This window comes from Agromyces laixinhei (genome assembly GCF_006337065.1).
GTDB lineage: Bacteria > Actinomycetota > Actinomycetes > Actinomycetales > Microbacteriaceae > Agromyces > Agromyces laixinhei.
On sequence record NZ_CP040872.1, the window covers coordinates 623,880 to 849,642 of the forward strand.

General features: G+C 69.9%; 212 protein-coding genes and 8 pseudogenes (2 of these 220 only partly in view). 114 read left to right on the top strand and 106 right to left on the bottom strand.

Going from position 1 to position 225,763, the window contains the following annotated elements; genetic code table 11:
* Window positions 1-1,160 carry the final stretch of a family 43 glycosylhydrolase gene (locus FHG54_RS02950; protein WP_139415902.1) on the top strand. 3,199 nt of this gene lie to the left of the window's left edge, so the window shows 1,160 of its 4,359 coding nt (coding positions 3,200-4,359); the start codon falls outside the window, past its left edge; its stop codon occupies window positions 1,158-1,160.
* A gap of 67 nt (window positions 1,161-1,227) precedes the next feature.
* Here the strand turns inward: FHG54_RS02950 and FHG54_RS02955 are convergent, their stop codons facing one another.
* Entirely contained in the window at window positions 1,228-2,646 is a 1,419-nt protein-coding gene (locus tag FHG54_RS02955) for an aminotransferase-like domain-containing protein (protein WP_139415904.1), read from the bottom strand.
* A 263-nt stretch (window positions 2,647-2,909) separates the two neighbouring features.
* Here FHG54_RS02955 and FHG54_RS02960 point away from each other — a divergent pair, with 263 nt between their 5' ends.
* From FHG54_RS02960 to FHG54_RS16260, 10 genes are all read left to right on the top strand, one after another.
* A complete protein-coding gene (locus tag FHG54_RS02960; RefSeq protein WP_139415906.1) occupies window positions 2,910-3,758 on the top strand; it encodes a nitrilase-related carbon-nitrogen hydrolase in 849 nt (282 codons plus the stop codon).
* Between the two features lie 27 nt (window positions 3,759-3,785).
* Window positions 3,786-5,222, top strand: a complete 1,437-nt coding sequence (gene hydA, locus FHG54_RS02965; RefSeq protein ID WP_139415908.1) for a dihydropyrimidinase — start codon at window positions 3,786-3,788, stop codon at window positions 5,220-5,222.
* Window positions 5,223-5,236: 14 nt separating this feature from the next.
* Window positions 5,237-6,253 (top strand): TIGR03842 family LLM class F420-dependent oxidoreductase, encoded by a 1,017-nt coding sequence (locus FHG54_RS02970; RefSeq protein ID WP_139415910.1) that lies wholly within the window; start codon window positions 5,237-5,239, stop codon window positions 6,251-6,253.
* Entirely contained in the window at window positions 6,250-7,209 is a 960-nt protein-coding gene (locus FHG54_RS02975) for an ABC transporter permease (RefSeq protein WP_139415911.1), read from the top strand. The genes FHG54_RS02970 and FHG54_RS02975 overlap by 4 nt, the downstream gene beginning before the upstream one ends.
* Complete coding sequence (locus tag FHG54_RS02980) at window positions 7,206-8,051, top strand: ABC transporter ATP-binding protein (RefSeq protein ID WP_139415913.1); 846 nt, start codon at window positions 7,206-7,208, stop codon at window positions 8,049-8,051. Before FHG54_RS02975 ends, FHG54_RS02980 begins: the two co-directional genes overlap by 4 nt.
* On the top strand, window positions 8,051-8,854 hold the full coding sequence (locus tag FHG54_RS02985; RefSeq protein WP_139415914.1) for an ABC transporter permease: 804 nt from the start codon (window positions 8,051-8,053) through the stop codon (window positions 8,852-8,854). The genes FHG54_RS02980 and FHG54_RS02985 overlap by 1 nt, the downstream gene beginning before the upstream one ends.
* Window positions 8,855-8,936: 82 nt before the next feature.
* Complete coding sequence (locus FHG54_RS02990) at window positions 8,937-10,091, top strand: ABC transporter substrate-binding protein (RefSeq protein ID WP_139415916.1); 1,155 nt, start codon at window positions 8,937-8,939, stop codon at window positions 10,089-10,091.
* Between the two features lie 88 nt (window positions 10,092-10,179).
* Window positions 10,180-11,508, top strand: coding sequence for an aspartate aminotransferase family protein (locus FHG54_RS02995; RefSeq protein WP_139415918.1), 1,329 nt, complete (start codon window positions 10,180-10,182; stop codon window positions 11,506-11,508).
* 54 nt (window positions 11,509-11,562) lie between these two features.
* On the top strand, window positions 11,563-13,056 hold the full coding sequence (locus FHG54_RS03000; protein ID WP_139415920.1) for a CoA-acylating methylmalonate-semialdehyde dehydrogenase: 1,494 nt from the start codon (window positions 11,563-11,565) through the stop codon (window positions 13,054-13,056).
* A gap of 131 nt (window positions 13,057-13,187) precedes the next feature.
* The gene (locus FHG54_RS16260; protein WP_168197080.1) at window positions 13,188-13,337 is read left to right on the top strand and encodes a hypothetical protein; all 150 of its coding nucleotides are present in this window, start codon (window positions 13,188-13,190) and stop codon (window positions 13,335-13,337) included.
* Window positions 13,338-13,349: 12 nt separating this feature from the next.
* On the opposite strand, the gene FHG54_RS03005 is transcribed toward FHG54_RS16260, so the two are convergent.
* Together FHG54_RS03005 and FHG54_RS03010 are read right to left on the bottom strand one after the other, a co-directional pair.
* Window positions 13,350-14,147, bottom strand: a complete 798-nt coding sequence (locus FHG54_RS03005) for an enoyl-CoA hydratase/isomerase family protein (RefSeq protein WP_139415922.1) — start codon at window positions 14,145-14,147, stop codon at window positions 13,350-13,352.
* Between the two features lie 45 nt (window positions 14,148-14,192).
* Window positions 14,193-15,110, bottom strand: a complete 918-nt coding sequence (locus FHG54_RS03010; protein ID WP_139415924.1) for a LysR family transcriptional regulator — start codon at window positions 15,108-15,110, stop codon at window positions 14,193-14,195.
* Window positions 15,111-15,246: 136 nt separating this feature from the next.
* Between FHG54_RS03010 and FHG54_RS16905 the strand changes: the two genes are divergently transcribed.
* The 6 genes from FHG54_RS16905 (at window position 15,247) to FHG54_RS03035 (ending at window position 20,641) form a co-directional block, all read left to right on the top strand.
* Window positions 15,247-15,369 (top strand): hypothetical protein, encoded by a 123-nt coding sequence (locus FHG54_RS16905; RefSeq protein ID WP_267898511.1) that lies wholly within the window; start codon window positions 15,247-15,249, stop codon window positions 15,367-15,369.
* 159 nt (window positions 15,370-15,528) lie between these two features.
* Complete coding sequence (pyrE, locus tag FHG54_RS03015; RefSeq protein ID WP_232333555.1) at window positions 15,529-16,101, top strand: orotate phosphoribosyltransferase; 573 nt, start codon at window positions 15,529-15,531, stop codon at window positions 16,099-16,101.
* Window positions 16,101-18,422 carry a hypothetical protein gene (locus tag FHG54_RS16910; RefSeq protein ID WP_139415926.1) on the top strand — a complete coding sequence of 774 codons (2,322 nt, stop codon included), beginning with the start codon at window positions 16,101-16,103 and terminating at the stop codon, window positions 18,420-18,422. The genes pyrE and FHG54_RS16910 overlap by 1 nt, the downstream gene beginning before the upstream one ends.
* A gap of 4 nt (window positions 18,423-18,426) precedes the next feature.
* A complete protein-coding gene (locus FHG54_RS03025; RefSeq protein WP_139415928.1) occupies window positions 18,427-19,407 on the top strand; it encodes a ribokinase in 981 nt (326 codons plus the stop codon).
* A gap of 63 nt (window positions 19,408-19,470) precedes the next feature.
* On the top strand, window positions 19,471-20,403 hold the full coding sequence (locus FHG54_RS03030; protein ID WP_139415930.1) for a nucleoside hydrolase: 933 nt from the start codon (window positions 19,471-19,473) through the stop codon (window positions 20,401-20,403).
* A gap of 52 nt (window positions 20,404-20,455) precedes the next feature.
* Complete coding sequence (locus tag FHG54_RS03035; protein WP_139415932.1) at window positions 20,456-20,641, top strand: hypothetical protein; 186 nt, start codon at window positions 20,456-20,458, stop codon at window positions 20,639-20,641.
* A gap of 19 nt (window positions 20,642-20,660) precedes the next feature.
* On the opposite strand, the gene FHG54_RS03040 is transcribed toward FHG54_RS03035, so the two are convergent.
* The 6 genes from FHG54_RS03040 to FHG54_RS03065 form a co-directional block, all read right to left on the bottom strand.
* Window positions 20,661-21,869: a globin domain-containing protein gene (locus FHG54_RS03040; protein ID WP_139415934.1), complete on the bottom strand. Its 1,209-nt coding sequence runs from the start codon at window positions 21,867-21,869 to the stop codon at window positions 20,661-20,663.
* A 3-nt stretch (window positions 21,870-21,872) separates the two neighbouring features.
* Complete coding sequence (locus FHG54_RS03045) at window positions 21,873-22,505, bottom strand: DivIVA domain-containing protein (protein ID WP_139415935.1); 633 nt, start codon at window positions 22,503-22,505, stop codon at window positions 21,873-21,875.
* 6 nt (window positions 22,506-22,511) lie between these two features.
* Complete coding sequence (locus tag FHG54_RS03050) at window positions 22,512-23,729, bottom strand: globin domain-containing protein (RefSeq protein WP_198169629.1); 1,218 nt, start codon at window positions 23,727-23,729, stop codon at window positions 22,512-22,514.
* 291 nt (window positions 23,730-24,020) lie between these two features.
* The gene (locus FHG54_RS03055; RefSeq protein ID WP_139415937.1) at window positions 24,021-24,818 is read right to left on the bottom strand and encodes an HAD-IIA family hydrolase; all 798 of its coding nucleotides are present in this window, start codon (window positions 24,816-24,818) and stop codon (window positions 24,021-24,023) included.
* Between the two features lie 50 nt (window positions 24,819-24,868).
* Window positions 24,869-25,537: a metal-dependent transcriptional regulator gene (locus tag FHG54_RS03060; RefSeq protein WP_139415939.1), complete on the bottom strand. Its 669-nt coding sequence runs from the start codon at window positions 25,535-25,537 to the stop codon at window positions 24,869-24,871.
* Between the two features lie 49 nt (window positions 25,538-25,586).
* Window positions 25,587-26,996, bottom strand: coding sequence for an Nramp family divalent metal transporter (locus tag FHG54_RS03065; protein ID WP_139415940.1), 1,410 nt, complete (start codon window positions 26,994-26,996; stop codon window positions 25,587-25,589).
* Between the two features lie 71 nt (window positions 26,997-27,067).
* On the opposite strand from FHG54_RS03065, the gene FHG54_RS03070 reads away from it, so the two are divergent.
* The 5 genes from FHG54_RS03070 to FHG54_RS03090 all read left to right on the top strand — a co-directional run bounded on the left by FHG54_RS03070 (window position 27,068) and on the right by FHG54_RS03090 (window position 33,462).
* A complete protein-coding gene (locus FHG54_RS03070) occupies window positions 27,068-27,403 on the top strand; it encodes a hypothetical protein (protein ID WP_139415942.1) in 336 nt (111 codons plus the stop codon).
* Window positions 27,404-27,428: 25 nt separating this feature from the next.
* Window positions 27,429-28,130 carry an RNA methyltransferase gene (locus tag FHG54_RS03075; protein WP_139415944.1) on the top strand — a complete coding sequence of 234 codons (702 nt, stop codon included), beginning with the start codon at window positions 27,429-27,431 and terminating at the stop codon, window positions 28,128-28,130.
* A 201-nt stretch (window positions 28,131-28,331) separates the two neighbouring features.
* On the top strand, window positions 28,332-31,943 hold the full coding sequence (locus FHG54_RS16915) for an Ig-like domain-containing protein (RefSeq protein ID WP_139415945.1): 3,612 nt from the start codon (window positions 28,332-28,334) through the stop codon (window positions 31,941-31,943).
* A 51-nt stretch (window positions 31,944-31,994) separates the two neighbouring features.
* Window positions 31,995-33,011, top strand: coding sequence for a magnesium and cobalt transport protein CorA (locus FHG54_RS03085; RefSeq protein ID WP_139415947.1), 1,017 nt, complete (start codon window positions 31,995-31,997; stop codon window positions 33,009-33,011).
* A 79-nt stretch (window positions 33,012-33,090) separates the two neighbouring features.
* Window positions 33,091-33,462, top strand: a complete 372-nt coding sequence (locus FHG54_RS03090) for a nuclear transport factor 2 family protein (protein WP_139415949.1) — start codon at window positions 33,091-33,093, stop codon at window positions 33,460-33,462.
* Between the two features lie 34 nt (window positions 33,463-33,496).
* On the opposite strand, the gene argG is transcribed toward FHG54_RS03090, so the two are convergent.
* On the bottom strand, window positions 33,497-34,924 hold the full coding sequence (gene argG / locus FHG54_RS03095; RefSeq protein WP_139415951.1) for an argininosuccinate synthase: 1,428 nt from the start codon (window positions 34,922-34,924) through the stop codon (window positions 33,497-33,499).
* Between the two features lie 73 nt (window positions 34,925-34,997).
* Between argG and FHG54_RS03100 the strand changes: the two genes are divergently transcribed.
* The gene (locus FHG54_RS03100; protein WP_139415952.1) at window positions 34,998-35,558 is read left to right on the top strand and encodes a DUF3151 family protein; all 561 of its coding nucleotides are present in this window, start codon (window positions 34,998-35,000) and stop codon (window positions 35,556-35,558) included.
* A gap of 1 nt (window position 35,559) precedes the next feature.
* A complete protein-coding gene (locus FHG54_RS03105) occupies window positions 35,560-36,846 on the top strand; it encodes an adenylosuccinate synthase (protein WP_139415954.1) in 1,287 nt (428 codons plus the stop codon).
* A gap of 9 nt (window positions 36,847-36,855) precedes the next feature.
* Here FHG54_RS03105 and FHG54_RS03110 read toward each other — a convergent pair whose 3' ends face one another.
* Window positions 36,856-38,724, bottom strand: a complete 1,869-nt coding sequence (locus tag FHG54_RS03110; RefSeq protein ID WP_139415956.1) for an alkyl/aryl-sulfatase — start codon at window positions 38,722-38,724, stop codon at window positions 36,856-36,858.
* 136 nt (window positions 38,725-38,860) lie between these two features.
* Entirely contained in the window at window positions 38,861-39,079 is a 219-nt protein-coding gene (locus FHG54_RS03115; RefSeq protein WP_139415958.1) for an Rv0909 family putative TA system antitoxin, read from the bottom strand.
* Between the two features lie 143 nt (window positions 39,080-39,222).
* On the opposite strand from FHG54_RS03115, the gene FHG54_RS03120 reads away from it, so the two are divergent.
* On the top strand, window positions 39,223-39,876 hold the full coding sequence (locus FHG54_RS03120; RefSeq protein ID WP_139415961.1) for a GNAT family N-acetyltransferase: 654 nt from the start codon (window positions 39,223-39,225) through the stop codon (window positions 39,874-39,876).
* Here the strand turns inward: FHG54_RS03120 and FHG54_RS03125 are convergent.
* From FHG54_RS03125 to FHG54_RS03140, 4 genes are read right to left on the bottom strand one after another with little or no spacing between them, the layout of a single operon-like run.
* On the bottom strand, window positions 39,845-41,305 hold the full coding sequence (locus FHG54_RS03125) for a sodium/solute symporter (RefSeq protein ID WP_139415964.1): 1,461 nt from the start codon (window positions 41,303-41,305) through the stop codon (window positions 39,845-39,847). The genes FHG54_RS03120 and FHG54_RS03125 overlap by 32 nt on opposite strands.
* The gene (locus FHG54_RS03130) at window positions 41,302-41,697 is read right to left on the bottom strand and encodes a DUF485 domain-containing protein (protein WP_139415966.1); all 396 of its coding nucleotides are present in this window, start codon (window positions 41,695-41,697) and stop codon (window positions 41,302-41,304) included. Before FHG54_RS03130 ends, FHG54_RS03125 begins: the two co-directional genes overlap by 4 nt.
* Window position 41,698: 1 nt before the next feature.
* Entirely contained in the window at window positions 41,699-42,439 is a 741-nt protein-coding gene (locus tag FHG54_RS03135) for a LytR/AlgR family response regulator transcription factor (RefSeq protein ID WP_139415967.1), read from the bottom strand.
* Window positions 42,436-43,665 (bottom strand): sensor histidine kinase, encoded by a 1,230-nt coding sequence (locus FHG54_RS03140; protein ID WP_139415969.1) that lies wholly within the window; start codon window positions 43,663-43,665, stop codon window positions 42,436-42,438. Before FHG54_RS03140 ends, FHG54_RS03135 begins: the two co-directional genes overlap by 4 nt.
* A 221-nt stretch (window positions 43,666-43,886) precedes the next feature.
* On the opposite strand from FHG54_RS03140, the gene FHG54_RS03145 reads away from it, so the two are divergent.
* The 7 genes from FHG54_RS03145 (at window position 43,887) to FHG54_RS03175 (ending at window position 50,388) form a co-directional block, all read left to right on the top strand.
* Complete coding sequence (locus FHG54_RS03145; protein ID WP_139415970.1) at window positions 43,887-44,261, top strand: DUF485 domain-containing protein; 375 nt, start codon at window positions 43,887-43,889, stop codon at window positions 44,259-44,261.
* Entirely contained in the window at window positions 44,261-45,874 is a 1,614-nt protein-coding gene (locus tag FHG54_RS03150; RefSeq protein WP_139415972.1) for a solute symporter family protein, read from the top strand. The genes FHG54_RS03145 and FHG54_RS03150 overlap by 1 nt, the downstream gene beginning before the upstream one ends.
* A gap of 219 nt (window positions 45,875-46,093) precedes the next feature.
* Window positions 46,094-46,453 (top strand): GntR family transcriptional regulator, encoded by a 360-nt coding sequence (locus tag FHG54_RS03155; protein ID WP_139415974.1) that lies wholly within the window; start codon window positions 46,094-46,096, stop codon window positions 46,451-46,453.
* Window positions 46,450-47,358 (top strand): ABC transporter ATP-binding protein, encoded by a 909-nt coding sequence (locus FHG54_RS03160; protein WP_139415976.1) that lies wholly within the window; start codon window positions 46,450-46,452, stop codon window positions 47,356-47,358. The genes FHG54_RS03155 and FHG54_RS03160 overlap by 4 nt, the downstream gene beginning before the upstream one ends.
* Window positions 47,355-48,122 carry a hypothetical protein gene (locus FHG54_RS03165; protein WP_139415978.1) on the top strand — a complete coding sequence of 256 codons (768 nt, stop codon included), beginning with the start codon at window positions 47,355-47,357 and terminating at the stop codon, window positions 48,120-48,122. The genes FHG54_RS03160 and FHG54_RS03165 overlap by 4 nt, the downstream gene beginning before the upstream one ends.
* Window positions 48,123-48,274: 152 nt before the next feature.
* Window positions 48,275-48,976, top strand: coding sequence for an ABC transporter ATP-binding protein (locus tag FHG54_RS03170; RefSeq protein ID WP_139415980.1), 702 nt, complete (start codon window positions 48,275-48,277; stop codon window positions 48,974-48,976).
* A 65-nt stretch (window positions 48,977-49,041) separates the two neighbouring features.
* Window positions 49,042-50,388 (top strand): FtsX-like permease family protein, encoded by a 1,347-nt coding sequence (locus FHG54_RS03175; RefSeq protein WP_233437853.1) that lies wholly within the window; start codon window positions 49,042-49,044, stop codon window positions 50,386-50,388.
* Here FHG54_RS03175 and FHG54_RS03180 read toward each other — a convergent pair.
* Complete coding sequence (locus FHG54_RS03180; protein WP_139415981.1) at window positions 50,354-50,920, bottom strand: GrpB family protein; 567 nt, start codon at window positions 50,918-50,920, stop codon at window positions 50,354-50,356. The two genes, FHG54_RS03175 and FHG54_RS03180, sit on opposite strands and share 35 nt — an antisense overlap.
* Window positions 50,921-50,971: 51 nt before the next feature.
* Between FHG54_RS03180 and FHG54_RS03185 the strand changes: the two genes are divergently transcribed.
* From FHG54_RS03185 to FHG54_RS03230, 10 genes are all read left to right on the top strand, one after another.
* Window positions 50,972-51,316: a chorismate mutase gene (locus FHG54_RS03185; RefSeq protein ID WP_232331315.1), complete on the top strand. Its 345-nt coding sequence runs from the start codon at window positions 50,972-50,974 to the stop codon at window positions 51,314-51,316.
* On the top strand, window positions 51,313-52,248 hold the full coding sequence (locus FHG54_RS03190; protein ID WP_139415983.1) for an SDR family NAD(P)-dependent oxidoreductase: 936 nt from the start codon (window positions 51,313-51,315) through the stop codon (window positions 52,246-52,248). Before FHG54_RS03185 ends, FHG54_RS03190 begins: the two co-directional genes overlap by 4 nt.
* On the top strand, window positions 52,245-52,439 hold the full coding sequence (locus tag FHG54_RS03195) for a hypothetical protein (protein WP_139415984.1): 195 nt from the start codon (window positions 52,245-52,247) through the stop codon (window positions 52,437-52,439). Before FHG54_RS03190 ends, FHG54_RS03195 begins: the two co-directional genes overlap by 4 nt.
* A 153-nt stretch (window positions 52,440-52,592) precedes the next feature.
* On the top strand, window positions 52,593-53,393 hold the full coding sequence (locus tag FHG54_RS03200; RefSeq protein ID WP_139415985.1) for an HAD family hydrolase: 801 nt from the start codon (window positions 52,593-52,595) through the stop codon (window positions 53,391-53,393).
* 5 nt (window positions 53,394-53,398) lie between these two features.
* The gene (locus tag FHG54_RS03205) at window positions 53,399-54,562 is read left to right on the top strand and encodes an alcohol dehydrogenase catalytic domain-containing protein (RefSeq protein WP_139415987.1); all 1,164 of its coding nucleotides are present in this window, start codon (window positions 53,399-53,401) and stop codon (window positions 54,560-54,562) included.
* Window positions 54,563-54,607: 45 nt separating this feature from the next.
* On the top strand, window positions 54,608-55,300 hold the full coding sequence (locus FHG54_RS03210; RefSeq protein ID WP_139415989.1) for an endonuclease/exonuclease/phosphatase family protein: 693 nt from the start codon (window positions 54,608-54,610) through the stop codon (window positions 55,298-55,300).
* Window positions 55,297-55,716: a pilus assembly protein CpaE gene (locus FHG54_RS03215; RefSeq protein WP_139415990.1), complete on the top strand. Its 420-nt coding sequence runs from the start codon at window positions 55,297-55,299 to the stop codon at window positions 55,714-55,716. The genes FHG54_RS03210 and FHG54_RS03215 overlap by 4 nt, the downstream gene beginning before the upstream one ends.
* Window positions 55,713-56,276: a hypothetical protein gene (locus FHG54_RS03220; RefSeq protein ID WP_139415991.1), complete on the top strand. Its 564-nt coding sequence runs from the start codon at window positions 55,713-55,715 to the stop codon at window positions 56,274-56,276. Before FHG54_RS03215 ends, FHG54_RS03220 begins: the two co-directional genes overlap by 4 nt.
* Window positions 56,277-56,491: 215 nt before the next feature.
* Window positions 56,492-57,355 (top strand): 23S ribosomal RNA methyltransferase Erm, encoded by an 864-nt coding sequence (gene erm / locus FHG54_RS03225; RefSeq protein WP_139415992.1) that lies wholly within the window; start codon window positions 56,492-56,494, stop codon window positions 57,353-57,355.
* A gap of 15 nt (window positions 57,356-57,370) precedes the next feature.
* On the top strand, window positions 57,371-57,910 hold the full coding sequence (locus FHG54_RS03230; protein WP_139415993.1) for a putative immunity protein: 540 nt from the start codon (window positions 57,371-57,373) through the stop codon (window positions 57,908-57,910).
* Window positions 57,911-57,997: 87 nt separating this feature from the next.
* On the opposite strand, the gene FHG54_RS03235 is transcribed toward FHG54_RS03230, so the two are convergent.
* Complete coding sequence (locus tag FHG54_RS03235; protein ID WP_168197081.1) at window positions 57,998-58,225, bottom strand: PLDc N-terminal domain-containing protein; 228 nt, start codon at window positions 58,223-58,225, stop codon at window positions 57,998-58,000.
* Window positions 58,226-58,349: 124 nt separating this feature from the next.
* On the opposite strand from FHG54_RS03235, the gene FHG54_RS03240 reads away from it, so the two are divergent.
* Window positions 58,350-59,015: a VIT1/CCC1 transporter family protein gene (locus tag FHG54_RS03240; protein WP_168197082.1), complete on the top strand. Its 666-nt coding sequence runs from the start codon at window positions 58,350-58,352 to the stop codon at window positions 59,013-59,015.
* On the opposite strand, the gene FHG54_RS03245 is transcribed toward FHG54_RS03240, so the two are convergent.
* From FHG54_RS03245 to FHG54_RS03265, 5 genes are all read right to left on the bottom strand, one after another.
* A complete protein-coding gene (locus tag FHG54_RS03245; protein WP_139415996.1) occupies window positions 58,988-59,320 on the bottom strand; it encodes a hypothetical protein in 333 nt (110 codons plus the stop codon). The two genes, FHG54_RS03240 and FHG54_RS03245, sit on opposite strands and share 28 nt — an antisense overlap.
* Before the next feature lie 2 nt (window positions 59,321-59,322).
* Entirely contained in the window at window positions 59,323-59,853 is a 531-nt protein-coding gene (locus tag FHG54_RS03250) for an NUDIX hydrolase (protein ID WP_233437854.1), read from the bottom strand.
* Window positions 59,854-59,888: 35 nt separating this feature from the next.
* A complete protein-coding gene (gene purL / locus FHG54_RS03255; RefSeq protein ID WP_233437855.1) occupies window positions 59,889-62,222 on the bottom strand; it encodes a phosphoribosylformylglycinamidine synthase subunit PurL in 2,334 nt (777 codons plus the stop codon).
* Window positions 62,223-62,318: 96 nt separating this feature from the next.
* Window positions 62,319-63,104 carry a hypothetical protein gene (locus FHG54_RS03260; protein ID WP_139415997.1) on the bottom strand — a complete coding sequence of 262 codons (786 nt, stop codon included), beginning with the start codon at window positions 63,102-63,104 and terminating at the stop codon, window positions 62,319-62,321.
* Window positions 63,094-63,714, bottom strand: a complete 621-nt coding sequence (locus FHG54_RS03265; RefSeq protein WP_233437856.1) for an RNA polymerase sigma factor — start codon at window positions 63,712-63,714, stop codon at window positions 63,094-63,096. Before FHG54_RS03265 ends, FHG54_RS03260 begins: the two co-directional genes overlap by 11 nt.
* Window positions 63,715-63,918: 204 nt before the next feature.
* On the opposite strand from FHG54_RS03265, the gene FHG54_RS03270 reads away from it, so the two are divergent.
* Window positions 63,919-65,118: an MFS transporter gene (locus FHG54_RS03270; protein WP_139415998.1), complete on the top strand. Its 1,200-nt coding sequence runs from the start codon at window positions 63,919-63,921 to the stop codon at window positions 65,116-65,118.
* Window positions 65,119-65,142: 24 nt separating this feature from the next.
* On the opposite strand, the gene FHG54_RS03275 is transcribed toward FHG54_RS03270, so the two are convergent.
* Entirely contained in the window at window positions 65,143-65,604 is a 462-nt protein-coding gene (locus FHG54_RS03275) for a DUF3817 domain-containing protein (protein ID WP_139415999.1), read from the bottom strand.
* A gap of 96 nt (window positions 65,605-65,700) precedes the next feature.
* Here FHG54_RS03275 and FHG54_RS03280 point away from each other — a divergent pair, with 96 nt between their 5' ends.
* The 6 genes and pseudogenes from FHG54_RS03280 (at window position 65,701) to FHG54_RS03305 (ending at window position 70,763) form a co-directional block, all read left to right on the top strand.
* Window positions 65,701-66,228 (top strand): adenine phosphoribosyltransferase, encoded by a 528-nt coding sequence (locus FHG54_RS03280; RefSeq protein ID WP_139416000.1) that lies wholly within the window; start codon window positions 65,701-65,703, stop codon window positions 66,226-66,228.
* Between the two features lie 102 nt (window positions 66,229-66,330).
* On the top strand, window positions 66,331-66,642 hold the full coding sequence (locus FHG54_RS03285; RefSeq protein ID WP_139416001.1) for a hypothetical protein: 312 nt from the start codon (window positions 66,331-66,333) through the stop codon (window positions 66,640-66,642).
* A gap of 39 nt (window positions 66,643-66,681) precedes the next feature.
* Window positions 66,682-67,803 (top strand): mechanosensitive ion channel family protein, encoded by a 1,122-nt coding sequence (locus tag FHG54_RS03290; protein ID WP_139416002.1) that lies wholly within the window; start codon window positions 66,682-66,684, stop codon window positions 67,801-67,803.
* A 40-nt stretch (window positions 67,804-67,843) separates the two neighbouring features.
* Window positions 67,844-68,278, top strand: a complete 435-nt coding sequence (locus FHG54_RS03295; RefSeq protein ID WP_139416003.1) for a Fur family transcriptional regulator — start codon at window positions 67,844-67,846, stop codon at window positions 68,276-68,278.
* Window positions 68,279-68,411: 133 nt separating this feature from the next.
* A complete protein-coding gene (locus FHG54_RS03300) occupies window positions 68,412-69,896 on the top strand; it encodes a catalase (RefSeq protein WP_139416004.1) in 1,485 nt (494 codons plus the stop codon).
* Between the two features lie 147 nt (window positions 69,897-70,043).
* Window positions 70,044-70,763: pseudogene (locus FHG54_RS03305) on the top strand (flavodoxin family protein).
* Between the two features lie 116 nt (window positions 70,764-70,879).
* Here the strand turns inward: FHG54_RS03305 and purQ are convergent.
* The 6 genes from purQ to FHG54_RS03335 all read right to left on the bottom strand — a co-directional run bounded on the left by purQ (window position 70,880) and on the right by FHG54_RS03335 (window position 75,602).
* Window positions 70,880-71,578, bottom strand: coding sequence for a phosphoribosylformylglycinamidine synthase subunit PurQ (gene purQ / locus FHG54_RS03310; protein ID WP_139416005.1), 699 nt, complete (start codon window positions 71,576-71,578; stop codon window positions 70,880-70,882).
* Between the two features lie 11 nt (window positions 71,579-71,589).
* Window positions 71,590-71,916 (bottom strand): phosphoribosylformylglycinamidine synthase subunit PurS, encoded by a 327-nt coding sequence (gene purS, locus FHG54_RS03315; RefSeq protein WP_168197083.1) that lies wholly within the window; start codon window positions 71,914-71,916, stop codon window positions 71,590-71,592.
* 104 nt (window positions 71,917-72,020) lie between these two features.
* The gene (locus FHG54_RS03320) at window positions 72,021-72,338 is read right to left on the bottom strand and encodes a hypothetical protein (protein WP_139416006.1); all 318 of its coding nucleotides are present in this window, start codon (window positions 72,336-72,338) and stop codon (window positions 72,021-72,023) included.
* A gap of 141 nt (window positions 72,339-72,479) precedes the next feature.
* Window positions 72,480-73,703, bottom strand: a complete 1,224-nt coding sequence (locus FHG54_RS03325) for a kynureninase (RefSeq protein WP_139418280.1) — start codon at window positions 73,701-73,703, stop codon at window positions 72,480-72,482.
* 52 nt (window positions 73,704-73,755) lie between these two features.
* Window positions 73,756-74,778, bottom strand: a complete 1,023-nt coding sequence (locus tag FHG54_RS03330; protein ID WP_139416007.1) for an amidohydrolase family protein — start codon at window positions 74,776-74,778, stop codon at window positions 73,756-73,758.
* A 32-nt stretch (window positions 74,779-74,810) separates the two neighbouring features.
* Window positions 74,811-75,602, bottom strand: a complete 792-nt coding sequence (locus FHG54_RS03335; RefSeq protein WP_139418281.1) for a tryptophan 2,3-dioxygenase — start codon at window positions 75,600-75,602, stop codon at window positions 74,811-74,813.
* A gap of 143 nt (window positions 75,603-75,745) precedes the next feature.
* Here FHG54_RS03335 and FHG54_RS03340 point away from each other — a divergent pair, with 143 nt between their 5' ends.
* Complete coding sequence (locus FHG54_RS03340; RefSeq protein ID WP_139416008.1) at window positions 75,746-76,714, top strand: acetylxylan esterase; 969 nt, start codon at window positions 75,746-75,748, stop codon at window positions 76,712-76,714.
* A gap of 69 nt (window positions 76,715-76,783) precedes the next feature.
* Here the strand turns inward: FHG54_RS03340 and FHG54_RS03345 are convergent, their stop codons facing one another.
* A complete protein-coding gene (locus FHG54_RS03345; protein ID WP_233437857.1) occupies window positions 76,784-77,503 on the bottom strand; it encodes a FadR/GntR family transcriptional regulator in 720 nt (239 codons plus the stop codon).
* A gap of 147 nt (window positions 77,504-77,650) precedes the next feature.
* Between FHG54_RS03345 and FHG54_RS03350 the strand changes: the two genes are divergently transcribed.
* The 9 genes and pseudogenes from FHG54_RS03350 (at window position 77,651) to FHG54_RS03385 (ending at window position 86,492) form a co-directional block, all read left to right on the top strand.
* Complete coding sequence (locus FHG54_RS03350; RefSeq protein WP_232331319.1) at window positions 77,651-79,240, top strand: ABC transporter substrate-binding protein; 1,590 nt, start codon at window positions 77,651-77,653, stop codon at window positions 79,238-79,240.
* A 92-nt stretch (window positions 79,241-79,332) separates the two neighbouring features.
* A complete protein-coding gene (locus tag FHG54_RS03355; RefSeq protein ID WP_139416010.1) occupies window positions 79,333-80,289 on the top strand; it encodes an ABC transporter permease in 957 nt (318 codons plus the stop codon).
* Between the two features lies 1 nt (window position 80,290).
* Entirely contained in the window at window positions 80,291-82,390 is a 2,100-nt protein-coding gene (locus tag FHG54_RS03360; RefSeq protein WP_139416011.1) for a dipeptide/oligopeptide/nickel ABC transporter permease/ATP-binding protein, read from the top strand.
* Window positions 82,387-83,184 carry an ABC transporter ATP-binding protein gene (locus tag FHG54_RS03365; protein ID WP_139416012.1) on the top strand — a complete coding sequence of 266 codons (798 nt, stop codon included), beginning with the start codon at window positions 82,387-82,389 and terminating at the stop codon, window positions 83,182-83,184. Before FHG54_RS03360 ends, FHG54_RS03365 begins: the two co-directional genes overlap by 4 nt.
* Before the next feature lie 63 nt (window positions 83,185-83,247).
* Window positions 83,248-83,505, top strand: a pseudogene (locus FHG54_RS17035) (dihydrodipicolinate synthase family protein); the annotation flags it as partial.
* Between the two features lie 275 nt (window positions 83,506-83,780).
* On the top strand, window positions 83,781-84,170 hold the full coding sequence (locus FHG54_RS17040; RefSeq protein ID WP_338025690.1) for a dihydrodipicolinate synthase family protein: 390 nt from the start codon (window positions 83,781-83,783) through the stop codon (window positions 84,168-84,170).
* Window positions 84,170-85,108 (top strand): ROK family protein, encoded by a 939-nt coding sequence (locus FHG54_RS03375; RefSeq protein ID WP_139416013.1) that lies wholly within the window; start codon window positions 84,170-84,172, stop codon window positions 85,106-85,108. The genes FHG54_RS17040 and FHG54_RS03375 overlap by 1 nt, the downstream gene beginning before the upstream one ends.
* Window positions 85,105-85,791 (top strand): N-acetylmannosamine-6-phosphate 2-epimerase, encoded by a 687-nt coding sequence (locus FHG54_RS03380; RefSeq protein WP_139416014.1) that lies wholly within the window; start codon window positions 85,105-85,107, stop codon window positions 85,789-85,791. Before FHG54_RS03375 ends, FHG54_RS03380 begins: the two co-directional genes overlap by 4 nt.
* 50 nt (window positions 85,792-85,841) lie before the next feature.
* Window positions 85,842-86,492 carry a TetR/AcrR family transcriptional regulator gene (locus tag FHG54_RS03385; protein WP_168197084.1) on the top strand — a complete coding sequence of 217 codons (651 nt, stop codon included), beginning with the start codon at window positions 85,842-85,844 and terminating at the stop codon, window positions 86,490-86,492.
* Between the two features lie 2 nt (window positions 86,493-86,494).
* On the opposite strand, the gene FHG54_RS03390 is transcribed toward FHG54_RS03385, so the two are convergent.
* From FHG54_RS03390 to purD, 3 genes are all read right to left on the bottom strand, one after another.
* Window positions 86,495-87,337: a VOC family protein gene (locus FHG54_RS03390; protein ID WP_139418283.1), complete on the bottom strand. Its 843-nt coding sequence runs from the start codon at window positions 87,335-87,337 to the stop codon at window positions 86,495-86,497.
* Between the two features lie 85 nt (window positions 87,338-87,422).
* Entirely contained in the window at window positions 87,423-88,379 is a 957-nt protein-coding gene (locus tag FHG54_RS03395; protein WP_139416016.1) for a phosphoribosylaminoimidazolesuccinocarboxamide synthase, read from the bottom strand.
* A gap of 29 nt (window positions 88,380-88,408) precedes the next feature.
* Window positions 88,409-89,740: a phosphoribosylamine--glycine ligase gene (gene purD, locus FHG54_RS03400; RefSeq protein WP_139416017.1), complete on the bottom strand. Its 1,332-nt coding sequence runs from the start codon at window positions 89,738-89,740 to the stop codon at window positions 88,409-88,411.
* A 42-nt stretch (window positions 89,741-89,782) separates the two neighbouring features.
* On the opposite strand from purD, the gene FHG54_RS03405 reads away from it, so the two are divergent.
* Window positions 89,783-90,349 carry a signal peptidase II gene (locus FHG54_RS03405; RefSeq protein ID WP_233437858.1) on the top strand — a complete coding sequence of 189 codons (567 nt, stop codon included), beginning with the start codon at window positions 89,783-89,785 and terminating at the stop codon, window positions 90,347-90,349.
* A 33-nt stretch (window positions 90,350-90,382) separates the two neighbouring features.
* Window positions 90,383-90,766 carry a sterol carrier family protein gene (locus FHG54_RS03410; RefSeq protein WP_139416019.1) on the top strand — a complete coding sequence of 128 codons (384 nt, stop codon included), beginning with the start codon at window positions 90,383-90,385 and terminating at the stop codon, window positions 90,764-90,766.
* A gap of 28 nt (window positions 90,767-90,794) precedes the next feature.
* Here FHG54_RS03410 and FHG54_RS03415 read toward each other — a convergent pair whose 3' ends face one another.
* Genes FHG54_RS03415 through FHG54_RS03425 form a run of 3 tightly spaced genes read right to left on the bottom strand, consistent with a single transcriptional unit; the run spans window position 90,795 to window position 93,821 of the window.
* Window positions 90,795-91,580, bottom strand: a complete 786-nt coding sequence (locus FHG54_RS03415; protein ID WP_139416020.1) for a heme ABC transporter ATP-binding protein — start codon at window positions 91,578-91,580, stop codon at window positions 90,795-90,797.
* Window positions 91,577-92,623, bottom strand: a complete 1,047-nt coding sequence (locus FHG54_RS03420) for a FecCD family ABC transporter permease (protein WP_210415493.1) — start codon at window positions 92,621-92,623, stop codon at window positions 91,577-91,579. The genes FHG54_RS03415 and FHG54_RS03420 overlap by 4 nt, the downstream gene beginning before the upstream one ends.
* A 52-nt stretch (window positions 92,624-92,675) precedes the next feature.
* Window positions 92,676-93,821: a heme/hemin ABC transporter substrate-binding protein gene (locus FHG54_RS03425; RefSeq protein WP_139416022.1), complete on the bottom strand. Its 1,146-nt coding sequence runs from the start codon at window positions 93,819-93,821 to the stop codon at window positions 92,676-92,678.
* Window positions 93,822-93,985: 164 nt separating this feature from the next.
* Here FHG54_RS03425 and FHG54_RS03430 point away from each other — a divergent pair, with 164 nt between their 5' ends.
* Window positions 93,986-96,907 (top strand): HtaA domain-containing protein, encoded by a 2,922-nt coding sequence (locus FHG54_RS03430; RefSeq protein WP_139416023.1) that lies wholly within the window; start codon window positions 93,986-93,988, stop codon window positions 96,905-96,907.
* A gap of 80 nt (window positions 96,908-96,987) precedes the next feature.
* Complete coding sequence (locus FHG54_RS03435) at window positions 96,988-97,353, top strand: potassium transporter Trk (protein WP_233437859.1); 366 nt, start codon at window positions 96,988-96,990, stop codon at window positions 97,351-97,353.
* Between the two features lie 45 nt (window positions 97,354-97,398).
* Here the strand turns inward: FHG54_RS03435 and purF are convergent, their stop codons facing one another.
* The 3 genes from purF to FHG54_RS03450 form a co-directional block, all read right to left on the bottom strand.
* Window positions 97,399-98,856: an amidophosphoribosyltransferase gene (purF, locus tag FHG54_RS03440; RefSeq protein ID WP_139416024.1), complete on the bottom strand. Its 1,458-nt coding sequence runs from the start codon at window positions 98,854-98,856 to the stop codon at window positions 97,399-97,401.
* Window positions 98,857-98,979: 123 nt separating this feature from the next.
* Complete coding sequence (locus tag FHG54_RS03445) at window positions 98,980-99,411, bottom strand: hotdog fold thioesterase (protein ID WP_139416025.1); 432 nt, start codon at window positions 99,409-99,411, stop codon at window positions 98,980-98,982.
* A gap of 40 nt (window positions 99,412-99,451) precedes the next feature.
* Window positions 99,452-100,036 (bottom strand): zinc-binding alcohol dehydrogenase, encoded by a 585-nt coding sequence (locus FHG54_RS03450; protein ID WP_338025691.1) that lies wholly within the window; start codon window positions 100,034-100,036, stop codon window positions 99,452-99,454.
* 108 nt (window positions 100,037-100,144) lie between these two features.
* On the opposite strand from FHG54_RS03450, the gene purM reads away from it, so the two are divergent.
* From purM to FHG54_RS03465, 3 genes are read left to right on the top strand one after another with little or no spacing between them, the layout of a single operon-like run.
* Window positions 100,145-101,248: a phosphoribosylformylglycinamidine cyclo-ligase gene (purM, locus tag FHG54_RS03455; protein WP_139416027.1), complete on the top strand. Its 1,104-nt coding sequence runs from the start codon at window positions 100,145-100,147 to the stop codon at window positions 101,246-101,248.
* A 10-nt stretch (window positions 101,249-101,258) separates the two neighbouring features.
* Complete coding sequence (locus FHG54_RS03460; protein WP_139416028.1) at window positions 101,259-102,020, top strand: LLM class flavin-dependent oxidoreductase; 762 nt, start codon at window positions 101,259-101,261, stop codon at window positions 102,018-102,020.
* Window positions 102,021-102,066: 46 nt separating this feature from the next.
* Entirely contained in the window at window positions 102,067-102,468 is a 402-nt protein-coding gene (locus tag FHG54_RS03465; RefSeq protein WP_139416029.1) for a nuclear transport factor 2 family protein, read from the top strand.
* A 124-nt stretch (window positions 102,469-102,592) separates the two neighbouring features.
* Here the strand turns inward: FHG54_RS03465 and FHG54_RS03470 are convergent, their stop codons facing one another.
* On the bottom strand, window positions 102,593-102,796 hold the full coding sequence (locus tag FHG54_RS03470) for a DUF3073 domain-containing protein (RefSeq protein WP_139416030.1): 204 nt from the start codon (window positions 102,794-102,796) through the stop codon (window positions 102,593-102,595).
* 215 nt (window positions 102,797-103,011) lie between these two features.
* Window positions 103,012-104,040 carry an NAD(P)-dependent alcohol dehydrogenase gene (locus FHG54_RS03475; protein WP_210415465.1) on the bottom strand — a complete coding sequence of 343 codons (1,029 nt, stop codon included), beginning with the start codon at window positions 104,038-104,040 and terminating at the stop codon, window positions 103,012-103,014.
* Window positions 104,041-104,171: 131 nt separating this feature from the next.
* Between FHG54_RS03475 and FHG54_RS03480 the strand changes: the two genes are divergently transcribed.
* The 4 genes from FHG54_RS03480 to FHG54_RS03495 are packed head-to-tail and all read left to right on the top strand — an operon-like array spanning window position 104,172 to window position 107,902.
* Complete coding sequence (locus FHG54_RS03480; RefSeq protein WP_210415466.1) at window positions 104,172-104,870, top strand: DUF2306 domain-containing protein; 699 nt, start codon at window positions 104,172-104,174, stop codon at window positions 104,868-104,870.
* Between the two features lie 4 nt (window positions 104,871-104,874).
* Window positions 104,875-105,996, top strand: coding sequence for a sensor histidine kinase (locus FHG54_RS03485; protein WP_139416031.1), 1,122 nt, complete (start codon window positions 104,875-104,877; stop codon window positions 105,994-105,996).
* Window positions 105,993-106,670 carry a response regulator gene (locus tag FHG54_RS03490; protein WP_139416032.1) on the top strand — a complete coding sequence of 226 codons (678 nt, stop codon included), beginning with the start codon at window positions 105,993-105,995 and terminating at the stop codon, window positions 106,668-106,670. Before FHG54_RS03485 ends, FHG54_RS03490 begins: the two co-directional genes overlap by 4 nt.
* Window positions 106,671-106,723: 53 nt before the next feature.
* Window positions 106,724-107,902: an NAD(P)-binding domain-containing protein gene (locus FHG54_RS03495; protein WP_139416033.1), complete on the top strand. Its 1,179-nt coding sequence runs from the start codon at window positions 106,724-106,726 to the stop codon at window positions 107,900-107,902.
* Between the two features lie 30 nt (window positions 107,903-107,932).
* Here FHG54_RS03495 and FHG54_RS03500 read toward each other — a convergent pair whose 3' ends face one another.
* Window positions 107,933-110,038, bottom strand: coding sequence for an APC family permease (locus FHG54_RS03500; RefSeq protein WP_233437860.1), 2,106 nt, complete (start codon window positions 110,036-110,038; stop codon window positions 107,933-107,935).
* Window positions 110,039-110,140: 102 nt separating this feature from the next.
* Here FHG54_RS03500 and FHG54_RS16655 point away from each other — a divergent pair, with 102 nt between their 5' ends.
* A complete protein-coding gene (locus tag FHG54_RS16655; protein ID WP_232333545.1) occupies window positions 110,141-110,749 on the top strand; it encodes a hypothetical protein in 609 nt (202 codons plus the stop codon).
* 116 nt (window positions 110,750-110,865) lie between these two features.
* The gene (locus FHG54_RS03510) at window positions 110,866-111,585 is read left to right on the top strand and encodes a copper resistance CopC family protein (protein ID WP_168197085.1); all 720 of its coding nucleotides are present in this window, start codon (window positions 110,866-110,868) and stop codon (window positions 111,583-111,585) included.
* 113 nt (window positions 111,586-111,698) lie between these two features.
* On the opposite strand, the gene FHG54_RS03515 is transcribed toward FHG54_RS03510, so the two are convergent.
* Together FHG54_RS03515 and FHG54_RS03520 are read right to left on the bottom strand one after the other, a co-directional pair.
* Complete coding sequence (locus FHG54_RS03515) at window positions 111,699-112,355, bottom strand: PadR family transcriptional regulator (protein WP_139416036.1); 657 nt, start codon at window positions 112,353-112,355, stop codon at window positions 111,699-111,701.
* Window positions 112,352-113,239: a DUF4097 family beta strand repeat-containing protein gene (locus FHG54_RS03520; RefSeq protein ID WP_139416037.1), complete on the bottom strand. Its 888-nt coding sequence runs from the start codon at window positions 113,237-113,239 to the stop codon at window positions 112,352-112,354. The genes FHG54_RS03515 and FHG54_RS03520 overlap by 4 nt, the downstream gene beginning before the upstream one ends.
* A 157-nt stretch (window positions 113,240-113,396) precedes the next feature.
* Between FHG54_RS03520 and FHG54_RS03525 the strand changes: the two genes are divergently transcribed.
* Entirely contained in the window at window positions 113,397-114,155 is a 759-nt protein-coding gene (locus tag FHG54_RS03525; protein WP_139416038.1) for a MerR family transcriptional regulator, read from the top strand.
* On the opposite strand, the gene yczE is transcribed toward FHG54_RS03525, so the two are convergent.
* Complete coding sequence (gene yczE, locus FHG54_RS03530; RefSeq protein WP_233437861.1) at window positions 114,134-114,871, bottom strand: membrane protein YczE; 738 nt, start codon at window positions 114,869-114,871, stop codon at window positions 114,134-114,136. The genes FHG54_RS03525 and yczE overlap by 22 nt on opposite strands.
* Window positions 114,872-114,933: 62 nt before the next feature.
* Here yczE and yczR point away from each other — a divergent pair, with 62 nt between their 5' ends.
* Window positions 114,934-116,376, top strand: coding sequence for a MocR-like transcription factor YczR (yczR, locus tag FHG54_RS03535; RefSeq protein WP_139416039.1), 1,443 nt, complete (start codon window positions 114,934-114,936; stop codon window positions 116,374-116,376).
* A gap of 57 nt (window positions 116,377-116,433) precedes the next feature.
* On the opposite strand, the gene FHG54_RS16660 is transcribed toward yczR, so the two are convergent.
* The 4 genes and pseudogenes from FHG54_RS16660 to FHG54_RS03555 form a co-directional block, all read right to left on the bottom strand.
* The gene (locus FHG54_RS16660; RefSeq protein WP_233437862.1) at window positions 116,434-116,964 is read right to left on the bottom strand and encodes a hypothetical protein; all 531 of its coding nucleotides are present in this window, start codon (window positions 116,962-116,964) and stop codon (window positions 116,434-116,436) included.
* A 74-nt stretch (window positions 116,965-117,038) separates the two neighbouring features.
* Window positions 117,039-117,404 (bottom strand): annotated as a pseudogene (locus tag FHG54_RS17080) (alpha/beta fold hydrolase); the annotation flags it as partial.
* 17 nt (window positions 117,405-117,421) lie between these two features.
* On the bottom strand, window positions 117,422-117,799 hold the full coding sequence (locus FHG54_RS03550) for a DUF5655 domain-containing protein (RefSeq protein WP_139416042.1): 378 nt from the start codon (window positions 117,797-117,799) through the stop codon (window positions 117,422-117,424).
* Window positions 117,800-117,911: 112 nt separating this feature from the next.
* Window positions 117,912-118,421 (bottom strand): hypothetical protein, encoded by a 510-nt coding sequence (locus FHG54_RS03555; RefSeq protein ID WP_139416043.1) that lies wholly within the window; start codon window positions 118,419-118,421, stop codon window positions 117,912-117,914.
* A gap of 143 nt (window positions 118,422-118,564) precedes the next feature.
* Between FHG54_RS03555 and FHG54_RS17085 the strand changes: the two are divergent.
* Window positions 118,565-118,675 (top strand): annotated as a pseudogene (locus FHG54_RS17085) (TetR/AcrR family transcriptional regulator); the annotation flags it as partial.
* The gene (locus FHG54_RS03560) at window positions 118,676-119,113 is read left to right on the top strand and encodes a TetR/AcrR family transcriptional regulator (RefSeq protein ID WP_233437863.1); all 438 of its coding nucleotides are present in this window, start codon (window positions 118,676-118,678) and stop codon (window positions 119,111-119,113) included.
* Here FHG54_RS03560 and FHG54_RS03565 read toward each other — a convergent pair.
* Window positions 119,103-119,711 carry a TetR/AcrR family transcriptional regulator gene (locus FHG54_RS03565; RefSeq protein WP_139416045.1) on the bottom strand — a complete coding sequence of 203 codons (609 nt, stop codon included), beginning with the start codon at window positions 119,709-119,711 and terminating at the stop codon, window positions 119,103-119,105. The genes FHG54_RS03560 and FHG54_RS03565 overlap by 11 nt on opposite strands.
* Window positions 119,712-119,810: 99 nt before the next feature.
* Here FHG54_RS03565 and FHG54_RS03570 point away from each other — a divergent pair, with 99 nt between their 5' ends.
* Both FHG54_RS03570 and FHG54_RS16480 read left to right on the top strand, forming a co-directional pair.
* Entirely contained in the window at window positions 119,811-120,692 is an 882-nt protein-coding gene (locus FHG54_RS03570; protein ID WP_139416046.1) for an SDR family oxidoreductase, read from the top strand.
* A 72-nt stretch (window positions 120,693-120,764) separates the two neighbouring features.
* Window positions 120,765-121,775 (top strand): hypothetical protein, encoded by a 1,011-nt coding sequence (locus tag FHG54_RS16480; protein ID WP_198169622.1) that lies wholly within the window; start codon window positions 120,765-120,767, stop codon window positions 121,773-121,775.
* A 309-nt stretch (window positions 121,776-122,084) separates the two neighbouring features.
* Here FHG54_RS16480 and FHG54_RS03580 read toward each other — a convergent pair whose 3' ends face one another.
* Both FHG54_RS03580 and FHG54_RS03585 read right to left on the bottom strand, forming a co-directional pair.
* Window positions 122,085-123,437 (bottom strand): chaplin family protein, encoded by a 1,353-nt coding sequence (locus tag FHG54_RS03580; protein WP_139416047.1) that lies wholly within the window; start codon window positions 123,435-123,437, stop codon window positions 122,085-122,087.
* Between the two features lie 113 nt (window positions 123,438-123,550).
* On the bottom strand, window positions 123,551-124,609 hold the full coding sequence (locus tag FHG54_RS03585) for a hypothetical protein (RefSeq protein ID WP_139416048.1): 1,059 nt from the start codon (window positions 124,607-124,609) through the stop codon (window positions 123,551-123,553).
* A 205-nt stretch (window positions 124,610-124,814) separates the two neighbouring features.
* Between FHG54_RS03585 and FHG54_RS17090 the strand changes: the two are divergent.
* Window positions 124,815-126,317 (top strand): annotated as a pseudogene (locus FHG54_RS17090) (efflux RND transporter permease subunit); the annotation flags it as partial.
* A gap of 283 nt (window positions 126,318-126,600) precedes the next feature.
* On the top strand, window positions 126,601-128,154 hold the full coding sequence (locus tag FHG54_RS17095; protein WP_420837421.1) for an efflux RND transporter permease subunit: 1,554 nt from the start codon (window positions 126,601-126,603) through the stop codon (window positions 128,152-128,154).
* Window positions 128,155-128,158: 4 nt separating this feature from the next.
* Here FHG54_RS17095 and FHG54_RS03605 read toward each other — a convergent pair whose 3' ends face one another.
* The gene (locus FHG54_RS03605) at window positions 128,159-129,508 is read right to left on the bottom strand and encodes an RNA polymerase sigma factor (protein WP_139416050.1); all 1,350 of its coding nucleotides are present in this window, start codon (window positions 129,506-129,508) and stop codon (window positions 128,159-128,161) included.
* A gap of 4 nt (window positions 129,509-129,512) precedes the next feature.
* Window positions 129,513-129,941 carry a YciI family protein gene (locus tag FHG54_RS03610; RefSeq protein ID WP_139416051.1) on the bottom strand — a complete coding sequence of 143 codons (429 nt, stop codon included), beginning with the start codon at window positions 129,939-129,941 and terminating at the stop codon, window positions 129,513-129,515.
* 178 nt (window positions 129,942-130,119) lie between these two features.
* On the opposite strand from FHG54_RS03610, the gene FHG54_RS03615 reads away from it, so the two are divergent.
* Window positions 130,120-130,446 carry a heavy-metal-associated domain-containing protein gene (locus FHG54_RS03615; protein ID WP_139416052.1) on the top strand — a complete coding sequence of 109 codons (327 nt, stop codon included), beginning with the start codon at window positions 130,120-130,122 and terminating at the stop codon, window positions 130,444-130,446.
* 122 nt (window positions 130,447-130,568) lie between these two features.
* Here FHG54_RS03615 and FHG54_RS03620 read toward each other — a convergent pair whose 3' ends face one another.
* Entirely contained in the window at window positions 130,569-132,683 is a 2,115-nt protein-coding gene (locus tag FHG54_RS03620) for a heavy metal translocating P-type ATPase (protein ID WP_139416053.1), read from the bottom strand.
* A 193-nt stretch (window positions 132,684-132,876) separates the two neighbouring features.
* Here FHG54_RS03620 and FHG54_RS03625 point away from each other — a divergent pair, with 193 nt between their 5' ends.
* From FHG54_RS03625 to FHG54_RS03635, 3 genes are all read left to right on the top strand, one after another.
* Window positions 132,877-133,422 (top strand): Rossmann-fold NAD(P)-binding domain-containing protein, encoded by a 546-nt coding sequence (locus FHG54_RS03625; RefSeq protein ID WP_139416054.1) that lies wholly within the window; start codon window positions 132,877-132,879, stop codon window positions 133,420-133,422.
* A 610-nt stretch (window positions 133,423-134,032) separates the two neighbouring features.
* Window positions 134,033-134,965: an arginase family protein gene (locus FHG54_RS03630; RefSeq protein ID WP_139416055.1), complete on the top strand. Its 933-nt coding sequence runs from the start codon at window positions 134,033-134,035 to the stop codon at window positions 134,963-134,965.
* A gap of 39 nt (window positions 134,966-135,004) precedes the next feature.
* Window positions 135,005-135,532 carry a SixA phosphatase family protein gene (locus FHG54_RS03635; RefSeq protein ID WP_139416056.1) on the top strand — a complete coding sequence of 176 codons (528 nt, stop codon included), beginning with the start codon at window positions 135,005-135,007 and terminating at the stop codon, window positions 135,530-135,532.
* Window positions 135,533-135,560: 28 nt separating this feature from the next.
* On the opposite strand, the gene hutI is transcribed toward FHG54_RS03635, so the two are convergent.
* The 4 genes from hutI to hutH form a co-directional block, all read right to left on the bottom strand.
* Window positions 135,561-136,850: an imidazolonepropionase gene (gene hutI, locus FHG54_RS03640; protein WP_139416057.1), complete on the bottom strand. Its 1,290-nt coding sequence runs from the start codon at window positions 136,848-136,850 to the stop codon at window positions 135,561-135,563.
* Window positions 136,847-138,529: a urocanate hydratase gene (gene hutU, locus FHG54_RS03645; protein ID WP_139416058.1), complete on the bottom strand. Its 1,683-nt coding sequence runs from the start codon at window positions 138,527-138,529 to the stop codon at window positions 136,847-136,849. Before hutU ends, hutI begins: the two co-directional genes overlap by 4 nt.
* Before the next feature lie 99 nt (window positions 138,530-138,628).
* Window positions 138,629-140,062, bottom strand: a complete 1,434-nt coding sequence (locus FHG54_RS03650; protein WP_139416059.1) for a M23 family metallopeptidase — start codon at window positions 140,060-140,062, stop codon at window positions 138,629-138,631.
* Between the two features lie 154 nt (window positions 140,063-140,216).
* Window positions 140,217-141,788, bottom strand: a complete 1,572-nt coding sequence (gene hutH, locus FHG54_RS03655) for a histidine ammonia-lyase (protein WP_139416060.1) — start codon at window positions 141,786-141,788, stop codon at window positions 140,217-140,219.
* Between the two features lie 84 nt (window positions 141,789-141,872).
* Between hutH and FHG54_RS03660 the strand changes: the two genes are divergently transcribed.
* Window positions 141,873-142,670 carry an IclR family transcriptional regulator gene (locus tag FHG54_RS03660; RefSeq protein ID WP_232333589.1) on the top strand — a complete coding sequence of 266 codons (798 nt, stop codon included), beginning with the start codon at window positions 141,873-141,875 and terminating at the stop codon, window positions 142,668-142,670.
* Between the two features lie 104 nt (window positions 142,671-142,774).
* Complete coding sequence (locus FHG54_RS03665) at window positions 142,775-143,461, top strand: DedA family protein (protein WP_139416061.1); 687 nt, start codon at window positions 142,775-142,777, stop codon at window positions 143,459-143,461.
* A 19-nt stretch (window positions 143,462-143,480) separates the two neighbouring features.
* Here FHG54_RS03665 and FHG54_RS17100 read toward each other — a convergent pair.
* Window positions 143,481-143,561, bottom strand: a pseudogene (locus FHG54_RS17100) (antibiotic biosynthesis monooxygenase); the annotation flags it as partial.
* A gap of 117 nt (window positions 143,562-143,678) precedes the next feature.
* Here FHG54_RS17100 and FHG54_RS03670 point away from each other — a divergent pair.
* Both FHG54_RS03670 and FHG54_RS03675 read left to right on the top strand, forming a co-directional pair.
* Complete coding sequence (locus FHG54_RS03670) at window positions 143,679-144,086, top strand: DUF4383 domain-containing protein (RefSeq protein ID WP_139416062.1); 408 nt, start codon at window positions 143,679-143,681, stop codon at window positions 144,084-144,086.
* A gap of 10 nt (window positions 144,087-144,096) precedes the next feature.
* Window positions 144,097-144,666: a hypothetical protein gene (locus tag FHG54_RS03675; protein WP_139416063.1), complete on the top strand. Its 570-nt coding sequence runs from the start codon at window positions 144,097-144,099 to the stop codon at window positions 144,664-144,666.
* Here the strand turns inward: FHG54_RS03675 and FHG54_RS03680 are convergent.
* The 5 genes from FHG54_RS03680 to FHG54_RS03700 form a co-directional block, all read right to left on the bottom strand.
* On the bottom strand, window positions 144,622-146,010 hold the full coding sequence (locus tag FHG54_RS03680) for an acyltransferase family protein (protein WP_168197087.1): 1,389 nt from the start codon (window positions 146,008-146,010) through the stop codon (window positions 144,622-144,624). The genes FHG54_RS03675 and FHG54_RS03680 overlap by 45 nt on opposite strands.
* 108 nt (window positions 146,011-146,118) lie before the next feature.
* Window positions 146,119-146,787, bottom strand: coding sequence for a response regulator (locus FHG54_RS03685; protein WP_139416065.1), 669 nt, complete (start codon window positions 146,785-146,787; stop codon window positions 146,119-146,121).
* The gene (locus FHG54_RS03690) at window positions 146,784-148,118 is read right to left on the bottom strand and encodes a sensor histidine kinase (protein ID WP_139416066.1); all 1,335 of its coding nucleotides are present in this window, start codon (window positions 148,116-148,118) and stop codon (window positions 146,784-146,786) included. The genes FHG54_RS03685 and FHG54_RS03690 overlap by 4 nt, the downstream gene beginning before the upstream one ends.
* Before the next feature lie 82 nt (window positions 148,119-148,200).
* On the bottom strand, window positions 148,201-149,274 hold the full coding sequence (locus FHG54_RS03695) for a YihY/virulence factor BrkB family protein (RefSeq protein ID WP_139416067.1): 1,074 nt from the start codon (window positions 149,272-149,274) through the stop codon (window positions 148,201-148,203).
* Window positions 149,275-149,353: 79 nt separating this feature from the next.
* On the bottom strand, window positions 149,354-150,364 hold the full coding sequence (locus tag FHG54_RS03700) for an alpha/beta hydrolase (RefSeq protein WP_139416068.1): 1,011 nt from the start codon (window positions 150,362-150,364) through the stop codon (window positions 149,354-149,356).
* A 169-nt stretch (window positions 150,365-150,533) separates the two neighbouring features.
* On the opposite strand from FHG54_RS03700, the gene FHG54_RS03705 reads away from it, so the two are divergent.
* The 6 genes from FHG54_RS03705 (at window position 150,534) to paaZ (ending at window position 158,681) form a co-directional block, all read left to right on the top strand.
* Window positions 150,534-151,241 (top strand): collagen-like triple helix repeat-containing protein, encoded by a 708-nt coding sequence (locus tag FHG54_RS03705; RefSeq protein ID WP_139416069.1) that lies wholly within the window; start codon window positions 150,534-150,536, stop codon window positions 151,239-151,241.
* 263 nt (window positions 151,242-151,504) lie between these two features.
* Entirely contained in the window at window positions 151,505-153,439 is a 1,935-nt protein-coding gene (locus FHG54_RS03710; RefSeq protein WP_139416070.1) for a DEAD/DEAH box helicase, read from the top strand.
* A gap of 256 nt (window positions 153,440-153,695) precedes the next feature.
* Entirely contained in the window at window positions 153,696-154,892 is a 1,197-nt protein-coding gene (locus FHG54_RS03715; RefSeq protein ID WP_139416071.1) for a thiolase family protein, read from the top strand.
* Window positions 154,892-155,662 (top strand): enoyl-CoA hydratase/isomerase family protein, encoded by a 771-nt coding sequence (locus FHG54_RS03720; RefSeq protein ID WP_139416072.1) that lies wholly within the window; start codon window positions 154,892-154,894, stop codon window positions 155,660-155,662. The genes FHG54_RS03715 and FHG54_RS03720 overlap by 1 nt, the downstream gene beginning before the upstream one ends.
* Before the next feature lie 53 nt (window positions 155,663-155,715).
* Window positions 155,716-156,528 (top strand): 3-hydroxyacyl-CoA dehydrogenase family protein, encoded by an 813-nt coding sequence (locus tag FHG54_RS03725; protein ID WP_232331340.1) that lies wholly within the window; start codon window positions 155,716-155,718, stop codon window positions 156,526-156,528.
* Window positions 156,529-156,584: 56 nt separating this feature from the next.
* The gene (gene paaZ / locus FHG54_RS03730; RefSeq protein WP_139416074.1) at window positions 156,585-158,681 is read left to right on the top strand and encodes a phenylacetic acid degradation bifunctional protein PaaZ; all 2,097 of its coding nucleotides are present in this window, start codon (window positions 156,585-156,587) and stop codon (window positions 158,679-158,681) included.
* A 461-nt stretch (window positions 158,682-159,142) separates the two neighbouring features.
* On the opposite strand, the gene FHG54_RS03740 is transcribed toward paaZ, so the two are convergent.
* From FHG54_RS03740 to FHG54_RS03750, 3 genes and pseudogenes are all read right to left on the bottom strand, one after another.
* Entirely contained in the window at window positions 159,143-161,269 is a 2,127-nt protein-coding gene (locus tag FHG54_RS03740; protein ID WP_139416076.1) for a RecQ family ATP-dependent DNA helicase, read from the bottom strand.
* Window positions 161,211-161,823, bottom strand: a pseudogene (locus tag FHG54_RS03745) (hypothetical protein); the annotation flags it as partial. The pseudogene FHG54_RS03745 and the gene FHG54_RS03740, both read right to left, overlap by 59 nt.
* Window positions 161,824-162,282: 459 nt before the next feature.
* The gene (locus FHG54_RS03750; RefSeq protein ID WP_139416077.1) at window positions 162,283-163,407 is read right to left on the bottom strand and encodes a hypothetical protein; all 1,125 of its coding nucleotides are present in this window, start codon (window positions 163,405-163,407) and stop codon (window positions 162,283-162,285) included.
* A 128-nt stretch (window positions 163,408-163,535) separates the two neighbouring features.
* Here FHG54_RS03750 and FHG54_RS03755 point away from each other — a divergent pair, with 128 nt between their 5' ends.
* Entirely contained in the window at window positions 163,536-164,573 is a 1,038-nt protein-coding gene (locus FHG54_RS03755; protein WP_168197088.1) for a sensor histidine kinase, read from the top strand.
* Entirely contained in the window at window positions 164,570-165,244 is a 675-nt protein-coding gene (locus FHG54_RS03760) for a response regulator (protein WP_139416079.1), read from the top strand. Before FHG54_RS03755 ends, FHG54_RS03760 begins: the two co-directional genes overlap by 4 nt.
* Window positions 165,245-165,285: 41 nt before the next feature.
* On the opposite strand, the gene FHG54_RS03765 is transcribed toward FHG54_RS03760, so the two are convergent.
* From FHG54_RS03765 to paaI, 3 genes are all read right to left on the bottom strand, one after another.
* Window positions 165,286-165,918: a TetR/AcrR family transcriptional regulator gene (locus FHG54_RS03765; protein ID WP_139416080.1), complete on the bottom strand. Its 633-nt coding sequence runs from the start codon at window positions 165,916-165,918 to the stop codon at window positions 165,286-165,288.
* A 69-nt stretch (window positions 165,919-165,987) separates the two neighbouring features.
* Window positions 165,988-167,316, bottom strand: a complete 1,329-nt coding sequence (gene paaK, locus FHG54_RS03770) for a phenylacetate--CoA ligase PaaK (RefSeq protein WP_139416081.1) — start codon at window positions 167,314-167,316, stop codon at window positions 165,988-165,990.
* 25 nt (window positions 167,317-167,341) lie between these two features.
* Window positions 167,342-167,761, bottom strand: coding sequence for a hydroxyphenylacetyl-CoA thioesterase PaaI (gene paaI / locus FHG54_RS03775; RefSeq protein ID WP_139416082.1), 420 nt, complete (start codon window positions 167,759-167,761; stop codon window positions 167,342-167,344).
* Between the two features lie 138 nt (window positions 167,762-167,899).
* On the opposite strand from paaI, the gene paaA reads away from it, so the two are divergent.
* The 6 genes from paaA (at window position 167,900) to FHG54_RS03805 (ending at window position 172,784) form a co-directional block, all read left to right on the top strand.
* On the top strand, window positions 167,900-168,871 hold the full coding sequence (gene paaA / locus FHG54_RS03780) for a 1,2-phenylacetyl-CoA epoxidase subunit PaaA (RefSeq protein WP_139416083.1): 972 nt from the start codon (window positions 167,900-167,902) through the stop codon (window positions 168,869-168,871).
* Window positions 168,871-169,176, top strand: a complete 306-nt coding sequence (gene paaB / locus FHG54_RS03785) for a 1,2-phenylacetyl-CoA epoxidase subunit PaaB (protein WP_139416084.1) — start codon at window positions 168,871-168,873, stop codon at window positions 169,174-169,176. Before paaA ends, paaB begins: the two co-directional genes overlap by 1 nt.
* Complete coding sequence (paaC, locus tag FHG54_RS03790) at window positions 169,173-170,048, top strand: 1,2-phenylacetyl-CoA epoxidase subunit PaaC (protein WP_139416085.1); 876 nt, start codon at window positions 169,173-169,175, stop codon at window positions 170,046-170,048. Before paaB ends, paaC begins: the two co-directional genes overlap by 4 nt.
* A 77-nt stretch (window positions 170,049-170,125) precedes the next feature.
* Complete coding sequence (paaD, locus tag FHG54_RS03795; RefSeq protein ID WP_139418291.1) at window positions 170,126-170,626, top strand: 1,2-phenylacetyl-CoA epoxidase subunit PaaD; 501 nt, start codon at window positions 170,126-170,128, stop codon at window positions 170,624-170,626.
* Window positions 170,626-171,828: a 1,2-phenylacetyl-CoA epoxidase subunit PaaE gene (paaE, locus tag FHG54_RS03800; RefSeq protein WP_139416086.1), complete on the top strand. Its 1,203-nt coding sequence runs from the start codon at window positions 170,626-170,628 to the stop codon at window positions 171,826-171,828. The genes paaD and paaE overlap by 1 nt, the downstream gene beginning before the upstream one ends.
* A 170-nt stretch (window positions 171,829-171,998) precedes the next feature.
* Complete coding sequence (locus tag FHG54_RS03805) at window positions 171,999-172,784, top strand: enoyl-CoA hydratase/isomerase family protein (protein ID WP_139416087.1); 786 nt, start codon at window positions 171,999-172,001, stop codon at window positions 172,782-172,784.
* A 430-nt stretch (window positions 172,785-173,214) separates the two neighbouring features.
* Here the strand turns inward: FHG54_RS03805 and mnhG are convergent, their stop codons facing one another.
* Genes mnhG through FHG54_RS03835 form a run of 6 tightly spaced genes read right to left on the bottom strand, consistent with a single transcriptional unit; the run spans window position 173,215 to window position 179,629 of the window.
* Window positions 173,215-173,568 carry a monovalent cation/H(+) antiporter subunit G gene (gene mnhG / locus FHG54_RS03810; RefSeq protein WP_139416088.1) on the bottom strand — a complete coding sequence of 118 codons (354 nt, stop codon included), beginning with the start codon at window positions 173,566-173,568 and terminating at the stop codon, window positions 173,215-173,217.
* Entirely contained in the window at window positions 173,565-173,837 is a 273-nt protein-coding gene (locus tag FHG54_RS03815) for an MrpF/PhaF family protein (protein WP_139416089.1), read from the bottom strand. Before FHG54_RS03815 ends, mnhG begins: the two co-directional genes overlap by 4 nt.
* Window positions 173,834-174,469 carry a Na+/H+ antiporter subunit E gene (locus FHG54_RS03820; RefSeq protein ID WP_139416090.1) on the bottom strand — a complete coding sequence of 212 codons (636 nt, stop codon included), beginning with the start codon at window positions 174,467-174,469 and terminating at the stop codon, window positions 173,834-173,836. The genes FHG54_RS03815 and FHG54_RS03820 overlap by 4 nt, the downstream gene beginning before the upstream one ends.
* The gene (locus FHG54_RS03825) at window positions 174,466-176,064 is read right to left on the bottom strand and encodes a Na+/H+ antiporter subunit D (RefSeq protein ID WP_139416091.1); all 1,599 of its coding nucleotides are present in this window, start codon (window positions 176,062-176,064) and stop codon (window positions 174,466-174,468) included. The genes FHG54_RS03820 and FHG54_RS03825 overlap by 4 nt, the downstream gene beginning before the upstream one ends.
* Window positions 176,061-176,555: a sodium:proton antiporter gene (locus FHG54_RS03830; RefSeq protein ID WP_139416092.1), complete on the bottom strand. Its 495-nt coding sequence runs from the start codon at window positions 176,553-176,555 to the stop codon at window positions 176,061-176,063. Before FHG54_RS03830 ends, FHG54_RS03825 begins: the two co-directional genes overlap by 4 nt.
* Window positions 176,552-179,629: a Na+/H+ antiporter subunit A gene (locus FHG54_RS03835; RefSeq protein WP_139416093.1), complete on the bottom strand. Its 3,078-nt coding sequence runs from the start codon at window positions 179,627-179,629 to the stop codon at window positions 176,552-176,554. Before FHG54_RS03835 ends, FHG54_RS03830 begins: the two co-directional genes overlap by 4 nt.
* A 111-nt stretch (window positions 179,630-179,740) precedes the next feature.
* Here FHG54_RS03835 and FHG54_RS03840 point away from each other — a divergent pair, with 111 nt between their 5' ends.
* The gene (locus FHG54_RS03840; RefSeq protein WP_139416094.1) at window positions 179,741-180,967 is read left to right on the top strand and encodes an ATP-binding protein; all 1,227 of its coding nucleotides are present in this window, start codon (window positions 179,741-179,743) and stop codon (window positions 180,965-180,967) included.
* A 19-nt stretch (window positions 180,968-180,986) separates the two neighbouring features.
* Here FHG54_RS03840 and FHG54_RS03845 read toward each other — a convergent pair whose 3' ends face one another.
* The 8 genes from FHG54_RS03845 to FHG54_RS03880 all read right to left on the bottom strand — a co-directional run bounded on the left by FHG54_RS03845 (window position 180,987) and on the right by FHG54_RS03880 (window position 188,133).
* Window positions 180,987-181,691 (bottom strand): ABC transporter ATP-binding protein, encoded by a 705-nt coding sequence (locus tag FHG54_RS03845; RefSeq protein WP_139416095.1) that lies wholly within the window; start codon window positions 181,689-181,691, stop codon window positions 180,987-180,989.
* Window positions 181,688-183,679, bottom strand: coding sequence for a branched-chain amino acid ABC transporter ATP-binding protein/permease (locus tag FHG54_RS03850; protein WP_139416096.1), 1,992 nt, complete (start codon window positions 183,677-183,679; stop codon window positions 181,688-181,690). Before FHG54_RS03850 ends, FHG54_RS03845 begins: the two co-directional genes overlap by 4 nt.
* Before the next feature lies 1 nt (window position 183,680).
* Window positions 183,681-184,550, bottom strand: a complete 870-nt coding sequence (locus FHG54_RS03855; RefSeq protein WP_139416097.1) for a branched-chain amino acid ABC transporter permease — start codon at window positions 184,548-184,550, stop codon at window positions 183,681-183,683.
* 15 nt (window positions 184,551-184,565) lie between these two features.
* Window positions 184,566-185,756, bottom strand: coding sequence for an ABC transporter substrate-binding protein (locus FHG54_RS03860; protein ID WP_168197089.1), 1,191 nt, complete (start codon window positions 185,754-185,756; stop codon window positions 184,566-184,568).
* 236 nt (window positions 185,757-185,992) lie between these two features.
* Window positions 185,993-186,613, bottom strand: coding sequence for a dihydrofolate reductase family protein (locus FHG54_RS03865; RefSeq protein ID WP_139416099.1), 621 nt, complete (start codon window positions 186,611-186,613; stop codon window positions 185,993-185,995).
* Entirely contained in the window at window positions 186,613-186,927 is a 315-nt protein-coding gene (locus FHG54_RS03870) for an SRPBCC domain-containing protein (protein ID WP_139416100.1), read from the bottom strand. Before FHG54_RS03870 ends, FHG54_RS03865 begins: the two co-directional genes overlap by 1 nt.
* Window positions 186,928-186,930: 3 nt before the next feature.
* The gene (locus tag FHG54_RS03875; RefSeq protein ID WP_139416101.1) at window positions 186,931-187,272 is read right to left on the bottom strand and encodes an ArsR/SmtB family transcription factor; all 342 of its coding nucleotides are present in this window, start codon (window positions 187,270-187,272) and stop codon (window positions 186,931-186,933) included.
* Between the two features lie 54 nt (window positions 187,273-187,326).
* Window positions 187,327-188,133, bottom strand: a complete 807-nt coding sequence (locus tag FHG54_RS03880) for a class I SAM-dependent methyltransferase (RefSeq protein WP_139416102.1) — start codon at window positions 188,131-188,133, stop codon at window positions 187,327-187,329.
* Window positions 188,134-188,295: 162 nt separating this feature from the next.
* On the opposite strand from FHG54_RS03880, the gene FHG54_RS03885 reads away from it, so the two are divergent.
* Entirely contained in the window at window positions 188,296-189,252 is a 957-nt protein-coding gene (locus FHG54_RS03885; RefSeq protein ID WP_139416103.1) for an FKBP-type peptidyl-prolyl cis-trans isomerase, read from the top strand.
* Between the two features lie 252 nt (window positions 189,253-189,504).
* Window positions 189,505-189,729 (top strand): annotated as a pseudogene (locus FHG54_RS16485) (hypothetical protein); the annotation flags it as partial.
* A gap of 68 nt (window positions 189,730-189,797) precedes the next feature.
* Here the strand turns inward: FHG54_RS16485 and FHG54_RS03895 are convergent.
* The 8 genes from FHG54_RS03895 to FHG54_RS03930 all read right to left on the bottom strand — a co-directional run bounded on the left by FHG54_RS03895 (window position 189,798) and on the right by FHG54_RS03930 (window position 199,162).
* Complete coding sequence (locus FHG54_RS03895; RefSeq protein ID WP_233437864.1) at window positions 189,798-191,063, bottom strand: MFS transporter; 1,266 nt, start codon at window positions 191,061-191,063, stop codon at window positions 189,798-189,800.
* Window positions 191,064-191,205: 142 nt separating this feature from the next.
* Window positions 191,206-192,354 (bottom strand): FAD-dependent oxidoreductase, encoded by a 1,149-nt coding sequence (locus tag FHG54_RS03900; RefSeq protein ID WP_168197090.1) that lies wholly within the window; start codon window positions 192,352-192,354, stop codon window positions 191,206-191,208.
* A 25-nt stretch (window positions 192,355-192,379) separates the two neighbouring features.
* Window positions 192,380-192,973, bottom strand: coding sequence for a class II aldolase/adducin family protein (locus FHG54_RS03905; RefSeq protein ID WP_139416106.1), 594 nt, complete (start codon window positions 192,971-192,973; stop codon window positions 192,380-192,382).
* Entirely contained in the window at window positions 192,970-194,202 is a 1,233-nt protein-coding gene (locus tag FHG54_RS03910) for a Tm-1-like ATP-binding domain-containing protein (RefSeq protein ID WP_233437933.1), read from the bottom strand. Before FHG54_RS03910 ends, FHG54_RS03905 begins: the two co-directional genes overlap by 4 nt.
* A complete protein-coding gene (locus tag FHG54_RS03915) occupies window positions 194,199-195,005 on the bottom strand; it encodes an N-acyl homoserine lactonase family protein (RefSeq protein ID WP_139416108.1) in 807 nt (268 codons plus the stop codon). Before FHG54_RS03915 ends, FHG54_RS03910 begins: the two co-directional genes overlap by 4 nt.
* Before the next feature lie 143 nt (window positions 195,006-195,148).
* Window positions 195,149-196,066, bottom strand: coding sequence for a LysR substrate-binding domain-containing protein (locus FHG54_RS03920; protein ID WP_139416109.1), 918 nt, complete (start codon window positions 196,064-196,066; stop codon window positions 195,149-195,151).
* A 373-nt stretch (window positions 196,067-196,439) separates the two neighbouring features.
* Complete coding sequence (locus FHG54_RS03925; RefSeq protein ID WP_233437865.1) at window positions 196,440-197,375, bottom strand: energy-coupling factor transporter transmembrane component T; 936 nt, start codon at window positions 197,373-197,375, stop codon at window positions 196,440-196,442.
* Entirely contained in the window at window positions 197,372-199,162 is a 1,791-nt protein-coding gene (locus FHG54_RS03930; protein ID WP_139416110.1) for an ABC transporter ATP-binding protein, read from the bottom strand. The genes FHG54_RS03925 and FHG54_RS03930 overlap by 4 nt, the downstream gene beginning before the upstream one ends.
* 250 nt (window positions 199,163-199,412) lie before the next feature.
* Between FHG54_RS03930 and FHG54_RS16270 the strand changes: the two genes are divergently transcribed.
* Window positions 199,413-199,829, top strand: a complete 417-nt coding sequence (locus FHG54_RS16270) for a transferase (RefSeq protein ID WP_168197092.1) — start codon at window positions 199,413-199,415, stop codon at window positions 199,827-199,829.
* A 3-nt stretch (window positions 199,830-199,832) separates the two neighbouring features.
* Here FHG54_RS16270 and FHG54_RS03940 read toward each other — a convergent pair whose 3' ends face one another.
* The 3 genes from FHG54_RS03940 to FHG54_RS03950 all read right to left on the bottom strand — a co-directional run bounded on the left by FHG54_RS03940 (window position 199,833) and on the right by FHG54_RS03950 (window position 204,652).
* Window positions 199,833-202,196: an arylsulfatase gene (locus FHG54_RS03940; protein WP_139416112.1), complete on the bottom strand. Its 2,364-nt coding sequence runs from the start codon at window positions 202,194-202,196 to the stop codon at window positions 199,833-199,835.
* Between the two features lie 177 nt (window positions 202,197-202,373).
* The gene (locus FHG54_RS03945) at window positions 202,374-203,516 is read right to left on the bottom strand and encodes an AI-2E family transporter (RefSeq protein WP_139416113.1); all 1,143 of its coding nucleotides are present in this window, start codon (window positions 203,514-203,516) and stop codon (window positions 202,374-202,376) included.
* An 83-nt stretch (window positions 203,517-203,599) separates the two neighbouring features.
* Window positions 203,600-204,652, bottom strand: coding sequence for an LLM class flavin-dependent oxidoreductase (locus FHG54_RS03950; protein WP_139416114.1), 1,053 nt, complete (start codon window positions 204,650-204,652; stop codon window positions 203,600-203,602).
* A gap of 202 nt (window positions 204,653-204,854) precedes the next feature.
* Here FHG54_RS03950 and FHG54_RS03955 point away from each other — a divergent pair, with 202 nt between their 5' ends.
* Together FHG54_RS03955 and FHG54_RS03960 are read left to right on the top strand one after the other, a co-directional pair.
* Window positions 204,855-206,297: an FAD-binding oxidoreductase gene (locus tag FHG54_RS03955; protein ID WP_233437866.1), complete on the top strand. Its 1,443-nt coding sequence runs from the start codon at window positions 204,855-204,857 to the stop codon at window positions 206,295-206,297.
* 100 nt (window positions 206,298-206,397) lie between these two features.
* Window positions 206,398-207,582 (top strand): baeRF11 domain-containing protein, encoded by a 1,185-nt coding sequence (locus FHG54_RS03960; RefSeq protein ID WP_139416115.1) that lies wholly within the window; start codon window positions 206,398-206,400, stop codon window positions 207,580-207,582.
* A gap of 19 nt (window positions 207,583-207,601) precedes the next feature.
* On the opposite strand, the gene FHG54_RS03965 is transcribed toward FHG54_RS03960, so the two are convergent.
* Complete coding sequence (locus tag FHG54_RS03965) at window positions 207,602-207,967, bottom strand: hypothetical protein (protein ID WP_139416116.1); 366 nt, start codon at window positions 207,965-207,967, stop codon at window positions 207,602-207,604.
* A 150-nt stretch (window positions 207,968-208,117) separates the two neighbouring features.
* On the opposite strand from FHG54_RS03965, the gene FHG54_RS03970 reads away from it, so the two are divergent.
* Window positions 208,118-209,122: an LLM class F420-dependent oxidoreductase gene (locus FHG54_RS03970; RefSeq protein ID WP_139416117.1), complete on the top strand. Its 1,005-nt coding sequence runs from the start codon at window positions 208,118-208,120 to the stop codon at window positions 209,120-209,122.
* On the opposite strand, the gene FHG54_RS03975 is transcribed toward FHG54_RS03970, so the two are convergent.
* From FHG54_RS03975 to FHG54_RS03990, 4 genes are all read right to left on the bottom strand, one after another.
* The gene (locus tag FHG54_RS03975; RefSeq protein ID WP_139416118.1) at window positions 209,065-209,640 is read right to left on the bottom strand and encodes a hypothetical protein; all 576 of its coding nucleotides are present in this window, start codon (window positions 209,638-209,640) and stop codon (window positions 209,065-209,067) included. The two genes, FHG54_RS03970 and FHG54_RS03975, sit on opposite strands and share 58 nt — an antisense overlap.
* A gap of 103 nt (window positions 209,641-209,743) precedes the next feature.
* Window positions 209,744-210,019, bottom strand: coding sequence for a glutaredoxin family protein (locus FHG54_RS03980; protein ID WP_139416119.1), 276 nt, complete (start codon window positions 210,017-210,019; stop codon window positions 209,744-209,746).
* A gap of 121 nt (window positions 210,020-210,140) precedes the next feature.
* Entirely contained in the window at window positions 210,141-211,559 is a 1,419-nt protein-coding gene (locus tag FHG54_RS03985) for an HNH endonuclease signature motif containing protein (RefSeq protein WP_168197093.1), read from the bottom strand.
* Window positions 211,560-211,699: 140 nt separating this feature from the next.
* On the bottom strand, window positions 211,700-212,149 hold the full coding sequence (locus tag FHG54_RS03990; RefSeq protein ID WP_139416121.1) for a GNAT family N-acetyltransferase: 450 nt from the start codon (window positions 212,147-212,149) through the stop codon (window positions 211,700-211,702).
* A 137-nt stretch (window positions 212,150-212,286) separates the two neighbouring features.
* On the opposite strand from FHG54_RS03990, the gene FHG54_RS03995 reads away from it, so the two are divergent.
* Window positions 212,287-212,721 carry a YdeI/OmpD-associated family protein gene (locus FHG54_RS03995; protein WP_139416122.1) on the top strand — a complete coding sequence of 145 codons (435 nt, stop codon included), beginning with the start codon at window positions 212,287-212,289 and terminating at the stop codon, window positions 212,719-212,721.
* A 36-nt stretch (window positions 212,722-212,757) separates the two neighbouring features.
* Here the strand turns inward: FHG54_RS03995 and FHG54_RS04000 are convergent, their stop codons facing one another.
* A complete protein-coding gene (locus FHG54_RS04000) occupies window positions 212,758-216,321 on the bottom strand; it encodes a TM0106 family RecB-like putative nuclease (protein WP_139416123.1) in 3,564 nt (1,187 codons plus the stop codon).
* Between the two features lie 130 nt (window positions 216,322-216,451).
* Here FHG54_RS04000 and FHG54_RS04005 point away from each other — a divergent pair, with 130 nt between their 5' ends.
* Together FHG54_RS04005 and FHG54_RS04010 are read left to right on the top strand one after the other, a co-directional pair.
* Window positions 216,452-217,480 (top strand): agmatine deiminase family protein, encoded by a 1,029-nt coding sequence (locus tag FHG54_RS04005; RefSeq protein WP_139416124.1) that lies wholly within the window; start codon window positions 216,452-216,454, stop codon window positions 217,478-217,480.
* Window positions 217,481-217,521: 41 nt separating this feature from the next.
* The gene (locus tag FHG54_RS04010) at window positions 217,522-219,249 is read left to right on the top strand and encodes an amidase (RefSeq protein WP_139416125.1); all 1,728 of its coding nucleotides are present in this window, start codon (window positions 217,522-217,524) and stop codon (window positions 219,247-219,249) included.
* A 6-nt stretch (window positions 219,250-219,255) separates the two neighbouring features.
* Here the strand turns inward: FHG54_RS04010 and FHG54_RS04015 are convergent, their stop codons facing one another.
* The 3 genes from FHG54_RS04015 to FHG54_RS04030 all read right to left on the bottom strand — a co-directional run bounded on the left by FHG54_RS04015 (window position 219,256) and on the right by FHG54_RS04030 (window position 223,513).
* Window positions 219,256-220,536 carry an ROK family transcriptional regulator gene (locus FHG54_RS04015; protein ID WP_139416126.1) on the bottom strand — a complete coding sequence of 427 codons (1,281 nt, stop codon included), beginning with the start codon at window positions 220,534-220,536 and terminating at the stop codon, window positions 219,256-219,258.
* 151 nt (window positions 220,537-220,687) lie between these two features.
* Window positions 220,688-221,356 (bottom strand): hypothetical protein, encoded by a 669-nt coding sequence (locus FHG54_RS16275; RefSeq protein WP_168197094.1) that lies wholly within the window; start codon window positions 221,354-221,356, stop codon window positions 220,688-220,690.
* A 540-nt stretch (window positions 221,357-221,896) separates the two neighbouring features.
* Window positions 221,897-223,513, bottom strand: coding sequence for a molybdopterin-dependent oxidoreductase (locus tag FHG54_RS04030; RefSeq protein ID WP_139416128.1), 1,617 nt, complete (start codon window positions 223,511-223,513; stop codon window positions 221,897-221,899).
* A 120-nt stretch (window positions 223,514-223,633) separates the two neighbouring features.
* Here FHG54_RS04030 and FHG54_RS04035 point away from each other — a divergent pair, with 120 nt between their 5' ends.
* Window positions 223,634-225,763, top strand: the 5' portion of a protein-coding gene (locus FHG54_RS04035) for an ATP-binding cassette domain-containing protein (protein ID WP_139416129.1). 186 nt of this gene lie beyond the right edge of the window; only the first 2,130 of its 2,316 coding nucleotides appear in the window; it begins with the start codon at window positions 223,634-223,636; its stop codon lies off the right edge, out of view.

The following is a 225,763-nucleotide window of genomic DNA, read 5'->3' on the forward strand; positions in this document are numbered from 1 at the left end:
ACACCTATTACCTGTACGTGACCAGCGACGGGTATCCGGGCTGGGGCGGCAAGGAGTTCTACGTCTGGAAGTCGAAGGACCTCGTCGATTGGGAGCGCTCGGAGGAGCCGTTCCTGACTCTCGACGGCGCGAACGGGAACGTCCCTTGGGCGACCGGGAACGCCTGGGCGCCGACGATCATCGAGCGGGACGGGAAGTACTACTTCTACTTCAGCGGACACAACCCGACGCACGACCGGAAGACGATCGGCGTGGCCGTCGCCGACAGCCCCGAAGGACCCTTCACCGCACAGCCGACCGCGATGATCCTCAACACCGAAGCGGTCACGTCGGGGCAGGCGATCGACCCGGCGGCGTTCCACGACCCGGTGACCGGTAAGTACTACTTGGCGTGGGGCAACGGCGGACCGTCGAACGGCCCGGTTCTCGCAGAGCTGGCCGACGACATGGTGTCGATCAAGCCCGGAAGCTACGAGCGCATCAGCGGCCTGACGGACTTCCGGGAGGGACTGTTCTTCAACTACCGCGATGGCGTCTACCACCTCACCTACTCGATCGACGACACGGGGTCGGAGAACTACCGGGTCGGCTACGCGACGGCGACGAGCATGGCGGGTCCGTGGACGTACCGAGGGGTGATCCTGCAGAAGGACCTGTCGCTGGGGATCAAGGGCCCCGGCCACAGTTCGATCATCAACGTTCCGGGGACCGACGACTGGTATATCGCCTATCACCGGTTCGCCATTCCCGGCGGCGACGGCAATCACCGAGAGACGACGATCGACAAGCTCGAGTTCGGTCCAGACGGCCTCATGCAGCCGGTGACCCCGACGCTCGAGAGCGTGGTGCCGCAGGCGATCGAGCATCCATCGAGCGGGCCCGACGTCGAAGTCATCGCTGCGACGCGTTGTGTCGCGGGCAAGGTCTACCTGACCGTGCGCAGCCAGAACCGCGACGACCTGCCGGTCACGCTGCAGGTGCAGACCGCATACGGTGCGAAGACCATCGCTGACGTGGCGCCCGGAAAGGCGGCCACGCAAGCGTTCGCCACGCGCGTGGCGAATGTCGACGCCGGCGTTGCGACCGTCACGGCGACGGTCGACGGCGAGACGGTCAGCTCGGTGGTCGAAGCACCCTTCGAAGGGCAGGCATGCGGCTGACGCCCATCTCCTGAGCGCCCGAGGCCGAACTCGGGCGCTCAGGATCTCGACGGCCGCAATGAACAGGTCAGTACCCGCCGGCCGCCACGTGCTGCGCGGCCGACGCGAGCGCATCCGCGACCTCGTCGGTGCCGTCGCGCAGCAAGCCGACGGTCACCCGCACGAAATCGCCGCCCGGCTGGCGGCGAGCGCCACGGGAGCCGCCCGCCGCGTCCGCGGCGTCGGATGCCGCAAGGAACGGCGTGCCCGCTGCGACGCGGATGCCGGCGGCGGCGAGTTGCACGAGTGCCGAGCGTTCGCTCACCACGGGCATCCACAGGTTGATGCCGTCGGCGGGGGCGACCTCGACTCCGCGCGCACGAAGCGCATCTCCGAGTGCTCGCTGCCGCGTATAGTACCGACGGCGTGCCTCGGCGACCGCATCGATCGAGGCGCCCTCGGTCAGCAGGTCGAGCAGGATCGTCTGCACCATGCGCGAGGTCCAGCCGGGTCCGAGCATGCGCCGGGCGACGACGCGTTCGACGAGATCGCGCGGCCCGCCGATCGCGGCGATGCGCAGGTCGGGGCCGTGCGACTTCGAGAAGCTGCGCACATGCACGACGCGGCCGGGCAGCAGGGCGCCGAGCGAGACGTCGGTCTCGGTCGAGATGAGGCCGGAGTGGTCGTCTTCGATGACGACGAGGTCGTCGACATCGGCGGCCGAGCGGATGACGCGGGCGAGCGCCTCCGCCCGCTCGGCGTTCATCGAGGCGCCGGTCGGGTTCTGCGCCCTCGGCTGCAGCAGCACGGCGACCGGGCGGAGCAGGAGTGCGCGGGCGAGCGCCTCGGGCAGCATTCCGTGCTCGTCGAGCGGCACGGGCACCGCCTCGGCGCCGAGCACTTCGAGCAGGTCGAGGAACGGCGGGAAGCCCGGGCTCTCGACCACGACGCGGTCGCCGAAGCGCACGAGCTGCTCGAGCGTGCGCGAGATCGCGTCGAGGGCGCCGTCGACGACCATGATCGTCTCGGCGTCGCAGGTCCAGGAGTCGGCGATCACGTCGACGAGCGCCGGGATCACGGGCTCCGCCTGGTAGCTCCCGGTCTCGGCGCGCGCCGACACCCGCGAGAGCGCGGGGCCGAGCGCCGGCAGCAGCAGCGGGTCGGGCGTGCCGCGCGAGAGGTCGAGCCGAACGGGGTCGTTCGGCGCCGCCATGCCGCGCATCCGCGGCGCGAGCCAGCCCTGCGACAACGGCCGCACGAAGCTGCCGGCCCGCCCGCGCGATTCGATGAGGCCCGTGCGCGAGAGCGCCTGCCAGGCCTGGCTCACCGTTGCCGGACTCACGCCGAGCTCACTCGCGAGCTCGCGAACGGTGGGCAGGCGCGTGCCGACGCCGAGCTCGCCGGAGTTCACGAGCCGTGCGACGACGCCGGCGATGCCTCGGGGGGTCGTCTCAGCGAACTCCGCGAGCGCGATGAGGTCGGCACTCGCCAGTCGAACACCAGTCATTCGAGTCCCATCAGCATTGAATACCCGACCGACCATTGCCTCCTCACGGCGTGAGCGACAAGATTGGTAACCACAACGTCACAGTGTGAAACACAAGAGAAATGTTCACGCCGAACAATAACAGAACGAGCCTCGGCCCGTTCCGAAGCTCCGGACTTGCAGTCCGCGGCACGACCCTCGGCGTCACAGCACCACCCGGTGAGCAATTCCGTTCCACGCCCACCGAGTGCCCGGCAACGACGCCGACCGACGGAGGAGACACCATGACGATCGTCCGAGCGGCCATCACGCAGACGACCTGGACCGGCGACAAGGAGTCCATGCTCGACAAGCACGAGCAGTTCGCCCGCGATGCCAAGGCGCAGGGCGCCGAGGTCATCTGCTTCCAGGAGCTCTTCTACGGCCCGTACTTCGGCATCACCGAAGACGTGAAGTACTACGACTACGCCGAGCCGGCCGACGGGCCGATCGTGCAGCGCTTCGCCGCGCTCGCGAAAGAGCTCGGCATGGTCATGGTGCTGCCGATCTACGAAGAAGAGCAGCCGGGCGTGTACTACAACACCGCGGTCGTCGTCGATTCCGACGGCACGATCCTCGGGTCGTACCGCAAGCACCACATCCCGAACCTCGACAAGTTCTGGGAGAAGTTCTACTTCCGCCCCGGCAACCTCGGCTACCCCGTGTTCGACACGGCCGTCGGGCCGATCGGCGTGTACATCTGCTACGACCGGCACTTTCCAGAGGGCTGGCGCGAGCTCGGCCTGAACGGCGCGCAGATCGTCTTCAACCCGAACGCGACGAAGCCCGGCCTGTCGAACCGCCTGTGGGAGATCGAGCAGCCGGCGGCCGCCGCCGCCAACGGCTACTTCGTGGCCGCGGCCAACCGGGTCGGCCTCGAAGACAACGAGTACGGCGAACTCGCCGTGAACTTCTACGGCAAGAGCCAGTTCGCCGATCCGCAGGGCAACATCGTCGGCGGGTACGGCTCGGCCGAGCACGAGGAGATCGTCATCCGCGATCTCGACCTCGACATGATCCGCGATGTGCGCAACGCCTGGCAGTTCTACCGCGATCGCCGCCCCGACTCCTACACGTCCATCCCCAAGCCGTAACCAGGCGAGCCACGCGAAGGAGCGAACATGACCACGACCCTGATCCGAGGCGGCACCGTCGTCAGCGCGACCGGTCGCGCCGCCGCCGACGTGCTCGTCGACGGTGAGACCATCCGCGCCGTGCTCGAGCCGGGCAGCAGCCTCCTGGGCACGGATGTCGCGGCATCCGTCGACCGGGTGATCGACGCCACCGGCCGGTACTTGATCCCTGGGGGCATCGATGCCCACACCCACATGCAACTGCCGTTCGGCGGCACCGAGGCATCCGACACCTTCGAGACGGGAACCCGGGCCGCAGCCTGGGGCGGCACGACCTCGATCATCGACTTCGCCGTGCAGACCTACGGGCAGCGCATCGAAGACGGACTCGCGGCCTGGCACGAGAAGGCGGGCGGCAACTGCGCGATCGACTACGGCTTCCACCAGATCGTCGGCGACGTGAACGAGGCGTCGCTCGCGACGCTGCGGCGCCTGCCCGACGAGGGCATCACGAGCTTCAAGATGTTCATGGCCTACCCGGGCGTCTTCTACTCCGATGACGCGCAGGTGCTGCGGGCCATGCAGGTCTCGCGCGACACCGGCATGCTCACGATGATGCACGCCGAGAACGGCCCCGCGATCGACGTGCTCGCCGCGCAACTCGTGGAGCAGGGCAAGACCGACCCCTACTACCACGGCATCGCACGCGCCTGGGAGATGGAGGAGGAGGCCACGCATCGGGCGATCATGCTCGCCAAGCTCACGGGCGCACCGCTCTATGTCGTGCACGTCTCGGCGAAGCAGGCCGTCGAGCAGGTCGCCTGGGCCAGAGACAAGGGTCAGAACGTCTACGGCGAGACCTGCCCGCAGTACCTCTACCTGTCGCTCGAAGACCAGCTCGGAGCATCCGGACCGGAATGGGGCTCGTTCGAGGGCGCGAAATGGGTCTGCTCGACACCGCTCCGCTCGCGCGAGGAAGGCCACCAGAGCGCGATGTGGCAGGCGCTGCGCACGAACGACCTGCAGATGGTCTCGACCGACCACTGCCCGTTCTGCATGAAAGACCAGAAGGAGCTCGGCGCCGGCGACTTCCGCAAGATCCCGAACGGCATCGGGTCGATCGAGCACCGCATGGACCTCATGTACCAGGGGGTCGTGACCGGCGAGATCACCCTCGAACGCTGGGTCGAGCTGACATCGACGACGCCGGCCCGCATGTTCGGGCTGTACGGCACCAAGGGCGTCATCCAGCCGGGCGCCGATGCCGACATCGTCGTCTACGACCCGAACGGCCACACCTCGATCGGGCGGGAGAAGACGCACCACATGAACATGGACTATTCCGCGTGGGAGGGCTACGAGATCGACGGCCACGTCGACACCGTGCTCTCGCGCGGCAAGGTCATCGTCGACGGCGACGAGTACCTCGGGGCCAAGGGCGACGGCCGGTTCCTGAAGCGCGGTCTCAGCCAGTACCTCATCTGAGGAAGGAGCACCACATGGAGTTCGGAGCGGTCCTGCAGACCAACCCACCGGCGTCGCGCACCATCCAGCTCGCGAAACTCGCGGAGGTGCACGGGTTCAGCCACGTGTGGACCTTCGACTCGCACATCCTGTGGCAGGAACCGTACGTCATCTACAGCCAGATCCTCGCGCAGACGCAGCGCATCAAGGTCGGGCCGTTCGTCACGAATCCGGCCACCCGCGACTGGACGGTGACGGCGTCGGTGTTCGCCACGCTCAACGAGATGTTCGGCAACCGCACGGTGTGCGGCATCGGTCGCGGCGATTCGGCCGTGCGGGTGACCAACGGCAAGCCGACGACGATGACCGAGCTCCGCGAGTCGATCCACGTGATCCGCGAACTCGGCAACTCGCGGCCCGTCGAATATCACGGCTCGACGATCCAGTTCCCGTGGAGCCGTGGTTCCGAGCTCGAGGTGTGGGTGGCGGCGTACGGGCCGATGGCGCTGCGCGTCGCCGGCGAGGTGGGCGACGGATTCATCCTGCAGCTCGCCGACGTCGACATCGCGGCCTGGATGATCAAGCATGTGCGCGACGCAGCAGAGGCTGCGGGTCGCGACCCGATGTCGGTCAAGTTCTGCGTCGCGGCGCCCATGTACATCGGCGACGACTGGGAGCACATGCGCGAGCAGTGCCGCTGGTTCGGCGGCATGGTCGGCAACCACGTCGCCGACCTCGTGGCGAAGTACGGCGCGCACGGCACGGTGCCCGACGCCCTCACCGACTACATCGCGGCCCGCGAGGGGTACGACTACAACGAGCACGGCCGGGCCGGCAACGCGCACACGACCTTCGTGCCCGACGAGATCGTCGACCGGTTCTGCGTGGTCGGCACCGCCGAACAGCACATCGAGAAGCTCGAACAGCTGAAGGCGCTCGGCGTCGACCAGTTCGCCGGCTACCTCCAGCACGACAACAAGGAGGAGACGTTGCGGGTCTACGGCGAGACCGTGATCCCGGCGCTCTCGGAGCACGTGACGGCGAAGGCATGATCGAGACCCGCGTGCGCGAGACGAGAGCGACGGATGCCGCGGCGCCGGCGCCAGGCATCCGCGCGCCTCGTCGCCCGGGGCGCGGGGCGGGCGAACTCGGCCGCTGGGCGTGGGGCGTGGCCGGCATCCTGGTCATCGCGCTCATCTGGGAGTCGTACAAGCTGCTCGCGCCCGCCGACGGCGTCGTGATCGGCGGTCTCCGGGTGCTGCCCCGACCGACCGACCTCGCGATGCCGCACGTCTGGGACATGGGCGCCCGTCTCGCCGAGCCCGTGACGCGGGCCGACGGTGCACTGCCGCTGTGGGCCGTGGTCGCGCTCGCCGCGCTGACGACGCTCGGCATCGCCGCCGTCGGATGGCTCGTGGGCGTCGTCGTGGGCATCGGCCTCGCGCTCGTGATGGAGCGCTGGCGGATCGCCGAGTGGGGGCTGCTGCCGTGGATCGTGCTCAGCCAGACCGTGCCGCTGATCGCCTTCGCGCCGGTCGTGAAGAGCTGGGGATCGCGAGTCGAGATCGGCTCCTTCGAGTGGCAGGACTGGATGTCGGTCGCGCTCATCGCGAGCTATCTCGCCTTCTTCCCGATCGCGGTGGGTGCGCTCAAGGGCCTGCAGTCACCCGACCGCATCCACACCGAGCTCATGCAGACGTACGCCGCCGGCTACTGGCAGACGCTCATGAAGCTCCGCTTCCCGGCATCGGTGCCCTACCTGCTGCCGGCGCTCCGGCTCGGCGCGGCGAACGCCGTGATCGGTGCGGTCGTCGCAGAGGTCTCGACGGGCCTCCAGGGCGGCATCGGCCGCATCCTGATCCAATTCGCCGGGCAGGCCTCGGGCGACCCGGCGAAGGCATGGGGGCCGATCTTCGGCTCGGTCGTGCTCGGGCTCGTCGCCGCCGGATCGGTCGCGCTCCTCGGCGTGATCCTCAGGAACTATCGACGAACGGAGGAGGCGGCATGACGGACGCGACGCCCGCAGGGGTGCAGGTCAGCGCAGTCGAGATCAGCGGTGTCGACAAGGTCTTCGAGACCCGCAGCGGTCAGGTGCAGGCGCTCGACTCGATCGACCTGACCGTCGCGGCGGGCGAGTTCGTCTCACTCATCGGGCCGAGCGGATGCGGCAAGTCGACGCTCATGCGCCTCATCGCCGATCTCGACGAGCCGAGTTCCGGCACGCTCTCGGTGTTCGGCAAGCCCGCGAGTAGGGCCCGGCTCGACCAGGAGTACGGCATCGCGTTCCAGCAGGCCGGGCTGCTGCCGTGGCGTACCGTCGCGGGCAACGTCGCCCTGCCGCTCGAACTGCACGGCGTCGCATCCGCCGCCCGTGGTGCTCGCGTCGCCGAACTGCTCGACATGGTCGGCCTCTCGGACTTCGCCGACCGCTTCCCCGACCAACTGTCGGGCGGCATGCAGCAGCGCGTGGCGATCGCGCGCGCCCTGGCCGAGCAGCCGCGGTTGCTGCTCATGGACGAGCCGTTCGGCGCACTCGACGAGATGACGCGCGAGAAGATGCAGACCGAACTCGTGCGCATCTCGGCCGAGACCGGTGCGGCGGTCGTCTTCGTGACGCACTCCATTCCCGAGGCGGTGTTCCTCTCCGACCGGGTCGTCGTGATGTCGCCGCGGCCCGGTCGCATTCAGGAGATCGTGCCGATGCGACTCGGCATCGACGCGCAGCGCGCCGCCCGCACCGAAGAGCTCCGCGAGGAGCGGGGCTTCTTCGACATGGTCACCGCGGTGCGCGAGGCGCTCCACGGCGGCTCGCCGGTCGCGGCCGGCGCCCGCGGAGTGGAGAACCGCTGATGTCGACCGTCGTCGCACGCACGGGCATGAGGCCCCGTACCGAGACGACGCTGCGCATCGTCGCGCCGATCGCGGTCGGCCTCATCGGGCTCGGGGTGTGGCAGTTCCTCGTGAGCGTCGTCGGCGTCAGCGACTACCTGCTGCCGAGCCCGGCGTCGATCGTCGAGGAACTCGTCGCCTACTGGCCCTCGGTCGTCGAGGCGACCCTGCTCACCGGCACCAACGCGCTGCTCGGCCTCATCGTCGGCTCGGTCTTCGGCATCGGCCTCGCGGCGCTCGCCGCGCGGTGGCGGCCCATCGATCGCATGAGTGCCCCGGTCGTCGCCTCGCTCGCGGTCATCCCGATCGTCGCCCTCGCCCCCGTGCTGAACTCGATGTTCGGCGCCGACAGCCAGTTCGGCCGGCAGGCGATCGCCGCCCTCGCCTCGTTCGTGCCGGTCTTCATCAACACGCTGCGCGGATTCCGGCAGACCACCCCCGTGCACCGTGACCTCATGAAGGCCTACGCCGCGAGCTCCGGCCAGGAGTTGCGCACGCTGACGCTGCCGACCGCACGACCGTTCATCCTCACCGGCATCCGCATCGCCTCGTCGCTCGCCGTGATCTCCGCCCTCGTCGCCGAGTACTTCGGCGGGCCGCGGGGCGGCCTCGGCGGGCTCATCTCGACGTCGGCCGCGTCGAGCGCCTACGCCAGGGCGTGGGCGTACGTCGTGGCATCCATCGCCCTCGGCCTGCTCTTCTACCTTGCGACGCTCGCCCTCGAACGACTGCTGCAGCGGGGCCGCCCGACGGGAGGCGCGTAGTGAAGCAGATCGTGACAGATCCACACCGAGAGCCCACCAGCAGAGAAGACCGAGAGAGCACCAAAAGAGAAAGAGGACTGACATGAAGCACAGCATGCGTCGTTCAGCGACGATCGGCGGGCTCGCCCTCGCGGCAGCCCTCGTCTTCACCGCGTGTTCGGCAGGCGGCGGGGGGTCGGGCGACACCGACGGCGGCGGGAGCGACGACCTCACCCCCGTGAAGCTCCAACTGCAGTGGCTGCCCCAGGGCCAGTTCGCCGGGTACTTCGCGGCGGCCGAGCAGGGCTACTTCGAAGAGGAGGGGCTCGACGTCGAGATCATCCCGTCGGGCGGTGACATCGTGCCGCAAGACGCCCTCGCCAACGGCGACGTCGACTATGCGATCGCCTGGGTGCCGAAGGTGCTCGGCTCGATCGAGCAGGGAGCGAACCTCACGAACATCGCGCAGATCTTCCAGACGTCGGGCACGCTGCAGGTCTCGTGGGCCGACTCGGGCATCGAGTCGGTCGCCGACTTCGAGGGCAAGAAGATCGGCTCATGGGGCTTCGGCAACGAATGGGAGATCTTCGCGGCGATGGCCGCAGAGGGCCTCGACTCCTCGACCGTGCAGATCATCACCCAGGACTTCAACATGAACGCCTTCCTGCAGGGCGACATCGACGCGGCCCAGGCGATGACCTACAACGAGTACGCGCAGCTGCTCGAGACGATGAACCCCGACACCGGCGAGCTCTACCAGCCCGAGGACTTCAACGTGATCTCCTACCAGGACACGGTCGGCGCCATGCTGCAAGACGCGATCTGGGCCGACACCGAGCGGCTCGAGAGCGACGAGGCGTACCAGGAGACGACGGTCGCGTTCCTGAAGGCGGCCATCAAGGGCTGGATCTACGCGGCCGAGAACCCGCAGGAGGCGTCGGACATCACGATCGCGGCAGGCTCCGGCTGGGGTCCGAGCCACGAGCTGTGGATGGTCAACGAGACCAACAAGCTCATCTGGCCGGCAGCCGACGGCATCGGCATGATCGACGAGGCCGCGTGGGACGCCACGGTGGCAGGTGCGCTCAGCGCCGTGAACGAGTCGGGCGCCAGCCCCATCACCGAGGAGCCGCCCGCGACCGCCTGGTCGAACGAGTGGATCACGAAGGCACTCGATGAGCTGAAGGCCGACGGCGTCGACGTCACGGGTGAGGGCTTCGAGCCCATCGACGTCGAGCTCGCCGAGGGCGGCAACTAGCGAGCGGATGCCGCGCGGCCGGTGCACCCCGGTCGGCCGCGCGGCCTCCGACTCACCGAACAGATCGGACAGGAAGGGCAGCGAAGCCATGACCGACACGAACACCGGCCTCACCGACAGTCTCGACGAACTCGCCCGCGAGCTCGATCGCGAGCACGTCTTCCACTCCTGGTCGGCGCAGGGCTCTCCGTCGAACCTCGTGATCGCGAGCGGTCGCGGCACCCGGGTCTGGGATCACTCGGGCCGCGAATACCTCGACTTCTCGAGCCAGCTCGTGAACGTGAACATCGGCCACCAGCACCCATCGGTCGTGCAGGCGATCCGCGAACAGGCCGAGCTGCTCACGACGATCGCACCGTCGACCGTGAATCTCGCGCGAGGCGAGGCCGCGAAACGTGTCGCAGCACGGGCGCCGGCGGGCTTCCGCAAGGTCTTCTTCACGAACGGCGGTGCCGACGCGATCGAGAACGCGATCCGGATGGCGCGGCAGCATTCCGGCCGCGACAAGGTGCTGTCGACGTATCGCTCGTATCACGGCAACACGGGGGCCGCGATCGTCTCGACGGGCGACTGGCGCCGCGTGCCCAACGAATTCGCGCGTGGACACGTGCACTTCTTCGGCCCGTACCTCTACCGTTCCGAGTTCTGGGCGACGACGCCCGAGCAGGAGTGCGAACGCGCGTTGCAGCACCTCCGCCGTGTGATCGAGGCCGAGGGGCCGTCGTCGATCGCGGCGGTGCTGATCGAGACGATCCCGGGCACCGCCGGCGTGCTCATACCGCCACCCGGCTACCTCGCGGGCGTGCGCGAGCTCTGCGACCGCCACGGCATCCTCCTGATCCTCGACGAGGTCATGGCCGGGTTCGGCCGCACCGGCCGGTGGTTCGCATTCGACGACCATGACGTGCGCCCCGACCTCATCACCTTCGCCAAGGGCGTGAACTCGGGCTACGTGCCGGTCGGCGGCGTGATCATCTCCGACCCCATCGCGGCGACGTTCGACGAACGGGTGTTCCCGGGAGGGCTCACCTATTCGGGGCATCCGCTCGCGATGGCCTCGATCGTCGCGGCGCTCGATGCCATGGACTCGGAGGGCATCGTCGAGCACGCGCGGGCGATCGGCGAGGCCGAGATCGGGCCGGCGCTCACCGCGCTGGCCGAGCGGCACGCCGTCATCGGCGAGGTGCGCGGCGTGGGCGTCTTCTGGGCGATGGAGCTCGTCGCCGACCGGGCGACGCGCGAGCCGCTGCCGGCGGCGGCGATGGGCCGCGTCAAGGCCGCACTCGTCGATCGCGGACTCCTGCCGTTCGTGCAGGACAACCGCATCCACGTCGTGCCGCCGTGCGTGGTCACGGCCGAGGAGGTCGCCGAAGCGATGGCGATCTACGACGAGGTGCTGAGCACCGCACTCGACTGAACTCGGCCGGCCGGCCGAACCAGACGCAATCAGCGAGCAGAACAGGGAGTGATCATGACTGAGACCATCGAGCACTGGATCGACGGGGCATCCGTCGCCGGAGACACGGCCCGCAGCGGACCGGTCTTCGATCCGGCCCTCGGCAGCGAGCAGAAGCGCGTGCGCTTCGCCTCGACCGACGATGTCGACGGCGCTGTACAGGCCGCGGCCCGAGCCTTCCCCGCCTGGCGAGACACCTCGATCGCCAAGCGCCAGCAGGTCATGTTCGCGTTCCGCGAGCTGCTGAACGCCCGAAGCGGCGAGCTCGCGGCGATCCTCACGAGCGAGCACGGCAAGGTGCTCTCGGACGCTGCCGGCGAGATCGCGCGCGGCATCGAGGTCGTCGAACTCGCCTGCGCGATGCCCGGCTACACGAAGGGCGAGTACTCCGAGAACGTGTCGACCGGCGTCGACGTGTACTCGACCAAGCAGCCCGTGGGCGTCGTCGGCATCATCAGCCCGTTCAATTTTCCGGCGATGGTGCCGCTGTGGTTCTTCCCGCTCGCGATCGCGACGGGCAACACGGTCGTGCTGAAGCCGTCCGAGAAGGATCCGACTGCCGCGATCTGGCTCGCCCGCCTCATGCAGGAGGCGGGGCTGCCCGACGGCGTGCTCAATGTCGTGCACGGTGACAAGGTCGCCGTCGACGCGCTGCTCGAACACCCGACGGTGCGATCGATCTCCTTCGTCGGCTCGACGCCCATCGCGAAGTACATCTATGCGACGGCGACCGCGAACGGCAAGCGGGTGCAGGCGCTCGGCGGTGCGAAGAACCACATGCTCGTGCTGCCCGATGCCGATCTCGACCTCGCCGCCGACGCGGCGATCAACGCCGGCTTCGGTTCGGCCGGTGAACGGTGCATGGCCGTCTCGGTCGTGCTCGCGGTCGATTCGGTCGCCGACGAACTGGTCGCCAAGGTCAGCGAGCGGATGTCGCGGCTCACCACGGGCGACGGAACCCGCGGCTGCGACATGGGGCCGCTCATCACGCGAGAGCATCGTGACAAGGTCGTCGGCTACCTCGACGTCGCAGCGGCCGACGGGGCGACGGTGGTCGTCGACGGGCGTGCCGTCGAGGTCGACGGCGAGCCCGACGGCTTCTGGCTCGGCCCGACGCTCGTCGACAGGGTGCCGCTGTCGTCGTCGGTGTACCGCGACGAGATCTTCGGTCCGGTGCTCTCCATCGTGCGGGTCGACGGCTACCAGCAGGGGCTCGACGTGATCAATGCCTCGCCGTACGGCAACGGCACGGCGATCTTCACGAACGACGGCGGTGCGGCACGGCGGTTCCAGCGCGAGGTGTCGGTGGGCATGATCGGCATCAACGTGCCCATCCCGGTGCCCGTCGCGTACCACTCGTTCGGCGGCTGGAAGGACTCGCTGTTCGGTGACGCGAAGGCCTACGGCGCTCGCGGCTTCGACTTCTTCACGCAGGAGAAGGCGGTCACCTCCCGTTGGCTCGACCCGAGCCACGGCGGGCTGAACCTGGGGTTCCCGCAGCACGACTGAGCTGCCCGCGCGGGCGGTGATGCGCGTGATGTCTCGGCAGTGATGTCACTGATGCGGTACTGGCATCGACCCTTCATCGAACCGTTCGGTGTACGACGCGCTCGACGAACACGCGACCGTGGCTCGAACGGGTGCTCGTGGAGGACGAGGTCGTCATCCCCGACGCGGTCTGGGTCGGCTTCGTCAGGATCGTCACCAACCGGGCCGTCTTCGAAGTTCTCGCGAGCTTCGACCGGGACTTCCGGAGGTTCGACGACCTCGAGATCGTCGTCCCGGCCTGACGCCGGGAGGAGTCACCCGCCGGAGCCCGCGGGGGAGGTGCGCGCGGCGAAGGCGGCGACGTGGGCCTGTGCCTCGGGGCTGTCGAAGGCGGCGCCGATCGTGCGGGCCTCGTCGTCGAGGGCCTCCTGGAAACTGCGCGTCAGCCCCGAGCGCACGAGCCGCTTGGCCTGCCCGAACGCGGCAGTGGCCCCGTCGAGCCACGCGCGCGCGATCTCGCGGGCCCGCGCCTCGAGCTCGTCGGGCGCGACGACCTCGGTGACGAGTCCCCAGTCGAGCGCCTCGGCGGCGGTGAGGGTGCGTGAGGTCAGCGTGAGCTCGAGCGCGCGGCGGGTGCCGATGGCCTCGGGCAGCAGCGTGCTCACCCCGCAGTCGGGCGTGAGCGCGACATCCGAGTACCTGCTCGCGAAGGTCGCGTGCTCCGAAGCGACGATGAGGTCGGCGACGAGCATGAAGCCGAGGCCGCCGCCCGCGACCGGGCCCTGCACGGCGGCGACGATCGGCTTCGAACTCTCACGGAGCGTGCGGTGGCCGTCGTGGATGCGGTCGGCGAGCGCCGTGATGACGGAGCCGGCGTCAGGCTCCCCGGTGGCGAGCTCTGCCATCGCCCGCACGTCGCCGCCCGCGCAGAACGCACGGCCGTTGGCGCCGAAGAGCACCGCGCCGATGTCGTCGCGCTCGGCGATCTCGTGGGCGAGCGCCTGCCAGCGCCCGATCGCCTCGGGATCGACTGCGTTCAGCCTGCTCGGACGGTTCAGGGTGAGGCGGGCGAGCCCGCCCTCGACCTCGAACAGGATCGCGTCATCGCTCATGATCGTGGAGTCTACTGTTCCGAATGCGGCGGCCACCGCCCGGGCTCACACCGAGGCCGTCGCCTGCTCGAGCTGCGACGCACGCGCCACGAGTGCGTCGAGCACCGTGCGAACGGCGAGGCGCTCCGCGACATCCGGCCGCACCAGTGCCACGATCTGCCGAGCGGATGCCACGCCGCGCAGCGGCTTCAACACGAGGGAATCGGCCACGGGGCCGCTCGTCAGCCGCGGTACGAAGGCGATGCCGAGGCCCGCCGCGATGAACGTCTCGATGATGCGCATGTCGCTGAACCGCTGCCCCACGCGAGCGCGCCGGCCGACCTGCTGTTCGATGGCGTGCAGGATCCGCTCGAACGGGAAGCCGGGCGGCACGCCGAGCCAGGTCTCGTCGACGAGGTCGGCCGGTGTGACGTGTGCGCGGCCGGCGAGACGGTGGTCGATCGGCAGGCCGATATCGAGCGGCTCGGTGAGCAGGGGCACCGCCTTCAGGCCGCGGCCGCCCCACGGCAGCTCCCCCGGCATGGTGTGCGCGAGCACGATGTCGTAGTCGGAGGTGAGGTCGGGGAACTCGGCGAGCTCGGGGTCGAGGTCGGTGCAGAGCACGACGAGCCCGGCGACCTCGGCGAGGTCGGTGAGCACCGTGGGCAGCAGCGTCGCGCCGATCGTCGGAAAGGTCAGGAGCGAGACCTCGCCGCTCGGGTCGTTGCGGAACTCGTCCCACAGGGCGGTGGCACGTTCGAGGGCGATCGCGACGTCGGCCGCGCTGCGCGCGAGGGCGTGCCCGGCACTCGTCAGGGCGACTCCTCGACCGCTCCGCTCGGTGAGGGGCATGCCGGCCTCGCGCTCGAGCACCTTGAGCTGCTGCGACACCGCTGACGGCGTGCGGCCGGTCGCCTCGGCGACGGCGGTCACGCTGCCGCGTTCGGCGAGCTCGCGCAACAGATCCAGACGGCGCACATCCATGAAGCAATCCTACATCGTTATTGAAGGATTGTGAGCTTGTCCTGAAAGGAAATCCGCGGTTCAATGAAGGTGTCGAACTCGTGCAATGGGGCATCGAAAGCTCGATCTCCCCGCTCACCGTTCGAAAGGATCCATCATGCTCGGCCTCATCGTGTTTCTCGGCACCGCCTCGCTCGTCGGCCTCGTCGGCTCCATCGTCGTCACCGTGCGCGACGGGTACCGTCGTCAGCCGCGAGAGACGTTCGCACTCGCCGTCTGACCGACCGCGAATCCGGGGTCATGCCCGGCCGAAGAGCCGCTGCGCGGGGGAGGGACACCCCGCGGGGCGGCTCTTCGTCGTCTGCCCGCCTCGACTCGTCGTGATGGACGAGATGCACCTTCCGCTTCCTCTCAGGCGCTCGGGTCGTAGAGTGTTCAGGTGACCCTCCGAGAGATTCAGCCCATCGACGCCGTGCGCGCGCAGTTGATCGACTTCATCGCGGCCGACGCCGTGTTCCACGGAGACTTCACCCTGACCAGCGGCAAGAAGGCCAGTTACTACGTCGACCTGCGCAAGGTCAGCCTCGACCACCGTGTTGCGCCACTGATCGGTCAGGTGATGATCGACCTCATCAGCGACGTGCCCGACGTGGTCGCCGTCGGCGGCATGACCATGGGCGCCGACCCGATCGCCTCGGCGATCCTGCACCAGGGCGCGGCACAGGGGCTCGCCTACGACGCCTTCGTCGTGCGCAAGGAGCCGAAGGACCACGGCCGGGGCAAGCAGGTCGAGGGCCCCGACCTCGCCGGCAAACGCGTCATCGTGCTCGAAGACACCTCGACGACCGGTGGCTCGCCGATCAAGGCGATCGAGGCGCTCCGCAAGGTCGGCGCCGAAGTCGTTGCTGTTGCCGTCGTGGTCGACCGGGCGACCGGCGCCCGCGAGGTCATCGAGGCCGAAGGCGTGCCCTACCTGTACGCCATCGGCTTGGAAGATCTGGGGTTGGCCTGATGAGCGGCGACGGGCAGGATCAGGGCGACGAGACCGATTGGCTGCTCGCCCAGTTGGCGGGCGGCGACGGCCCGCGACGCGACGACCCGCCACAGCCCGTCGCGCCGCCGGCTCAGCCTGAGCAGCAGGATCCGCCCGCGCCGCGCACTCCCGCGCCACGGCGCGAAGAGGTGCTCGACTGGTTCTCCGAGGCACCGGCAGCGCGATCGGATGCCGCGACCCGCGCGCTCCCCGTCGTCGGTGCGCCAGCGCCGCAGACGCCGGCGACACCGCCCGCACCTGCGGAACCCGCGGCACCCGCGTGGACCCCGCCGTTCGCCGTCACTCCTCCCCGGCAGCCTCCGGCACCCGGACACCTGACCGCGGTCGAGCCGCCGGTCGGCGGGAGCCCTCCGATCCCGCCGTCGGCACCCGCTGCGCCGTCGACACCCGCTCCGCCGCCCGTTGAGCCGTCGGCACCGGCCGCCGACTCGCCGTTCGCCGGGTTCGCGCCTCCGCCCGTCGCCCGCCAGTCGTTCACCCCCGTGGGATCCACCGAGCCTCCTGCCCCTGCTGAGCCGCCTGCGCAGCCGCACACCGCTGCTCCGCCGAGCACCACTGCCCAGCCGCCCGCCGAACCGATCGTGCCGGTGCATCCGACCACGCCGCCGACGGTGCCTGCCGGGTGGAACGACCGGAGCCCGCGCACTCCCGCACCCGCCGCCCACTTCGACGATGAGCTGTGGGCCGCCCTGAACGAACCGGAAGAGGTGGCACCGACACCCGCGGCCGCTCCGCCGGTGCAGCGTGCGCCGGTCACTCCGCCGGCGCCCACGACGCCCATAACGCCCACAGCGCCTGCACCACCCGCAGCGCCTGCAACCCCTGCTGAGCCGTCAACCGAAGCCGGTGCGTTCAACACGACGCCGTTCCCCGCCTTCGCCTCCGCTCGGAGCGACGACGACCCGACGCGAAAGCCGCCGGCCCCCGTCGATGACCTGCTCGCGTCGCTCGGCAGCGGTGCGCCGCGAGATCGCGGCACGGTGCCGCCCCCGGCATCCAGTGGCTCCGGTGCCTTCGGTGCCGGCGCCTCCGGTGACCCCTTCGGTGCCGGCAGCTCCGGTGCGAACCCGCCGACCGAGCCCGTTCCATCGGGCCTCGATGCGCTCGGACTCGGGTTCGACGACGACGCAGTCGACCTCGAACCCGCTGACCGGCCGATGGCCGCCGATCGCGAGCCTCCCGCTCCGAGCGAGCATTCCGACGCGGGGTTCGCCTGGAATCTGCGACCCGACCCGACGGGCCGAGACCCGAAAGACGCTCCCGAATCGGTCGCGAGCGCATTCCGGCCGGCGACGGCACCAGACGCGGCCGGGCAGGTCGACGAGGTCCGTCTCGACGGCGCGCAGCGCGAGTGGCGCGACGAGGCTGATTCGGCCGAACCCGATTGGGCGTTTCCCGCCGACGCGTCGCCCCCCACCGACACCGTGGCGCTCGAGGCATCCGACGATGACGCCATGGGGTCGCTCTTCGGGGCCGCCGGCGTCGCTTCGGCGGCGGCGAACGACCCGTTCGGCCAGCGACCGGCGAACGACCCGTTCGCCGCTCCGACGGGCGGGCAGCCTGCAGGGTCCGGTCAGCCGACGGCTCCCGGCCAGCAGCGGAGAGGCTCCGGCGGATCAGGCGGTCGCGGCGGGGCCGGCGGTACCGGTGGCACAGGCGGCGGCTCGGGCGGCCCCGGCGGGCCAGGCGCCCCCAGGCGCACGACCCGCACGACCCGCACACTGATCTGGGTCGCCGGCGGACTCGTTCTCCTGCTCGTGCTCGCCGGCCTCTACTTCTTCGGCACTCAGCTCGCCGGCGGCGGAGGCGGTGCCGGCGCGACTGGCGACGGCAGCCCGTCGGCCAGCGCCTCGGAGGCGGCCGTGCCCGCACCGACCGGCCCGCAACCGGCCGGGGTGCACGCCTGGGACACCCTCTTCGGCGGCGAGTGCATCGAACCGTTCGAATCGGTCTGGGCAGAGGAGTTCACGGTCGTCGACTGCGCTGCGCCGCATGCCGCGCAACTCGTGTATCGCGGCACGCTGCCGGGTGACGCAGCAGCCCCCTTCCCGGGCGAAGCCGCGCTCGCAGAGCAGATGCCCGCACTGTGCCGGGCCGCGGGCGTCTTCGAGCCCACGCTCGTCGCGGGCATCCCCGATATGCAGGTGCAGGGCAGCTTCCCCGTGACCGAGGAACAGTGGGCAGAAGGCCAGCGCAGTTACTACTGCTTCGCGAACCGAGCGGGCGGAGAGCCGCTGACCGGACCGATCAACGGCCCGGGCCCCGCGCCCGCGGCCTGACCGCATGGCGACCGGGCGCGGCGACCTCGGTGCGACTCGCACCGGTGCCGATCGAGGCCGCGTCGTCGTCTTCGGCTCGCTGAACGTCGACTCCACGAGCTACGTCGACGACTTCCCCGAGCCCGGCGAGACGATCCTCTCCCGTGACTACCGCGTCGCCCTCGGCGGCAAGGGCGCGAACCAGGCGGTCGCGGCGCACGTCGCCGGGGCACCGGTCGACTTCGTCGCATGCATCGGCGACGATGCGAGCGGTGCGTTCGCGTACGACACGCTCGAACGCCTGGGACTGCCGGTGGGCGCGATCCGGCGCATTCCGGATGCCCCGACCGGCGTCGCCCAGATCACCGTCGCCGCCTCGGGTGAGAACACCATCATCGTCACCGGTGGCGCGAACCTCGTACTCACTCCCGAACTCGTCCACCGCGACCGCGCTCTGGTGGCCGCGGCAGCGGTGGTGCTCACGCAGGGCGAACTCGCCGTCGCCACGATCGAGCAGGTCGCCGCGGTCGCGAGCGAGTCGGGCACCCGATTCGTGTTGAACCTCGCGCCGCCGGCTCGTGTCTCCGCCGCGACGCTCGCCGTCGCCGACCCGATCGTGCTCAACGAGCACGAGGCGCGCGCGGTCGGCATCGGCACGGATGCCCCGGGCGACGCCACCCTCGACGACTGGCGCGAGCTCGCGGCATCCGCTGCCGGTGGCCTCGCCCGCTCGATCGTCGTCACGCTCGGGGCGGCCGGCGCCACCGCGGCCGACGCCACCGGCTCGTGGGCGGTGCACGCGCCCCGCGTGACGGCCGTCGACACGACCGGCGCAGGTGACGGGTTCACGGGAACGCTCGCGGCGTTCCTCGCCGAGGGCCGCCCGCTGCCCGAGGCGCTCCGCATCGCGGTCACCGCCGGTGCGCTCGCGGTGCAAGCGCGAGGCACGGTCGACTCCTACGCGGCTCGTGCCGAGGTGCTCGCCGCGGCCGCTGCCGAGTCCTGACGCCGAACGCCGTCAGAGCCGAAACCGAACGTCGAATCGAACCCACGAGAGAGTGAGCCCCAGATGACGATCCCCGTGATCCTCGATTGCGACCCCGGGCACGACGACGTGTTCGCGCTGTGGCTGGCCGCGGGGCATCCGTCGCTCGACCTCGTCGCCGTCACGACCGTCGGCGGCAACGTGCCGCTCGAACACACCACCAGGAACGCCCGCATCGCGCTGTCGGTCGCCGGTGTGACCGACGTGCCGGTCGCGGCGGGCGCCGCCGGCCCGCTGGTGCGGCCGCTGCAGACGGCCGAGTGGATTCACGGAGAGAACGGGCTGGGCGGGCCTGCGCTGCCAGAGCCGACCGTGCCGCTCGACCAGCGGACCGCGACCGAGCTCATCGCCGACACGCTCACGGCGTCGGAGCAGCCCGTCGCGATCGTCGCGACCGGACCGATCACGAACGTCGCGATCCTGCTGCGGGATCGGCCGGAGCTCGCCGGCCGCATCCGCGAGATCGTCTGGATGGGCGGCTCGACCGAGCGCGGCAACGCGACACCGTACGCCGAGTTCAACGCCCTCGTCGACCCCGAGGCGCTCGACCTCGTGGTGCGCAGCGGCGTGCGCTTCACGATGGTCGGCCTGAACGCGACCCACCTCGCGCTCGTGACCCCGGTCGTGCGCGAGCAGATCGCCGCGATCGGCACCCGCACCGCGGCGTTCGGCACCGAGCTGTTCGACTTCTTCTGCCGCACGAACGCCGAGGTGTTCGGCATGCCCGATGGGCCGCTGCACGACCCCGTCGCGGTCGCGGTGCTCGCCGACCCCGCGTGCGTCGCGCTGCGGCGCACGCGCCTCGACGTCGAGCTCCTCGGCACCGAGACGGCGGGCGCGACGAGTGTCGACTTCGACGGGATGCTCGGGCGCGAGCCGAACGCATGGGTCGCGGTCGAACTCGATGTCGAGCGGTTCTGGGCGGGCGTCGCGGCATCCGTGGCCCGACTCGGCTGACGGACTCCCCGCCGGGCGCGTAGAGTGACGCGTATCGAGTGAGGGGTCGCCCATGGACTGGACGTTCTGGCTGGGCATCGTCATCATCGCAGCGCTCTGGGGCGTGACGCAGTGGGCGTTCTCGCTTCGGCGGCACTCCGAGAAGACGCGCGATACCGACCACGAGGCCGCCGACGCGATGATCGATGTCGAGCGCGGCAAAGAGCAGGGACGCTACTGGTCGGACTTCGGCGGGTGACCCGCGCGCGTTCTGACAGTTACCGGTAGTCGGCCTGCCAGAGATCGGGGCCGAAGATCTCGTACTGGATATCCCTGGGTGCGACGCCCATGCCGAGGAGTTGCTGGCGCACGGCCTGCATGAACGGCAGCGGCCCGCAGAGGTAGTAGACGGCGTCGGCGGGAACGCCGACGTCGGTGAGATCCATGAAGCCTGCACGCTCATCGCCGGCATCACGACCGGAATCCGGGCCTCGCTCGTACCAGGTCACCATGTCTGCCTGCTGCAGTGCAGCGAGATCCTCCTGCACCTGGCTTCGCAGTGCGAACGAATCCGGGGAGGTGCCGGCGTGCAGGAACATGACCTCACGGCCCGAGCCGGACTTGGCCAGGTGCGAGAGGATTCCCGCCATGGGGGTGACGCCGATGCCGGCGCTCGCGAGGACCACGGGCCGGTCGGTGGTGTCGAGTACCACGTCGCCGAACGGTGCCGACAGAACGACCTCATCACCGACCTTCACCGTCGTGTGCAGCAGGTTGGAGACCTCCCCGTCGGGGCTTCCAGCGCCCACCACCTGCTTGACGGCGAACCGGCGGTGGTGTCCGTCGTCGGCCCGGGTGAGGCTGTACTGGCGTGGCTGGCGCGTGCCATCCGGCATCGGCATCTGCAGGCTCACGTATTGCCCTGGCAGGGAGGGCAGGATGTCGCGGTCGTCGGTGCGTTCGACGACGAAGGTGACGACGTCGTCGGTCTCCTGGATGCGCTCGGCCAGCCGCCACGTGCGCCAGATGGTTTCGGGGGCCACGCCCACGGAGTCGTAGAGTCCGCGCTCCAAGTTGATCAGGGTGTTGGCCATGAGCCAGTAGACCTCTTCCCAGGCTGCCGCGACCTCTGGGGTCACGGCGTCGCCGAGAACGTCGACGATGGCCCAGAACAGGTGATCGTGGACGACCTGGTACTGCTCGGGCTTGATGCCCAGGGACACGTGTTTGTGGCTGATTCGTGAGAGGAGCGACTCTGGCAGCTGCCCCGGGTTGTCGACCAGCATGCTGGCGAACGCGGCGACGGATCCTGCAAGCGCCTGCTGCTGATGGCCGTCGGCCTGATTGCCCCGGTTGAAGATACCGTCCAGCAGTTCCGGATGGGTCTCGAAGAGGTGCCGGTAGAACCGGTCGGCGATCTCGGTGATATTCGCTCCGACCACCGGCAGGGTGGCCTTGATGATGGGTGCTGACGTCTCTGAAAGCATGCTTCAAACTCCATTGTCTTCGGGCTTGCCGAGCTGGGGTGCTTCGGGTGGCGTACCGAAGCGGGGCAGTTGTCCGAGCTGGTCGATCTGTTCGGTCATCGCATCGATGACAGCGCGCAACTGCACCTGCGCCACTTTGGCGTACGTGCGCACGAACTCGATCTCCTGAATAGGCGTGTTGTAGTCCAAGCCGCTGCCGTCGCCGGCGGCAGCTTCCGCGGCCTCTTCGGCAGCTGCTGCTCCCGCGGCCTCTTCGGCAGCGGCCAGCGCGGACACGCTGTTCAATGCCTTGCGCAGGATGTCGCTGTACTGATCCCGTGCGGTGTCGATCAGGTCGCGGGCGTACTGTTCCGCATCGCTGATGTGCTTGTCAGCCATGATCTGGGCGCGGCTGATCAGGCTCACCGCCTCTTCGCTGACCGCTCGAACGTTCTGGTCGTTCTGATCTGCTTCGGCTCTGAGCCGTACGATCTCGGCTTGCGCCGCGGCCAGCTGATCTGCAGCGTCGCTGAGCGTTCTCCTGACGGCGGAGGCGTCGTAGCCGCCCTGCTCGGCGAACGGGAATGATGCATGGCTGATGTCGCGGGGCGAGAGCCCGGGCAGGAGCGCCTGGTCGTCCATATCGGGAGTGGTCACTAGCGGTCACCTGATTTCGTTGACTTCGGCGAGGGCGGAAGAGTTCTCTTCAAGGGTGGCGAATGTCTCGTACCGGATGTCGGTACCGGAGACCCCGGAGGCCCGCAGCTCTGCAACGGTGTGCGAGACCATCCCGGGAGACCCGCACACCATGGCGAGTCGGCCCGCCCAGGATCGATGGCCCGCTGCGGTGGACCCCACCAGCCCCTGGAGTCCGGGGTAGCTGGGGTCGTCGGAGACCACCGGGTGGTAGTCGAACCACGGCTGGAGAGCCAGGTTCGTGAGCTTCTCGTGCTCGTACAGGTTCCAGGGCAATCGGGCGCCGTGGAACAGCGTGACCTGACGCCCCGTGCCCGTGGACTCCCACTGCCGGCGCACCTGATCCAGCCCAGCGATCAGCGGGGCGAGCCCGGTGCCGCCGGCCACCAGGAGCAAGTCGCGGGTATCGGCGGGAACGGTCAGCTGATCGCCCATCGCGGCGCCCAGCCTCACGGTGTCGCCGGGAGCGAGCTTGCGCACTGCGGTGCTGCTGAACTGCCCGCCGGGCACGAGCTGAACGTGCAGCTCGAGCGTTCTGTCGTCGCGGGGTGCGTTCGCCGGGGTGACATAGCGCCAGAGGCGCGGCAACCGCCCCATCTCCATGGCCATCGACTGTCCGGCGCGATAGTCCATCGCCGTCTCCATCTGCAGCTGAAGCACCGTCACGTCCATACCGCGCCGGTCAACGGAAACCACCGACGCATCCCACCACGGCGGCGAGTCATCTGCCGCGTCCTCCGCGGCGACGACCATGACCTTGGCGATCAGCCCGTATGCAGCAGACCAATCCGCTGCGACGCTCTCGGTCCACTCCGCGCCGAGGAACCGCTTGAGCGTGGCCAGCAATGACGCCCCCACAGCCGAATAGTGTTCGGAGATGACCGCGAACCGGCGGTGGTCACGGCCCAGTTGCTGGATGAAACCGGTGACCTCCTCCAGACGGTCCACGTTGCTCACGATGTGCCCGATCGCGGCGAAGAGCTTGTCGCGCTGGTTGGCCATCGACACCGGGAACATGTCGCGCAGTTCGGGATGGCCGACGAACAGGTGCGAATAGAAGTACAGCGGTGCGTCATCGCCCACCGCAACCACGTCGGCCCAGGTCCGTTTCAGTGCTTCAACATCCATGACGCGGTCCTCGTCGGGTTTCAACCATCGCAGCGGAGAGTTCAGCAGTCGCAGCATGGCTTGGACCCATGGGGGGCGTGCCCGGCCGGCGCTCGAAGTTCCGCAGCGTGTTCGCCTGTGATCTCCCAAACAAAGAGCCTCCGTGTGATTCGACCTGATACAGGTGTTTCCCGGGCACTCCGGATCGCGCATCCAACGCGAACGCCCCCGCGGGCGGGGACGTTCGCCGAGGTCTCGTCGACGTCGACGAGAGGAAGTCGGGTACCGGGTTACCCCACTTTAGGGGTCAAAACCTGATCTGGATACCCCCGTGCGGAGTTCTCCAGAACGCGACGAGCTTCTCGGGTGTCAGAGCTCGGTCTCGACCGGCGCCTTCGCCACGAGGTCGGCGACGCCCTCGAGGATCTCGTCGGGCCGGAACGGGTACTTCTCGATCTCGGCCTCGTCGCTGATGCCGGTCATCACGAGGATCGTGTGCAGTCCGGCCTCGATGCCAGCGACGATGTCGGTGTCCATGCGGTCGCCGATCATCGCGGTGTTCTCGGAGTGCGCGCCGATCTTGTTGAGCGCCGAGCGGAACATCATCGGGTTCGGCTTGCCGACGACGTACGGCTCCTTGCCCGTTGCCTTGGTGATGAGCGCGGCGATGGCGCCGGTCGCCGGCAGCGGGCCGTCGGCCGAGGGGCCGGTGGCGTCGGGGTTCGTGACGATGAATCGGGCGCCCGCCCTGATCAGGCGGATCGCCTTCGTGATCGCCTCGAACGAGTAGTTGCGCGTCTCGCCGACGACGACGAAGTCGGGGGCCGCCTCGGTCATCACGAAGCCGGCATCGTGGAGCGCCGTGAGGATGCCCGCCTCACCGATGACGAACGCCGTGCCGCCGGGCAGCTGCGACTTCAGGAAATCGGCGGTCGCGAGGGCGCTCGTCCAGAGGCGGTCCTCGGGCACGTTGAGGCCCGACGCCCGCAACCGCGCCGAGAGATCGCGAGCGGTGAAGATCGAGTTGTTCGTCAGCACGAGGTAGGGAGTGCCGGCGTCCTCCCACTGCTGCAGCAGCTCGGCCGCCCCCGGCAGCGCATGGTTCTCGTGCACGAGCACGCCGTCCATGTCGGTCAGCCAGCACTCGACCTCTTCACGTCGTGACATGCCACCAGCCTAGGCTCACGCTTCTGAAGTTGTTGACCGCGCGCCGCGCGCTACGCCGAGACCCAGATCGCCGCGGCGACCTCGCGCGCGAGCACCAGCTGCACGGCCGCCCCGGCGACGCGGGCACTGACGAGGAGGCGTTCAGCGGAGGCATCCGTCACCTCGATCTCGATGCCGGGGCCGACGCCTGATGCCTCGAGACCGCGCAGCACCGAGGGGTCGCGGTCGCTGATGCGCAGCACCGTGCCGTGATGGCCGGCCGGCGCCTCGGCGAGCAGCAGTGCCGGCTCGCGGGCGAGCGCGCCATCCGCCGAGGGGATGGGGTCGCCGTGCGGGTCGCGCAGCGGCCTCCCGAGTCGAGCGTCGATGGCCTCGAGCAGGCGGTCGGAGATCGCGTGCTCGAGGATCTCGGCCTCGTCGTGCACCTCGTCCCAGCCGTAGCCCATCTCCTGCACGAGCCACGTCTCGATGAGCCGGTGGCGACGCACCACCGCGAGTGCGCGCGCAGTTCCCGTGTCGGTGAGCCGCACGGCACCGTAGGGCACATGCGAGACGAGCCCGTGCGCGGCCATCTTCTTCACCATCTCGGTGACCGATGAGGGAGCGACGCCGAGCTTGCCTGCCAGCACCGACGGGGTGATGGGGTCAGGCTGCCATTCGGTGTGCGAGTACACCGTCTTCAGGTAGTCCTCGATCGCGGGACTCTGGTTGCTGGGCATCGGGCTCAGACTACCGGGCGGCGAGTCGCCGTGGCAGGCTCGGCCCGCGTCAGGCGCCCGTGAACACGAGCCAGAGCAGCACGCCGTTGAGCGTGATGAGAAACACGGATGCCGCGACGCCCGCCGCCGTCGTCGCCCAGTGATTCCGCCACCGGCCGAGCACGCCGGCCTTCGCGGTGAGCGCGACGAGCGGCACGAGCGCGAAGGGGATGCCGAACGAGAGCACGACCTGGCTGAGCACGAGCGAGAGGGTCGGGTCGAAGCCGAGCCAGAGGATCGCGAGTGCTGGGATCAGGGTGACGAGCCGGCGGAGGATGAGCGGCACCCGCACGTGCAGCAGCCCGTGCATGATCTCGGCGCCCGCGTACGCGCCGACCGAGGTCGAGGCGAGCCCTGAGGCGAGCAGCCCGACCGCGAACAGGGTCGCGATGACCGGCCCGAGTGCGACGCCGAGCGCGGCGTACGCGCCCTCGAGGCTGTCGGTGCCCTCGACGCCCGCGAGGTTCACGGCGGCGAGCAGCAGTATGGCGAGGTTCACGGTGCCGGCGATCGCCATCGCGATCGAGACGTCCCAGCGCGTGGCGCGCAGCAGCAGCCCGGTCGGCATTTTCGTCGCCGTGCCGGGCAGGAGCTCCGGGGCATCCGTGCCGCGGCTGATGCCGAAACCGTGCCACGCCGGCTTCGTCGTCGCGGCCCCGGTCGCAGGCGGAGCGGCGCGCCGTGTCGCGAATCGGTCGCGGCTGAGCGCCGAGTGCGCGTAGATGGCGTGCGGCATGATCGTCGCGCCGAGAATGGATGCCGCGAGCAGCACCGAGTTCGCATCGGCGAAGCGGGGCACGAGACCGCCGAGCATCCCGGCCGGGTCGGGCGGAGCGACGAAGACGCCCACGGTGAAGCCGACGGTGATGATCGCGAGCAACCCCATGATGACGAACTCGAAGGTGCGCGGCCCGCGTCGCGACTGCAGCACGAGCAGCGCGATCGAGACGGTGCCGGTGATGAGCCCGCCCCAGACGAGCGGCACGCCGAAGAGCAGGTTGAGGGCGACGGCGCCGCCGATGACCTCGGCGAGGTCGGTCGCCATCGCGACGAGTTCGGCCTGCAGCCAATACGCCCGCCGGCCCCAGCGATTGCGGATGCGCCCGCCGAGCACCTCGGGCAGGCTCCGGCCGGTGACGATGCCGAGCTTCGCCGACAGGTACTGGATGAGCCACGCCATGACGTTGCCGAGCACGACGACCCAGACGAGCAGGTAGCCGTACTGCGCGCCGGCCGTCATGTTGCTCGCGACATTGCCGGGGTCGAGGTAGGCGACGCCCGCGACCAGGGCCGGGCCGATCAGCCATGCGGCGCGCGGCACGCTCGTGCGGCGACCCTGGCGAACGGATGTCGCAGCGCCGCCGTCGTGCGGCGCACCGTCTCGGTCGGCTGCGACCTCATCGTCGAGAGTTTTAGGCATACCGAAATCATAGCGATATTTCGGTACACCGAAAGCCTCGGAAGCCCGTATCGTTGAAGGCGGGGGAACACATGGCGCAGCGTCGATCGATCTGGCGGTCACGTTCGCGAGCCGAGGTGGCCGAACCGCCCGGTGCGGACGACGATCCGTACGCGCTCTACCTGCGCTGGGTCGAGGCGGGGCGCCCGTCGCTCGACGGTTCCGAGCGGGCAGCCGACCCGCCGATCGGCGGCGATCCCGATGACTTCGCAACCGACGGCGAGACGCCGGAAGGGCTCGTCGACGATACCGGCGCCGACGTCAGGCCGGCATCGACTCCGAGCACCGGCCACGTCAATGCCGTCGGCGAGTCGACGGGCGCGGTGGCCTCGATCCGCCGCCGGTTCTGGCCCTTCGGTCGGGGCTAGCCTGATCGCGGGTGCCCGGGCGCACATGTCTCGCCGAGCCGCGACCGCCGCGAAGTACCCTTGCAGGGTGCCACCCGAACCGACGCCCGAGCAAGAGCCGACGCCCGAGCCCGCAGCGACCTCCCACGGCGTCGGCCCCTGGCCGGGCGGCCCCGAAGCCTGGCCCGACGAGCCGCACTTCGACCCCGAGCTGCTCGAACTCGGCGACACGCGCAACGTCATCGACCGCTACCGGTACTGGCGCATGGAGGCGATCGTCGCCGATCTCGACGAGCAGCGGCACCCGTTCCACGTCGCCATCGAGAACTGGCAGCACGACATGAACATCGGCTCGATCGTGCGCAGCGCCAACGCATTCGCCGCCGACACCGTGCACATCATCGGCCGCCGCCGCTGGAACAAGCGTGGCGCGATGGTCACCGATCGCTACCAGCACGTCGTCTACCACCCGGATGTCGCGGCCTTCGCCGAGTGGGCGCACGAGGCATCCGTGCCCGTGATCGCCGTCGACAACGTCGAGGGCTCCGTGCCCATCGAGGCATTCGCGTGGCCGGAGGTCTGCGTGCTGCTCTTCGGGCAGGAGGGTCCGGGTCTCTCGCCCGAGGCGACGGCCGCGGCCGACGCGATCGTCGAGATCACGCAGTACGGCTCGACCCGATCGCTCAACGCGAGCGCCGCCGCCGCCATCGCGATGCACTCGTGGGTGCTCACGCACGCCGCACGCTGAGGCGGAGGACGGCGCGGCACCGGATGTCGCACATCTCCCGCTGACGCGTGCGGCTCGCGCACGAACGCAGTACGGTGGTGCCGCTCGCGCGATTCGCAATTGCACCGGCGAGGAACATCCTCGACGCCGAGCGACGGGAGAATGATGCGCGGGCGCTCTCGATTCTTCGCGGGTTCGGCCGGCCTCACGGCGGCTCTGATCGTGTTCGCACTCACCGTGCCGCCGGCCGCGGCCGCACCCGCCCTGCCCGTGAATCTCGTTGCATCGACGACGGCAGCTGGGGCGGCTGCTGAAGACCCAGCGACGGCAGCCGACGATCCGGCCTGCGAGTTGCCACTGGCATCGACGTTCCACTACACCGGGGAACCGGTGCAGTGCACGGTGCCCGGCGGCATCACCTCGCTCACCGTGACCGTCATCGGCGGGCATGGCGGCTCGTGCCAGACCTGCGGCGCAGGAGGGTACGCAGGCGAGGTCGTCGCCACGTTGCCGGTGCAACCGGGTGATCCGATCCGCATCTGGGTCGGGCAGGCGGGCCAGGATCACGGCGGCTGGGGAGTGGCGCCGGGCGGTGGCCGGGGCACCAGCGCGCTCGGGTACGACGGTGCGGGTGGAGGCGGAGCCAGTGGGGTCGGCATCGGTACCGGCGACGACGTCACCCCGCTCGTCGTCGCGGGCGGCGGTGGCGGCGGTGGCGGCAACGGTGAAGGAGCGAACGGCGAGCCCGGCGGCGCTGGTGGAGCAGGAAGTCGGCCGCCCACCGACGGAAAGGATGGCGGCACCACGCCCAGGTTCGCTAAGGACCTCATCGGGATCGGCGGAGCGGGCGGGCACGGCGGCGGTGCCCGCGGCCCGGTCGGATTTCCCGGTGACAGCCCGCTGACTGAACTCTTCTCGGCGGGCGGCGGCGGCGGTGGTGGCTTCTCGCACGGCGGTGACGGCGGCGGGGGCGCGAGTGCCGGGCTGATCCCGTTCCCCGGTGGGGGCGGTGGGGGAGGTGGCGGAGGTGATTCCGGGGTGGCGTTCCCTGCTGAATCCCTGCTCTACACGCTCTCCGGCGCTCACACCGACGGGATCGTGACGCTGACGACCGACGAAACCGTGCTGCGCGACTGCACGCAGTGGGGCTCCGTCGACCTACCGGAGAATGTGCGCACAGTGCAGGCCATCGCGGTGGGCGGTCAGGGAGGCCATGCCAACGGAAAGGGTTCCGGAAAGCCTGGTTTCGGCGCTCGCCTCGACGCGACGATCCATATCAACCCCGACTTCCCCTCGCGACTGGAGGTCGCGGCCGGATGCGCAGGCACCGGTGGGGGTGGCGATGGCTATGGCAACGGCGGCTGGCAGGGAACGGCCGCAGGAGACGGCTTCAGCGGAGGCGGAGGCGGAGGTGGCAGCGTCATCCAGGATGAGGGCGGGCCGATCATCGTGGCCGGCGGCGGAGGCGGCCCGGGCGGCGCCTCGAACGGGTCCGACACCACCGGCGGCATCGGCGGCAACGGAGGAGACGGCGGCCACGGACTTGGTCAAGCGGGCGCCGGGTCGGGTGGCGACGGCAGGGGCTTCGACGCAGGCCAAGGCGGTACCGGCGGCGGCAACGGCTGGATCAACGGCCAGAACGGCGAGGATTCCGGTCTTCTCGACGCGGCAGGGGCAGGCGGCGGCGGAGGTGGAGGCTTCATCCTTCCACACTCGGGCGGCGGCATCGGCGGCGGCAACGGCGGTGCGCTCGCGGGTGGCGGCGGCGGCGGGGCCGGCGCATCCTATGCACGAGACGGTGCCGCGACCGACGTGCGCACCGCCGTGTCCGGCCAGTCGGGCAACGGATTCATCTTCCTCAGGTGGGAGAAACCGATCCCAGCGCAGGTCACGGTCGTCGGTGGAGACGACCAACAGGCGTTGGTCGGCTCGGAATACGCACAGCCGCTCACGGTCGAAGTCACCGACCAGAACGACCTGCCGCTCGGCGGTGCAGAGATATTCTTCGTCGCGCCGGGGTCGGGCCCATCCGTCGGATTCGCCGGCGGTGCGAACATTGAAAGCGTCATGACGAACGGCGACGGCATCGCCGTGTCATCCACCTTGACGGCGAATCAGACCGCGGGCCGGTTCGAAGTCGACGTCGGCAGCATCTCGACTTCGGCGCGGGCCCGTTTCTCGCTGCAGAACGTCATGGGCTCGACGACCACGTCACAGCCGGAGCGAAGCACGGTGGTGTTCGGTCAGCCGAACTCCGACACGGCGACCGTGGCCGGCGATGGGCCTCGGCCGAGCGGCGAGGTCAGCTTCTCGCTCTGCGGACCGCTCGCTTCAGCGGATGGCTGTGCCGCAGGTGGGGCGGACGCCGGTTCAGCAGAGCTCTCCGGCACCTCGCTCGGCAGTGCCACTGCCACGTCGCCGTCCCGCGCGGCGGGGTCACCGGGCACGTGGTGCTACCGCGCCGACTACGCAGGCGACGGCACCTATGGGCCGTCGCTGGATGCATCTCCCGATGGGTGCTTCACGGTCACCAAAGCGGCCACGACGACCACCCTGTCCGTGACGCCGCCGGCACCGGTATCGGGCGAGCCGATCACGCTCACTGCCCAGGTGTCCGTGACAGCGCCGGGTGCAGGACAGCCGATCGGCACCGTCACCTTCACCGACGCAACCACCGTGCTCGGAGCGGCTGCCGTGGATGCATCCGGCTCGGCCGCGCTGACGACCGCCGCACTCTCGGTGGGCGAACACGGTCTGGTCGCGCATTACTCGGGCGACGCGAACCTGCTCGCTTCATCCTCGTCGGAGCACGAGGTCCCCGTCATCCGCGCGACGTCGACGTCCACGCTTTCCGCTTCACCGGATGCCGCTGTGTTCGGGCAGGACGTGACACTGGACATCAGCGTCGCGGCCGTCGCGCCCGGCAGGGGGATCCCCTCGGGATCGGCCCGAATCAGCACGGGGACGATTGACCTTGGCACCGTCGAACTGCGGGATGGCGCAGCATCCCTGTCGACATCCGCACTCCCTGTCGGCGAGAACGCGGTGACGTTGCGCTACGGCGGCGACGATGTGTTCACCTCGTCGACGGACACCACAACGGTGATCGTGGCGCCCGCGACGACGAGTACCACGGTGTCGGCGGGTCCGGCATCGACAGTGTTCGGGCAGGCGGTCACGCTGAACGCTCAAGTGTCCGTCGTCCCACCGGGGGCCGGCGCGCCCTCGGGGTCCGTCGAGTTCACGAACGGATCGACGGTGCTCGGATCAGCCCTCGTCGACGGCTCAGGTGCGGCGACGTTGACTACGACCGCCCTTCCGGTGGGTGCCGCCCTGGTGAATGCGAACTACTCAGGCTCGCCCGACTTCCGTCCGTCGTCGTCGGCGACGGCCGCCACCGTGGCCGTGGCGCAGGCCGGCACCACCACCGATGTGCACATCGATCCCGTTACCGCACTGAGCGGGCGAGCTGTGACGATTCGGGCTCACGTCGCACCGGTGGGCCCTGGGTCGGGCACGCCGACCGGCTCGGTGGTGTTCAGCGTCGGGTCGACCGTTCTCGCCACCGCGACCGTGAGCGCCTCGGGTACTGCCGTCGTGCACACGCGCACTCTGCCCGTGGGCACGAGCACGATCAGCGCGGCCTACCCCGGCGACTCGAACTTCTTCGGCTCTGACGGCAGCGCCACCGTGACCGTCGACCGGGCTCCCACGACGACGGTGGTCTCCGGCGGCATCGCCGCCACGGGGTACCCGGTGGCGGCCCCATTCGCCCTGGCGGTGCTCCTGCTCGTCCTCGGCGCGGCCGCGGCCTCCCTGAAGCGGTGGCGCTGACGCATTCGCGGGGCTCACGCACGCCGCACGCTGACGATCTACGGTTGACTCATGCCGGTCATCGACAACGCGATCTACAACGGCGGCGTGCGCGTCGCGACACCGGTGACCCTTGAAGAGACGTTCGAGACGAGGGAGAAGCACGGCGGTTTCGCCTGGATCGGCCTCTACCGCCCCACCGACGCCGAACTCGACGCGGTCGCCACCGAGTTCGAGCTGCACCCGCTCGCCGTCGAAGACGCCCGCAAGGGCCACCAGCGAGCGAAGGTCGAGCGGTACGGCGAGACCCTCTTCATCGTGCTGAGGCCCGCGCGATACCTCGACGACGTCGAACAGGTCGAGTTCGGCGAGCTCCACCTGTTCGTCGGCCGCGACTTCGCCATCAGCATCCGTCGCGCGGAGTCCCCGAACCTCGCGAAGGTGCGACACCGACTCGAGGGCTCACCCGAACTGCTCGTCAAGGGCCCGGAGGCTGTGCTGTACGCGCTCCTCGACGAGGTCGTCGACGAGTACTCGCCCGTGGTCACCGGCCTCGAGAACGACATCGACGAGATCGAAGACCAGCTCTTCTCCGGCGATCCGCAGGTCACCCGCCGCATCTACGATCTCGCGAGCGAGGTCATGGAGTTCCAGCGTGCCACGGGGCCGCTCATCGACATCTTCGCCCTCCTCGAGCGCGGGTTCGAGAAGTACGATGTCGACCTCGAACTGCAGCGCTACCTGCGCGACGTGAAGGACCACGTGATCCGCATCGTGGAGCGCGGGGAGTCGTTCCGGCAACTCCTGCAGAACGCGCTCTCGGTGCATACGACGCTCGTCGGCCAGCGCCAGAACGAGGAGATCAAACGGCTCACCGAGACCAGCCTCGCGCAGAGCGAGCAGACGAAGAAGATCTCGAGTTGGGCGGCGATCCTCTTCGCGCCGGCACTGGTCGGCACCATCTACGGCATGAACTTCACGTTCATGCCTGAACTCGACTGGATACTCGGGTACCCCTTCGCGATCGCGCTCATGGTCGTGTCGGGCCTCGCGCTGTACGTCGTCTTCAAGCGCCGCAACTGGCTCTGAGCGAGCGGATGCCGCGAGCCGCCGTTCGCCGCGCCGAGCCGCCCTTCCCGTGGCATCCGATCGCGGTTAGCGTTGGAGCATGACCGAGATCACCGACGATCTGCCCGCCCGACTGATGCACGAAGAGCACGCCGGCTGGCGGGCGATCGTCGAGGGGCGAGGCGGCGAGCACTATCAACGCGCGATGACGAGGGACGCCCTCATGGTCGTCGATGGCGCCATGCTCGGGCGCGACGAGATCCTCGACGCCTTCCGCAGCGGGCCGCCTCCGTGGGAGTCGTACGAACTGCACGAGCCTGCCGTGATCAGGCTCGGTGACCGGGCGGGCATCCTCGTCTACCGGGCCGTCGCGCGTCGCGGCGACGACACCGTGAACCTGCGCATGTCGACGACCTACCTCAACGAGGGCGGTTCGTGGCGGGTGGCGGCGCACCAGCAGACGGCAGCCTGAGCGCCGGTCGGCCGGGTTGCATGCGACGCGTGCGTCAGTCGGTGCCGAGGTCGAACGCGGACGCCTCGTTCACGGCGTCGGTCGCGGCGTCGAGGTCGGACTCGGTCGGACCCTCGAGGATCTGCGCCGCGTCGCCGACCGACAGTTCGCCGACGAGCGCAGCGGTCGCGCCGCCGACGAGACCCAGATGCGCGTACTGCTCGAGCCGCGCGCGCGAGTCGGCGATGTCGAGGTTGCGCATCGTGAGCTGGCCGATGCGGTCTTCGGGGCCGAACGCCTGATCGCCGACGCGCTCCATCGAGAGCTTCTCGGGGTGGTAACTGAGCGACGCGCCCGCAGTCTTCATGATCGTGTAGTCGTCGCCGCGGCGCAGGCGCAGCGTGACCTCGCCAGTGACGGCCGAGGCCACCCAGCGCACGATCGACTCGCGCAGCATGAGCGACTGCGGGTCGAGCCAGCGGCCTTCGTACATGAGGCGTCCGAGGCGGCGACCCTCGTTGTGGTAGTTCGCGATCGTGTCTTCATTGTGGATCGCGTTCACGAGCCGTTCGTAGGCGATGTGCAGCAGGGCCATGCCCGGCGCCTCGTAGATGCCGCGCGACTTCGCCTCGATGATGCGGTTCTCGATCTGGTCGCTCATGCCGAGACCGTGACGGCCGCCGATCGCGTTCGCCTCGAGCACGAGTTCGACGGGGTCGTCGAAGACCACGCCGTTGAGCGCGACCGGCCGGCCCTGATCGAAGCGCACCGTGACGTCTTCGGCGGCGATCTCGACGTCGTCGCGCCAGAACGCGACGCCCATGATCGGCTCGACCGTGGTGATGCCGGCGTCGAGCTCTTCGAGCACCTTCGCCTCGTGCGTCGCGCCCCAGATGTTCGCGTCGGTCGAGTACGCCTTCTCTGCCGAAGCCCGGTACGGCAGGTCGCGCTCCTGCAGCCATTCGCTCATCTCGGCGCGGCCGCCGAGTTCGGTGACGAAGTCGGCGTCGAGCCACGGCTTGTAGATGCGCAGGCGCGGGTTGGCCATGAGGCCGTAGCGGTAGAAGCGTTCGATGTCGTTGCCCTTGTAGGTCGAGCCGTCGCCCCAGATGTCGACGCCGTCTTCGTGCATGGCGCGCACGAGCAACGTGCCGGTGACCGCGCGGCCGAGCGGCGTGGTGTTGAAGTAGGCCCTGCCGCCCGAACGGATGTGGAAGGCGCCGCACTGCAGCGCCACGAGGCCCTCTTCGACGAGCGCCGTGCGGCAGTCGACGAGGCGCGAGATCTCGGCGCCGTACTCGATGGCGCGACCGGGAACCGCCTCGACGTCGGGCTCGTCGGGCTGGCCGAGGTCGGCCGTGTAGGTGCAGGGCACCGCACCCTTCTCGCGCATCCACGCGACCGCGACGGAAGTGTCGAGGCCGCCCGAGAAGGCGATGCCGACGCGTTCGCCGACGGGAAGGCTGGAGAGGACTTTCGACATGCCCACCAGCCTACTTGTGACGGGCGCTCCGAGCCTCCTCAGGGAAGGCGGGGCCCCGCGATAGGGTGGTCGTGTGACTCCAGACCGATCAGCACCTGAGTCCGCGGCGTCGCTTGCCGACGAGCCCGAGGTGCGGAAGGCGCTCGCCGAGGGCGATCGCGCGTCCGTCTCGGCTGTCGTCACGAGGCATCCGTCATCGCCGCTCGCCTGGACCGAACTCGCAGACCTCGCCGACTCCGAGGGCCGGGCCATCGAGGCCTACGCCTTCGCCTCGGTCGCGGCCGAACTCGCACGCGAGCAGCTCGTCGACGGCGGTTGGCGCGCGGGCGACCCCGTCTTCTGGTCCGGCGAGTCCAATCGCGCCTACCTGCGCGCCCTCGACACCCAGCGACGAGCCGCAGAGGGCCTCGGCCTCGACGCACGCGCCGGCCGTCTTGCCGCCGAGCTCGCAGCCGCCGACCCCGAGGCGCCGGCCCGCATCGCGTCGGAGTTCACGCCGACCCAGCTCATCACGATCGTCGGCGGTGGCGAGGCGCTGTTCGCGCCGGCCGCACCCTCCGCATCCGCCGAGGCGGGAGTCGGCGACCCCAGTGCAGAACCCGCCGCGATCGACGCGGCGCCAGGAGAGGATTGACATGCCCGCAGCCGTCCTGATCGGTGCGCAGTGGGGCGACGAGGGCAAGGGCAAGGCGACCGACCTGCTCGGCTCGCGCCTCGACTACGTCGTCAAGTTCAACGGCGGCAACAACGCCGGGCACACCGTCGTCATCGGCGACGAGAAGTACGCCCTGCACCTGCTGCCGTCGGGCATCCTGACGCCCGGTGTCACACCGGTCATCGGCAACGGCGTCGTGGTCGACGTCGAGGTGCTCTTCGAGGAGCTCGAAGGACTCGAGGCCCGCGGCGTCGACGTCTCGAAACTGCGTCTCTCGGCCAACGCCCACCTCATCACGCAATACCACCGCACCCTCGACAAGGTGACCGAGCGATTCCTCGGCAAGCGGCAGATCGGCACGACCGGGCGCGGCATCGGCCCCGCCTACGCCGACAAGATCAACCGCGTCGGCATCCGCATGCAAGACCTCTTCGACGAGAACATCCTGCGGCAGAAGGTCGAAGGCGCGCTCGACCAGAAGAATCACCTGCTCGTGAAGGTCTACAACCGCCGGGCGATCGGCGTCGACGAGGTCGTCGATGAACTGCTCGGCTATGTCGACCGGCTGCGCCCGATGGTCACCGACACCTCGCTGCTGCTGCACCAGGCGATCGAACGCGGCGAGACGGTGCTCTTCGAGGGTGGTCAGGCGACCATGCTCGACGTCGACCACGGCACCTACCCGTTCGTGACCTCGTCGAACGCGACGAGCGGCGGTGCGATCACCGGGTCGGGGATCGCGCCGAACAAGATCGACCGCGTCATCGCGGTGATCAAGGCGTACACGACCCGCGTCGGTGCCGGGCCCTTTCCGACCGAGCTCTTCGACGAGTGGGGCGAGTTCCTCACCCAGCAGGGGCACGAGTTCGGCACGACCACGGGCCGACAGCGCCGCACCGGCTGGTACGACGCGCCGATCGCACGCTTCGCCGCGCGCATCAACGGCGTCACCGACTTCGTGCTCACGAAACTCGACGTGCTCACGGGCATCGAGCGCATCCCCGTCTGCGTCGCCTACGACGTCGACGGCGAGCGCTTCGACGAACTCCCGGTCTCCCAGTCCGACTTCCACCACGCGAAGCCGATCTACGAGGAGTTCCCCGGCTGGACCGAAGACATCTCGGGTGCCCGGTCGTTCGACGATCTTCCCGCGAACGCGCAGGCGTACGTGCGCGAACTCGAGGCGATGAGCGGCTCGCGCATCTCGGCCATCGGCGTCGGCCCCGGCCGCGACGAGATCGTCACCCTGCACGACCTGCTCGGCTGAGTTCGGCGCTTACGGTGTGACGATGTCGAAGGACTCGTCGCCCGGATCGATGACCTCGAGCAGTCGCTCGAGCACTGATGGGTCGCCGTCGGTCTCGATGCCGGCCGACGTGGCGTCACCGCCGAGCAGGGCGAGCAGCCGCGGCTTCGAGAGACCGAGGGTCAGCTCGACATCGCCGGCGCCGTTCTCGAGGTAGATCAGCACGCCGTTGCGGAGCGTCACCCGGAACCGCCGATCGAGGTCGGTCAGTTCGATCGCGAACGACAGGTCGAGGTTCCATGCCTTCGGGCCGTCGACCTTGATCGCGATGGCGTCGAGTAACTGCTCCGGGCTGAGTTGGGCGAGCATCGACGGGGCGGCGGTCTTCGTCGGCGTGCCGAAGTTGCCGACCCGCAGCTCGGTCGCGCCTGAGAGGAAGAAGTTCCGCCAGGTGCCGTTCTCCGAGCCGTAGCCGAGCTGTTCGAGCGTGTCGGCGTACAGAGCCCGGGCGGCGGCGTTGTGCTCGTCGACGAAGACGGCATGGTCGAGCAGCGTCGCTGCCCAGCGGTAATCGCCGACATCGAATGCGGCCCGCGCGACCTCGACCACCCGATCGATGCCGCCCATCGCATCGACATAGCGCGCGGCGAGTTCGGCCGGTGGGTGCGGCCAGAGCCGAGCGGGGTTGCCGTCGAACCATCCGAGGTAGCGCTGCACGATCGCCTTGACGTTGTGGCTGACCGAGCCGTAGTAGCCGCGCGCGTTCCAAGCTCGTTCGAGAGCGGGTGGCAACTCGAAGATCTCGGCCGCCTCCGCTCCGGTGTAGCCGCGGTTCACGAGTCGCAGGGTCTGGTCGTGCAGGTAGGCGTAGAGGTCGCGTTGTGTCGAGAGGAACTCGACGATGTTCTCGCGCCCCCAGGTCGGCCAGTGGTGCGAGGCGAAGACGGCATCGGTGCGGTCGGCGAACCGGGTGATCGCCTCGGTGAGGTACTGCGACCACACGTGCGGATCCCGCACGACCGCACCGCGCAGGGTCAGCAGGTTGTGCAGGTTGTGAGTGGCATTCTCGGCCATGCAGAGTGCGCGATAGCGCGGGAAGTAGAAGTGCATCTCCGACGGGGCTTCAGTGCCCGGCGCCATCTGGAACTCGATCTCGACGCCGTCGATCGTGTGCGTCTCACCGGTCGTCGAGATCTCGAGGGTCGGCACGATCATGCCCACCTCGCCGGTCGACGTGGTCTGGCCGAGGCCGGCGCCCACGGCCCCCTGCGGCCCACGAACGAGTGCGGCACCGTACATGTAGCCGGCGCGCCTCGCCATCGCCGTTCCGGCGTAGACGTTCTCTGCGACGGCGTGTTCGACGAAGCCCTCCGGGGCGATGACCTGCACCCTTCCGGCATCCACCTCCGACTGCGACGTGACTCCGAAGATCCCGCCGAAATGGTCGACATGGGAGTGGGTGTGGATGACGGCGACGACCTTGCGGTCGCCGCGGTTGGCGCGGTAGAGGGCGATGGCTGCGGCAGCGGTCTCGGCAGAGATCAGCGGGTCGATCACGATGACGCCGGTGTCACCCTCGACGATCGTCATGTTCGAGAGGTCGAGGCCGCGAAGCTGGTAGATGCCTTCGACGACCTCGTAGAGTCCCTGCCGGGCCACGAGCTGCGACTGCCGCCAGAGGCTCGGATGCACCGTCGCAGGCGCTTCGTCCGCGAGGAAGGCGTAGCTGTCGTTGTCCCACACGACCTCGCCCGCGGTGCCGCGCACCACACCCGGCTCGAGTGCCGCGACGAAGCCGCGGTCGGCGTCATCGAAGTCACGTGTGTCGTCGAACGGCAACTGCTCCAGCGCCGCTGCCTGCTGTGCCCGGATCTTCTCCGAGGCCGGCTTGTGATCCATTGATGAACCCCCTTCATCGGCGACCTCCGCCGAGCGTCATCGTTGCAGCCCGGCGGGGAGTGCGCAAGAGTCGGCGATCATGCGGGACGTCGAAGGGGCGGATGCCGCAGCATCCGCCCCCATTCGTGCCGTTCGACTACTTCTCGGTGCCGATGGCCCCGTCGATGTTGTCGCGAACCGCGTCGATCTTGTCGGCGTGGTCGCCGGCGACCTTCTTGGCCGCGTCGGCGACGCCGTCGAGCACCTTGTCGCTGATGTCTTCGGCCTGCTCGCTGTTGAGCACCTCGGTGATCTTGTCCTGGTTGTCCTCGATGAAGTCCTGTGCCTTCTTCGTGATGTCGTCGAGTGAACTCATGGGCCCCCGCCTTTCGTTTCGAGTGGTCGTGCTCCCGTCATCGTATGGGGCACGCCGGTCCGCCGGAAGAGGTCGGCGGCGCCCGCCCCGACTCGTCGTCGACCGGTCACTCCGGCGTCACCGGAGCGTGGCACACTCGAACGATGACCGCGCAGCGCCCTGCCGCCGACGAACTCGTCGGTCGATTCATCCGTCTCAGCCCGTTCGATGCCGCCGACATCCCGGAGTTGCACCGGGCGCTCTGCCGGCCAGAGGTCTTCGCGGGCGGCTACGGCGGCGGCCCGGCCGGGCTGCCCGCCGACGCCGAGGCGTTCGATGCGTTCGCGCGGTCGTACTACTCGGCCGGCGATGCGGCGATGCCGTGGACGGTGCGCCTGCACGGCGGCGCCGACGACGGCCTCGTGGTCGGCGCCACGAAGCTCGGCGACCTCGACCTGCCGGAGGAGTCGGCGCACATCGGGTGGACGGCGTACGATCCTGGGGTCTGGGGCACCGCGGTGAACCCCGAGACGAAGCTGCTGCTGCTCGACCTCGCGTTTCGTCACGGCTTCGGGCGGGTGAAGATCCAGGCCGACGCGATCAATGCGCGGTCGCGCGCTGCGATCGAGAAGCTCGGCGCCGCGTTCGAAGGAGTGCTGCGCCGTCACAAGCGGCGGGCCGACGGCAGCTGGCGCGACAGCGCGTTGTACTCGATCGTCATCGACGAGTGGCCGGCGGTGCGGGCGGGTCTCGAGGCGCGACTCGTCGCGGCGGGCGAACGGCCGGTCAGCCGCCCTCGGGAACGTGGAGTCGAGTGAGGAAGGCGTCGGCGCCGCGTGGGATGCCGCGGGTATTCGCTCGAGAGACGAGCACTGTCACGAGCACGGCGATCGGTACGGTCCAGGCCGCCGGCTGTTCGAGGAGCGGGCCGAGGGCGGGCGCGGCGGCAGAGATCAGCGGGCCGCCGAGGATGGCACCGCCCGAGAGCAGCGCGCCCGTGAGCATGCCCGCGACCGCGCCTCTCGCCGTGAGGCCGCGCCACCAGATGCCGAGGATCAGCATGGGGCAGAGGGTCGATGCCGTGAAGGCGAAGACGAGGCCGACACTGCCCGCGAGGCCGGTCGACTCCGTCGAGAGTGCCACGAGCAGTGGGATGAGCGACGAGGCGATGGCCGCGATGCGGAAGCCTCGCACGCTGCCGCCGAGGAGGTCCTGACTGATCACGCCGGCAAGCGAGATGACGAGACCCGACGAGGTCGAGAGGAAGGCTCCGAACGCGCCCGCGATGACGAGAGCGGTGAGCAGTTCGCCCCCGACGCCCGGCACGAGGCGACTGGGCAGTAGCAGAACGAGCGCATCGGCCTCGCCCGCGAGGTCGGGCGCGAATGCTCGCCCGAGGAGGCCGAAGGCCGTCGGGAAGAGGTAGAACACCGAGAGCAGGGCGAGCACGATGACGGTCGTGCGACGGGCGGCGACGCCATCGGGGTTCGTGTAGAACCGCACGAGCACGTGCGGCAGCCCCAGGGTGCCGAGGAGCAGCGCCACCATGAGCGAGACCGTGCGGTAGATCTCGAGGTCCGCCGGGCCTGCCGCCGGCGGGAACGCCTCCGCCGGCGTGAGCTGCGCCGGCGGCTCGCCGCCGCCGGTGATGAGCAGGAGCGCGACGACGGGCACGGCGAGCGCGGTGAGCTTCAGCCAGAACTGGAAGGCCTGCACGAAGGTGATCGAGCGCATGCCGCCCGCCGCGACGATGACCGCGACGAGCACCGCGACCGCCACCGCTCCGGCCCATGACGGCAACCCCGTCGTGATGCGTACGGTGAGCGCTGCGCCCTGCAGCTGCGGCACGATGTAGAACCAGCCGATGACGATCACGAGCGTCGAGGTCACGCGCCGGGCCCAGGTCGATTCGAGGCGAGCCTCGGTGAAGTCGGGGATCGTGTAGGCGCCCGAGCGCCTCAAGGGCGCCGCGACGAAGAGCAGGAGCATGAGGTACCCGGCCGTGTAGCCGATCGGGAACCACAACCCGCCTGCGCCCTGCAGCAGGATGAGACCGGCGATGCCGAGGAACGACGCGGCCGAGAGGTATTCGCCGCCGATCGCCGAGGCGTTCCACCACGGTCGCACGGTGCGCGAGGCGACGTAGAAGTCGCTCGTCGTGCGCGAGACTCGCAGCCCGTAGAAACCGATCAGCGCCGACGCGAGCGCGACGGCGGCGATCGCGATGTAGCCGACGACGGGGTTCACTCAGCCTCCGTCAGTGAGCGGTAGCGCGCCTCGTTTCGCGAAGCGGCGCGCACGTAGAGCCCGGCTATCGTCAGCGTGAGCGGGTAGATGCCGACCGCGAGCAGCAGCCACGAGGCCGGTACCCCGAACACGAAGGTCGAACCGAGCGCCGGCACGAGCGCGATGGCGAGCGCGAAGAGCGCCGTCGCCGCCGCGAAACCGGCGGAGAAGACGATCGCGAGTCGCAGTTGTGAACGGATCAGTGAACGCACGTAGACACCGGCGATGTCGCTCGTCGGCCCGCCCCGCGCCTGCCGCGTGCGAGCGGATGCCCCTGCGGCACCCGGCCGCGGAGCGGTGACGCGCACCCGGGGCGGCGGGGCATCCGCTCGCCCGCTCGACGAATCGGCCACGTCACGTCCTCGGACGGATGATCGCTTGGTCGAGTCGTTCGCGGAGGGCGGGCAGCAGCCGCCGGCTCACGGGCAATTCGGCCTGACCGACGGTGACGCTCGGGTGGTCGGAGCCGAGCCTGATGCGGCTCACGTGCGCGAGCGACACGAGGTACGAACGGTGCACGCGCGCGAAGCCGGCGTCGGCCCATTGGCGTTCGAGGTCGCTCATCGGCACCCGCACGAGGTAGCTCGCCTCCTCGGTGTGCAGTCGTGCGTAGTCGCCCTGCGCCTGCACGTAACGCACGTCGTCCCGGCGGATCATCCGGGTCGTGCCGCCGAGGGTGACGGCGATCATCTCGGCGGGCTGCCCGGCGGCGGTCTGGCTGGCGGCCCCCGCCTTCAGTGCCTCGGCGATGCGACCGACCGAGCGGCTGAGCCGTTCGGTGCGCACGGGCTTCAACAGGTAGTCGACCGCGGCGAGGTCGAAGGCCTCGAGGGCCCCCTCTTCGTCGGCGGTGACGAAGACGAGTACCGGGCGGTGCTCGAACCGGGCGAGCGCCCGTGCGAGATCGAAACCCGTGAGGCCCGGCATGTGGATGTCGAGGAACGCGGCCTCGACCGGCTCCCGCGTGAGCAGCCGGATCGCCTCTGCCCCCGAGCGCGCCTGATGGATCATGCCGATACGCGGATCCTGCCCGAGCAGGAAGGCGAGTTCGTCGATCGCCGGTTGCTCGTCGTCGGCGATGAGCACGGAGATCACTGTTCCAGTCTCCCATCGAGGGCCTGTGCCGCCAGGGGCCGTCGCGGCCCGGCCTTCGGCACCCGCATTCGCACGAGCGTTCCCGCGCCGATGTTGGTCTCGACCACGAGGCCGAGATCGTCGCCGTAGACCTGGCGGAGGCGCGCGTCGACATTGCGCAGGCCCACGTGCTCGCCGCTCGCCGGGCCGCCCGCGAACACGCCGGCGAGCACGCCGGGGTCGATGCCGACGCCGTCGTCCTCGACGCTGATCTCGGCGAACGCACCGGCGTCGACGGCCGCGATCGTGATGCGCCCGCCGCTCTCCTTCGACTCGAGACCGTGCCGGGCGGCGTTCTCGACGAGTGGCTGGATCGAGAGGAAGGGCACCACGGTCGAAAGCACTTCGGGTGCGATCCGAAGCGTCACCGTCAGGCGCTCGCCGAAGCGGGCGCGCTCGAGGCGAAGGTAGCTGTCGATCGAGCGGAGTTCTTCGGCGACGGTCGTGAAGTCGCCGTGCCGCCGGAACGAGTAGCGGGTGAAGTCGGCGAACTCGAGGACGAGTTCACGCGCCTGCGCCGGGTCGGTATTGATGAACGACGCGATCGCGTTCAGCGAGTTGTAGATGAAATGAGGGCTGATCTGGGCCCGCAGCGCCCGCACCTCGGCTTCGGCGAGTGCCGCGCGCGAGGTGTCGAGCTCGCCGAGCTCCACCTGGGCGGCGACCCAGTCGGCGACCTCGCCCGTCGCCCGGACCAGGCCGGCATGCACGGGTGAGGCGAAGGCGACGATCGCGCCGAGCGGACCGGCGCTGCCGAGCGAACCGGAACCGGCAAGGATGGGGGCCGCGACCGCGTCCGTCTCCGACGTGCCGATCCGGATGCGCCGGTGCACCTGCTGCCGGCCGCCGGCGAGCACCTCGGCGGAGAGTCGCTCGGCGATCGCACGCATCGCCTCGTCGCCGTCGATCGCGATCGTGCCCGAACGGTCGGCGATCGCGAGGCTCTCGCAGCCGAGCAGCGCCCGAAGGTGCTTGCCGGCACGTGCGGCGTCGAGCTCGTCGATGCCGCCTCGCAAGTGCTTCGCCGCCTGTGAGGCGAGGTGCAGGGTCCGGTAGGTCGCCTGCTCGGCGTCGGTGCCGAGTTCCTTCGAGTTCAGCACGATGCGGCGAAGCAGCACGACGATCCCGACCGCGAGGGCTCCGCCGGCCACGCCGAGAGCGGCGGCGAGCAGCATCGACTCGGGCATGCACGACAGCGTAACCGGTCGCTGCCCGCCGCTCGTCGTCACCCGCTCGTCGTCACCCGTTCGTCGTCGTCGCTCATCCGCCGTTCGTCGCACCGTGGGCGCCGTTCACCGACGACGAACGGTACCCGCCCCACGCCGGTTCGCCGGCGCGCGAGAGTGGGCGCACTGCATCCGGCAGCGGCCGGGCATCCGGCCGCTCCACAACCCCCGAAGGAGACGCAATGGGCAACGACGCCCTGAGCGCGGAGACCGAGACGGCGCCGGCCGTCGACTACCGCGCGGTGCAACAATCCGAAGAGTTCCAGCGCCTGCGTTCGAGGCACCGGAAGTTCGTCTTCCCCGTGCTGGCCGCCTGTCTGCTCTGGTATCTCGCCTATGTGCTGCTGGCCGGGTACGCGCACGACTTCATGTCGACGCCGGTGTTCGGCAGCGTCAACATCGCGATCCTGCTCGGTCTAGCGCAGGTCGTGACGACGTTCGCCGTGACCACCTGGTACGTGCGATACGCGAACCGGAGGCTCGATCCCATCGCCGAGGAGATCCGCGATGAGATCGAGTCGGGCGCGACATTCGCCGCCGAGGAGGTGACCCGCTGATGGTGCGTTTCGAATCCGCGGGCGCGTCGCCCGGTGAGCCCTGGCTGAACATCGCCATCTTCGGCGCGTTCGTCGCGATCACGATGATCATCGTGTTCCGAGCGAGCCGCAACAACAAGACCGCGGCCGACTACTACGCCGCGGGTCGCTCGTTCTCCGGAGGCCAGAACGGTTCGGCCATCGCCGGCGACTACCTCTCGGCGGCATCGTTCCTCGGCATCGTGGGTGCGATCGCGATCAACGGCTACGACGGATTCCTCTACTCGATCGGCTTCCTCGTCGCCTGGCTCGTGGCACTGCTGCTGGTCGCCGAACTGCTGCGCAACACGGGCAAGTTCACGATGGCCGACGTGCTCTCGTTCCGGCTGAAGCAGAAACCGGTGCGCATCGCTGCGGCGACCACGACGCTCGTCGTCTGCTTCTTCTACCTGCTCGCGCAGATGGCCGGTGCCGGCGGGCTCGTCTCGTTGCTGCTCGGCGTCGGCGACCAGCTCGGCCAGGCCCTGGTCATCACCGTGGTGGGCGCCCTGATGATCCTCTACGTGCTCATCGGCGGTATGAAGGGCACCACGTGGGTGCAGATCATCAAGGCGATCCTGCTCATCGCGGGCGCCGGCGTCATGACGGTCTGGGTGCTCGCGATCAACGGGTTCAACCTCTCCACCCTGCTCGACAATGCCGTTGCGGTGGCCGGCAACCCCGAGATCCTGAACCCGGGCCTGAAGTACGGCGTCTCCGAGGTCGCGAAGGTCGACTTCCTCTCGCTCGGGCTCGCCCTCGTGCTCGGCACGGCGGCCCTGCCGCACGTGCTCATGCGCTTCTACACGGTGCCCACCGCCAAGGAAGCCCGGAAGTCGGTCGTCTGGGCGATCTGGCTCATCGGCATCTTCTACGTGTTCACCCTCGTGCTCGGCTACGGCGCGGCGGCCCTCGTCGGCGCCGACGTCATCGCCGCGGCCCCGGGCGGCCCGAACTCGGCGGCTCCGCTGCTCGCGTTCGAGCTCGGCGGGCCACTGCTGCTCGGCCTCATCTCGGCGATCGCGTTCGCGACGATCCTCGCGGTCGTTGCCGGCCTCACGATCACCGCCGCAGCCTCCTTCGCCCACGACATCTACGCGAGCGTCGTGAAGAAGGGCAAGCCGGCGCCGGGCTCCGAGATGAAGGTCGCCCGTCGCACGGTGGTCGTCATCGGCATCGTGGCGATCATCGGCGGCATCGGCGCCAACGGGCAGAACATCGCCTTCCTCGTCGCGCTCGCGTTCGCGGTCGCCGCATCGGCGAACCTGCCCACGATCGTCTACTCGCTCTTCTGGAAACGCTTCACCACGCAAGGCGCCCTCTGGAGCATGTACGGCGGCCTCGCGTCGGCGATCATCCTCATCATCTTCTCGCCGGTCGTCTCGGGATCCACGACGTCGATGCTGAAGACGGAGGACATCGACTTCGCGATCTTCCCGCTCTCGAACCCGGGCATCGTCTCGATTCCGTTGGCGTTCTTCCTCGGTTGGCTCGGCACGGTCCTCGACAAGGGCAAGGAGGACCCTGCCAAGCAGTCCGAGATGGAGGTGCGCTCGCTGACCGGCGTGGGAGCCGAAAAGGCGACGCAGCACTGAGCAGACCCGGTGGTGGGTGGGGGCCCACCACCGGCTTCACTTCGACGCGGCGGGAATGCCTGCCCGGGCCGCGTCGTCGATACAACGGCGGATGTCGCAGCAACGCGCTGCGGCATCCGCCGTTGTCATGCGCAGGGCTTGACAGCGCCGCACGAACATGGTTGGTTAGTTACACAAGTAATGAACCAACCAAGGTTCGGTCGAGGCAGAAGGGCGGGCATGGACGATTCACGTCCGATCTTCATCCAGATCGCAGAACAGGTCGAGAACGACATCATCGACGGCGCGCTGCTCGAAGGCGGTCAGATTCCGTCGACGAACGAGTTCGCGGCGTTCCTCAGGGTCAACCCGGCCACCGCATTGAAAGGGGTGAACCGCCTTGTCGACGACGGCATCGTGGAGAAGCGACGGGGGATCGGCATGTTCGTGACCCAAGGCGCGCGGGCACGGCTCATCGAGCGTCGCAAGGCCGACTTCGCCACCGAGTACATCAGGCCACTCATCGTCGAAGCCGAGAAGCTCGGCATCGACATCGAAGAACTCGCGGGGCTTCTCCGCGCGGAAAGGATCCACTCATGACCCGCACCGTGGTCCGCGCCAGCGGACTCACCAAGCGCTACGGCTCGTTCACGGCCGTCGACGCCATCGACTTCACGCTCGAGGAGAACCGCATCTACGGGCTGCTCGGCCGCAACGGCGCCGGCAAGACCACCGTGATGCAGATGCTCACCGGCCAGATCTTCCCGAACGGCGGCGAGCTGGAGGTGTTCGGTCGTACGCCGGCGGAACACGCCGACGTGCTGCGCCGGCTCTGCTTCATCGCGGAATCCCAGCGATACCCCGACAGCTTCTACGCCTCGCATGTGCTCAAGGCGGCGCCGTGGTTCTTCGAGAACTGGGACGCCGAGTTCGCCGAGCGATTGGTGCACGACTTCCGGCTCCCGCTCAAGCGCAACATCAAGAAGCTCTCGCGCGGCCAACTGTCGGCGGTGGGCGTCATCGTCGGCCTCGCCTCGCGAGCACCGCTGACGTTCTTCGACGAGCCGTACCTCGGCCTCGACGCGGTGGCGCGGCACATCTTCTACGACCGGCTGCTCGAAGACTACGCCGAGCACCCGCGCACCATCGTGCTCTCGACGCACCTGATCGACGAGGTCGCGAACCTGCTCGAGCACCTCATCGTCATCGATGAGGGGCGCATCCTGCTCGACCGCGACGCCGACGAGGTGCGCGGCTCGGCCACCACAGTTGCGGGAGGGCGCGCGGCCGTCGAGTCGTTCGTCGCCGACCGGCCGGTGATCGGCCGCGAGGGCATCGGCGGACTGGCATCCGTCACCATCGATGAGCGACTGGACCAGGCCGACCGCGTCAAGGCCGCAGAACTCGGACTCGAGATCGCGCCGGTCTCGCTCCAGCAGCTCATCGTCCACATGACCGGCACCGACCTTCGGGCCGATCCGACCGAACAGGAGGTTGCGGCATGACCGCCGTCATGGAACAACAGGTCGTCCGCACTGAGCCGCGCTCGCGATTCAGCGAGGTCTGGCGCGTCGTTCGACTGCACGCCGTGACGCCCTCGGTGTTCTTCGGCATTCCGTGGATCATCATCGGCTTCGCATGGCTGGTGTCGATGGTCGTCGGGATCATCGCCCACGGAGCCGGCGGCGCCGGGCCGGAAATGACCGAGGGCATGCGCTACAGCTGGGCGGTGCTGTCGCCCCAGTGGTATCTCGCCGTCGTGGGCGTGCAGTCCGTCGGCATGACGCTCTCGTTCGCCCTGGGATTCGGCGCCACGCGCCGGGACTTCTGGCTCGGAACGAGCCTGATGTTCGGGATCGTCGCGCTGCTGAACGCCATCGCCATCGCCACGCTCGTGCAGGTCGAGAAGCTGACGAACGGCTGGGGAATCGGCATCTCGATGTTCGACGCCCTCTGGTACGGGCAGAGCGGCTGGATCGTCGACTTCTACACGACCTTGGCGATGCAACTCCTGGTGCTGTTCATCGGTGCGAGCATCACCACCGTGTACCTGCGGTGGCGGATGCGCGGCATGCTGGTGCTCGTCTTCAGCACGGCCGCCCTGGTGCTCGCCGCGGTGGCCATCGCGACGTTCACCGAGAGCTGGCCGGCCATCTTCGAGTGGCTCATGAGCATCGGCATCGTGGGAGGGTTCACGCTGATCCTCGGGATCGCGGCGTTCTTCGCGATCGTCGGGTACTTCGTGATCCGGCGGGCGACACCCCGCTGATCACGACTCTCAAGGCCGCGGCGCGGCATCCGGTGGGGACTGGATGCCGCGCCGCACTCGTTGCACGTCATCCGCGAGGATGACGGATGCCGTGCCATCATGCGACTCGAGCCCGACGCGCCGCCGACGCCCGCCCCGGCAGGCTCGAGGGTATGAGTACCTTCGTGATCGAGGCATCCGGCCTCAGCAAGTCGTTCGGTCAGTCGCACGCGCTCGCCGGCGTCGACCTCCATGTGCGCACCGGGGAGGCGGTCGCCATCATGGGCGCCTCGGGCTCGGGCAAGACGACGCTGCTGCACTGTCTCGCGGGCATCACCCGCCCCGACGCCGGCACGGTCGGCTTGCAATCCGGTGCCGGCCGGGTCGAGGTCACCGCGCTCGGCGAGCGCGAGCGTTCGCGGCTGCGCCGGGAGGCGTACGGTTTCGTCTTCCAGCAGGGGCTCCTGATTCCGGAGCTCACCGCGGTCGAGAACGTCGCGCTCGCCCTCATGCTGAACGGCATGCCGCGCGCCCGCGCCGAGGAGTACGGGCGCGGCTGGCTCGCGGCCCTCGGCCTCGCCGGCATGGAGGACCGCCGCATCGGGCAGCTCTCGGGCGGCCAGGCGCAACGCGTCGCGATCGCTCGGGCGCAGGTCACCGGGGCATCCGTCGTCTTCGCCGACGAGCCGACCGGTGCGCTCGACTCGGTCACCTCGGCCGAGGTCATGCAGGCGCTCCTCGACTCGACCACCGGTCAGGGGCGCACGCTCGTGCTCGTCACGCACGACGCGGAGGTCGCGGGGCGGTGCTCCCGCATCGTCGACATGCGAGACGGCCGCATCACCGGTGAGCGCGTGCCCGGAGCCGTCGCGTGATCGCCCGCGTCGCGTGGTTGTTCGCCCGGCCCGGCACCTCCGGGGTTGCGGCGAGCGTCTTGCCGGTGACCGCATTCGCGATCGTCACGGCGCTGCTGCTCGCCGTGCTCGGCGGCGCCCAGTCGTTCTGGACGTGGACCGATGACATCGGCGTCACCTACCAGGCGCTCGCGGTCGTCGCCCTCGTGCTGCTCGTGGTGCCGCTCGCCTCGCTCGGCGGTGCGGCGGCTCGCCTCTCCGCCCGACGGCGCGACGATCGGCTCGCGACCCTGCGGCTGCTCGGGGCGACCCCGGCGACGGTGTCGGCGCTCGCCGTGCTCGAGTCGGTCGCGCTCGCCGTGGCCGGTTCGCTCGCGGGGGTCGCGCTGTACTTCGTGCTCGTGCCGCTCCTCGCGCTCATCCCGTTCCGGGGCGAGGCGCTCGGCCTCGACGGCGTGCTGCTCTCCATGCCCGCGCTCGCCGCAGTGTTCGGCGGTGTCGTGCTGCTCGCCGCGGTCAGCGCCGTGCTCGGCCTTCGCCGGGTCGTCATCTCGCCGCTCGGCGTGCGCACGAAACAGGATGCCCCGAAGCTGCACTGGCTGCGCATCGTGATCGGCGCCGCGGTCATCGCGATCGCGTTCCTCATGATGGCGGCGCTGCAGGTGGCCGGGTCGGTGCTCGTCATCATCGCAATGCTCGGCGTCGCGTTCGGCGGCACCATCGCGGTGCTGAACCTCATCGGGCCGTGGGTCATCCGCCTCGTCGCGGCGTCGCAGGCTCGACGTGCGAAGACGCCCGCCCGGCTGCTCGCCGCGCGCGCCGTGCTCGAAGCGCCGAAGGCGGCCTGGCGCCAGGTCTCGGGCGTCGCGATGACGAGCTTCATGGCCGTGTTCGCGGGCACCGGCATCGCCCTGCTCGGCTCCTTCGGCGAGACCGGTGACCTCGAGTCGCAACAGCTCTTCGCCGACATCCGCACCGGCATCCTCATCACCGTGGTCGGCTCCTTCCTCATGGTCGCCTGCTCGGTCGGGGTGAACCAGGCCGCGGGCATCCTCGATCGCGGCGAGCTGTACCGCTCGCTCGACATGCTCGGCATGCCGACCTCGACGATGGACGCCGCCGCGCCGCGCGGTCATGTCGCCGTTGCGCATCACGGCGATCGGCTCGGCGGTGACGGCCGCCGTCGTGATGCTGCCGCTCACGGGCGCCGCGATCATCGTCGCGCCGCTCTCGCTCGCGGTCATCGCGGGGGTGCTCGCCGGCGGCATCGGCGTCGTGTGGCTCGGCCTGCTCGCGACGAAGCCGATGCTCCGGGCGGGCGGCGTCAGGCCCGTGACCCGCCGCCCCGCGCGCCGGTGACCCGCATGAGGCGATCCTCTGTCGCGCCCGCCCACACCGTCAGAGTCCGCGAGATGCTCGTGCTCGCGCCGTGATAGCGAGGATGACATCGGTCTTGGCGTCGGCATAGTCGTTCATGTCGTCCCACGGCCGGTCGAGCAGGGTTCTCTTCGTGCTCTCGTAGAGGGCGCGGTCGACTGCGTTGCGACGCAAGTGATCGCGAAGAAGGAGATAGTCGTCGATGGCGGGATCGTCGCGTTCATACACGTGCACGTGGACATCGCGTTCCGGAGTGCGTACGAGACGGTGCCTCGGTTCTCGGACACGCAACTCGTACCCGACTGCCAGGAGCGGGTCGAGGTAGTCTTCCTCGGCCGTGATGTCGTCCACGGCGATCACGATGTCGATGATCGGCTTGGCTGCCAGCCCGGGCACCGCGGTGGAACCGATGTGTTCGACCTCGATGTGCACGCCGGTGAGGGCATCACGGATTCGCCGTCGGTGATCGAGGAAGATACCTGCCCATCCATCGTCATGGCTGTGCAGCTCGAGCTCGAGCCTCTCAGGACCCCCGACGAGCTCGACCGACGTGACGTCTGGACGGCGCGGCTTGCGATTCCTCTCCACGTGAACATCCTCGCAGCGACCGAGCCGTGCGGATGGAAGTACGCTCGAAGCATGACTGACGGGCCCGCAGACGACCGTGAACGTGATGCCGCGATGAGTGAACTCCTCGGCATCCGATCGAGCATCGACAACATCGACGCGGCCCTCATCCACCTGCTCGCCGAACGGTTCAAGTTCACCCAGCAGGTCGGCCGGCTGAAGGCGGCTCACGGCCTGCCGCCGGCGGACCCCGAGCGCGAGCGCCGTCAGATCGCCCGGCTCCGGGGTCTCGCGATCGACGCGCACCTCGACCCCGCGTTCGCCGAGAAGTGGTTCAACTTCGTCGTCGCCGAGGTGATCCACCATCACGAAGCGCTCGCGGGCGGCGCGCCGGGCACGGCCGGCGACGAACGGTGAGCTGGTACCCCACTGCCCTGCCGTCGCTGTCGGGCAAGCGATACCTCGTGACCGGCGCGAACGCCGGGCTCGGCTTCTTCACGGCGGCCAGGCTCGCCGGCGCCGGCGCGCATGTCGTGCTCGTCGGGCGCAGCCCCGAGCGGCTCGAGGCGGCGATGGCGGCGATCCGCGGCGCGCGCCCCGAGGCATCCGTCGAACCGCTCGTCATCGACGTGGCCTCGCTCGACTCGGTGCACGCCGGTGCCCGCCGGCTGCTGCACCGCCCGTCGTTCGACGGCGTCGTGATGAACGCGGGCATGGTGCACACGCCGGGCGCCCGCCTCGAGTCGCCCGATGGCAACGAACTCGTGCTCGCCACCAACGTGCTCGGGCACTTCGCGCTGCTCGCCAGGCTGCTGCCGAACCTCGCGCCCGGCGCCCGCATCGTCTCGCTCGGTTCCCTCTCGAGCCGGCTCTCGACGTTCCGCCTCGACGACCTGCAACTCGAGCGCGGCTACGACTTCTGGCGTGCGTACGCGCAGTCGAAGATCGCGGCGCAGGTCTTCGCCTTCGAACTCGACCGGCGGCTTCGGGCGGCGACGGGGGCCACTCGATCGGCACCGGTCTCGAGCCTCGTCGCCCACCCGGGCTATTCCATCAGCGGCCGCACGCCGCAGGTGCCGGGCGTCAACGAGCCGGCGCCCGGCGCTCGCTTCGCCGATGCACTGCAGGGCGTGTGGGCGCAGGGCAAGCACCGCGGAGCCGAGGTCACGCTGCACGCGCTCACCGCGCCCGGGGTCGAGGGCGGCCAGTTCTGGGGGCCGCGCTGGTCGACGAAGGGTGCGCCGACGCTGCAGCGTCCGACCCGCACCTCGACGGATGCCGCGATCGGCGCTCGCTTCTGGGCCTTCGCCGAAGCCGCCACCGGCACGACGTTCACCGTCGCCGCATGAGCGATCCGGCAGGGCGGCCCGGTTTCTTCGCGCGACCGAAGGTGCGCCGCATTCTCTCGAGGGTCGTCGTCGCCGTCGGCATCGTGCTCGCCGTGATCGGCATCGTCTCGGGCCGCTACGGCTGGCTCTTCGCCGGCATCATCGTGGTCGGCCTGGGCGCGGCGATGGGGCCCGCGCGCATCCGTCGCTGATCCGGCGCACACAGCCGTCTGGGACCCGCCGCACGCGGTTCACCTCCGCGTAACCCGGCCGCCGCCGTCCGTTGGCTGCCGCTGCCTACCTTGGCCATCGGAACACAGCAAGCGCCTGCACCGGGCACAGCGGCCCCCGCAGAAAGGCAGACCATGAACTCGCACACGATCGATCGCACGGTCGACGAGCCCTCCAGCGACGACCCGTCCGTCGACGACCTGGTCGCTGAGCTCGCCGATGAGCTCGACCTCGACGACGACGCTCCTGAGCTGTCTGACATCGAGCTGATCGTGCTCGACATGGCCGGCACGACCGTCGCCGACGGCGGCGTCGTGGAGCGCGCAATCGCGCTCGCCGCCGAGCGCAGCGGCATCGTCACCGGTGACGATCTCGAAGCCGCGCTCGAGTATGTGCGGGCCACCATGGGACGGTCGGAGATCGAGGTGTTCCGGGTGCTCGCCGGCGCCGACGAGGATGCCGCGCAGCGGGCGAACCTGGCCTTCGAGGGCGCATACGCCGAGCTCATCGCGAGCGAGGGCGTCGCCGAGATCGCTGGTGCGGCAGACGTCATCAGGGAGCTGCGCGGGGCCGGCGCATCCGTCGTGCTCACCACCGGTTTCTCGCCGGAGACCCGCACCGCGATCATCGACGCGCTCGGCTGGAACGACCTCGCCGACGCGCTGCTCTCGCCGGCCGACGTCGGACGCGGGCGCCCGCACCCCGACCTGCCGCTCACCGCACTGCTGCGCACCGGGGCGACCGCGGTCGACGCGATGGTCGCCGTCGGCGACACCGTGAGCGATGTCGAATCAGGCGTCAACGCGGGCGCCGGGTTCGTCGTCGGCGTGCTGAGCGGCGCCCACGAGCGTGACGTGCTCGAGGCCGCCGGCGCCGACGCCGTGATCGACAGCATCGCCGAGCTGCCCGCGCTGCTCGGCCTCCGCGGCGAGTAACGGCCATGACGATGCACACCGTCGTGCGGGTCAGCGACGTCGACATCATCGTCAAGCCCTCGCCGGTGGCGATGGTCTGGTACGAACCGGGGCGGCCGCACGAGGCGCTCGCCGCTCCCGGCGTGCGGGTCGCCGCGGGGGAGGCGCTCGTCGAGGTCGAGCTCGCGACGATCTGCGGTTCCGACGTGCACACCGTGACCGGCCGTCGCTCGGCGTCTGCGCCGCTCGTGCTCGGGCACGAGCAGGTCGGGCGCGTCGTCGCGGTCGGCGACGGCGCACTGCGGGCAGACGGCACCCGGCTCGAACTCGGCGATCGCGTCGTCTGGTCGGTCACCGTCAGCTGCGGCGACTGCGACCGCTGCCGCAGGGGATTCACGCAGAAGTGCCGCTCGCTCGCCAAGTACGGGCACGAGCGCGTGCACCGCGGCTGGGAGCTGTCGGGCGGATTCGCGACCCACGTGCAATTGCGCGCCGGCACCGCGACCGTGCGCGTCAGCGAGTCGATGCCCGCGGCCATCGCGGCACCCGCGTCGTGTGCGACGGCCACGGCGGTCGCCGCACTCGAAGCCGCTGCGGAGGAGGTCGACCTCGACGGAGCCCTCGTGCTCGTCACCGGCGCCGGCATGATCGGGCTGAGCGTCGCGGCCATGGCGATCGAGGCGGGCGCCGAGGTCGTCGTCGCCGACCCGGATGCCGCGCGGCGTGCGTTCGCCGGGCGGCTCGGCGCCGTCACGGCCGACCCCACCGCCAGAGGCTCCTCGCCCGACCGCCTCGACACGGTGCTCGCCGGCTTGGCCGCACGTGGGTTCCCCGAGGTGCTCGTCGCCGTCGAGGCATCCGGCACGGCCGCGGCGGTGCGCACGGTGCTGGGGGTCGTCGGGGTCGGCGGCATCGTGGTGCTCGTCGGCAGCGTCTCGCCCGGGTCGGAGGTGAGCCTCGACCCCGAGGCGATCGTGCGGCGTGTAGTCACCGTGACCGGGGTGCACAACTACACGGCGGGCCAGCTCGTGCGTGCCGTCGAGTTTCTCGAGCGGGCGTGGCAGCTGCTGCCGTTCGACGAGCTCGTGGGGGTGACGCATCCGCTCGCCGAACTCGACCTCGCGCTCGAGGAGGCCGCGACCGGCCTGCACGTGCGCGTCGGCGTGGCGCCCGGACGCAAGTCGAGCTGAATCGTGAATCGCGCGATGCCGCGAGAGACGTAGGCTGATCGAATCATGCACGTGATCAGTTACAACCTTCGCAAGCACCGTGCAGTCGGCGAACTCGTCGGTCTCGTCGAGCGGTTCTCGCCCGACATCCTGTGCCTGCAGGAGTGCGACACGCAAGATCTTCCGCAGCAGATCCACGACCTCCAGCTGGCCGATGCGACCCAGCGCAACCGCCTCGGCCTCGCGCTCTACTACCGCGGTGACCGCTACGAGGCACGGCGCATCCAGTCGTTCGCGCTCAAGAAGTCGTTGCACGACCGGCTGCTGCGGCCCGCACACGAGCGTCTCATCGGCGTGCGTCTCTTCGATCGCGAGGCGCAGCGCGAGCTGATCGTCGCCTCCTTCCACGCCGCACCGTTGACCGCGCTGAACTCGTTGCGGCGCCACCAGATCCACTCGGCGCTCGGCGAGCTGCAGTTCCTCGGGCCGGGTCTGCCGACGCTCATGGTCGGCGACTACAACTACCCGATCTTCAAGGAGAACCTCGGCGAGAAGGTGCGCGACTCGGGTTACGATCTGACGCTCAGCGACAAGCGCACGTACACGCGGTACAAGTTCTTCCGCGGGCACTTCGACCTCGCGACCTCGGTCGGATTCGACATCGCCGGTGTCGAGACGCTCGCGCGCGGCTCATCCGACCACATGCCGATCCTCGTCGACGCCGAATACGGCGTGCCGGCCGTCGCGAGCGCTCCATGATCGGTCGCGAGCTCGCGCTCGCGCTGCGTGACGCCGGGCTCGTGTGGCACCCGGAGTCAGGCGACCGATTCCAGCTCGACCTGCCCGATGCCGTCGAGTCCGAGGTCGAGGCCGACGTGTTCACGGTCAGCGAGATGACGATCGAGCCGCAGGCGTTCTCGAGCGACACGGTGCTCGGCTTCAACGGCACGACCGAGTGGGCGCTCGACTCCGTCTCGATCGGCGACGTGGTGTGGCTGCCGCGCGAAGACCAGTTGCGTGAGCTGCTGCGCGGAGCCTTCCGCGCACTGCGACGCCTCGACGACGCGTTCGAGGTCGAGATCGAACTCGGCGGCGAGCCGCGTCGCTTCGAGCATCCCGAGGTCGCCGAGGCGTACGGCCTCGCGCTGCTCGAACTCATCGGGCGGTCGCGATGACGGATGCCTCGGCGCCCGGGCCGTCTCCTTCGCAATCGTCGGAGGCGCTGCAGGTGCTGCGGCCGCTCGTCGATGCCGCTTCGGCTGCGGCCGCCGAACTCGGCCGGCACGCCGCTCGCGATGAGGCGCTCGCCGAGTACGTGCCCGAGCGGCGCACGTTCGGTGTGCGGCGGGCCGCGCGGATGACCCCGATCGGCCGCGTCTGGCGGCTCGGGGTGCTGCTCATCGACGCCGAGGGGCGGCTGTTCGCAACGGGTCGCGTCGTGCGCGCCGAACGACCTGCCCGCCGGAGCACCCCCGCTGCGGCCATCGCCGAGCAGCGGGGCTACGCGGCTGCCGCCGTGAAGGGCGGCTTCGCCGAGGGTGAGACCGTGAACTTCGGCGCCGTGCCGGTCGACCCCGTCGGGCTCGTGCGGTCCGGGGCATCCGGCCCGCTCGTGGTGGTCGGCGATGAGCTGTTCGTGCGCTGGAGCCCGACGCAGCCCGGCGCGCTCGCCGCCCTCGACGGCTACCTCGCCGACCGCATCGAGCTGCTCACGAACCCGCCTGCGGGCGCCTGAGCGCGTCGCGCGCCGTCGCGCGGCCCCTGCGCGTCGCGCGCTCGTTTGCTAGGGTCGACGATCGTGTCCTGCAATTTCTCGGCAATGATCATTCGGCCCCGCACCGCCTGAGGCGGAGCGACCGAACCTTCACGCGTCCCTCCGCCTCGGCCAATGACCCTGGCCGCGGTGCTCCTTCGGCGCCCGGCTGACGATCCTCGCCAGCGGAGTCATCATTGCGCACGCACAATTCTTCTTCTTCTCGTTCCACACGTCCGTCTCGTCCTTTCCGATCCGACCGCTCTCTCGGCCCTGACGTCGGGGGCCGGCACGAGCTCGGCCAGAACTTCCTCGTCGATCGTCGTGTCGTCGACCGGCTCGTCTCGCTGACCGCCGCGACGCAGGGCCCGATCGTCGAGCTCGGGGCCGGCAGCGGCGCGATCACGCGCGAGCTCGCGGGTCTCGGCCGGCCGCTCACCGCGCTCGAGATCGACCGGCGCCGGGCCGACCGGCTTCGTCGCGAACTCGGCCGCGGCCCCGACGTCACGATCATCGAGGCCGATGCACTCTCGTGGCGCTACCCTGCGGCGCCCCATGCCATCGTCGGCAACGTGCCGTTCCATCTCACGACGGCCATCATGAGGTCGCTCCTCGCGCGCGGCCACTGGACCGACGCCGTTCTGCTCACCCAGTGGGAGGTCGCGCGGCGTCGCTGCGGGGTCGGCGGCTCGAGCCTGCTCACGGCCCAGTGGGATCCGTGGTTCACGTTCCGGCTGCGCGACCGCGTGCCGGCGCGCGCGTTCCGGCCGGCACCGTCGGTCGACGGCGGTGTCTTCACGATCGAGCGGCGCTCCGAGCCGCTCGTGCCGACAGCCGACACCGCGGCGTATCAGGCGTTCGTCGCCGAGGTCTATCAAGGGAAGGGGCGCGGGCTCGCCCAGATCCTCCGTCGCATGTCGCGGCCGCTGCGCGCCGATCGGGTGGCCGGGCTCCTCCGCACCGTCGGCGTCGGCACGGATGTGCTGCCGAGTCGGCTCACCGGGCCGCAGTGGGCTGCGCTCTGGGCCGGAGTGCGCTCCGCCCCAGGGGATCGGGGGTGAGGCAGAATGATGGCCGTGACGACGGGACCGGGTGATTTCGAGCTGACGCTGGACGAGCTGCGAGTCGTGGCTCGATTCGCGATGGAGAGTGCCTTGATGACGCTCCACGTGTTCGAGGCGGTGCGTCCTGAGGATCACCGGCCGCGCGCGGCCATTGAGGCCGCCAGGGCCTTCGTCGACGGGGGCGCACGCACCAATCTGCAGCGCACCACGGCGATCGACGCGCACCGAGCAGCGAAGGAGGTGGCTGACGAGGCTGCCCAGCATGCAGCGCGCGCTGCCGGTGACGCGGCGGCGGCGGCCTACCTGCACCCGCTCGCGAAAGCCACCCAGGTCGGCCATGTTCTCGGTGCAGCCGCGCATGCAGCGCGTGCGGTCGAGCTGATCGCCGGTGATGATCCGGAGGCGGGGGCGGCGTTCATCGAGCAGGCCCGGTTGCGGGCGACGCCGGTCCTGATCGACGTCCTCACTCGATATCCGCTCGCGCCCAGCGGTACGGGTCGCTCCGGGCTCCTCATGAAGTCCCTGGACTCGTCGCTGCGACTCCCTCGCTGAGGGGGCAGAGTAGGTGCCGGCTCTGCTCAGCCCAGACCAGCTGAGTCGATTGTGATCTCCGAGCCGAGGTGTGGCTGAGTCGCTCGGCTACCGCTGGTCGCGGCTGATGCGGATGCCGAAGGGGTGCGGCCCGGCGGCGAACCACACGATCGAGCCGACGAGTGGGAAGCAGATCACTGCGATCGCCCACACCCAGCGCTCGAGCTCGTTCAGCTCCTCGGTTCGGAAGATCCGCGACACGACCCAGACGATGACGGCGAGATAGCCGATGGCGACGACCGCCGCGAGCACGTTCCAGCCGAGGATGCCGTCCATCGTCGCGCTCCGTTCGCCGGTGGTCGGGAGCTCGGGCCCCGATCGTTGTCGACAGGTTACCGCCATGCGCGCGGCATCCGCTCGCCCTCACGCCAGAATGGGTGCACGGCGCAGGGGAGGGCGCATGCGGTGGTACCGCTCGGATGCCGCGCGGGACTTCGCCGTCGCGGCGAACGACGGCATCATCGGCACCGCCGGAGTGCTGCTCGGCTTCGCCGGAGCGGGCGCCTCGAGCACGACGCTGCTCGTCGCCTCGCTCTCGGCGCTCGTCGCGGGGTCGGTCGCGGGCTTCGGGGCGAAGTACGCCGAGCTCGCGGCCGAGCGCGACGCCGAACGGGCGCTCATCGCCGAGACGGCGCACGACATCCGGGAGGATGCGAGCGACGACCTCGACGACCTCGCCGCGCACTTCGTCGAGCGCGGCGTCTCACGCGATCTGGCGCGGGGTGTCGCGCAGCAGATGCACGCCCACGACGCGGTCGGGGCGCAGCTCGAGGCCGAGCACGGCATCGACGAGCCCATGCCGCGGTCGCGCCCGGTGCTCGGGGCGCTGGGGAACGCGGCGGCGCTCGCCACAGGCTCGCTGCTCCCGCTCCTCATGCTGCTCGCGTACCCGGCCGCGTGGGAGGAGTGGGCCGTCGCGGCCGCGACCCTGATCTCGCTCACCGTGACGAGCGTGCTCATCGCACTGTCTGCGCGCACGTCGGTGCCCCGGGCGCTCCGTCGCACGATCGGCATCGGCGTGGCGACGATGGGGCTCAGCTACCTGGTCGGTCTCGTCGTGTTCTGACCGGCGTCGCCGCCCGGGGCTTCGCCGTCGCGTCCGTGTTCACCGTCGCCGGTGCCGCGCTCCGAACCCTGCGACTCCTGTTCCTGCACGGCCTCGATGATCGAGTCCTGCAGGCCTCGCTGTCCGGTGTGCAGCTCCTGGTACTTCTCGCCGGCGCTCATGAGCGGCCCGAGCGCGTGCCGCAGGCGTGAGCGCGTGCCGTGCGGCGCGCGGATCCAGCGCACGACGAAGCCGACGATGATCGCGATCGCGAGCAGCACGACCGGCACCCAGATCAGGGCGAGCGGCCACGACTCGGGAGCCATCTTCAGAACCCGTACGGCGTGATCGGGTCGAGGCGGCCGTCGCGCAGGGCCTCGAGTACGGCGAGCTCGTGCGGCACGACGGGCACGGGCAGGGCGTCGAGTGGGAACCAGGCGAGCTCGGCCGCCTTGTCCTCCATGAGCCTCGGCTCACCGCGCCACTCGGTCGCGCTGAAGAAGACGTCGATGCGCTCCTCGATCGCTCGGTGCGGTGCGCCGCCCGTGCGGTGCATGACGGTGAGCACCGTGAGCTCCGACTCGTCGAGTTCGACACCGAGCTCCTCGAGCGTCTCGCGCGCGGCCGCGGCGAGCAGCGACTCGCCCTGCTCGACATGGCCGGCAGCGCCGCACGCCCAGTGCTCGTCGAAGTAGCCGGTGCCGCGGCGCAGTTGCAGCAGCACCTCGTCGCCGCGCCGGGGCACGACGTAGGCAGCCGGGATGACCGCGAAGCGCCCGTGCGATGCCGCGTACGCCTCGGTGTACGACTCGGCGGGCGCGGCGGATGCGGCACCCGCCATCGTCACGTCATCGGTCATCGCCGCGGCATCCGCTCGTCAGGCTCTGCGTGTGCTCAGTATCCGACGACGGGGCCGAACGCGTCGGCGAGCGGAGCGCGGTTGACGCCCCGCAGTTCGTCGATCGAGACCGTGAACACGCCCTGCACCTCGAGCGCACCGGATGTCGCATCCGTCACGCCGATGCGGCGCACGGGGTAGTCGCGCCCCTCGCAGAGACCGCGGAACTTCACGTCGTCTTCACGCGGCACCGTCACGATGACGCGGCCCGTCGACTCCGAGAAGAGCGCGGTCGCGAGGTCGATGCCGGCGTCTCCGGCGACCTCGTCGAGCACGACACGGGCACCGATGCCGAAGCGGCCGACCGCCTCGGCGAGCGCGATCGCGAGGCCGCCGTCGGAGAGGTCGTGCGCCGAGTCGATGAGGCCCTCGATCGCCGCGGCGCTCAGCAGCTCGGCGAGGCGCTTCTCGCCGGCGAGGTCGACGGCCGGCGGGCGTCCGCCGAGGTGGCCGTGCACGACGCCGGCCCATGCGGAGCCGTCGAGCTCGAGCGCGGTGTCGCCGAGCAGGTAGATGTTGTGGCCGTCGTCCTGCCAGCCGCTCGGGATGCGGCGGGCCACGTCGTCGATCACGCCGAGCACGGCGATGACCGGCGTCGGGTGGATCGGCACGTCGCCGGTCTGGTTGTAGAACGAGACGTTGCCGCCCGTCACGGGAATGCCGAGCTCGAGGCATCCGTCACTGAGGCCTTCGACGGTCTCGGAGAACTGCCACATGACCTCGGGGTTCTCGGGGGAGCCGAAGTTCAGGCAGTCGGAGACGCCCATGGGAACGGCACCCGAGACGGCGACGTTGCGGTACGCCTCGGCAAGGGCGAGCTTCGCGCCCTGGCGCGGGTCGAGCTGCGAGTAGCGGCCGTTGGCGTCGGTCGCGACCGCGACGCCGAGGCCCGACTCCTCGTCGACGCGCACCATGCCCGCGTCGTCGGGATAGCTGAGCGCGGTGTTGCCGAGCACGTACTTGTCGTACTGGTTCGTGACCCACGCGGCGTCGGCCTGGTTCGCCGAGCCGACGAGCTGCAGGAACTGAGCGCGGATCTCGTCGGGCGTGGCCGGGCGGTCGAGCTTCGCGGCCGTGTCGGCCTGCAGTGCGTCGATCCAGGTCGGGTAGGCGACCGGGCGCTCGTACACCGGGCCGTCGACGGCGACGGTGCGCGGGTCGACGTTCACGATCTCCTGGCCGTGCCACATGATGCTCAGGCGACCCGTGTCGGTGACCTCGCCGAGCACGCTCGTCTCGACGTCCCACTTCTTGACGACCTCGAGGAAGCCGTCGAGCTTCTCGGGGCGCACGATCGCCATCATGCGCTCCTGGCTCTCGCTCATGAGGATCTCTTCGGGCGTGAGCGTGGGGTCGCGCAGCAGCACGTCGTCGAGCACGATGGCCATGCCGCCGTCGCCGTTCGATGCGAGTTCTGAGGTGGCGCACGAGATGCCCGCTGCACCGAGGTCTTGGATGCCCTCGACGAGGTCACCCGCGAACAGCTCGAGGCAGCATTCGATGAGCACCTTCTCGGCGAAGGGGTCGCCGACCTGCACTGCGGGGCGCTTGGTCGGGCCGCCCTCGGCGAACGTGTCGGACGCGAGGATCGACGCGCCGCCGATGCCGTCGCCGCCCGTGCGGGCCCCGAAGAGCACGACCTTGTTGCCGGCGCCCTTGGCATTGGCGAGGTGCAGGTCTTCGTGGCGCATGACGCCGACCGCGAGGGCGTTCACGAGCGGGTTCGCCTGGTACACCGGGTCGAACCAGGTCTCGCCGCCGATGTTCGGCAGGCCGAGGCAGTTGCCGTAGAAGCTGATGCCCGAGACGACGCCGTGCACGACGCGCGCGGTGTCGGGGTCGTCGATCGCGCCGAAGCGAAGCGCGTCCATGACGGCGACCGGGCGGGCGCCCATCGAGATGATGTCGCGCACGATGCCGCCGACGCCGGTCGCAGCGCCCTGGAACGGCTCGATGTAGCTCGGGTGGTTGTGACTCTCGATCTTGAACGTGACCGCCCAACCCTCGCCGACGTCGATGACGCCCGCGTTCTCACCCATGCCCACCATGAGGTTCTTCTTCATCTCGGGCGTGACCTTCTTGCCGAACTGCTTCAGGTACACCTTCGACGACTTGTACGAGCAGTGCTCGCTCCACATGACGGAGTACATCGCGAGCTCGGCGCTCGTGGGGCGCCGGCCGAGGATGTTGCGGATGCGCTCGTACTCGTCTGGCTTCAGGCCCAGTGCGGTGTACGGCTGCTCCTTCTCGGGTGTCGTCGCGGCGACCTCGACGGTGTCGAGCACCGCGGTCGTGGGGGCAGCGATGGTCTCGGGGGTGTTGGTGGTCACGAGTGGCGAGCTCCAGAGAACGGCGGCGAGCGGATGCCGCGGGGCGGATGCCTGACCCCGTCAGTCTACCGGCCGCGGCGACAGGGCCTGACTGTGTTAGCCGAAGAGCGCTGCGACGATGTCGTGCGTGTACCCGTCGGGGCCGGCGTTGACCCAGTGGGTCGCAATCCAGATCCCGTCACGGAAGAAGTGGGATTCGCCAGCGTTCCCGTCCGCAGTTCTCGTGGTCTCGTAGACGCACCGGGTGCCGTGCAACTCCGTATAGCAGGTCTGTCCGAGCTGCTGCAGGCGGGCGGGCAACTCGTTCATCTGCAGCGGGCTGATGTAGGCGATGTCGGTGAACAGGCCACGGTCGGACGGCCCGTTCGACGCCCACTTGCAGGTGATCGCGGACTGCGAGGTGGCGGTGTGTTGGATCTCGTCGTCGAAGTACGTCCCGCCCCACGATGCCGGATCGTTGGTCCACTCCGGGTTCAGGGTGAGGCCGTGGAAGTCGGGAGTGAGGTCGCGAGTGTAGATCTCCTCGCAGTCGTGCGGGATCCGATCCGCATTCCCAGTCGGTTCGGGTGTCGCGATCACGGCGGGCGGCTGCGTGACGAACGGTGCGCCCGTCGGTGTCGGCGAGGGACGCGGGGTGGAGGTGCTCCCGGGGGCAGAGCTCGTGGTGCCGGGATCGTCTTGCCAGAGGCCGAGCGCGAAGGCCGCGCCGGCGCCGGCGCCGAGCAGGAGCGCGACGCTCGCGACGACACCGATGATCCGATTCCGGATCCGCGCCTCGCGGGCACGAGCAGGCCGATCGGGTGCGGTCTCCTCGAGCACGTGCTCCTTCATCGACGCGAGCAGGCGCGCCAGGTCAACTCCGGTCGGGGGCTCAGTTCTCATCGGCGGCGACCGCCTTCCTCAGTCGCGCGCGACTGCGCAGCACTCGTTGCTTGACGGCCGGGACCGACAGGCCCAGCACGTTCGCGGCCTCCCCGTACGTCAGGCCCTCGATCAGGCACAGTTCGCAGACGCGTCGATCGATCGGCTCGAGGCGCGCGATCTCGTCGAACACCCAGCGCAACTGCTCCCGGGCGTCATCGGCGGCGCGGCGCGCATGCGGCGCGTGATCGAGCAGGGCCTCATCGGGAAGCTCGTCGGCGTGGTTGCGGGCGTGCTTGCGGCCGGCGTTGGCCGCGAGGTAGCGGCATGTGGTGAGCAACCACGGCAGCAGGGATGTCTCGTGCAGGACGATCTCGGCGGATCTGCGCCACAGAGTGATGAACGTGTCCTGCACGATCTCCTCGAGATCCTGCCGACTCGTCGCGAGCGCCCACCCGTAGCGGGTCACCGCCGCCGCATGGCGGTCGAACAGGATGGACAAGGCTCGGCGTTCGCCTCGCGCGAGATCGGCGAGCAGTTCGCCGTCACCGCTGCTGCTGTGATCCTCCACGTGCACCTCCTCAACTGAGATATGTCGTGGAAACAGGAAAGGTAACACGCAGTGCCCCAACACCCCGTCTGCGCGGCGGATGCCTCATGCCCATGCTTGTTGCGCGGCATCCAGAAACCTCACGCGACGAACCGGTAAACTGAACGCGGTCGTCGCATTCCCGACGGCCCTGGGCGCGCACATCGGCGCGCAGTCCTCGTGGTCGTTCGCGCAATTGCGGAGCCCCGCCCGCGCCACACGAGCGACGTTCGTCCAGGCACTCACATGACCTCTTCGATTCCCACGGTGCATCCTGCGCCGCCGTTCCCGTGGCTGGGCCTCATCGTGCTCGCCGCTGCCGTCTTCCTCTCGGTCACGATCGAGATGATCCCGACCGGGCTGCTGCCCGACATGAGCCGCGAGCTCGAGGTGAGCGAGCCGCTCATCGGCCTGCTCGTCACGGTCTTCGCCGCGACGGTCGTCGTGCTCACGGTGCCGTTGTCGGCGATCACGAAGCGGATGCCGCGGCGCACCCTCATCGTCATCACCCTCGCCGTGCTGTCGCTCAGCTGTGTGCTCACCGCGTTCGCGCCGAACTACGGCACCGTGCTCGCGACCCGCGTCGTCGGCGGCGCGGCGCACGGCCTCTTCTGGTCGGTCGTCGGTGCGTACGCCGGCCATCTCGTGCCGAAAGAGCAGCTCGCCCGTGCCGTGTCGATCAGCGTCGCCGGCGGCTCGCTCGCCTTCGTGCTCGGCGTGCCGCTCGGCACGGCGCTCGGCCAGGCGTTCGGCTGGCGACTCGCGTTCGCCGCCATCGGCGCGCTCACCCTGCTCGGAGCGCTGCTCGTGTGGCGGTTCCTGCCGCCGGTGCGTCACCATGCCGGCGAAGCGGATGCCGCGCCCCTCCGCCTGCGCAGCGACGCCACCTTCGTGCCCGTGCTCGTCGTCTGCCTGATCACGGCGGTGACGATGGTCGGCGCCTACACCTTCTACACCTACGTCGCGCCGTTCATCACCGACGTCATGGGCCTGGCGCCGAGCGCCATCAGCCCGATGCTGCTCGCCTACGGCATCGCCGGCGCGGTCGGCCTCGTGCTCGCCGGAACCGTGCTCGGGCGCCGCCCGACGGTGGGGCTCGCGGTGGCCCTCGTCGCGACCGGACTCGGTGTCGCGGGGCTCGCGCTCTTCCCGCAGGTGCCCGGCGTCGGCATCGCGTGCTTCCTCCTGTGGGGCACGGCGTTCGGAGCGCTCCCGCCGATGCTCAACACCCGCTTGCTGCACTCGGCGTCGGCGCGCATCCGCGATGCCGCGTCATCCTTCTATACGACGGCCTTCAACACCGGCATCGGCGCCGGTGCGCTTCTCGGCGCGATCCTGTTCGGGGTCATCGGCCTCGGCGGACTGCCGTGGGTGTTCGTCGCGTTGCTCGTCTGCTCGACGATCACGCTCGTCTGGACCGCACTCGTCAACCGCATGCACCGCTGACGGGCCATCGGCGGTGCGCGGGGATCAGGCCTCGCGGCCGCCGGGCGGGCCGATGACGAGAAGGCCCGCGAAGACGACGGCGATGCCGACGACCGCAAGCGAGACGAGCAGCACCGGGCGTGCGAGGAACCAGCGCAGCAGCCCGTTGACCCAGTTCGAATCGGCCGGGTGGTCGGTCTTCTCGCGGCGCCAATCGCCCTCGAGGTGGCCCTTGCGAACGAGCCACAGCTCGAACGGGATGGTCGCATAGGGCACGATCGCGGTGAGCACGGCGAACGCGATACGGCCGAGGTTCCACCGCTGGTTGACACCGATGATGACGGCCGTCAGCGCATACGACAGGAACACGAACCCGTGGATCGACCCGCCGACCAGCACCGCCCACTCGACGCCCGCGGCGTACTTCAGGATCATCGCGACGATCAGGACCGTCCACGTGACGGCCTCGGCGAAGGCCAGGGCGCGGTAGAGGCGTTTCGGTGACACAGGGGCTCCAGAGTTCAGGTGATGCTTCCATCCTCGCAGCCGCGCCTGAACGGATGCATCGACCGAACGATTGATTCGCCGCGATAGCCTTGCCCGGTGACTCCGCAGTCTGCACGCGAACTCGTCTCGGGCCTCATCGCGTCGATCCCCGATTTTCCCGAACCCGGTGTGACGTTCCGCGACCTGACCCCGGTGTTCACGAGCGGACCGGGCCTGCACGCACTCGGCACCGCCCTGACCGAGCCGTTCACATTCGACGTGATCGGCGGCGTCGAGGCTCGCGGCTTCCTCATCGCGGGCGCCGCCTCGGCGATCCGCGGAGCGGGTGTGCTCGCCGTGCGCAAGGCCGGCAAGCTGCCGCGCGCGGTGCTGCGTGAGGACTACACGCTCGAGTACGGCACGGCCGCGCTCGAGGTGCACGAGGGCGAGCTGCCGCCGGGGTCTCGCGTGCTCATCGTCGACGACGTGCTCGCGACGGGCGGCACCGTCGGTGCCGCGGCACGCCTCGTCGAGCGCGCAGGCTGGCAGGTCGCCGGCATCTCGGTCGCCATCGAGCTCGAGGGCCTCGGCGGCCGCGCGGCGCTCGGCGATCGCTACGAGATCTTCTCGCTCCTGCAGTACTGAGCCGGCTCAGTGAGCCGAACGGATGTCGCGGCCCCGCGTCATCCGCCGAACTCCGCGCGGCGCCTCGCTGATAGGGTGACGCCACCGAACGAGGAGGTCTGGATGGACACGATGCCCAAGCGAACGTTGTGGTGGGGCATCGCCCTCTCGGTCGGCGGCGCGCTGCTGATCATGTTCGTCCCGCCACTGATGTACTCGATCTTCTCGGCCGACGGCGAAGTGGGGCAGACCCTCTTCTCGTTCCTCGAGTTGGTGCTGGGCGTGGTCCGCCAACTCGTGCTTCCGCTCGGCACCGCGCTCATCGCGGCATCCCTCGTCATGTTCTACATCCGAGGTCGTTCGCAGCCTCCCGAGAGCGATCGCCCGAAGCGCTGGGTGCTGCCCGACCCGCTCGAGCGCAGCACCGACGGCTGACCGTTTGCACGAACAGGCGAACACCGCAAGGCTGGGTCGATGACGACGACCTGGCAGTCCTGGGCCCTGTTCGCGACGACGGTGGTCGCGGTGTGCGCTGTCGTCTTCGTGATCTCGTGGATCGCTTCGGCGATCGTGCGCAGAACCGCACGCCGATACGAGTGGGGCAAGATCCTCATCGAGCGCGCCCGCTGGCCGTTCCGCACCGTGCTGACCGTGACCGGCGTCTGGATCGCCTTCGCCCTGGCGTTTCCCGAGCACGAGTGGCTGGCTGCCGTCAACCACGCCTTCCTCATCGCGCTCATCGCGGCCGGTGCGTGGCTCGCATGCCAGGTGTTCCTGTTCCTGGCCGACCTCGCAGTGCGGCGCTCCGACATCGGCACCGCCGACAACCGCGTCGCGCGGCGCACCCGCACGCAATTGCAGGTTCTTCGTCGCCTGGTGGTGGCGATCATCGTGATTCTGGCGATCGGCGTGATCCTGTTCACCTTCGAGGCCGTGCGTGCGCTCGGCGCCACCGTGCTCGCCTCGGCCGGTGTCGCGTCGATCGTTGCCGGGTTGGCCGCCCAATCCGTGCTCGCCAACGTCTTCGCGGGCGTGCAGATCGCGTTCAGCGAGGCGATCAGGCTCGACGACGTGGTCGTGGTCGACGGTCAATGGGGGCGCATCCGTGAGATCACTCTCACCTACGTCGTCGTCATGACGTGGGATCAGCGCACTCTCGTGTTGCCGTGCACCCACTTCACGACACAGCCGTTCGAGAACTGGACCAAGTACGGCAGCGAACTCATCGGGTCGGTCGAACTCGACCTCGACTGGCGCGTCTCGACCGACGCCATGCGAACCGAGCTGCACCGCATCCTCGAGGGCACCGATCTCTGGGACGGGCGTACCTCGGTGCTGCAGGTGACCGACGCGACCGGTGGCCTGATCCGGGTGCGAGTGCTTGCGAGCGCACGCGACTCGGCGGCGACCTGGGATCTGCGCTGCCTCATGCGCGAGCAACTCGTGGAATGGCTGCGCCGGAACGACGCGTCTGCCCTGCCCGTGCAACGCGTGCTGGTCGGAGCTCCGAGTGAACAGCAGTCGAGCCCTGCCGGTCGACGGCCGAGTGGCGACGGAACCGAGCTGGGAAGGCGCGTGACGCGCGCGTTGTTTTGACATAGTCAAAACAACCACTACGCTCGAGGCATGACCTCGAATGCCACCGACGAACGCGAGCGGGCAGCAGCCAGGCTCCGCGGTGCCGGGGCTGAAGGTCACGGAGTCGCGGCTCGCGGTCTTCGGCACGTTCGGCGCCGGCGACCATCTCGATGCCGACGACGTGCATACGCGAGTCGCCGGGCTGCTGCCGACCACCTCTCGGCAGGCGGTCTACGGCGTGCTCGGCGCACTGACCGACGCCGGACTCCTCCGCAGGATCGAGCCGGCCGGCTCGCCGGCGCTCTACGAGACCCGCACCGGCGACAATCACCATCACCTCGTCTGCACGAGCTGCAGCAACGTCTTCGACGTCGGCTGCGTCGTCGGCGAGGCCGCGTGCCTCACGCCGAGCGAGACCCACGGCTTCCGCATCGCCTCGGCGGAGGTCACGTTCTGGGGTCTCTGCCCCGAGTGCAGCGGCGCGTTGAGCTGATCCCGTCGCCGGTCGATCCGGTTCCCCAGCCCCGCACCGCCCAAGCCACCGACCCGACGATCCGGCGCGCGTGCGCGGGCGTCGCCCGTGTTTCCACCCCGACCCCAGAGAAACAACCCAGAGAGAAGGACGCATGTCAGAACCCACCACGACGCAGACCGGAACCCCGGTCGCCAGCGACGCCCACTCCCTCACGATCGGCGCCGACGGACCGGCGGTGCTGCACGACCGTTATCTCGTCGAGAAGCTCGCGCAGTTCAGCCGCGAGCGCATTCCCGAGCGCGTCGTGCACGCGAAGGGCGGCGGCGCCTTCGGCCGCTTCGAGGTGACCGCGGATGTCTCGGCCTACACGCGTGCCGCGGTGTTCCAGCCGGGTTCGACCGTCGAGACCCTGCTGCGATTCTCGAGCGTCGCCGGAGAGCAGGGCTCGCCCGACACCTGGCGCGACGTGCGCGGCTTCTCGCTGAAGTTCTACACGACCGAGGGCAACTACGACATCGTCGGCAACAACACGCCCGTGTTCTTCATCCGCGACGGCATCAAGTTCCCCGACTTCATCCACTCGCAGAAGCGCCTGCCCGGCACCGGTCTGCGCGACGCCGACATGCAGTGGGACTTCTGGACCCTCTCGCCAGAATCGGCCCACCAGGTCACGTACGTCATGGGAGACCGGGGTCTGCCGAAGTCGTGGCGCGAGATGCAGGGCTACGGTTCGCACACCTACCAGTGGATCAACGCCGAGGGTGAGCGGTTCTGGGTGAAGTACCACTTCCGCTCGCAGCAGGGAGACCTGCACCTCGACGCCGAGAGCGCCGAGGCGATCGCCGGTGCCGACGCCGACTACTACCGCCGCGACCTCCACGAGGCGATCGAGGCAGGCAACCACCCGAAGTGGGACATGCACGTGCAGGTCATGCCCTACGACGACGCGAAGACCTACCGGTTCAACCCGTTCGACCTGACCAAGGTCTGGCCGCACGCCGACTACCCGCTGATCCCGGTCGGCACGCTCACGCTCGACCGCAATCCGCAGAACTTCTTCGCGGAGATCGAGCAGGCGGCGTTCTCGCCGGCCAACACGGTGCCCGGCATCGAGATCAGCCCCGACAAGATGCTCATGGCGCGCGTGTTCAGCTATCCCGACGCACAGCGCTACCGCGTGGGCACGAACTACAACCAGATTCCGGTGAACGCGCCGCACGCGGCATCCGTCAACAACTACTCGCAAGACGGAGCCCAGCGCCATGCCTTCAACGCGCCGAGCACTCCGGTCTATGCGCCGAACTCGTTCGGCGGCCCCGTCGCTGCGCCCGAGTCGGCCGCAGAGGGCGGCTGGGAGAGCGACGGCGAGCTCGTGCGCGCGGCCTACACGCTGCGCTCGGACGACAGCGACTTCGGTCAGCCCGGCACCCTCTACCGCGAGGTCTACTCCGCAGAAGCGAAGGCACGCCTGCAGGTGACGCTCGCCGGCCAGGCTGCGTCGATCACGATCGACGAGATCCGCGAGCGGTTCTTCCAGTACTGGACGAACGTCGACGCCGATCTCGGCGTCGTTCTCCGCGAAGCCCACGCAGCGACCGTCATCTCGGCCGCCGAGGGTGACGGCGCCGCCGCGTAGTCACGAACGACGGGCCCGGATGTCGCTCTGCCGGACATTCGGGCCCACCACAGCCTCGTGCGGCGAGCGGCCCCAGCGCCGGAGCATCCGCACCCGGTCGTTCGCAACCCCTGTCCGACGTTCGAGTGCCGGAGTAGCATCGCGCACATGGCTGAGCTGCCCGATTTCAGTGACCTGCGCGCGCTCTTCGTGAACTGCACGCTGAAGCGAAGCCCCGAGGTGAGCAACACGCAGGGGCTCATGGACGCGAGCATCGCGCTCATGCGGGAGCAGGGCGTGCAGGTCGATACGCTGCGCTTCGTCGACCTCGAGGTCGCGACGGGCGTCTACCCCGACATGCGCCGACACGGATGGCGCGCAGACGCGTGGCCCGACGAGGTCTGGCCGCGCGTCGATGCCGCCGACATCCTCGTCGTCGGCGGGCCGATCTGGCTCGGCGACAACTCCTCGATCACGAAGAAGCTCATCGAGCGGTTGTACGCGATGAGCGGCGAGGTCAACGACCGCGGTCAGTAGGTGTACTACGGCAAGGTCGGCGGCGCAATCATCACGGGCAATGAAGACGGTGTCAAGCACTGCGCCCAGAACATCCTCTACAGCCTGCAGCACATCGGCTACTCGATCCCGCCGGGCGCCGACGCAGGCTGGATCGGCGAAGCGGGCCCCGGCCCGAGCTACCTCGACCCGGGTTCGGGCGGCCCCGAGAACGACTTCACCAACCGCAACACGACGTTCATGACCTTCAACCTGCTGCACCTTGCGCGCCTGCTGAAAGATGCGGGCGGGTTCCCGGTCGGCGGCAACGTACGCGCCGAATGGGACGCCGGCGATCACTCCGGATTCGGCGCGAATCCAGAGTATCGCTGACCACGCGGACTCAGCCTCGGTCGAGCCCGAACGTGTGCTTCACGAGGGCCTGCACGCCGCGGTCGAGTGCGTCGATGCGAGTGCCGACGCCCTCGAAACGGAGATGCCGCTGCGGCCTACGCCTCGACGAGCGAGCGGCGCACGACGCTCGCGAAGAACCCGAGCCCGTCGACGCCCGATCGCATCGCGGCCGCGGTGTCGGGGCCGAATCCGGGCTCGACGGCGTGCTCGGGGTGCGGCATGAGGCCGACGACGTTGCCGCGGGCGTTCGAGATGCCGGCGATGTCGCGGAGCGAGCCGTTGGGGTTCACGCCCACGTAGCGGAACACCACGCGGCCGTCGCCCTCGAGACGGTCGAGCGTCTCATCGTCGGCGATGAAGCCGCCTTCGCCGTTCTTCAACGGAATGGTGATCTGCTGGCCGGCCTCGTACTCGCCCGTCCAGTCGGTCGAGGCGTTCTCGACCGTGAGCACCTGATCGCGGCAGATGAAGGAGCCGTGGTCGTTGCGGATGAGCCCGCCCTCGAGCAGGCCTGCCTCGGTCAGCATCTGGAAGCCGTTGCAGATGCCGAGCACCGGCATGCCGGCGTTCGCGGCATCGACGACCTCGGTCATGATCGGCGAGAGTGAGGCGATCGCGCCGCAACGCAGGTAGTCGCCGTAGCTGAAGCCGCCGGGCAGGATCAGCGCGTCGACGCCCGCGAGGTCGTGCGAGCCGTGCCAGAGGGCGACGGGCTCGCCGCCGGCGAGGCGCACGGCGCGCTGCGCGTCGCGGTCGTCGAGCGAGCCGGGGAATGTGATGACGCCGATGCGCATGACGGCCCCGCTCAGTGGGTTTCGCCGGCTGGGGCGCCGAACCCGGTGCCGGATGCCGCTTCGGTCGCCTCTTCGGCGAGTTCCGCGTTCGTCACCTCGTAGTGGATGCCGACGACGTCTTCGATCACGCCGTTGGAGAGGATCTCCTCGGCGATCTCCTTGACGCTCGCTCGGAGTGCGTCGTCGACGGGCCCGTCGACGGTCAGTTCGAATCGCTTGCCGATGCGCACGCCGCTGAATCCGGTGTGACCGGTGCGGCTGAGGGCGCCGGCGACGGCCTTCCCCTGGGGGTCGAGCAGTTCGGCTTTGGGCATCACGTCGACGACGATGGTGGGCACCGCGGTTCTCCGTCCGGTGTCGAAAGTGTGGATGCGTCGATTCTACCGGGGTGAATCACGGTGCCCGACCTCAGCCGCGTGGCGTGCTCAGCAGGCTGAAGCGCTCAGCGCCGTCGAAGCACTGCGATGATCACGCCCACGGCGATGACGGCGCCGGCACCGATGGCGATGACCCGCCCGGGGTTCTCGCGGTACTGCGACGTGACGTAGGCGACGCCGTCGGCGGTGGCATCCTTCGCGGTCGACACGGCTGCGGTCGCCTGCTCCGAGATGGTGCCGATCGCGTCGGCTGCGGCCTCCGTCGCCTGCTGCGCGGTGTCGTTCACAGCGTCGGATGCGCGTGCGACCGTCTCTTCCACGGTCGTCTTCGCCGCGTCTGCGGTTGCCTTCGCCGTGTCGATGTTGCGATCGATATCGCTCATTGTGCTCCTTTCGCGGTGGTCTGGTCATCGTACGCTCGCCGCCTCGAACGGCCTGAATCCGCCCGTGGGCTTGTCACGATGGCGTTCTTCCTGCTAGAGGCCGCGCCCGCCGGCTCGCAGCGCTTTGACCCGACTCGTCGGTCAGCCGAGTCCGGCGCGCTCGAGCAGCACGGTCTTCAGGGTGTCGCGCGCAGCGGCGAGGCCGCGGTGCACCTCTTCGAAGCTCGTCGACAGCGGTGAGAGGCCGATGCGCAGGCCCCCTGGGTCGCGATAGTCGGGGATCACGTCCTGCTGCCAGAGCCGGGCGGTGACCTCGCGCATCGCGTCGTGGTGGAACGTCACGTGGCCGCCGCGCTCCTCGGGGTCGGCGGGGGAGGCGAGCGTGACCCCGTGCGGCGCCAGCCAGTCGCCGGCGAGGGTGATCGCGAACTCGGTGAGCGCGATCGACTTCGCGCGCAGCGCCGGCATGCCGGCCTCCTCGATCATCGCGAGGGTCTCCTCCATCGCGAGCATGCCGACGATCGGCGCGGTGCCCGAGAGGAACCGCCGGATGCCGGGCACGGGCTCGTACTCGGGCCCCATCGTGAACATGTCGGTCGTGCCCCACCAGCCCTGGATCGGCTGGGTGAGCGCCGACTGCAGGTCGTCGCGCACGTAGGCGAACGCGGGCGAGCCCGGGCCGCCGTTCAGGTACTTGTACGTGCAGCCGACGGCGAGGTCGAAGCCCCAGCGGTCGGCCTTCACGGGCACCGAGCCGGCCGAGTGGCAGAGATCCCAGAGGATGAGGGCGCCGGCGTCGTGAGCGATGCGCGTGAGCTCGGGGGCATCCGCCAGGTACGCCGAACGATAGGCGACGTGCGAGATGACGACGAGCGCTGTTTCAGGGCCGGCGACCTCGGCGAGTTGCTCGGGCGAGACGCCGGCCGAGGTGTCGACCTCGATCCAGCGCAGGCGCAGACCGCGCTCGCGGGCGATGCCCTCGAGCACGTAGCGATCGGTCGGGAAGTTGTCGGTGTCGACGATGATCTCGCGCCGCGCGGGGTCGCGGGCGATCTGCGCGTCGACGGCCGCGCGTGCGAGCTTGTAGAGCAGCACGGTCGTCGAGTCCCCGATGACCGTCTGGCCGGCCTTCGCCTCGATGACGGCGCGGCCGATGCGGTCGCCGATCTCCGTGGGCAGCTGCAGCCAGGCTTCGTCCCACCCGCGGATGAGCCTGCCGCCCCAGTCCTCGCGGAGGAACCGCTCGACGCGTTCGATCGCCGAGACGGGCGGGCGACCGAGCGAGTTGCCGTCGAAGTAGACGAGGTCGGTGTCGGCACCCGCGAAGCGCTTGCGGTAGTGCGCGAGGCCGTCGGCGCGATCCATCCGCCGGGCGAATGCGAGGTGCGGGTCGTGGGTCACATGGCCTCCAACGCGATCACAGTCTCTCCAGGTCTTCGGTGGGCACGATGGATGCCGAGGCGAGCCAGCCGGACAGGTCTTCGGGGGTCGCGGGCGGCGGTCCGGCGACGAACGTCACGATGCCCGCTGCGCGCTCGCGGAGCGGCCACGGGTCGACGAGCGCGCCGATCACCTCGGGCGCGCTGAGCCCGGCGAGGCTCAGCGCGGCGAGCTCGGCGGGATTCAGGCCGAGGGGCTGCACCCCGTTGCCGAGGTCGGTGCCGTAGAGCACGCGCCCGCCTGCGTCGTGGAACCGGCGCAGATTGTCGACGGCGCGGTCGAAGTCGGGGCTGGGCTCGCCGTACCCGTTGATGAAGAGCGTCGAGATCCAGCGTTGGCCGAGTGCCACGGCGCGGCCGATGAGCTCGTCGTCGACACGCTCGGTGAACGGGGTGTGGGCGAGCGCGTCGACGCCGGCGTCGATCGCGAGGCGCGCCATGCCGTCGCCCTCGACGTGCGCGACGACGGGCAGGTCGCGCTCGTGCGCGGCGGCGACGACGGCGTCGAGCGTACCGCGATCGAGCACGGGCCCCGCGGCCGCGTTCAACACGACCTTGATGACGGATGCCCCGAACGCGAGCTGTTCGGCCACCGCCGCTTCGGCCGGGCTCGGCAGCGACCCCCGCCCGTCGCCCGCGCGCTCGTCGATCTCGCGGACGCTGCCTTCGGCCGCCCAGGACCTGCCGGCCGGGTACCCGCCGCGCGCGGTGAGGAAGGCGCCGGCGAACTCGGCGTTCGGCAGCCCGTCATGGTGACGTCGCGCGGTGACGAGGTCGAGCGGGGCGCCGAGGTCGACGACCCCGGCGAGCGCGGTGTCGGCGAGCGCATCGGCGCCCACCAGCATGAGGTGCACGTGGTGGTCGACGAGCGGGGGCAGCATCGTGCCGGTCAGTCCGGGGTGCTCGCCGTTCAGTGAACGGCGAGCGGCGTGCGCGAGGGGGCCGAGGTCTGGCCGCCCGGATGCGTCGTTCGCAGCACGCCGACGTGCACTCTCGTCCATTCCGTCAGCCTACGGCGCGAGGCGATGGGTCGTCAGCCCGGAATCTCGGTGCGCACGGCGTAGAGCTCTGGAAAGAAGGTCAGCTCGAGCGCGCGCCGCAGGAAGCTCGCACCACTCGATCCGCCGGTGCCGGTCTTGTTGCCGATGATGCGTTCGACGGTCTTCAGGTGCCGGAACCGCCAGAGCTGGAAGTTGTCCTCGAGATCGACGAGCTCCTCGCAGGTCTCGTAGGCGGCCCAGTGCTCGTCGGTGTCGGCATAGATCGACGCGAGTACCGGGACGAGCTCGGGGCGGAACGTCCACGCGAGGGTGACATCGCGTTCGAGCACACTCGAGGGGATGGGGTATCCGGCCCGAGCGAGCAGTCGCAGGAACTCGTCGTAGAGGCTCGGAGCCTCGAGCGCCTCGGTGAGGATCGCGGTCGCCGCGGCATCCGACTCGAAGACCGAGAGCATCTTCGCGTTCTTGTTGCCGAGCACGAACTCGACCGCGCGGTACTGGTACGACTGGAACCCGCTCGCGTTGCCGAGCACGCCCCTGAACTGCCCGTACTCGGTGGGCGTGAGCGTCGCGAGCACCGACCACTGCTCGGTGAGCGTCTTCTGGATGTGCTTGACGCGCGCAACGCACTTGAGGGCCTTGGCCAGCTCGTCGGCGCGCAGCAGGTCGCGCGCGGTCTGCAGCTCGTGCAGCACGAGCTTCAGCCACAACTCGGTCGTCTGGTGCTGGATGATGAACAGCAGCTCGTCGTGGTGCACGGGCCGCGAGATCGGCCGCTGCGCCGAGAGCAGCGTCGGCAGGTCGAGATAGCCGCCGTAGCTCATGCGATCGCTGAAGTCGGTGACGACGGATGTCTCGATACGCCGCGTATTGTCGACGACGGGTGGCTCGTGCTCAGCTCGTTCTGTCACGTGATCAGCCTAACCTCGCCGCGTGTTAGCGTGACGCGAGCGAGAGGCGCCTGCACATGTACATCGATCTTCCCGAAGCCGAGTTGCGCGACTACCGGGGCAGCGGACGAGAACCGGCGGACTTCGATGCGTTCTGGTCGTCGACGCTCGAGGAAGCCCGGCGACACGCCATCGCCGTCACGGCCGAGCGGGTCTCGACACCGCTCGCCACGGTCGACGTGTACGACGTGTCGTTCGCCGGGTTCGGCGGCCAGCGCGTGCGTGCGTGGCTCCGCGTGCCGGCCGGCGCCGACGCCCCGCTGCCCGCCGTGGTGCAGTTCCACGGCTACGGTCGCGGGCGCGGCGACGCCATCGAGAACCTGCTCTGGGCTTCGGCGGGCTACGCACATCTCGAACTCGACACCCGCGGCCAGGCGTGGAGCGGTTCGCGCGGCGCCACCGCCGATGAGGCCGGCTCCGGACCGGCGGTGCCGGGATTCCTGACACGAGGCATCGAACACCGCGAGACCTTCTACTTCCGCCGGCTCATCACCGATGCGGTGCGGTTGACGGATGCCGCGCGCGCCCTGCCGCTCGTCGATGGACGCCGCCTGGCCGTCACGGGCATCAGCCAGGGCGGCGGACTCGCGCTCGCAGTGGCCGGACTCGTGCCCGGGCTCGCCGGGGTCATCTCGCGGGTGCCGTTCCTCTGCGACTTCCCGCGAGCGACCGTCATCACCGATGCACGGCCGTATCGTGAGATCGCCGACTATCTCTCGTGGTACCGCGACCGCACCGAACAGGTGCTCGACACGCTCTCGTACTTCGACGGTGCGAACTTCGCGCAGCGTGCCACTGCGCCGCTCTGGATCACCGCGGCGCTGATGGATGCCGTCTGCCCCCCGTCGACGGTGTTCGCCGCCTACAACCGGTACATGGGGCCGAAGCGCATCACCGTCTGGCAGTACAACGGACACGAGGGCGGCGGGGTCGACGACGACCTGCTCGCGCTCGAGGCGCTCGGCGAGGTGCTGACGCCGAGCTGACACGGCCTGGCGCCGAGCTGACACGGCCTCGCGCCGAGCTGACACGGCCTCGAGGTCGAGAACCCGGCGTCAGCGCCCCGAGGTGCTCGCCTTCTCGAGCGCGCGCCGCAGCGGCAGGTAGTGCTCGATGACGGCCTGCCGGTACTTCTCGGCGTCGCCGGCGACGGCGGCGGCGAGCATCGCGCCGTGGGCGCGCGCCGTATCGGCGATCTCGGCGGCCGGTGCCAGCCCGAGCAGCGGGTAGACGACGGTGTTGACCTCCCAGAACGCCGCGACGAGCTGCCCGACGAGCGCGTTGTCGAGGTAGCCGAGCAGACGGGTGTGGAAGGCGAGATCCTCTTCGGCGAACGGCACTCCGCGGGCGCCCTTCTCGGCCATGACCGCGACGAGGCGCTCGAGCTCGGGGTCATGCGTTCCGTCGAGCGATGTCGTGACCTGTGTCGCCATCGCGAGGTCGAGGGCCTCTCGCACCTCGACCACCTCGAGCAGTGCGGCGAGGCTGTCGTCCTGGTCGACGACGCCTCGGAAGACGAGGCCCTCGACGAGCGGGGAGAGGGAGAGCTGGCCCACGTAGGTGCCGTGGCCGTGGCGCACCTCGACGATGTCGAGTGCCGCGAGCATCCGCATGGCCTCGCGAACGCTCGAACGGCTCACCTCGAGGCGGGCGCAGATGTCGGCCTCGGTGGGCATCAGGTCGCCGGGCCGCAGGCCCTCGGCCAGGATCAGGCCCTTGATCTGCTCGGTCAGCGAACCCCGCTTTCGCGGGGTTGCGGAGTAGGCGCGGGTCACAGTCTGATCACGTCTTGTCATGCCCGGCTTGACCTTTCGCTTCATCGAGTATTACCGTCAGTCTAGTCACATAAGACGTCTGATGTCCGATATCTCCCGATGTTCTCTCAGGCGTCTCCCCCGAAGACCATTGGATATGGAGCAATGATGATCCGAACCACAAGGCGAGGCCCCGCGAAGTGGGCCGCCGCGATTGCCGGCGCCGCAGCCGTCACGGTCGCCCTCTCCGCGTGCACGCCGCCTGCGCAGAACGATGACGCATCGGCGCCCGCCGGCGAGGTCGACTCGTCGGCCACGATCGAGGCCGGCATCTCCTACTCGCTCGGCGGCAGCTTCGACCCGATGCTGGCATCGGGCGCCGTCACCCAGGCAGCCAACTGGCACATCTTCGAGGGCCTCGTCGATCTCGACCCGGTCACCCGTGAGCCGTATGCTGCCCTGGCCGCAGACATGCCGACCGAGATCGACGACACCACGTACGAGATCGACCTTCGCGAGGGCGCGACGTTCCAGAACGGCGACCCGGTCACCGTCGACGACGTCATCTTCAGCTACGAGCGGGTCATGAACCCCGACACCGGCGGGTTCTTCGCGAGCTTCGTCGACTTCATCAACACGGTCGAGGCCGTCGACGAAGACACCGTTCGGATCACGACCGACTACCCGTTCTCGCTCTTCAACGAGCGTCTCGGCGTCGTGAAGATCGTTCCGAAGGCGCTCGTCGAGGCCGACGCCGAGGCCTTCGGCGCACTGCCCGTCGGCAGCGGCCCGTACTCGCTCGTCTCGGCCACGCCCGACGAGGCCCTCGTCTTCGAGCGCTACGACGACTACAACGGCCCGCGCCCCGCGTTGGCCGCCGGCATGAACTGGAACCTGCTGGGCGACCCGGCGGCACGCGTCACCGCGATGTCCTCCGGCACGATCCAGGCGATGGAGGACGTTCCCTACATCGACGTGGACGCCCTCGCCTCGGCCGTCGAGGTCGAGACCGTGCAGTCGTTCGGACTCCTCTTCATGATGTTCAACACGAAGGTCGCTCCCTTCGACGACCCCCGTGTGCGCCAGGCCTTCTTCTACGCCCTCGACATGGACAAGATCATCGAGACCGGCATGCTCGGCAACGCCGAGGCCGCGACGTCGTTCCTGCCCGAGTCGCACCCGAACTACAACGAGGCGTCGACGGTCTACACCTACGACCCCGAGAAGGCCAAGGAGCTGCTCGACGAGGCCGGCGTCAGCGACCTGTCGATCACGCTGCTGACCACCGACACCGGCTGGGTCCGCGAGGTCGCCCCGCTGATCAAGGAGTCGCTCGATGCCGCCGGCATTGCGACGACCCTCGACATCGGGCAGTCGCCCGCTCAGTACACGAAGGTCGACTCCGGTGACTACCAGGTCATGGTCGCCCCTGGTGACCCGTCGGTCTTCGGAAACGACGCCGACATCCTGATGCGCTGGTGGTACGGCGACAACGTGTGGCCGAACACGCGCTTCAACTGGGCCGACTCGCCCGAGTACGCCGAGCTCACCGAGCTCCTCGACACGGCTGTCGCCGAGTCCGGCGACGCGCAGCAGGAGACGTGGAACCAGGCCTTCGACCTCATGTCGGAGCAGGTGCCGCTCTACCCGCTGTTCCACCGCAAGCTGCCCACCGCCTGGAACCCCGACGAGCTCGTCGGCTTCGCTCCGGTCCCCACGACCGGTCTGTCGTTCCTCGACGTCGGCGTCGCGCAGTAACCCCCTGACCGGGGCGGGACGCCGTCCCGCCCCGGTCCCCCTGTTCTCCGACCGCGTCGTCGCGGTCCACTCTCGAGCCGGAAGGACGGGCCGTGTCGAACACGCTCCGACTGATCGGGCGCAGACTCATCCAGTTGCCCCTGATGATCCTGGGCATCACGTTCCTCGTATTCTTCGTGATGTCCTTCTCCCAAGTCGACCCGGCGATCACCGCACTCGGTGAAGGTGCCTCGGTCGAAGACCGCGAAGCGTATCGCGATGCACACGGGCTGAACGACCCCCTGCTGGTGCGCTACTTCGCCTTCCTTGCAGGGCTCGTGCGGTTCGACCTCGGCACCTACACGGCCCGGCAGCTGCCGGTGAGCGATGCGGTGGCCAGTGCGTTCCCGGTCACCCTCCAGCTGACGTTCCTCGGTCTCATCATCGCCGTCATCGGAGCAACGCTCCTCGGTGTGGCGGCGGCGCTCTACCGCGACCGCTGGCCCGACCAGGTCATCCGCGTGCTCTCGGTCGGCTCGCTGTCGATGCCGTCGTTCTGGCTCGCCGTGCTGCTCATCCAGCTCTTCACCCTTCAGCTGAACCTCCTCCCGGCATCCGGCCCCCTCCCGTCGTTCAGCGAGGACCCCGGCGGATGGCTCGCCAGGATGACCCTGCCGGCCATCTCGCTCGCCGTTCCGGTGATCGGCCAGCTCTCACGCGTCGTCCGCACGGCGATGGTCGAAGAACTCGACCGCGACTACGTGCGCACCGCCGTCGGTGCCGGCGTTCCCCGGCCGGTCGTGATCGCCCGCAACGTGTTCCGCAACGCGCTCATCACGCCGGTCACGGTGCTCGGCCTGCGCGTCGGCTACCTCATCGGCGGCGCGGTGGTCATCGAGATCATCTTCGCGCTGCCCGGCATGGGCACGCTGATCCTCCAGGGCATCACCAACAACGAACCCAATCTCGTGCAGGGAGTCACGCTCATGGTGGCCCTCGCGTTCGTCGTGATCAACATCATCGTCGACCTCCTGTACGTGCTCATCAACCCGCGAATCAGGTCGGTGTGACATGCGACGCAAACTGACAGAGAAACTCTCCAAGCCCGGCCTGCGCCTGGGCGGCCTGCCGCTCGGCTCGAAGATCGCACTCGGCTTCCTCGTGCTGATCGCGCTGAGTGCGGTGTTCGCGCCGTGGATCGCACCGTACGACCCGCTGGCCTCCGGGCCGCCCGTGCAGCCGCCGAGCCCCGAGCACTGGTTCGGCACCGACCGTCAGGGCCGGGACATCTTCTCCCGCCTCATGTACGGCGGCCGCTACTCGCTCACGATCGGTCTCGGAGCCACGGTCGTGGCACTGCTGGCCGCTGCGGTGTTCGGCACGATCGCCGCGACGGCGCCCAAGTGGATCTCCGAGATCGTGATGCGCGTGATGGACGTCATCATGTCGTTCCCCGGCATCGCGCTCGCGGCGGTCTTCGTCACCGTGTTCGGCCAGTCGCTACCGGTGCTCGTGATGACCATCGCATTCCTCTACACACCGCAGCTGACCCGCGTCGTGCGAGCGAACGTGCTCGACCAGTACGGCGAGGACTACGTCTCCGCGGTGCGGGTCATGGGAGCCTCCACCCCCCGCATCATCACCAAGCACGTCGTGCGCAACAGCCTCGCGCCCGTGCTCGTGTTCGCCACGGTGCTCGTCGCCGACGCGATCGTGCTCGAGGCATCCCTCTCGTTCCTGCAGGCCGGCGTACCGGCGCCCGAGCCGTCGTGGGGCAACGTGATCGCCGACGGCCGCAACCTCGTGATGAGCGGCTACTGGTGGGCCACCTTCTTCCCGGGCCTCCTGATCCTCCTGACGGTGCTCAGCCTGAACATCCTCTCCGAGGGCATGACCGACGCGATGATCTCGCCTCGTGCGCGCAAGCTGACGGCCGATGCCGCCTCGACCGAGGAATCGACGCACGACCTCGAGGCCGAGCAGGCGCCCCTGCACGAAGGCGCGACGCCCGATCAGGTCGCCGCGGGCATCGACGAGCTCGAGGCCTTCGAGACGTCGATCGTCGGCAGGACCGAGCTCGCCGAGCAGCAGGCGGATGAGGACTCCGGCCTGCACGTCACGACGAAGGTCGTGCCGCTCGACGTGCGGCTCGCCCAGCTCAGGGACCGCGAGCAGGCGCGCAGCGACCGCCTCGTGTACTCGAGCGATGCGCCGCCCCTCCTCGACGTGCAGGACCTGCAGATCTCCTTCCCCCGTCACGGCGATGTCGATGTCGTCGACCACGTCAACTTCACCGTTCGCCCCGGCGAGACCATGGCGCTCGTCGGCGAGTCGGGATGCGGCAAGTCGATCACGTCGCTCGCGATCATGGGTCTGCTCGACCCCCGTGCCAACATCCGCGGCAAGATCATGTTCGACGGCAAGGACCTGCTCGCGATGTCCCCGGCGGAGCGCAACGCCCTGCGCGGCAACGACATCGCGATGATCTACCAGGATGCGCTGAGTTCGCTGAATCCCGCCATGCTCATCCGATCGCAGATGAAGCAGCTCACGGCGCGCGGGGGAACCCGCTCGGCCGAGGACCTGCTCGAACTCGTCGGCCTCGACCCGAAACGCACGCTCGCGTCGTACCCGCACGAACTCTCCGGCGGGCAGCGCCAGCGCGTGCTCATCGCCATGGCGCTCACGCGCGACCCGCGCCTCGTGATCGCCGACGAGCCGACGACGGCGCTCGACGTGACCGTGCAGGCGCAGGTGATCGAGCTGCTCAACCGGCTGCGCGACGAACTCGGCTTCGCGATGCTCTTCGTCTCGCACGACCTGGCGCTCGTCGCCGAGCTCGCACACCGCATCACCGTGATGTACGCGGGGCAGGTCGTCGAGCAGGGCACCACGGGCGAGCTGCTGACCCAGCCGGTGCACGAGTACACGCGGGGCCTGCTCGGCGCGGTGCTCTCGATCGAGTCCGGTTCGGATCGCCTCCACCAGGTGCCGGGCGTCGTCCCGTCGCCGCGGGACTTCCCGGTCGGCGACCGGTTCGCGCCGCGTTCCGCCGACCCTGCGCGCAATGCCGGAGTCATTCCGGTGCGCCGCCGCATCGAGGGCACCGACCACTATTACGCCGGGCATCCTGACGATGCTCCGGTCGAGCCGATGGGGGCAGGACGATGAACGAACCCGTCATCGAGCTGAAGGACGTGCACGTCCGATACAAGGCTCGCAATTCGACCTTCAGGAACCGCCAGTACGTCGACGCGCTCGACGGCGTCTCGCTCACCGTGCGACGCGGGCAGACCCTCGGCATCGTCGGGGAGTCCGGGTCGGGCAAGTCGACCTCGGCGAAGGTGCTCGTCGGACTCGAGAAGCCGACGTCCGGCCAGGTGAAGTTCGGCGGCGAGCCGGTGAAGTCGTTCTCCGCATCGGTGCGCCGCCGCCTCGGCCGCATCCTGTCGGTCGTCTTCCAGGATCCGGCAACCGCGCTGAACGCGAGGATGACGATCCGCGACGCCCTGCTCGACCCCTTGCAGGTGCACCGCATCGGCACCAGGGCGCAGCGCGAGGCGAAGGTGCGCGACCTGATCGGGCTGGTCGGGCTTCCGGCCTCCACCCTCGATGCGCTTCCCGGCCAGCTCTCTGGCGGTCAGCGTCAGCGCGTCGCGATCGCTCGCGCACTCGTGCTCGACCCGCAGGTGATCATCGCGGACGAGCCGACGTCGGCGCTCGACGTGTCGGTTCGGGCGCAGATCCTGAACCTCCTCACCGACCTGAAGAACGAGCTGGGTCTCGGCATGGTGTTCATCTCGCACGACATCCAGACGGTCCGCTACCTCTCCGACGAGATCGCCGTGATGAACAAGGGACGCGTGGTGGAGTTCGGCACCGCGCAACACGTCTTCGACGATCCCTCCGACGACTACACCCGCACGCTGCTCGGCGCAGCGCCGAGCCTGTTGGCACCCCGCTGAACCGGTACCGACCGACCACCGACCACGACTGAACCACGAACACGAACCATCAGGAGCTCCAACGTGACCACCACCGCCTTCCGCGGCGTCATCCCGCCCGTTCTCACCCCGCTCGACGAATCGGGCGCCTTCGATGAAGCCGCGTTCGAGCGCCTCGTCGAACGGCTCATCACCGCCGGCGTGCACGGCCTGTTCGTGCTCGGCTCCTCGGGCGAGGTCGCGTTCCTCTCCGACGACGAGCGCACTCGCGTGCTCGAGGCATCCGTTCGCATCTCGGCCGGCCGCGTGCCGGTGATCGCGGGCGTCAACGAGATGACACCCGCTCGCGTCATCGGCCAGGTGCGCCTCGCCGAAGCGGCGGGCGTCGACGCGATCGTCGCGACCGCCGTTCTACGCGCGTCCGAGCGCCGCCGAGACCGAGGCGCACTTCCGCGCCATCGCCGCCGCGACGGCCCTGCCGCTCTTCGCCTACGACGTGCCCGTGCGCGTGCACTCGAAGCTCGACCACGCGATGCTCGTGCGTCTCGGCGCAGAGGGAGTGCTCGCCGGGCGTCAAGGACTCGAGCGGCGACGACGTCGCGTTCCGCCGCCTCGTGATGGCCAACCGCGCGGCCGGCAGCCCGCTCACGCTCTTCACGGGCCACGAGGTCGTCGTCGACGGCGCGCTGCTCGCGGGCGCCGACGGCGTCGTGCCCGGCCTCGGCAATGTCGACCCGGTGCGCTACGTGCAGCTCTTCGACGCGGCGGGCGCCGCCGACTGGGCGCGCGTGCGCGAACTGCAGGACGAGGTCGCCGAGCTCTTCGAGATCGTCTTCCAGGCGAGCGGCGTGAGCGGCGAGGCGGCCGGGCTCGGCGCGTTCAAGACGGCTCTCGCCCACCTCGGCGTCATCGCCTCGAACCGGATGTCGCAGCCGGTGCCGTCGCTCGAGGGCGACACCGTGGCACGCATCACCGCGATCGTCGATCGCGCGGAACTCTCGGCCTGATGCGCGCCGCCATCGGCGTCGACCTCGGCGGCACGAAGATCGCCGCCGGGCTCGTCGGCGAGGGCGGCGTGGTGCTGGGCCGCGCCTCGGCGCCGACCCCGGCCGTTCACGGCCCGGGTGCCGTGCTCGACACGGTCGTGCGCCTCGCGAGGTCGCTCGCGGAGCGCGCAGGCCCCGAGATCGTGCTGAGCGGATGCGGTGTCGGCTCCGCCGGAGTCATCGATCGGGCGAGCGGCGCGGTCGCGTCGGCGACCGATTCGCTGCCCGGATGGACGGGCACGCCGGTGCGCGACGCGCTCGCGGCAGAACTCGGCCTTCCGGTCTCCGTCGTCAACGACGTGCACGCGCACGCCCTGGGTGAGGCGCTGCACGGCGCGGGCGCCGGTGCGCCCACCGTGCTCATGATCGCCGCCGGCACCGGTGTCGGCGGCGCGCTCGTCATCGACGGGCGGGTGCACTCGGGGCGTCGCGGCGTCTCGGGTCACTTCGGCCACGTGCCCTCGGCCGAGGCAGCCGGGAGACCGTGCACCTGCGGCCGAACCGGGCACCTCGAAGCGGTCGCCTCCGGGCCCGCGATGTGCGCCGTCTATCGCGAGTCGAGCGGCGACCCGTCGGTCACCGACGGCCGCGTGGTCGTGCAGCGCGCGGAAGCGGGCGACGTGCACGCCGAGGCATCCGTCGCCCTCGCGGGCCGTGCCCTCGGCCGCACGATCGGCGGACTCGTGAACGCCCTCGACCCCGACGTCGTGATCGTCGGGGGCGGGCTCGCGTCGGCCGGCGAAGGTTGGTGGCGAGCGCTTCGCGAAGCCGCCGACGACGAACGGATCGCGCTGCTCGCCGACACGCCGATCGTGGGCGCCGCCCTCGGTGCCGATGCCGCGATCGTGGGGGCCGCCGCCCTCATCACCACTGCAACACCCCTGGAGGAGCCAGCATGACCGACCTCGACCTCAGCACGCTTCGCGGCGGGCTCATCGTCTCGTGCCAGGCGTATCCGGGCGAACCCATGCGGCACCCCGAGACCATGGCGCAGTTCGCCGAATCGGCCGTGCGCGGCGGTGCGGTCGGCATCCGCGCGCAGGGCATCGCCGATGTGCGCCTCATCCATGAACGCGTGGCACTTCCGCAGATCGGGCTCTGGAAGGACGGCGACGGCGGGGTCTTCATCACGCCGACCTTCGAGCATGCGCTCGAGGTTGCGCGGGCCGGTGCCGAGATCGTCGCGATCGACGGCACCCGACGCGCTCGGCCCGACGGGTTGAGCCTCGCCGAGACGGTCCGGCGCCTGCACGATGAGGCCGGCGTGCTCGTCATGGCCGACGTGGGGTCGGTCGCCGACGGTCTCGCAGCGTCGGAGGCCGGCGCGGATCTGGTCGGTACCACCCTGTGCGGTTACACCGAGGAGCGGCCGAAGACCGTCGGTCCCGACCTCGAAGTGCTCGCGGAACTCGCCGCCCGGCTCGACGTGCCGGTCATCGCAGAGGGCCGGGTGCACACGCCGGCGCAGGCTTCGGCGTGCATCGACGCCGGAGCGTTCGCGGTCGTCGTCGGAACCGCGATCACGCATCCCGAGACGATCACCGGCTGGTTCGCCGCGGCCGTCGAGCGACGTTCCGAGTAAGTCGGCCGAATCTCCGTATCGAGGTCGACCGACGCGCGTACAGTGAAGGCGTGAGTTCGTCCCAGTCGCCCCGCCGTGACGCGAGGCGAAATCATGAACGGCTGCTCATCGAGGCGAAGCACCTCTTCGCCGAGCGGGGCATCGACGCGCCGCTCGACGAACTCGCGGCCCGGGCCGGTGTCGGAGCGGGCACCGTCTACCGTCACTTCCCGAACCGCGACGCCCTCGTGCGAGAGCTCTACGATGACGCGGTCGCAGATCTGGCGGAGTTCGCTCCGCAGTTCCTGAACGCCGAGACCGGGTGGCGGGCGATCGAGCTCTGGCTCGAGCGGGTGAGCGGGTGGTTGGCCGCTTCGCCGCACCTGCAGGCGGTGATGGCCCGCGTCGCCGAGCTCGATCCCGACCACCGGCCGGCCGCCGAGTTCGCCCCGATGATGGACGCGGTGGTCGCCCGCGCACAGGCCGAAGGGTTGCTGCGCGACGACGTCACCGCCGTCGATCTCAGCGTGATGGTCGACATGCTCGGCTCGCTCGGGCAGTACGGCGATGCATACCTGCCATTCCGCCGCCGCCAGCTGGGCATCGTGCTCGACGGGCTGCGCGCCCGGCCCGACCTCACGCCGCTGCCCGGCGACGGGCAGGCGTTCGACGAGTTCCACGACATGTCGCACGCCAGGGCGCCGAAACGCACGCCTCGCTGACGTCAGCCGGCCGCGCGCACCTCGACGAGGTTCGCCCATGGGTCGTCGAACGAGAGGACGCGACCGTCGTCGCGGGTCGCGACGCGATGATGCGACATCCGTTCGCCGAGTGCGCCGAGGTCGTCGGCGCTGGGCACGACGATCTCGACCTTGCCGAGACCCAGCGCGAGGCCGCGGCGCCCGGCACCGCGGCTGTTCCACGTGTTCATCGCCATGTGGTGGTGGTAGCCGCCCGCGGAGACGAACAGCGCCTGGTCGCCCATCTCCGCCGTGGTCTCGAAGCCGAGCCGATCGACGTAGAACTCACGCGCGCTCGCGACGTCGCCCACCGAGAGGTGCACGTGACCGACGACGGCGTCGCCGAGCCCGGTGCCGGATGCCGCGGCAACCGCCCCGCCCTCGGTGAGGTGTTCACGCAGGTATGCGTTCGGGTCGAGGTACATGGTGGCCATCTCGACGGTGCCGTGCACCCAGCTCCACTTCGAGCGATCGCGGTCGAAGTAGAGTTCGACGCCGTTGCCCTCCGGGTCGGTGAAGTAGAAGGCCTCGCTCACGAGATGGTCGGCGCTGCCCGTGAACGTGCCCGGATGCTTCGAGGCGACCGAGTAGATCGCGGTCGACAGCGCCTCTCGGGTGTCGAAGAGGATCGCGGTGTGGAAGAGTCCGGCGTCGCGCGGGCTCGCGCGCTTCAGCTCGGGCGCGTGCTGGAGCACGACGACCGGCGTGGTGCCGCGGCCGAGCACGGCGACGGGGCCGTCGTGGCTCAACAGCTCGAGGGTGACGGCGTCGCGGTAGTAGCGGATCATGGCGTCGAGGTCGCCGACGCGCAGCGTCACCGCGCCCATGCCGGTGTCTGCCGCGAGCAGGCCGGAACCGGTCGGCGCTCCATTGGTTGTAATCACAACTAACGCAACCCGGGCGGCCCGGCGGCTATTCCCTCACGCCGGCGGTCAGCCGGTCGAGCAACTCGCGGTAGCGGGCAGCGGTCTGCGCGACGATCTCGTGGGGGAGGGTCGGCGGCTCCTCCGAGACCTCCTGGTCCCAGTTCGCCGAGAGCCAGTCGCGCACGATCTGCTTGTCGAAGCTCGCCATGCGCAGCTCGGGCGTTGCAGCGGTCGCGTACGCCTCGGCATCCCAGTAGCGGCTCGAATCACTCGTCAGCACCTCGTCGGCGAGCGTCACGATGCCGGTCGCACGGTCGGCACCGAACTCGAACTTCGTGTCGGCGAGGATGACGCCGCGCGCCTCGGCGATCTGGGATGCGCGCGCGAAGATCTCGAGCGAGAGCTCGCGCAACTGGGCGGCGACGACCTCGCCGACGAGTTCGACCGTGCGCTCGTACGAGACGTTGACGTCGTGTTCGCCGAGTGGGGCCTTCCACGCGGGCGTGTAGATCGGCTCGGGCAGGCGGTCGCCGTTCTGAAGCCCTTCGGGCAGGGCGTGGCCACCGATGGCACCGGTCTCCTGGTATTCCTTCCACCCGCCTCCCGTGATGTAGCCGCGCACGACGCACTCGACGGGGAACATGTCGAGCGTGCGGCAGAGCGTGCCGCGCTCGGCGAGCTCGGCCGGCACCTCGGGCAGGTCGAGCGCCTCGAGGCGATCGTCGAGCGGGTGCGCCAGATGGTTCGGCACCTCGGGCAGCTGGTCGAACCACCAGCGGGTGAGGCTCGTGAGCATCGCGCCCTTGCCGGGGATCGCGGGCGAGAGCACCCGGTCGTAGGCGCTCACCCGGTCGGTCGCGACCACGAGCAGGATCGGCGAGAGGCGGAGCGGGTCGCCGGTCCAGGAGTCGTCGTCGACGAGCAGCCCGGTGGGCACGAAGAGATCGCGCACCTTGCCCGAGTAGACGTGGGTCCAGCCGGGGTGCTCCTGCGATTCGTTCACGCCATCAGTCTACGAGAGGCGTGCCCCCACTATTCGGTGACGCGGGCCGCGATGTCGGTGCGATATTGCCCGCCGTCGAGTCGCAGGTGCGCGAGCGATTCGTAGGCGCGGCGGCGCGCTTCGGCGAACCCGTCGCCGACCGCGACGACGCTCAGCACACGGCCGCCGGTCGCGACGAGCGGCACGCCGCCCTCACCGGTCGCCGCACCGATCGCGGTCGCGGCATGGGCGAGGTGCACGCCGGGCACGGATGCTGCGGCCTCGATGCCCTCGATCGGCCGCCCGGTCTGCGGCGCCTCGGGGTAGCCCTCGCTCGCGAGCACGACCGTGACCGCGGCATCCGTTCGGAATGCCGGACGCGGGAGCGCGCCGAGCCCGCCCGTCGCGGCCGCGTGCAGCAGACCCGAGAGCGGGGTTGCGAGGCGGGGGAGCACGACCTGCGTCTCGGGGTCGCCGAAGCGCGCGTTGAACTCGATCACCCGGATGCCGCGCGAGGTGAGGATGAGCCCGGCGTAGAGCAGCCCGATGAACGGGGTCTGCTCTTCGGCGAGCTTGCGAACGGTGGGCAGGGCGATCGTCTCGATGACCTCGTCGACGAAGGCCGCCTCGCTGCCGAAGCGGCCGCCGCGACCGTCGGAGGCGTCGGCGAGCCACGGCAGCGGCGAGTACGCGCCCATGCCGCCCGTGTTGGGGCCGGCGTCGCCGTCGTGCAGGCGCTTGAAGTCCTGCGCGGGAGAGAGGGGCAGCACGTTGGTGCCGTCGGAGAGGAGGAAGAGCGAGACCTCCTGGCCGTCGAGGAACTCCTCGATGAGCACAGGCCCCTGCTGCAGGTAGTGGGCGGCGTGCACGAGCGCGGCAGCGCGGTCTTCGGTGACGAGCACGCCCTTGCCCGCAGCGAGACCGTCGGCCTTCACGACATAGGGAGCGCCGAATTCGTCGAGCGTCGTCTCGACGTCGGCGAGGGTGTCGGCGAGGTTCGCCCGCCCGGTCGGCACCCCTGCCTCTTGCATGATGCGCTTGGCGAAGGTCTTCGAACCCTCGAGCGCCGCAGCGGCCTTGCCCGGCCCGAACACGGCGATGCCGCGTGTGCGCAGGGCGTCGGCGACGCCGGCGACGAGCGGGGCCTCCGGCCCGATGACGACGAACTCGACGTCGTTGTCGAGCGCGTATTCGGCGACGAGGCTCGGGCTCGTCGGGTCGAGAGCGATGGTCGTGACGCTGCCGCGAGCCGAAGAGGTGGGGGATGCCGCGATGCCCGCGTTGCCCGGTGCCGCGATGATCTCGTGGCCGGCCTCCTCATCGAGGAGCGCGAGGATGATGGCGTGCTCGCGCGCGCCCGAGCCGAGGACGAGGATTCTCACCGGTTCAGGCTACCCCAGCGCGGTACTGCGAGAATGGTGCGCGTGACCAGAGACTCGACCGGCGCGGGCGCCGCGCACGACCCGACGGCCATCGACGACGACCCGGCGCCCGACGCGACGGGCCGCCGCCTGTTCTGGTGGGTGCTCGGCATCGCCGCGTTCATCGTGTTCGTCGACCAGGCCGGCAAGTGGTGGGCTGAGGCCGAACTCGGCGACGGCAGCACGATTCCGGTGATCGGCGACGTCATCCGCTTCGTGCTCGTGTACAACCCCGGCGCCGCCTTCTCGATCGGCACCGAGTACACGTGGATCTTCGCGATCCTCGCCGGACTCGGCGCGATCGCGCTCGTGTGGTTCGCCTGGCGCGTCGGCTCGGTCGGCTGGACGATCGCGCTGGGTCTCCTCCTCGGCGGCGCGGTCACCCATCTCGGCGATCGCCTGTTCCGTGAGCCGGGCTTCGGACGCGGGCACGTCGTCGACTTCATCGGCTACGGCAACTGGTTCGTCGGCAACATCGCCGACATCGCGATCTTCGCCGGCGCCGTCATGATCCTCGTGCTGACGTTCATGGGCATCGCGGTCAGGGGCGGGCGTACGCACGAAGCCTGACCGATCGGGTGCACCGGTGGCAGAATGGTCGGCATGGCACGCGCGAGAATCGGCGACGACATCGGACGCGCGGCGGTGGCCGTCGTGCAGACGGTGACGGCCGAGGGTGCGGATGCCGCGACATCCGTCGACCGCTCGACGCTCGCGCTCGCGGTGCGCTACTCGCTGCAGGTGCTCGCCGAGCAGTCGCCCGGCGGCACCGTCGAGGTGCGGGTGCCGCCCTTCGGCGCGGTGCAGTGCATCGAGGGCCCGAAGCACACGCGGGGCACTCCGCCGAACGTCGTCGAGACGGATGTCTCGACGTGGCTCGATCTCGCCACGGGAACGCTCTCGTGGGCCGACGCGCGAGCGGCCGGGCGCGTGCACGCCTCCGGGCAGCGGGCAGACCTCAGCGACGTGCTACCGGTGATCCGCTGACGAATGCCCGACGGGCCGGCGCTGCGGCTCAGCGCGACGGCAGCACGAGCGGGGCGCCCGTGCGCGGGTGCGGCACGACGTCGACCGGCTGGCCGTAGACCGCCTCGATGCGTTCAGCCGTCAGCACCTCGGCCGGCGTGCCCGTCGCGACGACCCGGCCCAGTCGCAGCAGGGTGATGTCGTCGGCGTAGGCGGCGGCGAGGTTCAGGTCGTGCAGCACCACGATGACCGTGGCGCCGGCCGCGGCGTGCCCGCGGGCGAGTCGCAGCACGTCCTCCTGGTGCTTCAGGTCGAGGGCGGCCGTCGGCTCGTCGAGGAGCAGCACGGGCGTGCACTGCGCGAGGATGCGGGCGAGCGCGACGCGGGCCCGCTCGCCGCCCGAGAGCGACGGCACGGTGCGCGCGGCGAGGTGGCCGACCTCCGTCGCCGCCATCGCCGCGTCGATCTCGCGATCGTCGTCGTCGGCCGCTGCGCTGCCCGCCCACGGGTGCCGGCCCATCGCCACGATCTCGCGCACCGGGAACGGGAACGAGACGGTGTGCTCCTGCGTCAGCACGGCGCGAAGGCGGGCGAGTGCCTTCGGCGACCGGTGGGCGACCGGGGTGTCGCCGAGGTGCACGCTGCCTGCCGCCGCAGCCCGGTCGCCCGCGAGCGCTGCGAGCAGCGTCGACTTGCCGGCGCCGTTCGGCCCGATGAGTGCGTGCACCCGGCCCGCCGCCGCCGAGAAGTCGACGTCGTGAAGCAGGGTCACGCCGTCGATCTCGACGGCGAGACCCGCGGCGGCGAGCGACAGGGCCGTGCGTGCGCGGCTCATCCCCAGCCTCCGGATCGCCGCCGGGTGCGACGCAGCAGCCAGAAGAAGAACGGACCGCCGATGATCGAGGTCAGCATGCCGATCGGCAGGTCGGCCATCGGCACCATCGTGCGGGCCGCGAGGTCGGCCGCGATCAGGAGCAGCGCGCCGCCGAGCGCGCTCGCGACGAGCAGCGGACGGTGGGCGGGCCCGATCACCATGCGCATGAGGTGCGGCACGATGAGCCCGACGAAGGCGATGATGCCCGCGAACGCCACGGCAGAGCAGACGAGCACGGCGACGACGACGATCGAGACGATGCGCACGGTTTCGACGCGCACACCGAGGTGGCGTGCCCCGCGCTCGCCGAGGGAGAAGAGGTCGAGTGTGCGGCCGAGCAACAGGGCGGCGATGCCCGCCGCGATGACGAGCGGCAGCATGACGGCGACCTCGGGCCAGCGGGCGCCGTTCAGCGAGCCGAGCTGCCAGAACACGATCTCCTCGCGGGAGCCGGTGTCGCCGATGAACGTGAGGAACGCGAGCGCACCGCCGGCGAACGCGTTGATCGCGATGCCGGTCAAGACGAGCGTGACGACCTCGGTGCGGCCCCCTGCGCGACTCGCGAGGTAGACCACGAGCGTCGCACCGAGACCCGCGAGGAACGCGGCGATGGCCGTCACCCAGTCGCCGAACGCCGTCCAGCCGAGCACGATGGCGGCGGCGGCGCCGAGTGCGGCGCCCGAGGAGACGCCCACCACGCCGGGCTCGGCGAGCGGGTTCGCGAAGATCGCCTGCATGACCGTGCCGGCCATCGCGAGCGCGGCGCCGATGAGCAGCGCCATCGCGATGCGCGGGAAGCGGATGTTCCAGAGCGCCGAATCCGTGTTCGGCAGCGCCTCGGGAGCGTCGCTCAGACCGAGGCCGCGCAGCAGCGAGTTCCACACCTCGTGCGGTGGCACCGGCAGCTGGCCAGCGCCCGCCGACACGACGACGCCGGCGACGAGCGCGACGGCGAGGCCGCCGAAGAGCAGGGTGCTCCTCGTGCGGGGACGGAGGCCGCGCATGGGCCGGTCTGCGAGGCTCGGGCGGACGGCATCGGGCGCGGATTCGCGAGTATCAGTCATCGAGGTAGCCCGACTGCCCGGGCGCCCACACCGCCCGGGCGAGTGCCTCGACGACCTGCGGGGCTCGCGGGCCGAAGCTCAGGATCTCGCTGTCGGCCATGTCGACGAACCTGCGGTGCACGCCCGCAGGCGTCGAGGCGAGCGCCGGCACGCGCTCGAGCAGCCCGTCGACCCCGCCGGCCGACTCGAGGCCGCCGCTCATCAGGAGCACCAGATCGGGCTGCGCCGCCACGAGTGCCTCGGCGGTGACGGGGCGCATGCCCTCCCAGCCGATCTCGCTCGCGATGTCGATGCCGCCGATCGATTCGATGAGCGAATCAGCTCCCGACTCGGCGCCGAAGAGGTAGTAGACGTTCGCCGAGCCGCGCACGTAGAGGAACGCGATGCGCGGCCGAACGGCGGGGTCTGCGGGGATGGCCGCCTCGATGTCTGCGACGACGCGGGCGAGGTCGGCATCGACCTGCGCTGACAGCAGCTCGCCACGTGCAGGCACCCCGAGCGCCGCCGCGACCTGGTCGATGAGGTCGTCGATCGTGTCGAGGCTGCGCTCGGAGGTCGTGATCACGACGGGGATGCCGCTGTCGCGGAGCTGGTCGAGCACGTCGAGGGGCCCGAGCGTGGTGTCGGTGATCACGACGGTCGGGTCGAGGGCGAGGATCGCCTCTGCGGTCAGGTTGTGACCGCCCTGCGTCACGACGGGCAGAGCGGAGGCCTCGGCGAAGCCGGTCGAGCTGTCGCGCCCGACGACGCGGTCGCCGAGGCCGAGTCCGAAGACGGTGGCGGCGAGCGAGCCCGAGACGTCGATGGGCAGGATCCGCGAGGCATCCGTCACGGTGACCTTCGTGCCCTCGTCGTCGGTGATCGTCGCCGGAAGCCGGGGTTGCTCGTCGGAGGAGATCACCGGCAGCGCGGCATCGGCGAGGCACGCCGTCGACGGGCCCTCGATCGCGCGGGGCGACTCGTCGATCTCGAGCTCGGCGAACGGGGTCGCGCTGGCCAGGCATTGCGGCTCGGCGGTCGTGCCGGTCGCGGTGGCGACGCAGCCCGTGGTGAGCAGCGCCGTCGCGGTGAGCACGGCGATGAGTGCGGAGCGGCGTGCGCGGGCCGAGATCGGGCGCAGCGTGACACGAGAAGTCATGAAGTGAGGTAAGCCTTACCTTAGAGTTGACAGGGCGGCAGGCTTCACTCTAGCGTCATCTTTTAGCTGAGGCTTACCTAACTCGGCCGATCCCCATCTCACCCTCGCGACGCGCTCGGTGCACTGTGTGCACCGTGGCTTCGCCATGCCTGGAGGACTGCGTCGTGAAGACACCGTCACCGATTCCCACTCGCTCGGGAAGGCGCTGGCTCGCCGGCGCACTCGCGGCGCTGCTCGCCCTCGGCGGCTCGATCATCACGGTGGCGCCCGCGCTCGCCGACGAGGTCGCGCCGGCCGCGGTGGCGGCGCCGGTGCTCAGCGTCACACCCGCTGAGGATCTCGATCCGGCGCTCGCGCACACGTTCACCGTGTCGGGCACCGGCTACGTGGGCCCGGGTGCGGCGAACGGTGCGTACGTGCTGCTCGGTGATGCGTCGATCTGGAGCGGCGGGGGCCCGCTGGTCGCCGAGGGCTGGCTCTCGCTCGGCTGGGTGCCGGCCGGGTCGATCGTCGACGGGGCGTTCACGACGACGCTCGAGGTGCCGGCGGGTTCGTTCGATCCGGCGACGTCGTACGTCGTGGCGACGTCGGCGGCGCACGGTCTGTCGGTCACCGATCGAACGCTCGATGCGTTCGCGTCGATCACGATCGCCCAGCCGGCACCGCCGGAGCCCGTCGCCGATCCGGTGCTGGCCGTCTCTCCCTCGGCAGATCTCGATCCGGCGCTCGCGCACACGTTCACCGTGTCGGGCACCGGCTACGTGGGCCCGGGTGCGGCGAACGGTGCGTACGTGCTGCTCGGTGATGCGTCGATCTGGAGCGGCGGGGGCCCGCTGGTCGCCGAGGGCTGGCTCTCGCTCGGCTGGGTGCCGGCCGGGTCGATCGTCGACGGGGCGTTCACGACGACGCTCGAGGTGCCGGCGGGTTCGTTCGATCCGGCGACGTCGTACGTCGTGGCGACGTCGGCGGCGCACGGTCTGTCGGTCACCGATCGAACGCTCGATGCGTTCGCGTCGATCACGATCGCCCAGCCGGCACCGCCGGAGCCGACGACGCCGTCGGTGACCGTGTCGAAGACGAGCGGGCTGGATGCCGCGGGCGAGACGATCACCGTGCGGGGCAGCGGCTTCATTCCGAACGCACCGGCGACGAACGGTGTGCGCCCGCCGCTGATGGGCAAGTTCGCGGGTGCCTACGTGGTGTTCGGTTCGTTCGCCGCAGACTGGAAGCCGAGCGCGGGTGCGGCGTCGTCGACGCGGGTCGTCGATTCGCAGAAGTGGGTCGTCGATGCAGCGGATGTCGCGGCGATCGGCGGGGCCGCCGCGGGTGCGGTCGCGGTCGGTGCCGATGGCTCGTTCGAGGTCGAGTTGACCGCGCGCGAGTTCGAGAAGGCGCTGGCCGACGGCAATTACGGTGTGTACACCTTCGCCGGCAGCGGTGCCAAGATCGCTTCCTTCGAGACATACACCCCGGTCAGCTTCGCAACGACGCCCGAGCCACCCACGCCTCCCACGCTGCCGACACCGCCGGCGCCCGGCCAGCCCGGCACCATCGCGAGCGGTTCGCTCTCGTGGGGCGTGGCCAGTGAGTTCCGCTCGTACGTCGTCGGCAACATCGCGAAGGGCTCGATCTCAGTCGGCTCGGGCGCGACGCAGGGCGGCGGCCTCTTCCAGTTCGGCCAGACCGGCGGCAGCTACAGCCAGGTGACCGGAACCGGCACCGCCGACTACGCGGGCTCGGTGCGGTTCACCGGTCACGGCGGCGTGCTCGACCTCACGTTCGCCAGCCCGACCCTGCGCGCCACCACCACGACGAGCGGCGTGCTCGAGGTCTCGGTCAACGGTTCGCGCGTCGACCTCGCGACCGTCGATCTCTCGCGCGGCTCGAAGTCGCTCGTGAACGGTGCGACCCGCATCGCGAATATCCCGGTCACGCTGACCGCTGCGGGCGCGGCCGCGTTCCAGGGCTACTACTCCATGGGGCGGGCGCTCGACCCGCTCACGGTCGTCATCGGCTCGCCGGGGGCGGCGCCCGCGGGCAGCTCCGGCACGGTCGCCACCGCTTCGGCCGCCACGACCGCGCCGAAGGCCGTGCCGGCGACCCCGCCGGCCACGACCGGCATCGTGCTCGACGCCGCCACCCTCGCCGCGCTCGTCGAGGGCAAGGAGGTCACGGTCACCGTCGACGGGTTCGAGCCGAACGAGACCGGCATCATGGTCGTCGTCTACTCGACGCCGATCGTGCTGGCGCGTGACCTCGTCGCCGATGCGAACGGCGTGGTCACGTGGACGGGCAGCCTGCCGGCCGGTCTCGGGGCCGGCGAACACACGCTGACCTTCCAGGGATCGACGGCGAAGGGCATCCGCTTCACCGTCACCGCCCCCGCCGGCATGTGCACCGTGACCGACGCCACGCTCGACTGGGGCTTCAAGGGCTCCTTCCTGCAGTACCTCGAGGGCGGCATCGCGAACGGCGAATGGATCGTGACCGGTGCCGGTGAGACCGACGGCGTGTTCGAGTTCGCCGGCGGCACGGGTTCGATCGAGGCCGAGACGGTGCGCGGGCTCGTCTCCTTCCCCGGCTCGATCGAGTTCACCGGCCACGACGGTGCGCTCGACACGACGATCTCGAATCCGTCGATCGAGCTCGTCGGCAGCGACGAGGCGTACCTCCGGCTCGACGTGACGGGCACCACGCAGCATGGCGAGGCGGTCACCGCCACGGCAGTGCGCTTCGCCTCGCTCGACCTCGACGGCGCGCTCGTTCGCGACGGCGACTCGCTCGTCGGCACGGCGGTTCCGGCCGAGTTCACGGCAGAGGGTGCTGCTGCGTTCGGCACCTACTCCGCCGGGGAAGAGCTCGATCCGGTCTCGTTCGCGGTCGCATTGCCCGCCGACTGCGGCATCGAGGCGGGTGCCGCGAAGCCCGAGGTGCAGGCGGTCGTCGACGACGACCTCGAGGTGCAGGCGACCTCAGCCGACGGCCCGGCGGCATGGCTCATCTGGCTGATCGTCGCGATCGTCGTGCTCGTGCTGGCCGGGATCGGCGCGTTCCTGATCATCCGGAACCGACGCGCGGCGCGCTGACCCTGCGCGCATCCGGGAGGCCGGCCCCGTCGGGGCCGGCCTCCCAACGTCGTCGCAGCGAAATGCGGGACAATGGAGGGGTGACCGACCCCGTGAGTACCAACGAACCCGATGAGCAGCGCACCCCGCAGAGCGGCGACGCATCCGTGCCGCTCGAGACCGAGGTCGCGCGCGACACCGTGACCGTGCGCCGCGCCCCGCGCTACTCGCGATTCCTCACGCTGGGCGCGCTCGTCGGCGCCGTCGTGGCGCTCATCCTCACGTTCGCCTTCCCGCCGAACGACGAGTTCGACCGGGGCCAGGTGTTCGGGTTCCTGCTGCTCGCCTGCGCTGCCATCGGCGTGGCGCTCGGCGCCGGCGTGGCGCTCGTCATCGACCGCACGACCGCACGCCGGGCGAAGTCGGTCGCCGTCGAGCACGAGTCGACGCGCCCGGTCGACGAGTAGCGCGCACCCGTCTCCGGGGCGAGCTGAAGCGCGGAAGCGGCCGGCTCAGCTGAGCTGCGTGCGCTCCACCCAGCCGAGGTACTCCTCGGTGACGGTGCCGGTGACGTACTCGCCGGTGAAGCACGACAGGTCGAGCTGCTCGATCGAGGTGCCCTCGGTGATCGCGGCCTGGAGGTCGGCCACCTCCTGGTAGATCATGTGGTCGGCGCTCAGCTCGGTGGCGATCTCGGGAATCTTTCGGTCGTAGGCGATGAGCTCCTGGCGGCTCGGCATGTTGATGCCGTACACGTGCGGAAAACGCACCGGCGGCGCGGCCGACGTGAAGGTCACCTTGTTGGCACCGGCAGCCCTGGCCATCTCGACGATCTCCTTCGAGGTCGTGCCGCGCACGATCGAGTCGTCGACGATCAGGATGTTCTTGCCCTTGAACTCCGTGCCCATGGCGTTCAGCTTCTGTCGCACCGAGCGCTTTCGCTCCGCCTGGCCGGGCATGATGAAGGTGCGGCCGACGTAGCGGTTCTTGTAGAAGCCCTCGCGATACTCGATGCCGAGCTTCTGCGCGACCTGCATCGCAGAGGGGCGGGAGGAATCGGGGATCGGCATGACGACATCGATGTCGCCCTTGTCCATGTGGGTCTCGATGGTCGTCGCGAGCCGGTCGCCCATGCGCAGGCGCGCCTCGTACACCGAGATGCCGTTCATGATCGAGTCGGGGCGGGCGAGGTAGACGTACTCGAACGAGCACGGCACGAGCACCGCGTTCTTCGCGCACTGCCGCGAGACCATCTGGCCGTCGAGCCCGATGAAGATGGCCTCACCCGGGTGCACGTCGCGCACGATCTCGTACCCGCCCGATTCGAGCACGAGCGACTCGGATGCCACGATCCACTCGTCGCGGCCGTTGTCGGCGGTGCGGCGGCCGAGGATGAGCGGGCGGATGCCGAACGGGTCGCGGAACGCGAGCAGGCCGTAGCCGGCGATCAGGGCGATGACGGCATAGGAGCCCTCGACGCGTTCGTGCACCTGCTCGACCGCGGCGAACACCTGGTCGGGGTCGAGGTCGAGGCCGGTGATCTGGCCCTGCAGCTCGGTGGCGAGCACGTTGAGCAGCATCTCGGTGTCGCTCGTCGAGTTCACGTGCCGGCGGTCGATGCGGAAGAGGTCTTCCGAGAGTTCGCGTGTGTTCGTGAGGTTGCCGTTGTGCACGAGGATGATGCCGTACGGCGCGTTCACGTAGAACGGTTGCGCCTCCTCTTCACGCTCGGAGGCACCCTTCGTCGTGTAGCGCACATGGCCGAGGCCCATGTTGCCGATGAGCGAGCGCATGTCACGAGTGCGGAAGGCCTCGCGTACCTGCCCGCGCGCCTTCGCCATGTGGAACACGGGGCCGTCGGCCGTCGCGATTCCCGTCGAATCCTGGCCGCGGTGCTGCAGCAGCAGCAGGCTGTCGTAGATCTGCTGGTTGGCCGGTTCAGTGGAGACGATTCCGACGATGCCGCACATGCGAGCAATGGCTCCTCGAAGGTGGGGGAAGTGTCCGAGCAGGACCCATCAATTCTCACATACGCGCGCGTGTGAGCCGTCTGGGCGAACGCTGCTGCTCAGCTGAGCACCTGCGCCGCCGGATCAGTATTCCGACGGCTTCGCGAGCACGGCCATGGTGCACCGTGAGATGCACACGAGCCGGCCCGCGGCATCCGTGATCCTGATCTCCCACACCTGGGTGGTGCGTCCTCGGGTCAGGGGCGTCGCCTCGCCGTAGACCCACCCTTCTGCGACCGGCCGCACGTGGTTCGCGTTGATCTCCATACCGACGCAGTAGAACTTCGCGGGGTCGACCGTGAGGGTCGCGCCCCAGCTCGCGAGCGTTTCCGCGAGGGCGACGGATGCTCCGCCGTGCAGTACCCCGCCGGGCTGGCGCGTGCGGTGGTCGACGGGCATGCGCCCCTTGAGCGAATCGTCGGTGGTCTCGGTGATCTCGATGCCGATGGCGCGGATCATGGTCTCGTCGCGCGCGTTCGCCCACTCGAGTGAGGGTTCGCCGAACCAGATGCTCATGCCGTCGAGTCTGGCATGCGGGCAGCGGATGCAGCGGGGCTCAGGCGAGCTCGGCGATGATCGGGTGCATGGCATCGTCGAACGCCGAGGCATCCGCTCGCAGTGAATCGGTGACCGCGACGGTCAGTTCGCCGATCCACCAGACGCCGGACTCGGCGAGCGGCAGCACCTCGACGTTGAGCTCGAAGGAATGCGCGCGCCGGCCGACCTCGCGTTCGTGTTCGGCGATCGTGCCGGCGTAGGCGCGGTACGAGTCACCACGGCGGGCGGCCGACGCACCGCGGTAGCCCTCGTGCGCCCAGTCGGCCCAGGCCCGCGCGGCCTCCGCATGCCCCACGATCGCGGCGGCGAGCACCTCGGAGCCCGAGGTCGGCAGCGCGACCTCGGTCTCGAAGGCGTGAACGAGCTCGAGGGGCACGGCCGACGGATGCGTCTCGGGCTCGACGGTCATCGCCCACCAGGTGCGCCACTGCTGCTCGAGCTGGTCGTGCCGGTCCATCTCGAGCCGCTCGCCGACGGCGCCGACATCGCGCAGGCGCGGCAGTTCGACCGGGGAGGCGATCGCCAGCACTTCACGCAGGTAGAGAGCGAGCAGAACCGGGCGACTCGCATTCTCACGGATCACCCACGATGGTGTGCCTCCCGGCTGCATGGCTGTATTTTAGCGCTCCCTCCCTGCAGCGGCACGGTTCGCCGCGCGGGGGCGGAGGTGCGGCGCGGGTACTCTTGACGGGTGACCTCGAACTCGTCCTATGCCGCTGCCGGAGTCGACACGCAGGCGGGTGACCTCGCCGTCGAACTCATGAAGGCGTCGGTCTCCGCGACTCATGGGCCCGATGTGCTCGGCGGCGTCGGCGGATTCGCCGGGCTCTTCGATCTCTCGTTCGCGAAGGACTACACGCGGCCGCTGCTCGCGACCTCGACCGACGGGGTCGGCACGAAGATCGCGATCGCGCAGGCGCTCGACAAGCACGACACGATCGGTCAAGACCTCGTCGGCATGGTCGTCGACGACATCGTCGTCGTCGGCGCGAAGCCGCTCTTCATGACCGACTACATCGCGTGCGGCAAGGTCGTGCCCGAGCGCATCGCCTCGATCGTCACGGGCATCGCGCGCGCCTGCGCCGAGACCGGCACCGCCCTCGTCGGCGGTGAGACCGCCGAGCACCCCGGCCTCATGGGCGTCGACGACTACGACGTCGCAGGCGCCGCGACGGGCATCGTCGAGGCCGACCGCCTGCTCGGGGCCGAGAAGGTCGAGACGGGCGATGCGGTCATCGCGATCGCTTCGAGCGGACTGCATTCCAACGGGTTCTCGCTCGTGCGCAGCATTCTTCGACAGGCCGAGATCGACTTCGTCGATCGGTCGGATGAACTCGGCGCCACTTGGGGTGAGGCCCTGCTCGAGCCCACGCGCCTCTACTCGGGCCAGCTCGTCGAGTTGCTCGCCGGCCCCCACGGCGACGCCGTGCACTCGCTCTCGCACGTCACCGGCGGCGGCATCGCCGCCAACCTCGCCCGGGTGCTGCCGCTCGGTTCGTGGGTCGAGCTCGACCGTGCGACGTGGTCGCCCGCCCCGGTGTTCCGCGTGCTCAGCGACCTCGCCGGCACCACGCTCGAGTCCACCGAGGGCACCTGGAACCTCGGCATCGGCTTCTTCGCCGTCGTGCGAGCGGATGCCGCGGCATCCGTCATCTCGGCGCTCGATGCACTCGGACTCCCGTCGTGGCAGGCGGGCACCGTGACCATCGGCGATCGGGACCTCGCCGGCTTCGAGCAGGGCGCCAAGGGCGTCGACGGCGGCGCCGTGCGCCTCGTCGGCTCGTACGCGAGCTGATCGGCCGGCTGTGCGCACGCCGGTCTCGATCGGGCTCATCGGCACGACCGATGCGTCGATCGTGGCGGCGCTCGCGCCGCGCATCGAACGGCTCGGGTTCCACGCGCTGTGGCTCAACGACGTGCCCGGCGGCGACTCGCTCGCGGGACTCCGTGTCGCGGCGGCTGAGACATCGACGCTGCGGCTCGCGACGGGTGTGATCCCGCTCGACCGGCGCCCCGTCGAATCACTCGACCTCGCGGCGGCCCCCGCGAAGCGACTGTCGGTCGGCATCGGCTCGGGCCGGGCGCGGCGATCGCTGGCGCTCGTCGGCGACGGCATCACCGCGCTCCGCGCAGCGACCGAGGCCGAGGTGATCGTCGGCGCACTCGGGCCGCGCATGCGCCGGCTCGCCGCTGAGCGGGCCGACGGTGCACTCTTCAACTGGCTGACGCCCGAAGCGGCCGCATCCGCGGTGCACGAACTGCGCGATGTCGCCGGCGACCGTCCGGTCCGCGGCATCCTCTATGTGCGCACCATCGTCGAAACGGCCGCACGCCCGGCGCTCGAGCACGAGGCCGCGCGGTACGACGCCGTGCCGGCGTACGCGGCGAACTTCGCCCGGCTCGGCACCCGCGCGATCGACGCGACGGTCTCGAGCGCCGACGAGCTCGCGGCCTACGACGGAGCGGTCGACGAGATCGTGCTGCGCGCGATCACTCCCGACGGATCGCTCGCAGAACTCGAACGATTCGTCGACGACACGGCGGGATGGCTCGGCCGTTCAGCGTGACGATGGGTCACTCGACCTGTTCCGGTCATCGGCGTAGGGTGCAGGCATGGCCGACGATGCGGTCATCCGCGACAAGCTTCGCCTGATGTTCGAGACACCCGGCGGCGATGTCGAGCACGCCGAGGCGCTCTACCACGACGACGCAGTCCTCGAGTTTCCGCAGTCCGGGGAGCGTTACGAGGGCCGCGAGGCGTTCACCGCATGGCGGAGTCGGTACCCGGCCGGGGTCGCGTTCACGATTCTCCGGGTGACCGTGCGCGACGACCTCGCGGTGGTGGAGCTGACCGCGAGCTACGACGGTGGCGCGGGCATGTACGGCGTCAGCATTCACGAGTTCCGCGGCGACAGGATCTCGCTCGAGCGCATCTACGTGGCGGACGGGTGGGATGCCCCGGACTGGCGGAAGCCGTGGCGCTCCGACCGGCCGGTGCACAACCCGGGCCTCTGACCGTCATCGCATGACGCGCCGGCTGCAGCTGAGCAGCTACCCGGTTGCTGCAGTGCGAACCGCACACCGGAACGCGTGTTGCCCGGGTCGAGCGGAAGCGAGTCGGGTGCGAAGGGGAATGCGCTCAGGCGCGCTGTTCGTCACCGGAGACGTAGGTGTCGTCGTCATCGGCGGAATACTCCGCCCATTTCGACGCCTCTTCGCTGTAATCGTCATGCGGCGAGCTGGTGAGCTCGCGCTCAAGCGCGTTGTAGTCGGTGTTCGGGCTGAAGTACTTCAGTTCCCGAGCGACCTTGGTGTGCTTGGCTTTCTGACGGCCGCGCCCCATGCGTGACCCCCTTACGACATCTGGCCGGGTGGGATTTGGTCGTCACCCGGCGCTCATCTGATAAATGAATTCGTCCAACCTCCAGTTTAGCACCGCCTCCGACACGATTCGGCGTCCTCCACAGGCATGCCGGAGTCGCGGTGTCGTCGACAACCCATCCGCAGCGCGCGGGTGCGGCGGTCGCCTCGGGATGGTCCTGATGTCGTTCAGTCTGTTCAGGGTCGGGTGATGTCCGGTTCGGTGCGAGTGACGCGCAGCACGACGTTGCCGCGTTTGCGCCCGGTGTCGACGTAGCGGTGCGCGTCGACGATGTCGGTGAGGTCGTAGGCGCGGTCGATGACGGGTCGGTAGCGACCGGACTCCGCGAGGCTCACGATGTGCGCGAGCTCGTCAGCGCCGGGCTTGCCGACATCCCAGGTGACGAGCTTTCCCGAGCGGCGGCTCTGTCCGCGGCTGCGAAGCATCGACCGCAGATCGCAGATGACGAGCAGGAGCGCTCCGCCCGGGTTGATGGATGCCTCGACCCGGCCGAAGGGGGCGTTGCCGACGCAGTCGACGATCACGTCGTACGTGTCGTCTCCCGCTGTGAAGTCCTGCCGCGTGTAATCGATGACCCGGTCGGCGCCGAGCGAGGTGACCAATTCGGTGTTCTTGCCGCTTGTCACCGCGGTGACGTGGGCGCCGCGGTGCTTCGCGAGCTGGACGGCCGCAGTGCCGACGGCCCCTGATGCTCCGTTGACGACCACGGTGGTGCCCGGCCCGATCGCGACCTTCCTGAAGAAGCCCTCGGCGGTGATGCCGCCGAACACCAGGGTGACCGCTTCCTCGAAGGTCATGGTGGTGGGAGCGCGCGTGATGGCGCCGTCAGCGCGCACGCACACGTACTCGGCGTGGGCTCCGAAATCACCACTCATCATGGCGATGACCCGGTCGCCGGGAGCGAAGGCGGTGACGCCGGCACCGACGGCCTCGATCACGCCCGCGGCATCCATGCCCAGGATGGGGCGGCTGGGTCGGAACAGGCCGAGTCCGGCGGCGGCGAGCATCCCGAGGCCGGCCGGGATGTCGCGAGCGCGGGCCCGGTGGTCGGCGATGCTCACGGTGCTCGCGTGCACCCGGATCAGCACCTCGCCGGGCTTCGGTGCGGGAATGGCGCGTTGATCGAGGTGAACCTCCTCGGGAGCGCCGAAACGACGGTAGACGGCCGCGGTCATTGTGCGGGGTGTTGCGAGGTTCGTTGTCATGACTCGATGCTCGCTCGCGGTGCGTTGCTGGGCATCGGCAGAACGGCCCGGATCTTCTCGGCCGAAAGTACGGGTCTGAGTCCGTGCTGAAGGCCGATGTCCGGGGCGCTCGATCAGGCGAGCATCGAGACATGTCGCAACAGATGAAGGCCACCCGCTCGAGTGCCGCGAAGGCGGAAGAGCGGCGGCGGCCGAGGAGCGGATGGCTCGCGATCACCGGCCTCCTGCTGCTCAGTGCGCTCCCCGTGCTCGGCGGCGTGCTTCGCCTGAGGGACGTGAGCGCCGACCCCGAAAGCGCGGTGCTCTTGGCCTCATCGGTGCCGATCGTCGCGCACATCGTGGCGATGAGCATGTACTGCCTTCTCGGCGCATTCCAGTTCTCTCCGGCACTGCGAATTTCGCGCGGTTGGCACCGTACCGCCGGCCGTGCCCTGATCCCCGCCGGATTCATCGCGGCACTGTCGGCCGTCTGGCTCGCGGTCTTCTTCGGGGGCCCCGCGGATGAGCTCGCTCTTGCGCTGGTGCGTCTCGCCTTCGGCGTGGCGATGACAGTCTTCCTCGTGCTGGCAGTGATCGCGATCACGCGTCGCGACTTCACTGCGCACGGAGCATGGATGACGCGCGCCTACGCGATCGCCGTCTCCGGCGGGACCCAAGCGCTCGTCTTCGCGCTGTGGACGCTCGTCGTCGGTGAGGTCGACGCATCCGGCGAGGCATGGCTCGTTGCCGCGGGCTTCGTGATCAACAGCGTCGTGGCGGAGCTGCTCATCCGGCGTCGGCTCAGCCGGCGGATGCGCGGGGTGCCGGGCCGTGGTGCGCTCGTATCATGAGGTGGTGACCGGACTCGTACGTTCCGTGTGGGGCGCGCCGAGCGCCGTGCCCCCGCCGCCGCGCCGAGTGTGGCGGGACTGGGCGCTGTTGGCGCTGGTCGCCGCGCTCGCGGTCGTGGAGGGCGTCGTCAGATCAGACCTTCCGTATCCGGTGGTCTCGGTGCTCGTGCTGCTGGTGATCACTCCGACGGTGTTGTGGCGTCGCACGAGGCCGCTGCTCATGCTCGTGATCGCCGTGGCCGTGACGACGCCGCTGCAACTGCTGCCCGACTCGATCCTCTACACGAGCCTCTTCGTCATGGTGATCGTCTACGCCCTGTTCCGCTGGGGAGCAGGTCGCGACATGGTGATCGGGTCGGCCATCCTCCTCGCGAGTCTCGGCTTCGCGTTCGTTCCGGGTGGAGGCCTCGACGACCTGATCGGCGGGTTCGCACTGCTGCTCTCGGTGGCGCTGCTCGGTGTCGTGTTCCGCTACCGGGCGGGATCCCGGCAACGCCGCCTCGACCGCATCCGGATGCTGGAGCGCGAGCACCTTGCCCGTGACCTGCACGACACGGTCGCCCACCACGTCTCGGCCATCGCGATCCGTGCCCAGGCGGGCCTTGCGGTGGCGGCACGGGATCCGCGCGCCGCGCAGGACGCGCTCGGCGTGATCGAGGCGGAGGCGGCCAAGACCCTGAGCGAACTGAGGTCGATGGTGCGGGTGCTGCGCCAGGACGAGACGGCCGAACTCGCGCCGAGCCCGGGGCTGGGCGGCATCGAGCAGCTCGCCGGAACGAGGCCGGGCGGCGCGGCGGTCACCGTGAAGGTCGCAGGCGACGACGGCAGCATCCCGCCGCCCGTGGCCGCCGCCGTCTACCGTCTCGCGCAGGAGTCCGTGACCAACGCCCTTCGTCACGCGCGGCAGGTCACCCGTGTCGACGTGCTCGTGGAGGCGGACGAGGGCGGGGTGCGGCTGAGCGTGACGAACGACGGAGATGTGGCCGCGTCGCCGACGCCCGGCTTCGGCATCGTCGGCATGATGGAACGCGCCGCCCTGCTCGGCGGCACCTGCCAGGCCGGCCCCGCACCGGGCGGCGGATGGGCCGTCATCGCGGAGCTTCCTCGTGTTGGATGGGAACCGTGACCATCCGCGTGCTCATCGCCGACGACCAGGAGCTCGTGCGCACTGGGCTGGGCCTGCTCCTTGGCGCGCAGCCCGACATCGAGGTCGTGGGTCAGGCCGTCGACGGCAATGAAGCGGTCGCCCTGGCCCGAAGCCTGCGACCCGACGTCTGCCTGTTCGACATCCGGATGCCCGGCCTCGACGGCATCGAGGCGACCCGCGTGCTCGCCGGCCCGGGCGTGGACGACCCGATGGCGATCGTCATCATCACGACCTTCGACCTCGACGAGTACGTCTTCGCAGCGCTGCGGGCGGGGGCCAAGGGCTTCCTGCTCAAGGATGCCGGTTCGGAGCTGCTCGCCCAGGCGATCCGCGCTGCTGCGAGCGGGGATGCCCTGATCGCCCCCAATGTCACGGTGCGGCTGCTCGAAGCCTTCGCCGGGGCCGCGCCCGCCGCGCCGCCGCCGCAGCCGGTCGACCCGCTCACCGAGCGCGAGGAGCAGGTGCTCGCGAAGGTCGCGCTGGGGCTGAGCAACAGCGAGATCGCGAGCGAGCTGTACATCACCCTCAGCACGGTGAAGACGCACGTCGCGAGCCTCATGACCAAGCTCGGCGCCCGCAACCGCGTCGAGATCGCCATCTGGGCGCATCAGACGGGGTGGATGCGCGCACGACCTACCGGCGATGGAGACTAGCTTCGGCTGGAGTACTGCGAGCACCCAGCAAACCGTGCTGAGATTGTCAGGTGATGACGACGAGCCCCGAGCGTGTGAAGGTCGTGGTGATCGGCGCCGGGCAGGCCGGTCTGTCGGTCGCCTTCTATCTGCGTCGGTTCGAGCTCGTGGCCGATCAGGACTTCGTCATGCTCGACCGCGCCCCCGGGTCGGGAGGTGCCTGGCAGCACCGCTGGTCGTCGCTTCGGCTCGGCACGGCGCACCGCGTGAACGATCTGCCGGGCATGTCGGAGCTCGGGCTGAGCTTCGACACCGCCGACCGCGATCTGCCCGCGAAAGAGGTCGTCGCCGACTACTACGGCCGCTTCGAGCAGCACTTCGATCTGCGCGTGCGGCGCCCCATGCAGGTGCGGCAGGTCGTGAACGACGGCGTCGACCTGCAAGTGCGTTACGAAGACCTCGCCCCGCAGCCGCCCGAGGAGCAGAAGGCGGCTCGCGGCCTCTTCGGGCGTCGGCGCAAGACCTTCGAGCAACCGGTGACGCCGGCCGCGCCGCAGCACGAGCTCAGCACGCAGTTCCTCGTCAACGCGACCGGCACCTGGGGCTCGCCGTTCGTGCCGTACTACCCGGGCATGGCCGACTTCGCCGGGCGTCACGTGCACACGTCCGACTTCAGCGATGCCGAAGACTTCCGCGACCAGCACGTCGTCGTGGTCGGCGGCGGCACCTCGGCGATCGGCTTCATGCTCGAACTCGAAGACGTCGCCGCCGGGCTCACCTGGGTTTCACGTCGGCCGATCGACTGGCTCGACCAGCAGGAGCTCGACCTCGAAGGGGCATCCGCCGCCGTCGCCATGCAAGACGAGGCCGCGCGTTCGGGTCGCGCACTGCCGTCGATCGTGAGCGGAACGGGCGTGTCGAAGAGCCGTCGCATGGCCGCCGGCATCGAGCGAGGGCTGCTCGTCGCGCGCCCCATGTTCGATCGCATCGAGCCCGACCGTGTCGTCTGGGAGGGTGAGGAATCGGGCATGGCCCGTGCCGACGTCATCATCTGGGCGACGGGGTTCCGCCCCGACCTGCGTCACCTCGCACCGCTGAAGCTCCGCGAGAAGGCCGGCGGCATCACGGTGGGGCAGGGCGCCGCATGGAACGACCCGCGCATCTTCCTCGCGGGCTACGGCCCGCAGGCGTCGACGATCGGCGCCAACCGCGCCGGTCGCATGATCGCCCGCCAGATCATGGCGATGATCTGACCCCTCTCTTCGCGGATGTGCGGAGAACGGTCAACGCCGCTTCCGATTCGACTCGACGAGCGGGCGGCGCAGCACCGGCCGCACGGGCTCGCCGCGACGGTCCTGACCCGGCAGCGGGCGTGAGCGACGTCCGTAGAGCAGGTCGGAGGAGTCGAGCAGCCACGGCACGAGGGCGACGGTGACGCCGTGCACGAGCAGCAGTTTCTGGCGGATGCGCCGGGCCTTGTGGTTGTGAAGGATGTTCTCCCACCAGTGCCCCACGACGTACTGCGGGATGTACACGGTCACGACCTCGGCGCCGTGCTCTTCGCGCCGGGACTTGATGTAGGTGACGAGCGGGTGGCTGAGATCGCGGTACGGGGAGTGCAGGATGCGCAGCTTCACGCGGATGTTCTGCTTGACCCAGTCCTTCTTCAGCTGCTTCGTCTGCTCTTCGTCGAGCGAGACGTGAACGGCCTCGAGTGAATCGTGACGGGCCGCGATCGCATAGTCGAGCGCCTTGAGCGTGGGCTTCTGCATGCGGCCGACCAGCACGATCGCGTGGTCGCCGGTCGCTCCGAACGTCGTGATCGGGTCGACCGCGATCTCGCGCTCGACGTCGCGGTAATACCGGTTCACGCCCATCATCAGGAAGAACAGGATCGGCATCAGCAGGAACACGATCCACGCGCCGTGCGTGAACTTCGTGATCGTCACCACGATGAGCACGACGGCGGTCATCGCGGCACCGATCGCATTGATCACGAGTGCACGAAGGATCGCGCCGCGAGTGAGCGGCGCGGCGCCGTCGAGGTCGGCGGCGCGAGCAGCGCGCTTCGGTGCGCCCTTCGCCGGATGCCGCAGCCGGGAGAGTTCTCGCAGCCAGTGCCGAACCATGCCCGTCTGACCGAGCGTGAACGACACGAAGACGCCGATGATGTAGAGCTGGATCAGCACGGTCAGGTTCGCCTGGAAGATCAGCAGGATGAGGGATGCCGCGAGCGCGAGGATCACGACGCCGTTCGAGTAGATCAGGCGGTCGCCGCGGGTCGACAGCGACTTCGGTGCGTAGCCGTCGCGGGCGAGCACCGAACCGAGCAGCGGGAACCCGTTGAACGCGGTGTTCGCGGCGAGCAGCAGCACGAGCGCCGTCGTCGCCTGGATCACGTAGAAGAACACGGTCGCATCGCCGAACGTCGCGGCTGCGACCTGCGCGATGAGGCTGCGCTGCGGCTCGGTCGCGCACTCGGACCAGCCGATCAGGTGACACGGGTCCTCCGCGTAATGCACCTGCGAGATGAGGGCGAGTGCCGTGAGGCCGGCGAAGAGCACGATCGCGATACCGCCCATGAGCACGAGCGTGTGCTGCGCGTTCTTCACCTTCGGGCGCTTGAAGGCCGGCACCCCGTTCGAGATCGCCTCCACGCCCGTGAGGGCGGAGCATCCGCTCGCGAAGGAACGCAGCAGCAACAGGATGATGCCCGCCTGCGTGAGGGACTCCGCCTCGACGCCGAAGGTCGCCGACTCGGCGACCGGCGGATCGCCGAGGAGCGTGCGGGTCAGGCCGACGACGACCATCACGAAGACACTGCCGATGAAGAGGTACGTCGGCACGGCGAACGCCTTCGACGACTCCGAGACGCCGCGCAGGTTGATGGCCGCGAGGATGATGACGAAGGCGATCGCGAGTTCGACCCGGAACGGGTTCAGCTCGGGGATCGCGGAGATGATGTTGTCGACGCCTGACGCGACCGAGACGACGACCGTCATCACGTAGTCGACGAGCAGGGCCGATGCGACGACCAGGCCCGACTTCTCGCCGAGGTTTCGGTGGGCGACCTCGTAGTCTCCGCCGCCCGAGGGGTACGCCCGGATCAGCTGGCGGTAGCTCGCGACGACCGTCACGAGCAGCACGACCACCGCGAGCGCGACCCAGGGCGCGAAGCTCAGGAAGGCGAGTCCGCCGACCATGAGGATCATCACGAGTTCCTGCGGGGCGTACGCGACCGACGAGAGCGGGTCGCTCGCGAAGATCGGCAGCGCGAAGCGCTTCGGGAGGAGCTGGCCCTCGAGCTTCTCTGTGGGCAGCGGGTCGCCGATGATCCAGTGCTTCGGCGACTTCAATTCTCCCGGCGGTGTGCCCGCCTCATTCGTCACGGCGGTCGAGACTACACCCGCGGCAGCCGGTGTCAAGTGGGTATCGAGGCACTCTTGTAGAGTTGTGGCGATTCTTCGACCACTCGACTCCCGGGGGCACTTGTGAACCGTGCGACACAGCTCGCGCGTGGCTCGGCCACCGCGGTCGTCGCCCTGTTCCTCGCGGCCTTCTCGCACGGCGTCGCCGCCGGCGAGGCGCCCGGCGGAGTCGGCCTGGCGATGGCGGGAATCGTGGCGCTCGGGGCATCCGTCGTCTTCGTGGGCCGAAGGTCGACGCCGCTGCGCACGTCGCTTGCGGTGATCGTGAGCCAAGGGGCCTTCCACGTGCTCTTCGGCGTGGGGGCGGGCGCCGCGACCGGTTCGTTCGTCGTCGGCGGCAGCGGGCATCACGAGGCGGTGGCGTTCGTCGGCGGCGGTGGTGCGGCTCCGGTCGGCCACGCACACGCCGACACCGCGATGCTCCTCGGCCATGCGCTCGCCGCAGCCGCGACCATCGTGTACCTGCTCGCCGTCGAGCGGGCCGCATGGCGTGCCGTCACCGCGGTGGCGCGCCGTTTCGTGCTGCGGCTCACCGCTCCCGTGCCGCCGCTCGCGCAGCTCCTTCCTGACGTTCGGCGTGCCGCTGCGGCGCCCGTGCCGGCGCTCCGGTCGCGGCTGCTCTTCACTGCGCTGGGCTCACGCGGCCCGCCGTTCCTCCTCGCCTCCGTGTAATCCCGCCGACCGGCGGAACCAGAGCATTCCGGATGCCGCTGCGGCCGCGTTCATCGCGTGTGCACCGTCGCGGCCCGGAACCGAGGAGAGAGACTCCCATCGCAATGACCCACCGCATGACTTCAGCAACCACCGTGACCACCCTCGGCGCCGGCGCCCGGGCGACGCGCCTGCGTGCCATGGTGCTCGCCGCCGCGGCACTCACCGTCGCCGCCGGCCTGACCCTGGCCGGCGCCTCCACCGCGTTCGCGCATGACGAGCTCGTGGCGTCGAGCCCCGAGCCGGGCGAGGTCTTCGACACCGCTCCCACCGAGGTCGCCCTCGACTTCTCGAACGACATCATCGAGGTGGGCACGGCCATCGAGGTCGTCGACCACCATGGCGTCGACATCGACATGGGCGACCCGGTCGTCGCGGGCCCGCGCGTGACCGCCGCCCTGCCGGCCGACCTCGCAGGCGAGTACCAGGTGCGCTGGCGCGCCGTCTCGAGCGACGGCCACCCCATCGAGGGCACGATCGACTTCGGCGTCGGGGCCGACGCCACCGGAGTCTGGACCGAGGAGCCGCCCCACGACGACGCGGCGACCGGCGACGACGACGCTGCGGGCGACCACGCTGAGGGCGACCACGACGAGGCCGACCACGACGAGGCCGACGCCGCCGCGCAGGGCGGCCCCGACGGATGGGCCGTCGCAGGCTTCATCGTCGGCGGACTCGGCATCATCGCCCTCATCGCCGCGGTCATCTTGAACGCGAAGCGCAAGAGCGCCGGCCCCGGTGCGGGCTCGGGCGACGGCGACGGCTCGGGAACCGGTACGCCCGGCACCGACGCCTGACCGCGGGGATCAGCTCAACGAGTCGACGGCGCTCGTCTGCCTTCCGACACCACCGATGAAGGGCGGCGCCCCGGGGGAGGCGCCGCCCGGTCAGGGGCTCGCGAGGGGTCGGGCTAGTGGTCGCCGATCGTCGCGAGCACATCGGCCCGCACCTGCGCGAGACGCGCGCGCAGCAGGGTGACCGTCTCCGGGGTGACCCGCCCGCGGCTCGCCCTCGTGCGCAGGTCGGTGCGCAGCTGCTGCCGGAACTCGCTCAGCACGAGGTCGGCCTCGTGCACCGCGCGGCTCGTCTCGGCGCGGGCGTCGGCGCTCCACGCCGTCGAACCGCTCGTGCCGCTCGCCGAGTTCGCTGCCGATGCCGGCATCTTCGTCGAGGAGCGCTTGGCCTCACGGGCGGCGCTCGCGAGCTCGGCGCGGAGCGAGCGCATCGCGTCGTTGACCTCGGCCCGCACCCCGTCGGCGAGGCGGCGTACCGAGTCGGTGACCTCGTCTTCGATGCTGTCGAGCTCGTCGCGGCGGGCCTCGAGTTCGGCGCGGCCGGCATCCGTGATCTCGTAGACGGTCTTGCGACCGTCGGCGGTCTTCGAGACGAGGCCCTCCTCCTCGAGCTTCGAGAGGCGGGGGTAGATGGTGCCGGCGCTCGGGCTGTACGTGCCGCCGAAGCGATCGGACAGAGCCTGGATCAACTCGTAGCCGTGCCGCGGCTGCTCGTCGAGCAGGGCGAGCAGGTAGAGGCGCAGGCTGCCGTGGGCGAAGACCGGCGGGGTCATGCGGATGCCTCGTCGGCGGCCGGCCCCGAACCGCCCGTCGTGTCGCCGTGGCTTGCGCCGGCGGCATCCGCAGCGCTCGTGCGCTCGCGGCGGATGACGGAGATGGAGCCCGAGACGCTGTTGGCGCCGAGGTCGAGCCAGGTGCCCGAGAGTTCGCCGGTGACGCGCTCGAAGCCCTTGCCGAGCATGCCCTTGATGGTCGTGTCGTCGATGAGCACCGTGCCGCCGACGGTGTTGATGCGGTAGCGGGCGCCCGACCCGGCGTCGAAACGCACCGTGAGGTCGCCCGCGACGGTGTTGGTGTCGACCCGGTCGGGCGTGCCGAACGCGTCGAGGATCATGTTGCCGGAGACCGTGTCGGCGTTGAACGAGCGCACGTCGCCCGTGGCGACGACATCGCCGGACACCGAGTGCGCGGTGATGCGGCCGGTGTGGTTGCCGGCCGAGACCTCGCCCGAGACGGTCGAGAGTTCGACGTCGCCCTCGTGATTGTCGAGCACGAGGTCGCCCGAGACGGTCGAGAGCTTCGCATCGGTCGCGAACCCCGAGACGAGGGTGTCGCCGGAGACCATGCCGAGCTTCATGACCACGTGGCGCGGCGCGAGGATGGAGACCTCGGCCTTCGCGTTGCCGGCCCAGCCCTTGAAGACGTCGATGAAGTTGTCCCACCGCAGTTGCGGGTGGTCGATGTCGAGCGAGTCGCCGTCGATCTCGATCTTCAGGTCTTTGCCGGTGACGTTCGAGACCTCGATGCGCGCGCCGGGCTCGTCGTGGGCGATCACGTCGACCTTGCCGCCGATGAGGCCGACCTTGAGCTTGCGGACCAGTTCGAGGTCGATGATCCGAGTCTCTCCGGGGTTGACGACCCATTTCTCGATGGACATGCGATCCTCCTTCTGTCGCGATATATCGCGAGTGCGTGGAAGACACGATATATCGCGTTCTCTCGGAGCGCAAGTTCGGCCTTGACATTGACGCCGCGTCAACCTTTACCGTGGCATGAGTGGGGCAGAACGCTCCCGATCACGAGAGGAGTACGCCGTGGACTGGTCGATCCAGGAGATCGCGAAGCTCGCCGGCACGACGAGCCGCACCCTGCGTCACTACGACGACATCGGGCTGCTCGCGCCGACGCGCATCGGCTCGAACGGGTATCGCCACTACGACGACGACGCGCTCGTGCGGCTGCAGCGCATCCTGTTGCTGCGGGAGCTCGGCCTCGGCCTCTCCGCGATCGGCGAGGTGCTGAGCCGAGAGGCGAGCGCGCCCCATGCGCTCCGCAGCCACCTCGAGTGGCTGCGGGGCGAGCAGGAGCGACTGGCGCGACAGATCGCGTCGGTCGTCAGCACCATCGGAGCATTGGAGGGAGGTGAACAACTGATGGCAGAGAACATGTTCGACGGATTCGACCACACCCAGTACAAGGAGGAGGTCGAAGAGCGGTGGGGCGCAGACGCGTATGCGAAGAGCGACGCATGGTGGCGCTCGCTGAACTCCGACGAGAAGGCTGCGTGGCAGCAGCGCGTGACGCAGCTGAGTCGCGACTGGATCTCGGCGTCCGAGCGGGGCATCGACCCCGAGGGCGACGAGGCTCAGGCGCTCGCGCAGCGGCAGTTCGAGTGGCTCCGCGGCGTGCCCGGCACTCCGGGCGGCGGAGCCGGCGGACCGACGAAGGAGTACTTCCTCGGCCTCGCCGAGATGTACGTGGCCGATGAGCGCTTCGGCGCGAACTACGGCGGCCGGGCGGGCGCCGAGTTCGTGCGTGACGCGATGACGGCCTACGCCGAGCGCGAGCTGTAGCCGCGCGCGTCGGAGGAAGCGGGTTCGGTCGGAGGCAACGGACCCGTTGCCTCCGACGCGATGCGTTGCCTCCGACGTGGCGCCGGAGCGGCCGGGGTGCGACGGATCGCGAACATCGGGATCGTGTATCCGCACAGCGGGCCGATGAAGAGCGCGAACGCGACCGTGCCGATGCCGACATTGCCGCCGAGCATCCAGCCGACCGCGAGCACCACGAGCTCGATGCCGGTGCGCACGATCCAGATCTTCCAGCCGGTGACGCGGTGGAGGCCGGTCATGAGGCCGTCGCGCGGGCCGGGGCCGAAGTGCGCCCCGATGTAGAGGCCCGTGGCGATGGCGAGCACGATGATGCCCGCGGGCAGGAGCAGCGCACGAACCCAGAGGTCGAGGCCGGCCGGGATGAGCCAGAGCCCGACGTCGGCGGCCGGGCCGACGAGCAGCGCGTTCATGACGGTGCCGAGACCGAGGCGCTGGCGGATCGGGATCCACAGCAGCAGCACGACACCGCTCGTGATGACGGTGATGAGGCCGAATCCGAGGCCGGTCTGCTTCGCGATGCCCTGGGTCAGCACGTCCCACGGGGCGACGCCGAGTTCGCCGCGCACGATGAGCGCGATGCCGAGGCCGTAGAGGAACAGGCCGACGAAGAGCTGCACGAAGCGGCGTGCCAGCACGGGCGCCGGGTCGGCGGAGCGGAAGCGGGGCAAGCGGCGCATGATGCCATCCAATTCCATGATTGGCCTGTTCGCAAAGTACCAATTCGTCTAAAGTGGCCCGCATGGTGGACTCCACACTGCACGCCCGAGCGCTCGGGAACCTGCTCGGCGACTGGCGCGGCGGCGCCGGCAGTGCGTACCAGGCGCTCGCCGAGCGCATCCGGCTGCTCATCGTCGACGGGCGCATCGCCGTCGACACGAGAGTTCCCGCCGAACGCGACCTCGCAGAGCGCCTCGGCCTCAGCCGCACCACCGTGACGGCGGCGTATCGCCACCTGCGCGAGCAGGGACTGCTGCACAGCGTGCGCGGATCGGGCAGCGTCGCTCGCCTGCCGGGGGCGCCAGCCATGCTCCCTGCTCCCCTCGAGACCGAGTACATCGACTTCTCGAAGGCGTCGCCGCCCGCGCTCCCCTGGCTGCCCGATGTCGCCCGCCTGGCGGCCGACGACCTCGCCGGGTACCTGGCTGATCCCGGCTACGACCCCATCGGCACCCCGGTGCTGCGCGCGGCGATCGCCGACCGCTACGCGGCCCGCGGCCTGCCGACCTCGCCCGACCAGATCATGGTCACCATCGGCGCGCAGCACGCGATCGCGCTGCTCTCCCGCGCACTCGTCGGCCGCGGCGACCGCGCCCTCATCGAGGTGCCGACCTACCCGCACGCCTACGAGGCGTTCCGCGCTGCGGGCGCCAGGCTCGTTCCGGTGCCGGTCGCGCCGCACGGCCCAGGCATCGACGAACGCGAAGAGACGGCGGCGCTGGTGCAGGCGATCCGACACTCGAATCCCGTCGCTGCGTACCTCATGCCCGACTTCCAGAATCCGACCGGGCGCACGATGAGCCGCGAGTCGAGGGCGCAGGTGCTCGACGCGGCCGCTCGCCAGGGCACGGTCGTGATCGCCGACGAGACCACCGCCGAGCTCGACATCGATCGGGCGGGCCGCTTCCCGCCGATGGCGGCCGACGGCCGAGCGGTGCTCATCGGCTCGGTCGGCAAGACGGTGTGGGGCGGCATCCGGGTGGGGTGGATCCGTGCCGAGCGCCCGCTCATCAGACGGCTGCTCGCCGTGCGCGCCCCGGGCGACCTCGGCACGCCGATCCTCGAGCAGCTCATGGTCGCGCGACTCCTCGGTCGCATGGACGAAATCCTCGCGCTGCGCCGCGAGCAGCTGCGCGAGGGCCGCGGCCGGCTGGAAGCGCTCCTTGCGCGCGCCTTCCCGTCGTGGGAGGTGCCGCACATCGACGGGGGCATCGTGACGTGGGTCGGTCTCGGCTCGCCCGTCAGTTCGCAGCTTGCGCTCGGCGCACGCCGCGAGGGCCTCATCGTGGCAGCGGGCCCCCGCTTCGGCGTCGATGGCGCGTTCGAGCGGTTCCTGCGGCTTCCGATCTGCTATCCACCCGAGGTGACGGATGCCGCGGTGGCGGCGCTCGCCCGCACGTGGCGGTCGCTGGCGCACTCCCCGGTGGCCGAACCCGAGCCGGAGCTGCTCGCGTCAGTGGTGTGATTCGGGGTCTGACGGGACGTGCTCGCTCGCGTCGACTACACCGCCCGCGTCGCGGCGTCAGCGGACGCGCGACGACAACTCGTGCATGGCTTCGAGGTAGGCCTTCGGCCGCTCGAAGTGAACGAGGTGGCCCGAGCTGACGGTGACGATCCGGGGCGATCCGAGCAGCTCTGCGGCTCGGGCCGCATCCTGCCCGTCCATCGCGGCCATGAGGGTGCCGTCGTCGGAGTAGTACGTGTCGTGGTGGTCGAACCACCAGGTCGTGTGCATCAGCGTCGTCGGAGCTTCGACCGCGGCCAGCGCCGCGGCGGTATCGAAGCCGTCGTACCAGGTCCCGTCGTCCCAGGCGACGCCGAATGCCGGGTCGAAGTCCATGAGTCCTTCGAAGAAGACGTTGATGAGGGGTGGGAGGAAGACGATCCGCAGGGATTCACCAGGATGCTTGTCGATCCACCTGAGCGAGTACCGCGTGAGCCATGGGGCGAGTCGCCCGAAGAACGAGAAGTAGTCGCCGTTCGCGATGTAGTAGCGCTGGAAACCCCCGTCGGGGCGTTCGCGCAGGTACTCGGCGGCCAGTCGTGGCAGCACCCCGCCGAACGTCTTCTCGGCACGAGGCAGGATCGAGGAGACAGCGGCGGATCCTCGAGGAGCAATCCGCGAACGAGGTCGGGGCGGTTGGCGGCGATCCACACGGCGAGCACGCCGCCCGACGAATGTCCGGACACGATCGCGGGCTCGCCGACCACCGTTTCGATGAACTCCGCCAGCAGCCGGCCGATGTGCTCGTTGGTGTACAGGCCGGACGCGAGGCGGTCGGACCCGCCGTGCCCGTAGATGTCCGGTGCATAGACATGGTGGGTCCGGGCGAGCGTCGGAAGCACCTTCTCGTAGTCACGCCATTGCGAGGCCTGACCATGCAGCACGACGAGCGGCGGTCCGTTGGCCGGGCCCTCGCCGTACGACGTGACATGCCCGTCGATGCGGGTGCGGCGTTGCGCGATGCCGTGCACTTCGTTCCGTTCGGCCATTCGTCCTCCGGGGAGCGTCACTTCGGGGTGCCGCCGGTGCGGGTGCCCGGCCCGACGGTTTCAGACGCTTCGCGAATGAGCGCTCGGATCGCGTCGTCGAACTGTTCGGGATGCCGCAGGCTGTACCGGTGCATGGTCACCCGTTTCGAAGTGGCGAACGAGGTGCGAGGCTTCGGGTCGGTGACCTCGCGCAGCAGCTCGATACCGAGTTCGAGGTAGTGGCTCTTGATGTAGCCCGACGCGAACACCCGCGCTCCGGCGTACGCGACCTCGGATGTGTGGACGCGTTCCTCCACGTCGGGCAATCCGCGACAGAAGCGACGGAACGCGGTGATCATCGCGAGATCGTCGTCGTCGAGATCGCCGGTGAGTTCGTGCCAGCTCGCCTCAGCCATCACTCCACGCTACGGCACAGCCCAGCGTCTGGATTCGCACCGACGCCGCAAGATCAACTGACGTTGCCAGGACCCGGGTGCGGCGCGGAGTGGGTTCGGATGAGGGCCAGTTTCACGCTGGCGTTGCTCGCCCGATCGCGTCATCGAGGAGTCGGCACATTGCCGGTGCGTGCAGATGCTCGGCTTCGGTCCATCGCGCTCGCGCGTCGTCGGTGTCGTGCTGGATGAAGCTGGCGAAGAGCAGTGCATCCGGCCGGCATTGGATGAGTAGTTCGGCCTGCAGTCCGTTGTCGGAGGCTGTGCCGAGCAGGGCATGGTCGGGGGCGCTGCGCCTGATCGGCCAGCCGAGCACATGTCGGTCGGAGTGCGCCGGCTCGAGCTGAAGGCCGAATCGTGCAGTCCATTGTTGGGTGAGTGTGCGCCGGATCTCTGCCGGGGCGTCCTCGAGAGCGGCCCGGGCCCACTGTTCGGCGGTCCGTTGCAAGGCTGAGTCGGGCCGTGTGTCGGTGTCGACGAGAACGGCGTTCTGGTAGTCGATCCGGGAAAGCGTGCTCAGTGCACGCACCTCCGGTGGGACCTGGATCTCGTGCGCCATGTGAGGGGTTCGGGAGGTGTCTGGCATCGGTGCTCCTCATCTGCGATAGGCGAGTGGAGTCGTACGGCTTCGGGATGTGCTGCCGCCCAACTCCTATACGGCTTCGTATAAATGGACGGTACCACAACAATGTACGGTGTCGTATAGATGAGTCCGAACGGAGGCAGGTCATGGCTGTGGTACGGACGCCTCGCGCCCGCTGGATCGAGGAGGGACTGCGGGCCCTGTCCCAGGGAGGGCCGGCCGCAGTCCGGATCGAGTCGCTGGCCAAGAGGCTCGGTGTGAGCAAGGGCGGCTTCTACGGGCACTTCGATGACCGTTCAGCGTTGCTGGAGGAGATGCTCGACGTCTGGGAGCACAGAAGCACTGCCGAAGTGATCGAGGGTGTGGAGCGAAAAGGCGGCGACGCCATGACCAAGGGGCGGCGCGCGGCCGCGCTCACGTTCAGCGATGAACTGCTGACGATCGACCTCGCGGTCCGCGACTGGGCCCGCCACGAGCGGCCGGTCGCCGACCGTCTGCGCCGCGTCGACGAACGGCGGATGGATTACCTGCGCTCGCTGCTGGCCGAATCATGCACCGACGAAGGCGAGGTCGAAGCCCGCTGCCTCATCGCCTTCTCGGTCGCCATCGGCAACCGCCTCATCGACGTCGACCATGGCGCGCGCAGCCGCGCCGAAGTGCTGGACTCGATCTCTGGATGGCTCTTCACTCCCTAGCGCGGCTTCCGGGGCGTCGGGGGAATCCCACCGCCTCGAGGACCGCTTCAACATAGTCCCTCGGGTCGGTGCCGGAGGCGAGGTCGCCCCACAGCAGCAGCCGCTGGATCAGGGCACCAGCGAGCAGATCCTGCATGAGATCGGGATCACGGGTGGGTTCGATCTGGCCTCGAGCTTGGGCTTCTCGGATCTTTGCGGAGAACGCCTCGCGTCTGGGAACGATCATCTCCGCGAGGTAGGTGTGGGTGATGGCCTCGCCGTCAGGGCCGAGCGCTACCAGGTGACGGAGCAGATTCCGGGCGAACGCATCGTCCAATGCGGCGGCAGCGCGGTCGACGAAGATGTCGAGGATCGCGTCCAGCGTGCGGTCGGTCCAATCCTCCAGGCCCGACTCCGCAGCGGCACGAAAGGCGCGAAGCGAGGCGGCGACGAGCGCCTCCCGCGTGTCCCACCGGCGGTAGATCGCGGTGCGGCTGACGCCCGCTTGACGTGCGACCGCGTCGAAGCTCACGGCCGACAGGCCACCTCTGGCGAACAGCATCAGCGCGGCACTCTCCAATCGGCGATCGACGTCAGTGCTGCGCGGTCGGCCGGTCATGCAGACATCTTCGCATGCCTCCTTGCTATTACGCTACATGTGTGTAGCGTAATAGTGGATCGGGAGAAGCCGATCACCCTCGACGAAAGGAGAACACTGATGCAGACGGTCTCTGACAGCACCGCGTTCATCACCGGCGGAGCCAGTGGCATCGGCCTCGGCATGGCCCGCGCCTTTGCCGCCGAAGGAGCCAAGCTGGCCCTGGCCGACCTGAACGGTGACGACCTGCGTAAGGCGCAACACGAGCTGGGGGCAACGACCGACGTGATCACCTTCACGCTCGACGTCCGCGACCGCGACGCGATGGCGGCAGCCGCCGACCGGACCGAGCAGGAACTCGGCCCGGTCCGCGTCCTCTGCAACAACGCCGGCGTCGGCAGCGGGATGGGCGGCATGAACCTCCAGGCGATGAGCTATCAGCACTGGGACCACACGCTGGGCATCAACCTGGGCGGTGTCGTGAATGGCATGCAGACCTTCGTGCCCCGCATGATCGAGCGGGGCGGGCCGGGACATGTCGTCAACACCTCCTCGGGCTCCGGCCTCGCCGTCATCGGCGGCGCCCAGTTCATGTACTGCGCATCGAAGTTCGCCGTAACCGGTCTCTCCGAGGCGATCGCAAACCTGCTGAAGCCGCACGGGATCGGCCTCACTCTGGTGAGTCCGGGCTTCGTCAACACCCGGATCGCGGAGACGACCCGCGGGCTCGACCCCTCAGAGACCGCGACTGAATCGATGGATCCGGAGTACAGGGAGAAACTGGAGCGTTTCGAGGCACTCTTCGAACAGCTGGGTCAGGATCCCGACGTGGTCGGCGCAATGGTGCTGAATGCCATCCACGACGATCAGCTCTACTGTCAGCCCGATCGCCTGATGGCTGATCCCATTCATGCCCGCTGCAACGCCCTGCTCGAAGCCATGCCTGCAGAGACCGAGCGAGACCGCAAGATGACGGAGATGATCCAGAATGCCCGTCGGTAGCGGCATGCTCGCGAGCATTCGGCTGTTGGTCGGCATCCGTCGCGACGGTCGCCGCGAGCGGACTCCGCCGTCATGAACGTCGGTCGACGCTGGCCCGGGCTTGCCACCACGGTGTGGGCGGTTGGCTATCTCGGCTTCGGGCTGGTCTGTGTCGGTACCGACACCGCGCTGCTGTCCCAGGGCCTGCTGCCGCCCGGGGTTCTGGGATGGATCGCGGTGGTGCTCGGCACCGTGTCGGTCCCGGTCGCCGGTGCCGCGACGGTCCTCGGGCCGCGGCCGATGCTGCGGGTGCTGCTCTGGATACTTGCGGGCGCCGCGGCGATGTCGGCCTTCAGCCTGCTGATGGATGTGCTCGGCCTGTTGTTGGGACAACCCGTCGATAGCTGGCCGACCGCGCTCGGGCACGCTTTGGCCGCGGTGGGCGCCGTCTTGCTGGCGATCACCGCACAGGGGAATCGGGCCGGCACCGGAGCGGTCGAGCCGGCGACGGCCGCCGGAACCGACCTGCCTGCGGCCGCGAACGGATCGGTGCACGGCATTGCCATTGTGGGCACCCTGTCCTTTCTGCCCTACATCACGATGAAGATGATCTGGTCCGCCGGCGGTTCCTTCGCCGGCGTGACCGGCGCCGAGCTGGAAGCCATCTCAGCGCGCAACGGTGCCTCCGGCCTGTGGCTGATCCTGCAGCGTTGGGGCCTGGACCCCACCGTGCTGCTCGCCGGACTCGGCATCTTCCTCCTCTGGGGCCTTGTTCGCCCATGGGGGCTGACCTTCCCGCGCTGGACACCGGTCCTGAATGGCCGACGGGTCCCGCGATGGTTGCCACTCACGCCAGCTCTGGTCGGCGCCGCCACGCTCCTGCCCTATGGGGCGATCGGGCTCGGCTACGCAACTCTCGTCGCCACCGACGTGGTGTCGATCCGGGCTGGTGACTTCCCCACCCCCGAGGACGCATTGCTGGCAACCTGGGTCGGAATGATCGCCTTCTGCGGATACGGCCTCGCGCTCGCGGCCGCCGCCAACTCCTACCGGCGACGAACGGTGCAGGCCAGACCGCCACGGCAATCCACGCCCGTGCCATGATCCGCTGAGTCGAGGGGTTGGTTGGGAAGTGATGGACGCCGAGATCTGCTCAGTTCACCGTTCGCCACGTCGGTCGGGCCGCGCCACGGGAGAACGGGGTGGCGGACGATACCCGTCGTCCGCCACCCCGGGTGGTCGCACCGAGCTGAGGTCTGTCGGGTCGCTCACCCGATGAGCGGCCCGGCACCTGCCGCAGGCGCGACCGGCCGTGCCGCCGACCCGATACGGCGGCACGGAGCATGTGAGGCAGTGCGTCACTGCCGAGGCGGCGACCCGGCGCCGGTAGGGCGGCGCCGGGTGCTCACCTGATCAACGGCGCAGTGCGAACCGGCGGATGCCGAAGAGCAGCAGGCCTGCGAGCAGCGCGAACGCCGCGACGCCGAGGCCCGCGGTGTTCGCTCCCGTCGACGCGAGCATCGGAGACGCCGCGACGGTGGTCGCGCCGGCCGACGCCACCGTGGATCCGCTGTCACCGGGCGTGCCCGGGTTCGTCGGGTTCGTCGGGTCGGTCGGGTCGGTGGGATCCGTGGGATCCGTCGGGTCCGTGGGATCCGTGGGGTCCGTGGGATCCGTCGGGTCGGTCGGGTCGGTCGGAACGACGATGGTCGTCGATCCGTCCGTCTCGCTGTCACCGATCACCGAGATCGCGTTACCGCCGATCGTGATGGGCAGCGACAGAACCGGGATGAGCTGTGTTCCTCCGAGCAGCCCGTCCGTGCCATCCGTCGTTGCGGAACCGCCCCCGGTTCCCGTCGAGACGATCGTCGTGGCATCCGTCGACGTGCTGTCGCCGATGCCCGAGATCGCGTTGCCGGCGATCGTGACCGGCAGGCTGCCGGTGATGATGGCCTGGGTGCCGCCGAGGATCGAGTCCTCGCCCGAGGTCGACGCGTCGACGCCGTCTCCGCTGCCGGTTCCCGTCGAGACGATCGTCGTGGCATCCGTCGACGTGCTGTCGCCGATGCCCGAGATCGCGTTGCCGGCGATCGTGACCGGCAGGTCGAGATCCCCGAGCAGCTGGGTGCCGCCGAGGATCGAGTCCACGCCACTCGTCACCGCTTCGGTGCCGGTGTCGCCCGAGCCGCCGGAGGCGACCCAGGTCTGCGCACCTTCGGTCGACGAGTCGCCGATGACGGAGATCGCGTTGCCGCTGACCGTCACCGGGGCCGACACGTCGATCAGGCCCTGCGTGCCGCCGAGGATCGAGTCCTCGCCGCTCGTGGTCGCCGGAACGGGGTCGGATGCCGCGACCGGCGCGGCCGGAGGCACCACGGTCGTCGCATCCGTCGACGCGCTGTCACCGATGACGGAGACGGCGTTGCCGCCGACCGTCACCGGCAGCGACACGTCGATGAGTGCCTGCGTACCCGAACCGATGCCGTCGTCACCCGAGGTGACGGCGACCGGCTCGCCATCGCCGACCGGCTCGGTGCCGCCGGTCTCGACGACCGTCGTGGCATCCGACGACGACGAATCCCCGATGAGTGAGATCGCGTTGCCGCTGATCGTGACCGGAACGTCGATCGAGATCCCGAGTTGGGTTCCCGAGAGGATGCCGTCGTCGCCGCTCGTCTCCGAGGCGTGTGCGACACCGGCGCCGAGAAGCATGAGCCCCCCGGTGAAGAGGGTCGCGTACAGCGCCCTCGACAGTACTTTCTTCATGATGAAGTCTCCTGACTGATGGGATGTTCGCTCCCGGGCAGGGAGCGATGACCGTGTCCGCCGGGCACGCGGATGCGTGCAGCACGCGATGCGTGCAGGCGGAACGGCCCCCGTCAGTCAGGGGTGGCGTCGGTGTCGAAGACCGGCGACGACGGCAGTTCGTCGTTCACCGAGTGGAGTGCGTGCGACGCGAGCGCGTCGAGTTCGAGGGCGGCGTAGGCCGCGTCGGAGGTGCCGGATGCCGCGCCGCCGCCGCTGCCCGCGGTGCCCGAGCCGCCCGCTCCGGACGCGGCTGGGGAAGCGGGCTGAGCGTTGCCGAGCGGCGCGTCTCCGCCGGAGGGCGTGATGGTGCCCGAGAGACCTGCGGGCGCACTCGTCGCGCTGCGAGTTGCGGGCCCGGAACGGGAATCGCCGGTGCTCGCGGATGCCGCAGTGGGGCCCGCCGGCCCGTTGCTGTTGACCGCCGGAGTCGTCACGGCCGGTGGTTCGGCAGGACCTCCGGGATCTGTCGGCGTGGCTGAATCACCCGGCAGCAGCGGGATACCGGGAAGCTGAGGGACGACCCCCGTGCCGTCGGTCGGCAGCTGCTGCGCCGACCCGACCACCGTGCCGAGGGTGTCGTCGACGAGGCCCGCGACCGGGGCCACCACGCTCCCGAGAGCGTTGTCGCCGAGCACGTCGCCGACGATCGGAACCGCGCCGATCACGCCGTCGAGGAGGCCGGTGACCGGGGCGGTGACCCCGCCGACCGTGCCGCCGCCTGCCACGTCGGAGAGCGTTCCGGTGAGGTCGTTGACAACCGTGCCGACCGTGGCATTCGTGCCGGAGACGACCTCGTTCGCGGCATCGGTCGCCGTGTCGACGACCTCGGGAACTGCGTCGGCCACGGGCGCGGGAGCCACTTCGACCACGGGCTCGAGCACCTGGTTCACCGGCTCGACCACCGTGTCGACGACGCCGCCAGCGAGATCGCCGACGGCCCCCGTGACCTCGGTCACGCCGCCGAGCAGCGAACCGACGGTGCCGAGAAGCCCGCCCGAATCGCGTTCATCGGCCGAGGCGCTCGGCGCACTCGAGAAGAGCGAGACGACGAGCCAGACGGCGGTGAACGCCGCGGCGAGCAGCGCATAGCGGAGCCACGGCACCTGCCGTGCAGCATCCGCGGAAGCCATCGCCACCCCTTCGTTCCCCTGCCAGCCACCCTAGGGGGCGATTCACCCATCGGGCTACCCCTCCGCGCGATTCTCACGAGATCGAGATCGAGATCGAGATCGGGATCGAGATCGGGATCGAGATCGAGGCCGAGACTGAGGCCGTGACCGAGACCGCCGCAGCGCCTGCGAGAATCGAGCAATGCACCTGCTCGCCGCGCTCAGCATGAAGAACCGTGCACTCATCGCGCTCATCACCGTCGTCGTCGCGATCTTCGGCGGCATCTCGCTGACGAGCCTGAAGCAGGAGCTGGCGCCGTCGATCGAGTTCCCGCAACTGTCGATCGTGACGAGCTACCCGGGCGCGTCGCCCGACATCGTCAACACCGACGTCTCGACCCCGATCGAGACCGCGATCCAGGGCATCACCGGGCTCGAGTCGACGTCGACGACGAGCTCGACGGGCACGTCGCGCGTCACCGCGAGCTTCACCTACGGCACCGACCTCGCCTTCGTGGAGCAGAAGATGCTCTCGGCCGTGAACCGCATCTCGAACCAGTTGCCCGACGACGTCGATCCGCAGGTGATCGCGCTCAGCCTCGACGATTTCCCGGTGCTGCAGATCGCCGTCACCGGGGTCGACGACGTCAGCGCGCTCTCCGACGAGCTCGAGCGCACGACCCTGCCCGAGATCACCGATGTCGACGGCGTGCGCGAGGCGAGCCTCGTCGGCGAGATCGGCCAGCGCGTCACGATCACGCCCGACCCCGCGAAGCTCGCGGCGTTCGGCATCACGCAGCAGGCGATCCGCGAAGCACTGGAGCAGAACGGCCTGCTCGTGCCCGCCGGCACCATCACCGAAGGCGACTCGACGTACGCCGTGCAGACGGGAACGCGCATCGGCAGCGTCGACGAGATCGCGGCGCTTCCGGTGCTGGGGGCGACCGAACAGGTTCCGGATGCCCCGGCGCCGGCGCCGACCGACGGCACCACGCTGCCTGACGCGACCGCTCTGCCCACCACGACGAGCGTGCCCGTCGCGGCGACGATCGCCGACGTGGCATCCGTCGAACTGGCCGACAATCCCGTCTCGAGCATCTCGCGCGTGAACGGCGAGCCCGCCCTCACGATCTCGGTCACGAAGCTGCCCGCGGCGAACACCGTCGAGGTGTCGAATGCCGTGACCGCGCTGCTGCCAGACCTCGAGTCCTCGCTCGACTCGACGAACCCGGGCGCGTCGTTCACGGTCGTCTTCGACCAGGCGCCGTACATCGAGCAGTCGATCGAGGCGCTCGCGACCGAGGGCCTGCTCGGGCTCGCGTTCGCCGTCATCGTGATCCTCGTCTTCCTGCTGTCGATCAGGGCGACGCTCGTCACCGCGATCTCGATTCCGACCTCGGTGCTCATCACCTTCGTCGGGCTGCAGGCGGCCGATTACACGCTGAACATCCTCACCCTCGGTGCGCTCACGATCGCGATCGGCCGCGTCGTCGACGACTCGATCGTGATCATCGAGAACATCAAGCGGCACCTCGTCGAGGGTGTCGACAAGGCCGCCACGATCGTGCACGCGGTGCGCGAGGTCGCCGGCGCGATCACCGCATCGACCATCACGACGGTCGCGGTGTTCCTGCCGCTCGCGCTCGTCGAGGGTGTCACGGGCGAGCTGTTCCGGCCGTTCGCTCTCACCGTGACGATCGCCCTCGTCGCCTCGCTCCTCGTCTCGCTCACGATCGTGCCGGTGCTCGCATACTGGTTCCTGAAGCCCGCGAAGCTGCACAAGCACGAGGGCGAAGCGGAGGTCGCGGCGGCGGCGTTCGTCGACGAGACGACCGTGTCGGGCGGCGGCGCCGGCGCGGGCGGCACCGGCGCGGGCGGCACGCGCGGGCGGCACAGGCTCGAGCGGCACCGGCGCGGGCGGCACCGCGGCGCCCGCCGACGAGCTCGAGCACCCCTCTCGCCTGCAGCGCGGCTACCTGCCGATCATCGAGTGGACCCTGAAGCACGGCGCCGTGACGCTCGTCATCGCCGCCCTCGTGCTCGGCGGCACCGTCGCGCTCATCCCGTTCATGAAGACGAACTTCATCGGATCCTCCGGGCAGAACACCTTCCAGGTCACCCAGGAACTGCCGATCGGCACGAGCCTCGACGCCATGGACGCGGCGTCCGAGCCCGTCGAACAGGCGATCCGCGACACCGACGGCGTCGAGACCGTGCAGACCTCGATCGGCTCCGGCAGCGGTCTCACCGCGGCGTTCGGCGGCGGCGGGGCGACGATCACCTATTCGGTCACGACCGACGAGGGCGCCGACCAGGACGCATTGCAGGCGAGCGTGCGGGGCGAGCTCGAGAGCCTCGACGACGTCGGCGAGGTCACCCTCGCGGCGTCGAGCGGGTTCGGCGCCTCGAGCGACATCGAGGTCGACATCACCGCCTCGAACGCCGAAGACCTGCAGGCCGCCGCCGATGCCGTCGTCACCGAACTCGACGGCATCGACTCCATCGCCCAGGTCTCCTCGAACCTGTCGGCGTCCCAGCCGTACGTCGCCGTCGAGGTGAACCGAGCGGATGCCGCGGCAGCGGGCTACTCGGAGGTCGCCCTCGGCGGGTTCGTCTCCGCCGCGATGCAGCCGCAGCGCGCCGGATCCGTCGTGATCGACGAGAAGACCCTCACGATCTACCTCACGGCGGGCGACTCGCCGGCGACCGTCGAAGAGCTCTCGGCCCTCGAGATTCCGACGCCCGCCGGCCTCGTGCGGCTCGATTCACTCGCGACCGTCGAGAACGTCGACGGACCGGCATCCGTCACGACCGTGCAGGGGCTCCGCAGTGCGACCGTCGCGGCGACGCCGGCGGGCGACGACCTCGGCACGGCGAGCGGTGCCGTGGCCGCCTCGATCGACTCGGTCGACCTGCCGGCCGGCACGACCGCCTCGATCGGCGGCGTCAGCGCCGACCAGCAGGAGTCGTTCTCGCAGCTCGGCCTCGCCCTCCTCGCGGCGATCCTGATCGTCTACATCGTCATGGTGGCGACGTTCCGCTCGCTGCTGCAGCCGCTGCTGCTGCTCGTGTCGGTGCCGTTCGCGGCGACCGGTGCGATCGCGCTGCAGGTCATCACGGGCGTGCCGCTCGGCGTCGCCTCCCTCGTCGGCGTGCTGATGCTCGTCGGCATCGTGGTGACGAACGCGATCGTGCTCGTCGACCTCGTGAACCAGTACCGGGATCGCGGCATGAACGTGCGCGACGCCCTCGTGCACGGGTCGTCGAGGCGTCTGCGGCCGATCCTGATGACGGCGCTCGCGACGATCTTCGCGTTGCTGCCGATGGCGCTCGGCATCACGGGGCACGGCGGCTTCATCTCGCAGCCCCTCGCGCTCGTCGTGATCGGCGGTCTGGTGTCGTCGACCGCGCTCACGCTCGTCGTGCTGCCCGTGCTCTACAACCTCGTCGAGGGCGGGCGCGAGCGACGTCGCGAGCGGCGCGCCGCGAAGGGTGCGGATGCCGCGGATGCTCCGGGGTCGACGCCTGCCGTGACGGCGGAAGTCTCTCCGGGCGAGGGCATCTGAGCGCCTATCCTGCCGACGGCGCCGACGGCGGCGGAGGCGCAAGTTCTGCGATCTTCGCGAGCAGTGACGCGCGCTCCTGTTCGTTGCCGGTGAGGCGTGCGGCTGCTTCGAGCTCCCCGCGCGCCTCGCCGATGCGGCCCAGCCGGCGCAGCAGCTCTCCCCGCACGGCGGGGAGCGGGGCATAACCGGCCAGCTTGCCGCTCGCGACCAGGCCGTCGACGATCCGGAGCCCGCTGGCCGGCCCGGTCGCCATCGCGACGGCGACAGCCCGGTTCAGCTCGACCACGGGTGACGGGGCAAGCCGGCCGAGCGCCTCGTAGAGCAGCACGATGCGCGCCCAGTCGGTGTCGTCGACGGATGCCGCGACCGCATGGCACTCGGCGATCGCCGCTTGCAGCCCGTACGCGCCGCGGCCGCGGCCGATCGCGTCGGCGCGCGTGAGTGCGGCCCGGCCGCGCCCGATCTGCGCGCGATCCCAGCGAGATCGGTCCTGCTCGTCGAGCGGGATCGGCGTGCCGTCGCGAGCCGTGCGCGCCGCGAAGCGGGCGGCGGTGAACTCCATGAGGGCGACGAGCGACAGCGCCTCGGGCTCCTTCGGCATGAGCCCCGCCACGACGCGTGCGAGCCGCAGGGCTTCGGCCGAGACATCCGGCCGCACCCATTCGTCGCCCGACGCCGGCAGATAACCCTCGTTGAAGATCAGGTAGAGCACCGAGAGCACCGAGCCGAGCCGTTCGGCGTACTCGTTCGGTTCGGGCACCTCGAAGGGCACCTTCGCCGCCGCGAGCGTCTTCTTCGCGCGCACGATGCGCTGTTGCACGGTCGCGGTCGGCACGAGGAAGGCCCGCGCGATCTCCTCGGAACCGAGGCCCCCGACGATGCGCAGCGTGAGCGCGATCTGCGCCTCGCGCGAGAGCACGGGGTGGCACGAGACGAAGATCAGCCGCAGCACGTCGTCGTCGATGGTGTCGGGGTCCCAGAAGGTCTCGGATGCCTCGCCGCCCCGCTGCTGGAGGTCGCGCGCCATCGCGGCGTACCGCTCGTCGAGCCGCTCGCGCCGGCGCCATCCGTCGATCGCCCGGCGTTTCGCGACCGCCGTGAGCCACGCGCCGGGGTTGTTCGGAACGCCCTCGGCGGGCCACTGGCGGAGCGCTTCGACGAGTGCCTCCTGCGCGAGGTCCTCCGCCTGCCCGATGTCGCCGACGAACCGCGTGAGCGTCGCGACGATGCGTGCCGACTCGATGCGCCAGACCGCGGCGACGGCACGCCGGGCACGGTCGGCGGCGGCATCCGCTCGCCCGGCCGTGCCCGCGGAATCCGCTCGCCCGGCCGTGCCCGCGGCATCCGTCGTCATGGAATCAGCCGTTCGCGGCCTTGTTCTCGAGCTCCTCGCGCCAGCCGGCTTCCTTCTGGATCCACTCGTTGTCCTGCGGGAAGTCGTCGAGCTCGGTGACGCGGCGCACCTCGAGCTTCGAGCCCGGCCCCAGCGGGCAGCGCTTGGCCCACTCGGCGGCTTCTTCGGGGCTCGAGGCCTGGATGATCCAGAAGCCGTTGAAGAGCTCCTTCGTCTCGCCGTAGGGGCCGTCGGTGACGACCGGCGGAGTCGAGTCGAAGTCGACGACGAACCCCTCCTTCGCCTCGCTGAGACCCTCGCCGGCGAGCAGCACGCCCGCCTTCATGAGCGACTCGTTGTAGGCGCCCATCGCGGCGATGACCTCGGTGAAGTCGAGGTTCTCGTAGTCTTCGACGGCTGCGTCGCTGGAGCGCATGATCAGCATGTACTTCATGGTCGTTCTCTCCTTCGTGGGAGGGGGCCGAAGTGCCCGCCTCACTCTGGCGTCGAACAGGTGAGGGCCCGATCGACACCGTTCCGAGATTTCTTCGGCCCATGTTTCCACGGAGGGGGTCTCGTGTCTCGTGTACCCTAGGGGGGTATAGTGGCTCGGACTGACGAAAGGACCTCCCATGACGCTCGCACCCGAAGGCCGAACCGAGATCGACCTCGCAGGCGGAGGGTGCGCGTGCTGCGCGACCGATGCGACGGATGCCGCTGCTCCTCGCGCCGGCGCCGCGCCGGTCGAGGTGAGCTTCGGCGTCGTCGGCATGACGTGCGGAAACTGCGTGGCCCACGTGACCGAAGAGCTCACGGCGATCGGCGGCGTCGAGGCCGTGGAGGTCGAGCTCGTGGGCGGCGGTGTCTCCGCCGTGACGGTGCGGAGCAGCACACCCGTCTCCGACGCCGCGATCGCCGCAGCCGTCGAAGAGGCCGGATACGCCGTCGCGGAACGGTGATCCCGCGCGTCGGCCATCGGCGACGCGCCCGGCTCGCATGCACGCTGCAGGCGATTCCGACGTTCAGGCCCTGCTCAGGGCCCAAGACATGAAATCGCCTGCAACGTGAGCGAGCGGATGCCTCAGCTCGCCCGATCGAGCACGGCCCGGGTCGAGGCCTCGGGCCGAAGGTCGAGGCGGCGCAGCAGTTGCGCGTTCGCGGCGACGACGATCGTCGAGAGGCTCATCAGGATCGCACCGACCGACATCGGCAGCACGAACCCGATCGGCGCGAGCACTCCCGCCGCAAGCGGCACCGAGATGAGGTTGTACCCGGCCGCCCACCACAGGTTCTGTTGCATCTTTCGGTAGCTCGCCCGCGACAGTTCGATGACGGAGATCACCGAACGCGGGTCGGATGACGCGAGGATCACGCCGGCCGAGGCGATCGCGACATCCGTGCCCGCGCCGATCGCGATGCCGACATCGGCCTGCGCGAGCGCCGGAGCGTCGTTGACGCCGTCGCCGACCATCGCGACCGAGAGCCCCTCGCGCTGCAACTCCTGCACTTTGGCGGACTTGTCCTCGGGGTGCACGCCCGCGTACACCCGGTCGATGCCGAGCTGCGCGGCGACCGTGCGGGCCACCGGCTCGGCATCGCCCGTGATCATCACGACCTGCACGCCGAGCGCATGCAGCGCGTCGACGGCCTCGTTCGATTCGGGGCGAATCTCGTCGGCCAGCGCGATGGCTCCCGCCAGCACGTGCCCGACGAAGACGTGCAGCACGGTCGCGCCCGCATTCGCCCACGGCACCGAGGCGGGCAGGGGGTCGGCGTCTCGGCCGGCGAGCAGCGAGGGCCCGCCGACATGCACCGGAACGCCGGCGACGACGGCCGTCACGCCGAGGCCGGGCACGGACTGGAACGACTCGGCGGCCGGGATGTCGAGCCCCTTCGCCGTCGCGTGCGCGACGATGGCGCGGGCGAGCGGATGCTCCGAATCGCGTTCGACCGCGGCGGCGATCGCGATGACGCCGTCGAGGTCGAAGTCCCCCGTGGCCGCGGCATCCGTCACGGCGGGCTCGCCCTTCGTGAGCGTGCCGGTCTTGTCGAAGAGCACCGCATCGACCGTGCGCATCGTCTCGAGGGCGAGGCGGTCGGTGACGAGCACGCCGCCCTTCGCCGCGCGCTCGGTCGCGATCGAGACGACGAGCGGGATGGCGAGACCGAGCGCGTGGGGGCACGCGATCACGAGCACGGTGATCGTGCGGATCACGGCGTCGTCGGGGTCGCCGAGGAGGGTCCAGGCGATCGCGGTGAGCACGGCGGCGCCGAGCGCGAACCAGAACAGCCAGCCGGCTGCGCGGTCGGCGAGGCGCTGCGCGCGCGACGTCGAGGCCTGCGCCTGCGCGACGAGCCGCTGGATGCCGGCGAGCGCGGTGTCGTCGCCGACGGCACCGACCCGCACGCGGATCGCCGTGTCGGTCGCGACGGTGCCGGCCACGACATGTGCGCCCGGGCCGCGGGCGACCGTGGTCGATTCGCCGGTGATCATCGACTCATCCATCGCGGCCGTGCCGTCGACCACTTCGCCGTCGGCGGGCACGCGGCCGCCGGGCCGCACGATCACGACGTCGCCGATCGCGAGCTCTGCCGGGGAGACGGTCTCGGTCGAGGAGGTGCCGCCGGCGGCATCCGTGACCCGCTCGGCCTCGTCGGGCAGCAGAGCTGCGAGCGCATCGAGCGCGCTCGAGGCCTGCATGATCGAGCGCATCTCGATCCAGTGGCCGAGCAGCATGATCACGATGAGGAGTGCGAGCTCCCACCAGAAGTCGAGGTGGTGGCTGAGCAGGCCGAGGCTCGCGCCGAGCGACGCGAAGTACGCGACCGTGATCGCGAGGCCGATCAGCAGCATCATGCCGGGCGTGCGCGCCTTCAGCTCCGACCAGGCGCCGGTGAGGAAGGGCCTGCCGCCCCAGAAGTACATGACCGTGCCGAGCACCGGCGGGATCCACGCGACCACGACGTTGTCTGGCAGCGGGTAGCCGAGGATCGACGCGAACATCGGGCTGAACGCGATCGTCGGCACGGCGATCACGAGCATGATCCAGAACAGGCGGCGGAACTGACCGACGTGGTCGCCGTGCCCGGCGTGCTCGCTCATGTCGTGGCCGGCGTGCGCGCTCGTGTCGTGCCCGGCGTGGTCGCTCGTGTCGTGTCCGGTGTGGTCGTGCCGTTCACCGTGGGTCGTGCTCATCGGTCTTCCTCCGTCGTGCCGCTCGTGTCGAGCAAATACCCCTAGGGGGTACCTCTCACGAGAATGGAACGCGTGCCGGTCCGAACTATTCCCGAGCCAGTCGAGCCTGTTCCGACGGTAGCAGCGGCCCCACTGCGTTTCGCGGAACGAGAACACGGGCGCCCGCGGCGGCCTTCGTCGCGATCGGCTGCTCGTGATCCGCCCCGGGCTCATCACCGGCCCCGGCGATCCATCGGGGCGGGGCGGCTACTGGGTCGCGCGCGCGGCCCGGAGTGACGAGCCCATGCTCGTTCCCGACATTATCGACGACGCGGTGCAGGCGATCCACGTCGACGACCTCGTGACCTTCGCCATCGACGGCATCGAGCAGCAACGCACCGGAGCGTTCAACGCGGTCGGTGAGCACACCACGTTCGGCGCCTGGCTCGAACGATCGCGTGCGATCGCCGGGCACGCGGGCGAGGTCGTGGCAGCTTCGCCGGAGTGGCTCGCCGAGCAGGGGGTCGCCGAGTGGTCGGGCCCCGATTCGCTGCCCCTCTGGATCATGGACCCCGAGTGGCACGCGTTTCTCGACCGCTCGAACGAGGCGGCGCTCGCCGCGGGCCTACGGCTGCGACCGCTCGACCAGTTGCTCAGCGAACTCCTCGACTGGGAGCGCGAGCAGGGCCTCGATCGCGAGCGCCGTGCCGGCCTCGACGCCGCGCGCGAGCGCGAGCTGGTCGCGGCGCTTCGCGGCTGACTCCGCGTGGCGGCGCCGCGTTGCGAACCTCTGGCCCCGGCTCATCCGGCGTGTATGAGGCAGCCATCTCCCGAGTTCCGGTGATCGCGCGGCAAGTTCGCTCAGCGGGTATGCCAGTTCCCCCTCAGTCGGGACGGGGTCGTGCTCAGTCGGCGCCGGTCGCGCTTCGGTTCTGGTGGAATGCGGCTTCGAGCGGGCGGGTCTCGGGCGATGCAGGCTCTCCGTCCGCTGAGGCGGAACTGGCAGAGCGCGTGCGGGACAGCGCGCGGGGCGACAGCGGTGTGACCGGAGTTCACCGCCGATGAGGCGGAATTGGCAGAGCATATGCGGGACAGCGCGCGGGGCGACAGCGGTGTGACCGGAGTTCACCGCCGATGAGGCGGAACTGGCAGAGCATATGCAGGAGAGCCGGGCGGGGCGACAGCGGTGTGACCGGAGTTCACCGCCGGATGAGGCGGAACTGGCAGAGCATATGCAGGACGGCCGGGCGGCGCGACAGCGATGCGACCGGGGCTTACGCGCGCCAGCGGCATGCTCGACGTCTGGCATCGCAGACACGGGCGCCGACGGATTCCTCGGCTCGCGGCATCCGAATTGCTAGCTTCGAGCCATGGGCACTGCGGCGCTTCCGAACGATCCCCTCTGGCCACGGGCCGGCGACTGGCCGTCGCTCGACGCCCTGCCCGCTGACGAGAGCGCAGACCTCGCGCTGCTCGGGGTGCCGGCGCACCGCACCTCGCTCTCGCCGACCGGCGCGCACGCGACGCCGGCGGCCATCCGAGCGGCGTTGCGGCGCTACAGCCCGACGCTCATGGCCGATCGTGGGCGCCGTGATGACGCGCGGTCGCTCGCCGACCTCGTGTTCGCGGACGCAGGCGACGTCAGCGAACCCGACGGGCCCGACGGTGAGGCTCGGGTGCGCGCTGCCGTCGCGGCGGCCGCGGCGCGAGCCGGCACGGTGGTGGCCCTCGGCGGCGACAACTCGCTGACCTCGCCGGTCGCCCTCGGCGTCTGGGGTGATCGGCGTGCGACGGCCGGCCTCATCACCCTCGATGCGCACTACGACCTGCGCGACGGCGTGAGCAACGGCTCGCCCGTGCGACGACTGCTCGAGGCGGGCGTCGACGGCCGACGCATCGTGCAGATCGGCATCGCCGACTTCGTGAACTCGCGCGAGTACGCCGATCGGGCCCGCGACGCCGGCATCACCGTCGTGCACCGTGACGAGTTGCACCGCCGCCCGATGGTCGAGGTGTTCGCCGAGGCGCTCGAGATCGCCGGCGCGGGCGGCGGCCCGGTGCACGTCGATCTCGACGTCGATGTGTGCGACCGCGCCGTCGCGCCGGGGTGCCCTGCGTCGGTGCCCGGCGGCATCTCGGCGTTCGAGCTGCGGCAGGCCGCTCGCGCCGCGGGTGCCGACCGTCGCGTCGAATCGGTCGACCTCGCCGAGGTCGATGCCACCGCGGATGCGCCCGATGGGCGTACGGTACGGTTGGCGGCACTCTGCGTGCTGGAGGTCGCTGCGGGCATCGCACTGCGCTGAGCAGGGCTGCGCGCGACCGACCCGACGGAAGGACGCATCGTGAAGACCCTTGTGCTCATGCGCCACGCGAAGTCGAGCTGGGACTCGCCAGGTCTCGCCGATCACGATCGCCCGCTGAACGAGCGCGGCCGCGAGGATGCACCGCGAATGGGCAGGCGGCTCATGGAACGCGGCATCGAGCCCGCGGTGATCATCACGAGCACTGCCGAGCGCGCACGGTCGACGGCCGCGCTGGTCGCGGGCGAACTCGGCATCCCCGCCGAGCGCATCGTCGCGGATGAGCGGCTCTATGCGGCGTCCGTCGACACGATGCTCCGAGTCATCCGTTCGCTCGACGATCGCCTCGAGTGCGCGATGCTCGTCGGCCACAACCCCGAGATGACCGACCTCGCGACCCGCTTCTCGAGAACGATCGAGGCGATGCCGACCGCCGCGATCGCCGTGTTCTCGTTGGAGGCAGCGTCATGGGCCGATGTGCGCCCCGCGATGAGCGCGGGCCCGCCCGCCGCACCGCCCGCCGCCGTGGCCTTCGATGCCCCCGATCGGACGCACGAGCGCGAATGGTGACCGGCCCGCCGAGGGCCGGCGCGCTTCTTCAGGTCAGCGCGCCGTCCTTCCAGGTGCGTGCGATGAGCGGCACCCCAGGTCGGTAGGCGAGGTGCACGTGGCTCGGCGCGGTGAGCTCGACGAGGTCGGCTCGCATGCCGGGGCGGATGGCGCCGACATCCGCTCGCCGAAGCGACGCAGCGCCGCCGGCCGTCGCAGCCCACAGCGCCTCGGCCGGGGTCATGCCCATGTCGCGCACGGCGACGGCGATGCAGAACGGCATCGAGCTCGTGAAGCTCGAGCCGGGGTTGCAGTCGCTCGCGAGGGCCACTGTGGCACCGGCGTCGATGAGCCGGCGCGCGTCGGGGTAGGGATGCCGGGTCGAGAACTCGACGCCGGGCAAGAGTGTCGCCACCGTGTCGGATGCCGCGAGCGCCGCGACATCCGCATCGCTCAGGTAGGTGCAGTGGTCGACCGAGGCGGCGCCGAGTTCGACCGCGAGCTGTACGCCGGGGCCTTCGCCGAGCTGGTTGCCGTGCACGCGCACGCCGAGCCCGGCTGCCGCGCCGGCCTCGAGCACGCGCCGTGACTGCTCGGCGGTGAAGGCGCCGCGCTCGCAGAATGCGTCGACCCAGCGCGAGTGGGGTGCGCACGCGGCGAGCATCTCGCCCACGACGAGGTCGACGTACGCCTCGGCGGCACGGTCCGCGTCGCCGCCGAACGCCGGGTCTTCACGGAAGTCGAACGGCACGACGTGCGCGCCGAGAAAGGTCACCTCGGAGGTGACCTCGCGGGCGAGGCGCACGAGCCGCTCCTCGTCGGCGACGCTCAGCCCGTAACCGCTCTTGATCTCGAACGTCGTGGTGCCCTGCGCGTGCAGCTCGGCGACGAACCCCGCGAGCCGCGCCCGCAGCTCGTCGTCGCTCGCGGACCGCGTCGCGGCGACGGTCGAGCGGATGCCGCCGGCCTCGTAGGGCTGCCCCGCCATGCGTGCGGCGAACTCCTCCGCCCGGTCGCCGCCGAAGACGAGGTGCGTGTGGCTGTCGACGAAGCCCGGGATCATCGCTCCGCCGTCGGCGTCGACGAAGTCGACCTCGGCGTCCCACAGCGTGCGGTGCTCGTCGGCCTCCCGGTCGTCGCCACGCTCGATTCGGAGTTCGAGCCGCTCGTCGGCGTGCGTCGCACTGCCGACCCACGCGATGCGCCCGCCTTCGACGAGTACTGCTGCGTCGCGCACGATGCCGAGCGGGCCCCCGTCGCGGCCGGGTGCCGGGTCGTTCGTGACCAGCTCCCCGATGTTCGTCAGAAGCATGCGCTGCACGGCGCCGCCGTCGTTCATGCCTCGAGCATGGGCACGCGGAGGCCCCGGTCGCGCGCAACCTCGATCGCCCGGTCGTAGCCCGCGTCGACGTGGCGCATGACCCCCGTGCCGGGGTCGTTCACGAGCACCCGGGCGATCTTCTCGGCCGCGAGCTCGGTGCCGTCGGCGACGATCACCTGGCCCGCGTGGATCGAACGGCCGATGCCGACGCCGCCCCCGTGGTGGATCGACACCCACGTCGCCCCCGAGGCCGTGTTCAGCAGGGCGTTCAGCAACGGCCAGTCGGCGATCGCGTCGGAGCCGTCGGCCATCGCCTCCGTCTCGCGATAGGGGCTCGCAACCGATCCAGAGTCGAGGTGGTCGCGTCCGATCGCGACCGGCGCGCTGAGCTCGCCCGACGCCACCATCTCGTTGAACTTCAGCCCTGCGAGGTGGCGCTCCTGGTAGCCGAGCCAGCAGATGCGGGCCGGCAGCCCCTCGAAGTGCACCTTCTCGCCGGCCTGCGTGATCCACCGGCGCAGGTGCTCGTCGTCGGGGAACAGTTCGAGGATCGCCCGGTCGGTCGCGGCGATGTCGGCGGGGTCGCCCGAGAGCGCGGCCCACCGGAACGGCCCCTTGCCCTCGGCGAAGAGGGGGCGGATGTAGGCGGGCACGAATCCGGGGAACGCGAATGCGCGGTCGTGTGCGAGCCCGCCGAGCTCGGCCTCGCGGCGGATCGAGTTGCCGTAGTCGAAGACCTCGGCGCCGGCGTCCTGGAACTCGGCCATCGCCTGCACCTGCCTGGCCATGCTCGCTCGCGCCCTTTCGGTGAAACCTTCGGGGTCTGCCGCCGCGAGCTCATGCCACTCGGCGACGCTCACGCCCTCTGGCAGGTACGAGAGCGGGTCATGCGCACTCGTCTGGTCGGTGACGATGTCGATCGCGACTCCTCGGGAGAGGAGCTCGGGGAAGACCGTCGCGGCGTTGCCGACGAGGCCGACGCTCAGCGGTGTGCGGGAGGCCTTGGCCGCGAGCACGCGGGCGATCGCGTCGTCGAGGTCGGAGGTCATCTCGTCGAGGTAGCCGTGCTCGACGCGCCGGGCGAGCCGGGACTCGTCGACGTCGACGATAAGCACGACGCCCTCGTTCATGGTGACCGCGAGCGGCTGCGCGCCGCCCATGCCGCCGCAGCCGCCGGTGAGGGTGAGCGTGCCGGCGAGGCTTCCACCGAACCGCTTTGCGGCCACAGCGCCGAACGTCTCGTAGGTACCCTGCAGAATGCCCTGTGTGCCGATGTAGATCCACGAGCCCGCGGTCATCTGGCCGTACATCGTGAGGCCCTGCTGCTCGAGCCGGCGGAACTCGGGCCACGTCGCCCAGTCGCCCACGAGGTTGGAGTTCGCGATGAGCACCCGCGGCGCCCACTCGTGCGTGCGGAACACGCCGACCGGCTTGCCCGACTGCACGAGCAGGGTCTCGTCGGCTTCGAGGTCTTCGAGGATGCGCACGATCGCGTCGAACGACTCCCAGTTGCGTGCGGCCCGGCCCGTGCCGCCGTAGACGATGAGGTCGTCGGGCCGCTCGGCGACCTCTGGGTCGAGGTTGTTCATGAGCATGCGCAGGGGTGCTTCGGTCTGCCAGCTCTTCGCGGTGAGCTCGGAGCCGCGGGAGGCACGGACGGTGCGCGGGCCGGAGGATGTGGCGGGTGCGTCGGTCATGTTCCGATGCTCGCTCACCGGTGCGGCGTCGACAACGGATGCCGCGTGCTCGCTGTCTGGAATCCCAGACGGGCTGCACCTCGCCCGCGCATGAGGCGGTCAGCCGAGCTGGATGCCGCGGGCCGCCATGAACGGCACGGCGTCGACGGCCGTGCCGTCGAGCCGCACCTCGAAGTGCAGGTGGCAGCCGGTCGAGGCGCCGGTGCTGCCGACGGTGCCGATGAGCTGGCCGGCCGAGACCGTGTCGCCGGCGTTGACGAGGATGCCGCCCGCGGCGAGGTGCGCGTACCCGGTCGAGACGCCCGCTCCGTGTTCGAGCATGATCCAGTTGCCGTAGCTGCCGTTCGGGCGAGCCTCGACGACGATGCCTCCGGTGGCGGCGAAGACCGGCGTGCCGCAGCTCGCCGCGACATCCGTGCCGCGGTGGAACTCGTTGACGCCGGCGATCGGCTTGTTCGGTCGCGGACCGTACCCGTCGGTCTGCCGCCCGGCGACCGGAGGAGCCCAGCCCTGGTCGCTCAGCTGCCCGGCGTCGCGCGGGAGCGAATCGATGAGCGAGACGCTCGTCGCTGCGACGCTGGTGCGCAGCCCCGAGAGCTCGGCACGAGCGGATTCGAGCGCGCGCTCGGCGTCGGCAACAGCGGCCCTGGCCGACTCGACCGGAACGGCTTCGACGTCGGCCCAGGCCTCGGCGGCGCGTTCTTCGGCGGTGTCGGCCTCGTCGGCGCGCTTCTGGGCGATCTTCTGCAGCTTCTCGGCGTCGCCGGTGATCTGCTCGACGCGTTCGACGCCGCCGAGCCCGGCGAGGAGGTCTTTGCCGGAGCCGAACGCCGCCGCCATCGAGGTGAGCGACGAGTCACCGCCGCGCGATGCGGCGAAGGCCACCGCGGCCGCGGCATCGGCATCGGCGCGGGCGATCTCGGCGTTCTCCAGAAGCTGCACGGCGAGCGTTCGGGCGGTGGCGCGGGTCGACTGAGCGGACTCGAGCTCGGCCTGGGCTGCGCTGAGGGCGGTGGTCGCCCGGTCGAGGGCGGTGCGCGCGCCGAGCAGCGAGCTGAGCTGCGGGTCGACGCCGGTCGAGATGCGCGCGTACGGCCCGCTGCCGACGAGCAACGGTGTGCCCGGCGCGGTCACCGGTGCCGTCGGTGCGGCCGGTGGCTGAGTGGTGGCCGGCGGTTCGGTCGGTTCGGGAGTCGGCGTCGGCTCGGGGGTGGGCGTCGGGGTCGGTTCGGGAGTCGGAGTCGGCGTCGGCGTCGGCTCGGGGGTGGGCGTCGGCGTCGGTTCGGGCGTCGGCGTCGGCGTCGGAGTGGGGTCTGGGCTGGGCTCCGGTGTCGGAGTCGTCGTGGGTGCCGGTGTGGTCGGCTCGGTCGTCGTCGACGGGGGTTCCGTCGTCGGATCGACCTCTTGCGCCGACGCCGGACTGATGCCCGAGATACCCAGCACGATCACTGCCGCTGCGGCGGCGAGCGACAACCCGTCTGGCCGGGCGCGGCGCGCTCGGGGCGGGTCTTGGGGCCAGGGCTTTCGATGCATCAGCGACATACGGTTCCGTTCGACGACCGGCTTCGGGGCCGACACGTCACCTCAGTCTCTCAGCGGAGGCAGGGCGGCACAACTCCTGAGCCCATCGAACCCGCACCCGTGTTCGGGGCACATCCGGCAGTTCCGCCGCCGGGCACGCTCGCCGTCAGTCGAGTGTGCCGGCCGCTGACCTCGCCGCCGAGACGACCTCGCCCCGCGCGACCAGGGCCGAGACGGCCTCGATCTCGGGGGAGAGGAAGCGGTCCGCCCCCGGTACCGCACCTGCTTCAGCGACGAGCGAGACGACCGCTCCGGTGGCGGCTCCGGGCACGAGCGGCGCCCGGAGCGCGAGGCCACGCGCGGCGGTCATGACCTCGATCGCGAGCACTCGGGAGAGTCCGTCGACCGCTCGGCGCAGCTTGCGTGCGGCCGCCCACCCCATCGACACGTGGTCTTCCTGCATCGCCGACGACGGGATCGAGTCGACGGATGCCGGCACCGCGAGCCGCTTCAGTTCGCTGACGATGCCCGCGGCGGTGTACTGGGCGATCATGAGGCCCGAGTCGACGCCGACCTCGTGGGCGAGGAAGGGCGGCAGCCCCTGGTTGCGCGCGCGGTCGAGGAATCGGTCGGTGCGTCGCTCGCTCATCGATGCCACGTCCGCCACCGCGATCGCGAGGAAGTCGAGCACGTACGCGACCGGCGCGCCGTGGAAGTTGCCGTTCGACTCGACGCGGCCGTCGAGCGTGAGCACCGGGTTGTCGACGGCGCTCGCGAGCTCGGCATCGGCGACGGATGCCGCGTGCGCGAGCGTGTCACGCGCGGCGCCGTGCACCTGGGGGGCGCAGCGCAGCGAGTAGGCGTCTTGCACGCGGGTGCACTCGGGCCCCTTGTGGCTCGCGACGATCGGGGAGTCGGCGAGCAGGCGCCGCAGGTTCGAGGCCGAGACCGCTTGCCCTCGCTGCGGGCGGAGCGCGTGCAGGTCTTCGGCGAAGACGGCGTCGGTGCCCATGAGGCCTTCGACGCTCATCGACGCGGCGACGTCGGCGGTGGTGAGCAGCATCCGCAGGTCGTCGATCGCGAGGGCGAGCATGCCGAGCATGCCGTCGGTGCCGTTGATGAGAGCGAGGCCCTCCTTCTCGGCGAGGTGGAGCGGCGTGATGCCGGCTGCAGCGAGGGCGCTCGCGGCATCCGTCGCAACGCCGCCGGCGTCGCGGACCTCGCCTTCGCCCATCGCCACGAGCGCGCAGTGCGCGAGGGGAGCGAGGTCGCCGGAGCATCCGAGTGAGCCGTACTCGCGCACGACCGGGGTGATGCCGGCGTTCAGGATCGCCGCGTAGGTCTCGGCGGTCTCGCGGCGCACGCCCGTGCGGCCGGTCATGAGGGTCGACAGGCGAAGCAGCATGAGCGCGCGCACGACCTCGGCCTCGACCTCGGCGCCCGAGCCGGCGGCGTGCGACCGCACGAGGCTCGCCTGCAGCTGCGCTCGGCGCTCCTCGGCGATGAAGGTCGTGGCGAGCGCCCCGAACCCGGTCGAGATGCCGTAGTGCGGTTCGGGGTCTGCGGCGAGGCCCTCGACGATCGCACGGCTCGCGGCGACGCCGTCGAGTGCGCCGGGGTCGAGCACGACGGATGCTCCGTGGCGCGCGACGGCGACGACGTCGTCGATGCTCAGGGCGCCGGTGCCGACGGTGACGGATGCCGCGGCGCGCGCGGGTGCTGAGGTGATGCTGCTCATACCTCCGATTCCACACTGCGTCGGTGCGCGCGGAAACGCCCTGACACCCGCCATCGTCCGGTATCCCAGACGCGGCGTAGGCTGATTGCCGTGAGCCAGCAATCGAAGGTGCCTGCCGCAGATCAGACGCTCGCGATCCTCGCCCACCTCGCGGCGCAGCGAGGGCCGGCACCCGCGGCGACGATCGCCTCGGCGCTCGGCATCCCGCGATCGACGGTCTACCACCTGCTCGCCGTCATGCAGGAGCGCGGCTTCGTCGTGCACCTGCCGGAGGAGCGCCGCTACGGTCTGGGCGTCGCCGCGTTCGAGCTCTCGAGCGGGTTCTCGCGCCAGCAGCCCCTCGCCCGGCTCGGGCGCCCCCTCGTCGCGGCGCTCGTCGACCGCCTCGGCGAGAGCGGGCATCTCGCGGTGCTGCACGGGCGCGATGTGCTCTACCTCGTCGAGGAGCGCGCCCCGCGGCGGCCGTCGCTCGTCACCGACGTCGGTGTGCGGTTGCCCGCGCACCTCACGGCCACCGGCCGCGCGATGCTCGCCGTGCTGCCGCCCGCGCAGCTGCGCGCCCTCTACCCCGACCGGGCCGCGTTCGCGTCGCGGCTCCCCCAGGGTGAAGCGGATGCCCCGCATGGCGGGGACTGGAGCTACGGGCGCCTGAAGCGCGTGCTCGCCGTGGTGCGCGAGCAGGGGTGGGCCGGCGAAGACGGAGAGGTCACCGGCGGTCTCGCCTCGGTCGGGGCGGTCGTGCGCGATCACGTCGGCTGGCCCGCCGCCGCGATCGCGATCACGTTTCCGGATGCCGCATCCGACGAGGTGCTCGCAGGCTTCGTGCCGGCCGTGCAGGAGGCCGCGGCGACCCTCGCACGCCGCATCGGCCCGCACCGCTGAGCGAGCGACGCTCAGCATTCGCCCATGCGGCATCCGATAGCGTGGCGGCGGCCGCCGAGCGCCGATCATCGACCCAGAACCGAGAGCCGAGACACGACTTGCTGATGACTGAGCAACACGGCTTCACCGGCCTCACCGGATTCGCCGCCGACGTGCTGAACTCCCTCGGCGACATCGGGGTCGGGGTGCTGGTCTTCCTCGAGGTGCTGATCCCTCCGATCCCGAGCGAGGTCATCCTGCCGTTCGCGGGATACCTCAGCCAGTCGGGCGACCTCCACCTCGGATGGCTGATCTTCTGGTCGACCCTCGCCTCCGTCATCGGCGCGCTCGTGCTCTACGGGCTCGGCGCCGTCGTCGGCCTCGACCGTGCCATCCGCTGGATCGCGTGGACGCGTCTCGTCAGCCTCACCGACCTCGAGCGAGGTGCCGGCTGGTTCCATCGACACGGCCGCTCGTCCGTGCTCGTCGGGCGCATGATCCCCGGCGTGCGCAGCCTGATCTCGCTGCCCGCGGGTGCCGACCGCATGCCGCTGCTCTCGTTCTGCCTCTTCACCGCCATCGGCTCCGGCCTCTGGAACACCCTGCTGATCGGCGTCGGCGCTGCGCTCGGCACGCAGCACGCGCTGCTCGAGGAGTACCTGCAGTACCTCGATTGGGTCGTCTACGGCGCGATCGCCATCGCACTCGCGGTGCTCGTCATCCGCCGCATCCTCGAGCACCGGCGCCTCTCCGACGAAGCGCTCCGCCTCAGCGACGAAGCCGTTCGCGAGCCCGACGAAGCCTCCGTCTGACCGGGCGCAGGAATGCCGTCACGAGCAGGGTGAAGACCGGGTTCACCGGGAAGAAGCCGAGCCAGATGGCCACCGCCTGCTTCCAGCGCGGCGGCGCAGGCGGCCGGTCTCCATCTTCGCCGGAACTGTGCCCGCCCGAGTTCGCCAATCCGATCGCGCGAGCGTTCCGAACTCCTTTGCGCACGGCAGACGTCGTGCCTCGAGAAGGAGGAACCTCATGCGAAACTCCCCGAACCGCATCGTCGCGACCATCTTCGGTGCGGTCTACCTGCTCGTCGGACTGCTCGGATTCGCCGTCACCGGCGGCGTCGGGTTCATCGCGACCGAGGGAGGCCTGTTGCTCGGCGTGTTCGCCGTGAACCCGCTCCACAACGTGGCCCACCTGTTGATCGGCGCCGCGCTCCTCATCGGCGGCATCGTCTCGGCGACCGCGGCGAAGGCGGTCAACGCGACCGTCGGTGCCGCCTACCTGCTGCTCGGCATCGTGGGGTTCTTCCTCGTGGGCACGGCAGCGAACATTCTCGCGCTCAACACGGCCGACCACTTCCTGCACCTCGCGAGCGCGATCGTGCTCCTGGGAGTGGCGCTCGGGTTCGAGCGCTCCGGACGCATGGTGACGGCATAGGGAACCGGCCATGCACGCACTGACGGCTACCGTGCGAACCTGGCCGATGCTCGCCGCGCTCGGCGCCGCACTCGTGCTGATCGCGCTCGCCGCCGGTGCCGGGGGAGTGATGCAGCCCGCCCTGCTCGTGCTCGGCGTCGCCGCGCTCGGCTGGGGCGGGCTCGCACTCCACACGGGGCGAGTCCTCGCCCCGGCGACCGTGCTCGTCGTGGCCGCCGCTTCGCTCGTGGGGACGGCGACGGCGGTCGCGACGGGCTCGGCCGCGACAGCGGATGTCGCGCCTGGCCCGCTCGCCGCGGCATCCGTCTTCATCGTGGTCGTGGCGTTCTCGGCAGGCCTCGTGCTGCGGGGCCGTGACCGTGGTCGCGGAGCCGCGACGGAGACTCGAGGCGATCGCGCGACATCCGACACCGCGCGGCTCATCGGCCTGGTCGCGGGCGCCGCGCTCGTTGCCGCGCTCGCGACCCCGGCGCTCGCCGCGACCGAAGCCGGTGAGTCCGCCGTGCCGCACGGCACCCACCAGCAGGCTCCCGATTCACCCTCGCGGGAATCCGACCGGCCGGGGGGCCACGCGCACTGAGCGGGTTCGGTCGGTCGTCGCCGACCTCCGTGCGAACGACGCCCTGATGGTCGCACTGCCGCGCAGCGCGACCGTCAGCAGCGCGAGTGAGATGACGGCCTGCACCGGGCCGAAGCCCGAGATGAGCACGACGGCGACGCCTGCCACTCCGCAGATCGCATCGAGAGCTGCGGCGCCGCGACCCGTTGCGACGGAAGCCGCCGCTGGAGCGCCCCCTCGCCGACCCCGCTCGAACCGCGCGAACACGATCGTCACACCCGCGACCGCGGCGGCGGCGAGGCCCAGCCACAGCGGACGACTCGCCCACCAGCCGGCCGTCATCGGCTCGGGCAGTGCGAGGCCGAACCCGGCATTGGCGACGAGCAGCGCGCCCGCGAGCGCGACGAGCACGGGCATGTGCCAGAGGTAGATCGTCATCGCGCGCTCGCCCACGGCAGAGACGAGCCGGGAGGCATCCGTTCGACGGGTCCAGGCCCTGATGCGCGGGCGCGCCAGCTGGAAGAGCGCCAGCTGGGCGGCGCCGAGCACCACGAGGCAGACGGTCGGGGGGTTGAGGTTGACGTACATGTCGGCGGAGTACGGCCCGGCGAGCGTGATCGCGGCGAGCAGCGCGAGCGCGCCGCCGGCGATCGACCAGAGGGCAGTCGGCGAGAACCGGTCGAACCCGCCGTCGGCGAGGTGGAACCCGAGTTGCTGCACGAGCAGCCACACGAGCAGGAGGTTCAGCAGACCGATGCCGTCGACCCCCGTCGAGAAGCGCAGCACGTCGACTGCGACGACGCCCGCAAGCAGAGCAAGGGGCGTGCTCACGCGGGCCCGCTCGTGTGCGCGCACCATGAACGGCACGAGCGCCGACGTCGCGAGATAGACGCCGAGGAACCAGAGCGGCTGGCCGATGCGGAAGCCGGCCGTCGCCACGAGTTCGGGCGGAAGGCCGCCGAGCGAGAGCGCCACGAGTGCGGCGGCGACCACGGAGACGAGCACGATGGCCGGCCGCACGAGCCGCTCGACGCGTGCCCGCACGTAGTCGGCGCTGCTGGCCCCGCGTGATCGCATCGAGCGCCAGTGGTGCAGGCTCGAGAATCCGCCCGCGATGAAGAAGAGCGGCATGATCTGCACGAACCAGCTCACCGCGGCGAACCAGCCCTGCCCCTCGAGTGCGTTCTCGAGCACGGGTCCGCTCGGCCCGAGGCTCACGCCGACCATCATCGCGTGCAGCGCGAAGACCACCACGAGCAGCACCACCCGAATGACGTCGACGCTCGAATCGCGGGCGACCGCAGTCGAAGGTCGAGCGGATGCCGCGTCGCCCCGCGTGGTCGAGGGTACGAGTACGTCGGTCATGACCATCTCCATCCGGGCGGCCTCTCCGCCCTTGCAGGGCAGGCTAGAAAAGCGGCGCCGGAGTGGGCATCACCCGGCGGAGTGGTTCTGTGCGGTACCGGCGTACGGTCAGGATCCCGGCTGCACGAGCCCGGTGTCGTACGCCAGCACGACGGCGTGCACGCGGTCGCGCAGGCCGAGCTTCGAGAGGATCTTCGACACGTGCGTCTTCACCGTCTGCTCGGCTATGAAGAGGGCTGCGGCGATCTCGGTGTTCGAGAACCCGCGTCCGACGAGGGTCAGCACCTCGCGCTCCCGTTCGGTGAGTTCGGAGAGACGGCCCGCGTCGATGCGCGGCGGGGCCGACCGCGCGAAGTCCTCGATGAGACGCCGCGTCACGCTCGGCGCGAGCAGCGCGTCACCCGAGGCCACGACGCGCACCGCGACGACGAGTTCTTCGGGCGTGGCGTCTTTCAGCAGGAACCCGCTCGCCCCGGCACGCAGCGCCTCGTAGACGTAGTCGTCGATGTCGAACGTCGTCAGCATGAGCACGCGCGGCACGTAGTCGCTCGAACGTGGCGGCGTCTGCAGGGCACGGGTCGCTTCGAGTCCGTTGCGGCCGGGCATGCGCACGTCCATCACGACGACGTCGGGGCGCAGCTCGTGCGCCATGGCGACCGCTTCGTCGCCGTCGGCCGCCTGGCCGACGACCTCGATGCCGGTCTGCGCGTCGAGCACGGCAGCGAAACCGGCGCGCACCATCGCCTGGTCGTCGGCGATGAGCACCGAGATCGTCACACCGAGCCTCCGTCCGACCCGATCGGAAGGGTCGCCAGAACACGGTATCCGCCACCGGGCCGTTCGCCGAACTCCGCGCGCCCGCCGAGGAGCCCCGCGCGCTCACTGATGCCGATGAGCCCGTGGCCACCGCCCCTGGCGTCGGGCGCCGCGGCATCCGTCGCCGTCTCGTTGTCGATGCAGACGACGAGGTCGCTCGCGAGCACCTCAACCGAGACGAAGGTGGGCGCGCCCGGCGCGTGGCGAACGACGTTGCTGAGCGCCTCCTGCACGATGCGGTACGCGGTCGTGGCAGCCAGCCCGCCGTCGGGAAGGCGCTCGGCGAGGGTGAGGGTCACCGGAACTCCGGCGCGCTCGACGGATGCCGCGAGCTCGGGCAGCTCGGCCAGCCCGGGTTGCGGCGCCGTCTCCGCCGCGGTATCGGTGCTCCGGAGCACCCCCAGCAGGTGGCGCATCTCGGTCATCGCGGAGCGCGCCGAGACGGCGATCTCGGCGAACTCCGTCTTGGCGTCGTCGCTCAGCCCGGTGACGCGGTACGGCGCACTCGTCGCCTGCACATGGATGATCGACAGGCCGTGCGCGACGACATCGTGCAGCTCGCGAGCGATGCGGTTGCGCTCCTCGACGAGCACGCGGCGCTGCTGCTCCGACGCGGAGTGCGCGCGCTCGCGGAAGAGCTCGACGCCGATCACGCGTCGCTGTGCGAGCAGCACGGCGACAGCACACGCGAGTGCCGTGACGGCCGCACCAGTGATCATGCTCGCCGCGGCGCCCGTGTCGAAGAAGGCGAACGGCAGGGTCACGACGACCCCCGCGCCCCACGCGATGAGTCCGAGCCACCACTCCCACATGAGTCCGAGCACGATGAGCAGCACGCTCTGGCTGACGATCGAGGTGACCGGCCACGGCCACGGCGCCCCGTCGGAGTTCATGGAGAGCAGCGCGAAGGCGAGCAGCCCCGCGGCGGAGACTCCGGCGGCGACCCACGGCCACCGCACCGCGAGCGGCAGTGCCACGGCGAGCGCGAGGCTCGTGGCAGCGGCGGCGAGCAGTTCGATGTCGTAGATCGTCGCGGCCAGCGGCAGGGACACCGACAGGAGGATCACCGCGAGCAGCGACGTCGACACCTGCATCCACGCGCGGAACTGGCGCTCGTCGGCGGTGATGCGGGCCAGTCGCGCGGGTGCCGCCGGGATGGACGGCGCAGACGACGGCGACGGTCGCGGTGGTGCAGACGGTCGCGGTGGTGCCGGCGCGTGCGGCGGTGCTGCGCGCGGCACCGGCGCCGCGGCATCCGCCGGACCGTGTTCTGAATGATGGATCTGCGCCATGATGCCAGTAGCCAACCACGCGGAGCGCTGTGCTGCATCCCTCCCTCGGGCGATTCGCTCCCCTACGCGGGTACGGTGCCGATCAGCCGTGCGGGCGGAGGCCGGCGGGCGGGGTGACGCCGTCGACGACCGTATCGGGGCGCATTCCCGCCGAGGCGTGCTCGTCGCGCAGCCGCTGGGCAGCGTTCTTGGCGATCACGCGGTCGTCCCGGAGAGGCAGTCGCACCTGCTCCTCTGCGGGAATGCCGGCGCGCAATTGCCGAGCACGTTCGACCTCCGTGTCGAGCACCGCTCCGAAGAGCATCGCGAGGTTCGACAGCCAGACCCACAGGAGGAAGGCGACGACCCCGCCGAGGATGCCGTAGATGCGCTCGTAGGTGCCGACCCCGAAGACGTAGAGGGCGAAGAGCGCCGTCGTGACGATCCACGCGAGCAGGGCGACGATCGCCCCGACGCTGAGCCATCGCAGGTTCCGCCGCTTCACGTTCGGCGCGGCCCAGTAGAGCAGCGCCATCACGAGGATGCCGATCGCGGCGAGCACCGGCACCTTCGCGAGGTCCCACCAGAAGGCGACGCCCTCGTCGAGGCCGAGCACGCGGGCGGTCGCTGCGGCCACGGGGCCGGTCACCACGAGGCCCGCCGCGGCGATCGCGCCGAGCACGACGAGCACTGCCGAGACCGCGATCATCGCGGGACGCATCTCCCAGAACGGACGACCCTCCTTGACCCCGTAGATGCGGTTCATGCCGCGGCCGAACGATCCGACGTATCCCGATGCGGCCCAGAGCGTGGCGACCAGACCGGTCGCGAATGCCAGACCGGCGTGCGAGGCGTTGGCCAGTTGGTCGAGGGGCTCACGAAGGGCATCGGCGACGGATGCCCCGCCGAGCTCCTCCACGACCTGCAGCCCATCGGCGACCACGGCTTCGGCGCTGCCGAAGATGCCGAGCAGCGCGAACGCCGCGAGGAGCGCGGGGAAGGCCGTGAGCAGCCCGTAGAACGTGAGGGCCGCCGCGATGTCGTGCGACTGGTTGATGCGGTACTCGTGCACCGTGCGCGTGACGATGATGCGCCAGTCGGCGCGGGACAGCTGCACGGGTGAGTCGTGGCCGGATGACTCCTCGGAATCGTGATCGGTTCGCTGGTGTGCGGGCATGCTGCCTCCCGTTGTGACGCCCCGAGCCTACGGCTCGTGGACGCGCCCGCACAGGGGGTTGCGAACGTCGCTCAGCTGCTCAATCGAGGTGTGCGTGCAGGAACGCCGCGACGCGAGCGCGCATCGCCTCGTCGAGGAGTCCGATCGAGTGATCACCGCCCGGCACGATCGCGAGTTCGACGGCGACCCCGGCGGTCGTGAGCGTCGACGCGAGCCGCTGCGACTGACCGAGCGGCACGACCTCCGACTCGGAGTGGCCGATGAAGAACGGCGGATCGCTCGGGTCGGCGTGCGTGCCCGCCGAGGCTTCCGTTGCCTGGGGGCACTGCTCGTCGCTCGCGCCCGGCTCGCAGCCGAGGTAATCGCCGATGATGCGATGCAGCCAGTCGGATGCCCCGTCGGCCACGAGCTCGGACGCCCCGAGCCCGACGGGGCCCGAGAGCTCGGCGACCGCCGCGACTCGCGAACCCGTCTCGAGCGGACCGTCGCCCGTGGTGCCGAGCAGTGCCGCAAGGCTGCCGCCGGCCGAGCCGCCGAACGCGCCGATTCGATCGGGATCCATGCCGAAGCGCGCCGCCTGCTCGGGCGCGCGCAGCCACTCGACCGCGAGGGCGACGTCGTCGATCGCCGCCGGGAAGACTGCGCCCGGCACGAGTCGATAGTTGACGGATGCCGCGACGAAGCCTTCACTCGCGAGCCACAGGCAGGTGCCTCGCCAGTCGGCGTTCGCCTTGTCGCCACGAGCCCAGCTGCCGCCGTGGATCGAGACGACCGCGGGCAGGGGCTCATCGGCGAGCGCGGCTGCGGGGGGCGTGCAGACGTCGAGCGTGAGCATGGTGCCGTCTTCGCGCACTCCGTATTCGAGGTCTGCCTCGACCCGGATGCCGGGCGGCGCCGTGAACGTGCGGATTCCGATGATCTCGGTGCCGGCGCTTGCAGCGTCGACGCCTCGCGGGTCGATCTCGCGCAGCGGCAGGTGGAAGCCCGAGAGCGCGCTCACGCTCGCGATGGCGGCTGCAGCGGCCTGGGCGGCCCACATCACTCGCCGGGCGCGAGTGCCGGAGCCGCCTGTGCGTCGGGTCGAGGTCACACCGGGCTCCGTGGTTCAGGGGTGGAGTGATGCTACCTCACGTTCGGACGACCACGCGCCCGCGTGGCCCTGTTCGATCGCGGATCGCGCTCGCTACGCTGGGCTCGACGCGGCTCCGCACCGTGCCGTCACGGGTCGACCGGAGCGCGAGACGTGAGGGGCGCGCGACATGAGTGACGACCGGATCCCGAAGGACGCATCGTCGGAACCGACCGGAGCGCCGCCCCAGTCGTCTCCGGCCGACGCGCCGGCGAAGACCGCGGGAGTGAGCCGGGCCATGCTGCTCTGGGTCGGCGCAGCCGTCGTGCTCCTCTCGTTCGTGGCGTCGTTCCTCGGGGCGACCATGGCGCGTTCGACCGATGCGAACGAGGCGATCGCCACCCCGACGCCGACGGCCGTCGATGAGGTCGACGAGGCCGCTTATGAGGAGGCGTTCGCCGAGATCCTGCCGGCCGGATCCGCCGTTCGCGCTGGGTCGGGCGTGCCCGCGTCGGGCAAGGGATACGACGGTGACGTCTACATCGACATCGCCACGTCCGACGTCTACCTCTTCACGGATGGCGACTGGGCGCTCGTCGGCAACATCCGGGTGTCGGCGGCGGAGAACCTCGCCGGCGCGCCGGGTGCGACCGGCGAGACCGGTGCGACCGGAAAGACCGGTGCGACCGGGGAGACGGGCGCGCCCGGCGAAAGCGGCGCACCTGGCGCACCCGGCACCCAAGTCGTGCTGGGCGCCGGCGAACCGGCCCCCGAGACGTGCACGACCGACGGCGACGTGTTCATCGACACCGAGACGGTGACGTTCTACCAATGCACCGGCGGGGTCTGGGTGCTCTCCAGTGCCACGGCCGCACCGGAGGCGGCACCAGAGGGCTGAGCTGCCCGGCGCCAGGGCCGTCCGACCGCAGGGCGGATGCCGCGTGCGGGACTTTCCCAGATGATTCAGGTATCGTGGCCCAGTCGGTTCTGGACACCGCGCTGTGCGCGGATGGGTTTGTGAGTCCAAAGGGCCGGTTTCGGGGCAATGGCCTCGGATAGTCACCGTATGTGAACGGCCCCGGTCGACGATGCTCCGGGTTCTCAGTGTGCTGCGCCAGCAGTGGTGCTGCCATGTACATGAGTACAACCCAGGAAGTCACCATGCCCAAGAACAAGAAACCCCAAGGCGGCAGGCCCGCCAGGAACTTCGATCCCTCGTACGCGAAGGGGGGCTCGAAGGGCGGTCCGGCGCGCTCCGGATCGCAGAAGCCCGGGTCGCGGAGCGAAGGCCACCGCGGCTACCGCCCCGAGGCCGACGCACCCCGTAAAGAGCGTTGGTCGCGCGATGAGCGCGTCGCGTCGGGCCGCACCCCGCACCGATCCGATCGTGACGGTCGTGACGAGCAGGCTCCCCGTTCGTACGACCGCAACGACCGCAACGACCGCCCGGCGCGTTCGTACGGTCGTGACGAGCGTGCTCCTCGTTCGTTCGACCGCAACGACCGTAATGACCGTCCGTCGCGTTCGTACGGTCGTGACGAGCGTCGCTCGAGCGATCGGGCGCCGCGTTCCTTCGATCGCAACGACCGTCCCGCCCGCTCGTTCGACCGCAACGACCGCAGTGACCGTGCTCCCCGCTCGTTCGACCGCAGTGACCGTGCTCCCCGTTCCTTCGACCGCAACGACCGCAACGACCGCAGTGACCGTGCTCCCCGTTCCTTCGACCGCAACGACCGGCCGACCCGTTCCTTCGACCGCCCCGGTTTCAAGGAGTCCGGCCGCCGCGACTCGAGTTTCTACCCGGCCAAGGATCAGGGCCGACGCCGCACCCAGAACGACGATGTCGTGCTCGAGCGGCTCGAGGCCGAGGCCATCCAGGCGACCGACGCCGAGGGTGTGAGCTTCGCCGACCTCGGACTCGGCGGCAACGTCGTGCGCGCGCTCAAGGATCTCGGAGCCGAGTCGCCGTTCCCGATCCAGGCCGCGACCATCCCTGTCGTGCTCGAGGGTCGCGACGTGCTCGGCCGCGGCAAGACCGGCTCGGGCAAGACCATCGCCTTCGGTGCCCCGACCGTTGAGCGACTCATGAAGCTCTGGGCCGCGTCCGGCAAGGCCGGCGGCAAGCGCCAGATGGGCCGCAAGCCCCGCGCGCTCATCCTCGCTCCGACCCGGGAACTCGCCCTGCAGATCGACCGCACCGTGCAGCCCATCGCCCAGAGCGTCGGCCTCTTCACCACGCAGATCTACGGCGGCGTGCCGCAGCACCGTCAGGTCGGCGCGCTCCAGCGCGGCGTCGACATCGTGATCGGCACCCCCGGTCGCATCGAAGACCTCATCGAGCAGCGCCGCCTCGACCTCTCCGAGGTCGTCATCACGGTGCTCGACGAGGCTGATCACATGTGCGACCTCGGCTTTCTCGAGCCGGTGCAGCGCATCATCCGTCGCACCGCCGAGGGCGGGCAGAAGCTCCTCTTCTCGGCGACCCTCGACCAGGGCGTCGCCGCGCTCGTCGACGAGTTCCTCGTCGACCCGGCCGTGCACGAGGTCGCCGGTGAAGACCAGGCCTCCTCGACGATCGAGCACCGCGTGTTCGTCATCGGCAACCACGAGAAGCGCGACATCGTCGCCGAACTCGCGAACCGCGAGGGCAAGACCCTCGTGTTCAGCCGCACCCGCGCGTTCGCCGAAGACCTCACCGAGCACCTCGAGGACTACGGCATCCGCGCCGTCGCGCTGCACGGCGACCTGAACCAGTCGCGTCGCACGCGCAACCTCCAGCAGCTCACGAGCGGCCGGGTCAACGTGCTCGTGGCGACGGATGTCGCGGCACGCGGCATCCATGTCGATGACATCGACCTCGTGATCCAGGCCGACGCGCCCGATGAGTACAAGACCTACCTGCACCGCTCGGGCCGCACCGGTCGCGCCGGCAAGGCCGGTCAAGTCGTCACGCTCATCCCGCGCAACCGCCAGCGTCGCATGGTCGAACTGCTCGACCGTGCCGAGATCGACGTCGACTTCGTCGACATGCGCCTCGGCGATGACTTCGCCGGCGAGCTCGAGCGCGGCACGGCCGATGAGGAACTCGCCGGCTGAGGCACCCCCGATGAGCCACGAGTGCCCGCGTCCAGACGGACGCGGGCACTCGTGCACTCAGCTCTTCCACGCTTGATGTTTGCAGTGGCCTCACAATCATGGGCGGCGTGGGGCGCGACTGGCGCCTGGGACATCCGTTTGCCATAATTACTACCTGAACGGTCGGTCAGAAATTGTTCCGAGCGAGCGGATGTCGCGGCGCCTGCCTACGCTGGGTGCGACGTTCCACCACAGACAGTGCGGTCAGGAGTGAACTATGGCTGAGGCCTACCTCGTCGGGGGCGTTCGCACGCCGGTCGGGCGCTACGGCGGAGCGCTCGCGGGCGTTCGGCCAGACGATCTGGCGGCGCTCGTCGTCGGCGAACTCGTGCGCCGCACCCGTCTCGACCAGGCCGGTGAGCTCGGCGCGATCGACGAGGTCATCCTCGGCGCCGCCAATCAGGCGGGCGAAGACAACCGCAACGTCGCGCGCATGTCGGTGCTGCTCACCGGCCTGCCCGACGAGGTGCCCGGCATCACGGTCAACCGCCTCTGCGCTTCTGGCATGTCGGCGATCACGATGGCCTCACAGGCGATCCGGGCCGGCGACGCCGACCTGATCATCGCCGGCGGCGTCGAATCGATGACCCGCGCGCCGTGGGTGCAGGCCAAGCCCGACCGGGCATGGGCGAAGCCCGGCGCCGCCTACGACACCTCGATCGGCTGGCGCTTCCCGAACCCGAAGCTCCTCGCCCGCGACAAGGCCACCTTCTCGATGCCCGAGACGGCCGAAGAGGTCGCCCGCATCGACGGCATCACGCGCGAAGAGGCCGATGCCTTCGCGCTGCGCTCGCAGCAGCGTGCGGCGGCGGCGATCGAAGGCGGCCGGTTCGAGGCCGAGATCGTGGGCGTGCCGACGCATCGCGGCGAGGTGCTCGTCGACGAGGGCCCCCGGCCCGAGACCACGCTCGAGGCACTTGCCGGCTTGCGGCCGGTCGTGCACGGCGGCTCGATCGTGACGGCCGGCAACTCGAGCGCACTGAACGACGGCGCCTCGGCGATCCTCGTCGCGAGTGCCGCCGCCGTCGAGCGCTACGGACTCACGCCGCGTGCCCGTGTCGTCGTCGGCGCCTCGGCCGGGCTGCCGCCCGAGATCATGGGTCTCGGGCCCGTGCCCGCAACCGAGAAGGCGCTCGAGCGTTCGGGCGTCGACCTCGACGACATCGGCTCGGTCGAACTCAACGAGGCCTTCGCAACCCAGTCGATCGCGTCGATGCGCCGCCTCGGGCTCGACCCCGAGCGCGTCAACGTCGACGGGGGAGCCATCGCACTGGGGCATCCGCTCGGCTCGTCGGGCTCACGGCTCGTCGTGACGCTGCTCGGCCGCATGGAGCGCGAGCAGTCGCGTTACGGCCTGGCCACGATGTGCGTCGGCGTCGGACAGGGCAGCGCGCTCATCGTGGAGCGGGTGTGATGCCCGCCGCCCGCGCCGCCGCGTCGGACGGCACCGAGTCGCCGTTGCTCGTCGAGCGGCGGGGCGATCGGGTCGTCGCCACCCTGAACCGGGCCGAGAAGCGCAACGCGATCGACCAGGCCACGATCGACGCCCTGCACGTGCTGTGCGCCGAACTCGAGGCGGTTCCGCGCACGCTCATCCTCACGGGCGCTGACGGGGTCTTCGCCTCGGGTGCCGATATCGCCGAGCTTCGCGAACGGCGAGCGGATGACGCGCGCGCGGGCATCAACGCGAACGCCTTCGTTCGGCTCGCGCTGCTGCCGATGCCCGTGATCGCCGCCCTCGACGGATACGCCCTCGGCGGCGGTGCCGAACTCGCATACGCGGCCGACATCCGCATCGCGACGCCCGAACTGAAGATCGGCAATCCCGAGACCGGGCTCGGCATCATCGCCGCGGCCGGCGCGAGCTGGCGGCTGAAGGAGATCGTCGGCGATGCTCGCGCGATCGAACTGCTGCTCACCGGCCGCACCATCGGCGCCGCAGAAGCGCTGGAGATCGGGCTCGTGAGCGGGCTGCACCCCGCAGCCGAACTGCTCGCCGCCGCGCACGCGATCGCCGATCGCATCGCGCGCAACGACCGCGCGGCGACGATCGCGACGAAGCGGGTGTTCCGCGCGCCGCGGCCCGAGCATCCTGCCGTCGACCTCGCTGAGCAGGCCGTGCTCTTCGAGAGCCCCGAGAAGCTGCGCCGCATGACCGAGTTCCTCGAGAGGAAGCAGAAGTGAACGAGACCGACACCGGAGCCCCCGCCGACGTCGGCGTGCTGGGCGGCGGGCGCATGGGCGCCGGCATCGCACACGCCTTCCTGCTCGCGGGCTCACGTGTCACCGTCGTCGAACGCGACGCCCCGGCCGCCGCTGCTGCTTCGACCCGAGTGCTCGAGTCCGTCGCGGCATCCGTCGCCAGAGGCACCGCCGACGACGAGGAGGCGGTGATCGCCGCTCGCTTCGCCGCCACGACCGATGTCGCCGACTTCGCCCGGTGCGACCTCGTCGTCGAGGCCGTGCCCGAGGACCTCGAACTGAAGATCGACGCCCTCACCCGGGTCGAGGGCGTGCTCGCGCCGGGCGCCGCGCTCGCGTCGAACACGTCGTCGATCTCGATCGACCAGCTCGCGGCGCTGCTCGACCGGCCGTCGCGGTTTCTCGGCATGCACTTCTTCAATCCGGTGCCGGCGTCGACCCTCGTCGAGATCGTGCGAGGCGAGGCGACCGAGGGCACGCTCGTCGAGCAGGCACGCACCTGGGTGCGCGCCATCGGCAAGACCCCGATCGTCGTCGCGGATGCCCCGGGCTTCGCGTCGTCGCGCCTCGGTGTCGCGCTCGGGCTCGAGGCGATTCGCATGCTCGAAGCGGGCGTCGCCTCTGCGGAAGACATCGACGCGGCGATGGCCCTCGGCTACAAGCACCCGATCGGCCCGCTGCGGCTCACCGACATCGTCGGTCTCGACGTGCGGCTCGGTATCGCCGAGTACCTCTCGTCGACGCTCGGCGAGCGCTTCGCCCCGCCCGCGCTGCTGCGGCGCATGGTCGCCGAGGGCAAGCTCGGCCGCAAGACCGGCGAGGGCTTCTACCTCTGGGATGCTCCGTGATCGGCGGTTCCGCAGGCCCCACGCCATTGACTGACCCGACGAAGGAGAATGCACCGATGAACGACTTCCTGCCGAGCTACGTCAACGGCGCGTGGTGGACCCCGGATGCCGCGGCGGCGGCGACCGAGGTGCGCGACGCATCGACCGGCGAGATCGTCACCCGCGTCTCGACCGAAGGGCTCGACCTCGGCGCAGCGCTCGAGTACGCCCGCACCGCCGGACAGGCGTCGCTCGGCGAACTCACCTTCCACCAACGCGCGGTGCTCCTCAAGCAGATGGCGCTCGCGCTGACGGAACGGAAGGCCGAACTCTACGAACTCTCCGCGCGCACGGGGGCGACGAAGCAGGACTCGTGGGTCGATATCGACGGCGGCATCGGCGTGCTCTTCACGTACTCGTCGAAGGGGCGTCGCGAGATGCCCAACTCGAAGGTCTACGTCGACGGCGCGGTCGAGCAACTGTCGAAGGACGGTTCATTCCTCGGGCGGCATATCTACACGCGCCTGCCCGGCGTCGCTGTGCAGATCAACGCCTTCAACTTTCCGGTGTGGGGTTCGCTCGAGAAGTTCGCCCCCGCCTTCCTCGCCGGCGTGCCGACCCTCGTGAAGCCCGCGACACCCACCGGCTACCTCGCCGAGGGGTTCGTGCGCATCCTCGTCGAGTCGGGGCTGCTGCCTGAGGGGTCGCTCCAGCTCGTCTCCGGCAGCGTGCCAGACCTCTTCGAGCACCTGCGGCTCGGCGACCTCGTCGGCTTCACCGGCTCGGCGTCAACCGCCGAGAAGCTGCGCTCGCACGATTCGGTGCAGACGGGCGGCGTGCGGTTCACGAGCGAGACCGACTCGATCAACGCGAGCGTGCTCGGCACCGATGCGGTCGTCGGTACTCCCGAGTTCGACGCCTACGTGAAGCAGCTCGTCGCCGAGATGACGACGAAGGCCGGCCAGAAGTGCACGGCGATCCGTCGGGCGATCGTGCCCGCGGCATCCGTCGACGCCGTGGTCGACGCGGTGCGCGCTCGCATCGCCGAGCGCGTGGTCGTCGGCGACCCGCGTGTCGAGGGCGTCACCATGGGACCGCTCGCCTCGCTCGAGCAGCGTGACGAGGTGCTCCGCCAGGTCGGCCTGCTCGAAGCAGGAGGCGGCGAACTCGTCATCGGTTCGGTTGATGCCCCGGCCGTCACCCTCGAAGGCGGTGCCGGTGCCGGTGCCGGTGGTGGTGGCGGCGAGGCGTCCGGCGGCGCGTTCGTCGCGCCGATGCTGCTGCGGTTCGCGGATGCCGCGAGCCCCGCGCTGCACGAGGTCGAGGCGTTCGGCCCGGTCTCTTCGATCGTCGGCTACGAGACCGTCGCCGAGGCTGCCGCGCTCGTGGCGCGCGGCGGCGGATCGCTCGTGACGAGCGTGGCGACCCACGACCCCGAGGTCGCCGTGGCGCTCGCGTCGGGCATGGCCGCCTACAACGGCCGCGTGCTGTTCCTCGACCGTGATGACGCGCGCACCTCGACCGGGCACGGCTCGCCGCTGCCGAACCTCGTGCACGGCGGCCCGGGCCGCGCCGGCGGCGGTGAGGAGCTCGGCGGAATCCGTGCCGTGCTGCATCACATGCAGCGCACCGCGGTGCAGGGCTCGCCCGAGATGCTCACCGCCCTGACCGGCGTCTGGCACGCGGGCGCGACCTCGAAGCCGTTCGCCGACGCCGGCGAACCGCATCCGTTCCGCAAGTCGCTCGCCGAGCTCACGATCGGCGACCAGGTGGTGAGCGCGTCACGCACCGTGACGCTGGAGGACATCGAGACCTTCGCGCAGTTCACCGGCGACACGTTCTATGCCCACATGGACGAGGCCGCGGCCTCAGCGAACCCGTTCTTCCCCGGACGCGTCGCGCACGGCTACCTGCTCGTCTCGTGGGCGGCGGGCCTCTTCGTCGACGCGGCGCCCGGGCCCGTACTCGCGAACTCGGGGCTCGAGAACCTGCGGTTTGTGACGCCCGTGTCGCCGGGCGACTCGATCCGGGTCGAACTCACGGCGAAGCAGATCACGCCGCGCGAGACCGACGAGTACGGCGAGGTGCGCTGGGACGCGGTGCTGCGAAACCAGAACGACGAACTCGTCGCGACCTATGACGTGCTCACGCTCGTGGCGAAGGAGCACTCCTGACGCGTGCGCGGCGGGAAGCGGGTGGCGGGAAGCGGGTGGCGGGAAGCAGGCGACGGCAACGCAGCGGGTTCCATGCTGCGGGTTCGCACGCACGTGCTGGACGGCACAGCGGGACGGGACTTCGACACGAGAACAAGTGCCGAAGTGCCGAAGTGCCGAAGTGCCGGAGTGCCGAAGTGCCGGAGTGCCGGAGTGCCGAAGTGCCGAAGTGCCGGAGTGCCGGAGTGCCGGAGTGCCGAAGTGCCGAAGTGCCGGAGTGCCGAAGTGCGACGCGCTGGAGTGCCGGAGTGCGGAAGGGCGACGCGCCGAAGTGCCGGAGTGCCGGAGTGCGACGCGCCGGAGTGCCGGAGTGCCGGAGTGCCGAAGTGCCGAAGTGCCGAAGTGCCGAAGTGCCGCCCGAATCCGTAGGAACAACTCCCACAGACTGAACGAGACGCACGAATGCGATGACGGTGCCGAATTCAGCCGCGAAGGGCGAGCGCGAAGGGAAGCACCTCTGTCGCCCCCGCCTGACGGAGCTCGCGCGCGGCGATCGTGAAGGTCCAGCGGCTGTCGGCCTGGTCGTCGACGAGCAGCACGCCGCCGCCGGGCACGTCGAGCCCTGCAGCCGAGAACCTGTTCCACAGCCCGGCGAGCCGGAATGCGCTGTTGCCGCCCGGCTGCCCGCTCGGTCCGCCGTCTCGGTGTTCGAGGGCACCGAGGTACGGGAGCCGGCCGACGTCGGCGAGGCCGCGGGCGAGCGAGTCGACGAGTAGCGGGCGCGAGCGCGACGGCATCGCGACGACGGCGACCGGTCGCTCGCCCCGGCTCCAGTCGGCGAGCACACGCACGCACGCGGCGAGCACCTGCGGCGAGACGGGGGCGTCGGGCGTGCCGGGCGCGAAGAGCTCGCGAAGCGTGCCGCCCCAGCCGAGGTCGGTGAGACGAGCGAGCGCGCGGCCCTCGCTCGCCTGCTCGGCGGGGGCGATGCGGCCCTTGACGGGCACGCCGAGTCGGTCGGCACCGGTCGGCCACGCGCGTCGCGGCTCGATCGGCACGCCCACGCGGTCGAGCGATTCGGTAGCGGTGGCCGTGGCGGAGGCCGCGATCTCCCGTGGAAACCAGACGCCCGCGCAGTTGTCGCACCGCCCGCAGGGCGCCGCCGTGTCGTCGTCGAGCGATCGCTGGAGGAACTCCATGCGGCATCCGTCGGTCTGCTCGTACTCGATCATGTGCTGCTGCTCGGCGAGCCGCTCGGCGGCGATGCGCTCGTAGCGCTCGGCGTCGTAGACCCACCGCTCACCGGTGGCGACCCAGCCGCCCTGCACGCGGCGCACCGCACCGTCGACGTCGAGCACCTTGAGCAGCAGTTCGAGCGGTGTGCGGCGGATGTCGACCATCGCCTCGAGCGCCGGCGTCGAGACCGGCGTATCGCCGAGCGCTGCGATCACGCGCTCGGCCCGCTCCTGATCGGGCATTGAGGCGGTCGCGAAGTAGTGCCAGATGGCGCCGTCTTCGGTGCCCGGGAGGAGGAGCACGTCGGCGCTCTCGCTGGCCCGCCCCGCGCGGCCGACCTGCTGGTAGTACGCGACGGGTGACGAAGGTGCACCGAGGTGCAGCACGAAACCGAGGTCGGGCTTGTCGAAGCCCATGCCGAGTGCACTCGTGGCGACGAGCGCCTTCACCTCGTTGCGCTTCAGCATGCTCTCGGACTCGGTGCGCTCGTCGGTGTCGGTCTGGCCCGTGTAGGCGCGCACCTCGTGGCCGCGGTCGCGCAGCAGGCGGGCGGTGTCGTTGGCCGCCGCGACGGTCAGAGTGTAGATGATGCCCGAGCCGGGGAGGTCGTCGAGGTGACTGAGGAGCCACGCCAGGCGGCTCGGCGAGTCGGGCAGCCGCAGCACCCCGAGTCGCAGCGAGGCGCGAGCGAGCGGCCCGCGAATGGTGAGTACCTCGGGGGCCGCGCCGCCGTTGTCGGCCGAGCCGGTACCCAGTTGCTCCGCGACATCCGCCACCACCCGGCTGTTCGCCGTCGCGGTCGTCGCGAGCACCGGCACCTCGGCCGGCATCTGCGCGATGAGGTCGCGCAGTCGCCGGTAGTCGGGCCGGAAGTCGTGCCCCCAGTCGCTGATGCAGTGCGCCTCATCGACGACGAGCATGCCGATGCGCCGCACGAGTGCTGGCAGCTGCTGCTCGCGGAAGGCGGGATTGTTGAGTCGCTCGGGCGAGACCAGCAGCACGTCGACCTCGTCGCGGTCGAGCCGGGCGAGCACGTCGCCCCACTCGTGCGGGTTGGTCGAGTTGATCGCCACCGCGCGCACGCCGGCCCGCTCGGCTGCGGCGATCTGGTCGCGCATGAGGGCCAGGAGCGGCGAGACGAGCACCGTCGGCCCGGCGCCCCGACGGCGCAGCAGCAGCGTCGCGACGAAGTACACCGCTGACTTGCCCCACCCGGTGCGCTGCACGACGAGTGCTCGCCGTCGACCCTCGACGAGCGCCTCGATCGCCTCGAACTGCCCGTCGTGGAACTCGGCGTCGGGGCGCCCGACGAGTTCACGCAGCGCCTCGAGTGCAGCATCGCGGGTGTCGGCGGGCGATACGGCGCGAGTCATGCCACCACTCTGGCCCACGCGACCGACAACGGGCTGGGCATCCTGGCGGCTCAGTGCCCGGCGGGCTCCCACCCGATCGCGGCGCCACGTGTTCGGCGATCGCCGCGAGCAGTCGCGTGTTGTAGTCGACGCCGAGCTGGTTGGGCACGGTGACGAGCAGGGTGTCGGATGCCGCAACCGCCGCGTCGTTCGCGAGGTCGGCGGCGATCTTGTCGGGCTCGCCGATGAAGCTCTTGCCGAACCGGGCGAGACCGCGGAAGATCTGGCTCTGCTCGGCCTGCGGTTCGTCGAACGGCACGCCCGTGTCTTCGGTGAGCAGCGTCGAGCTCATGAGGTTCATGCCCTGCTCGGCGGTCCACTTCGCGGTGGCTCGCGCGCGAGCCGTCGAGCGCCGTCTCGGGTGAGCCGCGGCTGACGCCGAGCTGCAGCCGACCCTCGTCGCTCGCGCGGGCACTGATGAGGTCGGCCGCCGCGGCCTCCTCGGCCATGTAGAGCGGGTTCTCGTAGCGCATGGCGATGACGCCGGTGCCGATCTCGATCCGGCTCGTGCGTGCCCGATCGCGGCGAGGGATGCCAGTGGCCGAACGAGAGGAACCCGATGCGTTGCTTCACCTTGTCTACAGCGCTCCGAGGCATCCGACCGTTCCCTACCTCAGAGAGGTGGGCGCGTCGCATCGAGGAATAGGGCGATCAGCGGATGCCGCGTGCCCCCCTTAGAGAGGAATCTCGAGACATACACACGCAGGAGTCGACATGTTCATCTCGGAGATCACCTTCCCCCACCTTCAGGCAGCCCACGAGGCTCAATTGACGCGCGACCTCGAACGGCGGCGTGTGGCGGCCGACCGGCTCGAACGGAACGTCTGGGCGACTCCGCGGCTACGCGACCGAGCCGCAGGTCGAGGCGGGCGCGGCGTGCAGCCAACCCGCCGAACCGGCAGCGTGGCGACGAGTTGACCGGCAGTGCCTGGGTGCCAACGCTGAACGCGTGAACGCGACGATCGGGCTGTCCGTCAGACGCGCCAGCGGACCGCGGACGCCGTAAGGAGCGCGTCTCCGCTGGGGTTGCTCGGCGCGTGGTCCACTCCGAGGCCGCACGCCTCGCACGCCCCCCACCGCCGGCGTCGATAGGCGAGAGCGCTCACGAAGAGCGCAGCGCCCCACACCGAGAAGAACACCTCTGGGAGGTTGAACGCCCAGGTCTCGGCGGTGATCCCGTCGATGAGCACGATCCGCAGGTACATGAACGATGCTGAGGTCACGAGGACCGAGACGAGTATCGCCGGCACGACAGCCAGCATCGGCGGCACCCGTCGGCCGCGAAGACCGATCATCCACCGGGGGAACACCTCGCCCCAGCGCTGGATGAGACCGAGCGTCAACACCGCCCCGATGAGCCCGAAGGACGCCAGGGCGGCGCCGGCCATCCACAGGCCCTGGTCCTTGCCCTCCTGGTAGGCGTTCGGGTCCATCCCGAGCGAGAATCCGAGCGCCCATGCCCACCGCGTGGCGCAGTAGATCAGCGGCGCGGCGATCGCGATCCAGGTGGCGCGCCGTCCCCATCGATCCACGAAGGACCGCTCGTCCGCACCCGCACGCCCGCAGACGCCGCAGGATCCTGTGACCCGGCGGCGGTAGGCGACTGCAGTCAACGCCCAGCCGATTCCAGCAATCAGGCAGATCAGCAGGTTCACTCGGGGTGCCAGATAGAGGTCGCCCCATCCGCTCCCCTCGGGCCAGACCCCGAGGAGCTTGGCGATCGCCAGGATCGGTGTGTAGGCGAACACGATCAGCGTCCGATAATCCTGGATGCCGACCGTCAACACGATCGCGAGCAGCCAGGCGTAGGCGGGGAGCAGCCGCCGAGCCCACCTTCCGGCCACGCCCCGCGCCATCATGATCGCGACGACCGCGCCGACGAGCCCGATCACGGCGATGACCGGGCCGGCGACTTCAGGCGTGGCCTGACCCAGCAGCGAGACCTTGACCGCGGCGCTCGGCTCGGCCATGAGTTCGGGGTCGCCCGTTCCGAACGGGAAACCGCCGCCGCCGAGGGCCCACCACACGCCGAGCGCTCCGTACGCGGCCGACCATGCGGCCACGACGTATCCGATCCACCCAGTCCACGTTCGTCTCATGGTTCAAGCCTCGACCGGCTGACATGTGTAGACCATATGCCGTTCGGCACATCACGCCGGCGCCTGCCTCCCAACTCATGCCGATCGACACAGCGGCGGCCGGGCCCGAGCCCGTAGGCTCGTCTTCCATGGATCGACGAGGCTTGGCCGCCGCTTCCACTGCCGTGGCCGTGGCCGTGGCCGGGTCGATCTCGATCGTGATCACCGTGCTGGTCCGTACCGGCCTGCTCACGACGGACCGGAACGAGAACGACGCGGCATGGCTGCTCGCCGAGCCCCTCGTGCTCGCCGGCCTCGTGTTCGTCGTCGTCCGTTGGTCACCCCCGCGAGCGGCGGCGGTGGCCGGGTCTCTCGCCGCCGCCGGGTCGGCGCTGTGGGTCCAGCGCTTCCTTTCCGACGAACCGCCCCTGGATGCGGTGTTCGCGAGTGCGGTCTGGCTGATCCCCTCGCTGGCCGCAGGGACGGTCGCCTGGTACCTCTGCTGGGCCGCCGCCGAGCGGACGCGGGCCATCGCCCTCGCGAGGGCGGAGCAGCGACTGCGACTTGCACTGGATCTGCACGACTTCGTCGCCCACGACATCAGCGAGATCGTCGCGCGGGCTCAGGCCGGTGCCGCGGTGCTGCCGTTGGATGACCCTCGCGTTGCTGAGTTGCTCGGGCAGATCGAGGCCGCCGGACTGCGAGCCCTCGAGTCGATGGACCAGGCCGTGCACGCGTTGGGCGAGGGTCAGGACCCCGTCCGCCTCGCCCGGGGCGGCATCGACGACATCGACGAACTGGTGCGGAGGTTCGCTTCCGCCGGTGAGCTCGAGGCCGTCGTCGAACGACGACTGATCCGGGAAGTCGACGCGACGATCGGCGCGGAGGCCTACCGGGTCGTGGTCGAAGCGCTCACGAATGTTCGCCGTCACGCCGTTCGGGCGACGCAGGTGACCGTCGTCCTGAACGAAGTCGGCGGCGGACTGCTCGTGTCGATCGTCGACGACGGCGATGGGCGATCAGCAACTGCACGCCAGGCCGTCGGCGGACTGGGCCTCGTCGCGATGACCGATCGGGTGGAGCGCCTCCGCGGCAGTGTGGAGGCAGGGCCCCTGCGATCGCGAGGCTGGCAGGTGACCGTCGCCCTGCCGCTGTCACGAAACACCGACCAAGGAGCGACAGCGTGACGATTCGGCTCGTGATCGCCGACGATCAGCGCGGGATCCGGGATGCCTTCCGCATGGTGCTGGATGCCCAGCCCGACATGACCGTGGTCGGGGAGGCCCCCGACGGCACCGCCGCCCTCGACCTGGCGCGGCGACTCCGACCCGACGTGGTGCTCGCCGACATTCGCATGCCCGGGCTCAACGGGCTGGACCTGACGCTGGCTCTCGCGGGTCCCGAGGTTGCCGAGCGTACTCGCGTGATCGTAGTGACCACCTTCGATCTCGATGAGTACGTCTTTACCGCGCTGCGCAATGGTGCGTCGGGGTTCCTCCTCAAACGCTCCGGACCCGCGCTGCTCGTCGAGGCGGTCCGTGCCGCCATGTCCGGCGACACCCTGATCAGTCCTCAGCTCACCGTTCGATTGCTCCGCCATGTGGTCGCCCCGGCGGCTCCCGGCAGCGACGGTTCAACCCTCAGCGACCGCGAGCTCGAGGTGGTGCGGCTGGTTGCGCAGGGAAGGACCAACGCGGAGATCGCCGATGACCTGTTCATCAGCGCAGGGACGGCGAAAAACCACGTGGCCAACATCGGACGCAAGCTCAGCGCACCCAACCGCGTCGCGATCGCCGCCTGGGCGTGGTCGACGGGGCGGGCGGGGGCCGGCGGGGGTTCACGTCGAATGGGTGAGTGAATCCCGACCCGCGGCCGCACCTGATCGCGACCGAGGGAGTGTCAGCCGCCGAGCAGCTCCTCGACCCGGTTCGAGGTCGGCATGCGCAGCCCGTCGAGCGCGACGGCGATGACGTCGTCGGCGAGCTTGTCGGCGTCTTCGCGGCCGCCGGGGCGGTACCACTCGACGATCGAGTTGATCATGCCGAAGGCGAGTCGCGCGACCACGCTGGGGTCGATGTCGGAGCGGAGACTGCCCTCGGCCTGCGCCTCCTCGACGAGCGAGGTGACCGCCCGGTCGAAAGCTCGCCGCCGTGCGAGGGCGCGCCGCTCGACCTCGGTGTTGCCGCGCACGCGCAGGAGCAGCGTCACCGACGGCAACTTGTCGACGAGCACGTGCACGGCGCCGCCGAGCACCGCCTCGAGTCGATCGGCCGCGCGGCCCTGCGTGGCACCCGAATCGGCGAGCACGCCCTCGAGAGCGCTCAGTGCGTCGTCGAGCGCGCGTTCGAGGATCTCGTCCTTCGAGGCGAAGTGGTGGTAGATCGCCGACTTCGAGAGGCCGAGCCGATCGGCGAGCACGCCCATCGAGGTCGCGTCGTAGCCGTACTGGTTGAACGCGGCGATGGCGACCTCGAGGATCCCCCGCTGGTCGTACCCGGGGCGCCCCCGTCGAAGTGAACCGTTCTCAGACATCGCCCTCAGTCTCCCATCCCCTGCGTGCACCGCTTCGCCGTCGCTGACGGCGAGCGCCGCGGCATCCGCTCACTGGTTGCGCAGGTCGTAGACGCGCCGGTACTTGCCCTCGCTGCGCGGGAGCGCGCCCGGCTCTTCGAGCACCACGGCGACGGATGACCCGATGCCCTCCTTGATGCGCTTGGCGAGCACGACGGTGGCGGCCTGGCAGACTTCGACCGAGAGGTCGGGGTGGCGTTCGATGCGTACGGTCATGTCGTCCATGGTGCCGGTGCGGCGCAACTCGAGCACGAAGTGGGGAGTGAGCTGCTCGATGCCGAGCACGATCTCCTCGATCTGCGTCGGGAAGAGGTTCACGCCGCGCAGGATGATCATGTCGTCGTTGCGCCCCGTGATCTTCTCGATGCGGCGCATGCCGGGTCGGGCGGTGCCGGGCAGGAGCCGCGTGAGGTCGCGCGTGCGGTAGCGGATGACCGGGAACGCCTCTTTCGTGAGCGAGGTGAAGACGAGTTCGCCCTTCTCGCCGTCGGCCAGTTGCGCGCCCGTCTCGCCGTCGATGATCTCGGGCAGGAAGTGGTCCTCCCAGATGTGCGGGCCGTCTTTCGTCTCGAGGCACTCGTTGCCCACGCCCGGGCCCATGACCTCGCTGAGGCCGTAGATGTCGAGCGCGTCGAGGCCGAGGCGCTGTTCGAGTTCGTGGCGCATCTCGTTCGTCCACGGCTCGGCGCCGAGCACGGCGACCTTCAGCGAGGTCGAGCGGGGGTCGATGCCCTGCTCGACCATGCAGTCGGCGATCGTCAGCAGGTAGCTGGGCGTGCAGAGGATCACGTCGGGCTCGAAGTCGCAGATGAGCTGCACCTGGCGCGCGGTCTGCCCGCCCGACATCGGAATCACGGTCGCCCCGAGCTTCTCGATGCCGCCGTGTGCGCCGAGGCCGCCGGTGAAGAGGCCGTAGCCGTAGGCGTTGTGCACCTTCATGCCGGGGCGAACGCCGCTCGCCCGCAGCGAACGGGCAACGAGGGTCGCCCAGCGGTCGAGGTCGCCCGCCGTGTAGCCGACGACGGTCGGCCGGCCCGTGGTGCCGCTCGAGGCGTGGATGCGCGCGACCTGCTCCATCGGCACGGCGAACATGCCGAACGGGTAGGTACGGCGCAGATCCTCCTTGGTCGTGAAGGGCAGCTTCTCGACATCGGCGAGCGAGCGGATGTCGCGGGGGTGCACGCCCGCCTCGTCGAACTTCTCGGTGTAGAGGGGCACGTGGTCGTAGGCGTGCTGCACCGTCTGCTGGAGGCGCTCGAGCTGCAGCGCCTCGACCTCGGCGCGGGACATCCGCTCTTCGGGGTCGAGGTCGGCGGCTGCGACGGGGGCGAGGCCCGAGATGGAGTGTGAGGTCGTCATCGACACGGGGTGCTCCTGGTCGGGTTCAGATGGTGCGGTTGGTGGAGATCGAGCGGCCGCGGAACTCGGCGACGGCGTCGCCCTGCTCGTCGACGACCGTGACGTCGTAGAGGCCGGTGCGGCCGCTGCGGGCACGGCGGCGGGCGGTCGCCGTGAGGGTCTGCCCCGCGACGGTGGACTTCAGGAAGGTGATGTCGGCTCCGGCGGCGACGGTGACGGTGTGGTCTTCGTTGCAGGCGATGGCGAACGCCGTGTCGGCGAGCGTGAAGACGAGGCCGCCGTGGGTGATGTGGAAGCCGTTGGTCATGTCGTCGCGCACGCGCATCGAGACCACGGCGTGACCGGGCTCGTCGCGTTCGACGACCATGCCGAGGGCGGCGGATGCCTGGTCGCGGTCCATCATGGCGCGGTTCGCTGCACTGTCGGTGGTCGCGGCATCCGTCATCTGAAGCTCCTCATCGAGTTCGTGCGTGTAGCGCCGTTGCTGCGGCGCTCAAGATGACTATATACTAACTGAACGATCGGTTAGTAATGCCGAATCCCGGTGGCACGACCGGGACCAAGGACACAACAGGAGTCGACGATGACCTCTCCAGCAGACCTCAGCGTGGTCGACCCGGAGCTCTCCGCCGAGGAGGCACGGTTCGCCGACCTCATCGCCGCCGATTCGCGCATCGAGCCGCGCGACTGGATGCCCGAGGCGTACCGCAAGACGCTCATCCGGCAGATCAGCCAGCACGCCCACTCCGAGATCATCGGCATGCAGCCCGAGTCGAACTGGATCACCCGCGCGCCGAGCCTGAAGCGCAAGGCGATCCTGATGGCCAAGGTGCAAGACGAGGCGGGCCACGGGCTCTACCTCTACTCCGCGGCGCAGACGCTCGGCATCACGCGCGAAGAGATGACGACGCAGCTCATCGAGGGTCGAGCCCGCTATTCGTCGATCTTCAACTACCCGACCCCGACGTGGGCGGACATGGGGGCGATCGGATGGCTCGTCGACGGCGCTGCGATCTGCAACCAGGTGCCGCTCTGCCGGGCGTCGTACGGCCCCTACGGCCGGGCGATGGTGCGCATCTGCAAAGAGGAGTCGTTCCACCAGCGGCAGGGCTTCGAGATCCTGCTCGAACTCATGCAGGGCAGTGAGGCGCAGCGCGAGATGGCGCAGGACGCCGTGAACCGCTGGTACTGGCCGAGCCTCATGATGTTCGGCCCGCCCGACGACGAGTCGCCGAACTCGGCGCAGTCGATGGCGTGGAACATCAAGCGCTTCTCGAACGACGAGCTGCGCCAGCGCTTCGTCGGCATGCTCGTGCCGCAGGCCGAGGTGCTCGGCGTCACCCTGCCCGACCCGAACCTGCGATTCAACGACGAGACCGGGCAGTACGACATGAGCGAGATCGACTGGGACGAGTTCAACGAGGTGCTCGCCGGTCGCGGCCCTGCGAACGCCGAGCGCCTGCGCCGCCGTCGCGAGGCGCACGAAGACGGCGCGTGGGTGCGCGAGGCCGCGCACGAATACGCCCGCAAGCAGGCCGAACGGAGGGCGGCGTGATGTCGGCCCCCGGAGAGATCGGCACCGAGGCCTGGCCCCTCTGGGAGGTCTTCGTGCGCGCCAACCGCGGGCTCTCGCACGTGCACGTCGGTTCGCTGCACGCGCCCGACGCCGACATGGCCGTGCGCAACGCCCGCGACCTCTACACGCGACGGGGCGAGGGCATCTCGATCTGGGTCGTGCCCGCCGATGCGATCACGACGAGCGACCCCGATGCGAAGGGCGCCTTCTTCGAGAGCCCGGCCGGCAAGAACTACCGACACGCGGTCTACTACACGAAGAGCGAGGGGGTGAAGCACCTGTGAGCGGCCCCGACCTCGAGCACGACGCCTCCGACGATGTGCACGGCGACGTCTCCGTCGATCGGCTCGCGCTCGCCGAAGAGCTCTCGGGCACGTCGGCCGACGGCAGCATCGCGGTCGCCTCGGCGGATGCCGCGGAGTACGCCTTGCGCCTCGGCGACGACGCCCTCGTGCTCGCCCAGCAGCTCGGCATGTGGATCGCCCGCGCCCCCGAACTCGAAGAGGACGTCGCCCTCGGCAACATCGCCCTCGACCTCGTCGGGCACGCCCGGTCGCTGCTGCACTACGCCGGCACGGCGAGCGGGCGGAGCGAAGACGACCTCGCGTACTTCCGCGATGAACCCGAGTGGCGGTGCGCCTGGCTCTTCGAGCAGCCGAACGGCGACTTCGCCCACACGATCGCGCGTCAGCTCGCGGCATCCGTGTACCTGTTCGAGCTGTACTCGCGGCTCATGCACGGCACCGACGAGGTGATCGCTGCGATCGCGGCGAAATCGGTGAAGGAGGTCGACTACCACCGCGATCACGCGACCCAGTGGGTGCTGCGGCTGGCGGGCGGCACCGAGGAGTCCCGTCGCCGCATGATCACGGCGATCGCCGACACCTGGCCCTACGTCGATGAGCTGTTCGCCGACGATGCCCTCGTCGAGCGCCTCGCCGAGACCGGCGTCGCTGTGCTGCCATCGACGCTGCGACCGGGGTTCGAGGAGGTCATCGACGAGGTCTTCGCCGAGGCCGGGCTCGAGCGGCCGACCGGCCGCACCGCGTTCATCGCCTCGGGCGGCGGCCGCGAGGGGCGTCACACCGAGCATCTCGGGCCGCTCCTCGCCGAGATGCAGGTGCTCGCCCGCGCGCACCCCGGAGCATCGTGGTGACCGCCGCGGTTCGGGTGGCCGACGCGGTTCGGGTGGCCGGCGCGGACGAGCGCTTCGAGGCATCCGTCGCCCGGCCGGTGCCGACCGACCCGGCGGCCCGTCGCGCCTGGCAGGCGGCGGCGACCGTGACCGACCCCGAGATTCCGGTGCTCACGATCGAAGACCTCGGCGTGCTGCGCTCGGTCGAGATCGACGACGACGGTCGCGTTCGCGTGCAATTGACCCCCACGTACAGCGGATGCCCGGCGCTCGACGCCATGCGCGACGACGTGCTGCTCGCGCTCACGCACGCCGGGTACGACGAGGTGCAGGTCGACCTCGTGCTCGCCCCAGCGTGGACCACCGACTGGATGAGCGAGGCCGGCAAGGAGAAGCTCCGCCGCTACGGCATCCAGGCGCCGAGCGGCAACGCCGCCGCTCGCCCGTCGGGCCCGGTGCGGGTGGCGCTCGCCGTGAAGTGCCCGCGCTGCGACTCGCTGAACACCCGCGAACTCGCCCGCTTCGGCTCGACCTCGTGCAAGGCGCTCTACGAGTGCCGCGACTGCCTCGAACCGTTCGACTACTTCAAGGTGCTCTGATGGCCGCCCGCAACCTGGGGGCCACGGCGACCCCGACACCCGACGCTGCGGTCGCCGCGGCGTTCCTGCAGAGCACCGTCGGCGGCGAACACGTCGCGAAGCGCCACCGCGCGCGCTTCCACTCGCTCGAGGTCGCCGAGGTGCGCCCGCTCACGGCAGATGCCGTCGAGGTCACCTTCGCGGTGCCCGACGCCCTCGCCGCCGACTACACCTACATGTCGGGCCAGTACGTGGCGCTGCGCAAGGAACTCGACGGCCACGAGCTGCGCCGCAGCTACTCGATCTGTCGCCCGCCCACGCCTTCGACGGGCTCGGGCACCACGCTCTCGGTCGCGATCAAGCGCGATCTCGGCGGTCTCTTCTCGACGTGGGCGAACACCGAGCTCGTCGCGGGCGACCGCCTCGACGTGATGAGCCCGCAGGGCACGTTCACCTCGAGCCTCGACGCGCTCGACGGCAAGCACGTCGTCGGCATCGCCGCGGGCTCTGGCATCACGCCGCTCATGGCGCTCGCCCACACGGTGCTGGCACGCTCCGCGACATCCGAGTTCGAGCTCGTCTACACGAACCGCTCGACGCTCGACGTGATGTTCCTCGAGGAACTCGCCGAGCTGAAGGACCGCTACCCGTCGCGCCTCGCGCTGCACCACGTGCTCTCGCGCGAGCAGCGCACCGCGCCGCTCCTGTCGGGGCGCATCGACGGCGAGAAGCTCGAGCGCATGCTCGACGTGCTGATCCGGCCTGAGACGGTCGACGAGTGGTTCCTCTGCGGGCCGTTCGAGCTCGTGCAGCTCGCGCGCGACACCCTCGAGGCGCGCGATGTTCCCGCGAAGCACGTGCGGTACGAGCTCTTCACGACCGACGCCGACCGGGTCGAACCGCGGCACGGCCGCCCCGTCGTGGTGGAGCGCGGTGAGCCGACCGTCGCGATCGAGTTCACCCTCGACGGGCAGTCGACGACCGTCGAGAGCCCCGTGAGCGCGAACGAGTCGATCCTGAATGCGGCGCTGCGCATCCGGCCCGACGTGCCCTTCGCGTGCGCCGGCGGCGTGTGCGGCACGTGCCGTGCGCGCGTCATCGAGGGCAGCGTCGCCATGACCGAGAACTACGCACTCGAACCCGACGAGCTCGAACGCGGCTACGTGCTGACGTGCCAGTCGCACCCCAAGTCCGAGCGCGTCGTCGTCGACTACGACGGGTGACCCATGCCCCTCGCCCCACTCCCTCACCCCACTCCCTCACCCCACTCCCTCACCGTTTTCAGGAACGACCCTCCCGAATCGTGCGGTTCTCAGGAGAAACGGGCGGGAATCGGCGGCGACGGGCGAGAATCTCCTGAGAAAAGTAGTGGGGCGAGTGGAAGGGTTGAAGGATGATCGATCTCGACGTGGACGGCGGCATCGCCGAGGTGGTGCTGAACGCACCCGACCGGCTCAACGCGCTCGATGAGGCGGCGATCGGCGAGTTGGCCGCGGCCTACAGCGAGGCCGAGCGGATGGCGCAGGCCGGCGACATCCGTGCGCTCGTGCTGCGCGGCGAGGGGCGCGCATTCTGCGCGGGCCGGGACATCTCGGGCGTCGATCCGCGCGAGGACGACGTGCTCGGCTACCTCGGCGGACTCGTCGAGCCGCTGCTGCAGCGCATGGCCGGCATCCCCGTGCCGACCTTCGCCGTCGCGCACGGTGCGTGCCTCGGCGTCGGCCTCGGACTGCTCATCGCCACCGACATCGTCTACGTCGCCGACACCGCGAAGATCGGCTCGCCGTTCGCGAACCTCGGGGCGACCCTCGACTCGGGCGGCCACGCGCTCTTCGTCGAGCGCCTCGGTGCACATCGCACCATGGACCTCATCGTCACCGGCCGGCTCATGACGGGTGCCGAGGCGGTTGCGGCCGGCCTCTTCTCGCAGGCCATGCCGGCCGATGAGGTGACGGATGCCACCCGCGCCGCGGCCCGCGCCGCGGCATCCGGGGCCACTCGGGCCTTCGTCGCCTCGAAGCGGCTCGTCGCAGCGCTCCGCGACGACCGGCTCGGACTCTGGGCCTCGATGGCCGAGGAGAACCGTGCACAGGCCGCGCTCTGCGACACCGCCGACTACCGTGAGGGCTTCGCCGCATTCCAGGAGAAACGGAAGCCCGAGTTCACCGGGCGCGGCTGAGACCGCGCGTTGTGTTCGCGTGCCTTCCGTTCAGGACACGGACGCAGGCGCTTCTCGGAGTGTGCCAGTTCCCCCTCCCGCGTTGGTGAGTGGGCTTGGCGTTCCTGATTCGGGTGTGCCAGTTCTCCCTCCCCGGTTGGTGAGTGGGCTTGGCGTTCCTGATTCGGGTGTGCCAGTTCCGCCTCCCGCGTTGGTGAGTGGGCTTGGCGTTCCTGATTCGGGTGTGCCAGTTCCGCCTCCCCGGATGGTGAGTGGGCTTGGCGTTCCTGATTCGGGTGTGCCAGTTCCCCCTCATCGATGAGGGGGAACTGGCACACGCTGGAAGGGAACCGTCGGAGCAAGGAGACGGCCCGAGTTCGTCGACGGGTTGGTCGGCGAGAGTCTGCCTCGACGGGTTGGTCGGCGAGAGTCTGCTGCCTCGACGCCGGCCTCAGCGCCCGGTCTGGTCGTGCTCGGCGATGTCGTGGTCGAGGTCGTCCTCGATGAGCAGGTCGCGGCGCACGTGATCGCTGCGGTACGCGGCCCGGCCCAGCATGTGCGCCGTCATCGGCTGGGTCAGCAGCTGGAACGTCATGACGAGCACGACCGTCGTGAGCACGCCCCAGGTCGGCACCTGTACGACGATCGCGACGAGCACCGAGGCGAGCCCGAGCACCTGCGGCTTCGTCGCGGCGTGCAGGCGGGTGAGCACGTCGGGAAACCGGACGATGCCGATGCCCGCGGCCATCGAGAGGAACGCGCTCACCAGGATGAGCAGTCCGGTGGCGATCTCCGCGGCGCTCACGAGACATCCTGTCTGGCCATGAACCGGGCGATGGAGATCGAGCCGACCACGGCGAACATCGCGAGCACCAGCATCACCACGAGGGTGTCGGTGTGGCGGTTGATGGCCATCTCGGCGCCGAGCGAGCAGATCGCGATCGCGAGCAGCACGTCGGTCGCGAGCGCACGGTCGAGGATCGACGGCCCACGGATGATGTGGTAGACCGCCGCGATCGCGCCGATGCCGAACATGAGACCGGCGAGCACGGCGACGACTCCGAGGAATGTCATGATGGGTCTCCCTTCGAGGAGCGGGTGGATTCAGGGCCGGACCCCGCAGCCGACCGGCCGGCTGCACGTCGCGCCCGCCGGGCCTCGCGCACGGATGCCGCCTGCTCGCGGGTGCCGATCGCGAGCACGATGCCCTCCTCCATTCCGAGCACCTGGAGCCGGTTGCGCTCGATGTCTGCAGCGGTGCGAGTGCCGAGCACGTGCAGGTAGAGCAGGCCGCGCTCGCGGTCGATGTCGACGACGACCGTGCCCGGCACGACCGAGGTCGCCTCTGCCGTGAGGGTCGTGACGAGATCGGAGCGGGTGAGCAGCTGGATGGCGATGATCGAGTTCATCGGATGCCAGCGCGGGTTCACGGCGAGGAAGCCGACCTGGAGGGAGGCGACCGTCACCCAGCCCATCATGCGGAGCCCGAAGACGAGTCCGTGCCACGGGTTGAAGCGCCCGCTGAGCAGGATGGGCGGGAGGTACAGCACCCGGGTGACCGCGATCGCGAGCAGCACGCCCGTGGTGATCGTGAGCACGTCGATGTGGTCCCACAGGAACAGCCACAGCGCGACGAGCGCGATGAGCAGCGGAAGCTGGCGCCACACCAGCCGCCAGCGCGAGGTCTCGTGTTCGGTGCGGGTCATCGAGTGCCTCCGGGGAACACGAGCGACACGTACACATCGGGGTTGGTGAGGCCGTCGGCGGCGCGGCTCGTGAGCTCGAACATGGGCCCGGCGAACACCGTGAGCATGATGGTCAGTACGACGAGCGTGGTCGTCGCGGCGACCATCAGCACCGGCGTGGTGCGCTTCGCGGTGACGGTGGCCCCCTCGGGAGCCTCGAGCACCGAGCCGAGCAACGCGGATTCGTAGCCGTCGAGTTCTTCGCGGCGGCGCCAGAACGCCATGTTCCAGAAGCGGGTGAGCGCGTACAGGGTGATGAGCGAGGTGATCGCGCCGGTGGCGATCAGGATCCAGATGAGCCAGGCCGAACCTGCGCCTGCTGCGTCGGCCCCCGTCGCGCCCGCGTCTTCGGCACCGGCGAGGAACAGCCCGACCTTGCCGAGGAACCCGGAGAACGGCGGGATGCCGCCGAGGTTCAGCGCCGGGATGAAGAACAGGATGGCGAGCAGGGGCGAGGCCTTCAGCAGGCCCGAGAGACGGTTGATCGACGTGGCACCGCCGAAGCGTTCGATGAGTCCGGTCGTGAGGAACAGCGTCGTCTGCACCGTGATGTGGTGCACGACGTAGTAGATCGTGGCGGCGAGCCCGAGCTGGGTGCCCACGCCGATGCCGAAGATCATGTACCCGATGTGGCTGACGAGCGTGAACGAGAGCAATCGCTTGATGTCGGCCTGGGTGAGCGCGCCGAGGATGCCGATGAGCATGGTCAGCCCACCGATGATCATGAGCAGCATCGAGAGGTCGTGGTCGGCGAAGATCACGGTCTCGGTGCGGATGATGGCGTAGACGCCCACCTTCGTGAGCAGGCCCGCGAACACCGCGGTGACCGGGGCCGGAGCGGTCGGATACGAATCCGGCAGCCAGAACGACAGCGGGAAGACGGCCGCCTTGATGCCGAATGCGATGAGCAGCAGCAGGTGCAGGATGAGCTGCACGCTCGCCGGCAGCTCGGCGATGCGCACCGACAGTTGGGCGATGTTCACCGTGCCCGCCGCTCCGTAGATCAGTGCGATCGCACTGAGGAAGAACAGCGACGAGACGAGGCTCACGATGATGTACGTGACGCCCGCCCGGATGCGCTCGCCCGTGCCGCCGAGGGTCAGCAGCACGTAGCTCGCCGACAGCAGGATCTCGAACCCGACGTAGAGGTTGAACAGGTCGCCGGCGATGAACGCGTTGAACACGCCCGCCGACAGGATCAGGTAGCTCGGATGGAAGATCGACACCGGCGTCTCGCGATGCCGGTCGGCGACACCCTGCCCGACCGCATACACGAGCACGACGAGCAGCACGATCGCCGAGACGATCAGCATGATCGCCGAGAGCCGGTCGACGACCAGCACGATGCCGAACGGCGCCTCCCAGCCACCGACGTTGACCGCCATCGGCTCGCCGCCGTCGACGGTGACGAGCAGCACGATCGCGATCGCGGCGACGGCAGCGAGCACGGTCGTGCTCACCGCCATCTGCGCGCGGCGGTGGCGACCGAGGATGAGCGCCGTCGCCGCACCGAGCAGGGGGAGCAGCACGACGAGGGGCACGAGTGCGGCGGTCACGGACGCACCTCGCTGTCGTCGTCGTCCGACGGGCTCATGGCGTTTTCGGGCTCCTCGTCGCTCGCGTCGATGATCTGCTGGATGGCGGCGTCATCGGCGGCCGACATGCGGATGAGATCGGCCGTCTCCTCGGCGTCTTCGAGGTCGTCGGCCTCGTCGTCGACGAGGTCGCCCTTCTCGCCGAGCTGTGCGAGCCACCATGAGCGGTAGATGAGTGCCAGCATGAACGCGGTGATGCCGAGGTTGATCACGATCGCCGTGAGGACGAACGCCTGCGGCAGTGGGTCGGAGATCGCCTCGGGGTCGACGCCGTCGTTCAGGATCGGCGCGAGTCCGGGAGTGCCGCTCATGAGGTAGATGAGGATGTTCACGGCGTTGCCGACGAGCAGGAACCCGATGAGCACGCGGGTGAGGCTGCGCTCGAGCATGATCGAGATGCCGGCTCCGAAGAGCACGGCCATGAGCAGCACGAGGGTCAGCGAGCCGGTCATCTGCGTGCCTCCTCGGGTCGCTCGTCGCCGGTGAGGGGGGTCACGAGTTCGGAGCCGACGTGCTCGGGTCGTTCGGCGACCTCGGGCCCCTCGCCCTGCTCGATCACTTCGACGGCGCGGTCGAGATCGCCGCCGTCGATGCTGTCGCCGTCGCCCGACTGCTCCTCCTGCCGGTCGACCTCGCCGCCGAGCGACCGCAGGATGTCGAGCACGAGCCCGACGACCACGAGGTACACGCCGATGTCGAAGAGCGTCGACGTGCCGATCGAGATGGTGCCGAGGACCGGCACCTCGTATTCGAACCAGGTCGACTCGAGTGGGAGCCCCCCGAAGAAGAGCGACCCGGCCGCCGTGCCGGCCGCGAGCAGCAGGCCGGTGCCGAGCAGCCGCCCGGCATCGACGGGAGCCGCCTCACCCAGTTCGTATCGCCCCCCGGCGAGGTAGCGCGCCACGAGGGCGAGCCCCGCGAGCAGGCCGCCGGCGAACCCGCCGCCCGGCGAGTTGTGCCCGACGAACAGCAGGAAGACCGAGACGACGATCGCCGGGTGGAAGAGCAGCCGCACGAGCACCTCGATGAGGATCGAGCGGTTGCGCGGTGAGATGGTGCGTCCTGCGAGGATCCACGTCTGCCTGGTCGTCGCGGCTTCGGCCGCGGCATCCGTCTCGCCTTCGGTGTCGGCCAGGCTGGTGCGGGGGGCGCGGATGCTCCAGGCCGGCTCGGGCACCGGACGGAGGCGCTGTCGCCGGTCGATCTCGAAATCGGTGTCGAAGTCGCCGAGGCGAGGCGCCCCGCCCGTGCGCCCCGAGACGAAGATCAGGCTCGCGACGCCGGTGGCGACCGCCACCAGCACCGAGATCTCGCCGAGGGTGTCCCAGGCGCGGATGTCGACGAGCAGTACGTTCACGATGTTCTTGCCGTGCGCCTCGAGCGCGAGGGCGGGGAGCCCGTCGGCGATGGTCGGCTGGATGCGGGCGCCGAGGGCGACGAGTCCGATGACGCCCATCACGAGCCCGGCGATGAAGCCGATGATGGCGCGGGCGAGCTTGTGCACCGGTGGATTCCGTTGGGCGATCTGCTTGGGCAGGCGACGCAGCACGAGCACGAAGACCACGAGCACGATCGTCTCGATGAGGGCCTGGGTGAGGGCGAGGTCGGGGGCGCCTGACATGCCGAAGAGGAGCACGAGGCCGTAGCCCGTGACGCTCACGAGCAGCACGGCCGTCATGCGCTGGCGCACCGTGGCCGCCGCGACGGCGGCAATGCCCATCACGATCGCGATGAACGGCTGCGCCGGGAAGTCCCAGAGCCGGATGCCGTCGGGCCACGACGTGTTCATCGCCGTCGCCGTGCCGAGCCCGCCGATGAAGACCGTGACGATGATCGCGAGATAGCCGGGCAGGCCCTGGTGCTGCGTCGCCAGCGTGACCGACGCGGCGACGCGGTCGATGAACGAGACCATGCTGAGGTAGCCGCGTGCGGAATCGACCACCGGGACCATGGACGCCTGCAGCCGCGCGACACGTACACGGGCCCACACGAGCAGCGCGCCGAGGGCGAACACCGCGGCCGAGATCGCGAGGGCGGGTTCGAGGCCGTGCCAGATGGCGAGGTGGTAATCGTGGCTGCCCGGCAGTTCGTCGGCGTAGCTCGTGAGCAGCGGCTCGATGAACGGGATCGCGAACGCCGAGACGATGCTCGCCGCGGCGAGCAGGCCGGGCGCCACCGCGATGGCGGGGCTCGGGGCGTGCAGCGCGCAGTCCGCGACATCCGGCTTGGAGACGAAGGCACCCCAGACGAAACGCACCGAATAGGCCACCGTCAGCACGGAGCCCGCGAAAGCGCCGATGAGGGCGACCCACGCCCACGGGTCGCCCGCGGAGGCCGCCTCGAGGAACGCCGTGAACACCCCCTCTTTCGCGACGAATCCCAGCAGCGGCGGCACGCCGGCCATCGATGCGGCCGCGATGAACGCGATCGTCGCGATGACGGGCATGCGCCGGCCGACGCCCGAGAGCTTGCGCCAGTCGCGCGTGCCCGCGGCGTGGTCGACGATGCCGACGACGAGGAAGAGGGTCGCCTTGAAGAGGGCGTGCGCGAGCAGCAGGGCGACGCCGGCGAGCGCCGCGTCGCGGGTACCGAGACCCGTGACCATGATGAGGAACCCGAGCTGGCTGACGGTGCCGTAGGCCAGCAGGAGCTTCAGGTCGTACTGGCGCAGCGCGCGCCAGCCGCCGACGAGCATCGTGAACGCGCCGATGCCGATGACGATCGGATGCCACACGTCGAGGTCTGCGTAGCCGGGAGCGAGGCGGGCGACGAGGTAGACGCCGGCCTTCACCATGGCCGCCGCGTGCAGGTAGGCGCTCACGGGGGTCGGCGCGGCCATCGCGGCCGGAAGCCAGAAGTGGAACGGCACGAGCGCGCTCTTGGAGATCGCGCCGATGAGCACGAGCGCGATCGCCCACTCGCCCGCCGCGCCGGTGACGGGGTGGGCGATGAGCTCGGAGAGCGAGGTCGTGCCGCCGTCGACGGCCAGGATGACGAGGCCGACGAGCATCGCGAGCCCGCCGAAGGTCGTGACGGTCAGCGCCTGCAGCGCGGCACCGCGGCTCTCTTTGCGGCCGGTGTAGTGGCCGATGAGGAGGTAGGAGAGCACGCTCGTGGCCTCCCAGAACGTGAACAGGATGAACACGTCGTCGGCCGTGACGAGGCCGAACATGACGCCCGCGAAGGCGAGCAGGAGGGCTGCGAACCGCCCGAGGGCGGGTTCGTCGTCGGCGAAGTAGTGCATGCAGTAGAGCAGCACGAGGGCGCCGACGCCCGTGACGATGAGCGCGAGGAGCAGGGCGAGCGCGTCGAGCCGGAAGCTCAGCGCGATGTCGAGGGTCGGGATCCACGGCACGATCTCGACGACGGGGGAGCCCGCGAGCACGCCGGGCAGCCAGGTGAGCAGCAGCACGAAGACGGCGGCCGGCAGCAGCGCGATGACGGCGAAGACGCGCCGGCCGAGCCAGCGCGTGAGCAGCGGCGTGACGAGGGCGAGCGCACCGAACAGGGCGAGGCTGAAGATCATTCACCCTCCTCGCGCTCGCACCGTCGTGTCAGTCTATCGGCAGTCGAGCGACTCTTTAGCCGGTTTTATGAAGCCTCGATAAAGTTTGGTAAAAGATCTAAGATCTGGATCATGGACAGCATCAGCAATCCGTATACGCCGAACGCCGGTGCTGCTCCAGAGATCGTCGCGGGCAGAGACGGTGAACTCGACGCCTTCCGGGTGCTTCTCAGCAGGCTGTCGCGCGGACGCACCGACCAGTCGATGATCATCACGGGGCTTCGCGGCGTCGGCAAGACGGTGCTGCTCGGGCAGTTCATGGACATCGCGAGTGCCGCCGGCTGGGAGGTCGTCGAGATCGAGGCGGCCAAGCACGACGACGCCCGGTTCCGGCAATCGATGTTCTCGCAACTGAAGGCGGCGCTGCTCCGGCTCTCGCCGCGTGCCCGCTGGAGCGAGCGCAGCAGGCGGGCCGCCGAGGTGCTGAGCGCCTTCGCGGTCTCGGTCGACCGGCACGGCGCGTTCAGCGTGTCGTGGGACGTTCCGCCGGCCGAAGGGCAGGGCAATCACGGCGACCTCGGCATGGACCTCACCGACGTGTTCGTCGCGCTCGGCGAGGCCGCAGCCGAACAGGGCCGCGGCGTCGTGCTCCTCATCGACGAGCTGCAGTTCCTCGGCCGCTCGCAGCTCGAGGCCCTGATCCAGGCGGTGCACAAGACGGTGCAGCGCAGGCTCCCGATCACCTTCGTCGGAGCGGGGCTGCCGCAGATCGCCGAGCTCGCGGGAGACGCGAAGTCGTACGCGGAGCGGTTGTTCACCTTTCCGCGCATCGGCTCGCTCGAGGGCGAGGCGGCGCGCGAGGCCCTCACCGCACCGGCCGCTGCCGAGGGGGTGCGTTTCGACGACGATGCGGTCGACCTCGCGGCCTCGATCACGCGCGGCTATCCGTACTTCATCCAGGAGCTCGGCTCCCAGGTCTGGGGCGTCGCCGCAGGCGACCGCGTCACGCGGGCGGATGTCGCGACCGCACGCGAAGCGTACGAGACGAAGCTCGACGGCTCGTTCTTCCGGGTGCGCCTCGACCGCACCACGCCGCTGCAGACGGCGTACCTTCGCGCGATGGCCGAGCTGGGGTCGGCGCCGCAGAAGGCATCGGATGTCGCGAAGGTGATGGGCCGGGAGTCCACCCAGCTCGGGCCGACGCGAGCCGAGCTCATCGACATGGGCATGCTCTACACGCCCGAGCACGGCTACGCCGCCTTCACGGTTCCCGACTTCGACCGCTTCATGCTGCGCGCCGTGCCCGAGCTGACGGTGCCCGAGGTGCAGAAACGCAAGCCGCGCGAGTCCAAGCCCTGAGGGGCGAGCGCTCCACGAGTCAGGCCGCCGCCCCTCCGAGGTACGCGCCTCGCACCTCTGGCAGCTCGACGAGCTCGTGCGGCGTGCCCTCGAGCACGACCCGGCCGCGCTGCATCACGACGGCCCGGTCGGCGATGCCGAACGAGGCACGCACGTTCTGCTCGACGAGCAGCACCGCCATGCCGCGCCCGCGCAGCTCGGTGAGCACCTTCATGATCTCGGCGACGACCTTGGGCGCGAGCCCGATCGACGGTTCGTCGAGCATGATCGCCTTCGGCGAGGCCATGAGGCCCCTGCCGATCGCCACCATCTGCTGCTCGCCGCCCGAGAGTGTGCCTGCGGCCTGACCGAGTCGTGGCTGCAGCCGAGGGAAGAGCTCGACCACCGCGGCGAGGTCGCCCTTGCCGCCGCGGCTCCAGGCGCCGAGCATGAGGTTGTCGCGCACCGAGAGCGAGGGGAAGCACAGGCGGTTCTCGGGCACATGGGTGAGCCCGAGCCCGGCCATCTTCTCGGTCGCCTTGCCCGTGATGTCGACGCCGTCGATCGCGACGGTGCCGGCGGTCGGCTTGATGAGCCCGTTGAGCGCACGCAGCAACGTCGTCTTGCCGGCGCCGTTCGAGCCGACCACCGTCACGATCTCGCCAGGTGCGACCGAGAGGCTCACCTCGTGCAGGATCGCGAGCTTGCCGTAGCCGGCGTCGAGGCCGACGACTTCGAGGGTCATGAGTGCTCCTCCAGTTTCTTCAGCTCGGCCTCGGCCTCTTCGGCATCGGTGCCGAGGTAGGCGACGATCACCGCCGGGTCGTTGCGCACCGACTCGGGGTCGCCGTGCGCGATGAGCACACCGTCGTCGAGCACCGCGACCGAGTCGGCGAGCGCCATCACCTGGGCGACGTCGTGCTCGACGAGCACGATCGTGAGTCCGGCATCGCGCAGCGCCCGCAGCAACTGAGCGAGCAGTTCGCGCTCGTGGCCCGAGAGGCCGGCCATCGGCTCGTCGAGCAGCAGCAGCGCGGGCTCGGCGGCGAGCGCACGGCACACCTCCATCATGCGCTGGCGGCCGAACGGCAGGTCGCCGGCGGGCAGGCCCGCGACGTCGCCGAGTCGCATCGAGTCGAGGATGTCGTGGGCGATCTCCTCGTGGGCGTACTGCTCGCGCCCCTGGAGGCCGAACATGCCGCGGAGGATTCCGGCCCGGCCCTTGCGGAAGCGGCCCATGTAGACGTTGCCGACGACATCGGTCGACGAGAACACCTGCAGGTTCTGGAAGGTGCGGGTGAGGCCGGCCTCGGCGCCGACGTGCGGCTTGCGCCCCTGGATCTCCTCACCGAGGAAGCGCACCGTGCCCGAGGTCGGGGCGATCGCGCCCGTGATCATGTTGAAGCACGTCGTCTTGCCCGCGCCGTTCGGGCCGATGAGGCCCGTGATCTGGCCGGCGGGCACGGTCAGGGTCACGTCGTCGACGGCGACCACGCCGCCGTAGCGTTTCGTGAGCCCCGACACCTCGAGGATCGGCTCGCCAGCCGCGACCGGCGTCGAGACGGAGGGGATGCGGGCATCGGATGCCGCGGCATCCGTCACCGCGTCGAGACCGCCGCCCGGCGACTCGCCCGGCAGGCCGCCGAACGCGCGCGTCGGCACCTCGCCCGAGCCGCCGTCGGCGGTGCCGTCGGGAACGGGTCGCGCCGCGGCATCCGCTCGCCATCTCGTGATCGCCGCCCACGCTGACTTCACGACCTGGTAGAGACCGCCCGGCAGCAGGATGATCACGAGGATCAGCACGAGGCCATAGCCGATGAGCTGCACCTCGCCCGTGGCCCCCGGGATGATCGCGGGGATGAGGTCGCGGAGGCCCTCGGAGAGGAGCTCGACGATGAAGGCGCCGGCGATCGCGCCCCAGACGGAGCCGAGCCCGCCGATGACGACCATCAGCAGCAGTTCGACCGAGACGTGGAACTCGGCGACCTGCGGCGAGACGATCTGCACCTGGTAGGCGTAGAAGACGCCGCCGAGTCCGGCGAACCCGGCCGAGAGGGTGAACACCTTCACGCGCAGGGCGTAGGTGTTGACGCCGAGCGACTCGGCCGCGAGCTCGGAGTCGTTGACGGCCGAGAGCGCCCGGCCCGCGCGTGAGCGGGTCAGGTTCAGTGCGAGCACGAGGCCGATGAGCACGAACGGCGCGACGAACCAGAAGAACAGTCCGTTGTTGTCGATCGGGATGCCGAAGACCTCGGGCCGGCCGTAGCCGTAGATGCCGGTCGTGCGGCCGGTGAAGTCCCACTCGCGCACGGCGATCATGACGATGAACCCGAGGCCGAGGGTCGCGAGCGCGAGGTAGTGTCCGCGCAGGCGCAGCATCGGCAGGCCGACGAGGAGCGCCGCGAGCATGGCCGCGACGACGCCGCCGACGGCCGCGACCGTGCCCGGCAACTCGAACTTCTGCAGCAGGATCGCGTGCGTGTACGCGCCGATCGCGAAGAACGCCGCCTGCCCGAGGCTCACCTGGCCGGCGAGCCCCATGAGCAGCGAGAGCCCGATCGCGGGCAGCGCGAAGATCATCGAGAAGACGGCGATGTTCATCATCGACGAGCTCGCCGTGAACGGCACGATCGCGATGATCACGGCGAACGCGGCGACGCCGATGATCGTGCCGCGGTTGTTGGGCCAGAAGCCGGTCTTCGACCGCATGGCGGCCTTGTTCAGGTAGGACATCTCAGACCCTCACGGCGTTCGGGCGCAGCACGAGGCCGGCCGGTCGGATGATCAGCACGATGATGAGGATGAAGAACGCGACCGCGTCCTTCCACCCGGATGCCACGTAGCCGGCGACGTACGACTCGATGATGCCGAGCAGCAGCGCGCCGACGATCGCCGCGCGGAACGAGACGAGCCCCCCGAGCACCGCGGCGACGAAGCCCTTGAGGCCGAGCAGCAGGCCGCCCGACCAGATCGAGAGGTAGATCGGCGAGCTGACCACGCCGGCGGCGGCACCCACGAATCCGGCGATCGCGAAGGCGATGATGGAGGCCGCGGCCGGCGAGATGCCGACGATGCGCGCCGCGACCGGCTGCTCGGCGCTCGCGCGCAACGCCTTGCCCCAGCGGGTCTTCTCGTAGAAGAGCAGCACGCCGCCGCCGACCACGACGAGGGCGCCCAGCATCCAGAGCTCCTGCGAGCGGATGCTGACGCCGCCGAGATTCAGGTCGTCGCCCGGGAAGGCCTGGAGGCGCCGCCCCTCCGCGCCCCAGATCAGGAGCATGATCGCCTGCAGCAGGGTCGAGACGCCGAGGGTCAGGATGATCGAGACGAGCGTCGTGAGGTTCTTCACGCGCGAGATGACGAGTCGCTCGATGATCACCGAGGCGAGCGTCACAGAGACGAGCGCGATGAGGATGGCGACGGGCAGCGGCAGGCCGACCGAGACGAGCGAGATGCTGCCGAGGCCGGCCAGCGTCGCGTAGTCGCCCTGGGCGATGTTCACGACGTGGCGCACCGTGTAGGTGGCGATGAGGCCGACGGCGAGCAGGGCGTACACAGATCCCTGTGACAGCCCTGCCACCGTGAGCTGGAGGAAGTCGATCAACGCTCGAACGCTCCGTTATTCGATCAGGTTCCAGCGGCCGTCGCCGGCGAGCGCCATGATGAGCGCTTCGGCGGTGAGCCCCGAGTGGTCCTCCGGGGTCATCGTGAAGATGCCCGAGATGCCGACGAAGTCGGTCGTGCCGAGGATCGCATCGCGCAGTGCCTCGGGCTCGGTGCCGGCCTCTTCGATCGCGGCGACGCCGATCTTCCACGCGTCGTAGGCGTGACCGGCGAAGCTCGAGGGCGACGAGCCGAAGGCCTCGCTGTAGTCGGCGATGAACTGGTCGATGACCTCCTTCTGCGGGTCGTCGGCCGGCAGCTGGTCGGCCACGAGCAAGCGGCCCATCGGCGCGATGACGCCGTCGGCGGCGGGGCCGGCGGCCTCGAAGAACGCGTCGTTCGCGACACCGTGCGACTGGTAGACCGGTTTGCCGACGCCGAGCTGCACATAGGCGGCCTGGGCGAGGCCGGCCGACGGGGTGATGCCCCAGATGATGACGGCGTCGGCGTCGGCCGCGCGGATGTTCGTCATCTGCGCGGTGAAGTCGGTGGCGCTCGGCTCGAACGACTCGGTCGCGGTCAGTTCGATGCCGCGGGTCGAGCCGAGCTCGGTGATGATCTCGCCGATGCCCTCGCCGAAGCCGGTTGCGTCGCGCACGAGCGCGAGCTTCGTGTAGCCCTTCGACTCGGCGTCGTCGAGGATGCGCTCGAGCACGACGAGGTCGTTCTGCGCGGTCTTGAAGACCCACTCCGAGCCGTCGACGATCGCGGCGTTCGCGGCGACCGAGATCGTCGGCATCTGGGCGGCCTCGACGAGCGGCCGCATCGCGAGCGAGGGGCCAGTTCGCGAGGCGCCGATGATGAGGTCGACGTCGTCGTTCTCGATGAGCTGGGTGGTGGCCTTGGCGGCGCCGTCTTCGGTGGACTGGTTGTCTTTGATGATGAGCTCGACCTCGCGGCCGTCGATGCCGCCGTCGGCGTTCAGCTGATCGGCGAGCATGTTGAGCGTGTTCTGCTCGGGCACGCCGAGGTTCGCGCCGACACCCGTGATGTCGAGCACGGCGCCGATCTTGATGGGGCCTTCTTCGGCGCCGCCGTCGTCGCCGGAGTCGCCGCCGAAGTTCGAGGCGCCGCAACCGGTGAGGGCGAGGGCGATGGATGCCGCGATCGCGGCTGGAACGAGCAGACGGCGTTGCGCACGGTTCATGGGACGAACTCTCCTTTGAGCCCAAACGGGTTCTCGACATCGAGGGTATTCATGACCGACCATTCGGTCACTATTTCAACACCCTTGAAGATACGGTGCGCGACGAGGCATCCGCAAGCCGTCGTTACGCAACAGAGACACGGATGCTGCGTGCAGAATGCTGAATCCGGGCTCCCGTCAGGGCCTGAGCATGAGCAATCGGCCATGTGGGCGGTCGGGCCCCGCCGCCCCGTCGATCATCGCGCGCGCACGGCGTATCTGAGATGGGTCGTGTGCGGCGACGGCTCTGCGTCGACCAGGTCGAGTGCCCATCGGGCGGCGTCGATGCCCTCGAACAAGCGGACTCCCGAGCCGAACAGCACGGGCGAGAGCGCAATGTGGAACTCGTTCACCAGGCCGGCGTTGAGGTATTGCACGATCGTCTCTCCGCCGCCCGCGATGCGGACGTCTCGGTTGCCGGCGGCCTCGCGGGCACGGTCGAGGGCGGAGTGGATGCCGTCGTTCACGAAGTGGAAGGTGGTTCCGCCCTGCCGCTCCCACGGGTCGCGCTCCTCGTGAGTCACGACGAAGACCGGTGTGTGGAACGGGGGCTCTTCTGGCCACATCCGTTCGCCCGCGTCGAATATGCGCTTGCCCATCACGCTCGCGCCGGTTCGCTCGAACGTCTCCTGCGCGATGTCGTTGTCGCGCCCCTCCTCGCCGCCCTTCCCGAGCTTCAGGTTCTCTCGGAAGAACCGCTGTCGGAACGCCCACTGCTGCAGTTCCATCCACTGCTGCCCCATCAGCTCCTCGGACGACTCGGGGGCGATGAACCCGTCGAGCGACATCGACACGCTGAAGAACACCGTTCCGGGCATCAGTCCGACGCTCCCTTCGAAACGACCTCCGCGACGTAGGCAGCCAGGTTGGCCAGGGTCTGCCGACCGCCCTCGATCGCGCCGTGCCGCTCGATCGCCTCGTCGCGCAGCTCCGCGGTGGGGAACACCGCGAGCATCTCGACGCGGGTGGACTCCCCGACGGACTCGAACGTGAGGACCGACTCGAACGCGTTCGGGTCGCCGCGGAACTCGCCATGGAGCATCGCGATCCGCTCCGGCGGGACGATCTCGGTCCAGGTGATCCACTCGCGGTAGTCGGTGCCGTCGGGCCCGTGCATGACAGTCGTCGTCATCAGCTACTCCTCTTCCCTCTTCTGCTTGAGTTCCTGCACGTAGGCGTCCAGCCGGTCGAAGTTCTCGCTCCAGAACTGCTCGAATCCGCCGGTCCACTCGTGAACCGCCCGCAGCCCACCGGCGTCGAGGCCGTACACGCGCTGCTTTCCCGCCTTGCGGTCCTGCACCAACCCGACCTCGCGGAGCACCCGCAGGTGCTTGGATGCTCCCGGCTGGGACATCCCCAGCTCCTCAGCGAGCTCCGACACGGGCCGTTCGCCGGCGCGCAGCAGGGTCAGGATGTCTCGGCGCCGAGGCTCCGCGATCGCATTGAAGACATCCGAGGTCGTCGCTGCTCGTGCCATGGTCACAACATATACCCATATGGGTAGGTGTTCAAGCGGCGCAGCTCGAGTTCATCACTCGACCGGGCGATGACCGATCGCGATGAGCGTCGACACGTCGACCGAGGTCACGGCCCGATCCTCGAGCGCGGCCAGGTAGCGCACTCGCACCTCGGCGACCGACGCCTCGTCGAGCTCGTCGAGCTGCGCTCGCAACCCGGTGCCGAGCGCGAGCGCCCATGCGAGCTCCGGCGTGAGGTCGAGGTGCCGCTGCACGGCGTGCGCGCGAACCCCGACGAGCCCGAACTCGGTCAGCCAGTGCGCCAGCGTGCCCGCAGTGTCGATCGACCCGAGGCCCGCAGCACGCGGCATCTCGGTACCTCGCGAAGCCCCCGGCACTGCCTCGGCGAGCACGTCGTACAACGGCTCGAACGCGCCGCGCGCCCAGACCGTGATCGCGACCCGGCCGCCGGGCCTGGCGCGCTCGATCAGGTGGCGTGTGCCGGCGTCGAGATCGTCGAAGTCGATGACGCCGAGCACGCACTGCACGAGGTCGTACCCCGTCGGCTCCCAGCTCGTGACGTCGGCGACGTGCAGCCGCAGCTGCGGCATCCGCTCACCCGCTCGTTCGCGGGCCGCCTCGACAAGCGGCTCGGCGAGGTCGACCGCGTCGACGACGCCGCCGGGGCCGACGAGTTCGGCGGTCGACAGGGCCGACGCCCCGTCACCGCAGCACGCGTCGAGCACCCGTTCGTCGAAGAGCGGATGCGCCCGCCCCAGTGCTGCGGTCGAGATCGGATTCCAGAGCGCGTCGTCGAGGTCGATCGATGCCGCGGCCGTGGATGCTCCGATGAGTTCAGGTTCCCCCGACTTGTCCCCCATCAGTCCATTGTGACCTCCATGACGGCGGATCGGGCGTTTCTGCGCGGATCGGGCGTTTCCGCCCGCCGTCGTGCCGAATCGTGATCGGGGACTCAGGCAATCGAAAGCCGAACAGTGCAGACTGTATGCATTCCACCCCTGATCGAATCGAGTCGTTCTGCCATGAACCGTGTCCTGCGCCGCGCCGCGCCCCTCGCGCTCGCCTCCGCGACAGCCCTGCTCCTCGCCGGTTGTGCGACCACCCCCGACGAGCCCGAGGCGACGACGGACGCCGCGGCGTGCATGGACGTGCCCGCCGGTGAGCTCAGCGACGGAGTGAAGGTCGACGGCGAGTTCGCCGGATCCCCGACCGCCGAGTTCGCCACGCCGCTCGAGGCGGAGAAGCTCGAGCGCACGGTCGCCATCGAGGGCGACGGCGATGAGACCGCGGCCGGCGACCCGATGAACATCGTCGTGACGGCGTTCTCGGGTACGAGCGGCGAGGCCATCTTCTCGCAGCCGACCACGATCAAGGTCGGCGACGAGCAGGTCTTCGAGTCGTTCCGCGCCGGCATCGATTGCGTGCCGGTCGGCTCCCGCACCGTGACGGTCGCGCCCGCCTCGACGCTCTACGGCGACACGGGCAACGAGACCATCGGCGTCGCTGCCGGCGAGACGGTCGTCATCGTCATCGACGTCGTCGAGGTGCAGGAGCCCCTGACGCCGGCCGAGTGGACCGAGAACGTTCCCGAGGTGAAGTTCGGCGCAGACGGCGAGCCGCCCGTCGTGACCCTGCCCGCCACCGACCCGTCGACCGAGCTGCAGATGAAGGTGCTCGAAGAGGGCGACGGCGACGAGGTGCAAGACGGCGACAATGTCACCGTGCAGTACCAGGGCATCAGCTGGACCACGGGCGAGATCTTCGACCAGAGCTACACGCGCGGCGAGCCCGCGACCTTCCCGACCGATGGCGTCATCCAGGGCTTCGGCGCGGCACTCGTCGGCCAGAAGGTCGGCTCCAAGGTCATCGTGACCATTCCGCCGGAGCTCGCATACGGCACGGATGCCGCGGCGCACGAGCTCGGCGGACAGACGCTCGTCTTCCTCGTCGAGATCGAGGGCACCGAGGCCGCGAGCTAGGGTGTGTCTCCAAATGTGTAGGGGTTGATCGGGGAAACTGGGCGTGTGTCGTCTCGTCGTCGTTCTCGTTCTCGCCGGTTGAGTGATGCGCAGTAGGCTGTGATCAGGCCTTTGCTGGCGTGCTGCAAGCCCTTCTCGCCCGCGCTGACGCGGCGGGCCTGATCGACTGGGACGTGAGCGTGGGCGCGACGATCGCGCGGGCGCACGAGCACGCGACGAACACGACCCGCCCCGAGCAAGACACCGGCGGCCGTCATTCCCGAGAAGAGCAACCAGATCGCGGCCCGCAAGCGCAAAGGACGCGACGGCGGAAGGCCGCCCGCATTCGACGCCGACGCGTACAAAGACCGCAACGTCGTCGAGCGCTCCTTCGCCCACGTCAAGCAAGGGCGTGGCATCGCGACCCGCTTCGACAAGCTCGCTGTCACCTACCGCGCCGGCCCAATCAGCCACGATCGAGAGAAGGCCCATTCATGACCTATCAGCGGCGGGAGCGCACAGGGCGGGCACCGAGGTCATCGATGCCCGCCCCGCGAGGTGACTGCTCAGCCGCGCCGTCCGCGCGTTTCCGGCAGTCGGGAGATGAAGATGAGCGCGACGACGATCGCAGCGCAGATCGCCATGTAGTAGCCGGGCGCCGCGTTCACACCGGTGCTCTCGACCAGCCAGGTTCCCACGAACGGTGCCGTTCCACCCATCACCGCATAGGCGACGTTGTAGCTGATCGCCGCGGAGGTGAAGCGCGTCTGGGTCGGGAAGCGCTCGGTGAAGAAGGTCTGCGAGCCGCCCCCGTAGCAGGCGAGGGAGACGAGGAAGATCATCTGACCGACCAGCGCAAGCCAGACGTTTCCACTGGTCACGAGGCCGAATGCCGGAATCGAGGTGACGGCAAGCAGGATCGAACCGGCGATGAGCATCGGCTTGCGGCCGAATCGATCGCCGAGGTGCCCCGCGTAGATGAGCAAGAATGTGTAGACGCCCATCGCGATGGCGTTGGTGAGCAGCGCCTGTTCCTGCGTGAGGTTTCCGGCGACCTGGACGTAGGTGACGAAGTAGGCGGACAGCGTGTAGAACCCGAGCGCTGTCAGGCCGAGGATGAAGAACACCTGGAGCATGCCGACCCAGTTGTCTCGGAACGACTGCTTGATCGGACTGAACTCCTTCGGGCGCTCCTTCGCGGCGTTCTTGAACATCTCACTCTCTTCGGTGCGCATGCGAATCCAGAGACCGATTCCCGCAAGCGGCAGTGCCAGGAGGAACGGAATACGCCAACCCCAGTCGGTGAAGACCTCATCGGAGAGCACCGCGCGAAGCAGCAGGATGAGACCGCTGGCGAACACCGACGGAATGGCAGTCGCGGCGAGTGTGGTGTTGATCCACAGACCCCGTCGCTCGACCGGGGCGTGCTCATAGACGAACGACGGTCCGCCCACTGATTCACCACCCGCCGAGAACCCCTGACCGAGGCGCGCCAGCACGAGCAGGATCGATGCGGTCCAGCCGATCTGGGCGTATCCAGGCAGCAGCCCGATGAGCGCCGTGCAGATGCCCATCAACAGGATGGTGATGGTCAGCACGTTCCGCCGCCCGATCCTGTCGCCGAGCGCGCCGAAGAACAGCCCGCCGACCGGGCGCATGACGAACGCGACACCGAAGGTGGCGAAGATGACGAGGAGCCCCGTGAACCGATCGCCGGCAGGGAAGAAGTAGTCAGCAAGGATGACGGCGGACAGCCCGTACAGGGTGAAGTCGAAGAACTCGGCGAACTGTCCGATACTGACGCCGATCAATACCTTCTTCTTCGACGCCATTGACACTTCTTGCTGAAGCTGTTGCGTTTGACTCATGAAAACTCCATTGTTTTGTCGGTGTGAGGCTGCCAGCAGAGCGCAACGACTCCTCTTGGCGTGGAACGACGAGGCCCGATGTTTGGACCAGGCTCGTCTGGGATGACTAGTTGATAGGCGCCCTCCCGAGGTGGCCGAAACGCATCGATCGCAGTACGGCGGTGTTGTTGACGCCGGCGAAGATGATCCTCTGCACCAGCGGCCCGCAATGGAACAACGTGGCCCAGCCGCGTGACCTCCGCTGGATCCGGTCGACGAGCGGCCGATGATCCGCCTCCCACTCCGAAAGGGCGGAGGCCAACGAGAGATCTCGATGGAGGTAGTCAGCCAAGCTGATCGCATCCATCATTCCGGATGCACCGCCGCTGCCGAGGGCCGGCGCCATGGCGTGCGCAGCGTCACCGATCACGACCACCCGGCCCGCGCTCCAATGCCGAAGGTGAACCTCGACGAATCGGGACGACCGGAGCGTGTCCGGCACTCGGTCGATCGCGCTGCCGAGGATGGGGAAACGCTTGCGCCAGACGGCAGGATCGTGGTCGTCGAGCCCTTCAGCAGCGAGCCGCTCTTCTGTGATGCGACGCCAGGGTAGGCGCTTGAAGTCGGCCGAGAAGAACGCGTAGTACGTCTGACCTCCCCCGACAGGCGCAGAGTACACATGCTTGGTGCCACTCCAGTACTCGGTCCATTCACCGTTGTAGGAGTTCTCGTCTGGGTGCTCGGCGGGGTCGATGACGGTGACTGTTGCGCGAAACGGCAACGGCCGGAGAACCGCCGTGCCAGGGAGAGCCCGGCGGACTTTCGAGCGAACTCCATCCGCACCGACGACGAGGTCCGCCCGAAACGTCCGGCCATCGGTGGTGACAACCGTGCCGTCAAGCGTCACCGAGGCCACCTCGGCGTTCAGGTGGAACTCCACCCCCCGCGCGAGTGCCGACTCGTAGAGGGCCTTCAAGAGCTGGGGCCGCTTGACGAAGAAGATGACCCGGGAGGTCCAGTCGTAGCGTCCGAGCGTCCGTCCCGCTCCATCGCGTCCGACGAACTGCCGAAGCTCAGGCAACCCATCAAGCGCGGTGTCCAGGGCTTTGACTCGGCGCAGCATCGCCTGGGCGTTCGGATCGATCGCGATGCCCGACCCGGCAGTCCTGACGGCATCCGCCTTCTCGAGGACTCGAACTGTGAGTCCCGTGTTCGCAAGCGCGATCGCAGCGGTCAAACCGCTGATACCCGCGCCGACGACCGCTGCCGACTTCATTCCGTCTACCATGAGCGAACGATCCTTACCTGTGCAGCATCCTGCTGACGAATGCGATGTGAGCCGTCTCTTCGACCAACTCGGCAGTACAGAGCGCGTCATCAATATCAACGCCGACGCTGACGAGCCCATGCCCCTGCAATATGACGGCCCGTGCCCCGGAACTCGCGAACAATGCGAGAACGTCCTCGATCTGTTCCGGCGCAACCGCATAGCTCCCCGTGTCGATCACCGGTACCGGCTGCGCGAGCTTCAACGCCGAGTGATACGTGACGTTCGGGATCGCCTCGCCGGTGAGCGACCAGCCGACCGCCCAGGGCGAGTGACAATGCACGATCGCGGTCACGTCGGCGCGAGCCGCGTAGATCGCACCGTGCAGCACGGCTTCCTTCGTGGCGGGGCGGGCTCCGTTGATGAGTTCACCGGAGCAGTCCGCAATCACCACTGAATGCGGATCGGCGCTGCTGAATGATGTGTCGGTGGCCTTCACCGCCATCCGATCAGTTCCTGCGATTCGGACGGAGACGTTTCCACCGTTTCCAGATTGGAGCTTCTGTTCCCAACAGCGCTGCTGTGCTCTGAGCACTTCCGTGCGCTCATGCTCGTACGAGATCGTCATGCGGACACCACCCGATCCAATAGGAGCAGCCGGTTCAGTTCCGATGCGGCGGCACGCGAGAATTCCCGGTCATTCAGGTTGGCCTCGACGGTCGCCACTCGAACTCTCGGCGACAGACCCGTCTGGAACTCTTCGATGATCGCGTCATCGACCACACGGTCATGCAATGGGCCCCCCACGCTCGCGAAGGTTCGCAGACCGCGTGTCGGCAACAGCACGGTCACCGGCCCCTTCGCCCGATTCAAGCGGCCGACGACGATGCGTGTGACGTCGCGCGCTTCCTTCTCGGTAAGCTTGACGTGAGCGAGATTCTCGTTGTGCCAGATGTACTTTCGCTCTTCGGCGTCCGCGAAGAGCTCACCTCGCCACTGACAGATGAAGTCGAGGCCACCAGGGGCCACCACCATCGGGATGCCGGCCTCCGCGGCTGCGATGAGGCGCTGATCGGTTCCGGCACCGAATCCCCCACCGAAGTACTCGTAGACGATTTCGTGCAGCGTGAGATCCAGCACGGCAGACAGCGATCCAGCAGTGATGAGACTCTCGAGCACCTGCCCACCGACGCCGGTCGCGTGAAAGGGGACCACCGAGTACCCGGAGTCCCGGAGTTCATCCATCGCGTGGACGACCCCGTCGTTGGTCGCACCCATCAGGGTGGCACCAACCAGCGAGAGCCCGGCGACCTCGACCGGCCGCCCACCGGCCTTCACCGCACCTGCCACTGCGGCAGCCGAGTTCGCGAGAATTCGCTCACTGATCGGGTTGAGGCCAGCGAGATCGGTGATCGACGGCATCACCATGATGTCGCTCGTGCCGACCACCGAATCGAAGGTGCGAGTGCCACACGCGACGGTGGACACGATGATCTTGGGCACCCCGATGGGCAGCGCTTGCATCGCACTGGCCGCGACGGTGGTGTTCTGCAGGCCACCCAAGCCGAGGGCGCCCTGCAACTGCCCGTTGGCCTGCAGTTCAGCGAGGAGGGTGCTAGCACCGTCCGCCATGGCGGACAAGAGGAACTCCCTCGACTCGTCTTCGATATCGGCCCAGTGATGGCCCGCTGCCTCGACCACCGCCTCTCGGGAGATGTTGGAGGACGAGTTGTGACCCTTCGACGTGCTGGTGTCGATGGTCAACGGTCGGAGCCCATTGGCAGTGAGTTGCTGCGAGACGAAGTCGATCTCCGCTTGCTTCGTGTCGCTGCTCGCGACGACGGCGATCGTGTTCATGGGAGCCCCAGTACCGGGGTTTCGCGAATCCGCTCGAGGAGCGGGAGGTCGTGCGCACCGAGGATATAGCTCGGGTCGGCGACTCTGTCGCGCTGCGCGACGATCGATCGCCACATTCCGATCGCATCCACATATCGCCCCGGCGGCGTGATGTCGTACTTCAGGTCCGGGATCGGCTCGAGATTCTCTGGGCAGAAGATCGAGTCACCCGAGCAGACGAAGTTGCCGGCCGCGGTATCGACCTCGATCGAGATGTGGCCGGGTGAGTGGCCGGGCGTCTCCAGGGCGCGCACGCCCGGTATCAGCTCACGCTCTCCGCTGATCGTGGTGAAGTTCACGCCATGGAAGTGCGGCGTGATCCCGAGGGCTGCGTTCTCGTATGACTTGTAGTACATGGGAATCGGGTCCTGCGCGAATGCAAGCTCGCGCTCGTGCACGTAGATCGTCGCGTTCGCGAATTTCTCCAGGTAGTACGAGTGGTCCCAGTGCAGATGCGTGATGGCGATGACGCCGATGTCCTCACACTGGATGTCGAGCGCAGCGAGCTGTTCGTGGATCGCCATGCCTGCCGGTTGGCGAGAGCCCGGATGGTGATACTTGGAGGCCCGTTCCGTCCAGCTCATCCCCGTATCGACGAGGGCGAGGTGTTCGCCGCCTTCGATCAGGAACGCGAAGTCAGGAATCTCGATCCGGTCGCGTGTCGCCCCCTCGACGTACGGGTGCACGGAGTGGTGGTACAGGTACTCCGCGGGCACGGTGGTGACGAAGCCGGTGTTGAGCGGGCGGATCGTAAGGTTGGTCACTGCATCTCCTGATGTGGTCGAATGCAACTCGTGCTCGCAGAACCCCGTCCTCGGCATTCACGTCACTGTGTCGCTCGCCCGAGCATCTCAGCTCTGATCGATATGGACAATCAGACATTTACTTGCGCAGATATAGGCAAAAGCTATCGGATGGGTCTCGGATCCCCCGTGGTGCGTTCCGCGTCGATGACGAGACTGAGCTCCCGCACGAAGCGGGCTGCAAGCGAATCGAGTGTGTCGAGCGAGTATGCGAAGATCTCTCGAAGGAATGGCGGCTCGATGGAGCGGGTGAGTGGAAGCAGATGCTGTGGCACCATGTTGCGCGGCACAACCGTGGGACCGAGTCCGGCCGCTGCGAGGTTCACCGCGACATCGGTCTGACTTGTATGCGCAGCTCCCGCCACTTGAAGCTTTTCTCTCGCGAAGAGCTCTTGGTGCACCCGATACACCCCGTTGTCGGCAGAGAGGAGCACCCATCGGCGGTCGGCGAGCGCCTGCAACGGCAGCTGAGTCTCCGCAAGGAGGACGTCGTCTCGCGGCAGGAGGATGACGAACTCCTCTGAGCCCAGGAGTTGCGTGTGTGTGAATCGGTCCGTGGGTTCCGGCCCGATCGCGAAATCGAAGTGCCCGTCGCGAATCGACTGCTCAAGCGCCACGGGGTTCCGGAACTCGGTCATGCCGATGTGAATCCCCGGCTGCTTGGCGCGCCAATGCTCCAGCGTGCGCGGCACGAGCCCACTGGCGATGCTGGTGATGGTTGCGAACTTGAGCTCACCGTTTTCCCCGTCAGCAGCGAGCTTCGCCATGCGATATGCGCGGTCGTTGGCAGCAACAGCCGTGCGAGCCTCTTTGAGCAGGACCCTGCCGACCCTCGTCAGGCTCACTCCTCGCGCGTGGCGGTGAAAAAGCGGGGCGTCAAGGGCACGTTCCATCGCCGCCACCTGGGTCGACAGTGACGGCTGCGACACGTGCACGACCTCGGCCGCCTGGCGGAATGACCCGGCCTCGGCGACCGCGATGAAGTACTCGAGTTGACGTTGACCGAATCGTGTCATCCTCATACTGTTCCACGCACATCGACGTCATCACCTGCTTCACGCCGAAGGGACTCGACATGCACAGCGCCCACTCCCCGAAGTCCACCCCTTCTCGGCGAACCCCGACTTCGGCTTCGAGATCCGCACCACCATCGGCCGCGCAGCCTCTGGTGCCGAGGCGCGGGAGGAGGCCGAGGCGACCGGATGATACCGCGATTTCTCCCCAGTTCCCGCTGGGCCGTGGAACGGGCGAAGGCGTGCGCGCCGCCGCGATCTGAACCCGGAGACCCCGGCGAAGGCGACATCCAGGGCAACCGGATCATCGTGGATCCGACAGACCCGAAACGACCAGACCGGCACCAGAGACCAGCCGGCCGCTGAATCCCTCGTTGACCGCTCAGCGCCCCCAGGTCGCAACGGCGATGACGATGCTCACCGCGAGGAAGCACGTCACGAACACGGTGTCGCGCACGCGCCACGGCGAGGAGTGGCGCTCGGTGCGGGTGCGGTGGGCACCGAAGGCGCGTGCGTCCATCGCGAGCGCGACCCGTTCGGCGTGCCGAATGGCCGAGGCGAGCAGCGGCACGATGTAGCCGAGCGCACGACGAACAGCCGCGACCGGTCCGCGGCCGACATCGGTGCCGCGCACGCGATGGGCGGCCCTGATGATCTCGAGCTCGTGGCCGAAGCGAGGCACGAACCGCAGCGCCGCGAGGGCGGTGTAGCCGAGGCGGTAGGGCACGCGCAGGTTCTCGACCATCGAGCGCACGAACTCGGTGCCGGTCGACGTGACGCCGGCGATGAGCGAGAGCAACAGGATCGCGAGGATGCGCAGGGCCGTCGCGAGGCCGACCAGGTAGGCCGCGAGGGTGAACTCCCAGTCGCCGATCGAGATGAGGGTGACGGATGCCGCGGGGTGGTCGGCCACGCTCGACGGGTCGATCCACACGCCGAACGTGACGCCGAGCGCGAGGGCGGCGACGGGGGTTCCGATGAGGAGCGCGGCGATCGCCCGGCCCGACAGCTTCGCGCCGATGAGCAGCACCGCCGCCGCGAACACGATGAACGCGAGCGGCAGGGCGATGCCCCGGCTGAACACGACGATGACCATGACGGCGAGCGGAGCGACGAGCTTCGCGAGCGGATTGAGCGAGTACAGGAATCGGGCGGGTCGCTGCACCCGGTGCTCGGCGAAGGGGTCGACGGCGAGCGATGCCGTGTGCGGCTCGAACTCCACGGCGGCTCTCGCGGGGAGCCCCGAGGTGCTCGCGGGGAGCCCCGAAGCACTCGCGCCGGCCGTGCCGCTCGCGCCGCTCGCGCCGCCCCCGCTCACGAGGCACCCTTCGAGGAGACGGGCAGCTGCGACATCCGTGTCACCGAATGCCAGGCGGCATGCCGTTCGAGGCCGCGGGTGGCCCGTGCGAGCGGCGGGTGGCGAAGGCCAGCCTGCTCGACGAGCGGACCCGCGAGTACGTCGGCGGCCGGGCCGACGCCGAGCAGGCGCCCACCGCTCATGACGGCGATGTGGCTCGCGTAGTCCGCGACGAGCTGCAGGTCGTGTGTGACGACGAGCACCGTGGTGCCCTCGTCGTTGAGGCCCCGCAGCATGTCGAGCAACTCGGAGGCGCGGGCGCGGTCCTGCCCGAACGTCGGTTCGTCGAGTGCGAGCACCGGGGCGCCGGCGATGAGCGCGGTGCCGACGGAGAGCCGGCGTTTCTGCCCGCCCGAGAGCAGGAACGGGTGCTGGTCGCGCAGCCCCTCGAGACCGAAGCGTTCGAGCATCGCCTCGACACGCGGGGCGGCCTCGGCATCGGAGACGCCTTGCAGCCGCAGGCCCTGCGCGAGTTCTTCGGTCACCGAGTGGGCGATGAACTGGTGCTCGGGATTCTGGAAGACGAAGCCGATGCGCCGGGCGCGCTCGCGTGCAGCGCACCGCGCCGGGTCGACGCCGAGCACGTCGACCGTGCCGGCCGGCGCAGGGATCACGCCGGCGAGCGCCTGCAGCAACGAGGTCTTGCCCGCGCCGTTCGTGCCGACGATCGCGAGGAGGTCGCCCGCGGCGACGTCGAGGTCGACGCCCTCGACGACGATCGGCCCGCGCCGCCCGCCGCGCCGCACCGAGACGTCCCGCGCGCGGATGGCGGTCTCGCCGGCGACCGCGAGCGCGCCCGTCGACCCCGTCGGGGGGCCGATCGAGAGGGTGGGCCGCGGCGACAGCGCAGTCGAGCGCACGGGCGATGACTCGCTGAGCGGAGCGGGCAGCGACGGCAGCGCGTCGAGGGCTGCGGCGAGTTCGGCCGGAGACAGGGGGAGCGGGTCGAGCACGACGCCGGCGTCTCGCAGTCGCATCGCCGCGAGGGTCGAGACCGGCAGCCAGACGCCGAGGGCGACGAGTTCGTCGGCGCGTTCGCGCAGGATCTCGCGGGCCGGCCCGTCGAGCACGAGATGCCCGCCCGCATCGAGCACGATCACCCGGTCGACGAGGTCGACGGCCGCGTCGAGGTTGTGCTCGACCAGCACGACGGCGTGGTCGCGCTCGCTCGCGAGCTCTCGCAGCACGGCGTAGACCTCATCGATGCCTGCAGGGTCGAGGTTCGCCGTCGGCTCGTCGAGCACGAGCACGGGCGCGGCCATCGCGAGTGCGCAGGCGATCGCGAGTCGCTGCCGCCCGCCGCCCGAGAGCGTGTCGGGGTTCTCGGCGCGCCGGTCCCAGAGACCGACGAGCTTCAGTGCGCGCTCGGCGCGTTCGAGCACTTCGGATGCCGGGGCGAGCTGATTCTCGGGCGCGAAGCACACTTCGTCGAGCACCGTACCGGTGACGATCTGCGCGTCGGGGTCTTGGAAGACCATCGCGACGTGCTCGCTCATCACCCCGACGGGGTGCTCGCTCGTGTCGAGGCCGGCCACGCGCACCGTGCCCTCGAGGGCAGCGGGCACGGCGTGCGGCACGAGCCCGTCGAGGGCGAGGGTCAAGGTCGACTTGCCGCACCCGCTCGGGCCGAGGATCAGCACGACCTCGCCCCGTGCGACCTCGAACGAGACGCCGACCGGGGTCGCCACGTCAGCGCCCTCGTGACGGATGCTCACGTGGTCGAGTTCGAGAAGTGGTGCTGGGGGCATGGGTCGGCTCGGCGAGGTGAAGGTGATCGGACGACCCGCGACGCGGCATCCGCAGTGCTTAGGACAGCCTAACCTTGCGAGCCGAGTGGGACGCTGTGCAGCGAGCCACGATGCCACGACGGTCAGCTCGGACTGGGAGCAGCGACGCCCCGGAGTGCACCAGTTGCCGTCTGCCCGGGAATGCCCCGGTCAGCTGGAGTGTTGTATCAGAGTCCGGGTGCGTACGACAGCGCACCGGAAGGAGGAGAGCGTGGGCATCAGTTACGTCGAGTTCGAAGACGACGGCGGAATCCTTCGTCGCTACCGCAAGCACGTGAACGGCCGCGGCCTCGTGGCCACGACCGCCAAGGTCGACCCGACCGCGTGGGTCGACCCGACGGCCTACGTCGATTCCGGTGCCGAAGTGCAGCGCGGCGCCCAGATCGGGCCGGGCGGCTGGGTGGAGGGCGAAGCGATCATCGCCGAACGTGCCGTCGTCGGCGTCAACGCGCACGTCTGCCGCAACGCCGTCGTCGGCCGCAACGCGGTCGTCGGTCCGTACGCGACCATCGGTCGCGACGCGAAGGTGCAGAACGGCGCACGCGTGCCGCGCGAACTCTCGATCGCCGCCGGCGACGAATACCGCGCGTCGAGCGACGACCTGCGCCGCCTCGGCCTCGCGGCCTGAGCATCACTGGCGCGCCATGGCCACCCGCATCCGCTCGTCGGGATCGATGAAGTGGTCGTGGTCGTCGTCACCGAGATCGATCTGCACCCAGTTGATCTTGCCCGTGAACCGGCTGGATTGCGGGGTGTAGTCGGGGCTGACCGCGGTACCCGACTCGTAGCCGACGTCGGTCGTCTCATCGGCTGAGAAGACCATCGGCTGGGTCATGCCGACCCGGCCCGTGCCGACCGAGGCGCCGTCGTAGTACAGGGTGACACCGCCGCCCTTGGCGAGGCCGCCGCCGTCGTAGGCGAACTCCATGCGCACCTGATGCGTGCCGGACGGGATCGGCGAATCGGCCGTCGTCGTGAACTCATGGATGCCGAGCACGTTGTAGACGAAGACGAGCTTGCCCTCCTTCACGTACACGCTCCACCCGCCGAAGCGGCCGCCCTGCGCGATGATCACGCCGTCTGCGCCGCCATCCGGGATCTCCACCTCGGCGGTCACCGAGAACGACTTGTTCTTGATGCTCACGACGCTGTTCTCCGACAGGCGGCCCATGCCTGCGAAGAGCAGCTGCGAGTCGCCCTGCACCAGGGTCGGCCGCCCCGCCAGATCGGGGTTCAGCCGTTCACCGGTTCGGTCGTCGAGGGGCAGCACGTTGTACTTGACCGCCTCGATGAGCCAGAGCCGTTGCAGTTCGTGCAGCTTGTCGGGATGCTCCTTCGAGAGATCCCGCGCCTGACTGTAGTCGGCACTGCCGTCGTAGAGCTCCCAGTCGTCGTCGTCGAATGGAACCGTGTCGGCGATGAGCTCCCAGGGAGTGCGGTGCTTCGTGACCGCGCTCCACCCCTTGTAGTAGACACCGCGGTTGCCGAACATCTCGAAGTACTGCAGATCGTGCCGCTCGGCCTCGTCGGGCGCGTTGAAGGTGTAGAGCATGCTCGTGCCCTCCATGGGCGACTGCTGCACGCCGTTCACCATCGTCGGTTCGGGCAGTCCGGCCGCCTCGAGGATGGTGGGCGCCACGTCGATGACGTGGGTGAACTGGGAGCGCCGCCCCCCCTGCTCCGTGATGCCCTTCGGCCACGAGACGATCGTGCCGTTGCGCGTGCCGCCCCAGTGCGAGGCGATCTGCTTCGTCCACTGGAAGGGCGCATCCATCGCCCAGGCCCAGCCCACCGAGTAGTGGTTGTACGAGGTCGGGGAGCCGAACTCGTCCATCTTGGAGCGCATGAACTCCGGCGTCTCGAGCGCGGCCATGCCGTTGAAGTTCGCCATCTCGTTGAAGGCGCCGTTCATCGTGCCCTCTGCCGACGCGCCGTTGTCGCCGATGATGTAGTAGATGAGGGTGTTGTCGAGCACCCCGAGGTCTTCGATGGCGTCGATGACGCGGCCGACGTGGTGGTCGGTGTGCTCGAGGAATCCGGCGTACACCTCCATCTCGCGTTCCAGCACGGGCTTCAGCTCGTCGGGCATGTCGTCCCACGCGGGAATCTCGGCGTGACGCGCCGTGAGCTCCGCATCGGCGGGGACGATACCGAGTTCCTTCTGCTTCGCGAACGTCTTCTCGCGTTGCGCGTCCCAGCCGTCGGCGAATGCTCCGGTGTACTTGTCGATCCACTCCTTCGGCACGTGGTGCGGCGCGTGCGTTGCGCCGGGCGCGAAGTACACGAAGAACGGCTTGTCGGGCATCAGCGCCTTCTGCGTGCGGATCCAGTTCACGGCGTGGTCGGCCAGGTCTTCGGTCAGGTGGTAGCCCTGTTCGGGCGTCGCCGGTGGTTCGACCGGCGTTGTTCCCTCGTACAGGGCCGGATCCCACTGGTTGTTCTCTCCGCCGATGAAGCCGTAGAACGTCTCGAATCCGCCGCCGCCCGTGGGCCAGGCATCGAACGGCCCCATGGGCGAGGACTGCCAGACCGGCACCTCGTGGCACTTGCCGAACTGCGCGGTCGAGTACCCGTTCAGCTTCAATGTCATCGCTACGGGAGCCTTCGTGTTCGGCTTCAGCGAGCTGTTGCCCGGCGCCGAGGTGGCGGTCTCGGTGATGCTGCCCATGCCGACCGAGTGATGGTTGCGGCCGCTGAGCATGGCGGCCCGCGTGGGCGCGCACAGCGCGGTCGTGTGGAATCGGTTGTACATGAGGCCGCGTGCGGCCAGCTTCTCGGCGTTCGGGGTGTTGCACGGGCCTCCGAAGGCGCTCGATGCTCCGAAACCCGTGTCGTCGATCAGCACGATGAGCACGTTCGGTGCGCCCTCGGGCGGCAGCAGCGGCTCGATCGGCGGATACGCCGTGTCGGGATCCTTCGCGTCGTAGGTCGTGAGCCCGGGGGCCGGGCGATCGGGGATCGGCAGCATCGTGCGCGCGTGGCGATCTGGTTTCATGACATTCCCCCGTGTCGGTGCGGCAGGGTGCTGCGGCGAGATGCTGCGGCATCCGTCGACACCTCGGCCGCGTTCAGCTCGGCGACGACGGGGTCACCGTACCCAAGGCCGTGCTCGGCCGAATCACGCAGATCGCATGATGCGTGCGGGCAGCCGGCGGCCGTGCGGGCAGCCGGGTCAGGGGGCCGGTCTCGCCCTCGCCCACCTGGCGGGGAGGTTCGGGCCGTCCCAGACCTGGATGACGCCCCACGCCGCCGCGGTGATCGGCACCGCGAGCACGGCACCGACGATGCCGCCGAGCACGGTGCCGATCGTCAGGGCGACGAGGATCACGAGTGCGTGCAGCTTCATCGAGCGGCCCATCAGGAACGGCTGCAGGAAGTTGCCTTCGAGCTGGTTCACGAGCACCACGACCCCGACGACGAACAGGGCATTGACCAGGCCGTTCGAGACGAGGGCGACCAGGGCGGCGAGGATGCCGGCGAGCGTGGCGCCGACGATCGGGATGAACGCGAGCAGGAACACCAGCACCGCCAGGGGCACCGCGAGCGGCACCTGCAGGATGAGCAGGCCGATCAGGATGCCGACGGCATCGACGAGCGCGACGGCCGCCGTGCCGCGGAGATATGCACCGAACACCGCGACCGTCTTGCCGCCGATGCGGTGTGCGCGCGCGTAGTCTTCGCCGTGGAAGGGGCGCAGCAGGAACGCCCACAGCTTCGGTCCGTCCTTCAGGAAGAAGAAGAGCACGACCGCCATCAGCACGAACCCGGTGACGAAGTTCGCCACGGCGCTGACACCGGCGATGGCGCCGGAGCCGAACTGCGCGCTCGTGACGAAGCCCTGCAGCTGCGTGGCCCATGCGTCGAGCTGTTCATCGTCGATGAACGACAGGGTCTTGACCCACGCGAGCACATCCTCGAAGCCCTGTTGCGCTTGCGCGGAGAGATCGGCCCACTGGTTGCGCACCGCCCAGACGATCAGCCACACGACACCGCTGATGAGCGCGATGATCGTCAGCAGTGTGATGAGCGTCGCGAGCAGCGAAGGTACGCCGTGTGAGCGCATCCAGTGCATCGCCGGCCAGAACGCGGAGGCCAGGATGAGCGCCAGCACGAGGGGGATGGTGACGAGGGTCAGCGTCTGGAGGCCGAAGATGATCGCAGCGGCGACCACGACGACGACGATGATCTGGATGGCGCGGATCGCGAGACGGCCGAACCCATCCGCCCACAGGCTTCTCGGCGGCGTGGCGGCTTGCAGTTCGACCTCGGCGGGCGGTGCGCTTCTGGCCGGGGCGTGCTTGCGGAAGAGCGGCATTCGTCAAGGCTAGGTGCACGTCGCACGTTCGGGCGAGGGCTTGCCGCGACGGCCCGAGGCAGGTAGTGCGGCCGGGTTGCCGCTCAGGCGACCGGCAGTTCGCCCGCGAGCAGCTCGAGCGTCTGCTCACGCCCGGGAGTCGTGTCGGTCGGCTCGGAGTCGTAGGAGCCGCCGATCGGGGCGAGCATGATCTCGTCGATGCCGTGGCGGGCCGCGAGGGTGCGCAGTTCCGCCGCTGCGCTCGCCGGGTCCGCGATGATCCAGCGTTTCTCCATGGCGGCGATGATGTCGTCGCCGACCGAGTCCGCGGGGGCCGCTGCGGCTTCTTCGACGGTTTCGAGCTGGCGCATCGGTCGGCCCGTGCGCAGCCGCGCCATGGAGTGCAGTTGCGGCAGCGCCCTGGCGCGCGCCTCGTCGGCACTCGGAGCGACCGAGGCGTTCACGGTGAGGAAGGTCTCGGGCGCGGGGTGCGCCTCGCTCGGCCGGTACTCAGTGCGGTAGAGCTCGAGCGCCCGCTCGAGCCCCTCGCCAGAGAAATGGTTCGCGAACACGTAGGGCAGCCCGAGCTCGGCGGCGAGCTTCGCCGAGTAGTCGCTCGATCCGAGGAGCCAGAGCGTCGGGACATCCGTCGCCGCAGGAGTCGCGCTGATCGCGTACTCGCGCCCGCTCGTGAGGCGGAGCGATGCGCCGTCGGGCGAGAGCAGGCTCAGGATGTCGGCGATGTGGTCGGGGAATCGGTCGACCTCGGCCGTCGGGCCGCTCACGCGGAGGAGCTGGGTGATCACCGGGTCACTGCCCGGCGCCCGCCCGATGCCGAGGTCGATGCGCCCCGGAGCGAGCGCCTCGAGCGCGGCGAACTGCTCGGCCACGACGAGCGGCGCGTGGTTCGGCAGCATGACGCCGCCGGATCCGACCCGGATGCGTTCGGTGCGCGCGGCGATCGACGCCACGAGCACGGGCGGCGTCGTCGAGGCGACGGAAGGCATGTTGTGGTGCTCGGCGAACCAGTAGCGGGTGAAGCCGAGTCGGTCGGCGAGCTGTGCGAGGCGAACGGATGCCGCGAACGCGCCGGCGCTCGTCTGGCCGGTGCGCACCGGAACGAGGTCGAGCACGGAGAGGCGGGGCGAAGGAGTCATCCCTGACGGCAACCGGGGCGCGGCGCGGTGTATTCCGGGGCGGGCTGCCACTGAGGCGATCGGAGGGGAGCCACTGACGCGGCCGCGGCGACGGCACCGTTGGATGATCTCGTCGTGAGCGCCGCCTGAAATCAGCTCGGCCGTCGGAGCACCGCCCAGTGGGGCGCGCATGGACCCGCGACGATCTCGAAAGGACGCATCCGTGAACACCCCCATGCCGTCGGCCATCGCGGCCGACCCCGTCACGCTCTCGCTGCGCGAGGCACTCGCACTCCTCGACGACCGGATCACCGGTCGCGTGCTGATTCCCGGCGATCCGGGCTGGGACGACGCCCGCTCGGCCTGGAACCTCGCCGTCGACCAGCACCCCGCAGCAGTCGTCGTCGCGGCCGATGCCGACGACGTCGCCCAGACCGTGCGAGCGGCGAAGGGACTCGGCCTCGCCGTCGCCCCCCAGGCCACCGGCCACAACGCCGCTCCGCTCGCCGCGGACGGCGGACTCGCCGACGCGATCCTCCTGCGCACGCACGAACTGCGGGGCGTCGAGGTCGACGCCGAGGCCCGCATCGCCCGCGTCGAGGCGGGCGGCCAGTGGGGCGACGTCGTCGCCGCGGTCGCACCGTTCGGACTCACCGCGCTCGCCGGATCGTCGCATGACGTCGGCGTCGTGGGCTACACGCTCGGCGGCGGAGTGAGCTGGCTCGGCCGCTCGCACGGACTCGCGGCCAACCACGTCGTCGCGATCGAACTCGTCACGGCCGACGGCGTCGCACGCCGGGTCGACGCCGAGCACGACGCCGAGCTGTTCTGGGCGCTCCGCGGCGGCGGCGGCGACTTCGCCGTCGTCACCGCCGTCGAGGTCCGGCTCTTCGACGTGCCCGTGCTGAGCGCCGGCATGCTGCTCTGGCCGATCGAGCGAACCGCCGAGGTCTTCGCCGCATGGTCGGAGTGGACGGGCGGCGTTCCGACCACCGTCACCTCGGTCGCCCGTGTGCTGCGTCTGCCGCCGATGCCCGAGCTGCCGCCCTTCCTCTCCGGCCGCTCGCTCGTCGTCGTCGAGGTCGCGATGCAGGAGGAGCCGGCCCGCGTCGACGAACTCCTCGCGCCGCTGCGCGATCTCGCACCCGAGATCGACACCGTGCACCCGCAGGCCTCTGCCGAGCTGCTGCAGCTGCACATGGACCCGCCAGGGCCGACTCCCGGGCACGGCGACGGCATGCTGCTCGCCGAGCTGCCTCCCGCCGCGATCCGCGCTTTCGTCGAGGCGGTCGGGCCGGATGCCACGTCGGCACTGCTCTCCATCGAGATCCGGCACCTCGGCGGCATGCTGGCTCCGGGCGTCGCCCGCGCCGCGGCATCCGTGCAGGGCATGCCAGAGCCCGGAGTCACGGCCGGATTCGACGCCGGATTCCTCATGTTCGGCGCCGGTATCGCGATGCCGGGCAACGGCGATGCACTCGCCGAATCGCTCGGCCGGCTGTTCTCGGCCCTCGAGCCGTGGCGCGGTGACACCGACTACCTGAACTTCGCGGAGCACGCCCGCCCCGCCGGCCGGTTCTTCGGTGAGAACCTGGAGCGACTTCGTGCCGTCAAGCGGGCCGTCGACCCGACCCGGATGATGCGTTCGAATCACCCGCTCGGCTGAGCGGGGGCTGTCGATCGGCTGAGTGGGACTGTCGCTCGTGCCCCGGTCTTCATAGGCTGGGACGAGCGACACCGTCGTCGCACGACCCCGGGGAGGATCGATGACAATTCACTACGCATTGCCCGTTTCAGCCGACTTCACGGCGCTCGCCGGAGCACACTATCCGGCGATCACGATCTACGCGTCGACGTCTCCCGTCGTCAGTGAGCGTGAGCGCGCAGAGGTCGCGGTGAAGAGCTCGTTCGACGAGGCGATCGAACGAGTGAAGGCGTCGGGCGCTGCGACCACCGAGCTCGACGCGCTCCGCCGCGAGCGCGACGCCGTGATCGCCGACCAGCAGCTCTGGGCGGGCCTCGCCCGGTCGCTCGCGATCTTCGTCGCCCCCGGGTTCACCGAGGTGTTCGTGCTGCCCAACCACCTCGACGACGCCGTGCACGTCGGCTCGCATTTCACACTGGGCCAGCTGCTGCGGGCGCCGAGTCAAGACCAGGAGGCGTTCGCACTCACCCTCTCGGCCAACGAGTGGTCGCTGTGGCACGCCACCCCGACCGATCGGGCGGTGCGCCTCGACGTCGACGAGTCGCACGACAAGAGTCTCGACGACGCCACCAATCGCGACCCCGAGAACGACGACAAGCCGCGCGGCGGCAAGCACGGCGACCGGGGCGTGAGCGGCGACGAACGCAAGAAGGCCTTCCTCGAGCTCTACGCGAAGCGCGTCGCCGACGCCACCCGCCACGAGCTCCTGCAGCGCGACCCCGACGGGCATGTGCCGCTCTTCGTCTTCGCCGCCGAGCCGTTGCTCAGCCTCTTCATCGACCGGCTCCGCAACGGGCGTCGTCTGGTCGGCGTGCCCGGCGCGCCCGACCGGCTCGGCGCCGCCGAGATCGACGAGGCGCTTCGCGAGCAGCTCGGCCGGCTGAACGTCGCCGAGGCCGACGGAGCGCTGCGGCAGCTCACCGAGGGCACCGCAGGGCGCGTCGAACGCGATCTCGCGGCGATCGCGAGGGAGGCGGCAGACGGCGCGGTCGAGGTGTTCTGGTTCGACTTCACGACCTCGGTGAACGGCACGCTCGACCGCGAGTCGGGCGCCGTCGAGTTCGCGAGCGGGAATGGCGGCGACGAGAAGCTCAGCGACGGCACCCACGCGGGAGACCTGCTGCCGCAGCTCGCGCTGCTCGTCATGTCGAAGGGCGGCAGGGTCGTCACCGTGCGAAGCGATGACCTCGACGGCACGGTCTGGTCGGGACCGGCGATGGCCGAGTTGAGGTTCGCGTTGGCGTAAGGCGGCGGCACGGATTGGTTCAGCGGGCGGCGCCGACCCGTTCGCGAAGGGCGTCGGCGCGCTCACGCAGGGGAATGACGAAGCCCTGCCGCCAGCGGAAGCGGATGACGATCTCCTGCGCGTGTGCGTCTTCGATCATCGCCTCGACGTGGCACTCGGTGAGTGCGCCGGGCCGGTCCGTTCGCGGCGGCGTCTCGCGCAGTTCGAGCCAGAGGCTCTCGGGGTGGGGCACGACGCCGGGGTTCGCGGCGACGAGTTCGAGGCTCCAGCCCGCGCTCGCGCAGAGGCCGTAGCCCGAGACATGGATCAGCCGGGTGTCGGTGTTCTCGAAGACGGTCGCTCGAAAGTCGGCGGCCGAGTATTCGCAGTGCTGCGATCCGTTCATTCCGCCGAAGGTAGCGGGTCGGAACTGAGACGGCCTCAGTGCTGGCGCTGAGTTTTCCGGGCCACCTCCTGTGCCGCCGAGCCCATCGGTACGACCGACCAGAGGCACGACCGGCCCAGAGGGACGGGCCCGGCCCCTAGGGTGGAACGCATGCGATTCGGAATGTTCGTTCCCCAGGGTTGGCGCTACGACCTCGTCGGCATCGAGCCGGCCGAGCACTGGCAGACGATGCTCTCGCTCGCCGAGTACGCCGATGCTCCCGACTCGGTGTGGGAGTCGATGTGGGTCTACGATCACTTCCACACCACGCCAGTGCCCTCGGCGACCGAGGCGACCCACGAGGCGTGGAGCCTCATGGCCGCGTTCGCCGCGTCGACGTCACGCGTGCGCGTAGGCCAGATGTGCACGTGCATGAGCTACCGCAACCCCGCCTACCTCGCGAAGGTCGCCGCCACGGTCGACCACGTCTCGGGCGGACGCCTCGAGATGGGCATCGGCGGCGGCTGGTACGAGCACGAATGGCGTGCCTACGGCTACGGCTTCCCGTCGATCCCCGAGCGGCTCGGGCGCTTGCGCGAGGGCGTCGAGATCATGCGCCAGGCCTGGACCACCGGCAGTGCGACGCTCGACGGCACCTACTACCAGGTCGACGGTGCGATCGTGCAACCGCAGCCGGTGCAACCGGGCGGCATCCCGATCTGGATCGCCGGCGGCGGCGAGAAGGTGACGCTGAAGATCGCGGCGAAGTACGCGTCGTACACGAACTTCGTCGGTTCGCCCGAGGTGTTCACGCACAAGAGCGAGGTGTTGCGTGCGCACTGCGAGAAGGCGGGCACCGACTTCGAGGCGATCACCCGCTCGTCGGAGTTCTTCGTCGTGATCGGCACCGATGCGGCAGACGTCGCTGCGCGCCTCGACCGCATCGAAGCGCGGGTCGCGCCGTACCTCGGGCCCGATGCGACGGAGCGCTTCATGGCCGAGTATCGTGCCGGCGGCCCGGCCACGCTCGTCGGGACGCCCGACGACATCGTCGCGCGACTCGAGGAGCGCAGCCGGCTCGGCCTCGGCTATGCGATCAACTACTTCCCCGAGGCGGCCTACGACCGTTCCGGGCTCGAGCTCTTCGCGTCGGAGGTCGTGCCGGCGCTTCGGTAGCGGGCATCCCGCCATCCGCTCGCGGGGCGGGCGATGCCCGCGTCATCCGTGACGGTTGCGTAGGGCAGCGCGAGCAGGTCGCCGGCGTCGAGATCGCCGGGCAGGGCGATCGGAGCGGGCGCGAGGCATCCGCTCGCCGCCGTCAGGAGCGTGGGGGCGACTCGCGCGACCGAGGTGCGCCCGATGAGTCGCGCCTCGGCCCATACCGGTTCGAGGGCGCTGAGATCGGCATCGATCGTCGCGGTGCGATTGCCGTGCCGAGCGGATGCCTCGAGCACCCGCACGACGACGACGCCGGAGTTTCTCGTCGCGGAGGCGAGCCGGCCACTCGTGCCCGGCGCGGCCGCCGGCCCGAGATGCACGGCGGGTGTGCCGCACAGCTCGGCGAGGCGCAGCAGCGACACGCCGCCGACCGAGACGTCGCTCGTCGAGGCCGTCGTGGCCGCCGGCCAGTGATCACCGGCGATCGGGTCGGGAATCGAACGACGCAGCGTCGGCAGGATGCGAGTGAGCGTCATCGTCGGCTCCGCGGTCTGGGCATGTTTCAGTTCTACGCCCGACCGTGGTGCGGTCGCCCGTTTGTTACGTCACCTGAGTGTGACGTCGCACGAGCTGCGGCGGCTACGCGGCGAGGGCTTCGTCGAGCTTCTCTGAGAGCTCGGAGTCGGTCGGCTCGGTGAAGTGCGTGCCGTCGGGGAAGACCACGACCGGGATCTGCGTGCGGCCGCTGATCGCCTTCGCGCGGTCAGCACCGTCGGCGACGGTTTCGAGGTCGATGTAGTCGTACTCGACGCCGCGGCGGTCGAGCAGCGCCTTCGAGCGCCGGCAGTCGCTGCACCACTCGGCGCCGTACATCGTGACGAGGGCAGGGTTCAGGTCAGTAGCAGGGGAAGCCATACCAATAACCTACGTGGGTACCGTGTCGAATATTCCCGGGCCCGCCGGTTCCTGCGCGTCATCGTCCCTCAGCGTCATGGTTCCTCAGCGTCAGGGCGGGCCCGACCGCGTCTGCCGGCTTCTACGCGGTGTCTTCCCACGGGAGCTCAGGCCATTCCGATTCGAGGAGGTTGGCGAGTCGGGTGGGTGAGGTGGTGGCGGTGCGCCAGGTGCCGTGGGGGTCGAGCCAGGTGGGTGGTCGGATCTGGGGTGCGCCGTGGTGCATTCGGATGCCCCATCCGGAGGTGTCGATGGTGCGGTGGTGGTACCAGCAGAGGAGTACGCCGTTGTCGGTGTGGGTGGGGCCGCCGCGGTTGTCGGGGGTGACGTGGTGGATTTCGCACCAGGCGGCGGGCACGGTGCAGCCGGGGATGAGGCAGCCGCCGTCGCGGAGGGTGATGGCGCGGCGTTGGTGTGGGGTGAAGCAGCGTTCGGGGGAGCCGAGTCGGGTGATGCGGCCGGCGTCGTTGAGGGTGATGATCTGGATGCCGCCGGTGCAGATCATGTGTCGAGCCGCGCGGAGCGAGACGGGCAGGCTGATGCCGTCGGCGTGGGCGGCGCCGCGGCCGGCTTCGAGGTCGGCGTCTCGGACGCTGACGAGTACGGTGGGGGCGGCGCCGCCGATGCTGGGGTGTTCGCCGGAGCGGGCGGCGGTGTCGATGATCGCGGCGAGCACGTCGTGGCGTTGCTGGTCGGTGGTGCGGGTTTCGGCTTGTACGGCGAGGTCGGCTCGTTCGGCCTCGGTGAGGAATCCGCCGCCGGAGCGTGGGGAGAGGTGGGCGTCGAGGAGACGTTGCAGTTTCGCGGCGATCTCTGGCAGGAGTTCACCGCTCAGGCCGATCAGCCCGTCACGTGCGCGGCCGAGTCGGAGGCCGCGGCGGCGCATGGCGCGTTCATCGTCGGGTTCGGGGCCGTCTTGGTCGAGGAAGCCGGCCCATGCTCTGGCTTGCACGGCCAGTTCGTCGGCGGACGCCCGCACCGGTGCGCCGTCACCGGTACCGGTGGCCTGCTCGACGAGTGCACGCTCGGCGGTGTCGAGGTGGGCGGGGTCGGCGACGGTGCGGGTGCGCCCGAGTTCACGGATGATGGTGTGTGCGGCGTCGAGGCCGAGGCCGCCCGCGGTCAGCGCGGCAGCGACGTGCGGGTGCTCGGGGGCCAGCGGTTCACCGGTGAATCCGGCACGGGGGCGGGTCGCCGCCCCGACGGTGACGCGGCGGCGTGCCTCGCTCCCGGAGACCTGTGTCACCCGTTCGAGGAGTTCAACGGGCGAACGGCAGCCCTTGCGTGCCGAGAGTCGTTCGGCGCCGAGCTCGACCCGGCTGCGTTCGGCGACCTCGCCCGCGAGGGCCGCGCGGTGCGCGTCGACCTCCCGGCCGAATGCTTCGTAGGCGCCGGCCACGAGCAGCAACTCCTCGTCGTCGAGGCGCTGAGGCGTGTCGACGGCGAACACGGCGGCGAGTTGCGCGCCGATCTCGTCGAGCGCCTCTCGAATGCCTGCCATACCCCTGATCCTGCCACTGCCCACCGACATTCCACCGCCCCGCGAAACCCAGCACAACCAGCCATTTCAGGAGCGCGATATGGAAGCCGGATACCGCCTGGTTCCTTCGAGATCAGCAGGAGCGTGCAACGAGAGAATGGTCACGACCGGGAGGCGTAGTCGCTGACGTACAGGCCGGGAAGAACCTCGCGGTCGCGTTCATGTGCGAATCCCGCTGCCTCGTAGAGCCGTCGCGCGGGGAGGTTGTCGCGACCGGTCGAGACGACGACGCGTGGTGCAGTCTGGAGCACTCGCCTGACGAGCCTCGCGCCGATTCCGCGCCGGTGATGGGCCGGGTCGACCACCAGGCGATCCACATCCACGGTGCCGTCGTCGACCTGGTAGGCGAGCGCTCCGACGATCCGGCCGTTCTCGGTCTCCAGCAGCCAGTGAAGGCCCGCCGCAACCAGCTCATCCTCACTCTCACGCAATGCCGGAATGCGGTCGTCGCGAATCAACGCGGCCTCGACGGCATAGGCGACACGTTGCAACCGAACCAACGATGCGGCGAAGTCGCCTACCTCGTCTGCCGCCACCTCCAACTCGACCATGGGCTCATCCTCGCAGCAACCGACTGCCACTCGGCCGGAACGAAGCCGGCCACGCTCCCGACACGACTCGCCGCGACGATTCGAGCCACTGACGGCCGCCCTTTCCGCTCAGCCGCCGACGTGGAAGACTCGGCGCCATGCGATTCGAGACGACGATGTCCCAGGTCGGCAACAACACCGGCATCGAGGTGCCGCCCGAGGTGATCGAGGCGCTCGGCGCCGGCAAGAGACCGCCCGTCGTCGTGATCGTGAACGGCTACGAGTACCGCAGCACGGTGGCGGTCATGGGTGGCCGGTTCATGATCTCGTTCAGCTCCGACAAGCGTGCAGCGAGCGGAATCCGCGGCGGCGACCCGATCGTCGTCGACCTCGACCTGGACACGGCACCGCGCACGGTCGAGGTGCCGGCCGATCTCGCCGCAGCCCTCGAGGCGTCGGGTGCTCGGGCGGCGTTCGACGCCCTTTCGCCGAGCGCGAGGAAGGCGCATGTCACGGCAGTCGAAGGCGCCAAGGCCGCCGAGACCAGGCAGCGCCGCGTCGACGGAATCGCGGCGAAGCTCTCGAACGTGTGACCTCGCTGTCGGCGCCCTCCACGCTCGGCGCCGCCGTCAGCGCACGCCGACGAGCCGGATGAACGCGCTGAGCTGCGCCACCCCGTCGGGTGTGTATGGCAGGGCGTCGAGCAATCCGGGCGAATAGAGCAGATACGCCGCCCACTTGGCGCGCGAGATCGCCACGTTCAGCCGGTTCTTCAGCAGCAGGAACTCGACACCCCGAGGCGCCGCCGCGGCGGAGGATGCGGCGAGCGAGACGATCGCGACCGCCGCCTCCTGCCCCTGGAACTTGTCGACCGTGCCGACCGGCACCTCGGTGAGCCCGGCAGCATCGAGGGCGGCGCGCACGACCGTGAGTTGGGCGTTGTAGGGCGTCACGACGATGAGGTCGCGTTGCGTCAGCGGGCGAGCGGTTGCCGCGGCATCCGTCGCCCCTGCCGTCGCTGAATCCACACCGTCGACCCAGTCGCGCCCGAGTAGCGAGCGCGCGAGTTCGACGACCGCCGCCGCCTCTTCGGGCGACGACGTGGTGTTGCCGACGTGCTCGATGGGCAGGGCCGTGACGCCGGGGGCGACACCGTCGAGCGACCGCTGCGAGGCCGCAGGATGCGAGTGCAGTTCGCCCTCGTACGAGAGCGACGACACCGGCCCCGCGACGGCGGGATGCATACGCCGGCTCTCGGCGAGGAAGTAGCCGAACTCGGCGGGCAACACGTCGTGGCCGTCGGTGATCCAGCCGAGCGCCGAGGTGTCGATCGGCTCAGGGTGGTTGCCCTGACTGACCTGTGGCAACTGCTGCGGATCGCCGAGCAGCAGCAGGTTGCGTGCGCCGACCGCCGAGGCGATGGTCGAGGCGAGCGAGAACTGACCCGCCTCGTCGATGACGAGCAGGTCGAGCGAGCCGCGCGGCACCCGGTTGTCGTTCGAGAAGTCCCAAGCGGTGCCGCCGACCACGTACCCCGACGCGTCGTGCGCCGCCGTGTACTCGGCGACGCCGTTCTTCGCGATGAAGGTGTAGGCGTGGTCGCCGGGATCCTTCGCGTCTTTCGGCGCCTTCGCGACGAGTTCGGGGTCGAGGCCCGCCCGCACGACCGCGTCGAGCACGTTCTCGACGACGGCGTGCGACTGGGCGACGACGCCGATCTTCCACGCGTGCCGACCCACGAGCTCGGTGATGACATGGGAGGCGAGGTACGTCTTGCCGGTGCCGGGCGGACCCTGCACCGCGAGGTACGAGTCGTCGAGGTCGCGGAGCGACGCGGTGACGGCGGCGACGTAGTCGTGCGTCGGCCCGAGTGGCGCGAGGCCGTTGCCGCTGCGGGTGCGCGGCGGGATGCGCCGCAGCACGTCGACGGAGGGGTTCGCCGGCCAGCGCGGGAAGGCGCGATCGAGGTGCTGCGCCCACTCGAGGATCGCCCCCTGCTGCCGACCGGCCGGCGGCGGGGTGCCGGGGGCGATCGCGAACGGCAGCTCCTGCCACTCGACCCCGGCGACGGCCGTCTCTTCGATGAGCACTCCATCGTCGAACACCTCGAGCACCCTCACCGAGTGCCAGGCTCGCGACCCCGGCCGCAGCGAATTGCTCGGGAACGGCGCGGGCGGCTCGTAGAGCGCGATCGGCTCACCGCCGACGCTGAACTTCGATCCGGGCGCGATGCGGCCGCGCAGTCGCACCTGCCGTCGATCGACGCGGTGGTGGTCTTCGCGGTACCAGCGCTGCACCACGGCGGATGTCACGGGGTCGACGACGAGCACATCGCGGTGATCTTCCCACGCCTCGAGCGGCTGCTCGACGCGGAAGTAGTGCGACCACCAGAAGCTCTTCGCCTCACGGTCGTGATAGTCGATGGCGGCCGCCGCGAGCGCAAGGGCCGTGTGGTCGGCGTCGCGGTCGGGGTCGTCGGGCGGGCCCGCGACCGATTGCAGGTGCACCGCCAGCGGGGTGGGCTCGTAGACCTTGCCCGCCGCCTTGGCCGCCGCGACGATGAGCGACTCGGGCACGGGTTCGACGCCCGCCTCGCGCGCGAGCCCGAGCAACCAGTCGCGCAGCCGCAGCGTCGAGACGCAGTCGTAGCGGTTGTAGTCGGCAAGGTCGTCGAGCACGTGCTGGGCGGCCGCCGCGCCGACGAGCCCGGTGACGGGATCGACCCCACCGGTCGCGGCGAGTTCGCGCGCCCGCACGTACTCGAGGATCGAGTCGCCGCCCGACTTCACGTCGGCCTCGCGAAGTTCGGTGCCCATGTAGAGCGGTTCGAGCTTCTTGATCGAGTAGGAGCGACTGCCGACGCGCACCGCGCGCTTGACGATCGGGTAGAGGTCGACGAAGACGCCGTCGGCGAGCAATTGGTCGACCGCGGCCTCGCCGACGCCGTGCCGCGCGGCCATCGCGAGCAGGTGCGTGCGCTCGTAGCTCGCGTAGTGGTAGATGTGCATGTGCGGATGCGCCGCCCGGCGCAGCGCCACGAGCTCGAGGAACTGCTCGAGTGCGACCCGCTCTTCGGCGAAGGAGTGCGCCCAGAGCGGGGTGAACTGCTCGGCGTCGTCGACCATGCCGAAGAGGTAATCGAGCCCCCAGTCGTCGCTGGCGCCCTCGGTGTAGAGCGGGTCGCCCTCGAAGTCGAAGAACAGGTCGCCGGCGTCGGGCTCGGGAATTGCGGCGAGTGAGGGCGCATCGCGCACGACGACGGGCGGCGGCAGCGGCGGGTCGTCGGGGGAGCGGAGGCTCGAAGCATCCAGTGCGAGCTCTGCCGCCTCGGCCTCGAGCTGCAGCCGCGCCTGCACCCGCAGGTTCTCGATCGTCGCGTCGAGTACGCCGGGTACCGGCCCAGCGGATGCCGCGAGCTCGTCGATCGTCGTGATGCCGGCGTCGAACAGGGCGACGCGCTGCGTGACCCTGAGCCCCGCGACGAGCAGCACGTCACGATGCGCCTGCACTTCGAGGTCGCACGTGGCGCACCGGCCGTCGAGCGAGTAGCGCGGGTCGCCCCACGCGACGGGGCCCGACTCGGCGACGCGGTCGGCGACGATCTGCTCGAGTCGCGCGCGGCGCAGCCGGTAGACGGGGGCGATGTCGGCGAGCCGGTGCACGCTCGTCGAGCCGTCGCCGAGCAGCAGCTCGACGGTGTCGGCGACCGGCACGCCCGTGCGCTCGAGTTGCTCGGCGTAGGCGGCGAGCTGCAGCAGTGCGGTGACCCGCGCCCGGCGCGCGAGCTTGGAGTCTTGCACGAGGTAGCGGCCGTCGGGCTGGCGCACGATGAAGTCGGCGAAGCCGATGAAGCCCTCGTCGGCGAACGTCGCCTGGAAGACGACGGGCGTGCCGGCGTCGAACGCGGCCCGCGTCGCTTCGACGGCCGCGGCGACGGCGTCGGGGTCGCGCACGTCGGGCCGTTCGATCTCGACGACCCCGTCACCGAGCTCGGCGCGGTAGGCGTCGAGCACGCGCAGCTCGTGCTGGTCGCCGAGGCGACCCGAACGCTCGAGCATCGCGTCTTCGGGGTCGGGCACCTTCTCGATGCGGCCGAGCTTCGCGTCGAGGGCGCGGAGGAATGCGAACTCGCACTCGGAGGCCTTCTTCAGGTCGCTCGCGCTCGTGACGACGGAACCGTCAACCAGATACATCGTGGCCCCTTCCGCCGCAGGCTCTCACCGTATCGGCGGCGACCGACATGGGAGCCGGCGGCCCGAGAATATAGGATCGACGGTGCCGCTCTGCACGGCCGACGCACCGAAGCGACGCACGGAGGAATCGATGAGCTGGCGCATGCCGTCCGAGACCGCACCCCACGAGCGCACGTGGATGGCGTTCCCCGTCGCGGGCAACGTCGCCGACGAGGCGCCGGGGGGCGTCGAGCGCACATTCGCCGCCTGGGCCGAGGTCGCGAACACGATCGCCGGGTTCGAACCCGTGTCGATTCTCGTCGACCCGAGCGAGCTCGAGAATGCCGGCCGTCTGCTGGGTCCCGCGGTCGAGATCGTCGAATGCCCGGTCGACGAGTTCTGGATGCGCGACCACGGCCCGACCTTCGTCATCGACGATGAGCGCCCCGGCGTGCTCGGCGCGGTCGACTGGACCTTCAACGGCTGGGGCGCACCCGAGTGGGCCCGCTGGGAGAAGTCCGCCGAGCACGCCCGCTTCGTCGCCGATCGCGTCGGCGCAGAACTCGTCTCGAGCGCGCTCGTGAACGAGGGCGGCGGCATCCACGTCGACGGCGCCGGCACGGTGCTGCTCACCGAGACGGTGCAGCTCGATCCGCGCCGCAACCCCTACGCCGACAAGCGCCGCGTCGAGGCCGAGATGGCCCGCACGATCGGGGCCACGACGGCGATCTGGCTGCCCCGCGGCCTCACTCGCGACTACGACGAACTCGGCACGAACGGGCATGTCGACATCGTCGCGACCCTCACGTCGCCCGGCCGGGTGCTCGTGCACTCGCAGCGCGACCCCGAGCACCCCGACTTCGAGGTCAGCCGTGAGATCGCGGCGCTGCTGGCCGAGTCGACGGATGCCGCGGGGCGCACCCTCCAGGTCACCGAACTGCCGGCCCCCTCGGTCATCCGCGACGACGAGGGCTTCGTCGATTACAGCTACGTCAACCACCTGGTCGTCAACGGCGGCGTCATCGCGTGCGGCTTCGGCGACGACGAAGCGGATGCCGCGGCGCGCGCGATCCTCGAGGCGGCCTATCCCGGCCGGCGCGCCGTCACGGTCGACGCGCGCCAGATCTTCGCCGGCGGCGGCGGCATCCACTGCATCACGCAGCAGCAGCCCGCCGTCTGACCCTCGCAACCGAACGAACGAACGAACGGGAGGACGTCGGCATGAGCTTCGATGTGGTCGAGGCGTCGATCGCAGCACTGCGCTCGGGGCTCGAGTCGGGGGCCGCGACATCCGTCGATCTCGTCGAGGCGTATCTCGCCCGCGTCGCCGCGTTCGACGCGCCCGAGACCTCGACCGCGCTCAATGCGCTCGTGGTGTTGAACCCCGACGCGCTCGCCGAGGCACGTGCCTCCGACGCCCGTCGCGCCCGCGGCGAGACGCGCGGCCCGCTCGACGGCATCCCGTACACCGCCAAAGACAGTTACCTCGCCGAGGGCCTCACCGCAGCAGCCGGGAGCCCCGCATTCGAGCACCTCGTCGCCCAGCGCGACGCATTCACGATCGAGCGCCTGCGGGCCGGCGGCGCGGTGCTGATCGGCCTCACGAACATGCCGCCCATGGCGAACGGCGGCATGCAGCGCGGCGTCTACGGGCGAGCCGAGAGCCCGTACAACGCCGAGTACCTCACCGCCGCGTTCGGCTCGGGTTCGTCGAACGGATCGGGCACCGCGACGGCCGCGTCGTTCGCGGCGTTCGGCCTCGGCGAAGAGACCTGGTCGAGCGGCCGGGCGCCCGCCTCGAACAACGGGCTCTGCGCGTACACCCCCTCGAGGGGTGTCATCTCGGTGCGGGGCAACTGGCCGCTCGTGCCCACGATGGACGTCGTCGTGCCGCACACGCGCACGATGGCCGACCTGTTCGAGGTGCTCGACGTGATCGTCGCCGACGACGCCGAGACGCGCGGCGACTTCTGGCGCGTGCAGCCGTGGATCGAGATCCCCGCGGCATCCGCTGTTCGCCCCGGCTCCTATCTCTCGCTGCTGCCGCGCGCGGGCGCGTTGGCGGGCAGGCGCATCGGTGTGCCGCGCATGTACGTGAACGCCGACCCCGAGGCCGGCACGGCAGAGCCGGGCCGCTCGCCCGGCATCGGCGGCCCGACCGGGCAGCGCATCGAGACCCGCGGCTCCGTCATGGAACTCTGGGAGGCGGCGCGCCGCGACCTCGAGTCCGCGGGTGCCGAGGTCGTGCTCGTCGACTTCCCGGTGGTCTCGAACTACGAGGGCGACCGCCCGGGCGCCCCGACGATCGCGACCCGCGGCTTCGTGAGCCCTGAGTACCTGCGCCGCGAGATCGTCGACCTCTCGGCGTGGGCGTGGAACGACTTCCTCGACGCCAACGGCGACCCCGCACTGTGCGCGCTCGCCGGCGTCGACGGATCCCGCATCTTCCCGCACCCCGAGGGCGCACTGCCCGATCGGTACACGGGCTTCGACGACGACATCGCCGAGTATCCCGACTGGGCGCGGGCGCACCCCGGCGCGGCGCTCGCCGACATGCCCGAGCTCGAGGCGGGGCTCCGCGGCCTCGAAGAGACACGGCGGGTCGACCTCGAGCAGTGGATGGACGAGCTCGGCCTCGATGCCGTCGCCTTCCCCGCCGTCGCCGACGTCGGGCCCGCCGATATGGATGTCGACGAGGCATCCGCCGATCTCGGCTGGCGCAACGGTGTCTGGGTCGCGAACGGCAATCTGGTTCCGCGTCACCTCGGCATTCCGACGGTCACGGTTCCGATGGGCGTCATGCGAGACATCCGGATGCCGGTGGGCCTCACCTTCGCCGGGCGCGCTTACGACGACTCGGCCCTGCTGGCGCTCGCCGCCGCGTTCGAGGCGCTGCCGACCCCGACCGCACGCCGCGTGGCGCCGCCGCGCACGCCGCGACTGGACTGAAGCGGCTCAGTCGCCGGCGGCCCTGACGCCGGCGGGGCCGGCGCTGACCGTCGGTTGCAGCTCCTCCAGGGCGCACCATGAGACGCCGAGCTCGGAGCGGAGGGCGAACTGGGCTGCGCCGATGAACGGGAAACCGCCGGCCCTCGAGTATCTGATGCGCACCGTTCGAGTGCCCTTCGCGGGATACATCTCGAATTCGTCCTGGAGCATCGACAGGTACTCGCCGCCGAGGCTCGGGGCGGAGCCGCCGATGAGGATCTCCTCGGGGTCGAGCATCGCCGAGAGCATCCGCAGGGCGCGGGAGAGCGCTCTGGTGCCGAGGGCCATGCGATCGTGGGAGTCGCGGGCTGTCGACAGCAGGGCGATCGACGCATCGTCGAGGTCGTCGTGGAACCCGTCGCCGAGCATCGCCGTCAACGACGCGGTCGATTCGAGGCATCCGCTCAGCCCGCATCGGCAGAAGGTGCGCTCGGCCTCGAACACGACCCGCACGTGACCGATCTCGCCGGCACGCCCTGAGAAACCCCGCACGAGGATTCCGCCGACCGTGAGCGCGGAGCCGACGCCCTCGCCCAGGTGCACGAGGAGGCGTTCGGAGACGGTCTCGCGATCGATCGCAGCGTCGGCCAGCGCCTCTGCGTCGGCGTCGTTCAGCAGGTAGGCGGGAGCGCCGACGGCGTCTTCGATGATCTGGGCGATCGGCACGCCGCTCCAGCCGAGCTGCACGCTCTCGACGACCACGCCCTGGTCGGATGTGCCGGGCACCTGGATGCCGATGGCGAGCAGGCGGTGCGGAAGGCCGCCGGTGAGCTCGCGAATGCCCTGCACGATGTCGTCGGCCGACGGCGCCGAGGCGAACGACTTCGTCGTCTCGGCGACGGTCGTGCCCGTGAGGTCGAGCAGGCCGAGTCGCAGCGAGCGCGCCCGCACCACGACCGCGACGATGGCGAACGTCGACCGGTCCATGCGGAGGGTCGTCGGTCGCTTGCCGCCGGTGCTCTCAGCGTGCTCGCCGTCGGCCACGAGGCCGAGCGTGATCAGCTCCGCGACGAGCGACGAGATCGTGGCTGAGGTGAGGCCCGTCCTCCTGGCGATCGACGCGCGAGTCGCGGTGCCGGCGTCGCGGAGCACGTGCTGCAGCACTCGCTGCAGATGCTTCTGGCGCACCGCGGCCTGCGACTCGAATTGGCCGCCGCGCCCGACCCACATCCGACCGGTGACACCGCCCGGCGAGACCCGCATGCGACCTGCGTCAGGGCTGTCGAGATTGTTCGCACGACCTGCCATTGATCTCCGACTTCCGCTCCGTGAATGTCTCTCACAATAGTCGCGAGCGGCGGCCTGCGCGCGCCGGCGCAAGCGCTGTTCGGCCGCCGAGGACCGGCGTGCGATCGCCGGCGAGATCACCTCCCTCGGGCGTGCTCGGCGCGGGGTGCGTTCAGAGCGGTCGCGACTCGTCGATCCTGCGGCGCAGCTCCGCGGGGTTGAAGAGTCGCAGCGCGGTCGACGAGATGATCGTGGCCGGCGCGGCCAGCAACTTCATCGCAACCTCCTCGAGCTCGAAAATCGCCGCGCCGCCTTTGAGAACATCGGTTTCGACGAGGAACTCGAACTCGTTCGCGGCGTCTCCGGCTCCGAGCGCTCCGAGCACGCGAATCTCCGAGGCGCCGAGCTTCGCGAACTCGCGGATGATCTCGTTCCGCCGCAGCGCCATTCTCTCCAGGAGCGGGAGCTGGTCGAAGCGCCGACGCTCGCCGCCCTCCGGGCCTTTCGGCGACGTCCATGCGTTCGACGCCGTCGACGCCGTGGCCGTCGCCGCCGTCGACGCCGTGGCCGTCGCAGCCGTGGACGCCGTCGCCGCCGCGGGCGCCGTCGCCGCCGCGGGCGCCGTCGCCGCCGTGGACGCCGTCGCCGCCGTGGACGCCGTCGCCGCCGTGGACGCCGTCGACGACGCGGGCGAACTCGGCGAACTCGGTGCGGCGCGACCCTCGACGAACTCCGCGATGGCCTCGCGTACAACCGATTTCTTCGTGCAGCCGAGGAAGTACGCCAACTCGGCTATGAGCCGTTCAGTCTGCTCGTCGACCTTGACGGTCTTCTCATGCATCGTCACCTCCGTGTCGCCGGTCGCTTCTCTTCACCGTCGGTCGTTGTCTCGTGGCCGGGCGTGGTTCTCCCTTGAATGTGCCGAGTTCGCCCTTGACTGTGCCGAGTTCGCCCTTGACTGTGCCGATTTCTCCCCATCGGCTCGTCGGCTCTCGTCGCTCCACAGCGGTATTCCTTTCAAAGTCACGGTGCCGAAGTGCCGGAGTGCCGGAGTGCCGGAGTGCCGGAGTGCCGAAGTGCCGAAGTGCCGAAGTGCCGAAGTGCCGAAGTGCCGAAGTGCCGAAGTGCCGAAGTGCCGAAGTGCCGAAGTGCCGAAGTGCCGAAGTGCCGGAGTGCCGGAGTGCCGGAGTGCCGGAGTGCCGGAGTGCCGGAGTGCCGGAGTGCCGGAGTGCCGGAGTGCCGGAGTGCCGGAGTGCCGAAGTGCCGGGCCTTTCACCGAGACATCCCCCACCCAATCGCGAAGCTCGCGGGGCGACGTGGGGTTCCGTGAACGAAGTGGAGCGATCGGCGTGTTGTAACGCTGTGGAGGACGAGTGGCGCGTCAGCTGACCTCGAACGTGCGCTCGTGCAGGCCGGTCGCGCCATCAGGCACGGGGCCCTGCCCGCGTGAGGTCTGCACCTCGCCGTCGGCCCCGAGGGCGCGCACGCGCACGGAATGCGAGCCGGCCGCGGCATCCGCCCATTCGTAGTGCCACTGCACCCAGGTGTCATCCGAGATCGCGGTCGCGAGTTCGGCGGCGCGCCAGTCGCCGTCGTCGATCTGCACCTCGACGCCGGCGATGCCGACATGCTGGTGCGACGCGACGCCCGCGATCGTGACGGAGCCCGCTGCGACCGGCCGGCCGTGGCGCGGCACGTCGATGCGGGACTGCAGCTTGATCGGGCCGCGCTCGCTCCAGCCGCGATCGGTCCAGTAGGCGGTTGCCGCGTCGAAGCGCGTCACTTCGAGGTCGACGACCCACTTGGTCGCCGAGACGTAGCCGTAGAGCCCGGGCACCACCATGCGCACCGGGAATCCATGCTCGGCGGGCAGCGGCTCGCCGTTCATGCCCACCGCGAGGATCGCGTTGCGGTCGTCCTGCAGCACCTCGAGCGGCGTCGACGCCGTGAAGCCGTCGACGCTGCGCGAGAGCACCATGTCGGCGTCGGCGGTCGGGCCCGCGCGTGCGAGCAGTTCGCGGATCGGATAGCCGAGCCACACGGCGTTGCCGATGAGACTGCCGCCGACCTCGTTCGAGACGCATGCGAGGGTCGTGATGCTCTCGCCGAGCGGGAGGGCGAGGAGCTCGTCCCAGGTGAGGGTGACCTCGCTGCCGACGAGGCCGTGGATGCGGAGCTTCCAGTCGGCTGGGTCGACCGCCGGCACTGCGAGCGCGGTATCGATGCGGTAGAAGTCGGCGTTCGGCGTGACGATCGGGGCGAGGCCGTCGATGGCGAGATCGGCGCCCGCCGGCACGGTCGCGGTGGTCGCGGCCTTGGGCAGGGTGATCGCATCGCGCACCGCGGTCACCGCGCGGGCGCCCGCCTGCAGGGCGTAACCCCCGAGTGCGGCGAGCGCACCGAGTGCGACGGCGCCGCCGGCCCAGCCGAGGAATCGCCGCCGTCCGACGGTTGCCGCGGTCGGCGCGTCGGCCGCGGGCGCCGGTGCGGGCTCAGTCGTCGGTGCGGGTGCGGGTGCGGGCGCCGGTGCCGGCTCGGGCGCCGGTGCGGGTGCGAGCTTCCGCAGGAGGAACGCGAGCGCGAGCATCGCCGCGATCGCCGCCACGGCCGACGGCACGATCGCGAGCATGCCGGCGTTCGCGCGGCTCGCCGCGGCGAACGCGCCGACGACGCCGATGACGGTGATGATCACCATGCCCCACGGCGATCGCCGCGACTCGGCCACCCCGGCCACGGCCGCGATGATGAGCAGCACGAGCCCGATGCCGATGAGCAGCGCGGCCTTGTCGCCGGTGCCGAAGAGGTTGATCGCGGTGTCCTTCGCCCAGGGCGGTGCGAGGTCGATGAGCATCGCGCCGACGACGACGAACGGACCCGAGGTGGGAGCGATGACGGCCGCGACGAGTTCGCCGACCCCCGCTCCGAGGGCGACGGATGCCACGCCCGCCACGGCGGGCAGCTTCCAGCCGCGGGAGGGGCGGCGAATCTCCACCAGCATGCGCACAGCGTACGCTCGTCGGGCTGCAGCGGCCTGCGAGGCATCCGCTCTGCCGGATGTCACCGCCCCGTGCCAGAATCGTGAGTCGCGGGCGCGCGCCCGCCCGAGGGGAGCAGCCGAATGACCGCGCCCGACCAGACCGCGCCCGACCAGACCTCCACCCGGCACATCCTCGATGCCCACGACGTCATCGAGGTGCGCGGGGCGCACGAGAACAACCTGCAGGGCATCTCGCTCGACATCCCGAAGCGCCGGCTCAGCGTCTTCACGGGTGTCTCGGGCTCGGGCAAGTCGAGCCTCGTGTTCGGCACCATCGCGGCCGAGTCGCAGCGTCTGATCAACGAGACGTACTCCACGTTCATCCAGTCCTTCATGACCACGCAGCCGCGGCCCGAGGTCGACAGCCTGCGCAACGTCTCGGCGGCGATCATCGTCGACCAGGAGCGCATGGGCGCGAACTCCCGCTCGACCGTCGGCACGGCGACCGACGCGTACGCGCTGCTGCGCATCCTCTTCTCCCGGCTGGGGCAGCCCTCCGCGGGTCCGAGCTTCCACTACAGCTTCAACGTTCCCGCCGGCATGTGCCCGAGGTGCGAGGGCACCGGGCAGGTCAACGACGTCGACCTCGACGAACTCTTCGACCGCGACAAGTCGATCGCCGAGGGCGCGATCACGATTCCGGGCTACACGGCCGACGGCTGGATGGTGCGCATCTACGCCGAATCGGGCTTCATCGACCCCGACAAGAAGATCCGCGACTACTCCGAGCAAGAACTGCACGACTTCCTCTACCGCGAGCAGACCAAGGTCAAGGTCGACAAGATGAACCTCAGCTACGAGGGTCTCGTGCCGAAGTTGCAGAAGAGCCTCCTCGCCAAAGACCGCGACGCGATGCAGCCGCACATCCGCACCTTCGTCGATCGCGCGGTGACGTTCACGGCCTGCCCAGAGTGCGGTGGCGCGCGCCTGAACAGCGAGGCCCTCTCATCGAAGATCGCGGGCATCAACATCGCGGATGCCTCGGCGATGCAGATCTCCGACCTCGCGGGCTGGCTCGCCGGCATCGACGACCCGAGCGTGGCGCCGCTCATCGAGAACCTCCGGCAGAACGTCGACTCCTTCGTCGAGATCGGACTCGGCTACCTCAGCCTCGACCGGCCGGCGGGCACCCTCTCGGGCGGCGAGGCGCAGCGCGTGAAGATGATCCGCCACATCGGCTCATCACTGACCGACGTCACGTACGTGTTCGACGAGCCGACGGTGGGGCTGCATCCGCACGACATCCAGCGCATGAATCGCCTGCTGTTGCAGCTTCGCGACAAGGGCAACACCGTGCTCGTCGTCGAGCACAAGCCCGAGGTCATCGAGATCGCCGACCACATCGTCGACCTCGGGCCCGGTGCGGGCGCGCGCGGCGGGCGTATCTGCTTCGAAGGCGACCTCGACGGGCTGCGCGCCTCCGACACGCTCACCGGTCGGCACCTCGATCACCGGGCGACGCTTCGCCCAGAGGTGCGCGAGGCGACCGGTGTGCTCGAGATCAGAGACGCCCGCCAGCACAACCTCACCGGAGTCGACGTCGACATCCCGCTCGGGGTGCTCACCGTGGTCACGGGCGTGGCGGGCTCGGGCAAGTCGTCGCTCATCCACGGCAACGTGCCGCGGCACGAGCAGGTCGTCGTCGTCGACCAGTCGCCGATCCGCGGCTCGATCCGGTCGAACCCTGCCACCTACACCGGTCTCCTCGACACGATCCGCAAGGCGTTCGCGAAGGAGAACGGCGTGAAGCCGGCCCTCTTCAGCGCGAACTCCGCGGGGGCCTGCCCCAACTGCAAGGGCATCGGCCTCGTGTTCGTCGAACTCGGCCCGATGTCGACGGTCTCGAGCGTCTGTGAAGAGTGCGGCGGCAAGCGATTCACGGCCGAAGTGCTCGAATATCGCCTCAACGGGCTGAATATCGCCGAGGTGCTCGCCCTCTCGGTCGACGCGGCGCTCGAGTACCTCACCGAGAAGCCGGCCCGGGCGATCCTGCAGCGGCTCTCCGACGTGGGGCTCGGCTACCTCGGCCTCGGGCAGGCGCTCAACACCCTCTCGGGGGGTGAGCGCCAGCGACTGAAGCTCGCGATCAGCATGGCGAAGACGGGTTCGATCTACGTGCTCGACGAGCCGACCACCGGACTGCACCTGGCCGACGTCGATCGACTGCTGGCGCTCCTCGACCGGCTCGTCGACGACGGCAACTCGGTCATC

Bases quoted from the DNA above. Each gene is read 5' to 3' on its own strand.
- FHG54_RS02955 (WP_139415904.1), bottom strand. From the start codon at position 2,646: ATGACTGGTGTTCGACTGGCGAGTGCCGACCTCATCGCGCTCGCGGAG.
- FHG54_RS02960 (WP_139415906.1), top strand. From the start codon at position 2,910: ATGACGATCGTCCGAGCGGCCATCACGCAGACGACCTGGACCGGCGAC.
- hydA (WP_139415908.1), top strand. From the start codon at position 3,786: ATGACCACGACCCTGATCCGAGGCGGCACCGTCGTCAGCGCGACCGGT.
- FHG54_RS02970 (WP_139415910.1), top strand. From the start codon at position 5,237: ATGGAGTTCGGAGCGGTCCTGCAGACCAACCCACCGGCGTCGCGCACC.
- FHG54_RS02975 (WP_139415911.1), top strand. From the start codon at position 6,250: ATGATCGAGACCCGCGTGCGCGAGACGAGAGCGACGGATGCCGCGGCG.
- FHG54_RS02980 (WP_139415913.1), top strand. From the start codon at position 7,206: ATGACGGACGCGACGCCCGCAGGGGTGCAGGTCAGCGCAGTCGAGATC.
- FHG54_RS02985 (WP_139415914.1), top strand. From the start codon at position 8,051: ATGTCGACCGTCGTCGCACGCACGGGCATGAGGCCCCGTACCGAGACG.
- FHG54_RS02990 (WP_139415916.1), top strand. From the start codon at position 8,937: ATGAAGCACAGCATGCGTCGTTCAGCGACGATCGGCGGGCTCGCCCTC.
- FHG54_RS02995 (WP_139415918.1), top strand. From the start codon at position 10,180: ATGACCGACACGAACACCGGCCTCACCGACAGTCTCGACGAACTCGCC.
- FHG54_RS03000 (WP_139415920.1), top strand. From the start codon at position 11,563: ATGACTGAGACCATCGAGCACTGGATCGACGGGGCATCCGTCGCCGGA.
- FHG54_RS03005 (WP_139415922.1), bottom strand. From the start codon at position 14,147: ATGAGCGATGACGCGATCCTGTTCGAGGTCGAGGGCGGGCTCGCCCGC.
- FHG54_RS03010 (WP_139415924.1), bottom strand. From the start codon at position 15,110: ATGGATGTGCGCCGTCTGGATCTGTTGCGCGAGCTCGCCGAACGCGGC.
- FHG54_RS16905 (WP_267898511.1), top strand. From the start codon at position 15,247: ATGCTCGGCCTCATCGTGTTTCTCGGCACCGCCTCGCTCGTCGGCCTC.
- FHG54_RS16910 (WP_139415926.1), top strand. From the start codon at position 16,101: ATGAGCGGCGACGGGCAGGATCAGGGCGACGAGACCGATTGGCTGCTC.
- FHG54_RS03025 (WP_139415928.1), top strand. From the start codon at position 18,427: ATGGCGACCGGGCGCGGCGACCTCGGTGCGACTCGCACCGGTGCCGAT.
- FHG54_RS03030 (WP_139415930.1), top strand. From the start codon at position 19,471: ATGACGATCCCCGTGATCCTCGATTGCGACCCCGGGCACGACGACGTG.
- FHG54_RS03035 (WP_139415932.1), top strand. From the start codon at position 20,456: ATGGACTGGACGTTCTGGCTGGGCATCGTCATCATCGCAGCGCTCTGG.
- FHG54_RS03040 (WP_139415934.1), bottom strand. From the start codon at position 21,869: ATGCTTTCAGAGACGTCAGCACCCATCATCAAGGCCACCCTGCCGGTG.
- FHG54_RS03050 (WP_198169629.1), bottom strand. From the start codon at position 23,729: ATGCTGCGACTGCTGAACTCTCCGCTGCGATGGTTGAAACCCGACGAG.
- FHG54_RS03055 (WP_139415937.1), bottom strand. From the start codon at position 24,818: ATGTCACGACGTGAAGAGGTCGAGTGCTGGCTGACCGACATGGACGGC.
- FHG54_RS03060 (WP_139415939.1), bottom strand. From the start codon at position 25,537: ATGCCCAGCAACCAGAGTCCCGCGATCGAGGACTACCTGAAGACGGTG.
- FHG54_RS03065 (WP_139415940.1), bottom strand. From the start codon at position 26,996: ATGCCTAAAACTCTCGACGATGAGGTCGCAGCCGACCGAGACGGTGCG.
- FHG54_RS03070 (WP_139415942.1), top strand. From the start codon at position 27,068: ATGGCGCAGCGTCGATCGATCTGGCGGTCACGTTCGCGAGCCGAGGTG.
- FHG54_RS03075 (WP_139415944.1), top strand. From the start codon at position 27,429: ATGTCTCGCCGAGCCGCGACCGCCGCGAAGTACCCTTGCAGGGTGCCA.
- FHG54_RS03085 (WP_139415947.1), top strand. From the start codon at position 31,995: ATGCCGGTCATCGACAACGCGATCTACAACGGCGGCGTGCGCGTCGCG.
- FHG54_RS03090 (WP_139415949.1), top strand. From the start codon at position 33,091: ATGACCGAGATCACCGACGATCTGCCCGCCCGACTGATGCACGAAGAG.
- argG (WP_139415951.1), bottom strand. From the start codon at position 34,924: ATGTCGAAAGTCCTCTCCAGCCTTCCCGTCGGCGAACGCGTCGGCATC.
- FHG54_RS03105 (WP_139415954.1), top strand. From the start codon at position 35,560: ATGCCCGCAGCCGTCCTGATCGGTGCGCAGTGGGGCGACGAGGGCAAG.
- FHG54_RS03110 (WP_139415956.1), bottom strand. From the start codon at position 38,724: ATGGATCACAAGCCGGCCTCGGAGAAGATCCGGGCACAGCAGGCAGCG.
- FHG54_RS03115 (WP_139415958.1), bottom strand. From the start codon at position 39,079: ATGAGTTCACTCGACGACATCACGAAGAAGGCACAGGACTTCATCGAG.
- FHG54_RS03120 (WP_139415961.1), top strand. From the start codon at position 39,223: ATGACCGCGCAGCGCCCTGCCGCCGACGAACTCGTCGGTCGATTCATC.
- FHG54_RS03140 (WP_139415969.1), bottom strand. From the start codon at position 43,665: ATGCCCGAGTCGATGCTGCTCGCCGCCGCTCTCGGCGTGGCCGGCGGA.
- FHG54_RS03145 (WP_139415970.1), top strand. From the start codon at position 43,887: ATGGGCAACGACGCCCTGAGCGCGGAGACCGAGACGGCGCCGGCCGTC.
- FHG54_RS03150 (WP_139415972.1), top strand. From the start codon at position 44,261: ATGGTGCGTTTCGAATCCGCGGGCGCGTCGCCCGGTGAGCCCTGGCTG.
- FHG54_RS03155 (WP_139415974.1), top strand. From the start codon at position 46,094: ATGGACGATTCACGTCCGATCTTCATCCAGATCGCAGAACAGGTCGAG.
- FHG54_RS03160 (WP_139415976.1), top strand. From the start codon at position 46,450: ATGACCCGCACCGTGGTCCGCGCCAGCGGACTCACCAAGCGCTACGGC.
- FHG54_RS03165 (WP_139415978.1), top strand. From the start codon at position 47,355: ATGACCGCCGTCATGGAACAACAGGTCGTCCGCACTGAGCCGCGCTCG.
- FHG54_RS03170 (WP_139415980.1), top strand. From the start codon at position 48,275: ATGAGTACCTTCGTGATCGAGGCATCCGGCCTCAGCAAGTCGTTCGGT.
- FHG54_RS03185 (WP_232331315.1), top strand. From the start codon at position 50,972: ATGACTGACGGGCCCGCAGACGACCGTGAACGTGATGCCGCGATGAGT.
- FHG54_RS03195 (WP_139415984.1), top strand. From the start codon at position 52,245: ATGAGCGATCCGGCAGGGCGGCCCGGTTTCTTCGCGCGACCGAAGGTG.
- FHG54_RS03200 (WP_139415985.1), top strand. From the start codon at position 52,593: ATGAACTCGCACACGATCGATCGCACGGTCGACGAGCCCTCCAGCGAC.
- FHG54_RS03205 (WP_139415987.1), top strand. From the start codon at position 53,399: ATGACGATGCACACCGTCGTGCGGGTCAGCGACGTCGACATCATCGTC.
- FHG54_RS03210 (WP_139415989.1), top strand. From the start codon at position 54,608: ATGCACGTGATCAGTTACAACCTTCGCAAGCACCGTGCAGTCGGCGAA.
- FHG54_RS03215 (WP_139415990.1), top strand. From the start codon at position 55,297: ATGATCGGTCGCGAGCTCGCGCTCGCGCTGCGTGACGCCGGGCTCGTG.
- FHG54_RS03220 (WP_139415991.1), top strand. From the start codon at position 55,713: ATGACGGATGCCTCGGCGCCCGGGCCGTCTCCTTCGCAATCGTCGGAG.
- FHG54_RS03235 (WP_168197081.1), bottom strand. From the start codon at position 58,225: ATGGACGGCATCCTCGGCTGGAACGTGCTCGCGGCGGTCGTCGCCATC.
- FHG54_RS03240 (WP_168197082.1), top strand. From the start codon at position 58,350: ATGCGGTGGTACCGCTCGGATGCCGCGCGGGACTTCGCCGTCGCGGCG.
- FHG54_RS03245 (WP_139415996.1), bottom strand. From the start codon at position 59,320: ATGGCTCCCGAGTCGTGGCCGCTCGCCCTGATCTGGGTGCCGGTCGTG.
- FHG54_RS03250 (WP_233437854.1), bottom strand. From the start codon at position 59,853: ATGACCGATGACGTGACGATGGCGGGTGCCGCATCCGCCGCGCCCGCC.
- FHG54_RS03260 (WP_139415997.1), bottom strand. From the start codon at position 63,104: ATGAGAACTGAGCCCCCGACCGGAGTTGACCTGGCGCGCCTGCTCGCG.
- FHG54_RS03270 (WP_139415998.1), top strand. From the start codon at position 63,919: ATGACCTCTTCGATTCCCACGGTGCATCCTGCGCCGCCGTTCCCGTGG.
- FHG54_RS03285 (WP_139416001.1), top strand. From the start codon at position 66,331: ATGGACACGATGCCCAAGCGAACGTTGTGGTGGGGCATCGCCCTCTCG.
- FHG54_RS03290 (WP_139416002.1), top strand. From the start codon at position 66,682: ATGACGACGACCTGGCAGTCCTGGGCCCTGTTCGCGACGACGGTGGTC.
- FHG54_RS03295 (WP_139416003.1), top strand. From the start codon at position 67,844: ATGCCACCGACGAACGCGAGCGGGCAGCAGCCAGGCTCCGCGGTGCCG.
- FHG54_RS03300 (WP_139416004.1), top strand. From the start codon at position 68,412: ATGTCAGAACCCACCACGACGCAGACCGGAACCCCGGTCGCCAGCGAC.
- purQ (WP_139416005.1), bottom strand. From the start codon at position 71,578: ATGCGCATCGGCGTCATCACATTCCCCGGCTCGCTCGACGACCGCGAC.
- FHG54_RS03320 (WP_139416006.1), bottom strand. From the start codon at position 72,338: ATGAGCGATATCGATCGCAACATCGACACGGCGAAGGCAACCGCAGAC.
- FHG54_RS03325 (WP_139418280.1), bottom strand. From the start codon at position 73,703: ATGGATCGCGCCGACGGCCTCGCGCACTACCGCAAGCGCTTCGCGGGT.
- FHG54_RS03330 (WP_139416007.1), bottom strand. From the start codon at position 74,778: ATGGACGAGAGTGCACGTCGGCGTGCTGCGAACGACGCATCCGGGCGG.
- FHG54_RS03335 (WP_139418281.1), bottom strand. From the start codon at position 75,602: ATGAGCTACGGCGGCTATCTCGACCTGCCGACGCTGCTCTCGGCGCAG.
- FHG54_RS03340 (WP_139416008.1), top strand. From the start codon at position 75,746: ATGTACATCGATCTTCCCGAAGCCGAGTTGCGCGACTACCGGGGCAGC.
- FHG54_RS03350 (WP_232331319.1), top strand. From the start codon at position 77,651: ATGATCCGAACCACAAGGCGAGGCCCCGCGAAGTGGGCCGCCGCGATT.
- FHG54_RS03360 (WP_139416011.1), top strand. From the start codon at position 80,291: ATGCGACGCAAACTGACAGAGAAACTCTCCAAGCCCGGCCTGCGCCTG.
- FHG54_RS03365 (WP_139416012.1), top strand. From the start codon at position 82,387: ATGAACGAACCCGTCATCGAGCTGAAGGACGTGCACGTCCGATACAAG.
- FHG54_RS17040 (WP_338025690.1), top strand. From the start codon at position 83,781: ATGGCCAACCGCGCGGCCGGCAGCCCGCTCACGCTCTTCACGGGCCAC.
- FHG54_RS03375 (WP_139416013.1), top strand. From the start codon at position 84,170: ATGCGCGCCGCCATCGGCGTCGACCTCGGCGGCACGAAGATCGCCGCC.
- FHG54_RS03380 (WP_139416014.1), top strand. From the start codon at position 85,105: ATGACCGACCTCGACCTCAGCACGCTTCGCGGCGGGCTCATCGTCTCG.
- FHG54_RS03390 (WP_139418283.1), bottom strand. From the start codon at position 87,337: ATGGGCGCGGTGACGCTGCGCGTCGGCGACCTCGACGCCATGATCCGC.
- FHG54_RS03410 (WP_139416019.1), top strand. From the start codon at position 90,383: ATGGCACGCGCGAGAATCGGCGACGACATCGGACGCGCGGCGGTGGCC.
- FHG54_RS03415 (WP_139416020.1), bottom strand. From the start codon at position 91,580: ATGAGCCGCGCACGCACGGCCCTGTCGCTCGCCGCCGCGGGTCTCGCC.
- FHG54_RS03420 (WP_210415493.1), bottom strand. From the start codon at position 92,623: ATGCGCGGCCTCCGTCCCCGCACGAGGAGCACCCTGCTCTTCGGCGGC.
- FHG54_RS03425 (WP_139416022.1), bottom strand. From the start codon at position 93,821: ATGACTTCTCGTGTCACGCTGCGCCCGATCTCGGCCCGCGCACGCCGC.
- purF (WP_139416024.1), bottom strand. From the start codon at position 98,856: ATGTGCGGCATCGTCGGAATCGTCTCCACTGAACCGGCCAACCAGCAG.
- FHG54_RS03445 (WP_139416025.1), bottom strand. From the start codon at position 99,411: ATGAGCATCTGGTTCGGCGAACCCTCACTCGAGTGGGCGAACGCGCGC.
- FHG54_RS03465 (WP_139416029.1), top strand. From the start codon at position 102,067: ATGGCCGACGATGCGGTCATCCGCGACAAGCTTCGCCTGATGTTCGAG.
- FHG54_RS03470 (WP_139416030.1), bottom strand. From the start codon at position 102,796: ATGGGGCGCGGCCGTCAGAAAGCCAAGCACACCAAGGTCGCTCGGGAA.
- FHG54_RS03475 (WP_210415465.1), bottom strand. From the start codon at position 104,040: ATGACAACGAACCTCGCAACACCCCGCACAATGACCGCGGCCGTCTAC.
- FHG54_RS03480 (WP_210415466.1), top strand. From the start codon at position 104,172: ATGTCGCAACAGATGAAGGCCACCCGCTCGAGTGCCGCGAAGGCGGAA.
- FHG54_RS03495 (WP_139416033.1), top strand. From the start codon at position 106,724: ATGACGACGAGCCCCGAGCGTGTGAAGGTCGTGGTGATCGGCGCCGGG.
- FHG54_RS03510 (WP_168197085.1), top strand. From the start codon at position 110,866: ATGACTTCAGCAACCACCGTGACCACCCTCGGCGCCGGCGCCCGGGCG.
- FHG54_RS03515 (WP_139416036.1), bottom strand. From the start codon at position 112,355: ATGACCCCGCCGGTCTTCGCCCACGGCAGCCTGCGCCTCTACCTGCTC.
- FHG54_RS03520 (WP_139416037.1), bottom strand. From the start codon at position 113,239: ATGTCCATCGAGAAATGGGTCGTCAACCCCGGAGAGACTCGGATCATC.
- yczE (WP_233437861.1), bottom strand. From the start codon at position 114,871: ATGCGCCGCTTGCCCCGCTTCCGCTCCGCCGACCCGGCGCCCGTGCTG.
- yczR (WP_139416039.1), top strand. From the start codon at position 114,934: ATGGTGGACTCCACACTGCACGCCCGAGCGCTCGGGAACCTGCTCGGC.
- FHG54_RS03550 (WP_139416042.1), bottom strand. From the start codon at position 117,799: ATGGCTGAGGCGAGCTGGCACGAACTCACCGGCGATCTCGACGACGAC.
- FHG54_RS03555 (WP_139416043.1), bottom strand. From the start codon at position 118,421: ATGCCAGACACCTCCCGAACCCCTCACATGGCGCACGAGATCCAGGTC.
- FHG54_RS03565 (WP_139416045.1), bottom strand. From the start codon at position 119,711: ATGACCGGCCGACCGCGCAGCACTGACGTCGATCGCCGATTGGAGAGT.
- FHG54_RS03570 (WP_139416046.1), top strand. From the start codon at position 119,811: ATGCAGACGGTCTCTGACAGCACCGCGTTCATCACCGGCGGAGCCAGT.
- FHG54_RS16480 (WP_198169622.1), top strand. From the start codon at position 120,765: ATGAACGTCGGTCGACGCTGGCCCGGGCTTGCCACCACGGTGTGGGCG.
- FHG54_RS03580 (WP_139416047.1), bottom strand. From the start codon at position 123,437: ATGAAGAAAGTACTGTCGAGGGCGCTGTACGCGACCCTCTTCACCGGG.
- FHG54_RS03585 (WP_139416048.1), bottom strand. From the start codon at position 124,609: ATGGCTTCCGCGGATGCTGCACGGCAGGTGCCGTGGCTCCGCTATGCG.
- FHG54_RS03605 (WP_139416050.1), bottom strand. From the start codon at position 129,508: ATGACGACGGATGCCGCGGGCACGGCCGGGCGAGCGGATTCCGCGGGC.
- FHG54_RS03610 (WP_139416051.1), bottom strand. From the start codon at position 129,941: ATGAAGTACATGCTGATCATGCGCTCCAGCGACGCAGCCGTCGAAGAC.
- FHG54_RS03615 (WP_139416052.1), top strand. From the start codon at position 130,120: ATGACGCTCGCACCCGAAGGCCGAACCGAGATCGACCTCGCAGGCGGA.
- FHG54_RS03620 (WP_139416053.1), bottom strand. From the start codon at position 132,683: ATGAGCACGACCCACGGTGAACGGCACGACCACACCGGACACGACACG.
- FHG54_RS03630 (WP_139416055.1), top strand. From the start codon at position 134,033: ATGGGCACTGCGGCGCTTCCGAACGATCCCCTCTGGCCACGGGCCGGC.
- hutI (WP_139416057.1), bottom strand. From the start codon at position 136,850: ATGAACGACGGCGGCGCCGTGCAGCGCATGCTTCTGACGAACATCGGG.
- hutU (WP_139416058.1), bottom strand. From the start codon at position 138,529: ATGACCGACGCACCCGCCACATCCTCCGGCCCGCGCACCGTCCGTGCC.
- FHG54_RS03650 (WP_139416059.1), bottom strand. From the start codon at position 140,062: ATGCATCGAAAGCCCTGGCCCCAAGACCCGCCCCGAGCGCGCCGCGCC.
- hutH (WP_139416060.1), bottom strand. From the start codon at position 141,788: ATGAGCAGCATCACCTCAGCACCCGCGCGCGCCGCGGCATCCGTCACC.
- FHG54_RS03665 (WP_139416061.1), top strand. From the start codon at position 142,775: ATGACTGAGCAACACGGCTTCACCGGCCTCACCGGATTCGCCGCCGAC.
- FHG54_RS03670 (WP_139416062.1), top strand. From the start codon at position 143,679: ATGCGAAACTCCCCGAACCGCATCGTCGCGACCATCTTCGGTGCGGTC.
- FHG54_RS03675 (WP_139416063.1), top strand. From the start codon at position 144,097: ATGCACGCACTGACGGCTACCGTGCGAACCTGGCCGATGCTCGCCGCG.
- FHG54_RS03680 (WP_168197087.1), bottom strand. From the start codon at position 146,010: ATGACCGACGTACTCGTACCCTCGACCACGCGGGGCGACGCGGCATCC.
- FHG54_RS03690 (WP_139416066.1), bottom strand. From the start codon at position 148,118: ATGGCGCAGATCCATCATTCAGAACACGGTCCGGCGGATGCCGCGGCG.
- FHG54_RS03695 (WP_139416067.1), bottom strand. From the start codon at position 149,274: ATGCCCGCACACCAGCGAACCGATCACGATTCCGAGGAGTCATCCGGC.
- FHG54_RS03705 (WP_139416069.1), top strand. From the start codon at position 150,534: ATGAGTGACGACCGGATCCCGAAGGACGCATCGTCGGAACCGACCGGA.
- FHG54_RS03710 (WP_139416070.1), top strand. From the start codon at position 151,505: ATGCCCAAGAACAAGAAACCCCAAGGCGGCAGGCCCGCCAGGAACTTC.
- FHG54_RS03715 (WP_139416071.1), top strand. From the start codon at position 153,696: ATGGCTGAGGCCTACCTCGTCGGGGGCGTTCGCACGCCGGTCGGGCGC.
- FHG54_RS03720 (WP_139416072.1), top strand. From the start codon at position 154,892: ATGCCCGCCGCCCGCGCCGCCGCGTCGGACGGCACCGAGTCGCCGTTG.
- FHG54_RS03725 (WP_232331340.1), top strand. From the start codon at position 155,716: ATGGGCGCCGGCATCGCACACGCCTTCCTGCTCGCGGGCTCACGTGTC.
- paaZ (WP_139416074.1), top strand. From the start codon at position 156,585: ATGAACGACTTCCTGCCGAGCTACGTCAACGGCGCGTGGTGGACCCCG.
- FHG54_RS03740 (WP_139416076.1), bottom strand. From the start codon at position 161,269: ATGACTCGCGCCGTATCGCCCGCCGACACCCGCGATGCTGCACTCGAG.
- FHG54_RS03750 (WP_139416077.1), bottom strand. From the start codon at position 163,407: ATGAGACGAACGTGGACTGGGTGGATCGGATACGTCGTGGCCGCATGG.
- FHG54_RS03755 (WP_168197088.1), top strand. From the start codon at position 163,536: ATGGATCGACGAGGCTTGGCCGCCGCTTCCACTGCCGTGGCCGTGGCC.
- FHG54_RS03765 (WP_139416080.1), bottom strand. From the start codon at position 165,918: ATGTCTGAGAACGGTTCACTTCGACGGGGGCGCCCCGGGTACGACCAG.
- paaK (WP_139416081.1), bottom strand. From the start codon at position 167,316: ATGACGACCTCACACTCCATCTCGGGCCTCGCCCCCGTCGCAGCCGCC.
- paaI (WP_139416082.1), bottom strand. From the start codon at position 167,761: ATGACGGATGCCGCGACCACCGACAGTGCAGCGAACCGCGCCATGATG.
- paaA (WP_139416083.1), top strand. From the start codon at position 167,900: ATGACCTCTCCAGCAGACCTCAGCGTGGTCGACCCGGAGCTCTCCGCC.
- paaB (WP_139416084.1), top strand. From the start codon at position 168,871: ATGTCGGCCCCCGGAGAGATCGGCACCGAGGCCTGGCCCCTCTGGGAG.
- paaE (WP_139416086.1), top strand. From the start codon at position 170,626: ATGGCCGCCCGCAACCTGGGGGCCACGGCGACCCCGACACCCGACGCT.
- FHG54_RS03805 (WP_139416087.1), top strand. From the start codon at position 171,999: ATGATCGATCTCGACGTGGACGGCGGCATCGCCGAGGTGGTGCTGAAC.
- FHG54_RS03815 (WP_139416089.1), bottom strand. From the start codon at position 173,837: ATGACATTCCTCGGAGTCGTCGCCGTGCTCGCCGGTCTCATGTTCGGC.
- FHG54_RS03820 (WP_139416090.1), bottom strand. From the start codon at position 174,469: ATGACCCGCACCGAACACGAGACCTCGCGCTGGCGGCTGGTGTGGCGC.
- FHG54_RS03830 (WP_139416092.1), bottom strand. From the start codon at position 176,555: ATGACCGGCTCGCTGACCCTCGTGCTGCTCATGGCCGTGCTCTTCGGA.
- FHG54_RS03835 (WP_139416093.1), bottom strand. From the start codon at position 179,629: ATGATCTTCAGCCTCGCCCTGTTCGGTGCGCTCGCCCTCGTCACGCCG.
- FHG54_RS03840 (WP_139416094.1), top strand. From the start codon at position 179,741: ATGGACAGCATCAGCAATCCGTATACGCCGAACGCCGGTGCTGCTCCA.
- FHG54_RS03845 (WP_139416095.1), bottom strand. From the start codon at position 181,691: ATGACCCTCGAAGTCGTCGGCCTCGACGCCGGCTACGGCAAGCTCGCG.
- FHG54_RS03850 (WP_139416096.1), bottom strand. From the start codon at position 183,679: ATGTCCTACCTGAACAAGGCCGCCATGCGGTCGAAGACCGGCTTCTGG.
- FHG54_RS03860 (WP_168197089.1), bottom strand. From the start codon at position 185,756: ATGAACCGTGCGCAACGCCGTCTGCTCGTTCCAGCCGCGATCGCGGCA.
- FHG54_RS03865 (WP_139416099.1), bottom strand. From the start codon at position 186,613: ATGCCCGGAACGGTGTTCTTCAGCGTGTCGATGTCGCTCGACGGGTTC.
- FHG54_RS03870 (WP_139416100.1), bottom strand. From the start codon at position 186,927: ATGACGACGACTGTCATGCACGGGCCCGACGGCACCGACTACCGCGAG.
- FHG54_RS03875 (WP_139416101.1), bottom strand. From the start codon at position 187,272: ATGGCACGAGCAGCGACGACCTCGGATGTCTTCAATGCGATCGCGGAG.
- FHG54_RS03880 (WP_139416102.1), bottom strand. From the start codon at position 188,133: ATGGGGGACAAGTCGGGGGAACCTGAACTCATCGGAGCATCCACGGCC.
- FHG54_RS03885 (WP_139416103.1), top strand. From the start codon at position 188,296: ATGAACCGTGTCCTGCGCCGCGCCGCGCCCCTCGCGCTCGCCTCCGCG.
- FHG54_RS03895 (WP_233437864.1), bottom strand. From the start codon at position 191,063: ATGGCGTCGAAGAAGAAGGTATTGATCGGCGTCAGTATCGGACAGTTC.
- FHG54_RS03900 (WP_168197090.1), bottom strand. From the start codon at position 192,354: ATGAAGTCGGCAGCGGTCGTCGGCGCGGGTATCAGCGGTTTGACCGCT.
- FHG54_RS03905 (WP_139416106.1), bottom strand. From the start codon at position 192,973: ATGACGATCTCGTACGAGCATGAGCGCACGGAAGTGCTCAGAGCACAG.
- FHG54_RS03910 (WP_233437933.1), bottom strand. From the start codon at position 194,202: ATGAACACGATCGCCGTCGTCGCGAGCAGCGACACGAAGCAAGCGGAG.
- FHG54_RS03920 (WP_139416109.1), bottom strand. From the start codon at position 196,066: ATGAGGATGACACGATTCGGTCAACGTCAACTCGAGTACTTCATCGCG.
- FHG54_RS03930 (WP_139416110.1), bottom strand. From the start codon at position 199,162: ATGCCCCCAGCACCACTTCTCGAACTCGACCACGTGAGCATCCGTCAC.
- FHG54_RS03940 (WP_139416112.1), bottom strand. From the start codon at position 202,196: ATGAAACCAGATCGCCACGCGCGCACGATGCTGCCGATCCCCGATCGC.
- FHG54_RS03945 (WP_139416113.1), bottom strand. From the start codon at position 203,516: ATGCCGCTCTTCCGCAAGCACGCCCCGGCCAGAAGCGCACCGCCCGCC.
- FHG54_RS03950 (WP_139416114.1), bottom strand. From the start codon at position 204,652: ATGACTCCTTCGCCCCGCCTCTCCGTGCTCGACCTCGTTCCGGTGCGC.
- FHG54_RS03960 (WP_139416115.1), top strand. From the start codon at position 206,398: ATGACAATTCACTACGCATTGCCCGTTTCAGCCGACTTCACGGCGCTC.
- FHG54_RS03965 (WP_139416116.1), bottom strand. From the start codon at position 207,967: ATGAACGGATCGCAGCACTGCGAATACTCGGCCGCCGACTTTCGAGCG.
- FHG54_RS03970 (WP_139416117.1), top strand. From the start codon at position 208,118: ATGCGATTCGGAATGTTCGTTCCCCAGGGTTGGCGCTACGACCTCGTC.
- FHG54_RS03975 (WP_139416118.1), bottom strand. From the start codon at position 209,640: ATGACGCTCACTCGCATCCTGCCGACGCTGCGTCGTTCGATTCCCGAC.
- FHG54_RS03980 (WP_139416119.1), bottom strand. From the start codon at position 210,019: ATGGCTTCCCCTGCTACTGACCTGAACCCTGCCCTCGTCACGATGTAC.
- FHG54_RS03985 (WP_168197093.1), bottom strand. From the start codon at position 211,559: ATGGCAGGCATTCGAGAGGCGCTCGACGAGATCGGCGCGCAACTCGCC.
- FHG54_RS03990 (WP_139416121.1), bottom strand. From the start codon at position 212,149: ATGGTCGAGTTGGAGGTGGCGGCAGACGAGGTAGGCGACTTCGCCGCA.
- FHG54_RS03995 (WP_139416122.1), top strand. From the start codon at position 212,287: ATGCGATTCGAGACGACGATGTCCCAGGTCGGCAACAACACCGGCATC.
- FHG54_RS04000 (WP_139416123.1), bottom strand. From the start codon at position 216,321: ATGTATCTGGTTGACGGTTCCGTCGTCACGAGCGCGAGCGACCTGAAG.
- FHG54_RS04005 (WP_139416124.1), top strand. From the start codon at position 216,452: ATGAGCTGGCGCATGCCGTCCGAGACCGCACCCCACGAGCGCACGTGG.
- FHG54_RS04010 (WP_139416125.1), top strand. From the start codon at position 217,522: ATGAGCTTCGATGTGGTCGAGGCGTCGATCGCAGCACTGCGCTCGGGG.
- FHG54_RS04015 (WP_139416126.1), bottom strand. From the start codon at position 220,536: ATGGCAGGTCGTGCGAACAATCTCGACAGCCCTGACGCAGGTCGCATG.
- FHG54_RS16275 (WP_168197094.1), bottom strand. From the start codon at position 221,356: ATGCATGAGAAGACCGTCAAGGTCGACGAGCAGACTGAACGGCTCATA.
- FHG54_RS04030 (WP_139416128.1), bottom strand. From the start codon at position 223,513: ATGCTGGTGGAGATTCGCCGCCCCTCCCGCGGCTGGAAGCTGCCCGCC.